The sequence below is a fragment of the Streptomyces sp. 135 genome, from assembly GCF_020026305.1.
Taxonomy (GTDB): domain Bacteria; phylum Actinomycetota; class Actinomycetes; order Streptomycetales; family Streptomycetaceae; genus Streptomyces.
In genome coordinates this window covers 8,252,886-8,483,571 of sequence record NZ_CP075691.1, presented here as the reverse complement: position 1 = coordinate 8,483,571, position 230,686 = coordinate 8,252,886, and the positions used below count along the sequence as shown (strand labels likewise).

The following is a 230,686-nucleotide window of genomic DNA, read 5'->3' as shown; positions in this document are numbered from 1 at the left end:
GCATGCGCTCGCTCTCGCGCTGCACGACGGCGGCAAAGAAGTCCCTTTTGGTCGGGAAGTAGTGATAGAGGAGCCCGCGTGAGACGCCCGCGATCTCCGCGACCCGCTCGATCCACACATCGTCGTAGGGCTTCTGCGCGAAAAGGCGCGCCCCGACGGAAAGCAGCTGCTCACGCCGCTCCTGCGTGCTCATCCTGCGGCGCGTGCGCTCCTGTGGGTTCGCGGCCATGCGGGCACTTTACTCGACTTACTTGACGCGAATTCAATAGCGGGACCAGACTGGGGACGCTTATTGAATCCACGTATAACAGGCGCCCCGAGACGTCCCAACGGGCCCGCCGGACAAGGGAGATGGGCACATGGCGCAGACGACGCGGTCCGCGGCCGGGCAGACGGCGTCCGCGGCTTCCCCGGCACCCCCGGCACCCCCGCTCAAGGGGTTCCGCAGCGCCGAGCTGGGCTGGCCGGAGCTGCACCGGATACCGCACCCGCCGCGCCGCCTGCCCGTGCTCGGCGACGTCCTGGGCGCCGACGTACGGACGCCGTTGCAGGACTCGATGCGGATGGGGCGGCGGCTCGGGCCCATCTTCCGGCGCAAGGCGTTCGGCAAGGAATTCGTCTTCGTGTGGGGCGCGGACCTCGTCGCCGACCTGGCCGACGAGTCGCGCTTCGCCAAACACGTGGGCCTCGGGGTGGCCAACCTCCGTCCGGTCGCGGGCGACGGACTGTTCACGGCGTACAACCACGAGCCCAACTGGCAGCTGGCGCACGACATCCTCGCCCCGGGGTTCAGCCGCGAGGCGATGGCGGGGTACCACCCGCTCATACTGGACGTCGCCCGGCAGTTGACGGCACGCTGGGACGAGCGGGAGTCGGCGGGCCGGCCGGTGGACGTGCCGGGCGACATGACGAAGCTGACGCTGGAGACGATCGCCCGCACCGGCTTCGGGCACGACTTCGGCTCGTTCGAGCGGTCGGCGCCGCACCCCTTCGTGACGGCCATGGTCGGCACGCTGTCCTTCGCCCAGCGCCGCAACGTCGTCCCCCCGCTGCTGGCCCCGCTGGTACTGCGCGGTGCCGACCGGCGCAATGAAGCCGACATGGCGTACCTCAACCGCACCGTGGACGCGGTGGTCGCCGCCCGCCGCGCCTCGTCCGGTTCGGGCGGCCACGGCGATCTGCTCGACCGCATGCTGGAGGTGGCCCATCCGGACACCGGGGAGCGGCTGTCTCCGGAGAACATCCGCCGCCAAGTCATCACCTTCCTTGTCGCCGGGCACGAGACGACCTCCGGAGCGCTGTCGTTCGCGCTGCACTACCTGTCGCGATCCCCGGAGGTGCTCGCCCGCGCTCGGGCGGAGGTCGACGAGGTGTGGGGCGCCGCCGGGGAGCCCGCGTACGAGCAGGTGGCCAAGTTGCGGTACGTACGGCGGGTGCTCGACGAGTCGCTGCGGCTGTGGCCGACCGCGCCCGGGTTCGCCCGTGAGGCGCGCGAGGACACCGCGCTCGGGGGCGAGCACCCGATGCGCCGGGGCGCGTGGGCGCTGGTCCTCGCCGCGATGCTGCACCGCGATCCGACCGCGTGGGGCGAGCGCCCCGAGGAGTTCGACCCCGATCGGTTCGCCCCTTCGGCGGTACGCGCGCGGCCCGCCCATGTCTTCAAGCCGTTCGGCACCGGAGCGCGGGCCTGCATCGGACGCCAGTTCGCGCTGCACGAGGCCACGTTGGTGCTCGGCCTGCTGCTGCGCCGCTACGACCTGCACGCCGATCCCGGTTACCGGCTGCGCGTCGCCGAGCGCCTGACCCTCATGCCGGACGGCCTCACTTTGCGGCTCACCCGGCGCTCAGCGGGCGCGTAGGAGCGCCATTGTCAGACCCGTGCGCGAGAGTGGAGGGTGGCATCGCCTTGATGCCGCCCACGCCATCCAGCGCAGAGGAGTCGCTCGACATGACCGGCACGACGTCCGAGGAACTGCTCGCCGCCCAGGCCTGCTTGCGTCTGCTGCACACCGCGCGCGCCGCGCTGTCCGACACGACGACGGTCTCACCGGCCGCCGCGGCGACGCTGCTGGCGGGCCCGATCGCGGAGGCGGACGACGCGCTGCGCCGCGCCGGCCTCGCGGGGAACGAGGCGGTGCTCATCGACCGGATCTACGATCTGACGCCGCCCCCGCGCCCGTCCGAACCGCCGGCCGCCGCCGGGCACGCCCCGCTGTCCCGTTCCTGTGCGCGCGAGGGCGGCCGGTCATGAGCGCCTCGGCGGGCGGCCCGGCGGAGGGCAACGCCTCGTACGGCCACAAGGAGTTCAAGCGGTCCAAGAGCCACTTCGCGGACCGCGTCACCGCCGACGGCCTCGACGGCTGGCCGGTGGAGGCGGGGAGGTACCGCCTGGTGGTGAGCCGCGCCTGCCCGTGGGCGGGGCGGGCGCTGGTGGCCCGGCGGCTGCTCGGCCTGGAGAGCGCCCTGTCCCTCGGGATCACCGACCCGATCCAGGACGACCGGAGCTGGCGGTTCACTCTGGATCCCGGCGGCCGCGACCCGGTCCTCGGCATCCGCTTCCTGAGTGAGGCGTACGACGCGCGGGAGAGCGGCTATCCGGGCGGCGTCAGCGTGCCCGCCCTCGTGGACGTGCCGAGCGGCAAGCTGGTCACGAACGACTACCAGCGGATCACTCTGGACTTCACCACCGAGTGGACGGCGCTGCACCGCGAAGGCGCGCCGGACCTCTATCCCGAACCGCTGCGGGACGAGATCGACGGCGTGATGGGCATCTACCTCGCGAGCGGCTGGCGAGCAGGCGCTATCTCGTCGGCGACACCATCACGGAGGCGGACATCCGGCTGTTCAGCACGCTGGTGCGGTTCGACGCGGTGTACCACGGCCACTTCAAGTGCAACCGCTGGAAGCTGGCCGAGGACCGTCCAGACGCCGGGGCGGGGGGTCAAGCGCCAGGTGCACGCGGGTGATCGCTTCGGCGGATGGCTGGAGGAGCGTTCGGCGACGGCACACCGCCGGGGTGGCCGAAGACGGCCCTGACCCGGTCCCCTGCACACGGGCCGGTCAGCGCGGCCGCCGCGTCCGGGTCGTCGAGGTCATGCACGGTGACGTCCGTGCCTTCGCCGTGCCGACCACCTCGCCGTCGCGATGGTGCCGGGCTGACGCCGAGGACCGTGATCCGCCGCCGTAGTCGCCTGTCCGCGCCCGGCCGCTCGGGGCCCGACCAGCCGCTGGGCCGCCGAGCGGGCCGCCGCGATCGCGCCCTTGCGGTCCGCGCCGCGCTGGCCGAGCACCACGCGCGTACTCAACCCGTCGAGCAGCGCGAGGAGTTCACCGGCGCGGCCCGCGCTGTCGTCGACCGCGAGGACACCGGCCGCCGCGCCCTGGCCGAGGAGCGCGGCCAGGTCCTCCTGCCAGCCCTGGTCCAGCTCCTCCTGGGCGGTGCGGAGCGGTTCGTTCGCCCCGGCGCGCGCCCAGAGCTCGATCCACAGCATCCAGCGGGGGTCGCGCGGCCCCTTCGGCAGGTACAGCTGGAGGAAGCGGTCGACGCACCGTCCTGGACGCCGTGGCGCACGCCCGCTCCGTGAACGGGCCGCGCGACGCCCGCCACCAGGTCGTACACGTCGAGTGCCTGGACCCGCGCGACACGCCGCGCTTCGCGGAGCTGGGCGTCGTGGCCTGCATGCAGCCCCGCCACTGCGCCCCCGAGATCGCCGGGCCCGGCAAGGACTGGGCCGAGAACGTCGGCCCTGGCCGGTGGCACAAGGCCTGGCCGATGCGGAGCCTGCACGAGGCGGGCGCGGTGCTCGCCCTGTCCAGCGACTGGAACGTGGCGGAGATGGATCCGATGGCGGGCATCTACACCGCGGTCACCCGCCGCCCGCTCACCGGCGGCGCCGCCTGGCAGCCCGCGGAGACCCTGGACGTGGCGACCGCCGTGCACGGCTACACGATGGGCTCCGCCTACGCCAACTTCCTGGAGAACGAACGCGGTTCGCTGACCGTGGGCAAGCTGGCCGACTTCGTCGTGCTGTCCCGGGACATCCTGCGCGTACGACCAGAGGAGATCCCGGGGACCCGGGCGGAGGTGGTCGTGGTGGGCGGCGAGACGGTCGTCGACCGAGGGTGCTGAGAGCTCCGGACGGCAACGCCCCTGAGCCCGTGAGCAGCCCACACAACTCCTGGTTGCGGCGTGCGTGGCCGTCGGTTGTTTGATCCGCGGCGGATCCGCTGGCTTGGATGACGGCGGTCGATACGCGGGGGTCCGGTGAGAGGTGCGCGGGATGGTGGAGAGGCGGTCGCTCGGGCGGCGGTTCGGGTGGCTGTGGGCGGCGTACACGGTCAGCACCTTCGGTACGCGGCTCGCGTTCGACGCGTTTCCCCTGATCGCGATCCTGGTGCTGCACTGCGGCCCCACCGAGGTGGCGGTGCTCGCCGCCTCGGGGCTCGCGGTGGGGGCGGTGGTGGCGGTGCCGCTCGGGCCGTGGGTGGAGTTCCGCCGCAAGCGGCCGGTGATGGTCACGATGGACCTGGTGCGGTGCGCGGCGCTGCTGAGCGTTCCGGCCGCGTGCGCGCTCGGGGCGCTCGGCTTCGCGCACCTGCTCGTCGTGGCGGTCGTCGTCGCCGCGGCCGACATCACGTTCAGCGCGGCGAGCGGCGCCTTCCTCAAGGCGCTCGTGCCTCCCCGGGACCTCCTCGTCGCGAACGGGCGGCTGGAGTCGACGACGTGGACGGCGACCATGCTCGGGCCGCCGCTCGGCGGGGCGGTGATCGGGTTCTTCGGCCCCATGGCGACCGTGGCCGCCGACGCCGTCAGCTATCTGCTCTCGGCGCTGGGCATCCGGGCGATCGGCGGCAAGGAGCAGCGTCCCGAGCGCGCCGCCGCCGGGCCCCGGCTGCGGTCGGGGGAGCTGCTCGAAGGGTGGCGGTACATCCTCGCCGACCCCGTTCTGCGTCCGCTGTTCTTCAACACGGTGCTGGTCAACGGCTTGATCATGGCAGCCTCGCCGCTGCTGGCCGTCCTGATGCTCGGCAGTCTCGGCTTCGCGCCCTGGCAGTACGGTCTCGCCTTCGCGGTCCCCTGCATCGGCGGCCTGATCGGCTCGAGGCTGTCCCGGCGCCTCGTCGCGCGGTGCGGGCGGCGCCGGGTCCTGCTCACCGTCGGGGCGCTGCGCGCGTGCTGGCCGGTGGGGCTCGCCTTCGTCCGCCCCGGCGTGACGGGGCTCGTCCTCGTCATGGTCGTCGAGCTGGGGCTGATCACCTGCTCGGGGATGTTCAACCCGGTGATCGCCGCCTACCGGCTCGACCAGACCCCGGCGGACCGCGTCGCCCGCGTCCTGACCGCGTGGTCGGTCACCGGCAAGGTCTCCATCGCGGCCATGACCGCCTTGTGGGGCCTGCTCGCCACCGTCACCGGCCCTCGCGGCGCGATCGCAGGAGCGGGACTGCTCCTGCTGACCACACCCCTGCTACTGCCCCGCCGGGACCGCAGCCCCCAGCAGCCCGCCGTGACCGGCGGTTGAAGCGGTTCGAAGGCCGGGCCCCGCGCCGGCGGCTCGCACCGCCCCACAACCGCCCGTTGAAGCCACCACCACCGTCACCAACTCCCCCACACCGCCTCCCGGCAGCTGCTCACCGCCGTCACCTGGCGCCCCGTCCCACCACCGGCGGTCAAAGCAACCGTTCGACCGCCTTGAGCACGTGGCCCGCGCCGTCCTCAGTGGCCAGCCGCCGGGCGAGCCCCTCGGCGGCGCGCGCATACGTGTCCTCGCTCGTCGCGCGGCGCAGGGCCTCGGCGAGACGCGGTGCGGTGAGGTCCTTGAACGGCAGCGGTGCGGTCGCCGCGCCCAGTGCCGCGAGGCGGGCCGCCCAGAACGGCTGGTCCGCCGCGACCGGTACGGGGACGGCCGGCACCCCCGCGCGCAGCGCCGCCGCCGTGGTGCCGGCCCCCGCGTGGTGCACCACGGCCGACATCCTGGGGAAGAGCAGGGCGTGCGGCACCTCGCCGACGGTGAGGACGTCGTCGCCGGACGCCGCGAGACCCGCGCGCCCGGCCTGCAGCACGCCCCGCAGCCCGGCCGCGCGCAGCGCCGCCACCGCCATCCCGCTCAGCCGTTCGCCGTCCCCGGCCGCCATGCTGCCGAACCCGATGAACACCGGCGGCGGCCCGGCCTCCAGGAAGTCGTCGAGTTCGCGGGGCAGGGCCTGCCCGGGGTCGTGGTGCGGCCACCAGTTGCCCACGACGTCGAGCCCGGCGCGCCAGTCCGCCGGTCTCGGCACCACGGCCGGGCTGAAGCCGTGCAGCACCGGCCAACCGGCCCGTTCCTGGCGGGCCCGGACGGTGCCCGGGGCCTCCTCGGGCAGTCCGAGGCGGGCCCGCAGGTCACGCACCGCTTCGGCGTAGACGCGGTCGACCATGCGCAGGGAGAAGCGGCCGAGCACCTTGTTGCCGAAACCGCCGAGCGACCGGGTGCCGCCGACGACGGGCGGGAACTCCCGCGTGGGGTGGACCGGTTGGAGGTACGCGCCCAGGGCGGGGATGCCCATGGCCTCGGCCAGCTGCCAGGCGAGCGGGGCGGTTGTCGTGGAGGCCACCAGCAGATCGGCGCCCCGTACGGCCGCGTCGGCCAGGCCTCCGCCGAGGCCGCGTACGAAGGCCGAGGCCGCCCGCATGAGCTCCTTGCGCCCTTCCGCCCGCCCCGAGGCCGCCGCGTCGGCGGGCAGCCCGCGGAACCTCAGGCCGGCGGCCTCGGTCAGCGGCGCGAAGGAGTCATGCGTGGCGAGCGCCACGTCGTACCCGGCTTCGCGGAGCCGGACGCCGAGGCCGGTGTAGGGGGCGACATCGCCGTACGAACCGGCGGCGGTGATGAGGACGCGGGTCATCGGGTTCCTTCGGTTCGGTCGTCTTCCGGTACGGCGATGGCATTTGTCTCACCCTCAGGTCCAGGGTGAGACTCCGGTCGAGGCTCACGTCGACCGTGAGGGTCGGCGGACTCGGCGTTGGCGCGGACGGCCGCCCGCAGATACGCGGCGAGCCCCGGCCGCTGCTGGGACGGCGGCACGACGAGGGCGAAGGCACGCGGATCCTCGGCGAAGTCGTCCGCGATCCGCAGATGCGTCTCGGGCGGGCACGGGGTGAACCAGCGGCTGATGTGCCGCCGGTGCGCCTCGGCCAGCTCCCGCGCCCGCCCGCCCCGCGGCGGCTCCCCCGCGTCGTAGGCGGCCAGCAGCTCCTCCCGCCACCGCGCCGCCTCGCCCATGAGCCGCGCCCAGTCCTCCTTGGAGTGCGCGGCGGCGCTCTCCATGGCCGCCCGGTACCCCGGACTGCCCTGCCACTTCAGCTCGGCCTCGGTGGCGTAGCTCAGGTCGAAGGTGATCTCACCGAAGACCTCGAACCGCTCCTGGGGGCTGAGCGCGACCCCGGTCCGCTGCACCTCCATGGCCCGCTCGGCGACCTCCACCAGCCGCTCCAGCTTGCCGATCTGCTCCCGCAGCGCCCGGCGTCTCGCCTTCAGCTGGTCGAGGGCGTTGGCCTGCGGGTCGGCCAGGATCTCCGCGATCTCGTCGAGGGTGAAGCCGAGTTCCCGGTAGAAGAGGATCTGCTGAAGCCGGGCCAGATCGGCGTCGTCGTAGAGGCGGTACCCGCCGGGGCTGCGCCCGCCGGGCGAGAGCAGCCCGGCCCTGTCGTAGTGGTGGAGGGTGCGGACGGTGACCCCCGCGAAGCCGGAGACCTGTCCGACGGTGTAACTCATGGACCTCGCCTTTCGTCGACGCACAGCTTGAAGCCTGACGCGACGTGAGGGTCAACTCAGCGGCGGTCCACCGAGCCGGGCGTACGTCCGATGAACCGCCGGGCGGCACGGGTCAGGTGCGCCTGATCCGCGAAGCCGGCCTCGGCGACGGCCTCCGCGATGCCCTTCCCGCGCTCCACACCTATGCCGCCTCTCGCGCCTCCGACGCCTCCCACGTCCCCAATGCCTCCCACCCGCCTGCCCTGCCGACCAGCAGGCCGAACGGCCGCGCGGCGCCGCCGACCGTCCGCAGCCCCGCGAAGGAGGCCACCTCCGCGCGCAGCGCCTCCATATCCGTCACGCCACCCGCGCCGCCGCCGCTCATGGCATCGAGGAGCCGCCGCACGGTCCGGCCGTCCAGCCACGTCGGCGCGGTGGGGTCGGCCCGCAGACACCACGGTTCGACGAAGACGGCGACGAAGGCGGACGAGGCGGCACACACGTGTGCGTACTGCGGCGGCACCAGCACGCCCGCCCCGGCCGACTCCCCCACGCGGACACCGCCCCCGAGCGGCAGGACGAGCTTCCAGGCCGGATGCCGGTGCCACGTGACCTCGTACGCGCGGGCTTCGGTGAAGACGGCGATCTCGCGCGCGACGGCGAAGGAGGCGGGCACCCGCCCCGCTTCCCGCCCGGCGGAGGCCTCCCGGCGGCAAGCGTTCCCTTCAAGACGGAGGGCGAGGGGCGGCCCGATCATCGCCGCATGTCCACCTTCACTCCCTTCGCCACCCTGGCCCTCGCGGCCTTCCTGTCCTGCACGGCTCTCGCCCACGCCGCCTTCCCCGCGTACTTCCGCACCCTCGTCCCGGCCTGGCTGCCGTCCCCCTCCATCATCGTCGCCGCGAGCGCGGTCGCCGAACTGGCCGTCGCGGGGCTGCTCTTCGCGCCCGCCACGCGCGCGGCCGGCGGCTGGTGCGCGGTCGCACTGCTCGCCGCCTTCCAGGTCTCGCATCTGGACGCGGCACGGCACACGCGCTCCGCCGTCCGGTTCCTCGACACACGGCCGGGGGTGGCGGCGCGGCTCGTCGTAAACGCCGCCTATCTCACCTGGGCCGTCGCCGTCGCGAAGGCCAGTTGTTAATGGGATCCATTTTCATATAGCGTCGGAGCGCCACCCCCCGCCCCCACATCCCAGGAGGACGTCATGGCCGTACCCAAGCGGAAGATGTCACGCAGCAACACCCGCCACCGCCGCGCCCAGTGGAAGGCCAGCACCCCGCAGCTGGTGCCCGTCACGGTCGACGGCACGCGGCACATGGTCCCGCAGCGGCTGCTCAAGGCGTACGAGCGCGGCCTGCTGCGCCCGGAGAGCTGAGCGCCGAACCGCATGACGCACACATCGACCGCCGCCCGCGACCGCCTGCCTGTGACCGTTCTGTCCGGTTTTCTCGGCGCGGGCAAGACCACACTGCTCAACCACGTCCTCGGCAACCGCGAGGGCCTGCGCGTCGCGGTGATCGTCAACGACATGAGCGAGGTCAACATCGACGCCGCCCTGGTGCGCGGCGGCGAGGCCGCCCTGTCGCGCACGGAGGAACGCCTGGTCGAGATGACCAACGGCTGCATCTGCTGCACCCTCCGCGACGACCTGCTGGAAGAGGTCGACCGGCTGGCCCGCGAGGGCCGCTTCGACCATCTGCTCATCGAGTCCAGCGGCATCTCCGAACCGATGCCGGTGGCCGCCACCTTCGCCTTCCCCCGTGACGACGGCGCGACGCTGGACGATCTCGCCCGTCTCGACACGATGGTGACGGTGGTGGACGCCGCCAACTTCCTGCCGGAACTGACCGGCGGGGACGGCCTCGTGGAGCGCGGGCTCGATCAGTACGAGGACGACGAGCGCACCGTCAGCGACCTGCTGATGGACCAGGTGGAGTTCGCCGACGTCATCGTCCTCAACAAGCTCGACCTCGTGGACGCCGACACCGCCGAGCGGCTCGCGGCCACCCTCGCGCGCCTCAACCCCCTGGCCCGTGTGGTGCCCGCGACCCGGGGCCGGGTGGACCTCACCCAGATCCTCGACACCGGCCTGTTCGACCTGGAGCGCGCGCAGCAGGCTCCGGGGTGGGTGCGGGAGCTGAACGGCGACCATGTCCCCGAGACCGAGGAGTACGGCATTTCGAGCACCGTGTTCCGTGCCGAACGCCCCTTCCACCCGGGGCGGTTGTGGTCCTTCGTCACGGAGGAGATGGACAGCGGTGCCTTCGGCCGGATCCTGCGCTCCAAGGGCTTCTTCTGGCTGGCGAGCCGCCCCCGGGTCACCGGCCTGTGGTCGCAGGCCGGCTCGGTGGCCCGCTTCGAGCCGTCCGGGGCGCGCACGGCGGACGACGCGCAGGGCCAGGAGCTGGTGTTCATCGGTACGGACCTGCGGGCCGAGCCGCTGAAGGCCGCACTGCCACGTTGCCTGCTCGCGGAGGGAGAGGAAGCGCCGGGGTACGACCCCTTCCCCGCATGGGACACACACGGCGTCGACGCGTGCGAGGCGGAGAGCCTCCCCGCAGCCGTGGCCTCGGCACAGTCGGCGTAGCAGGCCGTCTCCTCGTCCCGCCAAGGCCTGACGGCCCGGCCGACGCCACCGGAGGGAGCGGCCTCCCGGCACCGGGACGAGGGGGCGGCCCGCGAAGCCGTCGTCGGGGGGGCCGCGGACGGTGCGCCTCTTGTCCGCGCGCTCCCACGGCGGGCACTGTGGCTGGCACATCCGTCACCACCGACGCACGAGGTGCAGCCATGAACAGCGGAGCAGGGCCGGCCGAGGCTTCCGTAAGCGGCCCCGGGCGGCGACGGTTCATCGGGGCGCTGGCGGGGGCGGCCACCGCGGGGGCGCTGTCCTCCGCCGCGGCGTGCGCCTCCTCGGAGCCGCGGGACCGCGCACGCACCGAGCACACTCGCAGGGAACCCGCCTCGTCCGCGGCTCACCGGCCGCGCCGCGAGCGGCAGTTGTTCCTCGGGACGTACACCTCTCAGGAGGGCGGCGGTTCGGGCATCGGTCTTGCGACGTACGACGAGGCGACGGGCCGCGTCACCGGTACCGGCACGCTCACCGGGGTGCCCGACCCCTCCTATCTGGCGCTGCACCCCTCGGGCCGCACGCTCTACGCAGTCGCCGAGCGGGACAAGGGCGGCGTGACCGCCGTCGCCCTCTCCTCCGAAGGCCGGCACAAGGTGCTGGGGACGCGCGGGACCGGAGGGGCGGGTCCCTGCCACCTCTCCGTGCACCCGAGCGGCCGCTGGCTGCTCAGCGCGAACTACCTCTCGGGCAGCGTGGCCGTCCACCCCATCGACGGATCAGGCGCACTGGGTGAGCGCACCGACCTCGTCACGCACTCCGCCCCGCCGCCGGGTCCGGGCCAAGAGAGCCCGCACGCCCACCAGATCATCACGTCCCCAGACGGGCGGCATGTCCTCGCCGTCGACCTCGGCAACGACACGGTCTACACGTACCGGCTCGACGGCGACGCGGGCACGCTCCGTCAGGTGTCGTCCGCGACGCTGCGGCCCGGCGCGGGGCCACGCCATCTCACCTTTCATCCCTCGGGGCGCTTCGCGTACCTCGCCAACGAGCTGGACGACACCGTCGTGGTCTGCGCGTACGATCCCGCCACCGGCCGCTTCAGGCCGGGCGAGCCGCAGTCGACGGGCTCGGGCGGGGGCACGAACTACCCGGCGCAGATCGCGGTGACGCGCGAGGGGCGCTTCGCCTTCCTCGCCAACCGGGGGCACGACAGCCTCGCCCGGTACGCGATCGAGGGCGGCGGCGCCCGGCTGCGGCTCCTCGGCACGGAGCCGGTGCGCGGGGAGTTCCCCCGGCACCTCGCGCTCTCCCCCTCCGAGCGGCTGCTGTTCACCGCGAACCAGAAGTCGGATTCGGTGAGCGTCTTCCACGTCGCGCCGCGCAGCGGTGAACTGCGCCTGGCGGGCAAGCCGTTCCGGGCGCCGGTCGCGGTGTGCGCGCTACCCGCTACGGCTTCGTGAAACCGACGTCGCGGGCCCGGGCGACGATCTCCACCTCGTCGCCGAGGGCCCACTCGGCGACGCGCGAGACCACCGCGGCCGGCACCACGTCGCTGATGCCCTCCGCCGCCGGGATGTCGTACGTCGCGTGGGCGTCGTGCGGCAGCACGACACGGAAGCCGAGTTCCAGGGCGGTGCGCGCGGTGGCGCTCACGCACATCTCGGACATGACTCCGCAGACGGCGAGGTCCGTGACACCGGCATTCCGCAGCAGCTCCTCCAGCCCGGTCTCCTCGAAGCCGTCGTCGGCGGTCTTGCGAATGACGGTCTCGGCTCGGTCGGCGTCGACGGGCAGATGAATCCGCCAGCCGGGCGTCCCGGGCTCGTCCGGGGCGCCGGGTTCGCCGTCGTTCTGGAGCTGGATGACGAGCGCGCCGCTGTCGCGGGCCCGGGCCATGAGGGCCCCGACCCGGTCGAGCAGGCGGCGGGCGTCGGGTACGGCGCCGTCGCCGTCGACGAAGGCGGACTGCATGTCGACGACGATCAGGGCCTGAACGGGTGCGGGGGCCGCCTCGTGGGTGACGGGCTCCGCGGGTATCGGTCGGGCGGTGGGGTTCGGCTGCTCATTCACGCGGTCATCATGCCTGCTGCGCCGCGCGAGGGGCGCGGGATATCCGCCGGAGACACCCGCGGCGGGACCGCGACGACGGGGGCCGCCGTCGGTAACGTACATAGGTATGAGCACGGAACTGACCGTTCTCCTCGTCGGCGCAGCCGTTCTGGTCGCCGCGACGCTCGGCGTCGCGGTCATGCTGCTCATACGTCTCGTCCGCACCCGCCGTGCCCTGCGCAGAGCCGGGCTACCCGTGGAGCGGCAGTGGGTCTTCTGGGGCGCGGTCGCTTATCTCCTGCTGCCCGCGGATCTGCTCCCCGACCCCGTCTACCTGGACGACATCGGGGCGCTGCTCCTCGCGCTGCGGTCGATGCGGTCAGCCGCCGACGGGCCGCCCGCGCCGGGTCGCTGAGAGCCGGGCCTTCGTCAGCAGGGCCTGCATGCACTCCGTCACCTGGGAGACGTCCGCGACGGTCTCGTGGAACGGCAGGCGTACGTCGGCCTGGCTGCGGGCCCGTTCGAGGCGCAGGGAGATGCCGTGCCGGTCGATGGCGAGCGGCCGGACCCGCACCACGCCCTGAAGGCTGTCGGGGCTGACGAGGCGGGTGAGTTGCTCGACGGCGTCCGGGTGGGCGTCGGCGAGGTGGGTGAGCAGCCGCGACTCGGCCTCGGCGAGCGGGTCGGGCACGGTCAGGGCGAGTTCGTCCAGTTCGACGCCGAGGCGTTCGCCGTTCGACTCGTGCAGCACCGCGCATGTCGGTTCGAGGAAGAGTTCCTCCCCGTCGTACGCCAGCGATCCGGACAGCCACAGCCGGGCGCGGATCCGGTCCCTGAGCGGGACGGGCGCGACGTCGGCGAACTCGACCAGCGTCGACGGCTCGCCGCGCGGCGCGCAGATGACGGCGGCGGCGAGGGCGCTGTCCTCGGGCGGGCACAGCCGCAGCCTGCCGTCGTCCGTGAAGCTGTGCGCGCCCACGAGTTCGTCCCTGCCGATCTCCGTGGTCACCGCGCAGGACCACGCGGTCGCGAGTAGGGAACGAGCGCGTGCCGCCGGTGCGGGCACGATCGCGGTGCTGTGACGGACACCCATTCTCAACCTCCATTAGGTAAGCCTTGCCTAACCTATCGGAGATCGAGGAGCAGGGCCAGTACGCGGATCCTGTCCGGGTCGGCGGGCCTCTTCGTGGAGCCGCCGCTAGCCGCGCAGGGGCTGCCCCGCTTGGTGCAGGCTCTTGAGTGCTTGGCCGTAAGAAGCGATCAATGAGGTCTGGAGGTAGCTCACCCCGAGTTCGTCGCAGTAACGGCGGACCAGGAGCTGGGCCTTGCGCAGGTTCGGGGAGGGCATGCTGGGGAAGAGGTGGTGCTCGATCTGGTAGTTCAAGCCGCCCAGCGCCACGTCGGTCAGGAGGCCGCCCCGCACATTGCGGGAGGTGAGGACCTGACGACGCAGGAAGTCAGGGCGGTCATGGCCGGTGATCGTGGGCATGCCCTTGTGGTTGGGGGCGAAGATCGAGCCGAGGTAGAACCCGAACAGGCACTGGTGCACGAAGAGGAATGCCACCGCCTTGCCGGGGGGCAGGACGAGGAAGACACCCGCGAGGTAGAGCGCGAAGTGCCCGAACAGCAGCGTTCCTTCGAGCCGTCGCTGCTTGAGCGACCGGTCGGCCAGGCCACGTACTCCTGCGGCATGGAGGTTGAAGCCCTCGAGTGCCAGCAGGGGGAAGAACAGGAACGCCTGGACGCGGCCGATCAACCGGGGCAGGCCACTGGCCGCCCGGGCCTGCGCCTGGCTCCATACCAGGATGTCGGGGGCCACATCGGGGTCGAGTTCCTCATGGTTGGGGTTGGCGTGGTGGCGCGAGTGCTTGTCCTGCCACCAGCCGTAACCCATACCGATCCCCAGGTTGCCGGCGAGACGCCCGATCAGCGCGCTCGAACGGGTCCTGCGGAACACCTGACGGTGACCCACATCGTGGGCGACCAGCGCGACCTGCCCGAAGACCAGAGCGAGGAACGCGCCGACCGCGAGCGTCCACCAGCTGTCACCGACAGCTCCAAAGGCGAACCAGCCTCCCGCATAGGCCGCGCACACCATCGCCATGCGCACGGCGTAGTAGAAGGGCCGACGCCGCATCAGTCCGGCGTCCTTGATCTCCTTCGACAGGCGTGCGAAGTCACTGCCCGTTCGGCGTACCTGTAGGGCGACGGCCGCCTGCGCCTGAGACGGCGCCCGCGTACTCATCGGCGGGCCTGACGCCGGGCGGAGCACAACTGACGTTCGCGGCGGCCGAGGAGGCGTGGGTGGCCTGTCCGGCAGGTGGTGATGTGCAGGGTGTGCACGGCGAGGAGCAGGCGGGGCTGTCCGCACGGCCGGTGCGTGGGTGGCCTGGCCAGGCATGTCCGGACAGGCAGTGGGGTGCGGAGGGAGACGGGCATGATGCCTCTTCTTCCGCCACAGGCCCGGTCGCTCGGACGTCAGGACAGACCGTCACAGCGGTATCGGGGAGGGCGGTATTGATGGAATGTGTCACGCCGTCAATGACGACGCGTCGTGCGGATCGGGCCCGCAGTGCCTGACGCGTTGCTCGGTTCCTGCCCGCGTCACAGACTCCGTGCGGACGCCGGTACGTCTTCCCGCAGTTCCGGGAAGAGCAGCCAGGGGCTGGGGCATCCTGCCATGAACAGTACAACAGTGCCCTGTTCACATCGCGTAAAGGCCGAGCACGGCCCAGGCCATCGCTTTTGCCGCGCGTCCGTGGACGGGAGAGCGCTCGGCTGGAACATCCCAGCCGGGCGCTTGCCTGAACCGTTCATCACGTCTCAGCGAGCCGCGTTCCGCACGCGGCTTCTGGGCATGTCCTCGATCTCATGTCACAGCCGGGACTGTGCTCTGGATCCGACGCTTTCCCGACGGTCCGGTCAGCAGGGGAGAGTGGTCTTGCCTGCCGCACCTGTGGCACCGGTGACGCCATGAGCTGTGGAGGTGGCCGCGGTGCCGTTGCCGCCGGGCTTGCCGGGGCACACCGGGCTGGCCGCGCCGCCGGCGCCGCCCTTGCCACCCGTGTAGCCGCCACCGGCGATGGACGCGCCGCCGTTGCCGCCCTTGCCGCCGGCGATACCGACACCGGCGTCACCTACGCCGCCCACGCCGCCCTTGCCGCCGGTACCACCGAGCTTGGCCTCACCGCCATAGCCGCCGTTGCCGCCGTTGCCGTTGGCGCCACCGGCGCCGCCCGTGCCACCCCCGCCTCCGGTGCTCCCGATGCCGTCACCGTTGCCGCCGGCGCCTCCGGTGCCGCCGTTGCCGTTGGCTCCGGCCGCGCCCCCGATACCGCCCAGGCCGCCGACACCGCCGTTGCTGCCAACGCCGTTGGCGCCGTTGGCGCCGGGCAGCCCGAGGATGCCGAGGCCGGTGGCCGTGCGGGCGCTGCTCGTCTCGGCCCGGGCCGTCGCAGAGGCCAGGGTGGGAGTGAAGGCCAGGCCGGCCACAGCGATCGCGGCGATCAAGGCCGTGCGGGGAACGAGGGTGGTGCGCGTGGAGCGCATGAGGTACGCCTTCCCTTTCGCTCAGCCAGAGAAATTCTCCGGCTGACAACTCACCAACCTAGCCGGAAAAGCACCCGATTCATTACGCTGAATGATCAAATGGCTTATATGGCCCGAATGCTCAAATTTTGGCTGCAAGTTCTCACCACGCGATGACAGGAGCGTACAGTCGCCGTCCCAGCAGGTCGGCCCTTCAAGGACCGGCCGCAGGAAGGGAACCAGCGCCTCGCTGTTCTCCCAGGTGGCCGCGTCCCACAGATAGGAGGAGCTGTGGTCCACGCCGTAGTGGTGGACGTGGTCGCCGACGGTGAACATCGGCTCGTCGAAAGAGGTGGGGCGTGCCCAGGCGAAACCCATGCCCTCGTCGCAGGAGACGTCGATGACCAGAGTGCCGGGCGCGAGCTTCGGCAGGTCCTCCTCCAGCAGGAACATCAGCGGCGCACTTCGATCACGACGTGGCGGACGACAGCCGCGACCCGCGGCGTAGCGTCGCACTCACTGAGGACGGCCCGGAGCCGCTGGCCGAGTTCCTCGCCGGGCACACACGATCCGCGCCGAGTGGATCGGTGAGCTGACATCCGCGACACCGCGGGCAGTCAGCACGTCCACGTCGTGCACGCCCAGCGCGCTGAGCGCGGTCACCGCACCGCGTGCGGTGGCACCGAAGCCGATCACCGCCGCACGCCGCCGGCGCCCGTAGTCACCGGTCGATCCGGTCAGCTGCATGGCGTGCAGCACCGACGAGTAACCGGCCAGCTCGTTGTTCTTGTGGAAGACGTGGAGGCTGAACCCGCCCTCCCGGGTCCAGTGGTTCATCGCCTCGAAGGCGATGACCGTGAGTTTGCGCGCGATGGCGGCCTGCGCGACCTTCTCGTCCTGCACGCAGTGCGGCCATCCCCACAGCACCTGGCCCTCCCGCAGCTCCGCCAGATCCTCGTGCAGCGGTTTGGCCAGCAGGATGACGTCACACTCCGCGATCAACTCCTCGCGTGAGCGGAAACCGGCGCCCCAGGGTGCGAGCCGGCTGTCCGCGACGCCGAAGTGCTCTCCGTATTCAACACACCCCTGAGCGCGGGGGCTTGGCAGGCGGTGCTCCTCCGGGCCGGGCGCTCTGCTGAGCGCCCGGCCCAGGAACCCTTGAACGACCCACCCAGCCGTTCGCGGGGCCGTACCGGTATCGAGGTGTCAGTGCCCCCGGGCGATCCACTCCTCCAGGTGCGGCGCCTCGGCGCCGATCGTCGTGCTGTCGCCGTGGCCGGTGCGCACCACCGTCTCGGGCGGCAGCGTCAGCAGCCGCTCGCCGATGGACTCCACGATCGTCGGGAAGTCGCTGAAGGAGCGGCCCGTGGCGCCCGGCCCGCCGGCGAAGAGCGTGTCGCCGGTGAAGACCGTGCCGAGGTCCGGGGCGTACAGGCTGACCGCGCCGTGGCAGTGGCCCGGCGTGTGCAGCACCCGCAAGGCCGTGCCCGCGACGGTCAGTTCCTGCCCGTCGGAGAGCTCACCGTCCGGCGCGCGGTCGGGATGCGTCTGCTTCCACAGCTGCGTGTCGGCCGGGTGCAGCAGGATCGGCGCGCCGGTGCGGGCGGCGAGCGCCGGGGCCGCGTCGATGTGGTCGTCGTGCGCGTGGGTGCAGACGATCGCGACGAGGCGCCGCTCTCCCACCGCCTCCGCGATGGCGTCCGCGTCGTGCGCGGCGTCGATGACGAGGCACTCGCTGTCGTCGCCGACGATCCATACGTTGTTGTCGACCTCCCAGGTGCCGCCGTCCAGGGAGAACGTCCCGGAGGTGACGAGGTGGTCGACGCGGGCGCCGAAGGCGCTGCCCCGAGACTCGGCCGCCATCAGAACATCACCACCGAACGCAGGACGTCGCCGTGGTGCATCCGCTCGAAGGCCTTCTCCACGTCCTCCAAAGCGATGGTCTCCGTGACGAACGCGTCCAGGTCCAGGCGGCCCTGACGGTAGAGGTCGATGAGCATCGGGAAGTCGCGCGAGGGCAGACAGTCCCCGTACCAGCTCGACTTCAGCGCGCCGCCGCGCCCGAAGACGTCCAGGAGCGGCAGCTCGATCTTCATCTCCGGGGTGGGCACGCCGACCAGGACGACGGTGCCGGCGAGGTCCCGGGCGTAGAAGGCCTGTTCGTACGTCTCCGGGCGGCCGACCGCCTCGATGACGACGTCGGCGCCGTTGCCCCCGGTCAGCTCGCGGATGGCCGCGACGGGGTCGGTGGCGCGGGAGTTGACGGTGTGCGTGGCGCCGAGGCCCTGCGCCGTCCGGAGCTTCTTGTCGTCGATGTCCACGGCGATGATCTTCGCGGCGCCCGCGAGCCGGGCACCCGCGATGGCGGCGTCACCGACGCCGCCGCAGCCGATGACGGCCACCGAGTCGCCGCGCCCGACGCCCCCGGTGTTGATGGCGGCGCCGATCCCGGCCATCACCCCGCAGCCGAGGAGGCCCGCCGCCGCCGGCGACGCCTCCGGGTCGACCTTGGTGCACTGCCCGGCGGCGACGAGGGTCTTCTCCGCGAAGGCGCCGATGCCGAGGGCGGGCGACAGCTCGGTGCCGTCGGCCAGGGTCATCTTCTGCTTCGCGTTGTGCGTGTCGAAGCAGTACTGGGGGCGGCCGCGCAGACAGGCGCGGCACTGGCCGCACACGGCGCGCCAGTTGAGGATCACGAAGTCGCCGGGCGCGACCTCGGTGACACCCGCGCCGACCGACTCGACGACGCCCGCCGCCTCGTGCCCGAGCAGGAACGGGAAGTCGTCGTTGATGCCGCCCTCGCGGTAGTGCAGATCGGTGTGGCAGACCCCGCACGCCTGGACCTTCACCACGGCTTCTCCCGGCCCCGGGTCCGGGACGGTGATCGTCTCGATCCGTACCGGCTCGCCCTTCGCGCGGGCGATCACGCCCTGCACCTGCTGCGCCATGACTTCAGCCCTTCTTTCATCCACGTCTTTCCCGACCCATCGTTACAGGTCGATCACCTCATGTCCCGGGCGGCACCCGAACGGACAGGGGCACGGCACGGCCCCGAGCGGCCTAGGGTGATCGCGTGCGTGATCTCGCTGCCCAAGCCCTGCTGCCGGTCAACACCGCGCTCGCCGTGGTCCTGCTGGTACTGCTGCTCGCCGCCGCGGCGACGGCGGCCCTGTGCCGGCTCTCCCCGGACGGCTCGCGCGGCAGGGCGCGCGAGATCCTGGTCGCCGGGGCCCGTGCCACGGTCCAACTGGCCGTGGTCTCGCTGGCCATCGGCTGGGTGGTGCACCATACGGCGGCGCTCTTCGCCTTCCTGCTGCTCATGTTCGCCGTGGCCGCGCGCACCGCCGGGCGGCGCATCACGCCGAACGGCACGTGGTGGTGGGCGGCGCTGCCGATCGCGGGGCCCGTCGTCCCGGTGGTGACCGGCCTGACCCTGGCCGGGCTGCTCCCCGTGCGAGGCATCGCCATGATCCCCGTCACGGGCATCCTCATCGGCGGCGCGCTGACCGCCACGGTACTCGCGGGCCGCCGCTGCCTGGATGAACTGCGCACCCGCCACGGCGAGTTCGAGGCGGGCCTCGCCCTCGGCCTCGCCGACCGCGACGCCCGCCTGGAGCTGGTCCGCCCGGCCGCCTCCGACGCGCTGCTGCCCGGCCTCGACCAGACCCGCACGGTCGGCCTCGTCACCCTCCCCGGCGCGTTCGTCGGCATGCTCCTGGGCGGGGCGTCCCCGGCGCTCGCGGGCGCCGTGCAGCTCTTCGTGCTGATCGCCCTGATGGCGGTCCAGGCGGTGTCGGTGGCCCTCACGGTCGAACTGGTCTCCCGGGGGCGGCTGCACCGCGAGGAGCCGGGTGCTGCTACCGGGGGCCCGGGGCGGGCGTAGGCTCGGCCACTATGTCCGTCTACCAAGAAGAAATCGGCGCCCTGCGGGGCGGCCCCGCCGACCTGTCCCAGTTCGAGGGCAAGACCGTCCTCGTCGTCAACGTCGCCTCCAAGTGCGGCCTCACCCCGCAGTACGCGGGCCTGGAGCGGCTCCACGAGCAGTACGCGGCGCGCGGCTTCAGCGTGCTCGGCGTGCCCTGCAACCAGTTCATGGGCCAGGAGCCCGGCACGTCGGAGGAGATCGCCGAGTTCTGCTCGGCGACGTACGGCGTCACCTTCCCGATGACGGAGAAGGTCGACGTGAACGGCGAGGGCCGGCACCCGCTGTACGCGCGCCTGGTCGACACGGCGGACGCCGAGGGACACACCGGGGACATCCGCTGGAACTTCGAGAAGTTCCTGGTGAACGGCTCCGGCGAGGTCGTCGCCCGCTTCGGCCCGCGCGTCGAGCCGGACGCCCCCGAGGTCGTCGCCGCGATCGAGAAGCACCTCCCGCAGCCCCTCTCGGCCTGACCTCTTGCGGCCGGCTCCCGGCGCCGGGCGGGCGACCACGCCGTGACCGGGCCGCATCGGCTTCCCGGTGACGGCGGTGGCGTACGCGCCCGGCGCCGGCGCTGGTCGTGCGCGCCCGCCGCCTCCCGCTCGTCACGGGCGCCTGCCGCGGCAGCAGGCCTGCGGCGCAGGCGAAATGACGCGCTGATACGTCCAGGCGGACGAAGCCGATCTGCGGACCCGGGGGCGCGATCCTACGGTGGCTGAATGGTCATCAGGTACCTTTCGCGCTCCTCCTCCGTACGGACCGCGACCCTCGCGCTCGGGACTCTGGTCCTCCTGTCCACACCCGTCGCGGCGGCCGACGCGCCCGCCGAGCCCGCGCCGCCCCGGCCGGTTCCCGCGTACTCCTCCACCCTCCTGGACCGGCCGGGCGTCCAGGTCCGGCCCGGGCCCGCCGCGCCCGGGCTGCCCGGTGACGTCTCCGCCCTCGCCTGGCTGGTGGCGGACGCCAATACCGGCGAGGTGCTCGCCGCCAAGGACGCGCACCGTCCGCTGCCGCCGGCCTCCACGCTGAAGTCCCTCTTCGCCCTCGCGGCGCTCCCCCGCCTCGACCCCCAAAGGCGCCATATCGTCGCGGAGAGCGAGCTGGCCCGCGTGGGTGACGGCAGCAGCCTGGTGGGCGTGGCGCCCGGCCGCTCCTATCGCGTCGCCGACCTGTGGCGCGGGGTCTTCCTCAGCTCCGGCAACGACGCCGTGCATGTCCTCGCGGGGCTCAACGGCGGCATGCGAAGGACCGTGGAGCAGATGCGCGCGAAGGCCCGCGAGCTGGGCGCGCGGGACACGCACGTGGTGTCGCCCGACGGCTACGACGCCGCCGGGCAGGTCTCGTCGGCGTACGACCTGGCGATCTTCGGCAAGGCGGGGCTCGCCGACCCGCAGTTCACCCGCTACTGCTCGACCCCGGTCGCCCGGTTCCCGGCCGGCGGCTGGTCGTACCCCATCCACAACACCAACCGCCTGCTGACCGGCGCCGACGGCGTGGCGCCCTATCCGGGGCTGCTCGGCGTCAAGAACGGCTACACGAGCCACGCGGGCTCCACCCTGATCAGCGCGGCCCAGCGGGGCGGGCGCACCCTGGTCGTGACGGTGATGAACCCCCAGGTGGGCGGCATGCGGACCGTCTACGAGGAGGCGAGGTCCCTGCTCGACTGGGGCTTCGCGGCGGCCGGGAAGGTACGGCCCGTGGGCTCGCTGCTGCCCCGGGCCGAGGAGGACCGCACCGCCAAGGGCCCCGTCCACGCCGCCGCCGAGGGCAGCGCCCTGAGGGTGGAGCCGCAGCGCTCGGACTGGCCCGCGGTGCTGCTGGTGATCGCGGGTATGGCCGCCGTCCTGGCCGGCGTGGTCATGGCGGTCCGGCGGCGGGCGGCTACGGTGTCCCGGCGTACGCACTTCAGAGGGAAGTCCGACGAGACACAACGCGCGAGGAGACCATCGGGTGACTGAACCGCTGGGGGTTGCCGTGCTGGGCGTCGGCCATATGGGGGCGGACCATCTGCGGCGGCTGGGCGAGACGGTGGGCGGGGCACGCGTGGTGGCGGTCGCGGACCCCGACACGGCGCGCGCCGAGGCCGCGGTCGTGGGGCGGGAGCGGGTGACGGTGCACAGCGACGCGCTCGCCGCGCTGGACGCTCCCGGTGTGGACGCGGTGCTGATGGCCTCGCCGGAGGCGGCGCACGAGGAGGCGCTGCTCGCGGCGTGCGCACGTGGCCTTCCGGTCCTCTGCGAGAAGCCCCTCACGCCCGACTCCGCCGCCGCCCTCCGGGTCGTCGAGGCCGAGGCCCGGCTCGGGCGCAGGCTGATACAGGTGGGGTTCATGCGCCGGTTCGACGCCGAGTACGCGGCCCTGAAGACGCTGCTCGACTCCGGCGACCTCGGCCGTCCCCTGCTCCTGCACTGCGTCCACCGGAACGTGTCGTCGCCGCCGCACTTCACCTCATCAATGCTGATCAGCAGCTCCGTCTCGCACGAGATCGACGCGGCCCGCTGGCTGCTCGGCCAGGAGATCGCCTCGGTGACGGTGGTCCGGCCGACGCCGTCGGCACACGCGCCCGCGGGTCTGCTCGACCCGCAGCTGGTCCTCTTCGAGACGGCAGGCGGAGCCGTCGTCGACGTGGAGGTCTTCGTCAACTGCGGCTTCGGGTACGAGGTGCGGTGCGAGGCGGTCTGCGAGCGCGGCAGCGCGCGGATCGGCGACGCGCACGGGATGGTCGTCCACGCGGCGGGCCGGGCGCATGAGGACGTGGCGCGGGACTATGTGGTGCGGTTCGCCGACGCGTACGACCGTGAGGTGCGGGCATGGGTGGCCGCGGCCCGCGAGGGCCGGGCCGTGGGGCCGAGCGCGTGGGACGGGTACGCGGCGGCGGCCGTCGCCGAGGCCGGGGTGGCGTCGCTGCGGGACGGGGGCGCGTCACGGTCGACCTCGCCGTGCGGCCGGCGCTGTACGGCGGGGGCGGCGGCGCCTGAGAACGGCCTGCCGGCCTTGGCGCCGTCAGACACCACCGAGCAGACGCGAGAGCCCTTGGTCGAGGTCGAGGCTCGCCTCCTCGCCGCCCTCGGGCACCACGGCGTACGACCGCAGCAGGAAGCGGCGCAGGGCGATCTTGTCGAACTGCACCAGGGCCAGCCCCTGGTACGAGTGGAACTCCAGCACCGTCCGCGCCCGCCCGCACGGCCAGATGTGCACGTCACCGCTGCCCGCGGGGGCGCCGAGGCCGTCCTCCAGGAGCTGGCGGGCGAAGATCCAGGTGACCTCCGCGCCGTCGAGCGAGGCGGAGGAGGGGAACGTGATCTGAACCGCCAGCGGGTCCTCGGCCGAGTAGCGCAGGACCACGGGGAGGCCGCGCTCCTGGCCCTCCGGGGTGATGAGGCGGGCGCGGGTGGGCTGCTGGAGGGTGACGGCCATGATCGAGCTCCACTTCTGCGTTTCTTCCAGTTCTCGGGAGCCCGCTCGTGGGGACCCCTGTGCCCTTACGACCCCGTGACGTGGGGTGTCATTACGGCACCTCGCCAAGAGATCCATGTGACCTGCGCCACTCACTCCGCATAAGTCAGACATTTGTCGCCTAGAGTTTCGAATTCGTCCGAACCCCCCGCAGTGGGAACGGGAGAGTGTCCTGTCATGACCGACGTCCCTGCCGACGTCCCCTCCGGCATATCCGCCGAATCGGCCGCCGATCCGGCCGTCGCGCCTGTCCGTGTGCCCGTTCGTGTGCCCGTCACAGCGGAGTACACACGTATCTTCGAGGAACAGCAGTCTCGTCTCGTCGCATACGCGCGTTCGCTCACCGGCAACGCCTGGGTCGCCGACGACCTCGTGGCCGAGGCCCACTTCCGGGTGTGGCGACGGCTCTCCGCCGGGCACACGATCGACAACGTCCCCGCGTACCTGACGACCACCGTGCGCCATTTGGCGGCCGCGGCGGGCCGGGCGGCGGCGCGGGAGACGCCACGCGATCCGCAGGCCGCGGAGTCCGTCTGGATCACCGACTCCGGTGGCTCCCCGTTCAAGGCCGGCTCCGACGAGGAGGATCCCGCCGCGCGGGTCTCCTCGGTGGACCTCCTGACGCAGGTGCTCGGCCAGTTGCCCGAGCGGTGGGTGAAGGCGCTGTGGCTGGCGGAGGCGGAAGGCCAGCCCCTGGAGACGGTCGGCCGGCAGATCGGGGCGGGCCGCGGCGCCACGGCCGTGCTGCTGCACCGGGCCCGCGAGGGCATGCGGCAGGCGTTCCTGCGCGCGTACCCCGGGGCGCCCGCGGACCCCGCGTGCGCGACGCACTGGGACCGCATGCCGGGGCATGTCCGGGGCGAGGCGTCGCCCCGGCAGTCGGAGCGGCTCCTGGCCCATCTCGAAGGCTGCGCGGACTGCCGGGCGCGGCTGACGCTGCTGGTCCGCGCCAACGACCGGCTGCCCGCCCTCGTCGGTCCGGCCCTGTTGGTCTTCGTCCTCGGCGGCGCGGGCAAGTTCCTCGTTCCGCTCGCCGCGGGGTCCGCTGCGGCGGGCGCGGCCGCCGGCTCCTCCGGGGGGCACGGCGGGCTGTCGCACGGCATACGTCATGTGCTCACCGGCGGCGGCAAGGTGTCCGCCACCGCGGCCGGGGCGGTCGCGGCGACGGTGGCGGGGATCGCGGTCGCGGCCGGGCTCGTGCTGAGCGGCTCGGGAAGCCTGCGGCCACGGGCGGTAAGCCACCGCCGTGGAGGGGTCCCGCAGCCCCGGCGCCCCCGTGGCAGGCGGCGCCGGACGCTCCGGAGGCGGCTGACTCCCCGGCGGAGCGGGACGCGGCAGCCGGGCCGTCGCCGGAGCCGCGGGATGCCGAGCGGCCGGGTGCGGAGCGGGCTCGGCCCGTACCCGCGGAGAGGCCCACCGAGCGGAAGGCGGCGGAGCAGCCCGGTCCCGGTGACGCCACGGAGCCCGCCCCGGAGGCGTCTCCCACCCCTCAGCGGACGCAGCTCCCGACCGACGCGGCTTCACCGACACCTTCGCCCGCGTCCACCCCGACGCCCACGCCGACCCAGACACCTTCACCTACGCCCACACCGACCCCGAGCCCGACGCTTCCCCCGACCCCTACGCCTACGCCAACGCCCACGCCCACCCTCACTCCCCCGCATCCGCAGCCCGGGCCGCCCAGCTGCGAGCCCTGGAGGGGACCGTCCTTCAACTGCCGCCGCCCGTGACCGACGGGCCGGAGCCTCGGTCCGGCCCCCTCCGACCGTGCGCGCCGTCCCACCCCGTTGCAGGATGGGCCCATGCTGCTGGCTCGGCTCGCACACGTGTCCAAGGAAGTGGCCGCCACCTCCGCGCGGTCGCGGAAGATCGCTCTGCTCGCCGAGTTGTTCCGGGCGGCGGATCCGGAGGACGTACCGATCGTCATCCCCTATCTCGCGGGGCGGCTGCCTCAGGGGCGGCTCGGCATCGGCTGGAGCACCCTCAGGGACGCGGGGCCGCCCGCCGCCGAGCCGTCGCTGACGGTACGCGGCGTGGACGCGGCGCTCACCGCGATCGGCGCGGTGTCCGGTACCGGGTCCCAGGCCGAACGCAAGCGTCTGGTCGGCGAGTTGATGGGGGCCGCCACCGAGGACGAGCAGCGGTTCCTGGTCGGGCTGCTCACCGGCGAGGTCCGGCAAGGGGCCCTGGACGCGGTCGCCGTCGAGGGCCTCGCGGTGGCCACGGAGACCCCGGCGGACGCCGTGCGGCGCTCGGTGATGCTCGCCGGCGCCATCAGTCCGGTCGCCGAAGCGCTGCTGGAGCGCGGTCCGCAGGCGCTGGACGAGTTCCGGCTGACCGTGGGCCGGCCGCTGCTGCCGATGCTCGCGCACGGCGCCTCGTCGGTCGCCGAGGGGATCGACAAGCTGGGCGCGTGCGCGGTCGAGGAGAAGCTGGACGGCATCCGGGTGCAGGTCCATCGCAGCGGCGACGACGTACGCGTCTACACGCGGACGCTGGACGACATCACCGACCGGCTGCCCGAGCTGACGGCCGCCGCACGCGGTCTGCGCGGGGCGCACTTCATCCTGGACGGCGAGGTCATCGCCCTTGACGGCGAGGGGCGCCCCCGGCCGTTCCAGGACATCGCGGGGCGCGTCGGGTCGCGTGTCGACGTCGAGGCGGCGGCCGCCGGGCTGCCCCTGTCCCCCGTCTTCTTCGACGCGCTGTCCGTGAACGGACGGGACCTGCTCGACCTGCCGTTCACCGAGCGCCACACGGAACTCGCCGCCCTGGTGCCCGAGCCGATGCGGGTACGGCGCACGGTGGTGGCCGACCCCGCCGACGAGGCGGCGCGCGGCGCGGCCCAGGACTTCTTCGAGGCGACGCTCGCACGCGGCCACGAGGGCGTCGTGCTGAAATCGCTCGACGCGTCGTACAACGCGGGCCGCCGGGGCGCCTCCTGGCTGAAGGTCAAGCCGGTGCACACCCTGGACCTGGTGGTGCTCGCCGCGGAGTGGGGTCATGGCCGCCGCACCGGCAAGCTGTCCAACCTCCACCTGGGCGCGCGGCGGCCGGACGGGACGTACGCGATGCTCGGCAAGACGTTCAAGGGCATGACGGACGCGATGCTCGCCTGGCAGACCGAGCGCCTCCAGGAGCTGGCGGTCAGCGACAGCGGCCACGTCGTGCATGTACGTCCCGAGCTCGTCGTCGAGATCGCCTACGACGGCCTGCAACGCTCCACCCGCTACCCGGCCGGCGTCACGCTCCGCTTCGCCCGCGTGGTGCGCTACCGCGAGGACAAGCCGCCCGAGCAGGCGGACACCGTCGAGACGGTGCTGGCACGGCGTAATCCCTGATCCCGGGCACGCCCGACGACCCCGCGTACGTGATTTTGCCAATCCTTGGCCCCGATAGGGTGACATTCCGAGGAGATCACCTATCGCGAGGGGACCAGCTGTGCCCGCATCACGTCTCAGCCGTACGCCGCTGCCGGGCATCGGCATCCGGTACGACCTGACCACCCGAGAACAACGGCGCCTGTCGGTCGTCGCGCACCGGGACGGGGCGCGGACGCTGAGCGCGTACCGTTCCGACGATCCGGACGAGTGCGCCCTGTCGCTGCGGCTGAGTTCGGGGGAGGCGGAGGCGCTGATCGACGCGCTGATGCCCTCGCACCACAGCCCCAATCTGCTGCACACCACTGATCTGGGTCTGGTCGCGGAGCGGGTGCTGCTGCCGGCAACCTCGCACTGGAACGGGCGGCTGCTCGGCGAGACCCGGATGCGGACCGAGACCGGTGTCTCGATCGTGGCGGTCCTGCGGCGGGCCGACGCCATCCCGTCGCCCACCCCCGACTTCCGGCTGGCGGGTGGTGACACCCTCATCGTGATCGGCACACGCGAAGGCGTGGAGACGGCCGCGGCGATACTCGGTCGGGAGTGATCGCGTGCACTCCGCGGTCTTTCTCATCGAGTTCGGCGCGATCATCCTCGCGCTGGGGCTCCTCGGCCGGTTCGCCGGGCGTTTCCAGTTCTCGCCGATCCCGCTCTACCTGCTGGCGGGCCTCGCGTTCGGCGAGGGCGGGCTGCTGCCGCTCGGCGCGAGCGAGGAGTTCGTCGCCATCGGCGCCGAGATCGGCGTCATCCTGCTGCTGTTGATGCTGGGGCTCGAATACACGGCCAGTGACCTCGTCAGCAATCTCAAGACGCAGTACCCGGCCGGTCTGGTCGACTGCACGCTGAACGCCCTGCCGGGCGCGATCGCCGCGCTGCTCATGGGCTGGGGCCCGGTCGCCGCCGTCGTCCTCGCCGGCGTCACGTGGATCTCGTCGTCCGGCGTCATCGCCAAGGTCCTCGGCGACCTCGGGCGGCTCGGCAACCGCGAGACCCCGGTCATCCTCAGCATCCTCGTCCTCGAAGACCTGGCGATGGCCGTCTACCTGCCCATCATCACGGCCCTGCTGGCGGGCGTCGGTTGGGCCGCGGGCAGCCTCACCCTCGCCATCGCGCTCGGCGCGGCCGGGCTCGTGCTCTTCCTCGCGGTGCGCTACGGGCGGCTCATCTCCCGCTTCGTGTCCAGCGACGACCCGGAGAAGCTGCTCCTCGTGGTGCTCGGCCTGACCATCCTCGTCGCGGGGATCGCGCAGCAGCTCCAGGTGTCCGCCGCCGTCGGCGCGTTCCTCGTCGGCATCGCGCTCTCCGGGGAGGTCGCCGAGGGCGCGCATTCGCTGCTCGCGCCGCTGCGGGACCTCTTCGCGGCGGTCTTCTTCGTCTTCTTCGGGCTGCACACCGATCCGGCGAGCATCCCGCCCGTGCTGCTCCCGGCCCTCGCGCTCGCGGTCGCCACCGCCCTGACGAAGATCGCGACCGGTTACTGGGCGGCCCGCCGCGCGGGCATCTCCGTCAAGGGCCGCTGGCGGGCGGGCGGCGCGCTGGTGGCGCGGGGCGAGTTCTCCATCGTCATCGCGGGGCTCGCGGTCGCCGCCGGCATCGAGCCGTCGCTCGGCCCGCTGGCCACGGCGTACGTCCTGATCCTCGTGATCGTCGGACCGCTGACCGCCCGCTACACGCAGCCCATGGCGGGCTACGTGAGCGGTCTCCTCGCACGGCGCGCGGCGAGCGGCCCCGCCGCCGGGACCGCGCGGGTGCCCGGCCCCCGGGAGACCGTCGAGTCCCTGGACGGGCAGGACGCGGGCGACCGGTCGTAGAACCGAGTCCGGGCCCCCGCGCCGAGCCGTATCGGCTGCCGGAGCGGGGCGTCCCGGCAGGCCGGCGCGCCTGGACCGACAGCGCGCGGCGGCCGGCGCCTTGCGGCCAGTGTGTCGGGCGCCTCCGGGGTGGTCGAACGTCACGACGCGGTAGCCCGCCCGCTTCAGCCGGCAAGGCGTTGGCAGCCGGTGCGCCGAAGCGCGGTAGCGGCCAGTCCGGGACTCGCCGCCCGGTGGCGACCGCGCGCCTGGCACGATGCTCTCCATGACCTCCGGGCCCGCGTTCCGCCTCGCACGAGCCGCCGTGTTCGCGGCTCTGTGCGTGGTGACGACGGCCTTCGGACACGCCCTGATGTCCGGCGCCGCGCTGCCCTGGTGGGCGGTGGGCTACGCCTTCGCCGCCACGACGGCCGCCGCGTGGTGGCTGACCGGGCGCGAGCGCGGAGCCCCGGCGGTCACCGGCGCGACGGTCGTGGCGCAGCTGGCCCTGCACGAACTGTTCGGCCTGGCGCAGCGGTTCGGCGCGGGCCCGAGCGGACGCGGCGGGCCGGACCCGCACGCGGTGCCGTCGGGCGGGGGCGACGGCATGAACCACATGAGCCATGCGATGCCGATGCCGTCCTCCGACGCCACCCCGGCCGCCCTGTCCGACGAGGCCCTGTCCCGCTGGGTGATGTCCGTCTTCGGACACAGCGGCTTCGGCATGTTCCTCGCCCACCTGGCCGCCGCGCTGATCTGCGCCCTGTGGCTGTGGCGCGGCGAGGCCGCCGCGTTCCGCACCGGACGCGCGCTCGCGGCGGCCGTGTTCGTCCCGCTGCGGCTCGTCCTGACGCTCCTCGTCGCCGCGCTTCCCCCGGCGCCGCCGCACGTCGGCGCGCTGGTGCCGGTGCGGCGACTGCGCGGAGTCCTGATCCAGTACGCCGTCTCGCGCAGAGGTCCACCGGTCCTTCCGGTCAGTTCCTGAAAACCGCCCGCACCTCCAGGTGCCGGGCGGATATTCGGCGTTCGCGCCGCTCCTCGAACTCCCTTCACCGAAGGACCCTTTGCGATGACTCCTGCCCTTTTGCGTCCTGGGCGCGGCCGCGTGGCCGAGCCGGCCCGTGACGACCTGATCACCGAGTGGGCGCTGGCGGCCCGCGACGGCGACCCCGACGCGTTCGAACGGTTCGTGCGGGCCACGCGGCGCGACGTGTGGCGCTTCGTGGCCCACCTCAGCGGTGACCTGCACGGCGCCGACGACCTGACCCAGGAGACGTATCTGCGCGCCCTGACCGCGCTGCGCGGTTACGCCGCCCGTTCCTGCGCCCGTATCTGGCTGCTCGCCATCGCGCGCCGGACCGTCGCCGACCGCTTCCGCTCGGCCGCGGCCCGGCCTCGGATCGCCGACACCGCGGACTGGCAGGCGGCCGCGGAGCGCGCGCAGCCGCGCGGTCTCCCCGGTTTCGAGGAGGGCGTGGCCCTGCTCGACCTCCTTCGGACGCTCGACGCGCCGCGCCGTGAGGCGTTCGTGCTCACCCAGCTCGCGGGGCTCCCCTACGCGGACGCGGCGGCCGCCGTCGGGTGTCCGATCGGCACCGTGCGTTCGCGGGTGGCGCGCGCACGGGAACGGGTGACCGCGCTGCTCGTCGCGGCGGACCACGCGGCCTGACCGCACCCGGCCCCCGCCGTCGTCCGGCGTACTCCGCGCGGGCGTCGGCGGGGGCGGTCCGGGGACACCCCGGCTACCGGGATGCCTCGCGTACGAACAGGGTCACCGACACGCTCGCCTCGAAGCCGTTGCTCCGCATCAACGCGGCGGACGCGGTGTTGCGGGACTCGACGTCGGTCACGACGGCGCTCGCGCCCGCTTCGGTGAGCGTCGCGCAGCAGGCCTTCACCAGGCGGCTCGCGATGCCCTGCCCCTGGTACTCGGGGGCGCTAGCGATCCACTCCAGGTTGCCCCAGTCGGAGCGCTTGTCGAATCCCATCGAGCCGAGCACGAACCCGGCGAGCCGGTCCCCGTCGAGCGCCACCCAGCAGGCGGACGCCTCGCTGTCCAGGTGCCGCGCGATCGCCGAGAGCGACCAGGACGTGTAGGGCTTCACGGAGGTGTCGTAGACCTGGCGGCCGAGTGCCAGCGCATCGGCCAGATGGGTGGCCGTCATCGGTGCGAGATCGATCGCCGGGCGCTCCGGCGCGGCGGGGGTGGACATGGGGCCTCCCAGGTGGCGGGGGCGGCGGTCGGCCGCGGCTGCGTCCACCTCACGCTATGAGGCGGGGTGTGGTCACGCATGCGGAGCGGGGCCTCGGGCCGCGCCCGGCGACGGGCTCTCTTGACCGGCCCCCGTGCGCGCGGGCCACCCCCGGCTCCCCGCAGCCGCCCCGGACGCTCCGTGGCAGCCTCGGGGGCTCCGTGGCAGCGAAACCGGCAACTGCCCCGCTCCGACAGTCCTTTGATCAGTTGGACGCCTGTCACAGGCGTCATCGCCGAGCCCTTATCGTGGTCCGCGTGCCCGTTCCTGAGCTGATCCGCATCGTCTCCCGCTCCTCCCCCATGGCCCTGGCCCAGGTGGAGCGCGTCCGCGCCGAACTGGCGGCGCTGCACCCCGGCATCCGTACCGAGGTCGTGCCGGTCACGACCTCCGGCGACCGGTGGATGGGGGACCTGGCCCGCCTCGGCGGCAAGGGGGCCTTCACCAAGGAGGTGGACGCCGCGCTGCTCGCGGGCGAGGCGGATCTCGCGGTGCACTGCGTCAAGGACGTGCCGGCGGACCGGCCGCTGCCCGCCGGGACGACGTTCGCCGCGTTCCTCAAGCGGGACGACATCAGGGACGCGCTCATCCACCCGGGCGGGCTCACCCTCGACGAGCTGCCCGCGGGGACCCGCATCGGCACCTCCTCGGTGCGTCGGCGCGCCCAACTCGCTGCTTCACACCCGGAGTTGGAATGCGTCCCGATGCGCGGCAACGCGGGCCGCCGCCTGGAGAAGCTCGCCGCGGGCGACGCCGACGCCCTGCTGCTCGCCCAGTCGGGGCTGGAGCGCATCGGCCGCCCCGAGCTGGCGAGCGAGATCCTGTCGGTGGAGACGATGTGCCCGCCGATCGGCGCCGGGATCCTCGCCCTTCAGTGCCGCGAGGACGACACGACGACCATCGACGCGGTGACCGGCCTCGGCGACAAGGACGCCTGGCGGGAGGCGACCGCCGAGCGCATGTTCCTGCACGTGCTCCAGGGGCACTGCAATTCACCGATCGCCGGGTACGCCCGTTCGGGGCGCGGTGGTGACCTGTCGCTGCGCGCCTGCGTGTTCACACCCGACGGCAAGACGGTACTCAACGCGCACGAGTGGGCGGGCCCGCTCGACCCGGCGACCCTCGGCACGTCCGTGGCCGTCGCACTGCTGCGCCAGGGCGCCCGTGAACTGATCGACACGATCGCCCACTGACCCCGAGGTCGGTCACCCCTGGGGGACAACCCCCGGGCCAATCTGCGGAAAGCGGTCCGCGCCCCCTTCACCCGGCGGACCTGGGCGGAGGCGGCGTACTGCCTGGTCGGTTCTCCGCTGGGTGTCGGGGGCGGAGTGGTCGTCGCGGTGGTGCTCGCCCTCGGCGCCGGGCTGATGCTCTCGGTGGTCGGCGTGCTGCTGCTCATCGCGGCGCCTCGCCTCGCCCGCGCCCTGGGCGGCGTCCACCGCGGGCTCGCCGCGGGGCTGCTCGGCGATCTGACGGCCGCTCCCCCGCCCTTCCGGCGGGGCGAGGGTCTCGTGGGGCGGCTCGACGCGCGGCTGCGGGACGGCACCGGCTGGCGGGCGGCGGGCCACGTCCTCGCGAAGCTGCCGGTCGGCGCGCTCGGTGCGTACGCCGTGCTGTGGTGGATCACGGATCTGGTGAACCTCACCGCGCCGCTGCGGTGGGCGGTGTTCGGGCAGCGGGCCCAGGCCGGGGACGCGGAGGGCATGCCGGTGCTGACCCCGGTGCCCTTCGGCGGCCTGGACGCGGACACGCTGGAGCGGGTCGCTGCGGGCGGCACCGCGCTCGACCCGGAGGTCGTCACACAGCTGGCGGGCGCGAGTCACCGCGCGGCCGGACTTGCGCCGCTCACCGGCCGGGAACGGGAGGTGCTCTCCTTGACGGCGGAGGGCCGCTCCAACGCGGCGATCGCCCAGGCCCTCTCCGTCTCGGCGGGCACGGTGGAGAAACACGTGGCGGCGGTCTTCGAGAAGCTCCGGCTGCCCCCGTCGCACGATCACAACCGGCGGGTGCTCGCGGTCGTGCGATATCTGCAGCCGTCGTAGCCGGACCGGACACGCCATGACCTCAACTCCCCCACAGGAGCGCCATGTTCCGCCGCCTACGCCTACACATTCTTCACCGTGTGCGCATAGACTCGCGCCCTCCGGCCCGTATATCCGCAGGACAAAGGCATATGCCATAAGCACCACCGCATCGGGTGTCGCCAAATCCCTTACGGGCCCCCTTCTGCTGTGCGAAAGTCGTTAGCGGTCCACCACCCGTCAAGTTGGTCGCACCGCACCCTCACCGGAGCAACGCATGCCCTCCCATGTCTTCGCGGACCACGCCGCCGCCCAGCCGCCCGAGCGCGGCACGGTCGACGCGCTGATCTCGCAGACGCGCCGACTCCGCGGCGAGGTGGACGCCGTACGGCGCGAAGCCGTGGCCGACCGCGGAGACCCGGCGGGGCGCTGGCAGAGAGCCCTGTGCGACCTGGCCGTGCACCAGCTCGACGACCTCGACGACCATCTGGCCCAGCTGCGGGAGGGGCCACCGCGGGCGGCCGGCGAGCCCGCGGTGCCGCCCGCGCCCGGAGCCGCCGACCCACGCCGGGGTTCACTCCTGAGCCGGGTCGGCAGCGCCGAGTGGAACCTCCTCACCGACGAGGCCAGCTGGTCCTGCGAGCTCTACCAGATCCTCGGCCGCGACCCCGCTGCTCCACCGCTCTCCCTCGACGAACTCCCCTCCCTCGTGCACGACGACGACCAGCCCCTGCTGACCGCGATGGTCACGGACTGCCTGATCGACGGGAAGCCCATCGACGGCGAGTTCCGCGTCGTGCGCCCCGGCGGGGGCGTGCGCCACGTGCACATGATGGGCGAGCCCGTGCTGGCCGCCGACGGCTCCACCGCCTCCATGTGGGCGGTCCTGCGGGACGTCAGCGAACTGCGCCGCAGCCGGCTCGCGCTGCGCGAGACGCACGAGTCGCTGCGCCGCCGCCGCGAGACCGAGCAGACCGAGCACCGCCTCGCCGTCGAACTCCAGGAGGCGGTCCTGCCGCCCTGGCGCGGCTCGCTGCGCTTTCCGCACGGCGGCCCCGCCCGGCTCGACCTCGCCGCCCACTACCTCCCCTCCTCGGTCGGCGCGCTCATCGGCGGCGACTGGTACGACGCGATGGAACTGCCCGACGGCCACGCCCTGCTGACCGTGGGCGACCTCACCGGGGACGGCGTGACCGCCGCCTCCGGCATGGCCATGCTGCTCGGCGCGGTGCGCGGCATGGCGGTCGCGGGCGCCATGCCCGGCCGGCTCATGGGCTGGCTCAACGGCCTCCTCGACACCACGGCCCGGCCCGCCCTCGGCAGCGCCATCTGCTGCCGCTACGACCCCGCCACCCGGCTGCTCACCTGGGCGCAGGCCGGACACCCCGCCCCGCTGCTGTTCCGTGACGGGACGGGGCGCACGCTGACGCCACCGGCCGGCGCCCTCCTCGGAGCCGCGCCCGAAGCGGCGTACGAGCAGGCCGAAGTGCAACTGCGCCCCCGGGACCTGCTGTTACTGCACACCGATGGGCTGGTGCCACGCCACGACAGGGACACGGCGACGGAGCTGCTGCTCTCCCTCGCCCCCCGCCTCACCGAGGCGCGTACGGCCGAGGACTGCGTGCGGACGCTCGTCGAGGAGTTCGGCCGAGACCCGCGCGAGGACGACGCCTGCCTGTTGATCGCACGGTGTTGAGCCTTCCGAAAGGTGTTATGCCCTGGCCGTCCTGCCCGCCCCCCTGGTCCCCTTCGGCAGCGCCAGCTTGATCTCCTCGCGCAGGTCCTGGATCTTCGGATAGCCGGCGTACTGCGCCGTCAGCCGGTACATCTCGCGCAGCCGGTCCCAGGTGCGGTGGGAGGAGTTGGATCCCATCGACACCAGCGCCAGGCGTGCGTACCGGTCGGCCTGTTCGGGGTCGTCGGCGATGAAACAGGCCGACGCCAGTGAGATGTAGTCGAAGATCTGAGACCGGTCACGGCCCTTGGCGCGCAGCTCGATGGCCTCCTTGGCATGCCGCTGCGCGATGTTCGCCGCGGCCGGTTCGTGGTCGGCGAGGGTGCGGTAGGCCAGGGCCTGCATGCCGTGCAGGTCCGCCTCGTCGAACATCTGCATCCAGCTCGGCGGCGGCACATCCCCCTTGTCCGAGACGAAGAGATCCTCGGCGAGGCCCAGCGTGCGCCGCATGGCCTGGCCGCGCCCCATCGACGCCTGCGCCCAGGCCTCGATGGTGTACAGCATCGCCTGGGTGCGGGGCAGAGCCTCCTCGCCCGCTCCCGACTTGGCGAGCTTCATCAGGTCCAGGGCGTCGTCCGGCTTGCCGAGGTGGACCATCTGGCGGGCCGCCCTGGACAGGGCCTCGCCCGCGCGGGGGCGGTCGCCGCCCTCGCGGGCCGCGTGGGCGGCGATGACGAAGTACTTCTGGGCCGTGGGCTCCAGGCCGACGTCGTGCGACATCCAGCCCGCGAGGACGGCGAGATTGGCGGCGACGCCCCACAGGCGCCGCTGGAGATGGTCGGGGTGACGGTAGGCGAGCATGCCGCCCACTTCGTTGAGCTGGCCCACCACGGCCTTGCGCTGCAACCCGCCTCCGCGGGCCGCGTCCCAGGCGCGGAACACCTCGACCGAGCGCTCCAGTTCCTCGATCTCCTGGGAGCCGATGGGGGCGGCCTCATAGCGGTCGAACCCGGCGGGGTCGGCGTGCAGGGGATCGTGGATACGGGGGGCGTCGGCCGCGAGGGCCGGATCGGTGTGCAGCCAGTCGTGCATGGCGCTGCTGAGTGCGGAGCCTGCGGCAAGCGCAGCGCCCGCGCCCACCAAGCCGCGTCGGTTGAGCATGAGGTCCATTCCCGTGAATTCGGTGAGGACCGCGGCTGTCCGCTCGGGCGCCCACGGCACGCCGTCGGGGTGCTCCACACTCCCGTCGCCACGCCGCTTCCCTGTGCGCCCGTGCCGGACCAGACCTAGATCCTCAGTGGTCACGACACGGCCGAGACGCTCGGTGAACAGAACAGCCAGCACCCGGGGCACCGGATCGCGGGGGATCTCCCCCGTGTCGATCCACCTCCGCACCCGCGAGGTGTCGGTGGCCAGCTGGGGGTGGCCCATGGCCGCCGCCTGCCGGTTCACCAGTCTCGCGAGCTCACCCTTGGACCAGCCGGCGAGGCCGAACAGATCCGAAAGGCGGGTGTTGGGTTGTCCGTTCACGTCAAGCCCCCAGGTTCTCGGCTGAGTTGACAGTAACCGTCTGTCAGTTGCTGGGCGACTATTCGCCAGGGTTCGCCAGGGTGCGCCACATGGTGTGCCACGGGGCGCCGGGTGTCAGGTAGGAGTGCGCCACCCCGACCCGGTCGCCGCAAGGCACTCCCCAGGGTGATCCCGACGCGATCGGGGCGGGAGGCGCACGCAATCCACAGGCACACGAAGGGATCTGTTCGCCCATGTACGCAGCATCGTCCTCCGTGTCCGCCCCGCCCCGGCCGCTCCACCCGCGCCCCCCGGTGCCCCGGAGCCGCGAGGTGCCCCCCTCCGCGGGGAGCGGCCCCTATCTGGAGCCCGCGCGGACCTCTGCCGCGCAGCTCGGCGCCGGCCGGACGCGTCGCGTGCCGGGATCCGGCGCCCAACCGCTCAGCGGGAGACTCGACTTGTCCGGCCCCCAGGGGGCGCAACTGCGCACCGCGATCGCTTCCGTGCATCGCATCTGCCCCGAGTTCAACCCCGTGCAGGTGCTCCGTCGAAGCGGCCGTACGGTCCTGCTCGTCGGGACGGCGGGACGCGGCGCTGCCGTCGCCAAGTGTTTACTGGACCACTCCCCTCTGTGGGCCGATCGGCTCCGGCACGAGATAGCGGCATACCGCTCGTTCGTCCGGCACCGGCCGCCGGTCCGGGCGCCCCGGCTGATCGCCGCGGACCCCGAGGACTGCACGCTGGTGATCGAGCGGATGCCCGGGCGGGTGGCGGCACTGCAACGGCATCCGGTCGAGGCCCCGCCGCGCGCGGACATCCGGGCGGCGCTCGACTCCGTACTGCGGCTGAACCGGTGGCGGCCGCCCGCGGAGATGTTCGGCAGGCCGCTGGAGTACGGCAGGCGGATCTCCCGCTTCCACGAGCTGGGCCTGCTGACGGACCGTGACATCGGTGACCTCCAGAAGCTGCTGCACGGCATCGCGCATTCGGCGGTCCACCAGGGGGAGGGCCCGGAGGCCATGTGGCAGTTCTGCCACGGCGACGCCCTGCTGTCGAACATCCTGCTCTCGCCGGCCGGGCCCGTCCTGGTCGACTGGGAGCACGCGGGGTGGTACCTGCCGGGGTACGACCTGGCGACGCTGTGGGCGGTCCTCGGTGACTCCCCCGCGGCGCGGCGCGAGATCAGTCAGCAGGCGCAGGCCGCGGGCCCCGCGGCGCGCGACGCGTTCCTGGTCAATCTCATGGTCGTACTGACCCGCGAGATCCGTCACTACGAAACGGCCGTGCAGCGTTCGATGCACGAATCGGCCCCGGCGGCACCGGGCCCGGCCCCGTCCGGTGCTGCGCCGTCCGGCGAGGAACAGCGGCTGCTGCTGAGGCGGCTGCACGACGACTGCCAGCTGGCCCGCCGGGCCGTGCGAGCGGCGGTCGGCACTCGCTGAGGGGAAGAAGGTCCGCGGTGCGCCGAGAACAGTGGCGCACCGCGGACCTTCGTATGCCTCTGGTCTATGTCGTCGGGAAAGGCACACCGGCCTATGCCCGTACCTCTTCCGCTCCCCCGGGCTCCGCTACCCCGCCCCCCCGAACAGGTGTATCCCGTACTGCTGATTGGTTTACGCCACTGACGCGCCGCAGGCGGTGGGGCCTGCCCGTGCGAAAGCGTGGGCATGACCCGCCGGGACCGTCGCTGACATGCGAAATCCCTTCTCCTGGGCATGATTGACGGATCGTCGGAGAGCCGGTACCACTGACGCACGCACGCCCGGCCCCGCACGCCCCGCCACGCTTCATCGGCCCAGGAGTCCCAGGAGGCTGCATTGCGAGGATCCACAGCCCGTACCTCGTCGGCGCGCAGACGCACCATCAGGACGGCGGGCGCCCTCGCGTCGGCCGGACTGCTGGTGCCGCTGCTCGGCGCGGCCCCGTCGTCCGGCGCCGAGCCACAGGCGTCCGGCACCCGGTTGCAGGACGCCTTCGCGTCCGCCTCCGAGGAGTACCGCGTACCGCAGAGCGTGCTCCTCGGCGTCTCGTATCTCCAGTCCCGCTGGGACGCGCACGGCGGCGCGGCCAGCGTCACCGGCGGCTACGGCCCCATGCACCTGACCGACGCGCGCACCGCCCTGGCCTCGGCCCCGCACCACAGCGAGGGCGAGGAGGATCCGCGCGGCGACACCTCGCGTCCGATGCCGCCGCCCGAGGCGGAGATTCCCGCCGTGCCCTCGGAGGCCGAGCTTCCCGCACGACTCAAGACGCTGCCGCGCGCGGCCGAGCTGACCGGCCTGCCCGCCGAGGAACTGCGCACCGACTCCGCGGCGAACGTGGCGGGCGGCGCCGCCCTGCTCGCCGCGGCCCAGAAGAAGCTCGGCAGGCCGCTGAGCTCCGACCCCGCCGACTGGTACGGCGCGATCGCCCGCTTCTCCGGGGCGGACGACGAGGCGACGGCGGCGACGTACGCCAATGAGGTGTTCGCGGTCATCCGCGACGGTGAGCGGCGGGCGACGGACGCGGGCCAGCGTGTGGTGCTCGCCCCGGAGCCCGGCCTGCGGACCGACGCGGCGCAGCTGAGGAGCATGGGGCTGCGCAAGACGGCCCCCGGTGACACGGAGTGCCCGAAGACGGTGTCCTGCGAGTGGATCCCGGCGCCGTACGAGGAGTTCAAGGACCCGGGCGGGAATCCGGACTACGGCAACCACGACAAGGCGGACCGGCCCAAGAGCCAGAGCATCGACTCGATCATCGTCCATGACACCGAGGGCCGGTGGGAGGGCGTCCTGAACATGGTTCAGGACCCGACCTACGTGTCGTGGCAGTACACCCTGCGCTCCACCGACGGTCACATCGCCCAGCACGTGAAGGCCAAGGACGTCGCCTGGCACGCGGGCAACTGGTACGTCAACGCCAAGTCGATCGGCCTGGAGCATGAAGGTTTCCTCACCGCTCCCGACACCTGGTACACGGAGGCGATGTACCGCACGTCGGCGCGGCTGGTGAAGTATCTCGCCAGGAAGTACGACATCCCGCTGGACCGGCAGCACATCCTCGGGCACGACAACGTCCAGGGCACGGTCTCGTCCACGATCCGGGGGATGCACACCGATCCGGGCCCGTACTGGGACTGGCAGCACTACTTCACGCTGCTCGGCAAGCCGTTCCACCGTACGGCGGGGCCGAACGGCGGGCTGGTGACGGTGGCGCCCGAGTACTCCAAGAACCAGCCGACGTACACGGGCTGCGGCAAGCCCGCCGACACGTGTGTTCCGCACGGTTCGGCGGCGGTACGCGTCCACACCGAGCCGCGTGACGACGCGCCGCTGATCAAGGACATCGGCAAGCGTCCGGGCGGGCAGGACTCCACGATCGACGTGAACGACGTCGGGGCGCGGCTCTCCACCGGTCAGCAGTACGCGGTCGCCGACCGTCAGGGCGACTGGACCGCCGTCTGGTACCTCGGCCAGAAGGCCTGGTTCAAGAACCCGCGGAAACAGCCCACCGCCCTCGACGCGAAGGGGTTCGTGGTGACGCCGAAGGAGGGCGCGACCGAGGTGCCGGTGTACGGGCGGGCGTATCCGGAGAAGGAGGCGTACCCGGCGGGCGTGCCCGTCCAGGCGGTCTCGCCGCTGCCGTACAAGATCCTGGCGGGCCAGCAGTACGTGATCGGCGACAAGGTGCCGGGTGAGTACTACTACGCCTCGACGTTCGACACCGCCGGGCACAAGGTGGTGCGCGGCAAGGACATGTACTACGTCGTCCAGTACGGGCACCGCATCGGGTATGTGCGGGCGGCGGACGTGCGGGTGGTGCGCTCGGGGTCGTGACGACGCCGTGAGCGGGGGTCGGGGCCGGGGCCGCGTGGGTGCGGTTCCGGTCCCGGTGCCGGATCCCGCTTCCGGGATCCGGCACCGGGAGCAGGCCCCCCGTTTCTGCCGCGCTCATCATGGACCGGCCGCGCGCCTCGGTGCATTGCCGCGATCCGGCAGTCTTGACGCGTTCTTGATGCCGACGCTAGTCGAAGACGTAGCGTGCCCGCGCCCGTGCCCCGAACGTCTTCGTGCCGCCCTTGAACAGCGTGCCGCGCACGGTGAGTTCGCGGGTGCGCGCCGCCGTCAGGACGACGCGGACGGCCCGGCCCGAGGCCCAGGTGATGTCGACGGTCGCGCCGCCGCGGGCGCGCAGTCCGCGCACCGACCCGTCGGGCCAGTCCGCGGGCAGCGCGGGCAGGATCTCGATCGTGTCGTGCTGGCTCTGGAGGAGCATCTCGACGATGCCGGAGGTCGCGCCGAAGTTGCCGTCGATCTGGAAGGGCGGGTGAGTGTCCCAGAGATTGGGCAGCGTGGAGGACTTCAGCTGCTCGCCGAGCATCTTGTGCGCGTGGTCGCCGTCCCGCAGCCGCGCCCAGAAGTTGATTTTCCAGGCCTTGGACCAGCCGGTGCCGCCGTCGCCGCGCGCGGTGAGCGACACCCTCGCCGCCTCGGCCCACTTGCCGCCGGGCTCGATCTGCCGGCCGGGGTGCAGGGCGTAGAGGTGGGAGACGTGGCGGTGCTCGTCGGTCCTGTCGTCGAGGTCCGCCTTCCACTCCTGGAGCTGTCCCCAGGAGCCGATCCGCAGCCCGGGGTCGAGCTTGCCGAGGGTCTTCTCCAGTTCGGCGCGGAAACCGGCGGAGGCGCCGAGTACGCGCGCGGCTTCGAGGGTGTTGGTGAGCAGGTCGTGGACGATCTGCTGGGCCATGGCGCCGCCCGCGGTGAAGTCGCCGTGTTCGGGCGAGTAGCTGGGCGTGGCGACCAGCGTGCCGTCGCGCGGATCGGTGCGGAGGTTGTCGAGCCAGAACTCGGCGGCTTCCTTCATCGCCGGGTAGGCGGTGGAGCGCAGGTATTCCGTGGAGCCGCCGAAGCGGTAGTGCTCGTAGAGCTGCGCGGTGAGCCAGGCGGCGGCCTCGGGGAACCAGAAGGCGGTCGACCAGTCGTGGACCCCCGTGAAGCCGTAGGGGTTGGTCTCGTTGTGCACCACCCAGCCGCGGCTGTCGAACATCTCCTTGGCCGTCCGGCGGCCGGGGGCGCGCAGGGCCTGGACGAAACGGTCGTACGGGGCGGTGGTCTCGGCCAGGTTGGCGGCCTCGGCGGGCCAGTAGTTCATCTGGAGGTTGATGTTGGTGTGGTAGTCCGCCGACCAGGGCGGGGTGGTGCTGTTGTTCCACACGCCCTGGAGGTTCGCGGGCAGTGAGCCCGCGCGCGAGGAGGCGATGAGGAGGTAGCGCCCGTACTGGAAGTACAGGGCCTCCAGGCCGCGGTCGGCGGCGGCACTCCCCGCTCCCCCGTACTGCTCGAGCAGCCGGTCGGTGGGGAGGGTTGCGGGCAGCGGCCCGCCGAGGTCGAGGGCGACCCGGCCGAACAGGGCGCCGTGGTCGCGCAGATGGCGGGCGCGCAGGGCGCCGTGGCCCGCTTCGATCGCCTGGTCGACGGCGCGGGTGACGGTCCGGTGCGGGTCCTCGCCCCGGTAGCCGGGGTAGGTGTCGGCGTAGTCGGTGCCCGCGGCGAGGACGAACCAGACGTGGTCGGCGCCGGTCACCGTGACGCTGCCGTCGTCGTGCGCGACGTGTGTGCCGCCCTGGTGGCGGATCCGCAGCTGGGCCTCGAACTTCAGGGCGTTGTCGGCTAGTTCACCGCGTACGGTCATCCGGTCGCCGTACGCCTTCGCGGTGAAGTCGGCGCGCGGCGAGCTGTAGCGCAGAGTGCAGGTGACCTGGGCGGCACGGTCGGCGGAGAACCGGCCGACGATCACCTTGTGGGGGTACGAGGCGAAGAACTCCCGGTGGTGGCGCACCTGTTGGTGGCGGTACGTGACGGTCGCGAGACCCTGGCCGAGGTCGAGGGCGCGGCGGTATGTGGCGTCGGGTGCGGCCGGGGCGCCGGGCATGTCGATGTGCAGGTCGCCGAAGGTCTGGTGGGCGCCGTAGCCGCGGCGGGCCTGCCCCAGCTCCTTCGCGACCGCTTCGGGGGCGAGCCGGCCCTTGTCGTCGAGTTCCTCGCGCACGGCGTCGAGGGCGCCCGGCCTCGGGGCGCGCCAGTTGCCGGAGTCGTAGCCCTCCTTGGAGCCGGGGCCGCCGGTCCACAGGGTCTTCTCGTTGAACTGGAGGCGTTCGGAGGCGAGAGAACCGAAGACCATGGCGCCGAGGGCGCCGTTGCCTATGGGCAGGGCCTCACGCTCCCAGTCCTCGGCGGGAGCGGCGTACCAGAGCAGTAATTCATCCGATGTGTCGTGGTGCGGCTTCTCGGCCGCCGCGGCGTCGGCGAGTCCGCCGCCACCGGCTGCCAGGACGGCAGCGCCGCCGAGGGCGGACTTCATGGTGGTCCTTCGCGAGATCCCCTGAGTCATGACCGGCCACGTTAAAAGTCCGATGACTGGCCTGGCAAGACGGAAAACCGCCCCGGTCCTTGGACGGAACGGGGCGGTGCTTGGACGGAAAGTGCGGGGAAAAGTGCGGGTGCGGTGCGCTGGGGGCCTGCGGGGCTGGTCAGCCCTGCTGGAAGAGCTCCGCGGGCAGCGGCTTCAAGAGCGCGTACAGATCGTCGGTGATCGGCCGGTCCCAGGCGGCGATGGTCACCAGGACGTTGTCACTGCGGTCGAACTGCACGCACGAGATGCGGCTCTCCGACAGCTTCAGGCGACGCACGATGAGGAGGTTGTCGCCCTGCATCACCGGCATGTCCTCCGTGGAGACGACCGTGATGTCCTCGTCGTTCTCCAGGGCGAGGAGCAGCTGCGCCACCTCGAAGGGGACCTCGCCCTCGGCGGTCTCGCGCGCGGGCGAACCCTCGGGGAGGTTGCCGATGATCATCGCAGGGCCGCGCCCGCCGAACAGGTCGTAGCGCAGGAAGACGCCCTGGCAGCTGCCGTCGGGGGCGGGCAGCAGGCCCGCGCCGAGATTGCCGGGCCAGTCACCGGGATCCATGGCCAGGACGTCGAAGTCCGGGCCCGCGGGGGTGGCGGAGCTGCGGCGGCGGAGGAAGGACATGCGCCCATGGTACGTGTCTGCCGCCGCGCGCCGACGTGGGGGCGCGGCTGGTCGGCGGGGGTGGCGGTGGCGGTGGCGGTGGCGAAGCATCCGGGCCAGGCGGGGGCCCGGCCGGCCCGGTCACCGCCACCGGCCGAGTAGGGTCTCGGCCGGGATCATGAGCCGGGGGTACGGGGAAGGGGGCCGCGGAGTGGGCGAGGATACGGGGATGGGTAGTGGCGGGGGGACGGCGGGTGGAGGCGGGGGTGCGGGCGCGGGCGGCGGCAGGAACACGGGCGGCGGGACGGCGGGCGAGGGCATGAGCGCAGGCGACCCCACCTCCCCCGACCACCGCACCGTCCTGAACTACTGGCACGGCGGTCTCAGCCAGGTGCCGGACGAAGTCTGGCGTCACCCGGGGCTGGAGGTGCTGCTCCTGCCCGACAACGCGCTCACGCGCCTTCCCGCCCGCATCGGCACGCTCACGGCCCTGCACACCCTCGACCTCGGTCACAACCGGCTGCGCGCGGTCCCGGAAGATATCGGTGACCTCCCTGCCCTGAGCCGCTTCCTCTACCTTCACGACAACGACCTCACCGAGCTGCCGGCCTCGCTCGGCCGCCTCAGCCGGCTCGGCTACCTCAACGTCGGCGAGAACCGCCTGACGGCCCTCCCCGGCACCCTCGGCGCGATGTCCGGTCTCGTCGAGCTGCGCGCCCAGCACAACTGGCTGACCCGGCTGCCCGAGACGATCGGCTCCCTCGGCGCGCTGCGCGAGCTGTGGCTGCGCGGCAACCGCCTCGATGACCTGCCCGCAGGCGTGGGAGCGCTGACCGCCCTGCGCGAGATCGAGCTGCGGGAGAACGCCTTCACGGCCGTACCGGAGGCCCTGCGCGGCCTGCCGTCGCTGCGCCGCGTCGACCTGCGCGGCAATTGGGTGCGTCAACTCCCTGTCTGGATCGCCGAGTTGCCCTCGCTGGAGAAGCTGGACCTGCGCTGGAACGACACCCACGTCCCCGACGATCTGCTCCGGACCCTGGAGGACCAGGGCTGCGTCGTCCTCCGCTAGGGCCTGTCTGACCATTCCCGTCGTCGCCCGGAGGGCGGCCTCGCGGCGTCAGGTGCGTGCTCTCGGCGTGCCGGGCGTAGGGCCTCGTACTGGATGTACTTGGCTCTGCGCCCGGTGCGGCGAGTGGGGGCGCCCCCTGCTCGAAGAGCTCGGGGGAGCGTGCATGGCGTCGCGAGGCGGGCGGGAATGGTCAGACAGGCCCTAGCGCGGCCCGTGGCACTCAGCCGGCGCCCGGCGGCACCACCGCGACCGGGCACCCCGCGTGCAGCAGAACCGCGTTGGTGACCGACCCCAGCACGCGTCCCGGCGCCATCCTGCGCCGGTGGCGGCCGACGACGACCAGCTCGGCGGCGTGCGAGGCGTCGACGAGGTGGCCCGCGGCGTCGCCGGAGGCGAGGACCACGTCCACCGGCACGTCGGGATGGCGCTCCCGGTACGGGGTCAGCTCGGCGGCCGCCAGCTCCCCGTACTCCCGTTCCGTCTCCCCGTCGGCGACGGCGTTCATGACGAAGTCTCCGGCGGCCGTGCTGCTGAGGACGGGCCACGGATACGCGGCGACCACTTGGAGCCGTGCCCCGCGCCGCCCGGCCTCCGTGAACGCGAAGGCGGTGGCGTCGCTGTCCGGTGCGGGCGCCGCGAGCCCGAGGACCACGCGGGGCCGCGCGGCCGGCACCGGCACCGGCCCCTCCGCCGCACCGTCGTCACCTTGCGCGGGGCGCGGTACGACCACCACCGGACAGGCCGCCTCCCGCGCGCACGCCAGGCCGTTCGAACCGAGCAGCAAACTGGCGAAACCGCCCCTGCCGCGCGAGCCGAGCACCAGCAGCCGGGCCCGGTCACCGAGCCGCGGCAGTTCACGCCCGGGGCTGCCGTCCACGGTGACGAACTCCAGCGGCGGCAGGCCGGCGCGCCCGTCGAGGAGCGCACGTACATGGTCGAGCACCGGATCGCCCTCGGTCCGCTCCCACACCGATGCGAACGGCCCGTCGACGAGCGGAACGCCGTACGCCCGCACATGGACGATCCGCAGCGGCGCCTCCCGCAGGCGGGCGGCGGTCAGCGCCCACTCCAGGGCGCGGACGCTGCCGGCCGAACCGTCGACGGCCGCGACGACGGGGCTCACGCTGTTGACCGTTTCGCTGCTCATGGCTTCAGCCTGGTGCAGCGAGGTCCGCGCCGGGAGAGTCGAAGGTCACGTGCCCGCCAGGGCCGAAAGGCCGTGGGAGGCGGCAGGCCGGAGAGGTGGTCCGGGCGCGTCAGGTCAGGTCGAACTCGCCCTCACGTGCGCTGTGGACGAAGGCTCCCCACTCCGCTGGGGTGAAGATCAGGGACGGGCTCTCGGGCCGGCGGGCGTTGCGCATCGCGACGAAGCCTTCGACGAAGGCGATCTCCACGTCCCCTCGCCCCTCGCTGCTCGATCGCCAGTCGGCGGTGCTGAGGTCGAGCTCCGGCTTGTTCCAGCCCGCGAGCGGATGCTGCTGCATGGTGCTGTCGGCCACGTCCGTGCTCCTCCCGATGCGTCGTCCGGCGCCAGCCTAGCTTTCACCCCGGGCGCCGGACAGGCCGCGGCGGAAGGACCACGATCGTCGGGCGTGCGCACGTGCCGTCAGGTGGTGGGCGGTTCGGCCCCGACGAGCCACATGGAGAAGAACTGCGCGCCGCCTCCGTAGGCGTGCCCAAGTGCCTTGCGGGCCCCTTCGACTTGGTGCTCCCCCGCCTGGCCTCGCACCTGAAGTGCCGCCTCGGCGAAGCGGATCATGCCGGAGGCGCCGATGGGGTTGGTCGACAGGACGCCGCCGGACATGTTCACCGGGAGGTCGCCGTCGAGTTCCGTCACGCCGGCCTCGGTGAGCTTCCAGCCCTCGCCCTCCGCCGCGAAGCCGAGGTTCTCCAGCCACATCGGCTCGTACCAGGAGAAGGGCACGTACATCTCGACGGCGTCGATCTCGCGGCGCGGCTCGGTGATGCCCGCCTGCCGGTAGACGTCGGCCGCGCAGTCCTTGCCGGCCTGCGGGGAGACGAAGTCCTTGCCCGCGAAGAGCGTCGGTTCGCTGCGCATGGCGCCGCCGTGCACCCAGGCTGGCGGCCGGGGTGCACGCGCCGCGCCCGCCCGGTCGGTGAGGATCATGGCGCAGGCGCCGTCGGAGGACGGGCAGGTCTCCGAGTAGCGGATCGGGTCCCAGAGCATCGGCGAGGCCTGGACCTTCTCCAGGGTGATGTCGTGCTCGTGGAGGTGCGCCCAGGGGTTCTTCAGGGCGTTGCGGCGGTCCTTGTACGCGACGAGGGAGCCGACCGTGTCGGGGGCGCCGCTGCGCCGCATGTACGCCCGCACGTGCGGGGCGAAGAAGCCGCCCGCCCCGGCGAGCAGCGGCTGCTGGAAGGGGATGGGCAGCGACAGGCCCCACATCGCGTTGGATTCCGACTGCTTTTCGAAGGCTAGGGTCAGCACGGTGCCGTGGACGCGGCCCGCGACGAGGTTGGCGGCGACGAGCGCCGTGGAGCCGCCGACGGAGCCCGCGGTGTGGACGCGGAGCATGGGTTTGCCGACGGCGCCGAGGGCGTCGGCGAGGTACAGCTCCGGCATCATGACGCCCTCGAAGAAGTCGGGGGCCTTGCCGATGACGACGGCGTCGATGTCGCTCCAGGACAACTCCGCGTCCAACAGCGCACGTTGGGCCGCCTCGCGGACCAGGCCCGCGATCGACACGTCGCGCCGGGCGGCCACGTGCTTGGTCTGCCCGATCCCGACCACGGCCACGGGCTCCTTGCCCACCGCCTCGCTCCGCGCATCGCTCATCGGGCGTCTCCTTCCAGGACGGCGACCAGGTTCTGCTGGAGGCAGGGGCCCGAGGTGGCGTGCGCGACGGCACGGTCGCAGGCGCCCCGGTGGATACGGGCGGCGGCCTCGCCGATCCGGATGAGCCCGGCGGCCATCATGGGATTGGCGGCGAGCGCGCCCCCGGAGGGGTTGACCGTGACGTCGTCACCGAGGTCCAGGGCCTTGCGCAGGACGACTTCCTGGGAGGTGAAGGGGGCGTGCAACTCTGCGGTGTCGACGGGCCGTTCGAAGACGCCCGCGCGCTCGGCGGCCAGACGTGTGGACGGCGAGTCGGTGAGGTCGCGCACACCGATGCCGTGCGCCTCGATCCGGTGGTCGATGCCGCGGATCCACGCGGGCCGCTCGCACAGGCCCCGGGCGTGCTCCCCGGCCGCGAGGATCACGGCGGCCGCCCCGTCACCGACCGGTGGGCAGTCGCCGGTGCGCAGCGGACGTACGACGTACTCGCCCCGCGCGACCGAACCACTCAGCTGCGCATGGGAGTTGGCGGCGGCGTCGGCGCGGCTGCGGTGGGCGACCCCGGCCAGGGCGGGCTCGTCGGTCTCTCCCGCGTCGATGAGCGCCTGCGCCTGGAGCGCGGCGAGCGCCACGGAGTCGGGCCACAGGGGGGCGACGTAGTACGGGTCGAGCTGGCGGGTCAGCACGTCGCGCACGGACCCGGGTGAGGACTTCCCGTAGGAGTAGACGAGCGCGGTGTCGGCCTCGCCGGTCTGGAGCTTCGTCCACGCCTCGTAGAGCGCCCAGGCGCCGTCCATCTCGACGTGCGACTCGGAGATCGGGGGCCAGGCCCCGACCCCGTCGAGTGCCATGGTGAAGGAGAAGGCGCGGCCCGCGAGGTAGTCCGAGGAGCCGGAGCAGGTGAATCCGATGTCACTGGTCCGCAGGCCGGTGGCGGCGAGGACCTCGTGCAGGACCGGCATGAGCATCTCCACCTCGGAGAGCTCGTCGGTGGAGCGCAGATGGTCGGTCTGACCGAAGGCCACGACGGCGACGTCTCGGACGGGCCGCATCACGGACGCTCGCGCGGACTGTGAGGCGAACTGTGACGCGGGCTGTGGCGCGGACGGTTCGCGGGGCGCCATCTAGACCAGCTCCTTGTACGTGTCGTAGTCGGCGTCGGGTTCGCCCGTGGGCCGGTAGTGGTCGGGGTAGCGGCCGCCGTCGGTCCACACCGGTTCGACGCGCAGGCCCATGCGGACCTCGTCGTAGGGGATCCCGGCTATGCGGGCGTGCAGTGCGAGGTCGGCGCCGTCGAGGGCGATGTGCGCGTAGACGTAGGGGACTTCGATGGCGTCATTCATTGCGTTCTTCGCCTTGATGTTGACGATGCAGTACGTCGTGACGGTGCCGCGCGGCCCGACCTCCACCCGCTCCGCCGTGCCGACGCCGCAGGTGGGGCAGGCGCCCCGGGGCGGGACGTAGACCTTGCGGCAGGACGGGCAGCGTTCGCCGACGGTCTTCCGCTCGGAGAGTGCGTGGATGTAGGCGGACTGGGCGCGGCCGGGCGAGTAGGTGTAGTCGAGCCGCGCGGCCGCGACGATGCCGGTGACGGGCTCGTCGAACTCGCCCGCGTGAGGCTCTGGCCGCCGCTCGTCGCGAGCCCCGTCGTACGGCTCGAAGCAGGCGATGTCCGTGATGGCGCCGACGCGCTCGGCGGCCCAGCGGATCCGGACGCGCATGCCGGTGCGCACGGCGTCCGGGCCGGGTGCGTCGAGGGCGTGGAGCAGGGCGGTGTCGGCGCCGTCCAGCTCGACCAGGACCCAGGCGAAGGGGGTGCCGAGGGGCTGGCCGCGGCGCGGCTCGTGGTTCCAGGCCCAGGTGGTGACGGTCCCCGTGGCGGCGACCTCGACGAGGTCACGTATCTCCTCGGCGGTCACGGGGTCGTATTCCACGGGGGGTACGAGAGTGCGACCGTCATGGGTTTTCACCCCGAGGACGGTGCGCTCCCGCAGCCCGGTGAGAAAGGCGCTCTGCACGGGCCCGAGGGAACGGGTGAAGGGAAACTCGACGACCAGAGGCGCACGCAGCACCTCCGGCGCGGGAACGGATGCCATCGACGGAACTCCATTTCATCCAGAACCGAAAGAACACACATTCACCCAAGCCCCCCGCCCCCCACGGGCGCGGGGAACTGCGCGACCAGCCACAACCAACCCGCGGCCAAGACACGACCTAGGCCCGCCGAAACACCGGCACCCGCTTCTCCACGAACGCCCTGGCCCCCTCCTTGGCGTCGGCCGTGTCAAAGACCGGCCACCCCCGCTTCAACTCGGCCGCCAGCCCCTCCGCCTCCGTCATCTCGGCAGCCTCGTACACCGACGCCTTGACCGCCTCCACCGCCAGCGGCCCACACGCGTTGATCTGCTCGGCGATGGCAAGCGCCTTCTCCAGAGCCGTGCCGTCCGGCACGACATGCCCGACGAGACCGACCGCCGCGGCCTCGGTGGCCGTATAGGCCCGCCCGGTGAGCAGCATTTCCAGGGCATGCGTACGAGGGATCTGCCTCGGCAGCCGCACGGTCGACCCGCCGATGGGAAAGAGCCCACGCCGGACCTCGAAGAGACCGAACGTCGCGGACTCGCCCGCGACCCGGATGTCGGTGCCCTGAAGGATCTCCGTGCCGCCGGCCACGCAGTACCCCTCGACGGCGGCGATGACCGGTTTTCGGGGGCGGTGGTGGCGCAGCATCGCCTTCCAGTGCAGGTCGGGGTCGGCTGCCAGCCGGTCCCGGTACTGCTCGCCCGCCATCCCCTTGCCCGCGAGGGCCTTGAGGTCCATGCCCGCGCAGAACGCGCCCCCCGCGCCCGTGAGGACGATCGAGCGGACCTCGTCGTCCTCGTCGGCGGCGAGCCAGCCGTCGTAGAGACCCACGAGCATCCCCAGCGACAGCGCGTTCTTCGCTTCGGGCCTGTTCAGCGTGAGGATCAGTGTGGCGCCCGCGCGCCGCACGGAGAGATGTTCCGTCCCACCCATGTGCCGTGCTCCCTCCATCGACGGCCGGCGTCCGGCCGACCGGACGCTCCGGACGTAGAACAGGTTGCAGTAGGCGCGGAGCCAGTTCAATAGTTTTCTGACACTCAGTCAGTTTCCTCCCGCGGGAGCCCTTCCCAGTTGTGGGTGCCTCTGCTCTGATGACCGCCAAGCCGGACGTCGGACGAGACGTCGCGGGGGACACCGGGGTCAGGAGGAGTGCGGTGGAGTACAACCTTGCCGACCTTTTCGAGTCGGTCGTCGACGTGGTCCCCGACCGCCAGGCACTCGTCTACATCGACCACCCCGGCACGGGCGCGGAGCGCCGACTGACCTACGCCGAGCTGGACGCGGCCGCCAACCGCGTCGCCCACCACCTGATCGACGGCGGCCTGAAGCCCGGCGAGCACCTCGGCCTGCACCTGTACAACGGCGTCGAGTACCTCCAGACGGTCCTTGCCTGCCTCAAGGCCCGCCTCGTCCCGGTCAACGTCAACTACCGCTACGTCGAGGAGGAGTTGGTCTACCTCTACCGCGACGCGGATCTCGCGGCGCTCGTCTTCGACGCCGAGTTCACCGAGCGGGTCGCGGCGGCACTGCCCCGTACGGAACGGCTGCGGCACCTGATACGGGTGGGGACGCCGCCCGCCGGCGCCCCGGAGTTCGACGCGGTGGCCTTCACGGCGGCGGAGGCGGCAGGCGCGCCGGAGCGCGGATTCGGGCCGCGCTCGGCCGACGACCTGTTCATCATCTACACCGGCGGCACGACCGGCATGCCGAAGGGCGTCATGTGGCGCCAGGAGGACCTGTTCTTCGCGGGGCTCTTCGGCGGCGAACCGGCGGGCGAGCCGGTGAAGCGCCCCGAGGAGCTGGCCGAGCGCGTCGCGGCGGGCGGCCCCGGCCTCACCTTCTTCCCTGCTCCCCCGCTGATGCACGGCACATCGACGCTGACGTCGTTCATCGCCTTCAACTACGGCCAGCGGGTGGCCCTGCACCGCAAGTACGTGCCCGAGGAGGTGCTCCGCACCATCGAGCGGGAGAAGGTGTCGAGCGTGTCCCTGGTGGGCGACGCGATGCTCAGGCCGCTCATCGACGCGCTGCGCGGACCGCTCAGGGGCACCGATCTGTCGTCCCTGTTCAGCGTCTCCTCGTCCGGGGCGATCATGTCGGAGACGGTGCGCGCCCAGTTCCAGGAACTGGTGCCGAACGTACTGCTCCTGAACAACTTCGGCTCCTCCGAATCCGGCTCCAACGGCAAGGCCACGGACGACTCGGGCCCGGAGAAGGGCTTCCGCCTGGAGGTCAACGAACGCACCCGGGTCGTGGACCCCACCACCCACGAACCGGTCCCGGTGGGCGAACCGGGCCGCCTCGCCCAGCGCGGCCACGTACCGCTCGGCTACTACAACGACCCGGCGAAAACCGCCGAGACCTTCTTCCAGAAGGGCGACGAGCGCTGGGTGCTGCTCGGCGACATGGCGACCGTCGACGAGGACGGCATCGTCACCGTCCTCGGCCGCGGCTCGCAGTGCATCAACACCGGTGGCGAGAAGGTGTATCCGGAGGAGGTCGAACAGGCGCTCAAGTCCCATCCGGACGTGTACGACGCGCTGGTCGCCGGGGTGCCCGACGAGCGGTGGGGCTCCCGGGTCGCGGCGGTCGTCCAACTCCGCGCCGACGCCCCCGCGTTGGACCTGGAGGGCGTCCAGAGGCACTGCCGCGCGCTGCTCGCCGGTTACAAGATCCCGCGCGCGGTGGTCTTCACCGACCACATCCAGCGCTCGCCGAGCGGCAAGGCGGACTACCGGTGGGCGAAGGCGGTCGCGGCCGGAGGGTAGGCGCGGCGTTCAGGCCACCCAATGCGGCCGCCGGGCGGTGGCCTCCCGCGAAAGCCCCGCGGCGAGCGTGGCCGCCAGACGGCACACGGCCTCGCGGAGGGTGTCGGCGGGCAGGGTGTACGGGATCCGGAGCCGCTGCTCGAAGACGCCCGGCTCGGTGGCGAAGTGGCCTCCGCCCTCGATCCGCACCCCGTGGTCGAGCGCCCGCTCCGCCAGCGCGGCGGCGACCGGCTCCCCGAGGTCGACCCAGAACGAGAGCCCGCCGGGCGGGAGTCGCCACGTCCAGCGCGGCAGCTGCTCGGTGAGGGCGGCTGCCAGCGCGTCCCGCCGGCCGCGCAGCCGCTCCAGCCGGTCCGCCGGCATGCCGTCGGCCCGGTCGAGGAGGTCGAGGGCGAGGAGCTGGTCGAGGACGGAGCCGCCCATGTCGGTGGCGACGCGCTGTCCGGCCAGTTCGGTGACGAGCCGCGCGGGCGCGCGCAGCCAGCCGACGCGCAGCCCCGCCCAGTGCGTCTTGCTCATCGAGCCGATGGTGATGACCTGGCCGCCCGCCCCGCCGGGAGCCGCGTGGGAGGCGAGGGGCGCGGGCGCGGGGACGTCGAGGGCGAGTTCGGCGAGCGTCTCGTCAACAACGAGCCAGGCACCGGAACGCCGGGCGGCCCGCAGGACGCGGGCCCGCTCCCCCTCGGGCATGAGGAGGCCGGTCGGGTTGTGGAAGTCGGGCACGAGGTAGGCCAGTCGGGGCATCTGACGGAAGGCCGACTCGACGATCTCGATGTCCCAGCCGTCGTCGGTCACCGGGACCGCCGCGCTGCGCAGCCGGGCGCGCCGCATGGCCTCCAGGGCGTTCGGGTACGAGGGGTTCTCGGTCAGGACGCGGTCGCCGGGCCGGCACAGCAGCGCCAGGACGAGGCTGAGCGCGTGCTGGGCGCCGGAGGTCACCAGGATCTGTTCCGGCACGGTGGGCAGGCCACGGCGCGTGAAGCGTTCGGCGAGGGCGGCGCGCAGGTCGGGCAGGCCGTACGGGTGGTAGCCGGGAGTTCCCTCGTGGTCGGTCAGGCGCGGGGTGACGCGGGCGAGGGCGTCGGCGAGCGTGCCCGGCGGCAGCGTGGGCGCGGCCCTCGCGAGGTCGATCGCGGTGTCCTCGGCCGTGGTCAGCAGGCGTCGCACTCCGCTCGGGGCGCGGCCCTCGGGCAGGGCCGTCCAGGTACCGGCCCCCTGGCGGCTGCGCGCGTAACCGCCCTCGCGCAGCAGGTCGTAGACAGCCGTGACCGTCGTCCTGCTGGTGCGGAGGGCGGCGGCCAGGTCCCGTTCGGCGGGCAGTCTGACGTGCAGGGCGATGCGGCCGTCCAGGATGAGGGCGCTGATCGCCTGGGCGAGGTGGCGGTAGGCGGGACGGGCGCCTGCGGGGTCGGGCAGCAGCGCGGCGAGCTGTCGGCTGCCCAGTGCGTCGACCACACCATTCTCCTCTGATTGGCCGTGTTTTCCGGACCAATCAGAGCACAGGGTGGCGCCGGTGGCCCTGGTTCACGGCAGCGGCCTTCCGCGTTCCCCGTTCCCGCACCCACGCCCACGCCCACGCCCACGCCCACGCCCCGGAGGCAACCAGCCATGCCGCAGGACAACATCACGTACGTCCCCCTGCGCGAGCGTCCGTCGAGACGCCTCCCCCAACTCTTCCTCGGCCTCGCCCTCTACGGCTTCAGCCTCTCGGCCCTGGTCCGGGCGGCGCTGGGCGTCAACCCCTGGAGCGTCCTGTACGAAGGGCTGGAGCAGCGCACGCCGCTCAGCTTCGGCACGATCAGTGCCGTCGTGGGGGTGCTCGTCCTGCTGGCGTGGATCCCGCTGGCGCAGCGTCCGACGTTCGGCACCGCCGCCAACATCGCCGTCCTGGCCGTCTCCTCCGATCTTGGTCTCGCGATCCTGCCCGAGGGCCTCGGTCTGCCCGCCCGGGTCGGTCTGCTCGTGGGCGGGGTGTTCCTGAACGGGCTGGCCGTCGCCGTCTATGTCGGCGCGCGCCTCGGCCCCGGCCCCAGGGATGGCCTGATGACCGGCTTGTCCGCCGCCACGGGGCGCTCCCTGCGCCGGGTCCGTACGCTCATCGAGGTCGCGGTGCTGGTCGTGGGCTGGCTGCTGGGCGGCACCGTCGGCGTCGGTACCGTGCTCTACGCGCTCGCGGTGGGCCCGGTCACGCAGTTCTTCGTGCCGCGGTTCGCCTACGAGCGGGTGTCACGGTGCGCAGACGGACCGCAACGCCCGCCCCAGGGCGAGCGCATGGAGGGCGTCGAGACGATCCGTGTGCCGGACGTGCGCGGTGGCGGCGGTCAGAACTCCGCCGCAGGACGGCGCCGTCCGCGCGCCCGCTGAGGCCGCGATGCCCCGCACCAGGTCCGTGTTGATCCGGTTGATCTCCTCACGGACCTCGGCGAGGTCGGGCCGCTCCTGCGGCGCCTGCGGCACCTTCGATGGGTCGGCGTCCCAGCGCCGGAACAGCTCCCGCTGCACCACTTTGTTGGCCTCGATCTGATCCCGGAAGATCCGCACGGTGGCCTCGGGGTCGCCGCCGGCCTCCCGCGCCGCTCGGGCCACGGCGTCCAGGACCTGCTTCTCGCGGGCCGCGTCGTCGATCGGGCTGCCCGTGCCGTACTTGGCGGCGGCGACGAGGTCGGCCGTGGCCAGCCGCCGCGCGGACAGCTCGGCGAGCGGGTGCAGCCGGGCGTACGACCCCTGAGATGCGGCGGCGTGACCGGCGCCGGTCCCTACGGGTGCGGCGACCGCCACGGCGCTTCCCGCGAACAGGGCGGCGGCCATGACGCCGGTGGTGAGGACACGGCCTGTGGCCGAGGTGAGTCGCACCGAGAGTTCCCCTTACTCATCGCTTGCATTGGTCACTTTCTCATCGCTTCCCTTGGTCACTTCCGGCAGCGGGCCGACTCAGCGGTTCGCCGCTCGCCTCCGCCATCTATTCAACTTTGAGTAGACTGCTCGGCATGGTCGAGAAGACGATCCCCATGCTCCCCTGTCAGAGTCTGCAACCGGTCCTCGACTTCTACACCGCCCTCGGCTTCGAGGTGACCTTCCAGCAGAAGAGCCCGAACCCCTACGCGGTGGTCGAGTACGGCGCCATCGAACTGCACTTCTTCGGCATGAAGCGGTACGACCCCACCGAGTCGTACAGCGGCTGCTGCGTCATCACGGACGACGTGGACACCCTCCACACCGCGTTCCGCGCCGGCCTCAAGGCCACGTACGGCAGGATCCCGAGCCGGGGCCTGCCCCGCATCGGACCCGTCAAGGACATGTCGTACGGCACGCGGCAGTTCCTGATGAGCGACCCGGGCGGCAACTGCGTCCGGATCGCCCAGAAGACCAGCGAGAACCAGCACCACCGGCCCGCGCCGAAGGAGACCTTCGCGCGCGCCCTGCACTTCGCCACCGTCTTCACCCACTCGCACGAGGACCCGGCCGGCGCCGCGAAGATCATCGACCGGGCGCTGGCCTTGGAGGACGAACGGCCGACGCCTCTCCAGGAGGCACAACTCCTGCTCCTGCGCGCCGAAGTGGCGTACCGCCTTGATGACGACGCCACAGCGCGGCACATGCTGGACAAGGCCACATCGGTCCGTCTCACGGAAGAGCAAAGGAAGTCGGTGCGCGACGACCTGGAACGCCTGACGGAACTCCTGAGCCCCTGACGGAACCCCTGAGCCAGGGCCCGGCCGGCGGCCGCCGTACCGCACGACAAGGACGCGACGCCGAAGCTGGGAGTGGTGGTCCGTCACATCGACCGGCTGGCCGCGTGGTTGCTGGCGAACGCCCGGTTCCCGGCCCGGGGCGCGACCTGCCCGGCTCCCGCCGCCGTGCGACGCGTGCCCGGGCGCTGCGAGCAGACGCAGGGTCGACTCTGGTCGGAGACGGTGTCCTTGTTCGGCGACGTGGGCGCCGCCCGGCCGTGTCCGCGAGGCCGAGCCACCGCCCCTAATCCTGCGCCAGGAACCCCGCCACCCGCCGCGTGAACCACTCCGGGTCGTCCAGCCACGGGAAGTGCCCGCCGCGCGGCTGCACTTGGCGTATGCCGTGGGGGAAGAGGCCCGCGAACTCCTCGGCGTGCGCGGGGTTCGGGCCGCCGTCCCACTCCCCCGCGAGGACGAGCACCGGAGCCGCCACGGCGGCCAGGGCCGCTCGGGTCGCGGGCGGGTCGAAGGCGCCCTCGCCGTAGAAGGCGGCGGCCGCCCGCGCGTTCTTCTCCGTGGCGCTCGCCGCGCGGTGCGCCTGCGCCGTGGAGTCCCAGCGTCCGTAGGCGAGGGGCGCGAGGTCGTCGCCCACCTCCGCGGGGTCGCGCCCGGCCTCGATCTCCTTCAGCGCGGCCTCGGCGGCCGGGTACCAGGGCTCGCCCGCGCGCAGTGCCGCCGCCTCGCGGAGATCCTGTCCGGTGACGGTGAGGCCGACGGAGTGGGTGGCCGGGGTGATGAGGACGAGCGTGCGGATCCGCTTCGGGTGGCGGGCCGCGTACAGCGTGGCGATGTTGCCCGATGCCGAGTGCCCGAGCAGGTCGACCTGGTCGAGCCCCAGGTGCTCCCGCAACGCCTCGACGTCGTCGACCAGCCGGTCGCAGCGGTAGCTCGCCGGGTCGTCCGGCACCGCGGAGTCGCCGGTGCCGCACAGGTCGAGCAGGATCAGGCGACGGTGCGCGGCGAGACCCCCGAGGTCGCCGAGGTAGGCGGAGGCACGCATGGGGCCGCCCGGCACACAGAGCAGCGGTGCGCCCTCCCCCTTCTCGTGGTAGGCGAGCTCCGTCCCGTCGTACGCGCTGAATGTCGGCATGGGCGTGATCATCACACCCCGGGTCGGCCCCGGGCAATGCGCCACGGACCCGGCGCGGACCGGCCTTCGCGGCTCGAAGCGGGTGCGCGCGGTCCCTTGACGCCCACCGCCGGGCCTGGATTACTGACCTCGACGGAAGATCGACGACCGAATGATCGGTCGCCCGTTCGGGACGGGAGAACTCCTTATGACGCGGATGCCGCCGCAGCTGGACGCCGGGGAACGGCTCGGTCCCCGCGAGCTCGGGGCGCTCCAGCTGGAACGCCTCCAGGACACCCTGCTGCACGCGTACGAGAACGTCCCGTTCTACCGGGCGGCGTTCGACAAGGCGGGCCTGCGCCCCGACGACTGCCGCTCGCTCGCCGACCTGGCGCGCTTCCCGTTCACCGCCAAGGACGACCTGCGGGCCAACTACCCGTTCGGCATGTTCGCGGTCGAGCAGTCCGAAGTACGTCGGCTGCACGCCTCCAGCGGCACGACCGGGCTCCCCACGGTCGTCGGATACACCGAGCGTGATCTGTCCATGTGGGCGGACGTGGTGGCGCGGTCGATCCGCGCCGCGGGCGGCAGGCCGGGCGACAAGGTGCATGTGGCGTACGGATACGGCCTGTTCACCGGCGGCCTCGGCGCCCACTACGGCGCCGAGCGGCTCGGCTGCACGGTGATCCCCGCGTCCGGCGGAATGACGGCGCGTCAGGTGCGGCTGATCCAGGACTTCCGCCCCGAGATCATCATGGTGACCCCGTCGTACATGCTCACGCTCCTGGAGGAGTTCGAGCGGCAGGGCGTGGATCCGCGCACGACGTCCCTGCGGGTCGGCGTCTTCGGCGCGGAGCCGTGGACGGAGGAGATGCGGCGCGAGATCGAGGAGCGCTTCGCGATCGACGCGGTCGACATATACGGGCTCTCGGAGGTGATCGGCCCGGGTGTCGCCCAGGAGTGCGTGGAGACCAAGGACGGGCTGCACATCTGGGAGGACCACTTCTATCCGGAGGTCGTGGACCCGATCACGGGTGAGGTGCTGCCGGACGGCGAACGCGGGGAGCTGGTGTTCACGTCGCTCACCAAGGAGGCGATGCCCGTGATCCGTTACCGGACAAGGGACTTGACGCGCCTGCTGCCCGGCACGGCCCGCACCTTCCGGCGCATGGAGAAGGTGACCGGCCGCAGCGACGACATGGTGATCCTGCGGGGCGTCAACCTCTTCCCGACGCAGATCGAGGAGATCGTCCTGCGCACGGCGGGCGTCGCCCCGCACTTCCAGCTGCGCCTGACCCGCGAGGGCCGCATGGACGCCCTCACCGTCCGGGCGGAGGCACGCGCGGACACCCAGCCCGAGCGGCGGGAGGCGGCGGCCCGGGAGATCGCGGCGGCGGTGAAGGACGGCATCGGCGTCTCGGTGGGCGTGGACATCGTGGACCCGGAGACGATCGAGCGCTCGGTGGGCAAGTTCAAGCGGATCGTGGACCTGCGTACGGGGTGACCATGAGCCGACGTACGGGGTGAGGGCGTTCAGGGCGTGCCGAAGCGGTCCCGCAGCTCCCGCTTGAGGATCTTTCCGCTCGCGTTGCGTGGCAGCTCGTCCACGAAGAGGACCCTTTTCGGTGCCTTGAAGTGGGCGAGGTGCTCGCGTGCGTGGGCGATGAGCGCGGCCTCTGTGAGCTGTTCGTCCTTGCGGACGACGACCGCGGTGACCGCCTCGATCCAGCGGTCGTCCGGCAGTCCGATCACCGCGGCCTCCGCGACGCCCGTGTGCGCGTACAGCACGTCCTCGACCTGGCGTGAGGCGACCAGTACGCCACCGGAGTTGATGACGTCCTTGACGCGGTCGACGACGGTGAAGTAGCCGTCGGCGTCGCGGACGGCGAGGTCCCCGGAGTGGAACCAGCCGTCGCGGAACGCCTCCGCGCTCTCCTCGGGCTTGTCCCAGTAACCGTCGCACAACTGCGGTGAGCGGTAGACGACTTCACCGCGCGTGCCGTCCGGCACCTCGCGCCCCTGTTCGTCGACGACGCGCGCCTCGACGAACAGGACGGGCCTCCCGCAGGAGTCCATGCGGCCCTCGTGCTCGTCGGGCCCGAGGACGGTGGCGAGCGGCCCGATCTCGCTCTGCCCGAAGCAGTTGTAGAAGCCGAGCCCCGGCAGCCGGGACCGCAGCCGCTCCAGGACCGGCACCGGCATGATCGACGCGCCGTAGTACGCCTTGCGCAGGGCGGTCAGGTCGCGGGAGGCGAAGCCGGGGTGGTGGGAGAGGCCGATCCAGACGGTGGGCGGCGCGAAGAGACTGTCGGCGCGCCCCGCCTCGACGAGGTCGAAGATCCGCTCGGCGTCGGGCGCGTCGAGGATCGTGTTCTCGGCCCCGACCGCCAGGTACGGCAGGAGGAAGACGTGCATCTGCGCCGAGTGGTAGAGCGGCAGCGAGTGCAGGGGCTTGTCGCTCTCCTTGAGGTCAAGGGCGGTGATCGCGCTCGCGTACTCGTGGACGAGGGCGCGGTGCGACATCATCGCGCCCTTCGGCTGCGCGGTCGTGCCCGAGGTGTAGAGCAGCTGCGCCAGATCGTCGCCGCGGGGACCCTCGCCCTCGTACGCCCCCGACGTGGCGAGCCGGGTGAGCAGCGAGTCGTCCGTGTCGCGCAGGGGCAGGGCCGCCACCCCGGCGGGGAGGCGGCCGGCGAGCCCGGGGTCGGCGAGGACGAGTGAGCTGCCCGACTGGCGGACGATGTACGCGAGGTCGTCGCCGGTCAGGTTCTGGTTGACCGGCACATGGACGAGGCCCGCCCGTGCGCAGGCGAGGAAGCCGATCAGATAGGCGTCGGAGTTGTGGGCGTAGGCGCCGACCCGGTCGCCGGGGGCGAGACCGTGGTCGCGCAGGACCCGGGCCGCGCGCGAGACGGCGTCGTCGAGTTCCTCATACGTCCAGGACCGCTCGCCGTAGCGGAGCGCCGTGCGCCGCGGTGTGCGGCGGGCACTGCGGCGGAGGACCGCGTCGACCGTGTTGTCACGTGCACCCGTCATGGCGTGATCCTGGGTCCCCTGGGCGGCCCGGTCAAGGGACGACACAGATGACATACCGCTTGGTACGCTCAACCGCTCCTTCCCTCAGCGCAGTTGGGAGGCACCATGCGTACCCGTACGAGACGACTGGCCGCCGCCGCGGTCACCCTGCTGACCGCCGCGGCCCTGCTGCCGTAGCGCGGCGGCCGCGCGCGCGACGCCGGGCCCTCGGGCGGCGGTCTGCACGCCACCGTCCGCTACACGCAGTACGGCATCCCGCACATCCTGGCCAAGGACTACGCGAACCTCGGCTTCGGCACCGGCTGGGCGCAGGCCGCCGACCAGGTGTGCACGCTCGCCGACGGCTATCTGACCGTACGCGGTGAACGCTCCCGTCACTTCGGGCCCGACGCCTCGCCCGGCTCCGCCCTGTCGTCGGCGTCCACGAACCTCGGCAGTGATCTGTACTTCCGTGGCGTACGCGACGCGCGCACCGTCGAGAAGCTCCTGGACCGGCCCGCCCCGGCGGGACCCAGCCGTCAGGTGAAGGAGCTGATGCGCGGCTTCGCCGCGGGCTACAACGCCTGGCTGAAGCAGAACCGCATCACGGACCCGGCCTGCGCCAAGGCCGCCTGGGTCCGCCCGATCACCGCCCTGGACGTGGCGCGGCAGGGCTTCGCCCTGCAGGTGCTCGGCGGGCAGGGGCGCGGCATCGACGGCATCACGGCGGCCCGGCCACCGGGCGCCACGGGCCGGGACCGGAACCGTGCGGCCGATCCGCGCAAGACGGCCGAGGCAGCCCGGGAGCTGTTCTCCGCGCAGGACGCCGACATGGGGTCCAACGCCGTCGCGTTCCACGGCAAGACCACCGCGAACGGCAGGGGCCTGCTGCTCGGCAACCCGCACTACCCCTGGCAGGGCGGGCGCCGCTTCTGGCAGTCGCAGCAGACCATCCCGGGTGAACTGAACGTCTCCGGCGGCTCATTGCTCGGCACCAGCGTGGTCAACATCGGCTTCAACGGCGACGTCGCGTGGAGCCACACCGTCGCCACCGGCGTCACCCTCAACCTGCACCAGCTCACGCTGGACCCGGCCGACCCGACCAACTACCTGGTGGACGGCAAGCCGCACAAGATGACGAAGCGGACCGTCACGGTGCCGGTGAAGGACGGCGCCCCGGTCACCCGCACCCAGTGGTGGACCCGCTACGGCCCCGTCGTCACCGGCCTCGGCCCGCAGCTGCCCCTGCCCTGGTCCGCCACCACGGCGTACGCGCTGAACGACCCCAACGCCGTGAACCTGCGCGGCAGCGACACCAACCTCGGTTTCGGCAAGGCCCGTTCCACGGCCGGCGTGCTCAAGTCGCTGCGCGACACGCAGGGGCTGCCCTGGGTCAACACCGTCGCGGCGGACCGGCGCGGTCACTCGCTGCTCACCCAGTCGCAGGTGCTCCCCCGCATCACGGACGACCTCGCGGAGCGCTGCAGCACCGCCCTCGGCAAGGTCACCTATCCGGCGTCGGGTGTGGCCGTGCTCGACGGCTCGCGGGGCGCGTGCGCGCTCGGCTCCGACAAGGACGCGGTGCAGCCCGGCGTCTTCGGGCCGTCCAGGATGCCGACGCTGAAGGACGCCCCGTACGTGGTGAACTCCAACGACAGCGCCTGGCTGAGCAACGCCGACCGGCCGATCACCGGCTACGAGCGGATCTTCGGCACCATCGGCACGCAGCGTTCGCTGCGCACCCGCGGCGGGGTGGAGGACGTCGCCGGGATGGCGGAGAAGGGCGGTCTGACGGTCGAGGACCTCCGGCGTCAGCAGTTCGCGAACCGGGTGCCCGCGGCCGACCTCGCGGCCGACGACACGGCGAAGGCCTGCGCCGCCCTGCCCGGCGGCACCGCGTGGGGCACTGACGGCAAGGCCGTCGACGTGCGCGAGGCCTGCGAGGTGCTGGCGCGCTGGGACCACCGGATGGACACCGGCAGCCGTGGCGCGCTCCTCTTCGACCGCTTCTGGCGCACGCTGACGGTGACCGTGCCGAAGGAGCGGTTGTGGAAGGTGCCGTTCTCGGCGGCCGACCCGGTGCGCACCCCGCACACCCTGGACACCTCGGCGCCGGGCTTCACGGCCGCGCTGGCCGACGCGGTGGCCGAGCTGGAGCGGGCCGGGATCGCCCTGGACGCGCCGCTGGGCGAGCACCAGTACGTCCTACGCGGCGGCAAGCGCCTGCCGGTCCACGGCGGCACGGAGTCCCTGGGCGTCTGGAACAAGATCGAGGCCGTCTGGGACGCGGAGGGCGGTTACACCGAGGTCGCGCACGGTTCGAGCCACATTCAGGCGGTCGGCTGGGGTGAGAGCCGCTGCCCGAAGGCCCGGACGCTGCTGACGTACGCGCAGTCCTCCGACCCGAACTCTCCCCACTACAGCGATCAGACGCGGCTGTACGCGAAGGAGCGGTGGGTGACGTCACGCTTCTGCGAGAAGGACATCCACCGCGATCCCGCGCTGAAGGTGGTGCGGGTGCGCGAGCGCCGCTGAGGTCGCGGACCGGGCTCTCGGGGGCCCGGCCCGCCTCCGCTCACACGGGGCGCTCGCGCCCTTCCCAGTAGGGGTCGCGCAGCCGCCGTTTGTACAGCTTGCCATTGGGGTCGCGGGGCATCGTCCCGATGAAGTCGACGCTCTTGGGGCGTTTGTAGGCGGCGAGCCGGTGCTCGCAGTGGGCGAGGATCTCGGCGGCGAGCGCGGCGTCGGCGGCCCTGCCCTCGGCGACCTCGACGACGGCCTTGACCTCCTCGCCCCAGTCGTCGTGCGGGATCCCGAAGGCCGCGGCGTCGGCGACCGCCGGGTGGGTCAGCAGCGCCGATTCGATCTCCGCGGGGTAGATGTTCACCCCGCCCGAGATGATCATGTCGATCTTGCGGTCGCGCAGGAAGAGATAGCCGTCCTCGTCGAGGAGCCCGAGGTCCCCGACGGTGAAGAAGTCGCCGATGCGGTTCCTCTTCGTCTTCGTCTCGTCCTTGTGGTACGAGAATCCGCCGGTGGACATCTTCATGTAGACGGTGCCCAGCTCACCGGGGAGCAGCTTGTTCCCGTCGTCGTCGAAGATCGCCAACTCGCTGATGGGCCACGCCTTTCCGACCGTGCCGGGCTTCTTCAGCCAGTCCTGCGCGGTGGCGAAGGCGCCGCCGCCCTCACTGGCCGCGTAGTACTCCTCGACGCACTCGCCCCACCAGCCGATCATCGCCCGCTTCACATGATCGGGGCAGGGAGCGGCGCCGTGGATGGCGTGCCGCATGGAGGACACGTCGTACGCGGCCTTCGTCGCCTCGGGCAGGGCGAGCAGGCGGTGGAACTGGGTCGGCACCATGTGGGTGTGCGTGCAGCGGTGCGCGTCGATGAGGCGGAGCATCTCCTCGGGTGTCCACTTGTCCATCACGACCAGCCGGTGGCCGATGTGCAGGGCGGCGCCCGCGAATTGGAGCACGGCGGTGTGGTAGAGCGGTGAGCAGACCAGGTGGACGTTCCCGTCGAAGGGCTTGATGCCGAAGATGCCGAGGAAGCCGCCGAGGTAGGACTCCTCGGGCAGCTTGCCGGACAGGGGGCGGCGGATGCCGCGTGGGCGGCCCGTGGTGCCGGAGGTGTAGTTCATGACCCAGCCGAGGGTGCGGTCGGCGGGTGCGGACTTTGGCTGACCGTCGAGGAGTTGGGCGTAGGGACGGAAGCCGGGCACGTGTCCGACGGCGTAGCGGTGGGTCGCCGGCAGGCCCGCCTCGTCGGCCGCGGCGACGGCCGCGTCGGCGAACCTCTCGTGCGCGATGAGCACCTTGGCCCCGGAGTCGGCGACGATCCAGGCGATCTCGGGGCCGACCAGGTGGTGGTTGACGGGGACGAGGTAGAACCCGGCCTGGGCGGCGGCCAGGTACGCGGTGAAGAACTCCACGCCGTTGGGCAGCACGACGGCGAACGCGTCACCGCGCTCCAGGCCCGCCGCCCGCAGCCCGTGCACCAACTGGTTGACGCCACCGTGCAGTCGGCCGGCCGTCCACTCGGCGCCGTCGGGGGCGACCAGGACGGTACGGCCGGGGTCGGCGTGGGCTTGCGCCCAGAACCCATTGGGAGGTGTGCTCACGACTGACCGCCCCTTCCCGCGATGCGGTTGACCCGGTCGAGGGCCCGTTCGAAGCCGCGGGTCAGATCGTCGAAGACGGCCTGGACGCTGCGTTCGCTGTTCATCCGGCCGACGATCTGTCCGACCGGGGTGCCGAGCAGCTCCTGTACCTCGTACTTCTGGATGCGGGACACGGCCTCGGCGACGAGGAGCCCTTGGAGCGGCATCGGCAGCGGCCCCGGGCCCTGCGGGTCGTCCCAGGCGTCGGTCCACCGCGTACGCAGCTGCCGTGCCGGTTTGCCGGTCAGGGCGCGGGAGCGGACCGTGTCCCCGGAGCCCGCGGCCAGCAGTTTCCGGGTGAGGGCGGGCGAGTGCAGGTCGGCCTCGGTGGTGGTGAGCCACAGGGAGCCGAGCCAGACGCCCTGCGCGCCGAGCGCGAGCGCGGCCGCGATCTGCTCGCCGCTGCCGATGCCGCCGGCGGCGAGGACCGGCAGCGGCGCGACCGCCTCGACGGCTTCGGGGGTGAGCACCATGGAGGCGATCTCGCCGGTGTGGCCGCCCGCCTCGTACCCCTGGGCCACGACGACGTCGATGCCGGCGTCCGCGTGTTTGCGGGCGTGGCGGGCGCTGCCGGCGAGGGCGGCGACGAGGACGCCCCGGGCGTGGGCGCGCTCGATCACGTCGGCCGGGGGTGAGCCGAGCGCGTTGGCGAGGAGTCCGATCGGGTAGTCGAAGGCGACGTCGAGCTGGTCGCGGGCGACCTGCTCCATCCAGCCTGTGATGCGCCAGCCGGACGCCTCGCCCTCGGCGAGTTCGGGCACTCCGTGCTTGGCGAGGGTGTCCTCGACGAACTGCCGGTGCCCTTCGGGGATCATCGCCTCGACGTCGGCCTCCGTGACGCCTTCGACCTTCTTGGCGGGCATGACGACGTCGAGGCCGTAGGGCCGGCCGTCGACGTGCTCCTGCATCCAGTCGAGGTCCCTGGCCAGTTCGTCCGGCGCCGTGTAGCGGACCGCGCCGAGCACCCCGAACCCGCCCGCCCTGCTGATGGCGGCGGCCACCGCGGGGAAGGGCGTGAAACCGAAGATGGCGTGCTCGGCTCCCAGTCTCTTGCTCAACTCCGTCTGCATGGCCGCAGGATGCCGCAGCGCCCCGGACGAGGGAAGAGATTTTCTGATGCAGTGTCAGGTTCTTTCGCGACCAATGGCTGACCGTGCAGTCGGATTCCTGACCGCTTGGTCAGCTTCCTGACCGATCGGTTAGGGTGGCCGCATCAACGGAGGAAGGACAGCGACATGGAACGCACGACGTGCTGTGTGGTGGGCGGCGGCCCGGCCGGTCTGATGCTCGGTCTGCTGCTGGCCCGGGCGGGGATCCAGGTGACGGTCCTGGAGAAACACGGCGACTTCCTGCGGGACTTCCGCGGTGACACCGTGCATCCGTCGACCCTGCGCCTGCTCGACGAACTCGGCCTCGGGGAGCGCTTCGCCCGCCTTCCCTCCCGCAAGCTCCGGGAGATGCGGATGCGCATCGACGACACGACGGTCGTCGCCGGGGACCTGCGGCACATTCCCGGCCGGCACAAGTACATCGCGATGGTCCCGCAGTGGGACTTCCTCGATCTGCTGGCGGGCGAGGCCGCCACCGAGCCGTCGTTCACGCTGCGGATGCGGACGACGGCGACCGGTCTGCTCACCGACGCCTCGGGCAAGGTCACCGGTGTGCGGTACCGCAGCGACGACGGCACGTCCAGCGAGCTCACCGCCGATCTGACCGTGGCCTGCGACGGCCGCCACTCCCTGGTCCGCGCCGCCGCAGGGCTCACCCCGGTCGCGTACGACGTGCCGATCGACGTCTGGCAGGTCGGCGTGCCCGCGCCGCCCGACGCGACCAAGAGCGGCCGCGTCTTCCTCTCCGTCCGCGACGGCCAGATCGCCGCCACCATGGACCGCGGGGAGTACTACCAGACCTCCTACCTCATCGAGAAGGGCACCGACGCCGAGCTGCGGGCCCATGGAATCGACTGGTTCCGCGACCGGCTGGGTGCGCTGCTCGGCTGGGACCGCACCACGACGGCGGGGATCCGCTCCTGGGACGACGTGAAGCTCCTGGAGGTCACCATGGGCCGCCTGCCCCGCTGGTACACGGCGGGCCTGCTCTGCATCGGCGACGCCGCGCACACCATGTCGCCGGTCGGCGGCGTCGGCGTCAACCTCGCCGTGCAGGACGCCGTCGCCGCGGCTCGCATCCTCGCCGGGCCGCTGCGGCGGGGCCGGGTCGGCGTACACGATCTGGCGCGGGTGCAGAAGCGGCGCCTGTTCCCGACGGTGGTGACGCAGAAGCAGCAGCTCGCCGAGCACGAGATGCTGCTGCGACCGGCGCTGGCGGGAACGCTGCGCGGCGACCGGCTTCCGGTGCCGCTGCGGATGCTGCGCCGGGTGCCCCCGCTGCGGACGGTCGCGGGGTACCTCGGCGGCGTGGGCGTACGTCCGGAGCACGCGCCGGAGTTCGCCCGGCGCGCGCTCAGCCGGTGACCCGGTCCGCCTCCTCCCGCGTGAGGTCGGCGTAGAGGCGGAAGACGGCCGGCCGGGAGCCGCCCTCCTCCCGGGCGCGCAGGGCCGCCCAGCACCGGGCGACCAGCTCCCTGGCCTGCGTGCCGGGCCAGGGGCGGGGCAGCAGTTCGGGCGGCAGGAGCGGATCGGGTTCCATGGCGCGGCTGAGCTCGGCGGCCAACTCGATGGCGATGGTGAGGAGTTCGGCCGGGGCGAGCGCGGCGGAGCCCGTGAGCCGCTTCAGGCACGGGCGGGCGACCCGGGTGAGGCGGTGGTAGCGATCGGCGATCTCCGGCAGGGGCCAGAGGTCGCGGGCCAGTTCGACGGGGTCACGTGTGGTGCCCCTGCACAGGTTCGTCGTGGTGAGGAGGGTGAGCGCGTCGTGCACCTCCATGCGGCGGGCCGCGTCCTCGACGTACGGCTCCCAGGCGTTGGCGCAGACGTACAGCCCGCCTTGGAGCGGGGAGCCGCCGAGGTGGACGAGCGTCTCGCGCAGGGTGTCCCTCGCCGTGCGCGCGGATTCGGGGACCGCGAAGGCGGCCAGGTGCCAGACGCCGTCCCAGGGTGCGTTCCCGGCGTCCTGCCGGAAGGCGTGCCGCAGGAAGTCGGCGTTCGGGGCGAGGGCGCGCACGGTGTCCGCGGTCGCCCGCAGCTCCGCCTTGCGGCCGCGGCCCTCGTGCGTGAACCGGCCCTCCGTGACCAGGCGTTTGACGCAGAGCCTGACCTGCTGGTCGCTCATGCCGAGGGTGTTGGCGACGGCGTACAGCTCGTCGGCGGCGACGGTGCCGTCCTCGCGGATCAGCGCGTGCACGAGCATGCGTGTGGGGACCTCGACCCGGTCCTTCTCGGCGCTCACTGCTCCGTGGTTCCTCTCGTCCCTCGCGCCGCTTCGCCCGCTCCGAGGGCGCGGCGCATGGTGGTCACCGCCCCGAAGCCGAGCAGCCCGCGCAGGTAGGGCGTGCGTTCGGTCCGTACGGCCGTGAAGCCGCGGCGCTCGTACAGGGCTCTGGCGCGCGGGTTGGTGTCGATCACGTCCAGTCTGATCTCCCGGCAGCCGGCCTCCGCCGCCAGGGCGGCCACTTCGTCGAGGAGCAGGCTGCCCACCCCGCGGCCCCGCATCCGCGCGTCCACGGCGATGCCGTCCATCACGAGCTGACCGGGGGCCGGGCGTCGCTCGAAGAGGGCGAGGAGCAGGAGCCGGGGCAGGCCCCGTACGCGACCGTACGCGCGCAGCACGGCGCCGGCCGAGCCTCCGGTGAGGGAGCGCCCTTCGAGCTGGTAGCCGGCGAGGCCGACGAGCCGTCCGCCGAGCAGGGCGCACACCGCGCGATCGGGGTCGAGGTGGGCGGCGATGAAGGGCACCGCCTTCTCCGGAGGGTTCAGCGCCGGACCGAGTTTGCGGCCGAAGGCCTCCCAGTACAGCTCCGCCGCGCGCGGTTCGGCGCCCGCCGGGACGCCCCGCCGGACCGTGATGGATCCACTGCCCCCACCCGGCCCCGCGCGCCCGCTCCTGTCCACCGCGTCGGCTTCCATGACGCCACCCCTCTCCCGCTGCCACCCACGACGCGCGCCGCCGCCGGGATCCAAAACTATCACTTCTAGTACGACCGTGGGAACAGTGATAGTTTCCGTCGTCCCGTCGCCCCTCATCCCGGAGGTAAGCCCCGTGCGCCCATCGATCAAGCCCCACCGGCGAAGACTCCGCATCGCCCTGTGGTCGCTCGTCACCGTCCTGGCCCTCACCGCGGGGCTCGGTGGTGTGGTGGTGTGGCAGAACTCCTACGCCATGGACGAGCGCCGGGTGACGATCCGTCAGGGTGGCCACACCCTGCACGGCGTGCTCACCACTCCCAGAGACGGCCGCGCGCGTCACGGCCTCGTCGTGTACATCCACGGCGACGGGCCGGTCGACGCCACCCACGAGGACGGCTACAAGCCCATGTGGGAGGCGAACGCACGGGCCGGATACGCCTCCCTCTCCTGGCACAAGCCCGGCGTCGCGGGCGCTCCCGGCGACTGGCTCGGGCAGTCCATGGCCGACCGGGCCGACGAGGCGGCCGCCGCCATCGCGTGGGCCCGCGCCCGGCCGGACATCGACGGTCGGCGGATCGGACTGTGGGGTGCCAGCCAGGCGGGCTGGGTCCTGCCGAAGGTCGCGGCGAAGACACCGGTGAGCTTCGTCGTCGCCGTCTCGCCCGCGGTCAACTGGCTCAGGCAGGGCCGCTACCACCTCCTCGCACAACTGCGGGCCGACGGCGCGTCCCGCAGCCGCGTGGACGCCGAGGTGGCCGAGAGCGACGCCACCCGGCGGCTCCTGCGGCGCCGCGCGACCTTCCAGGAGTACGTGCGGGCGCGGGGCGGTGACGCCGGCGGCATGACGGCCGCGCGCTGGGGCTTCATCTCCCGCAATTACCGCGCGGACGCCACGGAGGATCTGCGGGCCCTGCGCGGCATACCGGTACTGCTGGTCCTCGCGGGGCACGACCTCAACGTGGACACCGCCGACACGGAACGCGTCTACCGCAAGGTGCTGGCGGGCCATGGCTCCCTGACGGTCGAGCATTACCCGGACGCGGCCCACTCCCTGGTCAAACGGTCCGTCGAGCGGTCCGGCACGAGGACCACGCTCACCGCGCTCTTCGCCCCTCGCGCGCTCTTCGCCGACGGGTTCCTGGACGGCCAGCGACGGTTCCTGCGCTGGCCGGGCCGATAGGTTCAGTCGCGGCTCTCGATGGCGTACAGCGTGAACCTCTCCAGTTCGTCCGCCGCCGCGTCCAGGTCCAGGCCGGGGTGGACGAGCCAGTGCGCGACCACCCCGTCGATCGCGCCGCCGATGGCGAGGGCGACCGTCGGCGGGTCGAACTCCCGCAGCACGCCCGCCCGTTGACCGGCGGCGAGGAGATCGGCGAGGGCGTTCCAGCGGCCCGCCGTGTCATGGCCGCCGGGGTTCTTGAGCCGGGTGCCGTCGGCGTCGTCGAGGAGCATCTCGGTGATCACGCGCACGTGACGGCGGTTGTCCCGCTGGTAGCCGATCATCGCCCGCACGTAGGCGACGACGGCCGCGCGCGGGTCCGGCGCGGCGGCCACCTTCTCGTCCACATACGCGGTGAACCGTTCGACGACGTACGCGAGGGTGGCCCGGGCGAGGTTGTCCTTGGACGCGAAGTGGTAGAGGACCGCGGCCTTGGACAGGCCCGCCCGCTCGGCGATCGCCGCGAGCGACGTCGCCGGGTAGCCCTTGGAGGAGATCAGGTCGATCGTGCACTCGATGAGCTGACCGCGGCGGGCCTGTTCGATGAAGGTCGGCGTGCCGTCCCCTCGGTCCCCTCGGCGGGAAGCCATCGTGCGGCACCCCTTTCGTCGCTCGCGCCGGTGATCGACGTCCGACCGTACACCAGCGGCTATTCGCCCAGAGCGGCCATGGCGGCGTTGTGCCCCGGGATGCCGCTGACGCCTCCGCCGCGCACGGCGCCCGCCCCGCACAGCAGCACGTTCGCGTGCCGGGTCGCCACGCCCCAACGCCCGCTCCCCTCATCCGCATAGGGGAAGGCGAGGTCGCCGTGGAAGATGTGGCCGCCGGGCAGCCGCAGGTCCCGTTCCAGGTCGAGCGGGGTCTTCGCCTCGACGCAGGGGCGGCCCTCTGCGTCCAGCGCGAGGCAGTCGGCGATCGGCTCGGCGAGGTGCGCGTCGAGCTGGGCGAGCGTCGTCCTCAGGAGGTCGGCGCGTACGGCGTCGTTGTCCCGTGCGAAGAGCCGGGCGGGTGTGTGCAGGCCGAAGAGGGTGAGGGTCTGGTAGCCGCGCTCGACCAGGTCGGGGGCGAGGATCGTCGGGTCGGTGAGCGAGTGGCAGTAGATCTCGGAGGGCGGCACCGCGGGCGTGGCGCCGCCCGCGGCCTGGGCGTACGCCGTCGCCAACTCCTCGTACCCCTCGGCGATGTGGAAGGTCCCCGCGAAGGCGTCCCGTGGGTCGACGGAGGTGTCGCGCAGCCTCGGCAGCCGCTTGAGCAGCATGTTGACCTTGAACTGGGCGCCTTCGGCGGGCGCGGGCGGCTCCTCGCCGAGGAGGGCGGCGAGGGCCTGCGGGGAGGCGTTGACGAGGACGTGGCGCGCGGCGACGGTCCGCTCGCCGCTGTCGCCCTCCCGGTAGGTGACCTCGCCGCGCCGCCCGTCGGTGTCGATCCGCGTCACCTCGCACCCCGTGCGCAGCCGTGCGCCCGCGATGCGAGCGGAGTCGGCGAGGGCGCCGGTGAGGGCGCCCATGCCGCCGACGGGCACGTTCCAGTCGCCGGTGCCGCCGCCGATGACGTGGTAGAGGAAGCAGCGGTTCTGCCGCAGGGCCGGGTCGTGGGCGTCGGCGAAGGTGCCGATGAGGCCGTCGGTGAGGACGATGCCGCGTACGAGGTCGTCGGCGAAGCGCTCCTCGATCGCCGTGCCGATGGGCTCCTCGAAGAGGGTGCGCCAGGCGGTGGCGTCGTCGACGCGGTCGCGCAGTTCGTCGCGGCTGGGCAGGGGCTCGGTGAGCGTGGGGAAGACGCGGCGGGCGACCTGCCCGGTCATGGCGTAGAAGTTCCGCCAGGCTTCGTACTCGCGGCTGTCGCCGGTGAGCCGCGCGAAGGCCTGCCGGGTGCGGGCCTCGCCGCCCCCGACCAGCAGGCCGGTGGGGCGGCCCGCGCGCTCGGTCGGGGTGTACGAGGAGATGGTGCGCGTCCGCACCCTGAAGTCCAGGTCGAGATCCCGGACGATCTTCTTCGGAAGGAGGCTGACGAGGTACGAGTACCGGGACAGCCGCGCGTCGACCCCGGCGAAGGGCCGACTGGACACGGCGGCGCCCCCGGTCCCGCCGAGCCGCTCCAGAAGCAGCACGGACCGCCCGGCGCGGGCGAGGTAGGCGGCGGCGACGAGACCGTTGTGACCACCGCCGACGATGACGGCGTCGTACGCATCGCGATCAGGCATGACTCTTCCTAGCACGCGGGCCCGCGCTTGGGGACCCGCCTGTCCGGGGCGCCTGCCCGGTCCCTCGATGTGCTCAGAGGCCTCCGGAAGCCCGCTGCTGACGGAGCGCCGCCACCCGGCGGTAGAGCTCGACCGCCTCCGTGCCGCGGCCCAGTTGTTCCAGGCAGTGCGCCTCGTCGTTGCGGCTGGCGAGGGTGTCGGGGTGGTCGGCGCCGAGCACCTGTTCCCGGGCGGCCGCCACCCCGCGGTACTCGGTGAGGGCGTCGGACCAGCGGCCGAGCCAGCCGAGGCAGACGGCGACCTCGCGACGGCTCACCAGGGTGTCGGGGTGGTCGGGGCCAAGGACCCGCTCCCGTAGGGCACACACGTCCCGGGCCTCCGCGAGGGCTTCCTCCCAGCGGCCCTGGCGGCCGAGGTTCACGCCGAGGCCGTGCCGGGCCCGCAGCGTCTCGGGGTCCGCGGGGCCGTTGACGCGCGTACGGTCCTCGATCAGGTCGCGGTACAGCTTCAGGGCCTCGGCGCTGCGGCCGAGCCTGCCGAGGCTGATGCCGACTTCATAGCGGGCGGCGAGCGTGTCGGGGTGGTCGGGGCCGAGCGCCCGCACCCGTGCGTCGGCGACTTCCCGATACGTGTGCAGGGCCTCCGGCCAGCGCCCCAACTGCCCGAGCGCGTAAGCGACTTCGTACCGCGTCACCAGGGTGTCGGGGTGCGTCGGGCCGAGCACACGCGCGCGGGCCGCCGCCACTTGTTCCGCCAGCCGGTAGGAGTCCTCCAGGCGGCCGAGGCGGCTGAGGTTGTAGGCGAGGTTGTGGCGGCAGCGCAGCGTGTCCGGGTGGTCGGGGCCCGCCGTGCGTTCACGGACGGCGAGCACCGAGGTGTACATCTGGTGGGCCTCGAAGTGCCGCCCGAGCTGGCCGAGTACGTACGCCATCTCCTGGCGGGCGGCGAGCGTCTCGGGGTGCTCGGCGCCGAGGGAGCGCTCCCGGCCCTGGGCGACCCGGTCGTACTCGCGCAGCGCGTCGGCGGCGCGGCCGGTGCGGCTGAGGGTGAAGCCGACCTCGTACCGGCTGGCGAGCGTGTCGGGATGGTCGGGGCCGAGGGCGTGCTCACGCTCGGCGGCGACCGCGCGGTGCACCTCGCCCGCCTCCTCCCAGCGGCCGAGCCTGCCGAGGCTGAGGCCCGCGTTGTGGCGGCTGGTGAGGGTGGCGACCAGCTCCGGCGGTGGCGCGGGCCGCTCGGGCCTCGGGGCGCGCCGCCCGGCGCGCGTCGGTGCGCGGGATCCACTCGCCGGTCAGACCGGCCGCCGCGTCGGGCGGTGTGGCGCGCAGCACGGAGGCGCCGGTCGCCTTGTGTCCGGTGGTCATGCCGCGGGTCCAGGAGGGCAGCCGCGCCTCACCGGCGGACGACGCCGCGGGGCGGCGCAGCGGGGGCGTGGCGACGGTCGGGACGTACGGGGGTGTGGCGCGTCCGTCGGCGACGCGGCGGCGCACCTCACGCGCGTCCGGCGGCCGGTCGGCGGGGTCCTTGGCGAGCAGGTCCAGGACGATGCGCTCGAAGTAGGCGGGCAGCTCACCGCGGTGTCGGCGCGGCGGCGCGGGCGTCGTGTCGCGATGTCCGACGAGGACGGCCCAGGCGTCCTCCAGGTCGAAGGGCGGGGCCCCGGTGGCGATCTCGTAGAGCACGCAGCCGAAGGAGTACAGGTCGCTGCGCTGGTCGACGGGTTCGCCGCTGATCTGCTCGGGCGACATGTAGTGCGGTGTGCCCATGGCGATGCCCGTGCCGGTCAGGCGTGAGGTGAAGCCGATGTCGGCGCCGAGCCTGGCTATGCCGAAGTCGCAGATCTTCACGGTGCCGTCGGAGAGCAGCATGATGTTCGCGGGCTTCAGGTCCCGGTGCACGATGCCCTGTTCATGGGTGTACGCGAGGGCCGCGGCGACCTGGTCGGCGATCTCCACGACGTCGGCGACGGGCAGCGGGTGCTGTTTGTTGTCCTCCAGGAGCTGGCTGAGGTTGCGGCCTTCGAGGAGCTCCATCACGAGGTACAGCACGCCGTCGTGCTCGCCGAAGTCGTGGACGACGGTGACGCCGCGGTGCTGGAGCGCCGCCGCGACGCGCGCCTCGCGCCGGAAGCGCTCGCGCAGCACGCGCGTGAAGGACTGGTCGTGCTGGGGCCCCATCGGCTTGAGGCACTTGACGGCGACGTGCCGTCCGAGCGACTCGTCGCGCGCCCGCCACACCTCGCCCATGCCGCCGCGCCCGATCAGATCCAGGAGTCGGTAGCGGCTCTGGATCAGCCTGGTGTCCGCCATGTCGCGCTGTCGCCCCCGTTGCCTCGCTGCGCCCTCCCCGGCCCGTCCAGTATGGCGTCCCCTCTGTCGAGTTTGTACGGGGCCGGGCGGCTGCCGGGACCGAGGCGGGCCATGGCGCTCAGGACGTGCTTCGGCGGAAGTTGCCAGCGCACACGCGCGGGGACGGTGCGCAGGATGGTGCCGGTGCGGACCAGGGTGCGGGTCACCGTGGCGGCCGGCGGGGCGGGTCTGCCGTACAGCCGGTGGGCGTACGGCGGCAGGGAGGCGTACGCCAGATCGGCCACGCGCCGCCACAGCAGGGCGCGCGCCGGGGTGAGCAGGCGGTGCGTCGGCGGCCTGCGGAGGAAGTCGTCGACGGCGCGGGCGTCGGGCCCGGCGGCGAGTTCGGGGCGCACCCTCTCGAAGTACGCGGCGAGTTCGGCCGTCGAGCCGGGGACCTCGCCGGGGTCGAGGCCGACGAGCCGGGCGCTGTGCCGGTGCTCGTCGACGTACCGGTCGGCGAGCGTGTCCGTCATCCGGATCCCCGAGCGGCGTACGACATGGAGGTAGGAGCCGATCTCGGCGCAGTGCACCCAGAGCAGCAGCGCCGGCTCGTCGACGCCGTACCGCTCCCCCGTGTCCGGGTCGGTGGCCCCGAGCATGGCGTGGATCTTGCGGACGCGGGCGCCCGCCTTCTCGGCCGCCTCGGTGGTGCCGTAGGTGGTGGTGCCGACGAAGCGGGCGGTGCGCATCAGGCGCCCCCAGGCGTCCTTGCGGAAGTCGCTGTTCTGCATGACGCCTCGGACGGCCCGGGGGTGCAGGGCCTGGAGGTACAGGGCGCGTATCCCGGCGACCCACATCATGGGGTCGGAGTGCACCTGCCAGGTCACGGACTCCGGCCCGAAGAGACCGGGGTCGGGCTCACGCGCGGGCTCGGGCATGGTGCCTCCCCTTCCTGGCGGCGGCCTGGCCCAGCCGCACCGTACGCCGCCGCCTGCGGTCGAGGGCAGGATACTCAGGACAGGAGTTCGACGTACCCGTCCGTCCCGTGCACCCGGATCCGCTGCCCGTCCCGGATCAGCCGGGTGGCTTGCTCCACCCCCACGACAGCCGGCAAGCCGTACTCGCGGGCGATCACCGCGCCATGGGTCATCGGACCGCCGACCTCCGTCACCAGGCCCTTGATCGCGACGAACAGGGGCGACCAGCTGGGGTCGGTGAAGGCCGTGACCAGGATGTCGCCCGCCTCCAGATCGGCGTCCGCCATGTCGAGGACGACGCGGGCCCTGCCCTCGATGGTCCCGACGGAGACCGGCAGGCCGACCAGGGCCCCGGCCGGCACGTCCGCGCGCCGGTACGCCCCGCAGACGCCCTCGCCGTCCGATGTGAGCACCCGGGGCGGTGTGAGCGCCCGGTACGAGCGGAAGGCCTCCTTGCGTTCCTGGATGAGCCTTCCGTCCGCCTGCCCCGAGCGCACGACGTCGTGCAACTCCTGGAACGTCAGGTAGAAGGCGTCCTCCTTCTCGGCGAGCACGCCGTCCCGCACGAGGCGCCCGGCCTCCGCCAGCAGGGCCTGCTTGTAGACGAAGGAGCGGCTGACGATGTCGTACTTCGGGTACTCGCGGTAGCCGATGAAGGTGCGGACCCGGTCGATCATCGCCTTCGTCTCGGCGGCCTTCCGCTCCCCGTCCGGCAGTGTCCGCAAGCGGGCCAGGACGTCCCCCTCCTTCTTCAGGGCCGCCTGACGCCCTTCCTCGAAGCGCCGCCGGGCGGCGCCGGGCTCGAAGTTCCTGACGTTGTCGAGGATCACGGGTACGAGCGCCGAGGGGTGCTCGCGCCACCGCGGCCTCGTGAGGTCGATCTCGCCGACGCAGCGCATGCCGTACCGGTCGAGGTAGGCCTCGAAGGCGTCGCGCGCCGCGCTCCCGCCCGGAAGCTTCGCCAGTTCGTCCAGGAAGTCGTCGTCCTCGACCCCTTGCAAGAAGGCCACCACTTCCGGATACGGACGGACCACATCCGCGACGTCGAGCAGGGCAAGGCCCATCTCCGACGTGACGTTGCCGGGGGCGGACAGCGTGAGCGTGTCGGCCGCGTTCTTCTCCCCGAGCCACTCCCGCAGCTTGTCGTTGAGCCACCAGGTGGCGTCCATCCCGGCCATGATCACCCGCATGTTCAGCGGATCGCCGAGGACGCGCTTGTGCTCCTCGAAGGCCTCCTCCAGCAGAAAGTCGAAGAGCGCCGGTCCCGTCTTGGTACGGATGTCGCGCTCCAGGGCGGCGACGGAGGTCCGGCTGCGCTCGACCAGCCCGGTGACGATGGCCGGATCGGTGGCGACGGGGGCGGGGGCGGGGGCGGGGGCGGGGGCGCCACCAGTGGGGCCGGGACCCTCGTCCGGGAGGGACGGGATGAAGTCCGCGCGGTCGAGGACGGTCTCCAGCGCGTCCCTGATCAGCGGATCGCCTCTCCCCACGGCATCCAGCAGGGCGTCGCGGCTCGCGGGTGAGGCCAGGCGCCGGGTGACGTCGACGAACAGTCTGCCGCCGGCGGCGTGCATCGGCACCATGGCCGTCAGCTGCCACATGGAGAGCCCCAGCGGCTTCATGGGGTCGGTCATCATCTGCTGGTGGCCGACGGAGACGTAGACGTGGTTCTCCTGGTCGTCGGCCTCCGGAATGGGGAACAGCGTCGTGATCGGCCGGCTCTGGACGATGCGGAAGCCGTCATCGGCCAGGCACCATTCGATGTCCTGCGGGCGGCCGAAGTGCGCTTCGATCCGCCGCCCGAGCCGTACGAGTTCCACGACCTGCTCGTCCGTCAGCGCCGGCTGCTCCTGTTGCCGCGCGTCGACGGCCACTTCCCGCGTACCGCCGGTCGCCACGGCGTGCAGGGCACGGTGTTTGGCGGCGATCGTCCTGGCGACGACTTCACCGTGCCGCACCTTGTAGACGTCCGGGTTGACCAGGCCGGAGACCATGGCCTCGCCCAGGCCGAAACCGGCGTCCACGGTGGCGGCCGTGCGGTCACCCGTGACGGGGTCGGCCGTGAACAGGATGCCCGCCGCCCGCGGGAAGACCATCCGCTGCACGACCACGGCCATGTGGACCGCGCGGTGGTCGATGCCGTTGCGCCGGCGGTAGGTGACGGCCCGCTCGGTGAACAGCGAGGCCCAGCACCGGCTGATGTGCCGCAGGATCTCCGTCGGCCCCACGACGTTCAGGTAGGTGTCCTGCTGGCCGGCGAAGGAGGCCGTCGGCAGGTCCTCCGCCGTCGCGCTGGACCGTACGGCGTAGGCCTCTTGCTCGCCGAGCCGGGCGAGGGCGCGGGTGACGGCCGCCGTCAGATCGTCCGGGACCGGAGTCCCTTCGATGATCCGGCGGATCTCCGCGCTGAGCGTGCGGATCGCTTCCTGGTCGTCCAGGTCGAGGCGCGACAACCGGTCGAGCCGTTCGTCGAGCGACGGCACGTGCGCCATGGCCCGCCGGAAGGCGTCCGTCGTCACGCAGAAGCCGTCCGGGACGTGGATGCCCTCGATCCGCGACAACCCGCCCAAGTGCGCGCCCTTGCCGCCGACCAGCGCGACGCTGGTCTCGTCGATCTCCCGGTCCCGGAGACCCACCACGTACGGCTCACTCGTCGCGACACCTCCGGGGCCGGCTTCCGTGTTCCCTCGCCCTTGCCCTGGCACTGCACTAGGCACGTCGTGTCCTCATTCCCGCAGGTCGTGGCTTTGGCCGCTGATTCTGCGGCACGACCGGGGCCTTGCCGCAAGCCCCCCGGTGCGCTATAAGTTGAGAGTGGCAAGGAGAGAGTCCTCCTTGCCTTTGTCATTTCCTGCCGTCCACTGGAATGGCCGGTGCGGGTAGAAGCGCTGGGCCCCCGCTCGGGTTCGCGTACGCGCCCCGCATCCCATGTGTTCATGATCCCTACACGCATACGCCCCTCCTGCGTGGCAGGGAAGGCACTCGCTCCCGTGAGGTTCGCGGACAGCACACCCCGCACCTTTCATCACCACCATGGAGCCAGGCATGGACCGCAGAACCCTTCTCGCCACGAGCGGCGGCGCCTTGGCGACCGCCGCCGTCGCCCCGCAGGCCCACGCCCTCCCCGCCGGGCGCACGGAGCGGGGCCGCGGCCGGGACGTCGTACGGTTCAACGTCATCAGCGACATCCAGGGCGACCTGCGGGACTTCGGCCGGGCCCTGGACGACATGGCGGCCGTCAACCCGCGCAGCGCGGGCCTCGCCGTGGCGGGCGACATCACGCCGCGCGGCTACGACTTCGAGTACGCGCAGGTCGCCGCCGAACTCCGGCGGCACCCGCGGCCCCGCGACACGGCCTGGGCGATCGGCAACCACGAGTTCTACGTGCCGAAGTGGCGCGACCCCGACACGCTCGCCCAGGAGACCTGGCCCAACGGGACCACCGAGGAATCGCTCTTCCGCAGCTTCTACCGGTTCGCGGGGCGCGGCACGGTCCACGCGGAGACGTCCTTCGTCTCCGTCCCGGTCATCACCCTCGGCACGGAGCGCTACGCGCACTACCACGACGCCAGGCTCTGGGACGAAGTCTGGCTGAGCGACGCGCAGTTCACGTGGCTGGAGGACCGCCTGTGGTACTGGTCGCGCCGCCGCAGGCCGGTCATGGTCATCACCCACCACCCGCTGCCCAACACGGTCTCCGGCACCCGCAACAAGCTCTACGCGAGCGACTACCTCCAGGCCGACCGCCTGTTGGGCCTGCTCGGCCGTCACCCCGACGTCTTCCTCTTCTCCGGCCACACCCACTGGGACCTCGACCTGTCCGACTGGGTGGTACGCCGCGTCGTGCCCGGTACCGCCAACCTCAGCGGGTTCACCGTGGTCAACACCGGCGCGATCCAGACCGGTTACCGCGACGACGGCAAGGGCGGCGAGGTCGCCGTCGAGGGCTCCTTCAATCAGGGCCTCCAGGTCGAGGTGCACAAGGACGCGGTCGTCATCAAGGCCCGCGACTTCGGCCGCCGCGCCTGGCTGAAGCAGATCACGGTCCCGCTGACCCGCTGAGGGGCGACCGACGCGGACGGGGGGCTGGCCGGCGTCGCGCCGGATCAGCGGCGGCTCAGCGGCGGCTCAGCGGCGGCTCAGCGGCGGACCCTCGGCATTCCCAGGCCGATCCACGAGATGATCTCGCGCTGGATCTCGTTGTTGCCGCCGCCGAAGGTGAAGATGACCGCGGAGCGGTAGCCGCGTTCCAGTTCGCCGTGGAGGACCGCGCCCGCCGAACCTTCCTTCAGGGCGCCCGCCGCGCCGACGACCTCCATGAGCCAGGCGTACGCGTCCCTGCGCGCCTCGGAGCCGTAGACCTTGACGGCGGAGGCGTCCTGGGGGGTGAGTGTGCCGTCCTGGACGGCGTTCACCATCTGCCAGTTGAGGAGCTTCATCGCGTCGAGCCGGGTGTGCGTCTTCGCCAGGCACCGGCGGACCCAGGCGAGATCGACGACACGGCGGCCGTCGGTGAGCTTGGTTTCCATGGCCCAGCGCTGGACGTCGTGCAGGGCGCGGATGGCCATGGTGCCGTGGGCGGCGAGGGTGACGCGTTCGTGGTTGAGCTGGTTGGTGATCAGGCGCCAGCCCTTGTTCTCCTCGCCGACGCGGCGGGAGACCGGGACGCGGATGTTCTCGTAGTAACTCGCGGTGGTGTCGTGCGAGGCGAGGGTGTTGATGACGGTGCAGGAGTAACCCGGGTCGCTGGTGGGGACCAGGAGCATCGTGATGCCCTTGTGGAGCGGGACGCCTTCCTCGGGGGTGGCGGTGCGGACGGCGAGCCACACCCAGTCCGCGGTGTCGCCGTTGGTCGTCCAGATCTTCTGCCCGTTCACGACGTACTCGTCGCCCTCCCTGACCGCCCTGGTCTTGAGCGCGGCGAGGTCGGTGCCCGCGTCGGGTTCGCTGTAGCCGATGGCGAAGTCGAGCTCCCCGGAGAGGATCTTCGGCAGGAAACGGCTCTTCTGCTCCTCCGTGCCGAACTGCATGATCGTGGGGCCGACGGTGTTCAGGGCCATGAGGGGCAGGGGGACGCCGGCCTGCGCGGCCTCGTCGAAGAAGATGAACTGCTCCATGGGCGAGAGCCCCCGCCCGCCGTACTCCTCGGGCCAGCCGACGCCGAGCCAGCCGTCCGCGCCCAGGCGTCGGACGGTCTCACGGTAGAACCGCTTCCGGGCGGCGGGGTCGGCGTAGCGCGCGTGCACGTGGTCCGGCACCAGTTCGGCGAAGTACGCACGCAGCTCGGTGCGCAACTGCTGCTGCTCGGGCGTGTATTCGAGGTGCACGGCCCCTCCAGGCTCTCACTGGCTCGCTCGGCCCCGGACTTGACGGCGCACACAGTAGAACGCGTTCCAGAAATAGGGAATGCCGGTGACGCGGGGCGGGCAGGGCACCTGCCGAGTCAGCCCAGGGTCGTGAGGAAGGCGTCGCAGGCCTTCGCGCAGCGTCGGCACGCCTCCGCGCAGGCGGCCGAGCCGGGGAGGGGGTCGCAGAGGGCGGCGCACTGGAGACAGATGGCGCGGCACCATTCGACCTGCGCACGGACCCGTTGCTCGTCCTGCTCGTCCTGGTCGACCTGGTCGACCTGGTCGGCGAGGAGCCGCGCGGTCGCGTCGCACACGTCGGCGCAGGCGGTGTCGAGACGGGGTGCGTCGCCCGGTCCTGGCGGGCCGTGCCGCCGCGCACACGCGCGTACGCAGTCCTCGCAGGCCTGCGCGCAGGCGAAGCGGTCCTCCAGATACCGGACGAGTTCGTGGCGACCGAGCTCCCGCCGCTCGCTCGCGGGCACGGGAGCCCGAGGTTGTTCCGTCGGCGCGGAGTCGGGTCCGGGGGCGGTGGCGGGGTGCGCGGCCTGCGGCGAGGCCGGTGAGGATGTCGTGCCTGTCACGGGACCTCTCCCTTCGACCCCGAACGAGTAGCCGGGGCCCTGCGGGTCAAACCCGAGCCAAGCCGTTCGCCAGCCCGTTCCGGACGCGGACGCCCACCTGCCCGTCGCTCCGCGGCATGAGGGAGCCCCGCCGCGACGGGGGAGACACGGCGGGGCCCAACCTTTCGAGTGCCCGCTACGGAGCCGGTCACACCCATGGAGCGGAACCTCATTGCGGCGGGACCGCGCGGAACCGGGCGACCCGGCGCCCTCAGGCGTACGTACGCCTCCCCCGCCGGTACGCGATCTCCCCCAGCACGACGTCCACGGCGAGGAACACCGCCAGCGGAATGCCCAGCAGCGGCACGAAGTAGCCGAGGACCGCGACCGCCACCATCAGCGGGACCAGGAGGTACGCCGGTACGTCCCGCCAGGCGCCGCGTGCCATGGGCCGGCCGAAGGAGGTCCCCCGGCCGCGCTGCCACCACATGCGGTAGCCCCATACGATCAGCAGGATCAGGCCGAGGGCGAGCGCGGCGAGCGCGATCTGGTTGGCGACGCCGAACAGCGAACCGGCGTGCGCGTCGATGCCCCAGCGCGTCAGCTTCGCCAGCACGGGGTAGTCGTCGAACCGCAGGACTTCGGTCACCTCCCCGTTCGCCGGGTCCACCGCGACCGAGTCCTGCTTCTCGGGCCAGCTGCGCTGGACCTGCTTGACGACGTACGCCGACGCCTCGTCGGCGGGCGGGACGATCTCCACCGGGTCCGAAAGCCCTTGGCCGCGCGCGGACTTCAGGACCGCGTCGAGACCCACGTCGGCCGCCTCCCGCCCGCTCCCGGCGCCCGCCGAGGCACCCGAACCGCTCGCGCCGCCGTGCTCGGAGTGCTCGCCCGCGCCGTCCGCCCCCGGCTCCGCTCCCGGCTCGACGCTCGCCGTCACCGCGGGCGTCGTCTGGCCGAGGGCCTCCCGCAGGTCGGCGACGCTCTGGCCGGCGTACGTCGACCAGGTCAGCCCCGTCGCGGAGAGGAAGAACAGCCCGACCGCCGTCCAGACCCCCACCGCGCCGTGCAGGGACAGCGTGCGGCCCCGGCCCGTCGTGTTCCGCCGCTTCCGCTGCGACCTGCGGCGCCCGAACCACAGGACGAGGCCGCCGCCCGCGATCACCCAGAGCCAGCTGGCCGCGAGTTCGCTGTAGAGGCGGCCGGGCTCGCCGAGGTGCAGATCGCGGTGGAGCCCGTCGATCCAGGTGCGCAGCGGCAGCGCGCCGGACGCCCCGTACTGCTCCAGGGCACCGCGCACCTCCGCCGTGTACGGGTTCACGAAGACGGCCAGCGTGCGGTCGGGGTCGACGCCCGGCACCTCGGACAGCAGGACCCGTGTGGTGGCGCCCTCCTCCGGCGCGGGCCGGATCGCGCTGATCATCCCCTCCGGGTGCGCCTCGCGGGCCGCGGCCACCTGCCGGCTCAGGGGCAGTTCGCTCTTGCCGGCCGCTATCGGCACGCGGAGTTCATCGGCGTACACGTACTTCTCGACTTGGTACGAGCCCGCGTACAGAAGGCCCGTCACGGCCGCGACCAGGAGGAACGGCGCGATGAGCAGCCCGGCGTAGAAGTGCAGCCGCAGGACCAGCGGACGCAGCGACGCCCAGCCGGACCGCTTGGCGGCGGGCCGGGCCCCCGAGGCGTGGGGCGGCTTCGAAGGCTCGGCTGGCTGCCGTCCGTCGTCTTCGGCGAGGACGGTGGGTTCGGCGGGCATGAGGCGTGCTCCCAGGATCTATGGACCGTGGCCCGGCTGCGACCGGACCGGTCCAGGAGTCGGTCCGCGCCCCGGCCGAGTTCCCGCCGCCTCCTGTGACCTGCGCCACGGCCGCCCAGGGGGACTCCGGCCGCCTGGCCGGAAGCGGGGAAGCCACGTGACGCCACACTGAGCCATAGTGGCTCGCAATGGTGTCACTCATGTGCCATGCTGGCGGCACAACGCTTCCTGCACCGGAGGAACCGCCATGCTGCACGATCCGTCGAAAACCCTGTTACGCCTGCCCACCACCCGCCGGGAGGGCTGCCCCTTCGACCCGCCCGAGGAGTTGGCGCGGCTGCGGGCGGAACAGCCGCTCGCCCGGCTCCACTTCCCCGACGGACACCTCGGATGGCTGGCCACCAGCCACTCCGTGGTCCGCTCGGTCCTGGCCGACCCCCGCTTCAGCTCGCGCTACGAACTCATGCACCTGCCCTACGAGTCCGAGTTCTCGGGGCAGCTCGGGCCCGCGCCGGTCGGCGACCTCACCGGACTCGACGCCCCCGAACACACCCGCTACCGGCGGCTGCTCACCGGCAAGTTCACCGTGCGCCGCATGCGGCTGCTCACCGAACGCGTCGAGCAGATCAGCGCCGAGCACCTCGACGCCATGGAGCGCCACGGGCCGACGCTCGACCTGGTGAAGGCGTACGCGCAGCCGATCCCGACGCTGATGATCTGTGAGCTGCTCGGAGTCCCGTACGCCGACCGGGAGTTCTTCCGGCAGCAGACCGAGATCCTCATGACGCAGGGCACCGGTGAGGCGGAGCTGCTGGCCGCCATGACGGCCGGCCAGGAGTATCTGCACCAGCTGGTCCTCGCCAAGCGGGCCGAGCCCACCGACGATCTGCTCGGCGACCTCACCGGCACCGACCTCAGCGACGAGGAGCTCGCCGGGATCGGCAACTTCCTGCTGGGCGCGGGCCTGGACACCACCGCCAACATGATCGCGTACGGCACCTTCGCGCTGCTGAGCCACCCGGACCAGTTCGCCGCCCTGCGGGACGATCCGGGGCTCGCCGAGTCGGCCGTCGAGGAGTTGATGCGGTATCTGACCATCGCGCAGACGGGGGCGCGGACCGCGCTGGAGGACGTCAAGGTGGCCGGGCGGACGGTCAAGGCGGGCGAGACGGTCGTCGTCTCCATGGAGGCCGCCAACCGCGACCCGGCCCGCTTCCCCGACCCGGACACCCTCGACGTGCGCCGCAAGGCCACCGGCCACCTGGGGTTCGGCCACGGCATCCACCAGTGCCTCGGCCAGCAACTGGCCCGCATCGAACTGCGGGTGGCGCTGCCCGCGCTGGTCACCCGTTTCCCGACGCTGCGGCTCGCCGCCGCGCCCGAGGACATTCCGCTGCGGACCGGCATGAACATCTTCGGGGTGCACGAACTGCCCGTCACCTGGAAGGAGGCGTAGGCCCGGTGGAGCTCCGAGTCGACCGCGAACGCTGCCTGAGCGCCGGCATGTGCGCGCTGACCGCCCCCGAGGTCTTCGACCAGGACGCCGAGGACGGCAGGGTGCTGCTCCTCGACGCCGCACCGGGACCGCGCGAGCGGCGCGAGGCCGCCAGAGAAGCCGCCGAGCTGTGTCCGTCCGGGGCGGTCACGGTGGCCGAAAACCGCTAGGGGGCGAGACGTCGTCCGCCGCCGCGCAGGGGACGGCGGCGGACGGCGGGCCAAGCGCGTCCGGCGCCGGTCAGGACAGCGTGCGGATCACCTCGCGCACCTGGCCGGCGACGGATTCCGGCAGCGGTGCGTAGTTCAGGCGGGACAGCGGCTTCTGGCCCGCCTCGCTCGCGGTGTAGGTCAGGAACGACTTCAGGGCGGGCAGGGTCGCCTTCTGGTTCCCCTTGTCGCACACGATCTCGTAGGTGACCTGGACGATCGGGTACGCGCCCGGCGTCGATGCGCCGTAGCGGAACTTCAGCGTCATGTCCTTGCCCCGGCCCACGACCCGCGCCGCCGCGATGCCGGCGGAGGCCGTCGCGGGCGTCGGCTCGACCGGGGCCGACGCGCCCGTGTCGATGCTGACGGTCTTAATGTGCCGGGCCCGTGCGAAGGACAGTTCGAAGTAGCCGATCGCGCCGAAGCCGGAGGTGACCTGCGAGGCGACACCGCTGGACCCGCTCGCGGACGCGCCGCCCCTGCCCTGCCAGGCCTTGCCCACCGGGTGCTGCCAGACCTCGGGAGCCGCGCCCGCGAGGTACGCCTGGAAGTTCTGCGTGGTGCCCGAGTCGTCGGAGCGGTGGACGGGGCGGACCGGCATGGAGGGCAGTTCGGCGCCGGGGTTGAGGCGCTGGATCTCCGGGTCGTCCCAGGAGGTGATCCGCCGGTCGAAGATCTTGGCGAGGGTCGGGGCGTCGAGGACCAGGTCGTCGACGCCGGGCAGGTCGTACCCGATCGCGATGGGTCCGCCGACCATGGGCAGGTCGATGGCCCGGCCACCCCGGCAGACGTTCTCGGACAGGGCGACCTCGTCGGGCTTCAACGCGCCGTCGGAGCCGCCGAACGCGGTGGCGCCCCGCAGGAACTGGGCGCCGCCGGCCCCGGAACCGATCGGGTTGTACGCGATCCGCACGCCGGGGCAGGCGCGTTCGTACTGCTTGATCCAGTACTTCATCGCGTTCTGCTGGGCGCTCGATCCCGTGCCGGGGACCTTGCCGCTCTTCGCGCAGTCGATCCCCGCGAGGACGGCGGGCGCGGCGGAGGCGGCACCGCCCCCCTCCCTCTCCCCGAGACCCGCGAACCCGCATCCCGCCAGGGCCAGCGACAGCACGGCCGCCAGGGAGGCCGCCGCGAGCGTTCTACTGCCTTGATACGTACGTCCTGGACGTGGGCGTTGCAACGTTGACCCCTCGGATACCGCGATCGGATCTCAGATGATCGTCGATCGGCAACGACGGCGGGTGACCTCGAGGCGAACAGCGGACGACGTGCTGCCGTACGGAGATCAAGAGGTAGCCGCCCGGCGGCATACGGTGACCAGCCAGAGGGTGGGCGGGAGGAGCAGCTTGCATGGTCATGCATCAACATGCATACTCTTCCTATGTCCAAGGTCCTCACCTCCCTCCCCACCGGCGAGCGCGTCGGCATTGCCTTCTCCGGCGGTCTCGACACCTCTGTCGCCGTCGCCTGGATGCGCGACAAGGGCGCCGTTCCCTGCACGTACACCGCCGACATCGGCCAGTACGACGAGCCCGACATCGCGTCCGTGCCCGGCCGTGCCTCCGCGTACGGCGCCGAGATCACCCGTCTCGTCGACTGTCGTGCCGCGCTGGTCGAGGAAGGGCTCGCGGCGCTGGCCTGCGGCGCGTTCCACATCAAGTCGGGCGGCCGTCCGTACTTCAACACCACGCCGCTGGGGCGTGCCGTGACCGGCACCCTCCTGGTGCGGGCGATGCTCGAGGACGGCGTGCAGATCTGGGGCGACGGCTCGACCTTCAAGGGCAACGACATCGAGCGGTTCTACCGCTACGGCCTCCTCGCCAACCCGCACCTGCGGATCTACAAGCCCTGGCTGGACGCGGACTTCGTCACGGAGCTCGGCGGCCGCAAGGAGATGTCCGAGTGGCTGCTCGCCCACGGGCTGCCCTACCGGGACTCGACGGAGAAGGCGTACTCGACGGACGCCAACATCTGGGGCGCCACCCACGAGGCGAAGACACTCGAGCACCTCGACACCGGCATCGAGACCGTCGACCCCATCATGGGCGTGCGGTTCTGGGACCCGGCGGTGGAGATCGACACCGAGGACGTGACGGTCGGCTTCGACCAGGGCCGTCCCGTGACGATCAACGGCAAGGAGTTCTCCTCCCCGGTCGACCTCGTCATGGAGGCCAACGCGATCGGCGGCCGGCACGGCCTCGGCATGTCCGACCAGATCGAGAACCGGGTGATCGAGGCCAAGAGCCGCGGCATCTACGAGGCGCCCGGCATGGCGCTCCTGCACATCACGTACGAACGCCTGGTCAACGCGATCCACAACGAGGACACCGTGGCCGCGTACCACAACGAGGGCCGGCGGCTCGGCCGGCTCCTCTACGAAGGCCGCTGGCTGGACCCGCAGGCGCTGATGGTGCGCGAGTCGCTCCAGCGCTGGGTCGGCGCGGCGATCACCGGCGAGGTGACGCTGCGGCTGCGGCGCGGCGAGGACTACTCGGTCCTCGACACCCGGGGCCCGGCGCTCAGTTACCACCCGGACAAGCTCTCGATGGAGCGGACCGAGGACTCGGCGTTCGGCCCGGTGGACCGGATCGGCCAGCTCACCATGCGCAACCTCGACATCGCCGACTCGCGCTCGCGGCTCGAACAGTACGTGGAGCTCGGCCTCGTCGGCACGGTCCACCCGACGCCCATCGGCGCCGCGCAGGCGGCTTCGACGGGTCTGATCGGTGCCATGGACGCGGGCGGCGCCCAGGCGATCGCCTCGCGCGGCGAGACGACGGAGGAAGAGTCGATGCTGGACCGCGCCGCGATGGAGTCCGGCACGGACTGACACCGGTTCGTCGGTGCCTCGCGCACCTGATCAGTGGGCCCGGCGGAATGCCTTCCGCCGGGCCCGCTGCCGTGCGGGTGGGGCGGGGTGCGGCCCGTGTCCGGATGTGACAGGGAATCGTCATTGCGGTCGTCCGATGCGGCCGTGAGGATTGCCTCATGCCCACTGCACACCGCGTCGTCATCGCGGTCTTCCCCGATGTCGATCTGCTCGACGTGACCGGCCCCGCCGAGGTCTTCGCGCTGGCCGGCCGGGAGACCCGGGGCCGCGCCGGATACCAGGTCCGCCTCGCCGGGCCGGTCGCCGGCGCGGTGCGTACGTCGGCCGGTGTGCGGCTGCTCACCGACGTCTCCTTCGAGGAGATGGCCGAAGAGCCGGTGGACACGCTGCTGGTGCCCGGCGCCGTCGACATGACCGACGGCGGACCCGTCGCCCGCATCGACGACGACGTCGTGGAGTGGCTGAAGGAGACCGCCCCGCGGGCCCGGCGTGTCGCGTCGGTCTGCGTGGGCGCCCATCTGCTCGCCGCGGCCGGGCTCCTGGACGGGAAGACGGCGACCACCCACTGGTCGACCGCCGCCCAGCTCGCCGCGGACCACCCCGCCGTCACGGTCGACCCGGACCCCATCTTCGTACGCACCGACCGTGGCCGGCTGTGGACCGGCGCCGGGATCAGCGCGTGCCTGGATCTCGCGCTCGCGCTGGTGGCCGAGGACCAGGGCGAGGACGTCGCCCTGGCGGTGGCGCGGCAGCTGGTGATGTTCCTCAAACGCCAGGGCGGGCAGAGCCAGTTCTCCGTGCCCCTCAGCCGGCCCGCCTCCGACCGCCGGGACATCGACGAACTGCGGCTGTGGATCGCCGAGCACCTCGGCGACGACCTGTCCGCGGCGGCGCTGGCGGCCCGGATGTGCCTCAGCGAGCGGCACTTCGCGCGGGTCTTCAAACAGGAGACGGGTACGAGCCCGGCCGAGTACGTCGAGGCCGCCCGGGTGGAGGCGGCCCGTCGGCTCCTGGAGAGCACCGACTGCTCCCTGGAGCAGGTCGCGGCCGGTGCCGGGCTCGGATCGGTGGAGACCCTGCACCGCGCGTTCCGCCGGCAGCTCGCGAGTACCCCGGCCGCCTACCGCCGCCGCTTCCGCCTCCGCGCGACCTGACCTTCCCGACCTTCCTCTGAAGTTCTGCTGTTTCCCCATGAAAAACACGAAAGGCATACAGGTATTTCCATGAGCACCCACACGAACACCGCGTCCACGACCCTGCGCGACGTGATCGGCCTCGACAACCACCCGCCCCGGCTGAGCGAGTCCGCCCTGGTCATGATCGACTTCCAGAACACCTACCGCACCGGGGTCATGGCCCTGGACGGCGCCGAGGCGGCGCTCGCGGCGGGCGCGCGTCTGCTGGAGCGGGCCCGCGCCGCGGGCATCCCGGTCGTCCACGTCATCAACGACGGCGGCCCCGGCACTCCTTACGACATCCGCGCGCACATCGGGGCCCTGTGCGACGAGGTCGCCCCGGTGGCCGGAGAGCCGGTCGTGGTCAAGCAGTTCCCCGACTCCTTCCACGCCACCGAGCTGGAGAAGACCCTCGGTGACCTGGGCGTGGCCCCGGCCGGCGGCAGGGACCTGGTGCTGGCCGGGTTCATGACGCACATGTGCGTCAACTACACCGCGCAGGGCGCCTTCAAGCTCGGTTACCGGCCCACGATCATCGCCGAGGCCACCGCCACCCGCGCCCTCACCGCACCGGACGGCACGGTCCTGCCCGCCGCCGCCCTCCAAGCCGCGGCCCTGACGACCGTCACCGACCTGTTCGGCACCGTCGTACCGACCGTCGACGCGCTCCCCGCCTGACGGCGCGGGACGGCCGCGCCGCCGCCGGCTCTCACAGCGGGCCGGAGCCGAGGAGCTGCCCTCCGTCGACGACGAGGGTCTCCCCGGTGATCCACCGCGCGCCGTCCCCGGCGAGGAACGCCACGGCCTCCCCCAGGTCCTCGGGCTCCCCGATGCGGCCCAGCGGGGTGGCCGCGGCGACCCTTGCCTCGTTCTCCTGCCAGAGGGCCTCGGCGAGGCGGGTCCGTACGACGCCGGGGGCGATGGCGTTGACGCGGACCTTCGGGCCCAGTTCCAGGGCGAGTTGCTTGGTGAGGTGGATGAGCGCGGCCTTGGAGACGTGGTAGACGCCGACGTCCTGGGCGACCGTGTATCCGCCGATCGAGGCGGTGTTGACGACCGACCCGCCGTGCTCGCCCATCCACGCCTTCACCGCGAGTGAGGTCCACAGGATCGGCGCCCACAGATTGACGTCCATGGTCTTGGCGAACCGGGCGTGGTCCTGGTCGATGACGGGGCCGTACGCGGGGTTCGTACCGGCGTTGTTGACGAGGACGTCGAGCCGTCCGTACGTGTCCAGGGTGAAGTCCACGCAGGCACGGGCGGCTTCCTCGTCGGTGGCGTGGGCGCCGAGTCCGACGACGCCGCCGCCCAGTCGGGCCGCCGCCTCCGCGGCGCGCTCCTGGCTGCGCGAGGTGATCACCACGCGCGCGCCGTGGTCGCGCAGGGCGGCCGCGACCGCGAGGCCGATGCCGCGCGAGGCGCCCGTGACGACGGCGACCCTGCCGTCGAGGGGGCCGCTCACCGTGCGTTCCGCTCGGTCTCGCGGCGGCGCAGCTCCCGCAGCGCGATGGTGCGCTTGTGCACCTCGTCGGGGCCGTCCGCGAGGCGCAGGGTGCGCAGGTGGGCGTACATGCTCGCGAGCGGGAAGTCGTCGCAGACGCCCGCGCCGCCGTGGACCTGGATCGCCCGGTCGATGACCTTGAGCGCCACCTCGGGCGCGGCGACCTTGATCGCGGCGATCTCCGTGCGGGCCTCCTTGTTGCCGACGGTGTCCATCAGGTGTGCGGCCTTGAGGGTCAGGAGCCGCGCCATGTCGATCTCGATGCGGGCCTCGGCGATCCAGTCCTGGATGTTGGCCCGGTCGGACAGGGGCGCGCCGAACGTCGTGCGGGACTGCGCGCGGTCGATCAGCAGGTCGAGGGCGCGTTCGGCCATGCCGATGGAGCGCATGCAGTGGTGGATGCGGCCGGGGCCGAGGCGGGCCTGGCTGATCATGAAGCCGTCGCCCTCGCCCGCGAGCAGGGCGGTGCGCGGGACGCGTACGTCCTCGAAGAGCACCTCCGCGTGGCCCTCGCGGTCCTGGTAGCCGAAGACGGGCAGGCCGCGCAGGACGGTGACGCCGGGGGTGTCGAGCGGGACGACCATCATGCTCTGCTGCCGGTGGCTCGGACCGTCCGGATCGGTCTTGCCCATCACGATGAGCACCCGGCAGTTCTTGTGCAGGGCGTTGGAGGTCCACCACTTGCGGCCGTTGAGGACGTAAGTGTCGCCGTCGCGCACCATCCGCATCTCGATGTTGCGGGCGTCGGAGCTGGCGACGGCGGGTTCGGTCATCGCGAACGCGGAGGCGATCTCCCCGGCGAGCAGCGGCTTCAGCCACTTCTCCTTGTGCTCCTCGGTGCCGAAGAGCGTGAGGACCTCCATGTTGCCGGTGTCCGGCGCGTTGCAGTTGGTGGCCTCGGGGGCGAGGTGTGCGCTGCGGCCCATGATCTCGGCGAGCGTCGCGTACTCCAGGTTGGTCAGGCCGGGGCCCCACTCCGGGTGCGGGTGGAAGAGGTTCCACAGGCCCTGCTTCCTCGCCTCGGCCTTGAGCTCTTCGAGGACCGGCGGATGGAAGTGCGGGTCGCCCGACTCCGCCATCTGCCTCTCGTACACCGCCTCGGCGGGGTAGACGTGCTCGTCCATGAAGGCGAGCAGTCTCTCCTGGTATTCCTTGGCCCTGTCGGTCACGTCGAACACGGGTGTCCTCCCACGGTCTCGGTCTCGGTCATGCCCTGGGGACGCGCTGATCCGCTGCGGGCGCGAGGAGTCGCGCCAGCTCGGCGGCGGTCCCGGCCGCGTCCCGGTGCAGCACCCCGGCGATGCCCAGGCGCGCCGCGGCGTCGATGTTCTGGCGCAGGTCGTCCACCATCACGGTGTCCTCGGGGCGGACGCCGAGCCGCTCGCACGCGAGGGCGTAGGCCCGGCGTGAGGGCTTGCGGGCGCCGATCCGCCCGGACACGGTCACGGCGTCGAACATCGCGGGCAGGTCGAAGCCCGCGTAGCAGTCGTCGCCGAGGGAGTTGGAGAGCAGTCCGACGCGGTACCCGTCGGCGCGGACCTTCGCCACCAGCGCGGTCATGGCGTGGTCGGGGCGCAGCCGCGCCTGGACGCGGGCGACCAGGCCGGGCCCCGCGACCGCCACGCCGTGCGCCCGCAGCCGCGCCGCGAAGCCGTCCTCGAACTCCCGCTCGCCGATGCGCCCTTCCTCGTGGGCGACGAGCAGCGCGCTGCTCTGCTCGTCGCGGGCCAGGAGCCGCAGCGGCAGCCGCGGGTCGTCGCCCAGCTCCGCGCCGAGTCCGTCGAACGCCGCGACCACGCTGCTGGTCAGCACTCCGCCGAAGTCGAACAGGACCGCGCTGCGGGTATGTTCCCGGCTCATCGCACCGCCCTTCCCCGCTGCTCGGTCTCTCTCCTCGGTGCCGTCACCATATTTGAATCCGGATTCAGGTTCAAGACTCGTCGGAGGCCGCCCACACGCCCGGCACCGCGTGCGGATCCTGCCGCACCGACGCCGGGTTCGTCTCGCGCAGCGCCCACGCGCAGCCGAAGGTGAGCAGGCCCATGGCGGCGACGAACACCGACACCCAGGTCGTCGCGCCGGTGCCGCCGATGATCGCGGTCATGATCAGCGGGGTGCCGCCGCTGATGGTCAGGACGGACAGCTGGTAGGCGAGCGAGGCGCCGGAGTAGCGCACGTGCGGCTCGAACAGCTCGCCGATGTACGCGGCGATCGGCCCGTACGTCAGCGACTGCCCGATGCCGCCGACGATCACCGCCACGCCGAGCAGGGCCAGCGACCCGGTGTTCACCAGCCAGAAGTAGGGGAACGCCCATACGACGATCAGCGCGGCGCCGATCAGGATCATCGGGCGGCGGCCCACCCGGTCGGAGAGCCAGCCGGACGCCAGCACGAAGACGGCGCCGAGCGCGGTGACCGGCAGCGTGACCAGGAGGATGGAGTCGCGGTCGAGGCCGAGGTCGTCGGCGGCGTAGCTGACGACGCCCGCGATGCTGATGTAGAAGAGGCAGTTGGTGCCGGCCAGCAGTCCGGAGGCGAGCAGGACGGTGCGCCAGCCCGAGCGGATCACCTCGATCACGGGCGCCTTGGCGACCTTGGCCCGGTCGCCCTCGGCGTTCTCCGTGGCCAGGCGGCGGAAGTCCGGCGAGTCCTCGACGCGCCGCTGGACGTACATGACGACCGGCAGCAGCACACCACTGGCGAGGAACGGTATGCGCCAGCCCCAGCTCAGGAACGCGTCGTCGGAGACGAGCCGGCTCGCCAGCAGGAAGGCGCCGTTGCCGAGGAAGACGCCGAGCGAGACCCCCATCTGACCGTACGTGCCGACGTACCCCTTGCGTTTCGGCGACGCCGACTCCGTGAGCAGCAGGACGATGCCGCCCCACTGCGCCCCGCACGCGAGGCCCTGGACGAAGCGCAGCAGCACGAGGAGCACCGGCGCGAGGGCCCCCATGACACCCGCCCCCGGCAGGCAGCCGATCAGGAAGGTGCCCGCGCCCATCAGCGACATGGAGGCGACGACCATGGCCTTGCGTCCGTACCGGTCACCGAGGTGGCCCGCGACCACGCCGCCGAGCGGGCGGGCGAGGAACCCCGCCCAGAAGGTGCTGAACGACAGGAGCGTGCCGGTCAGCGCGGAGGAGCCGGGGAAGAAGACGTGCGGGAAGACGAGGGCCGCGGCGGTCCCGTAGAGAAAGAAGTCGTACCACTCGATGGAGCTGCCGATGAGCCCCGCCGCCAGCAGTTTGCCCGGGGCGCGGGTGTCACCACGGCCCGGGGCGGCCCGCCCTTCTCGTGCGCCGAGCCCTTCGTGCGGTTCTGCCGTGGACGATGTCACGTGTTCGCTCCTCGCCGTCGGGGCCCCCTGTATATTTGAACCCAACGTCAAGTTCAAGGTTTTGAACACGCTCTCCACCTGCGTGAATTTCTCGCGGAGGTGCCCGCGGATCCGAGGAGTTCGGCCCATGACGACACATATGCCGGTCAGCGAGTGGGAGCGCGTCGAGGCGCGCCGGATCTCGACGGGCGGTGTCACGCTGCGGGTCTTCGACCACGGTGACGAACGGCCGGGCAGGCCACCGGTCGTGCTGTGCCACGGCTTCCCGGAGCTGGCGTTCTCCTGGCGGCATCAGGTCGTCGCGCTGGCGAAGGCCGGCCACCGGGTCCTGGTGCCCGACATGCGTGGCTACGGCGGCAGTTCACGCCCCGCCGACATCGAGGCGTACGACATCCTGACGCTCTGCGCGGACCTGGCCGGGGTCCTCGACCACGTCGGCGCGGACGACGCCGTCTTCGTGGGGCACGACTGGGGCGCGAACGTGGTGTGGCACATGGCCCTGGAGCACCCCGAGCGGGTGCGGGCGGTGGCGGGGATGAGCGTGCCGGTGACGCCGCGGGCCCCCGCGCCGCCCCTGCCGATCCTGCGCTCACGCCTGGGGGACGACTTCTACATGGTGTGGTTCCAGGAGCCGGGCGTCGCGGACCGGGCGCTGAGCCGCAATGTGCGCAGGACGCTGGTCACCAGGGACATCTACTCCGCCGAGTGGGCCACACGCCCCGACGAGCAGTTGCCGCCCCCGCCGTGGCTGAGCGATGAGGAACTCGCCTACTACGTCGACACGTTCGAGGAGACCGGGTTCACCGGCGGCCTCAACTACTACCGCAATCTGGACCGCAACTGGGCGCTCACCGAGCACCTGGCGGGCCGTGTCATCGCCCAGCCCTCGCTGTTCGTCACCGGCTCCAAGGACCCGGTCGCCCGGTTCATGCCGGCGGACGGCCTCGGCCGGATGCTCACCGACCAGCGCGGGCACGTCGTCCTGGACGGCGCCGCTCACTGGGTCCAGCAGGAGCGTGCCGAGGAGGTGAACGCCGCTCTCCTCGGCTTCCTCTCCGCGGTCGGCTGATACCATCCGCTGCCACCGGTTATGACACGTTCGAACGACAGTGAATGGATCCGCAGTGGCTGCCCAGGCCCCGGCCGCGGACAGCGGCCAGAAGCAACCGATCACGCCACGCAGCGCGCGCGGTGTCCGCACCCGCAACGCGCTGATCGCCGCCGCCCGGGAGGTCTTCGAACGCGACGGGTATCTGGACGCCCGGATCACGGACATCTCCAAGGCCGCGCATGTCGCCTCCGGGTCGTTCTACACGTACTTCAACGGCAAGGAAGAGATCTTCCAGGCGCTCGTCGAGCAGGTGCAGGAGGAGATGCTCCACCCGCATCTGCGCGAGCGCACGGGCATCACCGACACCCGTGAGCTCATCGACGCCTCCAACCGCGAGTACTTGCGGGCGTACAAGAAGAACGCGCGCCTGATGGCGCTGTTCGAGCAGGTCGCGCAGGTCGACGAGCAGTTCATGGCGCTGCGCATCGAGCGCGGCAACGCCTTCGCGCGGCGCAACGCCAAGCTGATCCGCACCCTCCAGGAGAACGGCGAGGCCGACACGAGCCTCGATCCGCTGGTGACCGCGCACGCCCTGTCCGTGATGGTGAGCCGCATGGCCTACCTGGTGTTCGTGCTGGGCCAGCGCATTCCGTACGAGCGGCTGGTCACGACGCTCAACAAGATCTGGGAGAACGGCCTGCGGCTCACGGACCCCGAGCCGGGTGCCGAGCGTACGGCGCGTGACGCCGAAGGGTCCTGACAGTCGGTCCTAACAGTCCCGCGAGGACGCCAGCAGGTGGTCCCGGACCAGGGCGACGTGCGGGTTGTCCGATGAGCCGGGCCGCTGCACGAGGTAGCCGGTGTTGATGGGCGGGTCCTCGGGGTCGTTCAGCAGGACCAGGGCCCCCGAGGCCAGCTCGTCGAGGCACAGGTAACGGGGCAGCACGCTGAAGCCGGCGCCGCCCGCCACGGCCGCCTTGACGGCGCGCAGGTCGGGCATGGTGACGGCGGGCTCACACACCAGTTGCTTGCCGAAGACGTGACGCCAGTAGCGGCGGACGATCGGCACGTCCTCGGCGTACGCCACCAGGGGCACGCCCCGCAGCGCGGCGGGCCCGAGGGCCGCGAGCCGCTCCGCCCCGCCCATGCGCTGCGCCCAGGAAGCCGCCGTGACCAGCACGAACTCCTCGTCAGCGAGGGGCACAGAGGCCAGCGCCCGGCCGCGCGGACGGACCGTGGCGACCACCAGGTCGTGCCGGCCCGCGCGCAGCTCGTCCAGCAGGTCGTCCGTCAGGCCCGTCGTGATCCGCAGCCGTACGCCCTGCTCCACCAGGGGCGCGAGGCCGGGCAGCACGCAGTGGGAGAGGAACTCCGCCGGGCCCGCCAGGTGGACCGGCTCCGCCGTACCGTCGCCGCCGTGGCCCGCGACCTCGGCCAGGGCGTCCAGCGGCTCGCCGATCCGCGACGCCAGTTCGTCCGCGAAGGGCGCGGGGGCGGCGCCGCGCGGCAGGCGCTCGAACAGCTCCCGGTCCAGCTGCCGCTCCAGGGAGCGGATCTGCGCGGTGACCGTGGGCTGCGACAGGCCGAGGACGCGGGCGGCGGCCGTGAAGGACCCCGAGCGGTAGACGGCGAGGAAGGTGCGCAGCTGATTGAGGTCCAGCGACCCGCCCGCCGACTGCGGAACGGTCGCCTCCGCCCCGCCCACGTGTGACTTTCCCATACGGATGAGCCTACGGTGAGCGTGGCGATCGGTCAGGTCCGGCAGGTCCTCGCTCCCCCGTGCAACGCGGCCGCCGTGTTGGGGCCGAGCGTGGCGGTGAACCGTCCGGAGGAGTCGACCGTGACACGCTTGTCCGACTGGACGTCGCAGTAGTCGCCCGCGGGCAGCGAGGTCTGGAAGGTGCGGGTCAGTGTGGAGGCCTCGTGGTTGATCGCCACGTACGCCTTGTCGCCGCGGCCGAAGGCGATCTGGTCGCCGCCGTTGTCCCACCAGTCCGTGACGGCCTGGCCGCTCGCGGTGTTGCGGAAGCCGACCATGCCCGAGATCTCGCGCCAGGCGTGCTGGCACTTCCAGCCGTCGGAGTAGCAGGCGTTCACCGTGCCGCCGCCCGGCGGTCCCGCGTCGCGGTCGGAGAACTCGTATCCGGAGTGGACGTCGGGCGCGCCGTAGGGCCAGGCGAGCATGAAGACGTTGGCCAGGGTGTAGTTGGCGCCGTCCTTGTAGCTGAGAGTGTCGCCGCCGCGCTCGGTGTCGTGGTTGTCGACGAAGACGGCGGACTTCCCGGAGGGCATGTAGGCCCAGCCCTCGCCGTAGTTCTTCAGGTAGGCGAGCTTCTCGTCGTGGAAGACGCGCTTGAGATCGCGGGCGTAGCGGAACTCCTGGACGTCTCCGGTGCCGAGGTACTCGCTCGGGGAGACGGCCTCGCCCGCGCCGTAGATGGCCTCGTGCTTCCAGTAGACGCCGGGGTCGCTCAGGCGGGCCTTGATGGCGGCGAGGTCGGCCGCCGGCATGTGCTTGGCTGCGTCGATGCGGAAGCCGTCCACGCCGAGCGAGCGCAGGTCGTCGAGGTAGGCGGCGATCCGGCCGCGCACATAGTCCTCGCCGGTGTCCAGGTCGGCGAGGCCGACGAGTTCGCAGTTCTGTACGTTCCCTCTGTTGCCGTAGTCGTTGACAGGCGAGCGGCAGTCGTCCAGGTCGGCGCCGGAGTACGTGCCCGGGTAGTCGTACTTCGTGTAGGCCGAGCTGCCCGTGCCGGTGCCGGAGCCCGCCGACATGTGGTTGATCACGGCGTCCGCGACCACCTTGACGCCCGCGGCGTGGCAGGTGTCGACCATGCCCTTGAAGGCCGCCCGGTCACCGAGGCGCCCGGCGATCCTGTAGCTGACCGGCTGGTACGAGGTCCACCACTGGCCGCCCTGGATGTGCTCCTGCGGCGGTGAGACCTGGACGAAGCCGTAACCGGCGGGGCCGAGTCGGTCCTTGCACTCCTTGGCGACCGAGTCGAAGCGCCACTCGAAGAGGACGGCGGTGACGTCCTTGCCGCCGGGCGGGGACGCGTCGGCCTCGGGCGGCGTCGCGAAGAGGCTCCCGAGGACACCGGCCGTCAGGGCGAGCGTGGCGGCTAGGGGTCTGCGGGCTGCGTGCGCTCTGTGCGCTGAGCCGTTCACGGGGCCTCCGGTGGGGGGAATGGGGTGGGGGTGCCGGAATCTTGCAGGTTGAATCTGCAAGAACTTGCGATCGGGACCGTAAGCGGGTTCGCACGTCGGGTCAACCGTTCGCGCACGCCTTCCGGGGAGCCGTCACGTCGCCCCTCGCGCGCGGTGGCGGCGTACCGCGTCGCGGTTGGCGCACCGGTGGGAGCAGTAGCGCCTGCGCCCGGTGCGGGAGGTGTCCGCGAAGATGGTGGCGCACTCGGTGACCTCGCACCGCCGCAGCCGGTGCATGCCGCGTCCCACCAGGTGCAGTGCGGTGCCGACCGATATCAACGAGAACAGCAGTGCGCCGAGCGGCAGTTGATCGTCGCGGTAGTGCAGGTGCCAGCCGTCGCCCGCGTGGTCGGTGAGCCTCGGGTGGGCGGCGGACGCGGCCAGCATCCGATTGGCCAGTTCGGCGCGCTCCCGCTCGTCGGTGGCGTCGACGACCTTCTCCCACGCGTCCAGTGCGGCGAGGGCGTACGCCAAGTCCTGTGGCCCGGCGGGGCGTTCCAGGGTCAGGCCTGCCTCGCGGCAGCGGTGCGCCAACTCCTCGGCGCTGGTCGGACGCCGGTTGCACAGGTCCGCGGCGAGGTTCACGGCGTCGCCGCCGTAAGGGTTGAGATGCATAAGGTCATTACACCAAGGTGATCGGCATGAGACATCCCGACGGACAGCCCGCCACCGACCCGACCGGACACACCGCCGACCACCGCCCCGGTGTGCGGCAGGCGGTGGAGGACGACCTCCCCGAACTCGTGCGCCTGCGCGCGTCGTTGTTCGAGGACCTGGGCGGTGACTACTTCAACCCGTCCTCGGCGGGCGACGACTGGCGTCATCATCTCGCCGCGGTTCTGAAGGAGCAGCTGACGGCGGACACCGCGCGGATCCTCGTCGTGGACGGCGGTCGCGGCCGTCTGGCCGCCTGCGGCATCGGCACCGTAGACCAGTGGTTCCCCGGGCCGCACAACGTCAACGGCCGGGTCGGTCATGTGATCGGCGTGGTCACCGATGTGCCGTACCGGCGGCGCGGTCACAGCCGCGCGATCATGCGGGCGCTGCTCGACTGGTTCCGTGAGCGGGAGGCGTCCCGCGTGGACCTGTACGCCTCTCCGGAAGGCGAACCGCTGTACCGCGCCCTGGGGTTCGTCGACCATCCGGACCCCGCGCTCCACTGGCGGCCCTGAGCGACGGCCTCGTGCCGGCCCGGGGGTCGGCTGGCATGATCGGCGTGTGACCAGTGAACCTGGGCGGCCGGGCCGCACCGACCGCAAGAGATACGTCCTGTTCGACGTCGACGGCACGTTGATCGACGCGGTGAGCAACCAGCGCCGGGTCTGGGCGTGCTGGGCGGAGCGGTACGGGCTTGACGCGGACGAGGTGTACCGGGTGGCCCTGCGGACGCGGCCGATGGAGACGTTCGCCCAGGTCGCCGCCGACCACGATCCGCGCGAGTGCCTGGCCGTGCTGCATGAACTGGAGGACGACGACGTCCGATCCGGCGTCTATAGGGCCTTCGACGGCGCGTCGGAGCTGCTGCACGGCCTGCCCTCGGGGGCCTGGGCGTTGGTGACCTCCAATTACGAGCACCGGGTGCGCGGCCGGTTCCTGCGGACGGGCCTGCCCGTGCCGGACCTGATCGTGGACGCGGCCGCGGTGGACGAGGGCAAGCCCTCTCCGGTGCCCTACGTACGGGCCGCCGCGGAGCTGGGCGCCGAGCCCGGGGACTGCCTGGTCATCGAGGACGCCCCGTCCGGAGTGCGGTCAGGGCTGAGCGCCGGGATGACGGTATGGGGCGTGAACGCCGCGACCGCGGTGGAGGGCACGCATCGCCACTTCACCGAACTGCGCGAGGCGGTCCCGCACATCTTGGCCTTCGTGTCGGGGCCGTCGGTCGGTGGGGTGGGGTAGCGGGGGTTCGGCGGGCCGGTTGCGGGGGGGGGGCAGGTCGGCGGGCGGGGTGTGCGGCCCTGCGGTCAGGATCGTCACGCTTACTATCGCGGGAATGCTTTCGAAGAGGAGTCGACGGTGACCGAAGATCTGCGCAGTGGCACGCCCGACGCTGGAGTGGAGCCGGAGGGGTCGGCGGAGCGGCTCGCCGCGATGGTCGCGGATCTCAGGGAGCTGGTGGAGTGCGAGTCGTTCTCCTCGGACCTGGACGCCGTGGCACGCAGCGCGGACGTCGTGGCCGCGCAGGGCACCCGCCACCTCGGCGCCCCGCCCGAACGCCTCGTGATCGACGGGGTGACGCACCTGCGGTGGACGTTCGGCACGCCCCGGGTCCTGCTCCTCGGCCACCACGACACCGTGTGGCCGATGGGTTCGCTCGCCACTCACCCGTGGTCGCTGCGGGACGGCGTCGCGCGTGGGCCCGGCATCTTCGACATGAAGGCGGGGCTCGTGCAGATCTTCCACGCCCTGGCCTCACTGCCCTCGCTGGAGGGCGTGTGTGTGCTGGTGACCGGGGACGAGGAGGTCGGCTCGGACACCTCGCGGGCGCTCATCGAGGAGACGGCGCGGCAGTGCGCGGCGACCTTCGTACTGGAGGCCTCGGCGGACGGTGGCGCGGTGAAGACGGCGCGCAAGGGCACCTCCGCCTACGAGTTGGTGGTGCACGGAAAGGCGGCCCACTCCGGCCTTGAGCCGGAGAAGGGGGTCAACGCCGCGATCGAGGCCGCTCATCTCGTCCTCGCCCTCGAAGGGCTGGCCGCGGCGGCCGACATCGACGCCCCCGAGGGGTGGCGGACCACGGTGACGCCGACGATGACGTGGGCCGGTTCGGCGACCAACACGGTGCCCGCCGAGGCCACGGTCTGTGTCGACGTGCGTGTCCCGACGCTCGCCGCGCAGGAGCGGGTGGATGCCGCCATTCGAGCACTGAAGGTGACCGTCCCGGGGGCTCGCCTGGAGGTGCGCGGCGGGCCCAGCAGGCCGCCTCTCGAAGAGGCTTCGGCCGCCGCGCTGTTCGAGCGGGCGCGGGAGATCGCCCGGCGCCACGGCTGGGGGCCGCTCGCGTCGGCCGCGGTCGGCGGAGCGTCCGACGGGAACTTCACCGCCGGCCTCGGCTGCCCGACGCTGGACGGCCTCGGCGCCGTCGGCGGCGGGGCCCACGCCGACCACGAGCATGTGATCGTCGCGGAGATGGTCCCCCGGGCCCGGCTGCTCGCCGCCCTCGTCGAGGAGGTCACCCGGTGAGCGCCCTTGAGGTTCGCGAGGTGTACGAGCTGGACGAACTTGCCTCGGTCAACGCGCTGTTCGAGGAGATCTGGGGCACCGCGCCCGGCGCCTCGCCGATGGGGACCGAGCAGATGCGGGCGCTCTCGCACGCCGGGAACTACGTCGCCGGTGCCTTCGCCGACGGCTGTCTCGTCGGCGCGTCCGTCGCCTTCTTCGCGGCCCCCGTCGGACGGACACTGCACTCCCACGTCACAGGCGCCCTGCCCGGGCACGCGGCGGGCCTCGCCCTCAAACGGCACCAGCGCGACTGGTCGCTGGCCCGCGGGCTCTCCCGGATCACCTGGACCTACGATCCGCTCGTGCGGCGCAACGCCCACTTCAACCTGGCCAAGCTCGGCGCGCGGCCGGTGGAGTACCTCACCGGCTTCTACGGGCGGATCGACGACGCCATCAACGGCGGCGACGACACCGACCGCGCGCTCGTCGCCTGGGAGCTGGACGGCCCCGGGCCCATGGCGTCCCCGCCGCCGGTCCGCGTCCCCGCCGGTGCCGTGACCGCCCTGTCGGTACAGGACGGCCTGCCGGTGGCGGGCCGGCTCGACGCACCTGCCCTGCTGGTCGAAGTGCCGCCCGACATCGAGGCGTTGCGCCGCACCGACCCCGGCGCGGCCAAGGCGTGGCGTCTCGCGATGCGCGAGGTGCTGGGCGGCCTGCTGGCCGAGGGGGCCCGCGTCACGGGCTTCCACGGCCGGACTTCCTACGTCGTCACGCGCGAGCCCGCCGCGTGACGCGTGACGCATGACGCGTGACGCGTGACACCACCGTCCGACCACCGCCCGACGCGTGCGCCCACCCGAGGAGCCGAGCACCATGAAGATCACCGGAATCGAACTGCGCCGCGTCGCGATGCCCCTGCGGTCGCCGTTCCGTACCTCCTTCGGCGTCGAGACCGCCCGTGACGTCCTGCTCGTGCGGGTCGTCACGCCCGACGGCGAGGGCTGGGGCGAGTGCGTCGCGATGTCCGAACCCCGCTACTGCTCCGAGTACGTCGACGGAGCGGCCGACGTGTTGCGCCGCTTCCTCGTACCGGCGCTGCCCGCCGTGGCGGACGCCCACTCGGTGAAGCGCGCCATGAAGCCCTTCAAGGGCCACAAGATGGCCAAGGCGGCGCTGGAAACGGCCGTGCTCGACGCTCGGCTGCGGGCGTCGGGCCAGTCCTTCGGCGCGTATCTCGGGGCCGAACGTGGCCGGGTGCCGTGCGGGGTGTCGGTCGGGATCATGGACTCCGTCCCCGAACTCCTCGACGCCGTGGGCGGGTTCATCGACGAGGGGTACGTGCGGATCAAGCTCAAGATCGAACCCGGCTGGGACCTCGCGCCCGTCCGCGCGGTGCGGGAGCGGTTCGGCGACGAGCTGCTGCTCCAGGTGGACGCCAACGCCGCCTACACCCTCGCCGACGCCCGGCAGCTGGCCAAGCTGGACGCGTTCGACCTGCTGCTCATCGAACAGCCGCTGGCCGACGACGATCTCGTGCAGCACGCGGCGCTCGCGAAGCTGCTGCGTACGCCGGTGTGCCTGGACGAGTCGATCGAGTCGGCGGAGGACGCCGCCGCGGCCATCACCCTGGGCGCCGCCTCCGTCATCAACATCAAGCCGGGCCGGGTCGGCGGCTACCTCGAAGCCAAGGCCATCCACGATCTGTGCGTCGCCCACGGGGTGCCCGTGTGGTGCGGCGGCATGCTGGAGACGGGGCTGGGCCGCGCCGCCAACGTCGCGCTGGCCGCGCTGCCCGGCTTCTCCCTGCCCGGCGACACCTCCGCGTCCGGCCGCTACTTCGCCACGGACATCACCGAGCCCTTCGAACTCGCCGACGGCCACCTCGACGTCCCCACCGGAGCGGGGCTCGGCGTCGACCCGGTCCCCGAGGTACTGGAGAGGGTGACCACGGCCCGGGAGTGGATCCAGCTGTAGGGAGCCGCGAGTCCGGTCGCGCGACGGCCGGAAGACCGCCGGAGTACCGGAAGGGCCGGACCGCCGCCGGAGCATCGTAAAGGCCGGAACGCCGGAAATTCATGTGCGGATCGGCATTCCGCTTGACACGCTGACCTCATGAACTCTCCGCACGACCCCGCCGTCCCCGACCCCGCCCCCTCCGTCACTCCCTGGGGAACGGACTGGATCACCACGCCCATCACGCCTGCCCTCGCCGAGGACCTGCTGCGCGGCGCGCTCGACGTGGAGGCCACCGCGTACGGCGTACTGCCGCACCGGCTGCCCGCCCGGGCCCGCGCCCAGTTCACCGACGAGCAGGTGGCCAGGGCCGAGGCGCAGCCCTCCGGCGTACGGCTGGTCTTCCGCACGCGGGCCACCACCGTCGAGCTGGACGCGCTCCGCACGAAGATGGGCTATCACGGCGCACCGCCGCGCCCCGACGGTGTGTACGACCTGCTCGTCGACGGCGCTCTCACCCGGCAGGCCACCGTGAACGGCGGCAACGTCCTGATGATGGACATGGCCACCGGTACGACGGAGACCGTGCCCGGGCCGGTCGGCACGGTCCGCTTCGCCGGTCTGCCCGACCGGGTGAAGGACGTCGAGATCTGGTTGCCGCACAACGAGATCACCGAGCTGGTCACCCTGCGCACCGACGCTCCCGTCGAGCCGGTCCCCGACCGGGGCCGCAAGGTGTGGCTGCACCACGGCAGCTCCATCAGCCACGGCTCCGACGCGGCGAGCCCCACCACCACCTGGCCCGCGCTCGCCGCGTCCCTCGGCGGCGTGGAACTGGTCAACCTCGGGCTGAGCGGCAGCGCCCTGCTCGACCCGTTCACCGCGCGCGCCATGCGCGACACCCCCGCCGATGTGATCAGCGTCAAGATCGGCATCAACATCGTCAACGCCGACCTGATGCGCCTGCGCGCCTTCGGCCCCGCGGTGCACGGCTTCCTCGACACGATCCGCGAGGGGCACCCGAACGCTCCGCTGCTGGTCGTCTCGCCCATCCTGTGCCCCATCCACGAGGACACCCCCGGCCCCTGCGCCCCGGACTTCAGCAACGTCAGCGAGGGGCGGCTCCGGTTCGCGGCCATGGGCGACCCCGCCGAGCGCGCTGCCGGGAAGCTGACGCTCAGCGTGATCCGGGACGAGCTGGCCCGCATCGTGAAGCAGCGCGCCGCCGACGACGCGAATCTCCACTACCTCGACGGCCGCGACCTCTACGGCCAGGCGGACTACGCCGAACTGCCGCTGCCCGACGAACTCCACCCCGACGCCGCGACCCACCGCCTCATGGGCGAGCGTTTCGCCGCCCTGGCCTTCGGGACGGACGGGCCCCTCACCTCGGGAAGCCGCTGAGACCGAGCCGGGCGGGGCGGCCCGTCGACCTCCGCCCCGTCCGGCCCCGGCCGTGACGGCGATGCCGGCCGCGCGCGGAGCAACGGTCTCCGCCAACGCGGCCGGCATCGCGCGTGGCAGGGGTCGGTTCCGCCGGATCCCTGACCACTCGCCGCCCCCTTTCACTCCCCGTCCGTGTGCGCGATCCGGGACAGCAGCGCGTGCAGGGTCTCCCGGTCCTCCGGGGCGAGCGGGGCGAGGAGTTCCGCGGTCACGCCTCGGGCCACCTCGTCGGAGTCGCGCAGGAAGTCGTGGCCCTGCGGGGCGAGGGCGACGATGCGGCGGCGGCGGTCGTCGGGGGCGGGGCGGCGCTCGACGAAGCCGAGGCGTTCCAGGTCGTCGACCAGGCCGACGATCGCGCTCGGGTCGTAACCGAGCCGTCGGCTCAACTCCCGCTGGGCGGCGCCTTCCACCGTGGCCAGATAGCGCAGCAGCGCGTAGTGGCGCAGGCGCAGGCCCGACCGCTGGAGCGCCGCGTTGAAGAGCTGTCCCGAGCGCAGGCCGAGCCGGTAGAGGAGATACCCCGCGTCGGCGTGGAGTCCTCGCATCCAGGGAGCGCCCTCGTCGACGGAGCCTTCCTCCGCGGGCCCGGCGGTCGTCTTGCGGCTGGTCATGAGGGGCGCTCTCCCTGGTCGGTGCTTCGCGGGTACGTGCGGCGATGGTGGCCCGCCGCCCCAGCATGCCGCAACACCGGTGTCGACAACAACCATTGACGGCAACAATGGTTTGTCTTAGCTTCCTTTCCGGGCCCCCCGGCCTCTCCAGCCCGTCGAAGGGATACCGCCATGCCGGAAACACCCACAGTCGACCTCGGCGGCAAGGTCGCCGTCGTCACCGGTTCGGGGCGCGGCCTCGGCCTCGCCTACGCCTCCGCCCTCGCTCGGGCCGGGGCCTCCGTGGTCGTCAACGACATCGACGAGGCGGCCGCCGAGCGAGCCGTCAAGAGCATCGCCGAAGCCGGTGGGCGCGCGGTCGCGGAGTGCGTCGCCGTCGGGACGGGCGAGGCCGCCGACCGCCTGGTCGGGCGCGCCGTCGAGGAGTTCGGGCGCCTGGACGTGATGGTGACCAACGCCGGGATCCTCCGTGACCGCGTGCTGTGGAAGATGTCCGACGAGGACTTCGACGCGGTGGTCACGACGCATCTGCGCGGCACGTTCACCTGCGCCCGCGCGGCCGCCGTGCGGATGCGGGCGCAGGGCGGGGGCGGCCGGCTGATCCTGGTCGGCTCGCCCGCCGGGCAGCGGGGCAACTTCGGGCAGACCAACTACGCGGCCGCCAAGGCCGGCATCGCCGCCATGGCCCGCACCTGGTCCATGGAGCTGGCCCGGGCCGGCATCACCGTCAACGCCGTCGTGCCGGTCGCCGCGACCGCGATGACCGAGACGATCCCCGCCTTCGCGCCGTACGTAGAGGCGATGCGGGAGGGCAGGCCGCTGCCGGACTTCCTCCGCAAGGGCGAGGGCTTCGGCACGGCGGAGGACTGCGCCGCGCTCGTCCCCTTCCTGGCCTCCGACGCGGCGGGCGACGTGACCGGACAGTGCGTGGGCATCGGCGGCGACCGCCTCACCCTGTGGTCACACCCCCGGGAGGCCTCCGTCGCGTACGCCGACGGCGGCTGGACCCCGGAGGCCATCGCCGCCGTCTGGCACACCTCCGTGGGCAGCGCCCCGGAGACGGTCGGCGTCCCCGCGCCCAAGTCCCCCGGGGAGTGAGCGGGTTGGACCTCTCCGAGCTGACCGCGATCGACGTCCACACCCACGCGGAGGTCTCCTCGCGGGGCCACGCCTCGCTCGCCGAGGATCTCGACGCCGCCTCCACCGCGTACTTCAAGGTCGAGGGGCGCACGCGCAAGCCGACGCTGGAGGAGATGGCCGCCTACTACCGCGAGCGCAAGATGGCCGCCGTCGTCTTCACCGTGGACGCCGAGTCGGCCACCGGCACCCCGCCCGTACCGAACGAGGAGGTGGCCGAGGCCGCCGCCGCGCACCCGGATGTGCTCATACCGTTCGCGTCCCTCGATCCGTTCCGCGGCAGGGCGGGCGTGCGCCAGGCCCGCAGGCTCGTGGCGGAGTACGGCGTCAAGGGGTTCAAGTTCCACCCGAGCATCCAGGGGTTCTTCCCCAACGACCGTGCGCTCGCCTACGAGTTGTACGAGGTGATCGAGGAGACCGGCTGCGTCGCCCTCTTCCACACCGGGCAGACCGGCATCGGCGCGGGCGTGCCCGGCGGCGGCGGGATCCGGCTGAAGTACTCGAACCCCATGCACGTCGACGACGTCGCCGCCGACTTCCCGCACCTGAAGATCATCCTCGCCCATCCGTCGTTCCCGTGGCAGGACGAGGCGCTCGCCGTGGCCACCCACAAACCGGGCGTGCACATCGACCTCTCCGGCTGGTCGCCGAAGTACTTCCCGCCCCAACTCGTGCACTACGCCAACACGTTGCTGAAGGACAAGGTGCTCTTCGGCTCCGACTTCCCCGTCCTCACACCCGACCGCTGGCTCGCCGACTTCGAGCGGCTCGCCATCAAGGACGAGGTCCGCCCCAAGATCCTCAAGGAGAACGCCGCCCGCCTGCTCGGGCTCGGATAGAGGGGGCGCCATGCGCAACGAAGGACTCGGCTCCTGGCCCGCGCGCCGGGCCCGCAAGACCCCGCACCGCACCGCCCTGACCCACGAGGGCCAGGCCCTCACCTACGCGGGCCTGCACTCCCGCACGCTGCGCCTCGCACACGCGCTGCGCGCCCGGGGTGTCCGGCGCGGCGACCGGGTCGCCCACCTGGGGCCGAACCACCCGGCGTTCCTGGAGACCTTCTTCGCCACGGGTGCGCTCGGCGCGGTGTTCGTCCCGCTCAACACCCGGCTGAGCGGTCCCGAGATCGCCTACCAGCTGGCCGACGCGGGCGCCTGCGCCCTCATCCACTCCCCCGCGCACACCGCGCTCGTCGCCGGGCTGCGGCAGGCGGGACAGACCCCTTCACTCGCATGCGTCGTCGAAGTGGGCGCCGATTACCAGAAGTTGATCGACTGCTCCACCGAGGAGCCGCTGGACGAGGCGGTCGCCGCGGACGACGTCTGCCTCCTGATGTACACCTCCGGCACGACGGGCCGCCCCAAGGGCGCCATGCTCACCCACGCCAACCTCACCTGGAACGCCGTCAACGTCCTGGTCGACGCCGATCTCACCGCCGACGCGGTCGCGCTGGTCTGCGCCCCGCTCTTCCACGCCGCCGCGCTCGGCATGCTCGCCCTGCCCGTGTTCCTCAAGGGCGGCACCTGCGTCCTCGTCGAGTCGTTCGACCCGGCCCGGACCCTCGACCTCGTGGAAGAGCACGGCGTGAGCGTCACGTTCGGGGTGCCGACGATGTACGAACGCCTCGCCAGGGAGCCGCGCTGGGACGCGGCCGACCTGTCCTCGCTGCGGATCCTGATGTGCGGCGGCGCGCCCGTGCCGACGCCGCTCATCGAGGCGTACGCGCGGCGCGGCCTCGCCTTCCAGCAGGGCTACGGCATGACGGAGGCCTCCCCTGGCGCCCTCTATCTCGACGCCGAGCACGCGGCACGCAAGGCGGGCACGGCCGGGGTGCCGCACTTCTTCACCGACGTCCGTGTCGTACGCCCCGACCTCAGCCCGGCGGCGGTCGGGGAGACCGGCGAGGTGCTGGTGCGCGGGCCCCACGTGATGGCCGGCTACTGGCAGTTGCCGGACGAGACGGCCGCCGCGTTCGCCGACGGCTGGTTCCGCACGGGCGACGCGGCGCGGGTGGACGCCGACGGCTTCGTCACCATCGCCGACCGCCTCAAGGACATGATCATCTCCGGTGGCGAGAACGTGTATCCCGCCGAGGTCGAGAGCGCCCTGCTCGCCCACCCCGACGTCCTGGAGTGCGCCGTCATCGGCGTGCCCGACGCGCGGTGGGGCGAGGTGCCGCGCGCCGTCGCCGTGCTCCGCGAGGGCGCGACGGCCACCCCCGAGGAGGTCCTCGGCTCGTTGGCCGGCCGCCTCGCCAAGTACAAGATCCCCGCGTCACTGATGTGCGTACGCGAACTGCCGCGCACCGCCTCGGGGAAGCTCCACAAGCCCAGCCTGCGCCGCGAGTACGGCGGCGCACCCACCGACCGTACTGACCGAGGAGTAACCCAATGACCGTCACCGTCAACGGCCTTGACGAACTGGCTGCCCTCACCGGGAGCGAACTCGGCGTCACCGAGTGGCTGGAGGTCGGGCAGGAACGCATCGACACCTTCGCCGACGCGACCGACGACCACCAGTGGATCCACACCGACCCCGAGAGGGCCGCGCGAGGACCGTTCGGGGCGCCCATCGCGCACGGCTATCTGACCCTCTCCCTCTTCATCCCGCTCTTCACCGACCTCCTCGACGTCCGCGGAGTCACCACGAAGGTCAACTACGGCCTGGACAAGGTGCGTTTCCCGGCGCCCGTGAAGGCCGGCGCGCGGATACGGCTGCGCGCCACGCTGACCTCCGTCGACGAGGTGCGGGGCGGGGTGCAGATCGCCGTGGACGGCACGGTCGAGATCGAGGGCGGCGACAGACCGGCGTGCGTCCTGCGGAGCCTGTCCCGCTTCTACGCGTAAGGAGCCCCGCCATGGTGCACCCACCCGGCAAGGCGGCGAGCCCCGGGACCGGAGCCGGGGCGGCGCCCGGACAGCTGCGCCGCGTCGCGCTGTCCGGACTGATCGGCACGGCCGTGGAGTTCTACGACTTCCTCGTCTACGGAACCGTCGCCGCGCTCGTCTTCGGCGACCTCTTCTTCCCCGAGGCCGACCCGGCGGTGGGCACCGTGGCCGCCTTCGGGACGTTCGCCGCGGGCTATCTCGCCCGGCCACTCGGCGGGATCGTCTTCGGCCACTTCGGCGACCGGCTCGGCCGCAAGTCGATGATGCTCCTGACGATGGTCCTGATGGGCACCGGCAGCTTCCTCATCGGGCTGCTGCCCACGTACGACACGATCGGCGTCTGGGCCCCGGTCCTGCTCGTCCTGCTTCGCGTCGTGCAGGGCATCGCGATCGGCGGCGAATGGGGCGGCGCGACCCTCATGGTCGCCGAACACGCGGGTGAGCGGCCGCGCGGCCTGTGGACCAGCTTCACCCAACTCGGCGCCCCGCTGGGCACGGTGCTCTCCACCGGGGTCGTCGCGCTCGTGAGCACGCTGCCCGACGACGACTTCCGCGCCTGGGGCTGGCGGGTGCCGTTCCTGCTCTCGCTCGTACTGCTCGGCGCCGGTCTGTACGTACGCCTGAAGGTCACCGAGAGTCCGCTCTTCGCCTCGCTGTCCGAGCGGCAGGAGCGGGCGCCGATGCCGATGCCGCTGCTCGACGTGCTGCGCGCGCCGCGGCCGGTGCTGCTCGCCTCGGCGGTCGGCATCGGTCCTTTCACCGCGCAGGCGCTGCTGACCAGCTTCATGATCTCGTACGCCGTCGACGAGGGGTACAGCCGCCAGCAGGTGCTCATCGGCGTCACCGTCGCTTCCTGCGTGGCGCTCGTGGTGCTTCCTTGCGCGAACCACCTCTCGGACCGCCTCGGGCGCCGGCCCGTCGTCCTGGCCGGGGCCCTGCTCTCGGCGGCCACCGCCTTCCCGGTCTTCGCGCTCGTGGACAGCCATCGGCCCGGACAGCTGATCCTCGCCTGCGTGATCGGGCACGGAATCGCCCAGTCCGTGATGTACGGGCCGCTCGGCGCCCTGTTCAGCGAGATGTTCCCGACCCGGGTGCGCTACACCGGCGCCTCGCTCGGCTACCAGACCGCGACGCTGCTCGGCGCCGGCCTCTCACCGCTGATCGCCGGCGCGCTGCTGGCCGCCGGCCACTCCAGCGGCTCCGTCGCCGTGCTGCTCACGGCCGGGAGCGCGATCACGGCGCTCGCCGTCTGGCGGGTCACGGAGACCAGCGCCCAGAACCTCGCCGTCCAAGGAGAAGCCCCATGACCCGCACCACCACCCGGCCGCGCCCCGCCCGCAACCGTCCCGCCGCCGGACTCGCCGCGCTGCTGCTCCTCCTCCTGACCCCTGTTCCCGCCCAGGCCACCGCCGCCGAGCCCGCTCCCCGGCAGCTGGAAGGCACCCTGCCTTCCGGCGCCACGTACATGATCGACACCCCGGCCCGCTGGAACGGCACCGTCCTGCTCTTCAGCCACGGCTACCGCCCCGAAGGCACCCCGAACCCGGCCGTCGACGCCCCCGACGAGCCGACGAAGAAGCTGCTCCTGAAGGAGGGCTACGCGCTCGTCGGCTCCTCCTACGCGACGAACGGCTGGGCGGTGGAGCAGGCGGTGCCGGACCAGCTGGCCGCGCTCGACACCTTCGCGGGGAAGGTCGGCGAGGCCAGGCGGACCCTCGCCTGGGGCCAGTCACTGGGCGGGCTCGTCACCACGGCGATCGCCGAGCGCCACCCGCGGCGCGTCGACGGCTCGCTCTCCCTGTGCGGCCTCGTGCACGGCGGCGTCGCCAACTGGAACTCCACGCTGGACGCCACGTTCGCGCTCCGCACGCTGCTCGCGCCCGGCTCCGGCATCCGGCTGACCGGCTTCAAGGACGCCGCCGACGCCAAAGCGTCCGGCGAACGGCTCGGCGCGTCCCTCGTCACGGCGCAGCGCACGGCTCCCGGGCGGGCCCGCATCGCGCTCGCCGCCGCGCTGCACGCCGTCCCCGGCTGGAACGACCCGGCCACGCCCCGGCCCGCCCCGGACGACCACGCCTCCCGGCAGGCGAACCAGTACGCGGCGCTCCGCGCCCTGGTGGCACAACCGGGCTTCGTGTGGCGGGCGGAGGCCGAGCGCCGCGCGGGCGGCAACATGTCCTGGAACACGGGTGTCGACTACACGGCGATGCTCGCCCGTTCCGCCACCTACAGGGAGGTCAAGTCGCTCTACAAGGCGGCGGGGCTCTCCCTCGGCGACGACCTGCGCGCACTCGCCGACGCGCCCCGTACGGACGCGAATCCGGGCGCGGTGCGCTATCTGGCCGAGCACGCCGCGCCCTCCGGACGGCTCCGCAAGCCCCAGCTCGACATCCACACGACCGGTGACGCGCTCGTGCCCGTCGAGGTCGAGAGCGCCTATCGCCGTGCGGTGGGCCGGGCGGGCCGCGCACCACTCCTGCGCCAGGCGTACACCGACAACGCCGGCCACTGTACGTTCAGCCCCGCGGAACAACTCGGCGCGCTGCACACGCTCGAGCGCCGGGTCGGCACGGGAAGCTGGGGCGACACGTCACCCGCCGCCCTCAACACCCGTGCCCGGCAAGCGGATCCGACCACACCTGCCCGCTACGTGACGTACCGGCCCGGCCCGTACCCGCGCCCGTTCAGCTGATCCTCAGCAGTGGCTAGGCGTCGGCCTGGCGGCGCGGCTCGCGCCACATCGTCCACAGCTGCGGTCCGCCGCCCGGCAGCCGCAGCTCGTCGCGCACGGTGAAGCCGAAGTGCTCGTAGACGGGGAGGTTCTCCGGCTTGGAGGACTCCAGGTGGACGGGCATGCCCGCCGCGTCGGCCTGGGCCAGCCCGGAGCGCAGCAGGGCGGCGCCCTGCCCCTGGCCCTGCGCGGCCGGGTCGGCCCCGATGAGCGCCAGGGACCAGTGCGGCTCCTGGGGCGTGTGCTGGGCCGCCATCTCGACGGCGCCCCCGAACAGCTCCGCCCGGTCGCCGAGGAGGTTCGTGAGCTCCTGGATGGTCTCCTGGTCGGGAACGGCCTTCTCCTGCGCCTCCGCGGGCACCCAGAACGCGACGGCGGCGTCGGTGCGTTGGCACACGCCGTGCAGCACGTACTGGCGGGTGAAGATCGTGCCGAAGTAGCGGCCCAGGGACGCTTCCCGCGTGGCCTCGTCGGGGAAGAACCAGCGCATCATCGGGTCGTCGTCAAAGGCGCGGGCCAAGGTGGCGCCGACCAGGGGGGCATCGTCGAGCGTCGCCGTCTTCGGCGTGTGCGATATAGGCATACGGGTCATTCTGCACCCGGTGATCTTCGACGCCGAAGCGGGGTCCCGCACTCCGCCGGACGCGGCAACGAGGCTGTCTGCCTGGACAGTTCAAGGCCTTGTCACGCCAGGGGCGAGGCCCGCTCCGGCAGGGCAGCCTCTGAGGCGGCGCGCGGCGCGGGTACGGGGCGTGTCCACAGCAGGGCGCCCGCGGTCAGTGCGACTCCGCCGACCAGCCAGGGCAGTGGGCCGGCCGGGAGGGCTCCGACGGCCGGGGCGGCGAGGGCGCACGCCAGTTGCAGCGCGAGCGACTGGACCGACAGGGCGGTGGCGCGCCCGGCCGAGGTCACGCGGCGGTGCAGCAGGTCGTTCTCGTTGGGCCCCGCCGCCCCGAGGCCGAGGTAGACCAGGGCGAAACCGGCGGCGCCGAGGGCCACGGGCACCGGGCCCGCCGCGCTCGCCGTGGCCGCGAGGAGCAGCAGTCCGCCCGCCCCGCGCCCAGGTAAGCCAGGACCGCGCGTCCGCTGCCACCCGTGAGGCGGGCGGTGAGCGGCGCGAGGTGGCTGCCGAGCGCCGAGCAGACGTAGCCCGCGCAGGCCAGGTAAGCGAAGAGCACCGCGCCCGCCTCAGGGTCACCGGCCAGGTCCGCGGCCCGGCCCGGCGTGAGCAGTTCGACGGCGGCGAAGGCGGCGCCGGTGGCCGCCACGCCGAGCAGCACGCGCCGCACCAGCGCGTCGCCGCCGGTCAGGCGCACTCCGGAGACGATGGTGGCCGGGACGCCCCGGAGGACCACGCGCGAGCCGACCCGTGTCCGCGGCGGTTCGGGCAGGGCGGTCAGGACGTACAGCACGAAGACGATGTCGACGGCGGCGGCCAGCAGCACCGGGACGGAGAGCGGCAGGACCACACCCGAGGTGGCCCGGCTCAGCCGCGCACCGAGGTCGGGGCCGAGCCCGAGCAGCCAGGGCAGGGCGCCGCCGACGAGGGTGCCGACGGCGAGCGCCGCCGAGGTGGCCGAACCCCCGTGGGCCAGCCCGCTCCGCAGTTCGGCGTCGGGCCCAGCGGCGGCGTGGACGGTGTCGACGTACCAGGCCTCGGCGGGCCCGCTGGACAGGGCCCGCCCCGCGCCCTTCAGCGCCATGCCGAGTACGAACATCCAGGCGTCGGTGCCGAGCCCCAGGAGGGCGAAGGCGGCCAGGTCCGTGAGCCCGGCGGCCACGAGGACCGCGCGGCGGCCGAGGACGTCGGAGAGCCCTCCGGTGGGCAGTTCGAGGAGGGCCGCCGTCAGGGAGTGCGCGGCGAAGAGCCCCGCGATGGCGGCGAGGGTCATGCCGCGCTCGGTGAAGAGCAGCAACTGCGGGGCGATGGCCAGCCCCAGCGGCAGCCAGAAGAGGGCGCAGATCATGACGTAGCGGCGGCGCGCGGCGGCTATGTCCATGGGCTTCGTCACGCGGGCCCCGCGGTGTGCGGTCCATCCCCGGCTGCCGGGGGGTCCTCCGCCGTCGGGCGTGACGCCAGGGGCAGGCCGGCCGTGAAGAGCACCGTCCGGGCGGCTCGTGGGTCCGACGCGTCGCGCGTGGTCAGCTCCGCGAGCTTGTCCTCGAACGTCCGCCACAGCTCCGCGAGTGAGTCCGGAGTCAGGCGGGGCAGCATGTCGCTGATGCCGGAGGGCTCCACCCACTGCGGGGACAGCCGTCCCGCTTCCATGTCCTGCTCGTGCCGCGTCAACGCCTCCCCGAGGTGCTGGATCTGACGTCTGCGCATCATGCCGACGAAGTCACGGCTGCCGGGCGAGGCCTCCATCGCCTCGTTGCTCCAGGAGGTGACCTCGTGCACGGCCCGCCAGCGACGCTCCCTGCCGTCGCGCTGCGTCTTGGGCACTGGTCTCGGCCCGTGGGGAGGTCCAGGGCCTCGGCCAGCTCGGCCCTGCTGCCCCAGTACGGGGAGCGGACCGCCACGTTACGTCCGCCTCCACCGCGGCGCAGGCGGTCGCCGTGGCCACCGCGGGCGGTGTGCCGACGAAGTCGAACACCGCCTGGGCGCCGAGACCACGGGTACCGCAGCTTCCCGTCGGTGACGTCCGGGGTGACGCTTCGGGCCGGGGTGGTGACAGACCGGAGCCCGGCCGCGGGGACTCCCCCGGGACCGGGCCGCAGCCGTCCGTTCAGTGGTTCGTGTCAGTGGTTCTTGCACTTGTTGTCGCTCGCGGGGTTGAGGAGCCCGATGATGTCGATGGTGTTGCCGCAGACGTTGGCATCGACTTCGACCGGCACCTGAACGGCGTTGCCGGACAGGACGCCGGGGCTGTCGTGGACATGACCCACGGCGGAGGGGTCGTCGCCGTCGGCGAGAGCCTGGCCCGCGCCGCCGACCACGGCACTGGCGGCGAGCAGGACAGCGGCGCTGAGAGTACGGACACGCATGGGGTGATCTCCTCGGTGTAGGAAAAGCGATCGCTCTCCAGCAGATAGCCCGCCGCCCCTTCTCGCGACTGCTCAGGGCCGTTCGGGTGACACGAGGAGGCCCGGCCCCGGCGGCCTGCGGGCCGACTCGGCCGGGGCGAGGAGCCGCCGCTCACCTCCGCTCAGCAGCCGCCGGAAGACGCGGGCGCGGCCGCGCCGATCCGGAGCGTCGACGGGGTCCCGCAGCAGCCGCCGGACGCGTCGCCGATGCCGGTGCCGGTGCCATCGCCGGTGTCGGCCGGTTCGTCGAAGAGGCCCGATCCGCCGCAGACTCCCGTCTCGGGGAGGGTCAACTCCACGCGCCCGGCGGCCTCGTGGTCTCCCGCGAGGGCCGCGGCGATGGAGCGGACCTGCTCGTAGCCGGTCATGGCGAGGAACGTCGGGGCGCGGCCGTAACTCTTCATGCCGACCAGGTAGACGCCCTTCTCCGGGTGGGTCAACTCCTTGACCCCGTGCGGGTAGACGGTGCCGCACGAGTGCTGGTTGGGGTCGATCAGCGGGGCGAGTCCGACGGGCGCCTGGAGGCGTTCGTCGAGGCCGAGCCGGAGTTCGCCGAGGAAGGAGAGGTCGGGACGGAAGCCGGTCAGGACGATGACCTCGTCGACCGGGTCGAGGCGGCGGCCGTCCTCGGCGATCAGCACCAGCCGTTCGCCGCTCCTGTCCACGGCGCCGGTGCGGAAGCCGGTGACGGCATCGGCATGGCCGTCGTCCACGGCTGCCTTCGCCGCGAGGCCCAGGGCACCGCGGGCCGGGAGCTGGTCGGCCGCACCGCCGCCGAAGGTGGAGCCGCTGATGCCTCGCCGCAGCACCCACACCGCGTGGGTGCCCGGCACCTCCTCGGCGAGGCCGGCCAGGAGGGCGAGCGTGGTGAACGCGGAGGCTCCGGAGCCGATGACCGCCGTGCGCCTGCCCGCGTACCGGGCGCGGACGGCCGCGTCCCCGAGGTCGGGCACGCGGTACGAGATGCGGTCCGAGGCGGCTCGTTCGCCGAGCGCGGGCAGGCCGTCGCCGCCGAGCGGGCCGGGGGTCGTCCAGGTGCCGGAGGCGTCGATGACGGCGCGGGCGACGACGCGCCGCTCGCCGCCGTCGCTGTCACGGACGTACACGGTGAAGGGCTGCTGTTCGCGGTCGGCGTCGACGACACGGTCGCGGCCCCGGCGGGAGACCCCGGTCACCGTCACGCCGAAGCGGACGCTGTCGCCCAGCACGTCGGCCAGCGGCGTCAGGTACTTCCGTGCCCAGTCGCCGCCGGTGGGGTAGGTGGCGCCGTCGGGCCGCACCCAGCCGGTGGGGGTGAGGAGCTTCTCGGCGGCCGGGTCGACGACCTCGGCCCACGGGGAGAAGAGGCGTACGTGCGACCACTCGCGCACGGCGCTGCCCGCGCTGTCGCCGGCTTCGAGTACCAGGGGTTCGATGCCCCGCTCGACGAGGTGGGCGGCCGCGGCGAGGCCGATGGGGCCGGCTCCGATGACCACGACGGGCAGGACGGCGCTGGACGCGTTCACGGTGCTCCCCTTTGATTCGACGTCTGTCGATGTCTTGTGCGGCCAGCATGGCACCTGCTTCGACAAGCGTCAACATAGACAGGTATCGATTCAAGCGGTTCCATCGACCCCATCGGCCCCACCGACCGTGTTGGCCTGTTGATTCGACATGCGTCAACATAGACACATGCCGAATGACGAGTCTGTCGAGCATGTCGAACCCTGCTGCCCGCCCCTGACGGAGCGCCCCCTCACCGCCGAGGAGGCGGTGCGGACGGCCGCGATGTTCAAGGCGCTCGGCGACCCGGTCCGGCTGAGGCTGTTCTCGCTGGTCGCCTCGCACGACGGCGGCGAGGCGTGCGTGTGCGACATCTCCGACGTCGGGGTCTCCCAGCCGACCGTCTCCCACCACCTGAAGAAGCTGAAGGAGGCCGGACTGCTCACCTCCGAGCGGCGCGGGACGTGGGTGTACTACCGCGTCGAGCCGTCCGTGCTCGCGGCGATGGGGCACATCCTGGGGCGCGTCGGCGCGTGACGGCCGCCGGTCCAGGCCACCCCCGTCCCGTACGGCGTCACATCGGGCGCCCGGCCGGGGCGAACTTCTCGCGCCAGGCCAGCGACACGTACACGAGCCCGATGAGGACCGGGACCTCGATGAGCGGTCCGACGACACCGGACAGGGCCTGGCCGGAGGTCACACCGAAGGTGGCGATGGCGACGGCGATGGCGAGTTCGAAGTTGTTGCCCGCCGCGGTGAACGCGAGCGTCGCCGTGCGGTCGTAGGCGAGGCCGAGCGCCTTGCCCAGCAGGAAGGTGCCGAAGAACATGACGGCGAAGTACACCAGGAGCGGCAGCGCGATGCGGGCCACGTCCAGGGGCTGCGAGGTGATGGTCCCGCCTTGCAGGGCGAAGAGGATCACGATCGTGAAGAGCAGTCCGTAGAGCGCCCAGGGGCCGATCCTGGGGAGGAAGCCGGACTCGTACGTCTCGCGGCCGAGCCTCTTCTCGCCGAGACGGCGGGTGAGGAATCCGGCGAGGAGCGGGACGCCGAGGAAGATGACGACGTTCAGGGCGATCTTCCACATGGAGATGTCCAGGTGCTCCCCGTCGCCGAGGCCGAGCCACTTCGGCAGCAGGTCGAGGTAGAACCAGCCGAGGAGGCCGAACGCGACCACCTGGAAGACGGAGTTGAGGGCCACGAGCACGGCGGCCGCCTCGCGGTCGCCGCACGCCAGGTCGTTCCAGATGATGACCATGGCGATGCAGCGGGCCAGGCCGACGATGATGAGGCCGGTGCGGTACTCGGGCAGGTCGGGCAGGAACGTCCAGGCCAGCGCGAACATCACGGCCGGGCCGACGATCCAGTTGACGACCAGCGACGACACCATGAGCCTGCGGTCGCCGGTCACGGCGTCGAGCTTGTCGTAGCGGACCTTGGCGAGGACCGGATACATCATGACCAGCAGGCCGATGGCGATGGGCAGCGAGATGCCGCCGACCTCGGCCTTGGCGAGGGTGCCGCCGAGCCCCGGGACGAGGCGTCCGAGGCCGATGCCCACGGCCATCGCGAGGAGGATCCACACGGCGAGGTAGCGGTCGAGGGTGGAGAGCTTGGCGACGACCGAGACGTCCGCGCCGCCCTCGGGCGGTGATGTGGTGCCGGGGTCGGTGGCGGTCATCAGCAGGCCCGCTTCCGGTCGGTCTCGACGGTGGTGCGCGCGGCCTCGGCGAGTTCACCGAACGAGGCCGCGAGCGCCTCGATGACCTCGGGCTTCAGCTTGTAGTAGGTGAAGCGGCCGCAGGGCTCCGTCTCCACCACCCCGGCCTCACGCAGGACGCGCAGATGGTTGGAGAGGTTCGTCTGCCGGGCGCCCGTCTCCTCCACGAGGTGGGTGGTGCACAGGGTCTCGTGGGCGAGCAGGGTCACGATCTCGAGCCTGAGCGGGTCGGCGAGGACTCTGATCAGTTCAGTGTCGGCTGACGTCATCATGGGCTGATATTGTCACATCAGCAGCCAATGATGCGACCAGGTACAAGCAACAAGGCGCCGGGTACAAGCACAAGACAAGAGAGACCTCAGATGCCCCAGAAGCCCTCCGTCCTGTTCGTCTGCGTCCACAACGCCGGCCGCTCCCAGATGGCCGCCGCCTGGCTGGCCCACCTCGCGGGCGACCGCGTGGAGGTCCGCTCGGCGGGATCGGATCCCGGGCAGCGTGTGAACCCGGCGGCGGTCGAGGCCATGCGTGAGGTGGGCATCGACATCTCCGCCGAGACACCGAAGGTCCTCACCGTCGACGCGGTCGAAGAGTCGGACGTCTGCGTCACGATGGGCTGCGGCGACACCTGCCCCGTCTTCCCGGGCAAGCGCTACCTCGACTGGCAGCTCGACGACCCCGCGGGCCAGGGCGTCGCCGCCGTGCGTCCCATCCGCGACGAGATCAAGGTCCTGGTCGAGGGACTGATCGCGGAGATCGCGCCCGAGCGGACGGCCTGAACGGGACGCGCGTGTACCGCCCGGCCGCCCGGTCTCCCATGAGGCCTGCCCGCCCGAAGGGCAGGGCTCGGGCGTGGAGTTGTGGTCTCAGACCAGCGCGCGAGCAACCACCATGGTCAAGGCGATTCCGGCGGCCGCACCCAGGACCATGGCGGCGACAGCCGCCCTCCGGCCGACACCTGTTCGAGCGGGACGCTCGGCACGGCCTTGGACAGTACGGGTGCCACCGCGATGAGACCGAAGCCGACGCGAACAACGCGGGCACGCCGAAATCGGTACGCCGTGGCCGTCTTGAGCTGCTGCCCTCACCTGCCACGTCGCCCCCCGGATTCACTGATCTCGGCCGCCGGACGTGGCGGCCGCCGCTGTCGCCGCTCGCTCGAGCCTCGCACAGTGGGCTTCCCAGAAGGCCGCGTCGTGCGGCGCAGTGGCGTATTCGGCAGCCGTCCCTGTCGAGCCATCGAGCTGTTCGCGCAAGATGTCCGCGTGTCCGACGTGCCTGCCTGTCTCGGTGAGCATGTGCACCAGGACGGTGAACAGCTGCACGTCGGGACGCGGCCACCAGGGCACGAAGCCGGGAGAGTCGAGGGTCAGCGCGGCGATCGTCGCGTCCGAGTGCTCCCATACGCGGCGGTAGCGGCCTATGACCTCCTCCCGCGTCTCATGTTCGGTAGCCCACAGGTCGGCGCCGCGTTCCCCGACGTCGTCCCAGCGGGGCAGCGGTTCGGGGAACGGGCGGTCGAAGACCTCGCCGAGGTACCTGGACTCCCAGACGGACAGATGCTTGACGAGGCCGAGAAGGTTGGTCCCCGTCACGGTCAGGGGGCGGCGGATGTCGTACTCACCGAGCCCGTCGACCTTCCAGAGCATCGCCTCGCGCATCTGTCGCAGATCGCTGTGCAAGTACTCTTTCGCGAAGTCATCGATCATGGGGCCCGACCCTGTCACGCGCCGCCTGCGGGCTCAAGGCGTCATTCGGCGTCCCGCTCCGTCACTCCGGGTCGATGAAGAACTCCTGGGACAGCGCCGACGTACACGACTGGCGCATGAGCTCGACACCCTCCGCCGTGCCGCCGTCCACCATGCCCAGACACTGGCCCGTCGCCGCCTCCCGGATGCGGAAGCCGCCCGGCGCCGGGGTCTCGACCGGCTCGACCAGGAACACGCCGGCGGAGGCACAGGCGTCCCACGGTTCGAGCATGCCGGGGACCGGGCCGCCGTTCATGACGGTCAGACAGCCGATGCCGAATTCGGGGTGATGCCACTGGATGCGGTAGCGGCCGGCGCCGACCTCTTCGAGGTAGGTGCGCGGCGGGACCGCCTGGGCACACGCCCTCTGCACGGCGACGGCGCTGGGGTAGAGGCCCTTGCGGTCGCGGCCTTCGGTGACGCACAGCGAGGGCGCGCTCGCCGGGCGGATCTTCGCCCAGCCGAGCGGCGGGCCCTGGTACCGCTCCTGGGTGAAGACGGCACCGGGCTGGCGGTCACAGCCCCACTGCCGCAGCCGCGCCCCGTCGGCGGTGGAGGATTCGGTGATCTCCAGGCACTGCGGGGACGGAGTGACGGTCCTGGGCTGGAGCCAGACACCACCGTCGGTCTCGGTGAAGACGAAGCTCGCGCCGGGCTGGCTGCCGCAGGTCTGCTGCCGTACGAGGGCGCCGGCGGCGGGGCTGGAGTTCTCCACCGCCATGCACTTGCCGCTGTAGACATTGACGATCTGGTACGAACCACCGCCCAGGGGAGATGACTTCAGCGTCCACAGCGCGTTCTTGCGGCCCGCGCAACGGCGCTGTGTGATCACCTCCCCCTCGGTGGCGGTACCGACTTCGAGGCACATGCCGCTGTGAGTGGAGACGATGTTGATGTCCTGCACCGCCGTCGATGCCGCGCTCGCCATGCCCTGCGCGCCCACCAGGGCGAGGAGAAGGGCGACGGCGGCGAGCAGCGCGGCGGAGCGGGAGCACGGACGTCTGTGGCCTGGTCTTCGCATGAGCCGTCCCCTCGGGTGGGCCTGTGAGCCGGGCGTACCGGTAAGCCGGACGTACCGGATGTCGGCGGAGCGAGCGGAGCCTCGCACGGCGGGCTGACGTGAGCCTGACACTCAACTACCCGCGCAGGGACGGTCGCAGAGGGGCTCGGACTCGGAACTCATTTGTCAGCGGTACGTCAGTCCGCGCGGTCACCATCGGCCCCGTAGCGCCAGAGACGTACGGATCGGTCGACCGAGACGAGGGGTGTACGCGCCATGAGTGGAAGACCCAGGGGCCGGCTGCGTCGGCTTCGCGAGGCAGTGGGCCCACTGGCCGCCGCCGTGCTGGTGTGCGGGGCGCTCACCGCGCCCGCCGCCGCGGCGACCGCCGCGGATCCGGCGTGCTGGCTGCGTCCCAGCGAGCCGCACGTGGACTGGACCGGGATGAACTTCACCGGGGACATGTGGTGCGATCTCACCCCCGGCTCGGTGCGCATCCAGTCACGCTCGACCAGCCCGGTGGTGGGCAAGATGCTCTTCAGTCCGCGCTGGTTCGTGTGCTGGAAGGAGGGCTCCGACTACATGGGCAACAACATCTGGTACTACACCCAGGGCGATCAGGTCATGTCCTCCCCCACCGTCAAGGCGTGGGGCTACATGCCCGCGGTCGCGGTCAAGGCCCCTCAGCACCCCTTCCCCGGCCTCACGCAATGCCCCTGGTCGTGATGCCCGGCCCTCCCCCCGGAAACTTCCTTGTTCTTCCGGCACATGACGAGCCATCAGGAGTACGTCGTGAACAGGAGACCGTTCCTCCCGCGCATCCCGCGCCTCTCGCCCCGCGCGGCCGCCGTCGCCGCGGCCGTCGGCGCGCTGCTGTGTCTGCCGTTGTCGGCCGCTCCCGCGAGCGCCGGCGAGCGGGCCACCTGTTCCCTTCAGGAGGGCCTCGATCTGCGCGACACCATCGGCAACGCGTTCACCAAGGCGCTGTACTGCGACAACCTTCCGTCCGACGTGTACGGAAGGCCCTCCTTCGACGCCCCGATCACCGGGTGGCTGCGCCTGACGCCGTCCTGGTTCACCTGCTACACCATCGGGCCGAGGGACACCCAGGGCAACAACGTCTGGTACTACACCCAGGGCGACCAGGTGGGTGAGCTGCCCCGCATCAAGGGCTGGGGCAACGTCCCCGCGGAGGTCGTCAAGATCCCCTCCACCATGTCTCACCCCGTCGCCGGGCTGCCGCGCTGCCCCTGGTACTGACAGCCGCCCCCGATCTGTCACGCACCGCCGCACCACCCGACCCGGCCGGCCCGGGCCGGGCCCAGCAGGCGCCCACCGGGCGCGAGGAGGAGACCCGATGAAGAACGGACGCACGATCCGTACGGCCGCCGCGGTGGCCGTGGCCGCCGCCGCGCTGGCGATGTCCGCCACAGGCCCCGCCACCGCCCGCGCACCGCAGCGCGCGGCGGCCGCCGAATGGCGCCTGTGCATGTACCTGGGCGGACACACCACCCTCCAGATGGGCAGCACGGGAGAGGCCGTACGCCACCTCCAGTGCATCCTCAACGAGGTCTACCGCTACGTGAACGTCCCCATGAACGGCGTCTTCGAAGAGGTCACCAAGGCGTCGGTCGAGCACCTGCAACGGCAGTTCGCCCTGCCCGTCACGGGCGTCGTCGACGCCGCCACCTGGGGTGCCCTGCACCCCTGAGCGATCCGCGTGGCCGTACAGGTACGGGGCCGGGACCAGGGCAGGGAGCGACCCCGCCCGGTCACGGCCCCCGTGTCACGCCAGTGGCGCCGGACGACGTGGCGCGTAGGGGACACCCGGCGACACCCGGCCGACGGGCCGTACGGAGTCGCTGCTCCACACCTCGATGCCGCGGCTGCGGCACCGGCCGCACGACGCGTCTCGCCGCCCAACAGGCGCACGCCGGACGCGTCGTCGGCGTCGACCTGTCGGCGCCGATGCTGGCACGCGCTCGCCATGACGCCCTCGCGGAAGGCCTGGACAACGTCACCTTCGAGCAGGGTGACGCCCAGGTGCACCCCTTTCCCGCGGGCGGGTTCGACGTCGTCATCAGCCGCGGTGGCGTGATGTTCTTCACCGACCTCGTCGCGGCCTTCGCCCACCTCAGGACCGCTCTGGCACCGGGCGGCCGGCTCGCCTTCCTCACGCCCCGGCCAGGGGGCCCGGACAGCGCGTACGCCCGGGCGACCGCCGCGCTCTCACCGCATCTGCGCGAACCATCCCCGGCGGCGCGCGGCATGGGGTCGCTCCCCGACCCCGCCCGCATCCGCGACGTGCTCGCCGCCGCCGGTTTCGCCGACATCGGCGTGACCCCCGCCGAGGCCCCCATGACCTTCGGCTCCGACGCGGACGACGCCACCGACTTCCTCTTCGCCATGGGCCCGACGCGCCACAACCTGCGCGACACCGAACACACGACCGTGACCCGCGTCCGCGCCGAAGTACGCGATGCGCTCACGGAGTTCGAGACGGCGGACGGCGTACGGATCCCCGGATCCGTCTGGATCGTCACCGCGTCGCGGAGCGCGGCCGGGGCGGACGGGCCGGCTCCGGCGTGATGCGCGGGGGCTAGTCGCCGCACATCTCCCAGGGGTCCGGGGTCCCGTGGGAGAGGACCAGGCCATACGACTCCGGGACCTCGCAGTCGTTCTGTTCCGTCCACTGATAGGCCAGCACGGTCCAGATCACGACCGCGACCACCGCCACCACACCCGGCACGCTCCAGCGGGACCGACCCTCAGGGCCACCCCTGTCGTCTTGGCCCGGGCCGCCGGGGGGAACCTTGGGCGGTTCCCATCCCGGCCCGTTGTAGCCCGGGGGCCGCCACCCTTCCTCTTTGTTCGGCATGCCCATCAGTATCCAAGCGCGCCCCGCACCGCACCATGCTTGCGCGAATATTCCAACCGCATTGTGTGGCAGGGGTGTTGGGGAGACGAGCGGCTTCACTTTTTTCGCGCCGTCAGCTGGAAGAGGCGGGCGGTGTGCATGTAGGGCGGGCGTGCGGTCGTGGCGAGTTCGAGCTGCTCCAGCCGGGCGTAGAACGCCGGTTCGTGCTTCCGTGCGTCGTCGGTGATGTAGTCGCAGAAACCGCGGATCCCGTAGTGCCGCACGTCCTCGCAGCCGAGGGTCCGCAGTACGGGGGTGATCTCCTCGGCCGTGTGGAGCCGCAGCGCCATGTCGAACGTCTGCGTACGGGCCCGGTCGGTGTCCAGTGCGGCCAGCGCGGCCGCGGGGTCCATCTCGCGGACGGCGGCGGTCAGGGCGGCCGAGTGCCGGTTGATCGCCATGACGGAGAACAGACCGCCGCACCGCAACGGAGCGAGAGCCGCGGCGAGAGTGCCCGGCACGTCGTCCACGTACTGGAGGAGGTTGTGGCACAGCACCACGTCGAACTCCCCCTCGGCGAGGTCCGGCGGCAGAGCGGTGACGTCGGCGTGCACGCAGGTGATCAGCTCCGTCAGGCCCGCCGCGGCGGCCCGTTCGGTCGCGGCGGCGAGCATGGCGGGGGCGTGGTCGACGACGGTGACGCGGTGCCCGCGCGCGGCGAGACGCACGGCGTCACCGCCGTCGCCGCCGGCCAGGTCGAGTATGCGCAACGGGGGGCCGTCGCCGCCCAGGTGACGGAGTAGGTTCGCCTCGGCGATCGCGTAGCGCAGACGGCCCCAAGGGGCGTCCTGCCACTCCTGCCACTTGGCCATGGCGGTGTCGGACTTCTCGGTGGCTCCAGACATCCGGTGACGATAGCCGGGTTGCCTGTTGGGCCGGGTCGGGCTGTTGCGGCCGGGTCGGGCTGTTGGGGTCGGGCCGCACGGCGCGGCGCGGTCAGCGCAGGTCGAGGCGCATCACGACGCGGGGGTGACCGGCGAGGACCGAGGTCGTGTCGGCGGCGTGGGTGAATCCGGCACGTTCGAAGTTCTTCCTGATCCCGGCGTACGCCATCGTCAGGTCCACCTTGGCTCCGCCACTGCCGCCACTGCCGCCACGGGCACTGTTGTCAATGGGGTACGCCTCGATCGCGGGCGCTCCCTGGGCCCTCGCCAACTCGACCGCCCCGGCGATGAGGACGTGCGAGATGCCCTGCTTGCGGTGGCCCGGCCGTACGCGGATGCACCACAGTGACCAGACCGGCAGGTCGTCGACGTGCGGGATCGTACGGCTGCGCGCGAACGAGGTGTCGGAGCGCGGTGCCACGGCCGCCCAGCCCACCGGTTCGTCGCCGTCGTAGGCGAGCACGCCCGGCCCGGGCCCCGTGCGGCACAGCTCGGCGACGTAGGCTCCGCGGGCCGGACCGCGGAGCTCGTTGTTGAGCCGGGAGGGAATCCGGTAGCTGAGGCACCAGCACACGTTGGCGCCGGGCGACTTCGGGCCGAGCAGGGCACGGACGTCCTCGAAGCGCGAAGCCGGGCGGACTTCGATGGTCACGACACCACGATGGCATGGTCGGCCTTACCGTGAGCTGTCCCTGATCGGCGCCAGGGCCACCGCCCCGCGCCGGGATGTCACTTTGTGTTACCCTCAGACGTTTGTGCGCGCGTGACGGCCGATGCTCCTGCCCCGCAGGGGTCGCGGCGTTCGTCGACCGCTCGCCCTGCTGCCAGCAACCACCATCCTGCCGGGCCTTCCTCGGTATGTTCCCCTGCGGAAGGCTCTTCATGAAGCGTACGGACCGCCCCGGCACCACCGGCACCGCCACCGGAGTCCCTGGCGACGGCCTCGACGGCTCCGCCCCGGCCGCGCCCGCGATCACCTCCTTCGCCGATCTGGAACTGCCGGCCGCGGTCCTGCGCACCCTCACCGAACAGGGCGTGCGCGAGCCCTTCCCGATCCAGGCGGCCACACTGCCCAGCGGCCTCGCGGGACGTGACGTCCTGGGGCGCGGCCGCACCGGTTCCGGCAAGACGCTCGCCTTTGGTCTGCCGCTGCTCGCGCGCACCGCCGGGCGCCGCGCGGAGCCGAAGCAGCCGCTCGCCCTGATCCTGGTGCCGACCCGCGAGCTGGCCCAGCAGGTCACCGAGGCGCTCACGCCGTACGCCGACGCGCTCCGGCTGCGCATGGCCGCGGTCGTCGGCGGCATGTCGATCGGCCGCCAGATCGCCGCGCTGCGCGAGGGCGCCGAGGTCGTCGTCGCGACTCCCGGCCGCCTCCACGACCTGATCGAGCGCAAGGCCTGCCGCCTCGCGCGGGTCCGGATCACGGTTCTCGACGAGGCCGACCAGATGTGCGACATGGGCTTCTTGCCGCAGGTCACCGACGTGCTCGACCAGGTGCACCCCGACGGTCAGCGGATGCTGTTCTCGGCCACCCTGGACCGCGACGTCGACCAGTTGGTCGAGAGCTACCTCCACGAGCCCGTCGTGCACTCCGTCGACCCGTCCGCGGGCGCGGTCACGACGATGGACCACCATGTCCTGGTCGTCCACGGCCCCGACCGGTACGCCGTCACCACCGAGATCGCCGCCCGCGAGGGCCGCGTCCTGCTGTTCCTGGACACCAAGCACTCCGTCGACCTGCTCACCCGGCATCTGCGGGCCAGCGGGGTGCACGCCGCGGCGCTGCACAGCGGCAAGTCGCAGCCGCAGCGCACCCGGACCCTCGCGCAGTTCAAGAACGGGCAGATCAGCGTCCTGGTGGCGACCAACGTCGCGGCCCGCGGCCTGCACATCGACGACCTCGACCTCGTGGTGAACGTCGATCCGCCCACCGACCCCAAGGACTATCTGCACCGCGCGGGCCGCACCGCCCGGGCCGGCGAGTCCGGCAGCGTCGTCACGCTGGTGCTGTCCGGCCAGCGCCGCGAGATGAGCCGGCTGATGTCCGAGGCCGGGGTAGAGCCGACGGTCACCAAGGTGCGTTCGGGCGAGGCGGAGCTGAGCCGGATCACCGGGGCCAGGGCCCCTTCCGGCACGCCGCTCGACGGTGGTTCCGCCGCGCCCCGGCCCAAGAACGTCAACGCCCCCTTCCGCGGCCTCGGCACCAGCAAGGACGCCTCGCGCGGCACGGCCGGCAAGTCCCGCAAGTCGGGCGAGGCCCGCAAACTCGCGGAGGCCCGCAGGGCGGCCATGGTCCGCCGGGGGCGCTGAGGCGTCCCGCCGGGGCGCCTACTATCCCGCCGGGGCCGCTGGCGTCCCGCCCGGCCGCCGGGGTGCCAGCGTCCCGCCGGAGGCACTGACGATCCTGCCGGAAGCGCTGAGCGTCCCGCCCGAGGCACTGAAAGCCCTGCGGGAAGCGCTGACCACCCCGCCGGGGGCACGAGCGTCCTACCAAAGGCACTGAACGTCCCGCCTCAGGCGCTGAACGTCCCGCCAGGGGAGCTGAGGCATCCCGCCGGAGGCGTTTACCATCTGGGCGCAAGCACTGAACGCCCCGCCGAAGGCGCTGAGGCATCCCGCCGGAGGCGCCGACCATCCGGCCGAGGCACTGAACGCCCCGCCCAAGGCGCTGGCGATCCTGCCGGAAGGCCTGAACGTCCCGCCCGAGGCACTGAAGGTCCCCCCGAGGCACTGACCACCCCGTCGAGGACGCGAGCGTCCCACCGCGGCCCTGACCACCCCGCCGGGGGCGCCGAACGTCCCACCAAAGGCGCTGAACGCTCCGCCAGGGGCGCCGAGGCGTCCCACCGAAGGCGTTTACCATCCCGCCGCAGGGACTGAACGCCCTGCCGGAGGCACTGACGATCCTGCCGGAAGCCCTGAGCGTCCCGCCCGAGGCGCAAGTGTCCCGCCCGCATAGCATCCCGCCAAAGGCGCAAGCGTCCCGCCCGAGGCACTGACCGGCTCGCCCGAGGCGCTGAAGGTTCCGCCGGAGGCGCTGCCCACCCCGCCGGAGGCGCGTCCCACCAAGGCGCTGACCATCTCGCCGCAGGCACTGAACGCCCCGCCAGGGGCGCTGAGGCGTCCCGCCAGGGGCGCTGAGGCGTCCCGCCAGGGGCGCTGAGGCGTCCCGCCAGGGGCGCTGAAAGCCCCACCCAAGGCACTGAACGCCCTGCCGCAGACGCCGAACCCCCCGCCGCCGGAGGCCAACTTGCCCTTTCGGCAAGAAAGCTTCCGGCACCGCGAGGGCGTCCGCACAGTGGGCGCATGACCACCTCAGGAAGCTCTGACTCCACGCCCAGGGCCGGCAGCGGCGTCGCCGTCCGGCCGCCGGCCGCTAACCCGCGCGACGCCGAGCCGTCCGAAGACGCCCAGCGGTTCTGGGACAAGCGGTACCGCGGCGGTACGCAGCCCGGCCGCGGCCGGCCCAACGCCGTGTTCGCCGAACTCGTCGCCGGCCTGCCGACCGGCAGCGCCCTCGATCTGGGGTGCGGCCCCGGCGGTGACACCCTGTGGCTGGCGGGGCGGGGCTGGACCGTGACCGCCGTCGACATCTCACCCACCGCGCTGGCGGGCGTGCGGGCCGAGGCGGCCGCCGCCGGGCTGGAGAAGCGGATCCGCACCGAGCACCACGATCTGAGCGTGTCGTTCCCGACGGGCCGCTTCGACCTGGTCTCGGCCCAGTTCCTCCAGTCGCCCCTCGCCTTCCCCCGGCAACGAGTGCTGCGGCAGGCCGCCGAGGCGGTCGCCCCCGGCGGCCTGCTGCTTGTCGTCGAGCACGCCTCGGTTCCACCGTGGGGCCGCGCGGCCCATCCGGACGTGGAGCTGCCGACCGCCGCCGAGACGCTGGCCGGGCTCGCCCTGGCGGAAGGCGAGTGGACGGTCGAGATCGCGGAGCCCCGCTGCCGGGAGGCGACCGGACCCGGCGGGGAGACCGCCACCCTGGACGACAACGTCATCGCGGCGCGTCGTCGGCGTTGACCCGGCCCCCCTCACCCCGCCGCCCGGCTCCGACCGGGTGACGGCGACCGGCCCGGCCGTGGCAGACCACGGCCGGGCCTCCCGCCGCCAGACTGGGCAGGGCCCACCGCAGCCGCACTTCCGGAGCCCTCATGCCCCAGCCCGCCACCGGACCGACCGAAGCGAACACCTTCCCGGCGCTGTGCGCTCACACGCACCTGTTCCCGGGCGCCCGCTGCCGCCTCCAGGGGCTGCCCGACCCGCACGCGTTCACCGCCGCCCCCTGGTCCATCGGCGTGGACCTGCGCTTCTCCGACGACGCGGCCGCCGCCGCCGAACTGCGCACCGGCGGGCCGGATGGCCCCGTGCTCGCCGTGCCGCCCTACACCACCGGCGCGGGCACCCGTATCGGCGAACGCGCCTGGTTCGTAAGGGAGTTCACGTGGGTGGACGGCGAGGTCGAATTGAGGATCGGCGGCCACGCCTGACACGCTCGCCTCACCCAGCCGTGGCGCCGCCGGCCGCGGAGGGCCCGTACGCTCCTCCTCCCCATGGAGGAGGCGACGCCCGCAGGCGCGTCGGCCGCGAGTCTTGCTCCGTTCCCGAGATCGGGTGCGGAGATCCCAGACACGTGGCTACCTTCGCGCGGCCGCCGGCGCCGGTGCGGCCAAGGCGCCCGCCGACGGTGACGACGGCGCCTCCTTCATGCCCGGCATCGAGGCGCAGAAGGCCTTCGACCTGATCGGGGACCGCTTCCCCGGGCCGGACACCGACGGCGCCACCGCACGGATCGTGTTCATCGCCCCGACGGCCAGAAGGTGACGGCCGCCGACCATCGCGCCGCCATCGACGGCTTCGTCGCGAAGGCCGCCGAAGCCCGCAAGTGGCCAGTGTCGTAAGCGACACGGGCGCTCATCACCCGTTTCCTGGCCACGCCCGAACGACGACGCCCCGCCCGAACGCCTCGCCACCCTCACCGAACGGGAACGCGAAGTCATGGCGCTGGCCGCCCACGGCAGGTCCAACGCCGACATCGCCGACCACCTCGTCCTCAGCCCGTTGACCGTACGCAGCCACATCCAGCGGACCATGACGAAACTGCATGCCCACGACCGCACGCCCCGGGGCTCAGCCGCGTTCGCGGAGGTACGCCTCCAGCTCCGCGGCCCCCGTCAGCATCGCCCGCGCGCGGGCGGAGAGCCTGCCGTGCCAGTCGCGCAGGGCGGTCTCCAGCGGCTCCAGGCCGCCGGCCGCCCGCACTTGGGCGATCAGCGGGGCGATCTGCTCCAGGAGGTAGCCGCCCCGCCTGAGCTGGTGGGCGAGGCGGGCGTCTCGTACGTCGGCCTCGTCGTAGACGCGGTAGCCGGTCCGGGCGTCACGGCTCGGGCGCACCAGCCCGGCGCGCTCCCATGCGCGCAGCGTCGCGGGCCGGATGCCGAGTCTCCCGGCCAGCGGCCCGATGAACGTGCCGCCGGGCGCGGACAGCGCCGGTTCGGAGACGGTGGCGGGGTCCAGATCGCGCAGGGCGCTCTCCACGGCTCGTAGGGTCCTGCGGTCTTCGAGGAGTTGGGCGTGGCTCTCGTCGATGAGGCGGAACGCCTCGTCGGCCGCTCCCTCGTTCACGGCCCGCATGATCGACGCGGCCGTCCGGTGGCCGTGGCCGGGCACCAGGGCGAGGAACGCGCGCAGGGCCCCCGCGTGCAGCGGCGTGTAGGTGCGGTAGCCGTGGGCCGTGCGGTCGGCGGCCGGAAGGATGCCGGCCTCCTCGTAGTTCCTGACCGCCTGCGTGGACAGGCCGTGCCCGCGCGCCAGGTCGACCGGCCTGAGCCGCACGCCGTTTTGAAGGTTTCTCCCCATGACCTCGCCCGATGCCGCGAAAAGTTTCAACCGAAGGTTCAACGATACCGTTGAGGTCATGGCTGACACCGCTGAGACCGCTCACATCGCTGACATCGCTGATATCGCTGACATCGCTGACACCGTTCATGCCGTCGACGCCGCCGCCGTCATGAGGCTGCTCCCGGCCCGGCCGCGGCTGCTCGCCCTGGGTGAGCCCACTCACGGCGAGGACACCCTGCTCGACCTGCGCAACGAACTCTTCCGGCAACTCGTCGAGGAGGAGGGCTACCGGACGATCGCGATCGAGAGCGACTGCGTGCGGGGCCTGATCGTGGACGAGTACGTCACCTCGGGCGCCGGGACCCTGGACGAGGTCATGGAGCGCGGGATGAGCCACGGCTGGGGCGAGTTCGCGGGCAACCGCGAACTCGTGCGCTGGATGCGGGAGTTCAACGACGGCCGGCCCGCGTCGGACCGGCTCCGCTTCGCCGGCTTCGACGGCCCGCTGGAGATCACCGGTGCCGCGAGCCCCCGGGAGGCCCTCATGGCGCTGCACGGCTACCTCTCCGACCGGGTGGACCCGGACCTGCTGCCCTGCACCGTGGAGACGCTCGACCGTCTGCTCGGCGCCGACGACCGGTGGACCGACCCGGCGGCGATGCGGGATCCGGCCCGTTCCGTCGGACGGTCGGCCGAGGCACGCCAACTGCGGCTGCTCGCCGACGATCTGGAGGCGCTTGCCGACGCGCAGACACCGCACCTCCTCGCGGCGTCCACCCGGGACGACTGGGAACGGGCGTGCCTGTACGGACGCACCGCGACCGGCCTGCTGCGCTACCACCACTGGATGGCGGACACCTCACCGGCCCGCATGACCCGGCTGGTGAGCGCGCGGGACCAGATGATGGCGCACAACCTCCTCGCCGTCGCGGCCCGCGGCCCGGCGCTCGTCCATGCCCAGAACTCCCATCTCCAGCGGGAGAAGAGCACGATGCGCATGTGGCAGGGGCCGGTGGAGTGGTGGAGCGCCGGTGCGCTGGCGAGCGCCCGGCTCGGCGACGAGTACGCCTTCGTGGCCACCGCGCTCGGGACGATCCGGCACCGGGGTGTGGACGTGCCGCCGCCGGACACCGTCGAAGGGCTCCTGTACGCGCTCCCGGAGGAGCGCTGCGTCATCGACGCCCGGCGGCTGGCCGCCGCCCTCGGCGACGTGCCGCCAACGCCGCGCGTGTCCCCGTGGTTCGGCTACGCCGCGCTCGACCCGGCGCACCTGGCGGGCAGTGACGGCCTCGTGTTCGTCAAGGACGTCGGCCCCGGAAGGTGAGTCCGGCCGCCGCACTTCTGGAGCCGCGCCTTTCCACCCGTCATCCGCTTAGGTTAGGCTCAGCTAAGTGACCGATGCCCTTCGAACACCTCGCCCTGTCACGGTTCCGCCCGGCCATGGCCCGGGCAGCGAACAGGAGCGAAGGACGACGCCCTCCCTGCCTGCCCCCGACACTTTCGCCGCCCCCTTCACCCCCTCCACCGACAGCGGGGAGGCTCTGCGGGCGCCCCGGCTCCAGGAGTTCCGGGGCAGCACGGTGGTGATCAAGTTCGGCGGCAACGCCATGGTGGACGACGAGCTCAAGCGGACGTTCGCCCGGGACGTGGTGGAGCTGTTGCGCGCGGGCCTGCGCCCGGTCGTCGTGCACGGCGGCGGTCCGCAGATCAGCGCCCTGCTGGACCGGCTCGACCTGGAGGTCCGCTTCGAGGCGGGGCTGCGGGTGACCACTCCCGAGGTCATGGACGTGGCCCGGATGGTGCTGACCGGCCGCGTCCAGCGGGAGCTGGTGGGGCTCATCAACCGTCACGGGCCGTACGCCGTGGGGATGTCCGGCGAGGACGCGCACACCATGACCGCCGTGCGACGTGCCGCCTGGGTGGACGGCGAGCCCGTGGACATCGGGCTCGTCGGCGACATCGTCGACGTGAACGCCGACACCCTGACCGCCCTCCTCGACCAGGGCCGCATCCCGGTGATCTCCCCCATCGCCCGGGGGGCGGACGGACAGGTCTACAACATCAACGCCGACCTCGCGGCGTCCGCGCTCGCGGTGGCACTCGACGCCGAGAAGCTGGTGATGCTCACCGACGTCGAGGGCCTGTACGCGAATTGGCCGCACAGCACCGAGGTGATCGAGCACCTGACGGCGCACGAGCTGGAGAAGCTCCTGCCCGAGCTGGCGAGCGGAATGCTGCCCAAGATGGAGGCGTGCCTGCGGGCCGCCCGGGCGGGCGTACGCATGGCGCACGTACTCGACGGCCGGGTTCCGCACGCCGTGTCGCGGAGGGTCTTCTCCGGTGTCCGCCACGGCACGGTCGTGGTTCCGGAGCGGGAACAGGGCGGCGCCTGACCGGCGACAGACGCACTGAAGGGCGCCTGTATGTGAACAACTCCGGCTTCCGGGCCGGGGTTCACAAACAGGCGCCCTTCGCCTCTGCCTTCACCTCCGCCTTCGCCTTCGCCTTCACCGCGAGGCGGTCAGAGGGTTCGGGCGAGGACCCGTGAATTGCGGGCGGGGTCCAGCGAGTCGGCCCAGGCGCGCGGCGCCAGTTCCGCCGCGGTCGGCGCGAAGCCGTGCCGGAGGAAGAGCTCTCCCCCGCCGGTCGTCGCGGTGAACAGGGCGCACAACGACCGGGCGTCGGCCTCGGTCAGCGCCGCGCGCAGCAGGGCGACACCCACGCCTCGCCCCTGACTGCGCGGCGCTACGCAGAAGTTGTAGAGGACGCCGGCCGGCCCGCGGCCCTCGTCCGGGTCGGCGGGATGGACGCTCACCCCCAGACAGCCGTCGAGGGTGCCGTCGTAGGCCTCGACGACCAGGAAGTCGGTCGCGTCGGAGGCGTAGAGCGACAAGGGGCGTCGACGCAGCGCTCCCGAGCGGACGAACGGCCGGGACAGCGCCTCAAGGGCGACGGCGTCTCCAGAGCGCGCGGAACGCACGGCGAGCGGGGCGAGCGGGGCGGGCGGGGCGGCGCACGGCGACGGTGCGCCGAGGCGTGGGGCAGCCGTGGACAACAGGTTCCCTTCCTCCAGATCAACTAAGGTTAGCCTGCCCTAAGTGAACCCTCAAAAGCCAGTCGGGGGCACCTGAGCCACCGTCAAACCAGAGGAATTCAGGAGATTTCAGCGCGGCCGTCGACGTATGTCGCCACGACCTCGATGTCGCCGATGCGTGACGTACTGACGCTCTGCGGGTCGTCACCCAGCACGACCAGGTCCGCTCGCTTGCCGGGAGCGAGGGTGCCCGCGCCGTCGTCCCAGTGACAGGCGAAGGCGCCGCCGACGGTGTACGCGCGCAGGGCCTCGTCGACGGTGATGCCCTCGTCGGGGCCGATCACCTGTCCCGACTCCGAGGCGCGCTCGACCATGAACTGGACGGCCCGCAGCGGCGATCCGTCCGTGACGGGCCGGTCGGAGCTGCCCACCAGGGTGACGCCGTGGTCCAGGAACCCCTGGCCACGGTAGAGCCAAGGGGCCCGGTCCTCGCCCATGATCGCGGCGTAGTCGTCGCCGAAGTACCGCAGGAAGTTCGGCTGCACCACGGCGCTCACGCCGAGCCGGGCGAAGCGGGCGAGCTGGTCGGGGCGGATCAGCCCGGCGTGTTCGATCCGGTGGCGCGCGGCGGGGCGCGGGTGGGTCCGCTGGGCCCGTTCCAGCGCGTCGAGGGCGACGTCGGCGGCGCGGTCGCCGATCGCGTGGACGGCCAGCTGCCACCCGGCGAGGTGGCCGGCCACGATGGTGTCAGCGAGCGCCTGCGGGTCGTCCTGCAACTGCCCTGTGTGGCCCGTGCCGTGGTCCGTGTCGTCGTAGCCGTGGTAGGGGGCGGTGAGCGCGGCGGTGCGCGCCATCATGCCGCCGTCGGTGTAGACCTTGAGTGCGCCGATGGAGAGCCAGCCGTCGCCGAAGCCGGTGCGCAGACCGAGGTCGAGGGCGCGGGGGGTGTGGTCGGCGTCGGGCAGTGCGACGGGGTGCAGGGCGTCCGCGGCCACCATGAGCTGGACGCGCAGCGGAAGTCGGCCCTGCTCCCTCGCCAGTTGGTAGGCCGCGAGCTCGGCCGGGCTGTGGCCGAACAGGGAGCCGCCGATGCCCGCTTCGGCGCAGGCCGTCACGCCCTCCGCGCGGCAGGCCCGGGCGGCGTGCGCGATGGCGTCCGCGAGTTCCTGCTGCGTGTGCGGCGGGCGGAGCGCGCGTGCGGCACCCATGGCGCCCTCGGCGAGGAAGCCGTTCTCGTGGGGCACGTCGGCGGGGAGCAGGTCCAGGACCGCGCTGTTGACCACGCATCCGTGTCCGGAGTCGTGCAGCAGGAAGATTCTGCGTCCCTGGCCGACCCGGTCCAGCTCGGCGGCGGTCAGATGCCGTCCCAGCGCCCGCTGGTCGTACCCGACGAGGGATACCCAGGCGTCCGGCGACGACTGCCGCGAGACGGCGCGGGCCACGACCGCGAGCACGTCCTCGACCCGTTCGCAGGGCGCCACACTCGGCGTACCCGCCTTCAGTCCCGTCCACACGAGATGGACGTGGCTGTCGATGAACCCGGGCAGCACCGTGGCGCCTTGGAGGTCGACGACCTCGCGGGCGGGCAGCGAGGTGACCGCGTCGTCGAGGCCCACGATCCTCCCCCGCCAGATCCCCACGTCATGGGCGACGGGGTGGGCCGGATCCATGGTACGGAAGCGGGCGTTCGTCAGGCGCGTGGAGAGCATCGGGGGCGGTCCGTCCTAGCTGGTCTCGGCCATCGCGGCGACGGCGGGCACGTCGTCCCGGGGGTCATCGGGCAGGTGGCGGCGGGGCGCTGCGGGCACCACCAGCGGGGTGCCGGTCTCGGGGTCGTCGATGATGCGGCAGGGCAGCCCGAACACGTCCTCGATGAGGTCGGCGGTCACGACGGTGGCCGGGTCGCCCTCGGCGGCGACCGTGCCGCCGGCCCGCATCACGATGAGGTGAGTGGCGTAGCGGCAGGCCTGGTTGAGGTCGTGCAGGACCGCGACGACCGTGTTCTTCTTGCGGGCGTGCAGGTCGGCGCAGAGGTCGAGGACCTCGACCTGGTGGGCGATGTCGAGGTAGGTGGTGGGTTCGTCGAGGAGCAGGATGGACGTCTGCTGGGCGAGGACCATGGAGAGCCACACGCGCTGGCGCTGCCCGCCGGAGAGGTCGTCGACGGGGCGGTCGGCGAGTTCGAGTACGCCGGTCTGGCGCAGCGCCTCGGTGACGGCCGCCTCGTCCTCGGCGGACCACTGCTTGAGGAGGCGCTGGTGCGGGTAGCGGCCGCGGGCGACGAGGTCGCCGACCGTGATGCCGCCGGGCGCGGTCGAGGACTGCGGGAGCAGCCCGAGGCGGCGTGCGACCTCGCGCGAGCGGTACGAGGCGATGGCCGCGCCGTCGAGATAGACCTGGCCGGAGCGGGGCTTGAGCATCCGCGCGAGGGCCTTGAGGAGCGTGGACTTGCCACAGGCGTTCGGCCCGATGATCACGGTGAAGGAGTGGTCGGGTATGTCGACGCCCAGCGAGGTGGCCACGGTCCGCTGGTCGTAGGAGAGCGTGAGGTCCTCGGCCCGCAGGCGAGGCGTGGGCCGGGGCGTGGGCTTGGTCGTTGCAGTCATGCGCGGCTCTTTCGCGACTCGGTGATCAGCAGCCAGATGAGGTAGAGCCCGCCGATGGTGCCGGTCGCCGTACCCACCGGCAGCAGCGTGGGGGCGAAGACCCGCTGGGCGAAGAGGTCGCTGCCGGCCAGCAGCAGCGCGCCCATCAGGGCGGCGGGCAGCAGCGAGGGCCCGGAGGACCTGGTCAGCCGGCGGGCCAGCTGCGGCGCCGCCAGGGCGATGAACCAGATGGGGCCGGTGACCGCCGTGGCGAAGGCGGCGAGCGCGACGCTGATGACGAGCAGTGCCGTGCGCGTGCGCGGCACGTTGACCCCGAGGGCCATGGCGGTGACGTCGCCCATCTCCACCATGGACAGGCGGCGGGAGAGCAGGAAGGCGAGCGGGAGCAGGACGAGCACCGCCAGACCGATGGCGTTCGCGTGCTGCCAGCCACGGCTGTTGAGGCTCCCGATCAGCCAGGCCTGAGCCTCCAGGGCCTCCTGCCAGGTCGCCCGGGTGATGAGGTACGAGTTGACGGAGAGCAGCAGGGAGCTGACGCCGATGCCGACGACGACCAGCCGGAAGCCCTGGAGTCCTCGGCCGAGCAGGAGCAGGTAGATGGCGCCGGCGGTGAGGAACCCGCCGATCAGCGCGCCGAACGCGATCTGCGCCATGCTGCCGTGCAGCACGGTGATGACGACGAGCGCGCCGACGGCCGAGCCGTTGGTGAAGCCGATGATGTCCGGGCTGCCCAGGGAGTTGCCCGTCAGGCTCTGCAGGATGGCGCCGCTGACCGCGAGGGCCGCGCCGACGCAGAGCGCGGTCAGGAGGCGGGGCATGCGCAGGGTGTTGACGATGAAGTCGGCGCCGGGCGAGCCGTTGCCCGTCACGGCCTTGAGGACTTCCCCGACGGACAGTTCGAAGTCGCCGGTGGTCAGCGTGACGAGCATGACGGTGATCAGCGCGGCGAGCATCACGCACGTCACGGCGAGGACCCGCCCCTGGACCCGTACGGAGGGGCCTCTGCGCCCGGCGCGGAGCACCGTTCCGCTGATGACCGGACGCGGCCGCCCGGCGCTCTTGCCGCCCGCTTCCGGGGACTTCTCGTCTGCGGGAGCGCCCGCCTCGCGTACAGCACTCACAGCATGGCCAGCTTTCGACGACGGCACAGCGCGATGAACAGCGGTGCGCCGATGAACGCGGTGATGATGCCCACCTGGACCTCGCCCGGCGAGCCGAGCACCCGGCCGAGCACGTCCGACCCGATCAGCAGGACCGGCGCGAGCAGCATCGAGTACGCGAGGACCCAGCGCTGGTCGGGGCCGACGATGAACCGGGCGACGTGGGGAACGGCGAGGCCGACGAAACCGATCGGTCCCGCCGCCGCGGTGGCGGCGCCGCACAGCAGCATGACCGCGAGGGCGCCGAGCAGCCGGGTCCTGCCGACGTTCAGCCCGAGGGCCCGGCCCAGTTGGTCGCCCATCGCCAGGGCGTTGAGGGACGGGGCGAGGCAGAGCGCGATCAGCAGGCCGACGGCGACGAAGGGGAGGATGGCGTAGACGACTTCGAAGTACCGGCCCGAGAGCGAGCCCACGTTCCAGAAGCGGAACTGGTCGAAGGCCTCGGGGTCGAGCAGCAGCACCGCGGAGTTGAAGGCGTACAGGACCGCGGTGACGGCCGCGCCCGCGACGACCAATCGGTCGGGGGTGGCCACCTTGCGTCCCGAAGTGCCCAGCAGATAGACGATGACCGAGGCGACGGCGGCGCCGATGAAGGCGAACCACACATAGCCGAGCACCGAGCCCACGCCGAGGAAGGCGATGGCCACCACGACTCCGGCGGCGCTTCCCAGGCTGATCCCGAGCAGGCCGGGGTCGGCGAGCGGGTTGCGGGTCAGCGCCTGCATCAGCGCTCCGGAGAGGCCGAGTGCCATGCCGACGAGGAGCCCCAGGAGCGTTCTGGGGATGCGGTAGTCGTGGATGATGATCGACGTCTCCGACCCGTCGGGGTTCCAGAGCGCGCTCCAGGTCGCGGTGAAGGGAATTCCCCTCGTACCCACCCAAATGCTGAGCAACGCGACAAGGACCAGGGCGCCGAGCGCCACGAGCAGGCCCACGCCCCGCAGGGCGTTCACGGTCCGGCCCGCTCCGGGTGGGGCCGCGACGGCGGCTCGGCCTTCGGACACCGCCCGGGTTTCGACCGACAACGACAACTCCCCCTGGCGGCAGTTCGGGCGTCGTACCGCGTGAAGGCGCGGCGCGCACGGCAAGTTGAGACTTAGGTGAGCCTAACCGAACGCATCCGGCCCGGTCAACGCGCGGGTCTTCACCGCGAGATGGACCCGCGGTCACGATAGGGACGCGAGATCGGGGACACGAGGCCGGGGACGCGAGACTGGGACGCGAGGTCGAGGACGCGAGGTGGCGACAGAAGGGCACCACCTGTTTAGAGTAGCCTTACCTAACCCATATGAACATCGTCGCGGAGGGCCGCATGCCAGCTGGAGCACCAACCGGGGGGCACGTCCTCCGCAGGGCGATCAGGGGGCAACGACGCCGTATCGTCGCCGCCTCCCTGCTCGGCATGACCCATCAGGGATGCGAGGCCCTGGTCCCCGTGGTCATCGGCGTCGCCATCGACACGGCCGTGGCGACCGGCGACTCCGGGGCCCTGCTGCGCTGGCTCCTCGTGCTCGCGGTCCTCTTCTTCGTGCTGTCCACGTGCTACCGCAACAGCGCGCGGATCACCGAGGGCGCGGGCGAACAGGCCGCGCACGAGCTGCGGCTCGAACTCGGCGCCCGGGTCCTCGACCCGCGCGGCGGCTCCGACGCCAACCGGCTGCCGGGCGCGCTCACCAGCATCGCCACCAACGACGCCCGCCGGGTGGGATCCGTGGCGACGGTCCTCACCTACGGCGTGGCGGCGGTCGCCGCCCTGGTCATCAGCGCGGTGGCGCTGCTCAGGATCTCCGTCCCGCTCGGTCTGCTCGTCCTGCTCGGCATCCCGCCCCTGCTGTGGCTCGGGCACCGCATCAGCCGGCCGCTGGAGCGCCGCAGCGAGACCGAGCAGGAGCAGGCCGCGCACGCCTCCGGCGTCGCCGCCGACCTGGTCTCGGGGCTGCGGGTCCTCAAGGGCATGGGCGCCGAGTCGGCCGCCGTGGCCCGGTACCGCACGACGAGCCAGGACTCCCTGGCCGCCGCGCTCAGGGCCGCCCGCAGCCGGTCCGGCCACGAGGGCGCCGTCCTCGCCCTGACCGGTGTCTTCATCGCGGTCATCGGTGTCGTGGGCGCCTACCTCGCCATGCGCGGCAGCATCAGCGTCGGCGAACTGGTGGCGGCGGTCGGCCTCGCGCAGTTCCTGCTCGGCCCTTTCCAGCTCCTCACCTACGTCAACGCCGAGTTCGCCCAGGGCCGCGCCTCCGCGCGGCGGATCGCCGAGGTACTGGCCGAGCCCGCCGCCGTGGAGGGCGGCGAGGACACGCCGTCCGACCGGGCCGCGGGGCACATCCGGCTGCGCGGGGTGACGCTCGGCACGCTGCGCGCGGTGGACCTCGACATCCCGGCGGGCAGCCTGACCGGCATCGTCACCAAGGACCCGGCCGTGGCCAACGACCTGCTGCACTGCCTGGCCAGGGAGTCCGACCCGGCCGACGGCATCGTCGAGCTCGACGACGTACCCCTGACCGCACTCGACCCGGACGGGCTGCGCCGCGCCGTCCTGGTCGCCCACCACGACGCCGATCTGTTCGAGAGCAGCCTTTTGGACAACGTGCGGGCGGGCACGGACGACAAGACCGGAGCCTCGGCGGTCGACACCGCCCTCACCGCCTCCGCGGCGGACGAGGTGGCCCGGCTGCTGCCCGACGGCGCGGACACGGTGCTCGCCGAGCGCGGCCGGTCGCTGTCCGGCGGACAGCGCCAGCGCGTGGCGCTCGCCCGCGCGCTCGCCGCCGACCGGCCCGTCCTGGTCCTGCACGACCCGACCACCGCCGTGGACACCGTCACGGAGTCGCGGATCGCCGCCCGGCTGCGTGACGCCCGCCGGGGCCGCACCACCCTTCTCATCACCACGAGCCCGGCGCTCCTCGCGGTCACCGACCGCGTGATCGTCCTCGACGAGGGCGCCGTGTCGGCCGAGGGCCGGCACGCCGAACTCGTCGCCGCCGACGAGGCGTACCGAGCGGCGGTGCTCGCATGACATCCGCGTACGCGAGCGAGACACAGAATCCGGCGGAGCCGGGGAAGCCGGCAGGGACAGAGCCGGCGGAACCAGGGAAGCCGACAGGGACACAGAATCCGGCAGGGACAGAAGAGACAGCCGACACCATGACCGCCAACAGCACCGACCGCGTGCTTCTGCCGACCGCCTCCGCCGCCGAGAGCCTGGCCGCGCTGCGCACCATGCTGCGCGGCCACCGGCTCCTGGCCGCGGGCGCCTTCGTCGTCCTGGCCGCGGGCACCGGGATCGGCCTGCTGACCGCTCCCCTGCTCGGGCACATCGTCGACCTGGTGGTGGACAAGCGCGGCTCCGACGCGCTGACGGTGCCGCTCGTCCTGCTGGTCGTGGTGGCACTCGTCCGCGGCGCCGCGACGGCCGTCGGCAGCGCCCTGGTGGCCCGGCTCGGCGAGACCGTTCTGGCCGCCGTGCGCGAGCAGTTCATCGAGCGGGCGCTGCGGCTGCCGCTCGAACGCGTCGAGGCCGCCGGCTCGGGCGACCTGGTCTCGCGGGTCACCAGCGACGTCTCCATGATCGCCAAGTCGGTGCGCCAGGCGCTGCCGGAGTTCACCCGCTCCGCGCTCACCATCGTGCTGACCCTCGGCGGACTCGCCGTCCTCGACTGGCGGTTCCTGCTTGCGGCGCTGGTGGCCATGCCCGTCCAGGTGCTCTCCGTACGCTGGTACCTGGGCCGTTCCTCCCCCGTGTACGCCGAACACCGCGTCGCCACCGGGGCCTTGCAGCACCAGCTGCTCGACAGCATCGGCGGGGTGCGGACCGTGCGCGCCTTCCGGCTGAACGGCACGCACGCCGGTCTCCTGGAGCAGCGGTCGGCGTCGGCGCGTGACCTGGCGCTGCGCGGCATCCACATCGTCACCGGGTTCTTCTCCCGGCTGAACCTCGCCGAGTACCTCGGTCTCGCCGCCGTGCTCGGCACCGGCTTCGCGCTGGTCGACAACGGCTCGGTGAGCATCGGTACGGCCACCGCGGCCGCGCTGTACTTCCACAGCCTCTTCAACCCGGTCAACGCCGCGCTTTTCCTGCTCGACGACGCGCAGTCCGCGGGCGCGAGCTTCGCCCGCCTGATCGGGGTCTCGAACCTCCCCGCCGAGCGCACCCCGCAGGGCAGCAGCGCTCCGGTGGACGGCTCGGTCAAGGTGACCGCGCTCGGTCACGCGTACGCCTCGGGTCATCCCGTGCTCGCCGATGTCGACCTGGAGATCCGCAGCGGGGAGCGCGTGGCGCTGGTGGGCGCGAGCGGCGCCGGGAAGACCACGCTCGCCAAGCTCATCGCCGGGGTCCACGAACCGTCCGAGGGTGCCATCGCCCTGGGCGGCGTCGACACCCGGGAGCTGGGTCCTGCCGGGGTGCGCCGGGCGGTGGCGCTCATCAGCCAGGAGGTGCACGTGTTCGCCGGGCCGCTCGCGGAGGACCTGCGCCTGGCCCGGCCCGAGGCCACCGACGACGAACTGCGCGCGGCCCTGACCCATGTGGGCGCGCTGGAGTGGGCCGAGGCCCTGCCCGAGGGCCTCGCCACGGTCGTCGGCGAGGGAGGACACCGGCTCACGGTGACCCAGGCACAGCACCTGGCCCTGGCCCGCCTGGTGCTGGCCGACCCGCCCATCGCCATCCTCGACGAGGCCACGGCCGACGCGGGCAGCGCGGGCGCACGCGTCCTGGAGACGGCGGCCGTACGGGCGCTGGAGGGACGCACGGGCCTGATGGTGGCGCACCGCCTCCCCCAGGCCGCGACCGCGGACCGCGTCGTCGTCCTCGACCAGGGCCGCGTGGTGGAGACCGGCACCCACGACGAACTCGTAGCAGCCGGCGGCCGTTACGCCGCGCTGTGGGCAGCCTGGTCCGACAGCCGCCGAGAGGCCCCCGAAGGGGTCTGAGCACACGGCTTCCGCCGACGCGACAGGGGCTCGACCCGCTCACCGGGCCGAGCCCCATTCCGCTGTCCCGCAGGCACAAGTGCCTGACCGCTCGGCGGGATGCGGTAGACGCGGCTGACGCCGCGAAGGCGCTTACTTGGTGGGCTCGCGATTGTAGACCTTCCTGGCCCAGAGGTAACTGCCCAGCGCGATCAGAGTGCACCAACCGATGGCCAGGATCGCGCTGTTGCCGATCGGGGTGCCCATCAACAGACCGCGCAGGGTTTCGATGAACGGGGTGAACGGCTGGTAATCGGCGAACCACTTCAGCCCAGCCGGCATCGAGTCGGTGGGGACGAACCCGCTGCCCATCATGGGCAGGATCATCAGCGGCGTCAGCATGTTGCTCGCCGTGGCGACGCTCTTGGCGACCATGGCCAGTGCGACCGACAGCCAGGTGAGCGCGAGAACGACCACCACGAGGACTCCGATCGCGCCGATCCATTCGCCGAAGTCCGCGGTCGGCTCGAATCCCACCAGCAGCGCGACGCCGGTTACGGCAGCGATGCTCAGCAGGGTCTGGATCAGGCTGCCCAGCACATGGCCGGTGAGCACCGAGACCCGGGCGATGGCCATGGTGCGGAAGCGGGCGACGATGCCCTCGGTCATGTCGATGGCTACCGAGATCGCCGTGCCCTGGGCCGCGGTCGCCACCGTCATCAGGATGACGCCGGGGACGACGTAGTTCACGTAGGCGTCCCGGCCGCCCGAAGCCCCGCCAAGGCCGCTGCCGAGGGTGCCGCCGAGAACGTAGACGAACAGCAGCAGGAAGATCACCGGAACCCCGGCGGCCGTCAGGATGAGCGTCGGATAACGCAGCATGTGCCGCAACTGGCGGCGCAACATGGTCGCCGAGTCGGCAAAGGCGTTGGAAACAGAACTGGACGAGCTGCTGGAAACGCTGCTGGAAGCGGTGCTCATCGGGCGGGCTCCTGTTCCGTGACCGGGTTGCCCGTCAGTGCGAAGAAGACGTCATCGAGGTCGGGGGTGTGCACCTGGAGTTCGTGCACGGTGAGCGACGCGCGGTCGAGCCGGTCGAGGAGCGCGCGCAACGACCGGACATCACCTTGGCCGGGGATCCGCAGGGTGCACGTCTCGTCGTTGCGGGACACCACGTCCAGCATCCGGGCCGCGTGGTCGTAACCGCGTGGGTCGGCGAAGCGCAGGGTGATGTGTCCCCCGCCCGCCTGTCGTTTGAGCTCCTCCGGCGAGCCTTCCGCGACCAGTTGTCCCCGGTGCAGGACCGCGATTCGGTCGGCGAGCTGGTCGGCCTCCTCGAGGTACTGGGTGGTGAGGAAGACCGTGACGCCCTCCTCGGTCACCAGCCTGCGGACGATCTCCCACATGGTCCGCCTGCTGCGCGGGTCAAGACCCGTGGTCGGCTCATCGAGGAAGATCACACGGGGCCGGCCGACCAGCGTCATCGCGAGGTCCAGGCGTCGGCGCATCCCGCCGGAGTACATCGCCGCAGGCTTGCGGGCCGCGTCCACCAGATCGAACCGCGCCAGCAAGTCCGCGGCACGCTGCCGCCGTTCCCCGCGAGGCAGGCGGTTCAGGTCGGCCATCAACATCAGGTTCTCCTCGCCCGTGAGGAAGCCGTCCACCGCCGAGAACTGGCCGGTGACGCCGATCGCGGCACGGACCGCGTCCGGATCCCGGACCACGTCGTGACCGGCGACCCGCACTTCGCCGGCGTCGGCGCTGATGAGCGTCGACAGGATCTTCACCACGGTGGTCTTGCCGGCGCCGTTCGGGCCGAGCAACGCGAAGACGGATCCCGCGGGGATGTCGAGGTCGATGCCGTCGAGCACCACGTGGTCGCCGTACGCCTTGCGTACGGCAGTCGCCGCGACCGCGAGTCGGGCTGGATCTGTAGCCATGCGCATTCACTCCCGTTGGTGAGATCCGGCGCCGCACGAACGCCTTTACAACTCGGCGAAAGTTACGTTGCATATACAAGACGGTCAATCACGTTCATGCGATACAACTCGCTTGACCGCAGGTGAGGACGGAGAAATCGTTGCTTCGCCCTTGGCGACTAATGCAACGGCGTTGCGTTGCATTAAGCTGGCGCCGACGCCGATAGCGGAGGACACGCGATGCCTGGTGACAGACTCACCCTCCACGACCGACAGCAGATCGCCGCGGGGCTGCGCGGGGAGTTGACCTACGCGGCCATCGGCCGCCGCATCGGGCGGCCGACATCCACCATCACCCGCGAAGTGATGCGCAACGGCGGGCCGCTCGCCTACCACGCCGAGGCGGCCCACCGGGCCGGCGCACGACACACGCGTCAGCGCAAGACCACTCCGCCGACACCGTCACCGTCACCGTCACCAGGACGGAACGACCTCGGCGGGCGCGATCCACGACTCGTGGACGATGTGGACGCGCAGAGCATGGAGTTGATGGTTCAGGCGGGGCTCCCACAGATGATGGCCAGGGTGCTCGCCGCGCTCTTCACCACCGACAGCGGCAGCTTGACCTCCGCGGAACTCGTGCAACGTCTGCGCGTCAGCCCTGCCTCCGTCTCCAAGGCCATCGGTTACCTGGAAACCCAGGCACTCATCAGACGCGAACGCGACCCCCACAGCCGCGCGGAACGCTACGTCGTCGACGACGACGTGGCGTTCCAGTCCATCATGGCCGGCGCACGCGCCCAGACCCGGATCGCCGAGGCCTGCAAGATCGCAGCCCGGAAGCTCGGCCCCACCACCCCCGCCGGTGCCAGACTGGAGAACACGAGCGAGTTCCTCCTTCACGTCATCGACGACCTCGTCCGGTCGGCCCAGCACTGGCACAAGGTCTACCGCGCGCACCCTCCGAAGTCGTCGGATACCGACTGAGCAACGACCGGCATGGCCGGTGGCGGGATCACCGGCAGGTGGAGCAGGGGGTCAGGCGTGGGTCGCGGCGTCCAGGAACCGGTGGAGGGAAGCCGTCATGCTGGTGACCAAGGTGTCCTGGGCCTGGTCGCTGACGTGCTCGAGGGACAGGTAGGGGTTGAGATCCTCCAGCTCGACCAGGAGCAGGTCACCCTCCTGGGTACGGCAGGCGTCCACGCGCTGGATGCCGTGGTCGAGCGTGTTCCAGTCGATGAAGCGCCCGGCGAAGACCAGATCGGCTTGCGTGGGCGAGTACGGCTCAAGGACCCAGCGCCGACTGGGGTCGGGAGCGTGGAGGGCGTATTGGAAGGTGTCGTCGATGTAGTAGAAGGACACCTCGTAGCGGAAATCGATGCGCGGCTGGACCAGGATGTTGCCGTATCCCAAGCCGTCAAGTTGCTCCCGGGACACGAAGTCCAGGCCGATGGAGTCCGCCCCGGCCTTCGGCTTGACCACGTACTGGTCCGCCGCGGGCAGGCGGTACAGGTCCTGGGCCCGATCGATGGTGGGGATGACCGGGTATCCGGCTTCGGTCAGCTCGAGCAGGTACTGCTTGCCCGCCATGTCGGCCCGGCCGGTCAGCGGGTTGTAGACCCTGATATCGCGCGCCACGGCCTGGTCACGGAAGGCGTCGTACTCCTTCTGATAGTGCAGCACCGGTCCACTGTTGCGGACCACGACGGCGTCGAAACGATCCATCAAAGCCGCGGCGTCGAGCGGGTGGCACAACGCGATGTCGAAGTCCGCGCGAAGGCGAGAGGACAGGACGATGTCCTCGTCGCAGTAGCGCCGCCCCCGGGCCTGGTAGGCCAGATCGGTCACGTACAGAAGGCTGGGGCGGGCGGTCATGGTGCGTCTCCTCAATCAGGGTCACCCATTTTGCCAGCCCTGGAAAGACGCGCCCGCACGCACTACCCCCGCCTCGCGGGTCCGAAGGCGGGCGGCCGCTGGTCGTCCCCGGCAGGGCCGACCTGGCCGGTTTCCCACTCCGGGTCGTAGGCGCAGGGCACGGTGGCACCGCCGGTGAAGTACTCGCGGTCCGGGTACCAGGTGAAGGACATCCGCTCGTCGCCGTCGTCCCGCTGGACGAACAGGTCCCAGGACCCGCCCCGCTCGCCTTCGCGGTAGGACGTGACGTTCCACCCCTCGTCCTGGAGGTACCGGTGGAGGCGCCGGAGGCCAGGGACCGCCCGGCTCGCCGGTACGTGGTCGAGTGCCCACCTGTGGCTCATCGCGTAGGCGCCGTCGACGGTCTCGTCCGCAAGTCCCAGCAGGCCCCCGTCGTGGCAGAAGTCGGAGCCGAGCGTGTTCTCCGTGCTGACGCCGATGTCCTCGACTCCGGGGTCTATGGTGCGCTGGAAGCCCATGACGGTGTAGGCCTCCTGGGAACGCCGGAGGGCGCGGTCCGCCATCTCCTCGGGTGCGACGCGCGGGAAGTCCGTCGACGCCCATGAACTCCATGCGAGCGTGCCGACGAGAAGGAGTACGCCGACGAGCGTGGCGCCGACGCATCCCGGAGCGCCGAGGGCGCGCGAGGAGGCCCTGGGCTCGGGCGCGTCGGGGATGGTGTCGGGGCTGAGCACGGTCTCGTCGGGCATACGAGGACCCTAGGCGGGCGTGGCTGCGCGGCGGATGGGCGCGGTGACCTGGCTCGGCGTGAGTACGCGTACTCAGGTGGCCTGCGCGGACGAAGAACGAGGGCGCCCCGGAACGTTCCCCGAGGCACTTGCACGCAGCACACCAGCGACACCTACGAAACCGCCGCCCCGGAGAAGAAGTCTCCCGGGCGGCGGTCAGTTCTGCCGGGCGGTGGTCAGCCCTGGGCCGCGGTCAGGCTCGCGGGGCGCAGGTCGGTCCAGTGGGTCTCCACGTAGGACAGGCACGCCTCGCGGGTGTCCTCGCCGAAGGCGACACGCCAGCCGGCGGGGACCTCGGCGAAGGACGGCCACAGCGAGTGCTGGTTCTCGTCGTTGACCAGGACCAGGAAGGTGCCCTGCGGGTCCTCGAACGGGTTGGTGCTCATGCGTTGTCACTCCTCGTGGACGGTACGGTGAACAGCTCGGAGAGCGGCTGTTCGGGCTGGGCTGCCACGGTACGCAGCAGCGTCTGAAGTTCGTCGGCCAGCTGCCGCGCCTTGGCGGTGCCGAGCCGGTCGGTCGCGTGGATCAGCCCGCAGTGCACGGGGCCGTCGCCGCGGGGTTCGTAGAAGCTCAAGGTCAGGTCCGCCCGGGCCGTGCCGGTCGGCACCGCCTCCAGCGAGCCGATGCCGCCCTCCAGTTGCTCCAGGTCGGCCTGCTCGTGGTGGATCACCATGACCTGCGGTCCTTGCGGAGGCAGACCGGTCGCGCGGACGACCTCGTCGAACGGTACTTCCTGGCGGTCCAGGGCGCTCAGCGTGGTCTCCCGCACCCGGGTCAGCAGCTCCGCGAAGGTCGGGTCGCCCGCCGTGTCGGTGCGCAGGACCACCGTGTTGAGGAAGCAGCCGACCAGGTCGGCGAGTTGGTCGTCGGTGCGGCCCGCGACCATCGTGCCGATGGGCAGGTCGGTGCCCGCGCCATGGGCGGTGAGCAGGGCCGCGAGCGCCGAGTGCAGCACCATGAACATGCTGGTGCCGGTGGCGCGGGCAAGCCGGTCCACGGCCGCGTGCAGCTCCTCGTCGAGGACGAAGCCGACATGACCGCCGGGCCGGCCGACGCCGTCCGCGACGGAGGCGCGCGGGCCGTCCGCCGGCAGGGCCAGATCAGTCGGTACGTCGCTGAGTGCCTGGCGCCAGTACGCGAGCTGCTGCCCGCCCCTGCTGCCGGGGTCCGCAAGGTCGCCGAGGACATCGCGGGCCCAGTCGGCGTAGTCGCCGTACGTGACCGGCAGCGGCTCCCACTCGGGTGCCCCGCCTTGCGTACGAGCGGCGTACGCCGAGGTGAGGTCGCGGAAGAGCGGGACCACCGACCATTCGTCCACCGCGAGGTAGTGCATGGTCAGCAGCAGGGCCTGGCGGTCGTCCGGGCCGGTGAGCAGGTGGGCCCGCAGCGGCGCCTCCGCCTCCAGGTCCGGTGCCTGCGCGGCCAGTTCGGCCAGGCGGCCGTCCAGGTCCGCGCACCGCTCCACGGTCAGGGCGGGGGCCCCGGCCGGCTGCTGGAGCAGGGTGCCGTCGCGTTCGACGAACGCCGTGCGAAGCGGCTCGTGCCGGCTCACCACATCGGCGAGCGCCGCACGCAGCGCGTCCGTGTCGAGCCCGCCCGGGGAGCGGAGCACGAGCGCGTGGTCGAAGCCGGGGCCCCGGCGGTACGTCTGCCACTGGCGGCGCTGGACGGGTGCGGCTTCCCGCGGCCCGTCGTGGCCGTCGGCGCGGCTGTCGGCGCGGCGCAGTGCCGGGCGGGCGGCCGCGGCCCCGTCGAGCTTGCCGGCGATCCCGGCGACGGTCAGCGCGTCGAAGACGTCCCTGATGCTCAGCTCGGCCCCGAACTCGGCGCGGATGCGGCTCAAAAGCCGCATCGACGCCATGGAGTGGCCGCCCAGCGCGAAGAAGTTGTCGTGCGCGCCGACGCTGTCGAGCTTCAGGATCTCGCAGAACAGCTCCGCGAGCCGGGCCTGTGTCTCGGTGGCGGGGCGGGCCTCGCCGGTCATCGCGGACCAGTCCGGCGCGGGCAGCGCCTTGCGGTCCAGCTTGCCGTTGGGCGTCAGGGGCAGCGGTCCGTCCAGCGGTACGACGATCGCGGGGACCATGTACTCGGGCAGCAGGCCCGCCACGTGGGCGCGGACCTCCTGCGGGTCGAGTTCGCGCTCCGGTGCGACGTGGCCCTCGCGCTCCGGCACGACGTAGCCGATGATGCGGACGATGTCGCCGTCCCGGTCGGGGACCACGGCGGCCTGGGCGACCGCGGGGTGCCCGGCGAGGGCGGCCTCGATCTCGCCCAGCTCGATGCGGAAGCCCCGCACCTTGACCTGGGTGTCGACCCGGCCGAGGAAGTCGAGGTTGCCGTCGGCCCACCAGCGGGCGCGGTCACCGGTGCGGTACATGCGGCTGCCGGGCGCGCCGAACGGGTCGGCGACGAACCGCTCCGACGTCAGGGCGGCCTTGCCGAGGTAGCCGCGCGCGAGGCCGCGCCCGGAGACGTACAGCTCCCCCACCACGCCCGGCGGGACCGGGCGCAGGTGCTCGTCGAGGACGTAGCAGCGCGTGTTGGGGTCGGGGCGGCCGATCGGCACCCGGCCGCCGGTCGGTCCGTTGTGCTCGCGGGCGGGCCACAGGGTGGAGTTGACCGTCGCCTCGGTGAGTCCGTACGCGCAGATCAGGTGGGCCGTCGTACCGAACCGCTCGAAGAGGTCCGGCGGCACGGTCTCGGTGCCGACCAGGACGGTCGACCCTTCGGGCAGTTGGCAGCCGGGCGGCAGCGCGGACACCAGGGACGGCGGCAGGATCATGTGGGTGATCCGCTGGTCGGCGAGGAAGTCGGTGAGCGCGGGGCCCGCGACGCGCGCCTCGTCGGTGATGAGGACGAGCCGCCCGCCGTGGCACAGGGCCATGGCCAGTTCGAAGACGAAGACGTCGAAGCCGATCGACGCGAACTGGAGCACCCGGCTGTCGTGCCGCAGGCCCATGCGGTCGACGGCGGTGGCGACGAGGCTGGAGATGCCCTCGTGCGGCACCAGGACGCCCTTGGGGCGGCCGGTCGAGCCGGACGTGTAGATCACGTACGCGGCCTGGTCCAGGCCGATGGGCCCGCCGGCGACGGGAGTGTCGGGCAGGGCCGCCAACTCGGCGGCGGTGTCCGGCTCGTCGAGCAGGACCACGGGGACGCCGGCCACGTCGGGGATCTTCCCCGCGACCGGTTCGGTGCCGACCACGAGGGCCGCTCCGGAGTCCTCGATCATGTACGAGAGGCGGTCACCGGGGTGCACCAGGTCGAGAGGCAGGAACGCGGCGCCGAGCCTCAGCGCGGCGAGCACGGTGGCGACCATGTCCACGGAGCGGGGCACGGCCACGCCGACCACGCTCTCGGCACCCACCCCGCGCGCGGCGAGGAGCCGGGCGACGCGGTTGGCGCGGGCGTCGAGCTGCGCGTAGCTGACCGACCGGGAGCGGTCCACGACGGCGACCGCGTCGGGCCGCTCGGCGAGCCGCCGCGCGAACAGCGCGGGGAAGGTCTTCTCGTCGACTTCGCGGGGCGCGCCGTTGAAGCCTTCGAGGACCAGCTGCCGTTCGTCGGCGGCGAGGATCTCCGCCTGCGACAGGGGCCGCTCGGGAGCCGAGACGAGCGCGGCGACGAGCCTGCGCAGCCGGTCGCCGAGCCGCTCGGCGGTGCCCTGGTCGAACAGCTCGGTGGCGAACTCCAGGCGGCAGTTCAGGACGTCGGCGCCGCCGTCGGCGGAGGTGTGCTCGGTGAAGCTGAAGACCAGGTCGAACTTGGCCGAGCGGGTGCGGAACGGCACGTACTCGGGCCGTACGCCGGGCAGTTCCAGCTCGTCACCGGTGCGGGCGTGGTAGCCGACCATCACCTGGAAGAGCGGGTTGCGGGAGAGCGAGCGCGTCGGGTTGAGCTTCTCGACGACCGCCTCGAAGGGCACGTCGGCGTGGGAGAACGCGGCCAGGTCGGTCTCCCGGACCCGGGCCAGGAGTTCGGTGAAGCTGGGGTCGCCGCTCACGTCGGTGCGCAGCACCAACGTGTTGACGAAGAAGCCGACCAGTTCGTCGAGCGCCTCGTCGCTCCGGCCCGCAATGGGCGAGCCGAGGGGGATGTCGGTGCCCGCGCCCATGCGGTGGAGCAGGGCGGCCACGGCGGCGTGCACCACCATGAACATGCTGGCGCCACTCTCGCGGGCGAGCCGCCGCAGCCCCTCGTGCAGCTCGGCGTCGAACGCGATGTCGAGCTCGGCGCCGGAGAACGCGGGGCGCGCGGGCCTGGGCCGGTCGGTGGGCAGCTCCAGCTCTTCCGGAGCTCCGGCGAGCGCCGTGCGCCAGTACTCCAACTGCCGCGCGGCCAGGCTGCCTTGGTCCTCTGGGTCGCCGAGCAGCCGCTGCTGCCACAGGGCGTAGTCGGCGTACTGGACGGGCAGCGGCTCCCAGTCGGGGGCCGTGCCCGCGAGGCGAGCGGCGTACGCGGTGGCCAGGTCGCGCAGGAACGGCCGGTCCGACCACTCGTCGGTGGTGATGTGGTGCAGCAGCAGCACGACGACGTGGTCCTCGGGCGCCAGCTCCACGATGGTCGCGCGCAGGGGCAGCTCGGCGGCGAGGTCGAACGGCCGGTTGACGGCCGCGTCGATGATGCCGGGCACCTCGTCCTCACCGGCGCGCAGGCACTCCACCACGGGGTGCGCCTGCTCGGCGGGCAGCACGCGCTGGAACGTACGGCCGTCGGCGGCGGTGACGAAGACCGTGCGCAGCGCCTCGTGCCGCGCCGTCACGTCGGCGAGCGCGGTGCGCCACGCCTCGGTGTCCAGGGCCCCGCGCAACCGCATGACCAGCGGGAAGTTGTACGCGGCCGAGGTGCACTCGATCTGCTGGATGACCCACAGGCGCTGCTGGGCGTGCGAGAGCGGCAGTTCGTCGGGCCGCTCCCCCGCCGTGAGCGCCGGGCGCGCCGTGCGTGCGGGGCCGTCGGCGCGCAGGACGCGCTCCACCAGTTCGGCGACGGTGGGCGCCTCGAACAGGTCGCGGATCGCCAGCTCCGTGTCGAGCGCGGTGCGGGCCCGGCTGACGAGCCGGGTGGCGAGCAGCGAGTGGCCGCCGAGCTCGAAGAAGTCGCTGTCGATGCCGACGCCGCCCTCGGGCAGCCCGAGCACCTCGGCGTAGAGCGCGCAGAGCGTCTCCTCCTGCGGGGTGCGGGGCGCGCGGCTCGGGCCGGTGGCGCCGAGGTCGGGGGCGGGCAGGGCCTTGACGTCCAGCTTGCCGTTGACGGTCAGCGGCAGCGTGTCCACGGTGACGAGCGCGGAGGGCACCATGTAGTCCGGCAGTCCGGCCTTCAGGTGCTCGCGCAGCCGCTGGGTCAGCTCCTCGCCCTGATCCGCGCCCTCCTCGGGTACGACGTAGCCGACGAGGCGCTTGGTGCCCGCGCTCTCGCTCACGACGACCGCGGCGTGCGCGATCTGCGGGTGCGCGGACAGGGCCGTGGAGATCTCGCCCAACTCGATGCGGTAGCCGCGGATCTTGACCTGGTCGTCGGTGCGGCCGAGGAAGTCGAGGAGCCCGTCGGGACGCTGCCGTACGAGGTCACCGGTGCGGTACATGCGCTCTCCGGGCGCACCGAACGGGTCGGCGACGAACCGCTCGGCGGTCAGGGCGGGCCGGTCGTGGTAGCCGCGGGCCAGGCCGGTGCCGGCGATGTACAGCTCGCCGGGGCAGCCCGGCGGGACGGGGCGCAGCATCGTGTCGAGCACGTAGGCGCGGGTGTTGCGGATCGGTACGCCGACCGTGGAGGTCGCGCTGTCGGCGGTGGAGCCGCCGAGCGTGTTGATCGTGTACTCGGTCGGGCCGTACAGGTTGTAGCCGTAACAGCCCTCGGTGCGGCGCAGCTTCGTCCACACCGTGTCGGGGACGGCCTCGCCGCCGAGCAGGACCAGCGCGGGACGGTGCTTGCCCGCCGTCTCGTCCTGGTCGAGCAGGCCCTCCTCGATGAGGAGCTGGGCGTACGTGGGCGTCACGTTGACGACGTCGACGCGGTGCTCGTCGCAGTACGCGACCAGCGCCTCGGCGTCGCGGCGCAGCTCCTCGTCGCAGACGTGCACCTCGTGGCCCTCGACGAGCCAGAGCAGCTCTTCCCAGGACATGTCGAAGGCGAAGGAGACGGTGTGCGCGATGCGCAGCCGCCGTCCGCCCGCCGAGGCGATGGCCGGGTCGAAGATCTCCTTCTGGTGGTTGAGCTGCATGTTCGTCAGCCCGCGGTAGGGGGTGACGACGCCCTTCGGGCGACCCGTCGAGCCGGACGTGTAGATGACGTACGCCGGGTGCTCCAGACGGCCCGGCACGCCGTGCGCGAAGGCGGGCCGCTCGGCGTCGGAGATCTCCCCGCCGGGCAGGGCCGCGAGCTCGGCGGCCACGGCCTCGTCGTCCAGGAGGAGTTCGGGGGCGACGGGGCCCTCGGCGCCGCGCAGGGTCGGGGCGACGGCGGCCGTGGACACCAGGCACAGGGGGCCGGTGTCCTCGACCATCAGGCGCAGCCGGTCGGCGGGGTGGTCGAGGTCGAGCGGCAGGTACGCGGCACCGGTGCGCAGGACGGCGAAGAGCGCGGCGACCATCTCGATGGAACGCGGCAGGGCGAGGGCGACGACCTTCTCCGGTCCGGCGCCGCGGGCGAGCAGCAGCCGGGCGAGCCGGTTGATGTGCGCGTCGAGTTCGGCGTACGTGAGGGAGCGCTCGCCGAAGACGAGGGCGACCGCGTCGGGGGTGCGGGCGACCTGGGCGGCGAGCATGTCGGCGACGGTCTCGTCGGGCACCGGCTCCCGGCTGGCCGCCCACTCGCGGACCAGCGAGGAGCGCTCGGCGGGCAGCAGCAGGTCGACGCCGAAGGTCCGGGCGGAACCGTTGGCGCCGGTGGTGCCGCCTTCGAGAGCCGTGGCCAGCCGGTCGAGCACGGCCGTGAAGCGGGTGAGGATCGTCTGCGCCTCGGCCGCGTCGAACAGATCGGGCCGGGCCGCGAGGGTGACCCGCATCCGGGCGCCGGGCGTGACGATCAGCGTGAGCGGGAAGTGCGTGCCGTCCACGTTGGTGACACCGGTGATGCCGTGCTGCTGCCGCAGGGCCGCCGCGCGGTCCTCGCCGTCGGCCGAGCGCAGCACGAACAGGGTGTCGAACAGCCGCCGGTGGCCGGTCTCCTGCTGGAGGGTGCCGAGGCCCACGTACTCGTACGGCATGACGGCGGCGCGCTCGGACTGCATGCGCCGCAGCAGGTCGAGCAGGGGCTCGTCCGGCGAGAAGGCGACGCGGGCGGGGACGGTGTTGAGGAACATGCCGATGATTCCGGCGACGTTCGCCACGTCGGCGGGTCGTCCGGAGACCGCGGTGCCGAAGGTGACGTCGGCGCGGCCGGTCATCGCGGAGAGCACCAGGCCCCAGGCGGCGTTCAGAACGGTGTTGAGGGTGAGCCCGTGGCGGCGGGCGAGGGCGCGCAGCTTCTCGCTCGTCTGCGGGGTCAGCACGCCGTCGAAGTCGGCCGGGATGACGGGGCCCGCGTCGCGCCCCGAGGGGGCGAGCAGCGTCGGCTCGTCGAAGCCGGACAGGGCGGTGCGCCAGGCGTCGAGGGCGGCCGTGGTGTCCTGCTCGTCCAGCCACGCCAGGTAGTCGCGGTAGGAGCCGGGGGCGGGCAGGCCGGTGGCGTCGCCGCCCCGCTCGTACAGCGTGAAGAGCTCCTCCAGGAACAGCCACGCCGACCAGCCGTCCCAGACGATGAGGTGGTGCGTGACGACGAGCCGGTCGCGGCCGTCGCCGAGGCGGATCAGGAGCAGGCGGCACAGCGGGGCGGCGGACAGGTCGAAGCGCTGCCGCCGGTCGGCCGCGAGCAACTCCTCGGTACGGGTGCGCTGTTCGTGGGCGGGGAGTTCGGAGAGGTCCACCTCGGTGAGCGGGATCTCGGCGCCGTCCACGATGAACTGGACGGGGCTCGGCAGGCCGTCGCTGGTGAAACCGGCGCGCAGGCTGACGTTGCGCTCCAGCAGCGTGCGGCAGGCGGCGCGCAGCCGGTCGGCGTCGAGGCGCCGGTCGAGGTCCAGGGTCTCCTGGGAGAGGTAGACGTCGAGCGCGTCGCCCGCGTCGTAGGTGGCATGGAAGTACATGCCCTCCTGGAGCGGAGAGAGCGGCCACACGTCCGCGACCGGGTGCCCGGCGACGGCTTCGACGCGGGCCGTCTCCTCGGGGGACAGTTCAAGTCCGCCCAGCGGGCGCGGCGTTGGGTCTTCATGGGGCGCGCCGGCGGCGGAGGTCAGCTGGTCGAGGAGGGCCCGCAGGGCGGGGTCGACGGCCGCGCCGGACCGGTCCTGCTGGGCCAGCATGGCCTGGAGGGCGGCGGCGGCCTGTCCGGCGTCGGTGGCGGAGACGGTCACGTTTTCGCTGGGCACGGGTGCCTCGGGGGTGGGGGCCGGGGCCGCTTCGGCGGCGGCGGTGGCGAGCGCGGCGGGAGTGCGGTGCTCGAAGACGTCGCGGGGGCTGAGCGTCAGCCCCCGCTCGCGGGCGCGGGTGGCGACGGCGATCGAGGTGAGGCTGTCGCCGCCGAGGACGAAGAAGTCGTCGTCGGCGCCGATCCCGTCGAGCCCGAGTACGGCGGTGAAGATGTCGCACAGGGCGCGCTCACGCTCGTCGCGGGGCGCGCGCCCACCGGTCCGCGCCGTCACGTCGGGTGCGGGCAGGGCGTTCTGGTCGAGCTTGCCGCTGGGCGTCAGCGGCAGCTCGGCGAGGGCGACGACGGCGCTCGGCACCATGGTCGCGGGCAGCGCGTCGGCGAGCGCGGCGTGCAGGGCGTCGGTGTCGGGGGCGGTGGTGGTGCCTGGGTCGGAGGTGCCGGGGGCCGGGACCACGTAGCCGACGAGGGCGCCGTCGCGGACGACGACGGCGGCGCGGGCGACGCCCGGCAGGCCCGCCAGAGCCGCCTCGATCTCGCCCAGTTCGATGCGGTTGCCGCGGATCTTGACCTGGCGGTCGGTGCGGCCGAGGTACTCGACGGTGCCGTCGGCGCGGCGCCGCACCAGGTCACCGGTGCGGTACATGCGCCCACCGGGCGCACCGAACGGATCGGCGACGAACCGCTCGGCGGTCAGCCCTGGCCGGTCGTGGTAGCCGCGCGCCAGCTGCACACCGGCGAGGTACAACTCGCCGGGCACGCCGTCCGGAACCGGGCGCAGGAAGGCGTCGAGGACGTGCAGCCTGGTGTTCCAGACGGGACGGCCGATGGGGACGGCGAGTCCGGTGCCGCCCTCGTAGGGGAAGTACGTCACGTCGACGGCGGCCTCGGTGGGCCCGTAGAGGTTGTGCAACGGCACGGGCGCCCGGCCGGAGCGGGACGTCAGCTCACTCCAGCGGCCAGCGTCCGCGCCGGTGAGCGCCTCGCCGCTGCAGAAGACGCGCCGCAGGCTCGCCACCCAGTCACGCCGGTCGGCGGTGGCCTCCATGACCTGCGTGAACGCGGCCAGCATCGACGGCACGAAGTGCAGGGTCGTGACGCGCTGCGCCTGGATCAGGTCGGCCAGGTAGGCCGGGTCGCGGTGGCCCTCGGGGCGGGCGAGGACGACGGTCGCGCCCTCGATCAGCGCCCAGAAGAACTCCCACACCGACACGTCGAAGCTGGCCGGGGTCTTCTGGAGCACGCGGTCGTCGGCGGTGAGGCCGTACTCCCCCTGCATCCACGCGAGCCGGTTGACGATGGCGCGGTGGGTGACCGGGACGCCCTTGGGGCGGCCGGTGGAGCCTGAGGTGTAGATGAGGTAGGCGGGGTGGTCGGGCGCGGCCTGCTGGACCGGCGGCGCTTCCGCGCCACCACCGCTCTGCTCGGCCTCGTCGATGACCAGGTGCTCCAGGTCCGGCACGGCGGGCAGCCGTCCGGCCGACTCCGCCGTGGTGACGACGGTGCGCGTACCCGAGTCGCCGAGCATGAACGCCACCCGGTCCGCCGGGTAGTCGAGGTCGACCGGCAGGTAGGCGGCGCCCGACTTGAGGACGCCGAGGAGGGCGACCATCAGCTCCGCCGACCGGGGCACGGCGACCGCGACGTACCGCTCGGGACCGGCGCCGCGCGCCCGCAGCCGCCGGGCGAGGGCTTCGGCGCGCTCGTCCAGCTGCTCGTACGTGAGGGTGGTGTCCTCGAAGACGACGGCCGGGGCCTGCGGGGTGCGGGCCGCCTGCGCGGCGAAGAGCGAGGCGAGCGTGGCGTCGGGGACCGGCCGCGCGGTGGCGTTCAGCTCGGCGAGCCGCTCGTGCTCCCGGTCGGAGAGCAGGCCGGTGCGGGCGACCGTGCGGCCGGGCTCGGCGACCAGGGTGCGCAGCAGCGCGGTGAACCGCTCGGCGAGCACGGCCACGGTCGCCTCGTCGAGGCGGCCCGCGTCGTGCTTGAACCGCAGCAGCAGGCTCTCCCCCGGCTCGACGACGAGCGCGAGGGGGTAGTGCACGGCGTCGTACACCTCGGCGGCCGTGACGCGCGGTGCGTCCGGCTCGTCGGCGGCGGACACGTCACCGGTCGGGTAGTTCTCGAACACCACGAGCGTGTCGAAGAGTTCGCCGCCGCCCGCGGTCTTCTGGATGTCGGCGAGGCCGAGGTGCTGGTGGTCCAGGAGCGCCGAGTGCTCGTCCTGGACGCGCCGCAGCAGATCGGTGAGGGACTCGTCGGGGCGCAGGCCCACACGGGCGGGCACGGTGTTGATGAACAGGCCGACGGCGGAGTCCAGGCCCGCCACCTCGGTCGTCCGGCCGGACACGGTGGTACCGAAGACGACGTCCCGCCGGCCGGTGAGGGCGCCGAGGAGCAGGCCCCAGGTGCCGTGGACGACGGTGCTCAGGGTGAGGCCGTGCGTGCGGGCGTAGGAGGACAGTTCGGCGGTGAGGCCCTCGGGGAGGCGGGTGTCGACGTGGGCGGTCCTGGCCTGCCCGGTCGCGTCGTCGGCCGCAAGGCCGTCGGAGGTCACGAGGTCCGGCAGCCGGGTCGGCTCGTCAAGGCCGGCCAGCGCCTGGCGCCACGCGTCGCGCGCCGCGTCCTGGTCCCGCGCCGCCAGCCACGCCAGGTATGCGTGCGGGGCGACCGGCTCGGGCAGTTCCTCGCCCCGGTAGGCGGCGGTCAGTTCGCGCAGCAGGACGGAGACGGACCAGCCGTCGGCGACGATGTGGTGCAGGGTGAGCAGCAGCCGGTGGCGTGCGCCGTCGCGGATCAGGGTGGCGCGCAGCAGCGGCGGCCTGGCGAGGTCGAAGCCCTCGGCGCGGTCGGCTTCGAGCAGGGCGTCTAGGCCGGTGTCGGCGAGGTCGGCCTGCCGCCACGGCAGCGTGACGTGGTCGGCGAGGCGCTGGACGACCTGGCCGCCGGGCAGCTGACGGAAGGCGGCGCGCAGCAACGGATGCCGGTCCAGGAGCAGTTGCAGCGCCTGGCGCAGCCGGTCCGGGTCGACCGGTCCGGCCAGGTCGAGGAGTTCCTGGACGACGTAGAGGTCCTGGGCGTCGGCGTCGAACTCCGCGTGGAAGAAGAAGCCTTCCTGGAGCGGGGAGACGGGCAGGGCGTCGGTGTCCAGCTCGATCCGGGGCACGGGGGCGGCGGGCACCGCCTCCCCCACCCGGGCGAGCGCCGCCACCGTACGCAGGCGGAACACGTCCCGCGGACTGATCCGCAGACCGGCCTCGCGCGCGCGGTTCACCAGCTGCACGGCGACGATGCTGTCGCCGCCCAGCTCGAAGAAGCTGTCGTGGACGCCGACCGACGGCAGGCCGAGCACGTCCGCGAAGAGCGCGGCGAGCGTCGTCTCGGCCTCGGTGGCGGGCGCGTCGGCGCCGCTCACGGCCGTCCAGTGGGGCTCGGGCAGGGCGCGGCGGTCGAGCTTGCCGTTGGGTGTCAGCGGCAGCGGGCCGTCGAGGACGACGACGGCGGACGGCACCATGTAATCCGGCAGGGTGTCGGCGACCCGGGCGCGGGCGGCGGTCACGGCGGCGTCGTTCTCGGCGGCCGTGCGGCCGTCGCCGACGAGGTAGGCGACGAGCCGCTTGACGCCCCGGTGGTCGTCGCGGACAAGGACGGCCGCCTGCGCGATGCCGGGGCAGGCCATGAACGCGCTCTCGGTCTCGCCCGGTTCGATGCGGTGGCCGCGGACCTTGACCTGGCCGTCCGAGCGGCCGAGGAACTCCAGGTTGCCGTCGGCGGCCCAGCGGACGCGGTCGCCGGTGCGGTACATGCGGGTGCCGGGTTCGCCGTACGGGTCGGCGACGAAACGTTCCGACGTCAGCGCGGGCCGTCCCAGGTAGCCGCGGGCGAGGCCGCGTCCGGCGACGTACAGCTCGCCCTCGACGCCCACGGGGACGGGGCGCAGCGCCGCGTCGAGGACGTAGGCGCGGGTGTTCGGGTCGGGCTCGCCGATGGGCGTCGCGCCGGGCCGGTCGGGCTCGGCGCGCCACAGGGTGGAGTTGACGCTCGCCTCGGTGAGGCCGTACGCGACGACGACCTGGACGCGTCCGGACCAGCGGGCGATGAGCTCGCCCGGTACCGCTTCGGTGCCGACCACCAGGACGGCGCCCTCGGGCAGTTCGCACTCCTGCGGCAGCGCGGAGACGAGGGAGGGTGGCAGGATCATGTGGGTGGCGTGGTGCCGGGCGATGTAGTCGGTCAGGGCGGGGCCCGCGACGCGGCGCTCGGCCGGGACGACGATGACGCGGCCGCCCACGCACAGCGACATGATCAGGTCCCACACCGTCACGTCGAAGCCGACGGAGGCGAACTGCACGACGCGGCTCGTCGCGTCGATGCCGATGCGGTCGGTGGCCGTGGCGATGAGGCTGCCGACGCCGTCGTGGGGGACGACGACGCCCTTGGGGCGGCCGGTGGAGCCGGAGGTGTAGATGACGTACGCGGCCTGGTCGAGCGCGACCGGCACCCCGAGGCCGGTGCCGGGCAGGGCGGCGCGGGCCTCGGCGGTGGCCGGGTCGTCGAGCAGGATGTGGGTGACGTCCGGCGACTGCGGGAGTTCGCCCGCGAGTTCCCGCACGGTGAGCACGGTGCGCGCCCCGGCGTCGGACAGCATGTAGGCGATGCGGTCCTGGGGGTGGTCGGCGTCAAGCGGCAGATAGGCCGCGCCGGCCTTCATCACCGCGAGCAGGGCCACCACGAGCTGCGGGGAACGGGGCAGGGCCACCGCGACGACGTCCTCGGCGCCGACGCCTCGGGAGACGAGGAGGCGGGCGAGCCGGTTGGCCTCGGCGTCGAGTTCCGCGTACGTCAGCTCCTCGTCCTCGCAGACGAGCGCCACGGCGTCGGGGGCGCGGCGCACCTGTGCCTCGAAGGCGGCGGGCCAGGACAGGTCGGTGACCTCGCGCGGCGAGACGCCGAACTCTTCGAGCAGGCGGGTGCGTTCGTCGTCGGTGGTGAGTTCGAGGTGGCCGACGGGGCGGTCGAGGTGCGCGGCGAAGGCGCGGAGCAGGGCGAGGAACCGGCGCTCGTGGGAGCGGAGCGTCTCCTCGTCGCAGACGTCGGCGTCCGCGTCCAGGTGGACGTGTATGCCGCTGCCGCCGCCTGCCTCGCCGAAGCTGATGCCGAGGTCGCTGACCGGGCCGAGCCACACCGGGAGGAGTTCGGCGTCGTGGTCGGCGAAGCGCAGCTCGCCGCGGGGCAGGATGTTGACGGTGGGGCCGACGAGTTCGGTCACGCCGTCGACGAGGCCGAGGTCCCTGGCCAGGTCCTCGGCGCGGTAGCGCCCGTGCGCGAGGGTCTCGGAGACCGCGTTGCGCACCTCGGCGACGAGGGCCGTGCCGGTCGTGCCGGGGCGGACGGCGACGCGCAGCGGGACGATGTTGGAGACCATGCCGGGGACGTCCGCCGAGACGGCGTCGCCGCGGGCGGCGATCGGCAGGCCGATGACGAGGTCCTGCTCGCCGGTGACGCGGTGCAGGTAGGCGGCGACGGCCGCGATCAGGAGGCGGGACGTGCGGACGCCCGCGCCGCGGGCCGCCGTGTGCAGGGACTCGGCGTCGGCCGCGGGCAGTTCGACGGAGCGCCGCAGGCGGCGCGCCATGAGCGAGGGGGCGCGTTCGACGAGACGTACGGGCTCGGGCCGGTCGGCAAGGCGCTCGCGCCACCAGGCGCGGTCCTCGGCGTACTGCTCGGAGGCGCGGTAGTCCGCGTCGGCGGCGACGAGGCGGGCGGGCGTCCAGTCCTTGGGCGCGGTGGCCCGCTCGCCGAGGGTGTAGAGGTCACCGGCGCGGCGGGTGACGAGGGCGACGCCCATGCCGTCGATGAGGATGTGGTGGTAGCGCTGGTACCACCAGACGCGGTCGTCCGCGAGGCGCAGCAGCGCCTGGGCGAAGAGCGGGCCTCGGGCGAGGTCGGCGGGCCGGTCGCGGTCGGCGGCCATCCACGCGGCGGCGGCTTCCTCGGGGGCGGCCGCGTCGCGCAGGTCGACGACGGGGACGTCCACGGAGACGGCCTGGGGCCGCTGGAGGGCCCGGCCGTTCTCGCCGACGACTCTCACGTGGAGGCATCCGGCCTCCTCGACGGCCTGCCGGACGGCGGTGCCGAGACGGTCGAGGTCGATGTCGCCGTGCAGGTCCAGGGCGAAGACGATGTTGTAGGCGGAGCTGTCCGGCTCGATCTGCTGGGCAAGCCAGATGCCGGATTGCCCGCCGGTCACGGGTATCCCGGAAGCGGATGTCCGGTCCGACTCGACATCAAACATCGTACGAAATGGCCTTTCCCTGGTGGTACGTCGGTGGAGGTGGTCCCGCGCCCTGAGCGGGCCCGCGCGCGGAGCGAGAAGGGACCAGGAGCCGCGCCGTCGACGGCGCGCCGTCCGGCGCGCCGTCGCGTGGTGGTCTCTCCTGGTCCCTCGTCAGCCGGCCCCGCCTCGGCGGTGGGGTGTTACTTGATGTCCGCCAGCATCGGCTCGATCTCGTCGATCGCGTACGGGATGGAGAGGACCGTGTTGAAGGAGAACGCGGCACCGACGTCCGGGTCCTGGTACGGCACGAACAGGTCGCGCTTGTCCTGGTGGACCTTCAGCTTCTTGTACAGCGGCTCGGCCTTGATCCGGTCGTTCGCCTCGGTGCTGGAGGTCACCCACACCAGCCGGTCGACATCGAGGACGTTCAGCTTCTCGGCGCTGAGGTCGGCGACGTTCGCGCCCGGCTTGGCGAGCTTGTCGATCTCGGGCTTGAGCTTGAAGCCGAGCTCGGAGAAGAAGATCGACTTGGGGTCCGTCTTGGTGAACGCCGAGTACTTGCCCGCCTCGAAGCTGTCGGCCACGGAGAGGGTCTTCTTCGCGAACTCGGGGTGCTTGTCGCGGACGGCCTTGAAGCGGGCGTCGATGCCGGAGATCAGCTTCTTGGTCTCGGCCTCCTTGCCGAGCGCCTTGCCGATCTGGCGGGTCATGACCTGCCAGGACGCGCCGTAGTCGGGCGAGCCCTTGGGCTGCGCGACGACCTTGGTGAACTTGGAGAGCGTGTCGTACTGCTCCTTCTTCATCCCCGAGTACTGGGCGATGACGAGGTCCGGCTTCAGCGCGGCGATCTTCTCCATGTTGTACTCGTCGCGCTCACCGACGATCGTGGGCTTCGTGGAGCCCCACTTGTCCTTGGCCCAGGGCCACTTGCCGTACGGCTTCTCCTTGAACCAGTCGACCGCGCCGACCGGCTTCACGCCGAGCGCGAGCACCGCGTCCTGGTCCGACAGGCCGAGGGTGACGACCTTCTTCGGCTCCGACTCGATCGTCGTGGTGCCGTACTTGTGCTCCACCTTCACGGGGAAGGCGCCGGACTTGGTGCCGCTCTCGCCCGAGGACTTCGTCTCGGAGTTCCCGTCGCCGCCCCCGCAGGCGGCCAGGGTGAGCGCGGCGACCGCTGCGACGGCCACGCGGGGGACGTTTCTGACGAGCCGCGTCAGCGCGGGGCGTGTACCAGTGGACACGGTTGTTCCTTTCACGGGGTTTTCACAGTGCGTGCCGAGGCCCGCGGCGTACGACGGCGCTGCGGCGGGGCAAGGCGTGTGGGGGGTTGACTCGGGCGGAGAGCCCCTGGGGAGTAGGGCTCTAGCGCCCGGAACCGACGCCGTCGGCGACCGGCCGGGCCTCGTCCAGAGCGGACTTCAGGCCCCGGTCGATGATCGAGTCGAGGATCTCGCCGACCCGGATCGCGGTGTTGGAGAGCAGCGACGAGGTGATGCCGTGGGTGTGCTCGGTGCCGCCCTGGAGGTAGATGCCGCAGCGCAGTTCGGGGTCGGTCGTGAGGCGGTAGTCGCGCTCGACCCGCACCCGGCCCCGCTCGTCGCGGTGGCAGCGGTCCCCGACCTCGCCGAGGATGCCGAGCGGCTCGGCGGGGCTGTATCCCGTGGCGAGCACGACGACGTCGGCGTCCAGGTCGCTCTCCTCGCCGGTGACCAGCGACTTGATGGTGGCGCGGACCTTGCCGTCGCCCTCCTTGACGCCGGTGAGCCGCGAGACGTTGATGAACCGCAGCCGCTCGGTGCCGAGCACCTTCTCCTGGTAGGCCTGGCGGTACAGGTCGTCGATGAGGTCGATGTCCACCACGGAGTAGTTGGTGTTGCCGTGGTAGTCCATCAGCTGCCGCTTGATGTCGTCCGGGGCGGTGAAGTACTCGTCGACCGCCTGCGGGTCGAATATGCGGTTGGCGAAGCTGCTGTCGTCGGCGGGGCTGTAGCCGTAGCGGGAGAAGACGGCGCAGATCTCGGCCTTGGGGAAGCGGCGGTGGAGGTAGGCCACGTTCTCGGCGGCGCTCTGGCCGGCGCCGACCACGATGAAGCGGGTGGGGTCGGTGCCCTCCAGGCCGTCCACCTTCGCGAGTAGGTCGGAGTTGTGCCAGACGCGGTCGGTGCGCTCGACGCCCTCGGGGACGACGGGGCGAAGTCCCGTGCCGATGACGAGGTTGCGGGCGCGGTGGACCACCGTCTCCGCCCCGGAGCGGGCCGTCACGTCGACGTACTCCACCACTCCGTCGCGTACGACGGGCTCGACGGAGATGACCTCGTGGCCGTAGGAGACCATGTCGTCGACCTTCGCCGCGGCCCACTCCAGGTAGTCGTGGAACTCCACGCGCAGCGGGAAGAGGTTCTTGTGGTTGACGAAGTCGACCAGGCGGCCCTTGCTCTGCAGGTAGCGCAGGAAGGAGTACTCGCTCGACGGGTTGCGGAGCGTCACCAGGTCCTTGAGGAAGGAGACCTGCATCGTCGCGTCGTCGATGAGCATGCCTCGGTGCCAGCCGAAGCTGGGTTGGCGCTCGAAGAAGTGAGCGGTGACGGTCTCCTGCCTGCCGACCTTCGCGTTGTGCTCGCTGAGCGCAAGCGCCATGGCCACATTGGACGGCCCGAAGCCGATTCCAATGAGGTCGTGAATCAGAGGTGCGTCGCCAGGAAGAACCTGAGACATGTCACTCCCATCGTGCGGGACAGCCGCCTGTCAGGCGTGGATGAAATCAAGGGGACCGGGCACACCGAAGGCGGCGACCAGCGGAACTTAGGTAAAGCTAACCTGATCCGGCCAACCTGTCGACCCGACAAATCGGACAGAGCGCGAGTTAGGGGCACCGAACTCACCACAGAAGAGCACTTGTTGCACCGTTAGGTAAGGCTTGCTTTACTAAGTGCGATTCATTTCGCTCTCCGAGGAGGAAACACATGCGGGTCGTCATGTTCGGTTACCAGACCTGGGGTCATCGGACCCTGCAAGCTCTCCTGGACTCCGAGCACGACGTCGTGATGGTGGTGACCCACCCGAAGAGCGAGCACGCGTACGAGAAGATCTGGAGCGACTCGGTCGCCGACCTCGCCGAGGAGCACGGAGTCCCGGTGGTCATCCGCAACCGCCCCGACGACGAGGAGCTGTTCGACCGCCTCAAGGAGGCCGACCCGGACATCATCGTCGCCAACAACTGGCGTACGTGGATCCCGCCGCGCATCTACACGCTGCCCCGCCACGGCACTCTGAACATCCACGACTCGCTGCTGCCGAAGTACGCCGGCTTCTCCCCGCTGATCTGGGCCCTCATCAACGGCGAGAGCGAGGTCGGCGTCACGGGCCACATGATGGACGAGGAGCTCGACGCCGGCGACATCGTGATGCAGCGCGCGGTGAAGGTCGAGCCGACGGACACGGCGACCGACCTGTTCCACAAGACGGTCGACCTCATCGCCCCGGTGACGATCGGCGCCCTGGACCTGATCGCCTCCGGGCAGACCGAGTTCACCAAGCAGGACCGGTCGCAGGCGAGCTTCTTCCACAAGCGGGCCGAGGAAGACATCCGCATCAACTGGGACTGGCCCGCCGAGGATCTGGAGCGTCTCGTCCGCGCCCAGTCCGCCCCCTACCCGAGCGCCTTCACCTTCCACAAGGGCAAGCGGCTCGAAGTCGTCTCCGCGGTCGTCTCCGAGAACCGCTACGGCGGCACCCCGGGCCGCGTCTTCTACCGCGAGGGGGACGGCGTGGTGATCGTCGCGGGCGCCGACGCCCGCACCGGCCGCAACCACGGCCTCGCCATCACCCGCGTCCGGACCGAGGACGGCCGCGAGCTGCCCGCGACGGAGTACTTCACGTCCATGGGCGGCTACCTCACCAGCCGCCCCTGACGGCCGGGGTCCGCAACCCACCGCTCAATTCCGCCTCTGTTCACAGACGTTGAACGTGCGCGTCGCCTGCTGATGGTGGGGGCATGACAAATCTGTCGTGCCCCCACCGTGACGCAGGAGACCGCAGTGAAGCCGAGCAGAGTGATCCGCAGAACGTCCGTGTCCGTCACCGGCGCCCTCGCCCTGGTGGTCGCCTCCGCGGGCACGGCCCTCGCCGCCCCGCCGCCGGCCCTGCCCGCGCACGCCGACGGCATCGAGCAGACGTTCCAGCCCGCGTACGACTATGACGGCGACGGCTGCTACCCGACGCCCGCCATCGCCCCCGACGGCACCGTGAACGGCGGTCTCAAGCCGGGCGGCGCGGTCAACGGCCAGTGCCACGACGCCGGCGACCTCGCGAACACCAACGGCTACGCCCGCGCCAAGTGCGACAACGGCTGGTGCGCCATCCTCTACGGCCTCTACTTCGAGAAGGACCAGGCAGTCGCCGGCAGCGGACTCGGTGGTCACCGGCACGACTGGGAGCACGTGGTGGTGTGGGTCAAGGACGGCCGCGCCGAGTACGTCGCCACCTCCGCCCACGGCCGCTTCGACATCTACCCGCGCGACCGGATCCGCTGGGACGGCACCCACCCGAAGGTGGTCTATCACAAGGACGGCATCGGCACGCACTGCTTCCGCCCCGCGAACGCGGCCGACGAGCCGCCCGAGAACCACCGCGGCGCATGGCAGTTCCCGTCCCTCGTCGGCTGGAACGGCTATCCGGCGGGCGTACGGGAGAAGTTGAGCGCCCACGACTTCGGCAGCGCCACCTTCGGTCTGAAGGACGCGAGTTTCCCCGGTCATCTGGCCGCGGCGCTGCCCTCCGGCGTGCCCTTCGACGTCAACGCCTGACCGGAGGAGGCCCTCACCCGGCGGCCTGGCCCCTCCCCCTCCTGCGTCCTCTCCACTCCCCGAGCGCGTGGGCCCGGTGGTCGTGCTCGAAGCCCGGGCCGAGGGGGCCCACGCGCTCGTACGCCTCTTCGGTGCGCGGGTCGTCGCGCCGGGCCAGCCCCCAGGCGGCCTCAAGCCGCACGAGCTGTTCGTCCTCGTTCAGCAGCGTGACGAGGGCGTCCGCGACGGCGGGCGTGTGGTCACGGGAAGCGGCCAGTGTCACCGCGGCCCCGTGGCGCACGGGGACGACCGGGCTCTCGGCCAGCAGGAGCAGCGTCCGGATCGCCGCCGGGAGAAGCTCGTCGTGCTCCACCGCCGCGGAGCACGCACTGAGCCGCACCTCCGCGTCCGTGTCGCTCATGAGGGCGAGCACCGCGTCCCTGGCCGCCGGTGAGCGCGGGCCCGCGTCATCGGCCAGGAGGAGGCAGGGCACTTCGCGGCGTACGCGCGGGTCGGGGTGGTCGGCGTGGCGGAGCCCGACGGCCTCCTGCCCGGGGTGTTCGTACTCGGCGAGCGCGGTGAGAACCTCGGCGAGCATCTCGGCGTCCGTCTCCTCGGCGGCCCAGGCGGCCAGCAGTTCGCCCTCCTTCTTCCGGTAGGAGCGGTGCCCGGAGTCCACCAGCGACCGCATCCGCACGTAGTCCGTCACGAAGCGGCGGTACACCGGGTCCGGGTGGTGGCGGTGGGCGACCACGGCCGACCAGGTCTCGTCGCTCCGCCGCTGGACGAGGATCCAGCGGGCCGCCGTCCAGTCGACATGGTCCTCGTCCCGCCGCCGGACGGCGCGGGCGACCAGTTCGTCGACGGAGGTCAGGACGCGGAAGGCCCATTCGAGCCAGGTGAGGATGGCGCCGTGCCCGCCCCTGACGACGCGTCCGCCGAGCGTGACCTCGTCCACCCAGTCGTACGCGCCCTCCGGTACCCGGGCCGTGGTGGCGGGGCCCGTCGCGCCGGTCCGGCGCCGCAGCTCTTCGGCCGCCCCTGTCTCGTACCAGCCCCGCGCCAGGGCGAGCAGCCGCTCACGGGCAGCTTCCGGCAGCCGCTCCAGCGCGTCCGTTCCCAACAGGGTGACGAAGACCGCCGGTGAGCCGCCGTCAGCGGCCTGCCACAGTGGCGTGGTGCCGTCCGGCAGCACGCGGTCGGGGTCGGCTCCGCCGTACACCAGCGCTTCGGTGACCGCCTCGTCGTACGCGGCCACCGCCACGCACAGCGCGGACAGCCCGTCCGCCCCGGTGCTGTCCGGATCCGCACCGTCGGCCAGCAGCGTCCGCACCGCGTCGGCGTCCCCCGCCCGGACCGCCGTCAAGAGCCGGCCACCGAGTCCGTCCTCGTTCATCCATCCCCCTCAACTACAAGCGCGCCGCCACCCGCCGCCCATCCCCCGCCTGACGCCAACCGCCGTGGAGGTACTGCGGATCGTGCGCCCAACAACTGGCACGATAGGCACCCATGGATGATCAGGAAACCGTCGAGGCCCACGCTCTCCGAGTGGTCACGGAGCTCTTTCCGCACGCTCTGGGCGCCGTCCTCGGAGGCTCCGCCGCTCAGGGGCGGGCGACCCGGGCCAGTGACCTGGACGTGGCCGTCCTCCTTCCCGACTCGGACACCAGCCGTCGGGAGGTGGTCCGTCACGACGGCCGCATAGTCGAACTGTTCCTCAACACCCTTCAGGACGTGCCGGAGTTCTTCGCCTGGGACAGGGCCCGGCGTCGCGCGACGGTCCTCTTCATCTACGCCCAGGGCCTGCCTCTGGCCGATCCGCACGGGCACATGGTCCGCACGTGCCGACTGGCCCGGAACACCCTCGCCGCCGGGCCGCCTCCGCTCACCGCGGCGGAGTGGGAACACGGCCGCTACGTTCTCACCTGCTCCCTGGACGACCTGGTCGGCGCCCCGCCGGACAACCGGTACGAACAGCTCTCCCTCGCCGATCACGCCCTGCGCACGGCAGCGGACCTGGTCACCGCCCATCACGGCGCCTGGACCGGCATCGGCAAGTGGCTCCCGCGCAGGTTGCTCGGCGCGGACCCGCCCATCGGCAAAGCCTTGTTGGACGGTCACCAGGCCGTGGCGGAGCACGCCGACGCCGGGCCGTTGGCCACCGCGGTGGAGCAGGTGCTCGACCTGCTCGGCGGGCCCTTGCGGGAGGGCTACTCCCACCGCTGGCGCGCCTGACCGGTCGACGACGATGTCAGTGCGCTAGCGGGCCTCCCGTATCCCGAGGACGTACGTCGCCGTCACCGCCACGGCGCGGTCGTCGTCATGTGACAGATCCGCCAGCGCACGCGACGCCGTGGCCCCCGGGATCTCCGCGAGCGCCTCGGTCAGCCGTCGGCGGAGGGACGGGGAGCCAGGGGTGTTGTGGGCGAGGCGGTCGATGAGCCCGGTGGCGATCTCGTCCGCCGACGCCGGATGACCGCTCGCCAGGGCGCTCAGCGCGTCGGCGGCATCGACGTCGTTCGCCTGCTCGACGACCATGTCGATGAGCGTAGGCACCGCCTCGGTCACTCCACGGGCCCCGAGCGCCAGCGCCGCGTGCCGGCGGACCACGACGTCGGTGTGGGCGAGCGCCTCCCGCAGCAGTGCGGTCGCCTCGTCGTTCGGAATCTCGGCTATGGCCTGGACGGCGCGCTCGCGGACCTCGGCCGCCGGTGAGCCGAGGCCCTTCGCCAGCAGAGGCCGTCCCTCGTCGCCCGACCGCGCCAGCGCCCATCGCAGGGCTCCGGCGACGTTCGGATCCGTCTCGCTCAGCGCCGCCTCGACCAGCGCTTCCACCGGCACCGGAACCTCTTCGACCGAGGACAGGGCGGCTCGCTGGCGCTGTTCGGGGCTCTTCGACCCCAGTGCCTGGAGGAGCGCGACGCTCTGGAGGACGTCCTCCCAGCCGTCGGGTTCCGCGGCGCCGATCCGGCGGAGCCGCGTGAGCAACTCCGTCTCCGCCCCGATGCGTTCGCGCGTCCGGCGGATGAGGTCGTCGACGAGCCCCGAGGGCGTGAAGCCGGGGTCGTCGAGCGCGCGCCCGACGTCACGCAGGGACAGCCCCAGTGACCGCAGGCTCTCGATATGGAAGATCCGCCGGATGTCGTCGCCGGAGTACTCCCGATAGTTGGTGTCGGTACGGCCCGTCGGCCGCACCAGGCCGAGCGATTCGTAATGCCTGAGCATGCGGGCGCTCACCCCGGAGCGTCGTGCCACCTCACCGATCAGCACTGCCTATCCCCCTCCCCCATCGGCCCCGCCGAGGGCGACGACGCGCTTCGCCTCCTCGATCGCGAACTCGAAGCCGGCGTCCGGGTCGCGCGACAGCCGTTCCGTGGCGAGCGCGTGCGCCCGTACGCGGGGGTCGGGGTCCGTCGTCGCGGCGCGCAGAACCGGCACGATCACGTCACCGAGCGCGACCAGCGCCCGGCTGAGGCTCAGGTGCGTCTCGCGGTCGCCGCGCCCGAGCTGTGTCGACAATACTGCGGCCAGCTCGGGCTCCTCGCCTTCGGGTACGAGCACGACCGCCGCCCGCCAGGCGCTCCGCGCCACCTCGTCGTCGGCGTCTACCAGCAGCGCCCTGGTGATCGCCGGCCACGCCCGCCGGTCCCGGATCTTGGACAGCGTGTGCAAGGCCTGGCTCCGGGCCTGCGCGCACTCCGAACGGACCTCGCCGACGAGCACCGGAACCGTCGCTGACGCCGGGTGGCGGGTGAGCGCCCATGTGAGCATTTCGCGCACCTGGAACTCGGGCTCGACCGCGCACCGTTCGACGAGCTTGTCGATGAACCGCGGGTCAGGGCTCGTGCCGACCGCCATCGCCGCCCGCAGCCGCACGGACGGACGGCTGTCCTCCAGGCCTTGGAGCATGCCTTGAAGCCGCCCTTGGCGAGCGCGAACCTCGTCTGTATCCGGTCTTGGCAGGGTCATCGGGACCACCTCCTTCGACGCAGTGAAGACGTTGTCACCGTGTCAAGGTCAAGCGGGGCCGCCGTCGCGCGGCCATCTGGTGCCCTCGGCCCGGATGTGCTGAGCTGCACAGCGACACCGCCCCGCAGTACTCGCCCCGTGCCCCTCGGAGAGTGACCTTGCGCAGTCTGACCTTCGTCATCGGTACGGGCCGCAGCGGCTCCACCGCGCTGTCCCGCATCCTCAACACTCACCCCGACGTCCTCAGCCTGAATGAGTACATGGCGTCGGTCGGTGACACGGCCTTCCCCGAGGGCCGGGTGTCGGGCGCGGAGTTCTGGGACGCCCTCTTCCGGCCCACCCCGTACTTCGCGGCCATGATCCGCAGCGGCGTGCTGATGCCGGAGTTCCTCTACACACGCCGCCCGGGCCGGTACGCGGCGGAGACCACCGGCATCCCCGCGCTGTCCCTCATGGTGTTGCCCCACCTCACCGACGACCCCGACGGCCTGCTCGACGAGATCCGCGCGGCGGTCCTCGACTGGCCGGACCGGGTCGCCGCCGAGCACCACGAAGCGCTCTTCGAGCTGCTCCGCGCACGGTTCGGGCGGGCCGCCGTCGTGGAGCGCTCCGGTTACTCGACGGGGTGGGCGCCGGGGCTGCGGGCCGCCTTCCCGTACGCCAAGTTCGTGCACCTCTTCCGCGACGGACCGGACTGCGCCCTGTCCATGAGCCGCCACCCCGGCTACCGCGTGATCACCCTGATGCGCGAGATCAGGGAACGGACGGGCGTCGACAGCTTCGGCGACCTGACGGACGAGCACGTACGCTCCCTGCCGCCGGACCTGGCGCCCCTGCTCGAAGAGCGCTTCGACCCCGCCCTCGTACGTGACCGGGCCTTTCCCCTGCGGCGGTTCGGCGCCCTGTGGTCCGAACTCGTCGCCGAGGGCGTCCGCTTCCTCGACGGCCTGCCCGCCGCCCAGCGGATGACACTGGCCTACGAGGATCTCCTCGACGCCCCTCGGGAGGAACTCTCCCGCCTCGCCGCGTTCGTCGGCGTCGCGCCTTCCCCGCAGTGGCTGGACAGCGCGTGCGCCCTGCTCGACACCGGCCGCCGCGGTTCCGCCCGGAAGCAGCTGACGGCCGCCGAACTCGACGACCTGCGCAGGAGCTGCGCTCCGGGGACCCGCTCGCTCGCCCATGTCTCACGTCACTAGGCCTCACACGTATGCGGATGCGGATGGGGACGCGGATCCGTTGCCGTCGTGCCTTGCTCGGCGACGGGGATCCGGCCGCGGACGTCCTCGAACATGTTCCGCATCGCCATGCGGAAGATCTCGGCCTGGTGGTCGCCGAGGAACGAGGTGTGACCGAACACCTCCAGGACCACGAGGCCGTGCATGTGCCCCCACGCGCTCATGAGCAGAGCGGTCGCCGGCGGCGGCAGGTCGCCCAGGCCGCTGGGCGGCAGCTGCGCCAGGTGTGCCCGGAGCGCCGGTGAGAGCGCGGGGGTGTCGGCCGCGGCCAGCTGCGTCGCGGTGAATCCGTCGAACATCTCGCGCTCGAAGACCGCGCTCATCCGGCGCATCGCCTGTGTGGTCGGGCCCTCGACGGGTGCCGTGTAGTACCGCAACGGCGTTCCGTACAGGAGCCGGAACCGCTCCGGATGCGTGATGGCCCAGCGGCGGTAGCCCTCGGCCGCGGCCACCAGACGCGGCAGGGCCGGGTCGTCGCCCGTCCCGGCGTCCACCGCAGCCCGCGCCGCGTCCGCCAAGTCGTCGTACGCCTTGGTGACGAGTGCCGTGACGAGGTCGTCCCGGCTCGGAAAGTAGTGGTAGAGCGCCTGCACGGTCATGCCGAGGCTCCGGGCGACCGCGCGCAGGGAGAGGGCCGCGGCACCGTGCTCGGTGATGTGGGACTCAGCGGCGTCCAGGATCTCCTGGGTGGCGGCGGCCCGGCGCCGCTGGCGCAGGGTGGGCGGGGCGGCTGCTGGTTCTTCTGCGGGCATGCGGTGACCGTACGTCGGCAATTCCCTCACGTCACCAAGGAGTTGTGAGCTGTGAGGAAAATCTGACACTGCCAAATCTTCTGACGCCTCGCTAGCGTCACCCGTGGCGCCAAGGACCGTTTTCACCGTTTGCCCGTACAGAACGCAGAGGAGAACGTGCGTGGTCGTGGTGGTGGCCCTGATGGGCGCCTTGGGCGCCGGCGCCTTCGGGAAGCTGCTGGGCGGCGGCTTCGACGACCCGGCCTCGCAGTCCTCCAGGGCCAGGAACCTCGTCGACGAGAAGTTCGGCGGGGAGACGAATCTGGTGCTGCTGGTCCGCGCCGCCGATGGCCGCATCGACACCGCGGCCGCCGAGCGGCACGGCCGGGCCCTGGTGTCCGGCCTCAAGGAAGAGCCGGACCTCGAGAACGTCGTCTCGTACTGGGACGCGGACAGCCCCGGCCTGCGCTCCAAGGACGGCCGTGAGGCCCTGGTGCTCGTCCGTGTGAAGGGTGACGAGACGGAGCGGCAGGAGAACGCCAAGAGCGTCATCGACGACTACGCCGGAACGTACGAGGGCGCGCTCACGGTCAAGGCAGGCGGCAGCACCGGCGTGAGCCACGAGATGGGGCCGCAGACCGGGGAGGATCTCGTCCTGGCGGAGACCATCGCCGTGCCGCTGATCCTCCTGCTGCTCCTGGTCGTCTTCGGCACCGTGGTCTCCGCGCTGCTGCCGCTGGCCATCGCGCTGATCGCCATCGTGGGCGTGTTCGCGCAGCTCTTCCTCCTCGGCGGTGTCACCGACGTCTCCGTCTTCGCGGTCAACCTGACCACGGCCCTCGGTCTCGGACTCGGCGTCGACTACGGCCTGTTGATGATCAGCCGGTTCCGGGAGCAGCTCGCGTCGGGGGCGAGCGTGGAGGACGCCGTCCGCACGACGATGAGCACCGCGGGCCGTACGGTCGCGTTCTCCGCCGCCACCGTGGCGGCGGCCCTCGCGGCGCTCATGGTGTTCCCGCAGTACTTCCTCCGCTCGTTCGGCTACTCCGGGGTCGGCGTCGTCGTCATCGCGGCCCTCGCCGGCCTGTTCGTGATGCCGGCCCTGCTCACCGTCCTTGGGCACCGGGTCAACAGCGGGCGGATGCCGTGGGCGAGGCGGGAGCGCTCCGGTTCCGGGGCGTCCGGGTGGGGGCGGCTGGCCCGTACCGTCATGCGGCGGCCCGCGCTCACCGCGCTGCCGGTGCTCGCGGTGCTGCTGGCCGCGGCGAGCCCGCTCCTCGGCGTCACCTTCGGCACGGCCGACGAACGCGTACTGCCCGAGGGCTCCCAGAGCCGCCAGGTCTCGACGGCGCTGCGGGAGAACTTCGACGGCAACGACGCCGCGGCCCTCCATGTCGTCATCGACGAGCCCCTGGCCAAGGCGCCGCTGAAGGCGTACGCGGCCGAACTGTCCCGGCTCAAGGGCGTCGCCCGCGTCGAGACCAGCGCGGGGGTCTACTCCGGTGGGCGGACCGAAGCGGCCGGCCCCAGCAACGTGGCGCTCGGCCGCCCCACCGCGCAGCAGCTCAGCGTGGTGAGTTCCCGGACACCGAAGTCGGACGAGGCCAAGAAACTGGTGGCGGAGGTCAGAGCGGCCGCCCCGCCCTCCGGGACACATCCGTTGGTCGGCGGTGCCGACGCCGAGCTGGTCGACTCCAACGACTCCATCGGCGGCAGACTCCCGCTCGCCCTCGGCCTGATCGCCGTCACCACGTTCCTCCTCCTCTTCCTCTTCACGGGCAGCGTCGTGCAGCCGCTGCGCGCGCTGGCGCTCAACATGGTCAGCCTGGGCGCGACGCTCGGCGTCATGACCTGGATCTTCCAGGACGGTCATCTCTCCTCGTTGCTCGGCTTCACGCCGCAGCCGATGGAGACGTCGATGACCGTGCTGATGTTCCGCGTCGCCTTCGGCCTCTCGATGGCCTACGAGGTGTTCGTCACCAGCCGGATCAAGGAACTCCACGAGCTGGGCGCGGACGACGAGTCCGCCGTGGCCGACGGCCTCGGGCACACCGGACGCATCGTCAGCGCGGCGGCGTTCCTGCTCGCGGTGAGCTTCTTCGCCTTCGGCACGGCCGAGATCAGCTTCCTCCAGCTGTTCGGCCTGGGCAGCGGGCTCGCCATCCTCATCGACGCCCTCGCCGTACGCGGCATCCTCCTGCCGGCAGCGATGCGCCTGCTGGGCGGCTCGGCCTGGTACGCCCCCGGCTTCCTGCGGAGGTTCCACGCGCGGTTCGGCCTCAGCGAAGGAGGGCCTGGGCCCACGGCGGCCGCGCCTGCGTACGCGAAGAGCTCGACGGAGGTCTGACCTCCGGAAGCCGCCAGGAGCCCGCCATCCGCCAACCGGGCCGGGCTCCCGGACCACCCGGCCTGGCTGCGGGGCAGGCGGCGCCATGGGCCTGAATGCTGTTGACCGGACCAGGCAGGAAAGGTCGTGGACCAACCCCGACTGCCGACGCGTACGAACCGACTGCCGGTCAGCCCCGCGACCGGTCCGCTGCCGAGGGCCGCCCCGCGCACATGAGTGCGCGGGCGGTCGTCAGTCCTTGTCGACGTGTTCCCGGAGGATCTTGCGGTTGGTCGCGTCGATGTCGAACGTCGTCTTGTTCCAGTCGTCGGTCGTCACGACGTCGACGGACCACTTCGGCGCGCCTCCGTCGGAGTCCTCCAGTTCGATGGAGCTGACGGTCCCCTTGGTCTTGCCCGTGGCGGTCTCCGCGGCCTGCTGCGCGGTCACCGTGGCTTTGCGCAGGCGGTCCGCCAGTTCGCGCTTGTCGTCGGCGTCCTCGTCCTTCTTCGCCTGCGCCTTGTCGGCCTTGCCGGTGACCGCGTCGATGCGCACCGTATGGGCGGCGCCGTCGGTCGTCGCCACCTCGGTCTCCCACGTGGGCTTGTCGACAGGGCCCTTCAGTTCGATGGAGACCGGCTTCGACTTCGGCACCGCCGCCACCGCGGTGCGCAGCGCGTCCTCGTAGCCGACCTTGGCCTTCGGGATGAGGGCCTTCCGCTCGGACTGGTCCTCGGTGAGATCGCCCGTCGCGGTGGCGGCCGGCGCGGAGGGCACCGGGGCGGCCTCGGCCGAGCCCGTCTTCGCGGCGCCGTCATCGCCGTCGTCGCCACAGCCCGTGAGCAGGGCTGCCGCCGCAGCCGCGGCGCACAGCAGGCCGGTGCCTCGCGAGGCCGGCAGACGCCTCTGCCCGGAGGCAGAGCCATTCCTTTTTGTGATCATAAAGTTACTTTAAGGGATATGCCCGACTGTCGCCTGGAGCGATACGCCGCAGGAGGGGCAGAGCGACCACGAGCGTCACGACCGGTCTCCCTCGTGACCGCTGGCATCCACGATGTCGCGCTTGCCGGTGTTCTCCTTCTGGTCGAGCTGGACGACGTCCGGGTGGTGCAGGTCGAAGGCCGGGGATTCGGAGCGGATGCGGGGCAGCGTGACGAAGTTGTGCCGGGGCGGCGGACAGGACGTGGCCCACTCCAGGGAACGGCCGAACCCCCAGGGGTCATCGACCTGTACGCGCTCGCCGTACTTGGCCGTCTTCCACACGTTGTAGAGGAACGGCAGCGTGGAGAGGCCGAGCAGAAAGGCCCCGATGGAGGAGACGGTGTTGAGGGCGGTGAAGCCGTCGGCGTCCAGGTAGTCGGCGTAGCGGCGGGGCATGCCCTCGGCGCCGAGCCAGTGCTGGACGAGGAAGGTGGTGTGGAAGCCGATGAACAGCGTCCAGAAGTGGATCTTCTCGAGGCGCATGTCGAGCATGGTCCCCGTCATCTTCGGCCACCAGAAGCTGAAGCCGCCGAACATCGCGAACACGATCGTGCCGAAGAGTACGTAGTGGAAGTGGGCGACGACGAAGTACGTGTCCGTGACGTGCCAGTCCAGGGGCGGGGAGCCGAGGATGACGCCGGTCAGGCCGCCGAAGAGGAAGGTCACCAGGAAGCCGACCGCCCACAGCATCGGCGGCTCGAAGGACAGCGAGCCCTTCCACAGGGTGCCGATCCAGTTGAAGAACTTCACCCCGGTGGGGACCGCGATCAGATAGGTCAGGAAGGAGAAGAACGGCAGCAGTACCCCGCCGGTGGCGAACATGTGGTGTGCCCACACGGTGACCGACAGACCGGTGATCGCGATGGTGGCGCCGACCAGCCCGATGTATCCGAAGATCGGCTTGCGGGAGAAGACGGGGAGGATCTCGGTGATCACGCCGAAGAACGGCAGCGCCAGGATGTAGACCTCGGGGTGGCCGAAGAACCAGAACAGGTGCTGCCACAGGAGGGCCCCGCCGTTCTCGGGGTTGAAGACCTGGGCGCCGAAGCGCCGGTCGGCCTCCAGGACGAGCAGCGCCGCCGCGAGGACGGGGAAGGCGAACAGCACCAGGACCGAGGTGAGCAGCACGTTCCAGGTGAAGATCGGCATCCGGAACATGGTCATGCCCGGCGCGCGCATGCAGATGATGGTGGTGGTGAAGTTGACCGCGCCGAGGATGGTGCCGAAGCCGGAGAGCGCCAGGCCCATGATCCACAGATCGCCGCCGATGTACGGGGTGCGCTCGCCGCCGCTGAGCGGCGTGTACGCGGTCCAGCCGAAGTCGGCGGCGCCCTGGGGGGTGAGGAAGCTGCCGAGCACGATCAGCCCGCCGAAGAGGAACAGCCAGTAGGAGAGCATGTTCAGGCGGGGGAAGGCGACGTCCGGGGAGCCGATCTGCAGCGGCATGACCGCGTTGGCGAAGCCGGCGAACGTCGGGGTGGCGAAGAGCAGCAGCATGATCGTGCCGTGCATGGTGAACGACTGGTTGTACTGCTCGGCCGAGAGGAACTGCATCCCGGGGCGGGCCAGTTCCGCCCGGATGGCCATGGCCAGTGCCCCGGCGATCAGGAAGAACGCGAACGAGGTGACCAGGTACAGATGGCCGATCTTCTTGTGATCGGTCGTGGTCATCCAGGAGACGATCACACGACCCCTGCTGCGACGTCCTTCGGTCGGTACCAGCGTGACCGGATCCGCTTGAGCAGTCATCAGTTTCCTTACATCGAGAGCAAACGCCGCGATTCGGTACCAAACTCCCGTATGTGTGCGGCGTTGGCACGCTGACGCGCTGTGCAGCGCCGCGGCAGATCTCACGCACCCCGGCCGGACGGCTCTCCCACCCCCGCTTTCCGCACCCGCCTCGCGCACCGCGGCGCGCGAGGCGTCGCCGCGAGACGGGCGCTGACCAGGTCGGACAAGAGTGGGACAAGAGCCGGGTTGTCTGGGACAGCCGATTGCTGTTGCCCCGCCCGACCCACATCCGCAATCTGTGAGCACCCAACAGCTCAGCACCCCGAGGGGACCTTCATGCGACATGCCCTGACGTCCACAACTCGCGCCGCGGTGACCGCGCTTGGCATCCCGGCCTTCGACCGACAGGAGTGCGGCGCATGAGACTCCGCTCGTCCTTCGCGGCGCTCCTCCTGAGCGCCACACTCGCCCTCACCGCCACCACCACGGCCGGCGCGGCCACGGCGCCTCCGCGGGAGGACAGCACGCAGCGTCCCGTCTTCCTCGTCAAGGGGTACACGCCCGGCCACGCGTGCGGCAGCAAGTGGGACTCCGCCGGCAAACTGTTCGACAGGTCGAACTGGAAGGGGACGTTGCACCGCGTCGGCTTCTACGAAGAGGACGATGCCGGGTGCGACGTTCGTATCGACCGGGACGGAAAGGGCACCGTTGACACGTCCCTGAAGGATCTGGGCCGCGAGCTGGCGTGGAAGATCCACGACATGTACTCCTCCAAGGGTCAGACCGTCGACCTCGTCGGGCATTCCATGGGCGGGCTGATCATCCGTGCGGCGCTGGCCGGATACGCGAAGGGCGACCGGACCTGGCCGGACACGCTGTACGTGGAAGACGTCGTCACTCTGGGCGCTCCGCACAAGGCCGCCTGGCTGGGCGCCCTCTGCCTGTCCAACCTGCAATGCCGGGAGATGTACTACCCGAACGGAACCTTCCGGCGCTGGCTCGGGCCGAGGCTCCACCAGGCGGAAGGAGGAACGGACTGGACCCTCGTCAGCTCGAACGCCGACTTCTCCGTCAGCGCCGGGAACGGCGCCCCCACCGACATCGGGGCGCAGCACCTGGTGCGCTACTCGGCGCGGGCGGGCCTTGACCACACCCAGCTGCGCACCATCCGCAGGGTGGCCCCGTTCCCGCTCCGGTACACCAACAACGGTGGGGCCTGGGGAGGGCAGCGGGATGGGGCCGCACCCCTGCGCGTCACGATGAACGCCTTGTACTGGCACAGCCGGTGGTGAACCGGCCCAGTGGCCGCGGGAGCAGGAGAGTGTGATGGGGGCGCCGTCCCGGTAGTGACCGGGGCGGCGCCCTTTGCCCGGTCAGAGCAGCAGGACGAGCGCGTAGACGAGGAAGAACGCGGCGATCAGCACCGCGAGGCCGAGGATCAGGGCCAGTGGGCCCTTCGCCCACCCCTTCGGCGGGTCGTGGGCGGGTCCGGCCCCCGACATGCCGCCCTCCGCTGGTGGGGTCTCGCCCGGTGGCGAGCTCCCGTCGGACTCACGTCCTGGGGTGTCGCGCGGCTGCGGATCCGGATCCGGGTCCGGTTGTGGGGAAGAAGTCATGTGATCCACGTTCCCACGTGCTCCCCCTTGAGCTGGAGCAACGCCCGGACGGCGCACACGGAGCGGTTGGTTGCACCCCGGACGGGCCAGTCGGCCCGGTCTCCCGGACGCGCGACGGCAGCACCGGGGACGACATGCGAAGCCCGGCGCCGCGGCGCGGTCCGGGAGCCGCCCCGGGACGACCTAGCCCAACCAGGTCACATCTGCGCCCAACCCGCACCTGGCCGGTGCGTCCGCATGGCCGGTGCGGGCCGGGCGGACGATGTTGGTGCCTGTGTGCCGTGCGGTAGTCGCGTCGGCGCCGGACGGGTACGAGAGCGAGGGAGACCGCGATGCCGGAACTGTTCATCGACGGGGAGTGGACCGGTGCCACCGGGGGCGCGCGGCGGGACGTGGTCAACCCGTTCGACGCGTCCGTCATCCAGGACGTCGACGACGCGGACGAGACCGACGTCGACCTCGCCGTACGGGCCGCCCGGCGGGCCTTCGACCGCGGCGAGTGGTCGTCGTCGCCCACCCGGGAGCGGGCCGACGTACTGCTCAGGGTGTCGCGGTTCCTCCTGCGCGACCAGGAGGAGATCGCCCGCGTCGAGACCCTCGACACCGGCAAGACGCTCGCCGAGGCGCGGATCGACGTGGAGGACGTCTCGAACGCGTTCCGCTACTTCGCGGAGATCGCCGACAAGGACGGCGGCCGGGTCGTGGACGTCGGGCCCGATGTGCTCAGCCGCGTCACCTACCACCCCATCGGGGTGTGCGCCCTCATCGCGCCGTGGAACTACCCGCTGTTGCAGGCCTCGTGGAAGGTCGCCCCGGCGCTGGCCGCGGGCAACACCTTCGTGCTCAAACCCAGCGAGACGACGCCGCTCTCCACGATCCACATGCTCCGGCTGATCGCCGAGGCGGGAGCCCCGGCGGGCGTGGCGAACCTCGTGCTCGGCCCGGGCGCCACCGTCGGCGCGGCCATGTCGGCCCACCCCGACGTGGACCTGGTCTCCTTCACCGGCGGCCTGGCCACCGGTCGCCACATCATGGAGGCGTGCGCGCCGGGCGTGAAGAACCTCGCCCTTGAGCTGGGCGGCAAGAACCCCAACGTGGTCTTCGCCGACTGCGACTTCGAGGCCGCGGTCGACCACGCGTTGGAGGCGTCGTTCCTGCACTCGGGGCAGGTGTGCTCGGCCGGGTCCCGGCTCATCGTCGAGGACGGCCTGCACGACCGGTTCGTGGAGCGCCTTGCCGAGCGCGCGCGGGCCATCCGGCTCGGCAGCGGTCTCGACCCGGCGACCGAGAGCGGGCCGCTCAGCTCGGCACAGCACCGCGAGAAGGTCGAGGGCTACCTGGACATCGCCCGCTCCGAGGGCGCCCGGCTGGTCTGCGGCGGCCGCCGCCCGGACGACGCCGAGCTGTCCCGCGGGTTCTTCCTGCTGCCGACCATCTACGCGGACTGCGACCGTGCCATGCGGATCGTGCAGGAGGAGGTCTTCGGCCCGGTCGTCACCGTGGAGCGTTTCCGGACCGAGGAGGAGGCCGTGGAGCTGGCCAACGACACCCGTTACGGTCTCGCCGGCGGCGTCTGGACGAACGACGCGAGCCGCGCCCAGCGGGTGGCGGGGCTGCTGCGGCACGGCACGGTCTGGATCAACGACTTCCACCCCTACGTGCCCCAGGCCGAGTGGGGCGGCTTCGGCCGCTCCGGTTTCGGCAGGGAGCTCGGACCCACCGGTCTGCGCGAGTACCAGGAGGCCAAGCACATCTACCAGAACCTGCGGCCGGGCGTCTCCGGCTGGTTCAAGGGCTGAGCGGGCAGGGCGAGGGAAGGCGACGGCATGGACGACGAGACGACGACCTACGACTACCTCATCATCGGCGGCGGCACGGCGGGCTCCGTGCTGGCCGCCCGTCTCAGCGAGGACCCGGCCTGCCGTGTGTGCGTGGTGGAGGGCGGGCCGAGCGACGTCGGCGACGAGCGCATCCTGAAGCTGCGCAACTGGATCAATCTGCTCGGCTCCGAGTTCGACTACGGCTACACCACCGAGGAGCAGCCGCGCGGCAATTCGCACATCCTGCACTCCCGGGCCCGCGTCCTGGGCGGCTGCTCCTCGCACAACACGCTGATCAGCTTCCTGCCGTTCCCGCAGGACCTCGACGAGTGGGTGGAGCGCGGCTGCGAGGGCTGGGGGCCGGAGACGATCCTGCCGTACCGGTCGCGGTTGCAGAACACGATCGTGCCCGTCGGCGCCGCCGACCGCAACGCGATCGCCCAGGACTTCGTCGCGGCGGCGTCCACCCGCCTCGGCGTCCCGGTCATCGACGACTTCAACGCCCGGCCCTTCACCGACGGCACCGGCTTCTTCTCCCTCGCCTACGACCCGCGGACCAACACGCGTTCCTCCGCGTCGGTCGCGTACCTGCACCCCGTGATGGACCGCCCGAACCTGACGCTGCGTCTGGAGACGTGGGCGTACCGCCTGTTGCGCGACGGCGAAGGCCGTTTCACCCGCGTCCAGGTACGCAACCCCGACGGCTCCGTGTCGACGCTGGAGGCCGAGGCGGAGGTGCTGCTGTGTGCCGGGGCGATCGACACGCCGCGGCTGCTCATGCTCTCCGGCATCGGACCGGCCGACCAGCTGCGCGACCTGGGCATCGAGGTGGGCGCGGACCTGCCCGGCGTCGGCGAGAACCTCCTCGACCACCCCGAGTCGGTGATGGTGTGGGAGACCCGTGGTCCGCTGCCGCCCAACTCGGCCATGGACTCCGACGCCGGGCTCTTCCTGCGGCGCGACCCCGCGGGCGGCCCGCGCCCCGACCTGATGTTCCACTTCTACCAGGTGCCGTTCACGGTCAATACGGAACGGCTCGGCTACCCCGTTCCCGAGCACGGCGTCTGCATGACCCCGAACGTGCCGCGTGCCCATTCGGTCGGCCGCATGTGGCTGCGCAGTGCGGACCCGGCCGACAGACCGGCCCTGGACTTCCGCTACTTCACCGACCCGGACGGGCACGACGAACGGACGATCGTCGACGGCCTGCGGATCGCCCGCGAGGTCGCCGCCGCTGAGCCGCTCAGCGACTGGCTGCTGCGGGAGGTGGCGCCGGGCCCTGACGTGCAGTCGGACGCGGACCTGTCCGAGTACGGGCGCCGCGCCGCGCACACCGTCTACCACCCGGCGGGGACCTGCCGGATGGGCGCGGAGGACGACCCGATGGCGGTGGTCGATCCGCAGCTGCGGCTGCGCGGGCACGACGGGCTGCGCATCGTGGACGCGTCCATCTTCCCCACCATGCCGACCATCAACCCCATGGTCACCGTGCTGCTCGCCGCCGAGCGCGCGGCGGATCTCATCAGCGCCCGGCCGGCCCCGCAGCCGTTGAGTACGGAAGGGTACGGCCGATGACCGCTCCCGCAGCGCCGGGCGGTGCCGCGGACGGCGCCGCGGGCACCGGCCACGGGGAAGAGAAGTCGGAGTTCCGCAAGGACATGGGGCCGTGGGCGAACTTCGCCCTCGGATTCACCTACCTCTCCCCCGTGGTCAGCACGTACACGCTCTTCGGCACCGCGCTCGCCGACGGCGGCCCGCCGATGATCTGGGCCTTCGTCATGGCGGGCTGCGGGCAGTTCCTCGTCGCGCTGGTCTTCGGCGAGGTCGTCGCGCAGTACCCGGTCGCCGGCGGGGTCTACCCGTGGGCGCGGCGGCTGTGGGGCAAGCGCTGGGCCTGGATGACCGGGTGGGTCTACATGTGGGCGCTGCTCATCACGATCACCAGTGTCGCGTACGGCGCCGGGCCCTACATCGCCATCCTGCTCGGCTTCGACGCCACCGTGCACACCACCGTGCTGTGCACGATCGGGCTGATCCTCGTCGCCGTACTCATCAACTACGCCGGTACGAAGTCGCTTTCGTGGGCAGCGCTGATCGGCTTCGGCGCGGAGCTGATCGGCGCCATCGTCGTCGGCGTCATCCTCTTGGTCACGCACCGCTTCCACGGCCTCGGCGTGCTCTTCGACGACTACGGCGCCGGCGGTGACGGCTCCTACCTGCCGGTCTTCCTCGGCGCGGCGATCATCGGCTTCTACCAGTACTACGGTTTCGAGGCCTGCGGTGACGTCGCCGAGGAGGTGAAGAACCCCGGCAAGGTGATCCCCAAGGCGATGCGCCGCACGATCTACGTGGGCGGGGCGGCGGCGACGTTCACCTGCCTGACACTGCTCCTCGCCGTCGTCGACTACCAGGCGGTGATCTCGGGGAAGGACCCCGACCCGGCCGTCAGAATCCTCTTCGACGCCCTCGGCGAGGCCGGCGCACGGATCGTGATGGCCGTCGTACTCATCTCCTTCCTGTCCTGCACGATCAGCCTCCAGGCGGCGGCCGGGAGGCTGATCTACTCGTACGCACGCGACGAGATGATCATCGGCCACCGCTTCCTGCGGAAGTTCTCGCCGACCCGTGCGGTGCCGGAGTACGCGCTGCTGGTCGCCGCGGTGATCCCGGCGCTGATCGCCGTCGGCTCGCTGATCTCGACGGACGCCCTGACCAAGATCGTGTCCTTCGCGATCCTCGGCATCTACGCCGCCTTCCAGATGGTGGTCCTTGCCGCGTTGCGGGCCCGCGTCAAGGGCTGGAAGCCGAGCGGCGAGTACCGGCTCGGCCGGTGGGGTCTGATCGTCAACATCGGGGCGCTGGTCTACGGGATCTTCGCCATCGTCACCATCGCGTGGCCCCGCACCCCGCAGGCCCCCTGGTACGACAACTGGATCGTGCTGCTCGGCGGCGGTGTCGTGGTGGCCGTAGGGCTCCTGTACATGTTCACCACGCACCACTACGGACGCAGCGACGCCCCCTCGGCGAACGCGATCCCCGACTAGGCGTCCTCGCAGGTCAGACCGGCGAGCAGTCGGCCTTGTCGGTCCAGCCCGCTTCGCACCGGTAGAGGGGGAAGGGGGTGGTGTAGCCGTGGGCGGCGCCCAGCTTGTTGTACTCCTCCACGGAGACGCGCTGGGCCACGTAGTGGTCGGTCGCGGTGCCGATGACGGTCTCGGAATAGGGCGGGGGCGTGCTGGTGGGCGTCGGTGTCGGTGTAGGGGTGTTCGTGCCGGATGGGGCCGGGGTCGGCTGAGGTGAGGCGCTGTCGTCGATGCCCCAGAAGCGGACGAGGTGGTACGCGGAGCAGATGTTCACGTCCAGGATGTAGGCGGCCGCGGTACCGCACTGGGCGGGACCCGTGCCGGGGTCGACGGGCTGGCCGTGCCCCATGCCGGTGATCTGGTAGGTCTCCACGGTGCCGCCGTAGACGCGGTGGGGGTAGCCGCCGACCGTGTCCGTGGTGTCCGGTGTCTGATCGGTGCCGTTGGCGTCGGTGAACTGCTCCATGAGCTCGGTGGCGTTCATCGGTTTCACGGTCGAGTCCGTGGTGCCGTGCCAGATCGAGACCTTCGGGCGCGGCCCGGAGTACGCCGGAAAGGCCGCCCTGACCTTGGCCCCCCACTCCTTGGGGCTCTTGCCGACGCCGGGACTCATGCAGGTGAAGGCGGAGGACACCGAGTCGGCGCAGCCGTAGGGCAGCCCGGCGATCACACCCCCGCCCGAGAAGACGTCGGGGTAGGCCGCCAGCATGGCGGAGGTCATCCCGCCCCCGGCGGAGAGGCCGCTGACGTAGGCGCTCGTCGAGCCGTTGTCCCGTTTCGTGCGGTCGACCATCTGCTTGACCGACAGCGCTTCTCCGGACTCCCGCCGGGTGTCACCCGCTTCGAACCAGTTGAAGCACGCGTTCATGTTGTTCGCCGTCTGCTGCTGCGGGAAGACGACGGAGAACTCGTACGTGTCGGCCAGCCGCATCCAGCCGGTGCCCGCCGCGTAGCCCGCGGCGTTCTGGGTGCAGCCGTGCATGGCCACGACGACGGGGCGTCCGCCGGGCAGTCCCGGAGGCGTGTACCGGAACATGCGCAGGTTGCCCGGGTTGGAGCCGAATCCCGTCACCTCTTGAGGTGTCGCGGCCGCGCGCGCCGGGCGGGACATGGCGACGACGGACAGCGCGGCGAGCAGGAGAACGGCCATGCCCGCGGCGACTCCCGTGGTGAGTACGGCGGCCGGTCGGCGCCCGGCCTCGGACCGCGACGGGTCGGCGGCGCGGCGAGCGGCTCGGCGGGCGGGCCCGCTTCCGGGTTCTGCTGCGGGTCCGGTGGGACCGGTGAGATGTGACGGCATGGCGGCTCCTCGGGTGGCCTGCGGGGGGCCCGGGCCGCTTCCGGCGCGTGGGGGCCGGAAGCGGCCCGGTGTCCGGAACCGTAGGCGGCGGTCAGGTGCGCGCGACATGGCAGCGATCACCACAGTCGGGGCAACTCCCGGTGGATTCCCCAGGGGTTGTGTCACCGGCCCGGCAGGTGCTATCGGCTCAGCCGGACGGCCACGAAGTGAGGCGGTCGGGCACGGTCAGTGGGGCTCCCGTGGCCGCACGGACGTCCGGGACCGTCACGCCGGGCGCGAGCTCAGCGAGCCGGAATCCCGCGGGTGTGACGTCGAGGACGGCGAGGTCGGTGATGACGCGCTGGACCACCCCCCGTCCGGTGAGCGGCAGGGTGCACTCCGGCACCAGCTTGGGTCTGCCGTCCCTGGCCGTGTGCTCCATGAGGACGATGACCCGGCGGGCTCCGTGGACGAGGTCCATGGCGCCGCCCATGCCCTTGACCATCTTGCCCGGGATCATCCAGTTGGCGAGGTCGCCGGTGGCCGATACCTGCATGGCGCCGAGGACGGCGGTATCGATGTGGCCGCCGCGGATCATGCCGAAGGACAGCGCCGAGTCGAAGAACGAGGCACCCGGCAGCACGGTGACGGTTTCCTTGCCCGCGTTGATCAGGTCGGCGTCGATCTCGTCCTCATCCGGGTAGGGCCCCACGCCGAGGATGCCGTTCTCCGACTGGAGCACCACCTCGACGCCGGGTGGCAGGTGGTTGGGGATCAGGGTGGGCAGGCCGATGCCGAGATTGACGTACGTACCGTCGACCAGTTCCCTGGCCGCCCGGGCGGCCATCCGCTCGCGGGTGAGGGCCATGTCAGACACCGCCTTCCCGCGCGGTCCGGACCGTGCGGCGTTCGATGCGCCGCTCGGCCGCGGGGTCACCGGGGCGGACACGGACCACGCGCTGGACGAACACGCCGGGCAGGTGGACCTCGTCGGGGTCGAGTTCTCCGGGTTCGGCCAGGTGCTCGACCTCCGCGATGGTGATCCGGCCGGCCATCGCCGCCAACGGATTGAAGTTGCGGGCCGAGGAACGGAAGACCAGGTTGCCGTGCCGGTCACCGATGGTGGCGCGCACCAGCGCGAAGTCGGTGGTGATGCCGTGCTCCAGCAGGTACTCGCGCCCGCCGAAGACGCGGGCCTCCTTGGGCGGTGAGGCGAGCACGACGCTCCCGTCCGCCCCGTACCGCCAGGGCAGGCCGCCCTCACCGACCTGGGTGCCGGCCCCCGCCGGGGTGTAGAAGGCGGGGATTCCGGCCCCTCCCGCGCGCAGCCGCTCGGCGAGAGTGCCCTGCGGCACCAGCTCCACCTCCAGCTCGCCGCTGAGGTACTGCCGGGCGAACTCCTTGTTCTCTCCCACGTACGAGCTGGTCATCCTGGCGATCCGGCCCGCGCGCAGCAGCAGTCCCAGCCCCCAGTCGTCCACACCGCAGTTGTTGGAGACGACCGCGAGCCGTGAGGTCGTCCGGTGCAGCAGGGCCTCGACCAGCGCGCTCGGTATGCCGCACAGTCCGAAGCCGCCGACGGCGAGTGACGCCCCGTCGGGGATGTCCGCCACCGCCTCGGCCGCGTCCGCGACCGTCTTGTCCAGACCCATTCGGTCCCTCTCCATCGGGGACACCGGCCGTCTTCCTCGCCGACGGCTCGGCTCGACCGCCTTGGACCGCCGCCGCGGCCGGTGTCCGCTCGGCCAACTGGCGTCGACCCTAGGAAGGCGCCCAGACCTTGACCATGGACGTGACCCACACAACGAGGGGCACCTAGGTGGGCGTTGTCGCCGCTCCGCCTCGGAGGGCCCGGGGAGGCGGCGGGCCGTTCGGCGCCGGTCCGGCTGTCCTCAGGCCATATGGCGGGGCGCTCGAAGTGCGTCGATACAGGGCCTGTCCGGGCCGGCAGGTCAGCGTTCATCCCGCCGCTCCGCATGGGGACGGAACCCGTCCCGACCGCCGCGAGCGTGGTGGACGCAACCATGTCGGAAGCCTCGCGCGGCCGCCTACTCTCCGCCCGTCACTGCCTTCGGAACCAGAGGTCCTGCATGCTCTCGCACCTCGTCGCCATGTCACGTCCCTGTCGGCGGGCCGCTTCGGCCGCGCTGCTGTCCCTGGCCGTTCTGTGCCTCGCCGTGCCGCCGTCGGCGGCCACGACCACCACCGCGTGCCCCGGGCGGCAGCGCATCATCGTCCCCGGAGCCGCACACCAGCGGGCCGACTGCCTGGCAGAACTCACCACGGCGGGGACGGTGGAGTCCGGCCACACCGACCCCGCCGACTGGGCGGGACTGACCCCGAAGTCCCTCGCCACCCCCGTCGGCGCGCCCGGTGTCCAGATCGACGGCTACTTCCCCGACACCTCCGCCACCAACACCAACCACGGCTGGAACCACGACTCCCAGTTCGTCATCCGCCTGCCCGACCGCTGGAACGGCGGCCTGGTCGTGGCGGGCACCCCCGGCAACCGTGAGCAGTACGCCAACGACCGGGCCATCTCCGACTGGGTCCTCTCCCGTGGCTACGCCTACGCCGCCACCGACAAGGGAAACACCGGGCCCGCCTTCCACCGCGACGGGGAGCGGCCGGGTGACGCCATCGCCGAGTGGAACTCACGCCTCACCCAACTCACCCGCGCCGCCCGCGCCGTGGTCGCCCAGCGCTACCACCGCCCGCCCGAGCGGACCCTGGCGACCGGCATGTCCAACGGCGGCTACCTGGTGCGCTGGCAGCTGGAGAACCATCCCGAGCTGTACGACGGCGGCGTCGACTGGGAAGGCACCTTGTGGCGCGCCGACGGGCCGAACCTGTTCACGTTCCTGCCCCCGGCGCTGCGCCACTACCCGGTGTACGCGGCCGGCGGACCCGGCGCCGAGCGGGCGGGCCGGGCGATGCGCGCCGCCGGTTACCCGGCCGGGTCGGAGTTCCTGTGGCCCTACCACCACAAGGCTTACTGGGATCTCACGCAGCGCGTCTACCGCGAGGAGCTGGATCCCGGCTTCGACGGCCCGACGGAGGCGGGCACCCCGTACTGCACCCCCGGCAGCCCGGCCTGCGACGCGGACTACGACTACGCCTCACGGCCCGCGGAAGTCCGCCGTGCCGTCGGGCGGATCGCCTTGACCGGCCGCATCGGCAAGCCCCTGATCACCCTTCACGGCACCCTGGACGTACTGCTCCCCATCGGCCGGGGCTCCGACGTGTACGCCAAGATGGTGCGCCGGGCGGGCCGTGGCGCGCTGCACCGCTACTACCGCGTCGAGGACGGCACCCACACCGACTCCCTGGTGGACGCCTTCCCCGACCGGCTGAGGCCGCTCGTCCCCTGCCACCGCTCGGCCTTCACCGCCCTGGAGGGATGGCTGGCCCGCTCCCACGTGCCGCCGGCCGGCCGCACCGTGCCGCGTCCGCCCGCGGCCGACGCGGCCACGCTCCTGACCACCTGTCCGCTCGGCCGCTGACGCGCCAAGGGCCGCCGCGTATAGGAGGGTCCGCCACCTTCGGGCAGCTCATTGTGGTGGTCGCCCCCATAGGCCAGCCGACGCGGTGTCCCTACTGTTTCCGGCCATGACCAGCGAATTCACCTCCCCGCACCCGCTGAGGCCGACCGCCTCACCCCACTCGGCCGCGCACGGCGTGGACCTGTCGGGCCGCGCCGCACTGGTGACCGGCGGCGGCAGCGGCATCGGGCTGGCGTGCGCCACCGCCCTCGCGGCGGCCGGCGCCGAGGTCCATGTGGTCGACGTGGACGCCGAGAAGGCCACTGCGGTCGCCGACACCATCGGAGGAAAGGCGCACATCGCCGACCTGGCCGACCCCGCCGTGATCGACACGCTGCCCGAGGGCATCGACCTCCTCGTCAACAACGCCGGACTCCAGCACGTCGCTCCGCTCCCCGAATTCCCGCCGGAGCGCTTCGCCCTCATGCAGCAGGTGATGGTCACCGCCCCCTTCCTGCTGATCCGCCGCGTGCTGCCGCACATGTACGCCGGCGGATGGGGCCGGGTCATCAACATCTCCAGCGTCCACGGACTGCGCGCCAGCGCCTACAAATCCGCCTACGTCACGGCCAAGCACGCCCTGGAGGGTCTGAGCAAGGTCACCGCCATCGAGGGGGCTCCGCACGGTGTGACCAGCAACTGCGTGAACCCCGGCTACGTCCGCACCCCTCTGGTGGAGAGCCAGATCCATGATCAGGCCGCGGCCCACGGCATCAGCGCCGGCGACGTCCTCTCCGACGTCCTGCTCTCACGCGCCCCGGTCAAGCGGCTCCTGGAGGCCGAAGAGGTCGCCGCCGCCGCGCTGTGGCTGTGCGGACCGCACACCGGCTACATCACCGGCGCCTCCCTGCCCCTGGACGGCGGCTGGGGAGCGAACTGAGCCCCCGGGCCCTCCTCTTCCCTCGCCCCGCACACGAAACTCCCGTCCCCGCACACGAAACTGGTGACACATGTCCGACACACCGGCCACCGCTCCAGCCGCTTCCGGCCGCTCCACCGGGATCGCCCGCATCGTCAGCGCGAGCCTCATCGGCACCACCATCGAGTGGTACGACTTCTTCCTCTACGGGTCCGCCGCCGCACTGGTGTTCAACACCCTCTTCTTCCCGACCGCCGACCCGCTCGTGGGCACCCTGATCGCCTTCATCACGTACGCGATCGGCTTCGCCGCCAGGCCGCTGGGCGGTGTGGTCTTCGGGCACTTCGGCGACAAGGTCGGCCGCAAGAAGCTGCTCGTCATCAGCCTGCTCATGATGGGCGGCGCCACCTTCGCCATGGGTCTGCTGCCCACGTACGAAACGCTCGGCGTGGGCGCGCCGATCCTGCTCACCGTGCTGCGTCTCGTCCAGGGCTTCGCGCTGGGCGGCGAATGGGGCGGCGCGGTGCTCATCGTCTCCGAGCACGGCGGCGACAAGCAGCGTGGCTTCTGGGCGTCGTGGCCGCAGGCCGGAGCCCCGGGCGGCAACCTCCTGGCCACCGGAGTCCTCGCCCTGCTCGCCGCCGTGCAGTCGGAGGAGGCGTTCATGTCATGGGGCTGGCGCGTGCCGTTCCTGCTCTCCGGCGTCCTGGTGCTGCTCGGCCTGTGGATCCGCGTCTCCGTCTCCGAGTCCCCCGTCTTCCTCGCCGCCCAGGCCAAGGCCAAAGCCGACGCCGCCCGCGGCGTCAAGGAGGAGGCGCCGGTGATCGAGGTGTTCCGCCGCAGCTGGCGGGAGGTCCTCACCGCCATCGGCACCCGGTTCGGCGAGAACATCTCCTACTACGTCCTCACCGCCTTCCTCCTCGTCTACGTCACCAACCACCTCGAACTGCCCAAAAGCACCGCGCTGAACGCCGTACTGATCGCCTCTGCGGTCCACTTCGTCACCATCCCCCTGTGGGGCGCGCTCTCCGATCGCGTCGGCCGCAGGCCGGTCACCCTGATCGGCTCGGTCGGCATGGCGCTGTGGGCCTTCGCCTTCTTCGCCCTGCTCGACTCCAAGTCGTTCGCCGTGATCACCCTCGCGGTGACGGTCGGCCTGCTGCTGCACGGCGCCATGTACGGCCCGCAGGCCGCCTTCATCTCGGAGATGTTCGACACCAGGGTCCGGTACTCCGGCGCGTCGATGGGCTCCCAGCTCGCCTCGATCATCGCCGGCGCGCTGGCCCCGATCATCGCCGTCGAACTCCTCAAGGAGTACGACTCCGCCACCCCCGTCGCCCTGTACTTGTGCCTTGCCGCGCTCGTCACCACCGTGACGGTCGCCCTCGCCAGGGAGACCCGCGGCCGGGACCTCACCGCCACCCTGGCGGCCGACTCCTCCGACCAGGCGCGCAGGCCCGAGCCGACGGCCGTCGGCAGGGACACCGTGTGAGCCGACACGCCGCCGTGAACGACCCGACGCACCGCGCAGCGGCACACGGCACGATCGCGGCCCTCGGGCGGCTGCTGACCATGCTGGCCTCCGGAGCACCCGCCGAGCAGTTCACCCGCCCGTCGGCCGACGCGTCCACCGAGTACCTCTCGCCCGCGGAGCGGTCCCTCCTGGAGGAAGCCACCCGGGCCGCGCTGGAGATCCGGCGGACCCTCGACCAGCACCGCAGACGGGAGGCCGAGCTGGCCGCGCTCTTCGACACCGCGAGCGACCTCGCCGCACTGCGTGATCTGGACGCGGTCCTGCGCGCCATCGTCCACCGGGCCAGGACACTGCTCGGCACCGACATCGCCTATCTGTCCCTCAACGACCCCGTCGCCAAGGACACCTTCATGCGGGTCACCGACGGCTCCGTCTCCGCCCGCTTCCAGCAACTGCGGCTCGGCATGGGCGAGGGCCTCGGCGGCCTTGTCGCCCAGACCGCCCGCCCGTACGCCAGCGCCGACTACCGCACGGACTCCCGCTTCACCCACACGCGCCCCATCGACGAAGCGGTCTGGGAGGAGGGACTGCGCGGCATCCTCGGGGTCCCTCTCCGTGTCGGGAAACGCGTCATCGGCGTGCTCTTCGCCGCGGACCGCACCACGCGGGACTTCCCCCCGGACGCCATCGCGCTGCTCACCTCGCTCGCCGACCACGCGGCGGTCGCCATCGACAGCGCCCGTCTGCTGGAGGAGACCCGTTCCGCCCTCGTGGAGCTCAACACGGCCAACGAGACCGCCCGTGCCCACAGCACGGCCCTCCGGCGTGCCGCCGACGCCCACGACCGGCTCACCGACCTGGTGCTGCGCGGCGGGAGCGTCGACGACCTGGTGCGCGAGATCGCCGCCCTGCTCGGCGGCGGCCTCGCCCTCCACGACTCGGACGGCACCGAAATGGCCCGGGCAGGCACCGGACCCCTCGCCCCGTCCTCCCAGGGTGTCGCCGCCTCCCGCGCCGGTGGCCACGCCGTCCCGGTGGACGGCACCTGGGTGTGCGCCGTACTGGCCGGCTCCGAACTCCTCGGCAGCCTCGTCCTGACCGGACGCGCGGACCTGGCCGACGCCGACCGGCGCCTGTTCGAACGCGCCGCCCTGGTCGCCGCTCTGCTGTTGCTGCTGCGCCGTACCGTCGCCGAGGCGGAGGACCGCGTCCGCGGGGAGCTCCTCGACGATCTGCTCACCTTCGACCGGCACGACGGCCGCCACGACACCGGGAGCCTCACCATCCGCGCCCGCAAGCTCGGCCTCAATCTCTCCCGGCCCTACGCCGTGCTCGCCCTGGACGCCGACACCGAGCCGCGTGCCCAGCTGTTCGCGGAAGCCGTACGCCGGGCCCGCTCGCTGGGCGGGCTCGCGGGAGTCCGTGACGGTCACGTCGTCCTCCTCGTACCGTCGTCGGAGCCCGGCGCGCTCGCCGCGGAGCTGGCCAGGGACCTCGGGCAGGCGGCCGGGGCACCGGTCACCGTGGGATCCGCCGGGCCGTCCACCGGGCCGGGGCAGCTCCCGGGCACGTACGCCGAAGCCCGACGCTGTCTCGACGCCCTGCACGCCCTCGGCCGCACCGGGGACGGCGCCGACATCGCCGGACTGGGCTTCCTCGGCGTCCTGCTCGGCGACCGGTCGGACCTCAACGGCTTCGTGGAGCGTTTCCTCGGCCCCGTGCTCGCCTACGACCGGCAGCGTGGCACCGAGCTGGCCCATACCCTCGACGCCTACTACACCTACGGCGCGAGCCTGTCCAAGGCCAAGGACGCCCTCCACGTGCACGTCAACACCGTGGTGCAGCGGCTGGACCGGGTGGCACAGCTTCTGGGCCCCGACTGGAACAGCCCCACCAGGGCCCTCGAACTGCAACTCGCCCTGCGGCTGCACCGCCTGTGCAGCCGCAGCCACTGACGGTGCCCGGCGGTCTCAGCGCCGCTCGAAGACGGCGACCGTACGCGGGGGGACGCTGAAGGTGCCGGACTTCCGCTCGTACGAAGCCTGCCTGACGGTGGTGTCCGCGCCCTTGGCCTGTACGGGATGCAGCCGGTACGCGGTGTCCGCGAGGGCCGACACCCGCTGGGTCCGGGTGTCCGGGGTCGCGTTGAAGACGACCACGAGGTCGCCGAGGCGCATCGTGACGACGCCGGGTGTCTCCGCCGCGGTGCCCGAGAGCGGGAAGGAGAGCCGGGACTGGACCTCGGCGGCCGTCTTGAGGGAGAAGGCGGGCTCGGTCGCGCGCAGCCGGACCAGGTCTCGGTACGCGGCGGACGCTCCGTCGATCTCCCGGCAGCCGGGGGTCAGGGCGGAGGAGGCCAGCAGGGGCTTGGCGAAGGTCCACTTGTCCTTGTTGTCGGCGGCCGGCGGCAGCCCGCGGCCGAAGCCGTTGCCGTCCCGGCAGCTCCAGTGGATGGCGTTGAACCAGTCACCGCTGTCGTAGGAGTTCCGGTCCAGGGACTTCGAGCGCAGCAGGTCGCTGCCGGTTTGGGAGAGCGACGGGCCCTGGGCCAGGGTCGCGGTCGCCATCGCGAGCACCTGCATGCGAGCCCGGTCGGCCGGTTTCGTGTCCGCGGGGAGCTTGAAGGCGAGGGCGTCGTACAGCGATTCGTTGTCGTGGGCGTCGGCGTAGGAGAGGGCGTCGCCGGGCGCCGCAGCGTATCCGGCGGGGGCGCCGTTGTAGTCGACCTGCGAGCCCTTGACCCGGCGGCCGGCGGAGTCGGTGAAGGTGTACGAGGCGAGGTTGCCGGTCAGGCCCACCTTCAGCAGGTCCTGGTAGTGCAGGAGCCGGGCCTTCTGCTCGGCGGAGGTGCCGTTGGCCTTGGAGGAGTTGGGGTCGGTGTAGAGGCCGCTGGCGAAGCCCTGGACGCCGGGGTCGCCGTCGAAGGGGCCGCCGCCGCGGACCGCGTCGCGGGCCCGGTCGGAGAAGGTGGCGACGCCGGTGCCGGCCATGTTCTTCTGGGTGGCCTGGACGAAGCGGGCGTCGTCGGCGACCTCGCCGAAGTTCCAGCCCTCTCCGTAGAGGATGATCTTCTTTCCGTCGACGCCGTCCTTGCCGGGCGTCAGCGCGTCGAGGGCCTTCCTGACGGCGAGGATGTTGGCCTTGGGGTGGTGGCCCATCAGGTCGAAGCGGAAGCCGTCGATCTTGTACTCCTTGGCCCAGGTGACCAGGGAGTCGACCACGAGCTTGCCCATCATGGCGTTCTCGGGCGCGGTGTTGGCGCAGCACGTCGAGGTGGCGACCGTGCCGTCGGCGAGCAGCCGCTGGTAGTAGCCGGGCACGATCTTGTCGAGGACGGACTTGTCGGCCTGTCCGCTCGCGACGGTGTGGTTGTAGACGACGTCCATCACGGTGCGCAGGCCCGCTCCGTTCAGGCCCTGGACCATCTGCCGGAACTCGACCGTGCGCCGGGTCCCGTCCGGGTCGCTCGCGTAGCTGCCCTCCGGCACGGTGTAGTGCACCGGGTCGTAGCCCCAGTTGTAACCGTCCTTGGCGGCGGTCTCGGCGACGCACGCCTGCTGCTCGTCGGAGTCCGGGGCGAACGCCTTCAGGTCGCAGTCGGGCCTGCTCCGGGCTTCGGCGCGCTCGGGGACGGTGCCGAAGTCGAAGGCGGGCAGCAGGTGTACGTACGACGTACCGGCCCTGGCGAGCTTCCGCAGGTGCTTCATGCCGTCGGACGCGGTGTCCGTGAACGCGCGGTACTCGCCGGGGTGGCGGGAGGTGCGGTCCGCCACGGAGAAGTCGCGGATGTGCAGCTCCTGGATCTGCGCGTCCCGCAGCGGCGTCGCCTTCGGCTTCCTCAGCCGCTCCCAGCCCGTAGGGGCGAGCTTCGGGTCGCCGAGGTCGACGGCGAGGCTGCGGGCGGAGTCGGCGGTGAGGGCGGTGGAGTAGGGGTCGGTCACCTTGTTGGTGACGACTTTCTGGACGCTGGGCGCCCATACCTTCACCGCGTACCGGTACGACGTGCCCGCCCAGGCCTTGGGGCCGCTGACGGACCACACGCCGCTGGCGTCGTCGCGCCGCATGGGCACGGTTTCGCCGCCCAGTTCGAGTGTGACGGACTGGGCGGTGGGCGCCCAGACGGCCAGCGAGGTGCGGCCGTGGTGGAACCGCGGGCCGAGGTCGGCCTTGGTCGCGGCCGCGCTGTAGAGGTCGTCGAGGACACCCTGCGTCTGGACGCCGGTGGCGGTGAGCGGCTTGCCGTCGGCGTCCTTGCGGACCGCGATGACCTGGCCGGTGAGGGCGCGGCGTACCTGATCGCGGTCGCGCGGGTCGACGGTGAAGGCCGCGTACTCCTTCAAGTGCGGGTACTTCTCGCGTTGGGCGTCGGTGAGGCCGCCCTCGGCCCGGCTCAGGCGTATGTGGCGTCCCTCGCCGGAGAGCTTCCCGTCCCGCGCGGTGAGCCGTCCGTCGGGCGCGTACACCACTTCGTGGGTCGTGGCGGCGGCGTCCGGGAGGTCCCAGGCGACGGTGTCCCGGTCGATCCACTGGGCTCTGGCCTTGGTCAGGTCGAGCTCGTCGGCCGCTTCAGCGGCGGCCGGCGTACTGGGCGCGGCGGCGGAGGAGGTCAGTGGCGCGACGGCGGCGAGCAGGGCGAGGGCGGTGGTGACCAGGGTGCGGCGGCGGGAGCCGGTCAAGAGGGCTTCTCCTTGTCGAGGGCGGGAGGGGGTGCGGGGCGGGGTGGGCCGCCCGGCAGCGGGGAAGCGGAAGCCGGGCGGCCCGTGCCGTGGGGCGGTCAGCACTTCCTGGCTCCAACGTGCAGAGCCAGCGCGGTGTTCGACGCCACGGCGGCCGTGAACTGCCCCGAGCCGTTGACCTTGACGGTCCTGCCGCTCTGGACGTCGCAGTAGCTGCCAGCGGCGAGGGAGGTCCGGAAGGTGCGGTTGACGGTGTGGTCCTCGTGGTTGATCGCCACGTACGCCTTGTGGCCCCGGCCGAACGCGATGGCGTCGTTGCCGTTGTCCCACCAGTCGGTCATCCCCGTCCCCCGCGCGGTGTTGCGGAACTTGACCATGCTCCTGATCTCGGGCCAGGCGTGCTGGCACTTCCAGCCGTCGCTGTAGCAGGCCTTCACGTGGCCGCCGTCGGGTGAGCCGGCGTCGGCGTCGCTGAACTCGTAGCCGGAGTGCACGTCGGGCGAGCCGTAGGGCAGGGCGAGCATGAAGACGTGCGCGAGGGTGTAGTTGGCGCCGTTCTTGTAGCTGAGAGTCTGGCCGTGCCGCTCGGTGTCGTGGTTGGTGACGAAGACGGACGCCTTCGAGCCGGGCAGGTAGCCCCAGCCCTCGCCGTAGTTCTTGAGGTAGGCGAGCTTCTCGTCGTTGAAGACGCGCTTGAGGTCCCAGGCGTACCGGAATTCCTGCGCGTCGCCGACGCCGGTGTACTCACTCGGCGAGACCGCCTCGCCGGCGCCGTACAGCGTCTCCTGCTTCCAGTGGACGTCCGGCTCGGTCAGCCGCGACTTGATGTTCTTGAGGTCCTCGACGGGCATGTGCTTGGCCGCGTCGACGCGGAAACCGTCGACGCCGAGGGAGAGGAGGTCGTTGAGGTAGGCCGCGATCCTGCCGCGGACGTACTCCTCGCCGGTGTCGAGGTCGGCGAGACCGCCCAGTTCGCAGTTCTGGACGTTCCAGCGGTCCTGGTAGTTGCTGATCGGGGCCTGGCAGTTGTTCATGTCGGCCGCCGAGTACGTGCCCGGGTAGTCGTACTTGGTGAAGCGGGATCCCGCGGAGCCGGTGCCGGAGGCGTTCGTCATGTGGTTGATCACCGCGTCGGCGATGACCTTGACGCCAGCGGAATGGCAGGCCTCCACCATCCTGCGGAAGGCGGCCCGGTCACCGAGCCGGGTGCCGATCCGGTAGCTGACGGGCTGGTACGCGGCCCACCACGCCTCGCCCTGAATGCGCTCCTGGGGCGGCGACACCTGGACGGCACCGTACCCTGCGGGGCCGAGCTGCTCCGTGCACGCCTTGGCCACCGAGGCGAACTGCCACTCGAAGAGTACGGCGGTCACGTCCTTGCCGCCGGGCGGTGCGGCCTGCGCCTGCGGGGCTCCCGCGACGAGACTGCCGGCGGCTCCGGCGGCGAGGGCGAGGGCGGCGGCCAGCGGTCTGCGGACTCCGGTCTTACGACGTGCCATGAGGGCCTCCTGCGGGGGTGAGGGATGGCCTTGTCCGGCAACGCGCCGTGCCCGTAAGGCCGTTGAAGGATGTTGCAGCAACATTTCAACGCCGATATCGGTCGAGACCGTACGACCCCCTGGAACCGCGGTCAACCCTTCGGGCACAACTGGACGTCACACTGCGGTTCCCTCGATTTCATGCCCCGCAAGGTCTTTCGCAAGAGATTGCGACGATGTTACGTTCAACCACATCTCCGGTCCGGGCCGCCGGGGGCCCAGAGCAACGGGCCCCACGCGCCCGGCGGTTCGGACCGGGGCCCTGGAGCCGGCAGGCCCCGGAGCGCGGGCCCTCAGCGCGGCGCCTGCGCCGTGGAGCCCCGGACGACCAGCTCCGGCTGGAAGACGAACTCCGTGTGCTGTACGGGATTGCCCTGGATCTCCTCCAGAAGGGCACCCACCGCGGCGGTCGCCATCGCCTGCACCGGCTGACGCACCGTGGTCAGCGGCGGGTCCGTGAACGCGATCAGCGGCGAGTCGTCGAAGCCGACGACGGAGACGTCCCCCGGTACCGAGAGCCCCCGCTCACGCACCGCGCGGACGGCGCCCAGCGCCATCATGTCGCTGCCGCAGACCATCGCCGTGCACCCCTCGTCCAGCAGTGCGCTGGCCGCCGCGTGGCCGCCCTCGACCGTGAACAGGGTGCGCTGCACGAGCCGCTCGGCCTCCCCCTGTGCCGGGTCGAGGAACTCGTGCAGCGCCGCGGTGAACCCCTCCGCCTTGCGCCGGGAGGGGACGTACCGGGTCGGTCCGATGGCCAGACCGATCCGGTCGTGCCCCAGGTCGACCAGGTGGCGCACCGCCATCCGGGCCGCCGCGCGGTCGTCGGGAGAGACGAAGGACACCGGGATGTTCTCGTTGTAGCCGTTGATCAGCACGAACGGCGTGCCCCGGCCGACCAGTTCGAGGTAGCGGGTGGGATCCGCCGTGGTGTCAGCGTGCAGCCCGGAGAGGAAGACGATGCCGCTGACCCGGCGCTCCTCCAGCTGCTCGACCAGCTCGTCCTCGGTCGCGCCGCCCGGCATCTGGGTGCACAGCATGGGGGTGTAGCCGTGCCCGGCGAGCACCTGCTCGACGACCTGCGCGAAGGCGGGGAATATCGGGTTGCTGAGCTCGGGGACGATGAGCCCGACCAGGCCCGCGCTGTGCCGCTTCAGCCGCAGCGGGCGCTCGTAGCCCACGATGTCCAGGGCCGCGAGCACCCGCTGCCGCGTGCCCGTCGCCACCCCCGGCTTGCCGTTGAGCACCCGGCTCGCGGTGGCCTCGCTCACCCCGGCCTGGACGGCGATGTCCGCGAGGCGCGGAGCACCGCGGTCGGCCCAGTCCGGGGCGCGCGGCGGGGAGTTGGTCACACCGCCCACCAGACGGTGGTGTCGGCGGGCAGCTCGGCCTTGCCGTCCACGGCCTCCACGGCGGCGTTGGCGAGCAGGACCCGCCCGGGAGCCGGGATCCGCACCGCGGAACCCGTGGTGTTCGCGGTGCACACGAAACCGTCACGGCGGAAGGCGAGGACCCCCTCGGGAGCGTCGAGCCACTCCAGCGAGTCGCCCGCGCCGAGGCCCGGCTGTGTCCGCCGTACGCGCAGCGCGCGCCGGTACAGCTCCAGGGTCGAGTCGGGGTCGCCGGTCTGGGCCTGCACGCTCAGCTCGCCCCAGCCCGCGGGCTGCGGCAGCCAGCTGCCACCGGCGCCGAAGCCGTGGCTCGGCCCGTCGACGGTCCAGGGGATGGGCACCCGGCAGCCGTCGCGGAAGCCGTCCTGGCCGCTGGCCCGGATGAAGGAGGGGTCCTGGCGCACCTCGTCGGGCAGGTCGGTGACGTCGGGCAGGCCGAGCTCCTCGCCCTGGTAGATGTAGGCGGACCCGGGCAGCGCGAGCATCAGGAGTGTCGCGGCGCGGGCGCGGCGCAGGCCGAGTTCGCGGTCGCCGGCGGTACGCAGCTGGGTGCCGAGCCCCGGCGGGTTGGCGAAGCGCGTGGTGTGGCGGGTGACGTCGTGGTTGGAGAGCACCCAGGTGGCGGGGGCGCCGACGGGCCGCATGGCGGCCAGTGAGGCGTCGATGACCGCCCGCAGCTCGGCGGCGTCCCAGTACGTGCCCAGGTAGTGGAAGTTGAACGCCTGGTGCATCTCGTCGGGGCGCACGTAGGCGGCGGCGCGCTCGACGGTGGGCGTCCAGGCCTCCGCGACGAGGATGCGCCCGCCCGTCCCCTGGCCCCGGTCCTTCGGGGAGGAGGAGCCCGCAGGCCCGAGGTCGTTCGCCGCGTACTCGGCGAGTACGCCGCGCCAGCTCCGGTAGATGTCGTGCACGCCGTCCTGGTCGAAGAACGGCATGGTGTCGTTGCCGAGCAGCTTGAGCTGGTCGTGCGTGCCGATGTCGGGCAGGCCCTCGGCCTTGACCAGACCGTGGGCGACGTCGACGCGGAAGCCGTCCACGCCCATGTCGAGCCAGAACCGCAGGATCGAGCGGAACTCGTCGCGGACGGCCGGGTGCTCCCAGTTGAAGTCCGGCTGTTCGGGGGCGAAGAGGTGGAGGTACCACTCGCCGTCCTCGACCCGGGTCCAGGCGGGGCCGCCGAATATGGACTCCCAGTCGTTGGGCGGGAGTTCACCGTCCGCGCCCTTGCCGGGGCGGAAGTGGTAGCGCTCGCGCAGCGGTGAGCCCGGGCCCTCGCGCAGGGCGCGCCGGAACCAGTCGTGCCGGTCGGAGGAGTGGTTGGGCACCAGGTCCACGATGACGCGCAGGCCGAGCGCGTGGGCGTCGCGCAGCAGGGCGTCGGCGTCGTGCAGGTCACCGAACATCGGGTCGATCGCGCGGTAGTCGGCGACGTCGTATCCGGCGTCGGCCTGCGGCGAGGAGTAGAAGGGGCTGAGCCAGACGGCGTCGACGCCGAGGTCCCTGAGGTAGGGCAGCCGGGCGCGGATGCCCGCCAGGTCGCCCATGCCGTCGCCGTTGCCGTCGGCGAAGCTGCGCGGATAGACCTGGTAGATCACCGCGTCGCGCCACCAGTCCGGGTGGGTGCCGCGGGCGGGGGCTGTGGGGGCAGCGAGATGCTGGGTCATGTCTTCCCTGGGATCGAGGGATCGAGAGATCGATGGGCGGGGAGAACCGGTGGCCCGGACGGTCCGGTGGCCCGGAGGGTCCGGTGAGCCGCGAGGCGGGCGGTCAGGACTTCGTCGCGCCGGCGGTGAGTCCACCGACCAGGTGGCGCTGGACGAAGCCGAAGATCACCGCGGCGGGGACCGCGACGATGACCGCGGCGGCCGTCAGCGAGCCCCAGTCGCTGGTGTACTGGTTGACGAACGTCTGGAGGCCGCCGGCGAGGGTGAGGTTCTCCTCGCCGGTCATGAACGCGGACGCGTACGCGACCTCGGCCCAGCCGGTGATGAAGCTGTAGAAGCCGGTGACGGCGAGCCCCGGCTTGGCCAGCGGCACGATGAGCCGCCAGAACGTGCCGAACGGATTGAGGCCGTCCACCCGTCCCGCCTCGTCGATCTCCACCGGGATGGTGTCGAAGTACCCCTTCATCATCCAGGCGCAGAAGGGCACGGCGATCGTCAGGTAGGTGACGACGAGGCCGATGGGCTGGTTGAGCAGGCCGAGGTTGGCGAGGAGGTTGTAGAGCGGCACGATGAGCACCGCGACGGGGAACATCTGGGTGATCAGCAGCAGCCACATCAGCGGGCGCATGCCGGGGAACCGGAAGCGGCTGACGGCGTAGCCGGTGGTCGCGGAGATGAAGACGCCGATCACGGTGGTCAGCCCGACGACGAGCAGGGAGTTGGCGACCCAGCTCAAGAACTCGGTGTCGTTGATGACGTGGTCGTAGTTGCCGAGCGTGAAGTCCTTCACCAGGGCGGTGGAGAACGCCTCGCTCTCCGGCTTGAACGACGTGACGAGCAGCCACAGCGGGGGCAGCACCGCGATGGCCGAGGCGACGAGCAGCGTCAGGTGGAGCCCGACGGAGGCCAGCGGCCCGCGTTCGCCGCGCGGCCTGGTCCTCGGCTTCGGCGCGGTCCGGGTCTTGGTCTTGGTCGGTCGGTTCGTCATGGTCGTCACCAGACTTCTCCCTGCTTGCGGAGCGCGCGGCGGTAGACCACCGCGAAGAGCGAGAGGAGCAGCAGAATGATCACGCCCCAGGCCGCGGATCCCGCGAAGTCGCGGGGGCTCACGACGAACGAGAGCCGGTAGGCGTACGTCACCAGGATCTCGGTGGCGTCCCCCGGTCCGCCCCGGGTGAGCAGGAAGATCACCGGGAACATGTTGAAGGTCCAGATGCCGCTGATGAGGATCACCGTGCTGCTGACGGAGCGCAGGCCGGGCAGGGTGATGTGCCGGAAGCGCTGCCAGGCGTTCGCGCCGTCCATCTCGGCGGCCTCGTACAGCTCGCCGGGGATGGACTGGAGTCCGCCGAGCATGGCCACCAGCATGAACGGCACGCCGAGCCAGACGTTGACGGTGATGACCGAGATCTTGGCCCACGTGGGGTCGTTCAGCCACGGAATGGCGTCGATGCCGCCACCGGCCAGCAGCTTGTTCAGGATGCCGCTCTTCTCGTTGAAGATCAGCCGCCAGGTGAAGACGGAGACGAAGGCGGGCACCGCCCAGGGCAGGATCAGCGCCATCCGGTAGAAGGAGCGCCCCGCCAGCTTGCGGTTGAGCATGTTCGCCAGGGCCAGGCCGAGCGCGAAGGACAGCGCGACACAGGAGACGGTCCAGATGACGGTCCAGCTCAGCCGGTCCCAGAAGACGCCGTCGGAGAGGACGGTGGAGTAGTTGTCCAGGCCGACCGACTCGTACGTCGCCGGGATGTGGTTGACACCGATGGTGCGCTCGACGTTCGCCTCGTTGGCGTCGGTCGTGGACAGGTAGAGGCCGCGCACCAGCGGGTAGCCGATGATCACGCCGATCACGGCCACCACGGGGGCGACCATGGCCCAGGCGTACCAGTGAGTGGACAGCGCCCGGCGCAGACGCCCGGGGTTCTTGCCGGTCCGGTGGTTCTTGCCGGTCCGGTGGCCGCGGCCGCGGATGCTCGTGGCATCCGCGGCCCTCACCACCGACTGGCCGCTCTCGACAGCCATGGGGCGGTCAGCCCTCCTCATCTTCGGGATCTTTCCGCTGCTTACTTGTAGTCCTTGAGGAGCTTGCGGTAGGCGTCGCCGACGCCGTCCGCCGCGCCCTGCGGCGAGGCCTTGCCGCTGAGCACCTTCCCCATCTGCAGGCGGATCGGCTCGAAGAGGGAGTTGGCCTCGGGGATCCACGGCCGCTCGACGGACTTGTGAACTGTCCACGGACTTGTCGTCGGACGGAGGCTGAGCTGCTCGGTGGTCTGCTGCTGCACCTTGGCCGAGCTCATGTACTTGATGAACTCGTAGCTCGCGTCGAGGTTGCCGGAGCCCGCGTAGGCCGCGAGGTTCCAGCCGCCCTGCGGGGCGGCCTGCCGGTCGCTGCCGCCGGGGACGGGGGCGACGCCGAGGTTGGCCTTGTCCCCCTTGAACTCCTTGCCCTTCAAGGCGCCCTCGATGGACCACGGCCCGTCGATCGCCATGGCCACTTCGCCGTCCTTGAAGGCGTTCAGCTGGTTGTTGTAGCCGTCGCTCGCGTCGGTGGTCGCGGCGCCGGAGTCGACGAGGTCCTTCATGACCTTGAACGCGGCGGCGCCCTCGGGCTCGTCGACCGTGACCTTCTTGTTCTTGGTGTCGAGGAGGTCGCCGCCCTCTCCGTAGAGGTACGGGAGGTAGAAGTACGGGTCGTCGCCGCGGAGGTAGAGACCGGTCTTGCCGGTCTTCGACTTGATCTTCTTCGCGGCGGACTTCACCTCGTCGAAGGTGGTGGGCACCTCGACGCCGGCCTTCTTGAGCATCTTCTTGTTGTAGAAGAGCGCCAGGGTGTCGATGGTCTGCGGCACCGCGTAGGTCTTGCCCTTGAACTTGGTGCTGGCCGCCGCCTGCGGCAGGTAGTCGTCGGCCTTGTCCAGCGCGGCGGTGCCCTCCAGCGGGGCGAGGTAGCCGAGGTTGGCGAAGTCGGCGACCCAGGCGACCTCGGTACGCATCACGTCGGGAGCCCCGGAGTTGCCGCCGGCGGCGTTCTTGAACTTGGCGTTGGCCTCGCCGAACGCGACGCTCACGTAGTCGACCTTGACGTCGGGGTGGAGCTTCTCGAAGCCCTTGGCGAGCTTCTCGTAGGTCCCCTTCTCGGCGTCGTTCGAGGTGTCCCAGAAAGTGACGGTGCCGGAGAGCTTGCCCGAGCTCTTCTTGCCGCTGTCACCGTCGTCACCACCGCACGCTGCCGCCGTCAAGGTCAGGGCCGCGACCAGCGCGGTGGCCCCTATGCCACGCCGCATGAGAACTCCTTCGACTGAACCCGAGAACGAGGGGAGGCGGGACCTCGGGGAGAGGTGCCTCCGGTGAGCCGCACTGGACGCGGCGCCGGGTTGCCAGGGAACGTAACAGGATTGAAAAGCCGCCGAAAGACCTTGCGAGAAATTTCTGCAAGCGCTGTTCATCGTTACCGCTGCGTGTCCTTACGGTTGCCATAGCTGCGCTTGACACCGCTCTGAAGTGGCCTCTTACCCCCGATGCCCCTCTCGGGCCGCTGCAAGTCCCTTGCAGGGCTGGAAGCCTTCCGCAAGTCCGTGCAGCTGGTGGGCAATCAGGTGGATGGCAGGTACAGTCCAGTCCATGACCGCACGGCTCGTCGACATCGCAGCGCAGGCGGGGGTCAGCGAAGCCACCGTGAGCCGTGTCCTCAACGGCAAGCCCGGTGTCGCCGCGGCCACCCGGGAATCCGTCCTCGCGGCGCTCGACGTGCTCGGTTTCGACCGTCCCGCACGGCTGCGGCAGCGCAGCAGCGCCGGTCTGATCGGCCTGATCACGCCCGAGCTGGACAATCCGATCTTCCCCGCGCTCGCCCAGGTCATCGCCCAGGCCCTGACCCGCCAGGGCTTCACCCCCGTGCTCGCCACCCAGACCCCCGGTGGCTCCACCGAGGATGAGCTGACCGAGATGCTGGTGGACCGGGGCGTCTCCGGCATCATCTTCGTCTCCGGACTGCACGCCGACACCACCGCCGACATGGAGCGCTACGAGGTGCTTCGCGGCAAGGGCGTGCCCTACGTCCTGGTCAACGGCTTCTCGCCCAAGGTGCGGGCCCCCTTCGTCTCCACCGACGACCGGGCCGCGGCGCGGCTGGCCGTCACGCACCTGACCTCGCTCGGCCACACCCGGATCGGCCTCGCGGTGGGCCCCCGGCGGTTCGTGCCCGTACTGCGCAAGATCGAGGGCTTCCAGCTCGGGATGCGCGAGCGCCTAGGCATGTCGGCCGACGACTCCGCCGCGCTCATCGAGCACTCCCTGTACACCCTGGAGGGCGGCCAGGCCGCGGCGGCCACGCTGATCGGCCGGGGCTGCACCGCGATCGTGTGCGCCAGCGACATGATGGCGCTCGGCGCCGTCCGCGCCGCCCGCGAGCGGGGCCTTGAGGTCCCTCGCGACCTCTCCGTCGTCGGCTACGACGACTCGCCGCTGATCGCGTTCACCGATCCCCCGCTGACCACCGTCCGCCAGCCCGTCCAGGCGATGGGCCAGGCCGCGGTCCGCACGCTCCTGGAGGAGATCGGCGGCACGCCCGCCCCGCACAGCGAGTTCGTCTTCCTGCCGGAACTGGTCGTACGCGACTCGACCGCCTCCGGGCGGCTGGAGGACCGCAGGACCGCCTAGTCCTGAAACTAGTCCTGAAACCCCTTGCAAACGTGTCGGTGGTTTGTTCGACTCGGTCCCGCGCCGCCGGATCCGCACTCGACTCCGGTGCTCCGCACGCACTTGACCCGCTGTCCGGTACAACGGCCGGGGCGGCAGTGAAGCCTAGGTCACGCGGCCGGGTCCGGCTGCGCCGAGCAGCAGGCGGATCGCCGAGCAGCAAGGGAGAACGCATGGCAGCGCAGAACGACGTGCTCACGGGCCGGCCGTTGTACGGGTGCATGGGGCTCGGCGGCACGTGGGACGACGAGCCGTACGCCGCCGCGGACATCGCTCACGCGGAGGCCGCCGTCGAGGCGGCGCTCGACATCGGCGTCACGGAGTTCGACCACGCCGACATCTACCGGCGCGGCAAGGCCGAGGCGGTCTTCGGCGAGGTGCTCGCCAGGGCGCCCGGGCTGCGGGAGCGCATCGTCCTGCAGACCAAGTGCGGCATCCGGCAGGCCGACGGCGCTCTTCCCGGCATGTACGACCTGCGGGGCAAGAGCATCGTGCGGCGCGTCGAGGAGAGCCTCACCCGGCTCCGCACCGACGTGCTCGACGTACTGCTCCTGCACCGCCCGGATCCGCTGACCGGCCCGGAGGAGATCGCCGAGGCGCTCACCTCCCTGCACGCCCAGGGCCTGGTGCGGCGCTTCGGCGTGTCCAACATGAGCGCGGCACAGATCGAGCTGCTGCGCTCCCATCTCGATGTGCCCCTGGTCGCCGACCAGTTGGAGATGAGTCTGGCCCGCCGGGACTGGGTGGAGTCCGGTGTCCTCGTGAACACCGAGGCCGCGACCGGCAACGGCTTCCCGCACGGGACGGTCGAGTACTGCCACGCCCACGGGATCCGGCTCCAGGCGTGGGGCGCCCTGGCCCAGGGCCGCTACACCGGCGGCCAGGACACGCCCACCGCCCGCCTCGTCACCGCCCTCGCCGAGTGCAAGGGCACGACACCGGAGACGATCCTGCTGTGGTGGCTCCAGCGCCATCCGGCCCGTATCGCCCCAGTCATCGGGACCGGCAGGCCCGAGCGCATCCGTGCCTGCCGCGACGCCGTGCGCCGTGCGCCCGGCCTCACCCACGAGGAGTGGTACGACCTGTGGGTCACCGCCCGTGGCGGCCCGCTGCCCTGACCGGCCGCCGACCCCGCCCGCAGCGGGCCGGCGCACGGTTCAAGCAGGCCCCGGCTGCTGGTCGGGCAGGCCGCGGATGCCTTTGCCGCGAGTGGCCGTCACCGCGGCGACGGCCACCAGGGCGGGGAAGACCAGCATGGCCGGTGCCGGGTCGAAACGGGCCAGGAGGGCACCGGCCAGGGCGGGGGCGAGCGCGGCGGCGGAGCCCGCGGCGAGCAGTACGCCACTGACGACGCGGCCTTGCAGGTGGTCCGGTGTGACGGCGGCCTGGTGGGCGAAGAGCGCCGCGTTCGCCGTGGGCCCGAGGAACACGGCGGCGGCCAGCGGTATGGCGGCGAGCACACTGCCCGCAAGGAGCGTGCTCACCGCCATCAGCGCGGCGGTCGTCCAGCACAGCAGCCTCATCAGGACGGGCAGCCGCAACCGCCGTTGCAGGGCAGGGGCCACGAGGGCGCCGAGGAAGCCGCCCAGCGCGAAGATCGTTCCGGCGAGACCCACCAGCGCCGGGGGGACGCCCGCGTCGAGCAGGGCGAGCGTCATCGCGAAGATCATGCCGGTAAAGGCCATGTTCAGCGGCGCGGCGATCACCAGCAGGGCGCGCAGGAAGGGATGGCCGAGGAGGAAGCGCAGGCCCTGCGCCGCCGAGACGGCGACGGGCGGGGCGGCCTCCCGCCGGACCTCCTGGAGAGGCCGCCGGATGCAGGCGACGGCCACGAGGGAGAGCAGGTGGCTCAGCGCGTTGCCGAGGAAGGGCAGGGCGCGAGCGAACCCGAACAGCAGGCCGCCCAACGGCGGGCCGGTCAGCGAGACGGCGTACGCGCGCGCCTCGTTGCGGGCGACGGCCGCGGTGAGCTGGTCGGGGCGGACCAGCTTGCGCACCGATGCGTGCTCGGCGGTGCTGAAGACGGCCGTGGCGGCGGCACCGGCGATCACCACCGCGACGATCACCGGCAGGCTCGCGGCGCCCGTCGCCACTGCCCAGCCGAGCAGTGCGTACCCGGTGAGGCGGAGCACATCGCAGGTGATCATCAGGCGGCGCCGGTCGAGGCGGTCGGCGAGGACACCGGCCGGCAGCCGGCACACCAGGGTGGTGACGAGCCCGGCGGTTCCGACGAGCCCGGCCTGTGCCGGGGACCCGGTCTGCTGGAGCACCAGCAGCGGCAGCGCCAGCTCCACCATGGCGCCGCCGAGGTCGGACAGGCACTGCCCGGTCCACAGCAGGTTGAAGTCGCGGTTGCGCCACAGCCCCGGCGAACGGTCGGCGTCCGTCGTCTCGGCGGTGCCTTCGCCGGCGAACGGCCGGCTCACACCGGGCCCCCGGCGCTCCGCGCGTCTCGGGCCTCCGGGTTGCCGGGGGTGGCTGCCGTCCCGCTCGGGTCCTCGACCGGGATGACGAGCATTTTCGTGACGGATCCGTCGTCGGCGACGACGTCCCGGACGTGGCGGAAGCCCAGGCGGCGGCAGAGGGCGAGGCTGGCGGTGTTCTCGGCGCCGACCATGCCGTACGCCTCGCTGAGCCCGAGGTTGTCGGCGGCGTGCCGGAGCAGGCCGCGTACGGCCTCGCCGCCCAGTCCGTGCCCCCAGTACGCGGGGCCGAGCGCGGTGACGAGTTCGTGGCCGTCGACGTTGCCGGTGGGCTTCACCTCGGCGTGCCCGACGTAGTCGCCCGCCAGCCACAGGCCCCACACGTCGAACCGGTGCTGCGGGTAGACCTCGGTGAGGATGGCGCGGAACACCTCACGGAGCTGCGGTTCGGGCACGAGGTCCTGGCCCATCCAGCGGCACACCTCCGCGTTCCGCAGCAGCGCGACGAAGTGGTCCTCGTGTTCGGATCGGTACGGGATGAAGTCCAGGCGTTCGGTGCGCAGGACAGGGGTCATGGCGGGCTCCTCGGGAGTGTTGCCGTGTCGTGGTGGGCCGAGGACGGTGGGGCGTCGTAACGGCGACGCGTGGGGGGCGCCGGGCCGGCGCGGATGCGGCCGGCCCGGCGTGTGGGTGCGGCGGGCCGGTCAGGCCCGGGTGTTCTCCATGCGCTCGCGCAGGCTCCTGGGCCGCATGTCGGTCCAGACCTCGTCGACGTAGGCGGAGCACTCGGCCTCGGTGCCCTCCTTGCCGACGGGCTGCCAGCCCGCGGGCACCTCGATGTCGGCGGGCCAGAGCGAGTACTGCTCCTCGTCGTTGCGCAGCACCTGGTAGCGGGTGTTCTCGTCCATGTCGCCTTCTTTCGTCATCCGGTTCGGGTGGGCAGTGGGCAGTGGGTGGTTAGGGGGCGGTGGGCGGTCGGGGCGCGGGGTGCGCGAGGGCCGTGCCGGGCGGTCCGCCGGGACGGCGGTGCCTCGCGGAGGCGGGGTGTCGTCACCGGCCTCCCCGGGCGTGCCGGGCGAGGTGGCGCAGGGCCTCGGCGAAGTCCTCGGCCGCCCTGCGCACGGCCGCCGTGTCGTGCAGGCCCGGCCGGTGGTGCCAGGTGAAGGCGAGCCGGCCGTGCTGCACCGCGCCCACCACCTCCACGGGGTGCGAGCCGTGGTCCCTCGGGTCGTGGTCCTGTCCGAAGGAGCCGTGTTCGGCGCGGATCAGGCCGCCGTCCGCCGTTTCGGGGCGGGCGTCCCACTGGCCGAGGTAGTTGAACACCACCTGGCTGTGGGCCTGGGCGCCGAGGCGTTCGCGGACCTCGGGCGGGCCGAAGGTGCGCAGGGCGCCGTAGCCGATGCCGTTGCCGGGCACGGCGCGCAGCTGGCGGCGGACCGACTTCACCAGGGACCGCCAGTCGCGGTCCGGGCCGAGGTTGCCTGGATCGGGCACCTGTACGGCGACCGGGTAGACGGTGGTGAACCAGCCGACGGTGCGCGAGAGGTCGACGCCGTCGAGCAGGTCCTCCCTGCCGTGGCCCTCCAGGTCCAGGCGTACCCGGTCGTGGCCGGTCCAGCGGGCCAGCGCGAGGGCGAGAGCGGCGAGCAGTACGTCGTTGACCCGGGTGCGGTAGGCGGTGGGCGCGGAGCGCAGCAGGGCCGTGGTGTCGTCCTCGTCCAGCTCCACGCTCACCGTGGCGGCCGGTGCGTCCCCGGTCGCGGCGGCCGGGTCCGCGGCGGCCGGGTCCGCGGCGGCCGGGTCCGCGGCGGCGGGCTCGGCGCCCACCGTCCGCTCCCAGTGCGACAGTTCGTGGTCGAGACCGCCCTCGGCGACGTGTGCGGCCAGGCGGCGGGACCATTCACGGAAGCTGGTGCCGCGCTCGCCGAGCGCGACCGGATCGCCTTGGACGGCCTGTCGGTAGGCGGTCTCCAGGTCGTCGCGCAGGACGCGCCAGGAGACGGCGTCCACCACCAGGTGGTGGGCGACGAGCAGGAGGTACGCGGGCCGGTCCGGGTCCCCGGTGAACAGGGCCGCCCGCAGTTGCGGGCCGCCGGCCAGGTCGAAGCTCGCGTGAAGCTCGTCGGCGGCCTTCGCCATCGCCGCGTCGGCGCCCCCGGCAGACAGACCGGTCAGGTCGTGCCGTACGAGGATGTCGGCGCCGCCGCCCTCGACGGGCGGCGGGTTGAACTGCCGCCAGCCGTGCTCGCCTTGGGTGAAGCGCATGCGCAGGGCGTCGTGGTGCTCGAGCAGGGCGTCGAGCGCGGTGCTCAGCGCCTGCGGGTCGGGGTGGTCGTCGAGTTCGAGGAGCGCCGACTGGTTGAAGTGGTGGTGGGCGGTACGGGGTGTGGTCAGGAACCACTCCTGGATCGGGGTGAGCGGCACCTCGCCGGTCACCGGGCCGTCGGCGGAGCGGCGGGGCGCGGTGCGGACCACGGTGGCGAGTTCGGCGACGGTCTGGTGCATGAACAGGTCCCGGGTCGCCACGTGCAGTCCGTCGCGGCGCAGCCGGGAGACGACCTGCATGCTCAGGATGGAGTCGCCGCCGAGCGCGAAGAAGTTGTCGTCGGCGCCGACCTCGTCGATGCCGAGCACGTCGGCCCAGATGCGGGCGATACGGCGTTCGGTGTCGGTGCGCGGCGCGGTCCTCGGTCCGTCCACGGCCTGGGTCGGCCCGGGTGCGGGCAGGGCCCGCCGGTCAATCTTGCCGTTCGGGGTGAGCGGCAGCCGGTCGAGCGGCACGAAGACGGACGGCACCATGTGCGGGGGCAGCGACTTGGCGAGATGCAGGCGGAGTTCTCCGAGGGGCAGCGCGGTCGGCCCGGGCGGTTCGGTGCCTGAGGGGTCGGTTGCGGGGGGTTCGGTGCCGGGGGCGCCGGCTGCGGGGGGTTCGGTGCCGGGGGCGCCGGCCGCGCGGGGCTCCGTGCCGGGGGCGTCGGCTGCGGGTGGTTCGATGCCCGTGGAGCTGACCCCGGTCGGTTCCGCGCCCGGGGAGCCGGTCCCGGACGGCTCTGTGCCCGCGGAGCAAGCCTCGGTCGACTCCGTGCCCGAGGAGCCGGTCCCAGACGGTTCCGCGCCGAGGGCGCCGGTTTCGGACGGCTCGGGGCCCGTGGAACCGGCCTCGGACGGCTCGGTGCCCGAGAGGCCGACCCCGGTCGGTTCCGTACCCGGGGAGCCGACCCCGGTCGGTTCCGTGCCCGAGGAGCCAGCCCCAGCCGGATCCGTGCCCGAGGAACCTGCCCCGGACGCTTCGGGGCGGGCGGCGTCGGAGGTGGACGGCTGTGTTGGTACGACGTAGGCGACGAGCCGGGACGGTGCGTCGGGTCCCTCCCCCTCGCGGACGACCACCACCGCGTCCCGCACCAGCGGGCTGCGCCGCAGCGCGCTCTCGATCTCTCCGGGCTCGATCCGGAAGCCGCGCAGCTTGACCTGGTCGTCGGCGCGGCCCGCGAACCGCAGTCGGCCGTCGGCGGTCCAGCGGACCAGGTCCCCGGTGCGGTACATCCGCTCCCCCGGCGCGCCGAACGGGTCGGGCAGGAACCGCTGGGCGGTGAGTTCCGGCCGGCCCAGGTAGCCGCGGGCGAGGCCGGGCCCCGCGACGTACAGCTCGCCGGTCACGCCGGGCGGTACGGGACGCAGGGCGGCGTCGAGTACGTACACGCGGGTGCTGCCGGACGGGCGGCCGATGGTCGGGGTGCCCGTGCCCGGGGTCAGCGGACCGGTCCAGGTGGCGACGACGGTGGCCTCGGTGGGGCCGTAGGAGTTGACCATGCGGCGGCCGGGGGCCCAGGTGTCGACGAGGTCCGCCGGGCAGGCCTCGGCACCGACGATGAGGGTACGCAGGTGGGGCAGCGCGGCGGCGGTCTCCGGCGGCAGCGTGGCCAGCGCCGCCGGCGGAATCAGCGTATGGCTGACGCGCCGCTCGGCGAGCACCTCCGCCAGCCGCTCCCCCACCAACGGCCCTTCCTCGCCCGTCACAAGCGCGGCCCCGCTGAGCAGCGAGACGCACAGTTCGAGCACGGACGCGTCGAAGCTCGGGGAGGCGAACTGGAGCACCCGGTCGCCGGGGCCCGCCGCGTACTGTTCGGCGGCCGCCTCGGCGAAGGAGGCGAGGCCCCGGTGGGTGACCACGACGCCCTTGGGTGTGCCGGTGGAACCGGAGGTGTAGATGACGTAGGCGGGGTGGGCGGGAGTGAGCGCGGTGGTGCGGTCGGCGTCCGTGAGCGCCGTCTCCGGCCCGGTGGCGGACCACACCTCGGCCGAGTCGTCGAGGACCAGGTGGGCGCCCGCGTCCCGGACCATGAACTCCCGCCGCTGCGGCGGATAATCGGGGTCCACGGGCAGGAAGGCCCCGCCGGCCTTGGCGACGGCGAGTTGCGCCACCACGGCCGTCGCCGAGCGCGGCAGCGCGAGGGCCACGACGCGCTCGGGTCCGACGCCGTCCCGGACGAGCCGGTGGGCCAGCCGGTTGGCGGCCCGGTCCACGTCGGCGTACGTCAGCTCCCGGTCGCCGTCGATCAGCGCCACGGCGTCCGGGGTACGGGCCGCCTGCCGTTCGAACAGGGCGGGCAGGGTGGCTTCGGGCACCGGGCGGAAGGTGCCCCGGCCCTGGAGCAGGAGGTTCTCCCGCTCGTCGTCGGAGGCCAGCGGCAGCGCGCCGAGGGGGCGGCAGGGGTCATCGGCGACGGCGTGCAGCAGGGTGCCGAGCTGTCCCGCCATCCGTTCGGCCGTGGCCGCGTCGAACAGGTCGGTGTTGTAGGTGAGCAGGGCGTGCAGCTCACCGGAGTCGGTCTCGGCGAACTCCAGGGTGAGGTCGAACGCGGCCTGCTCCGACTCCGGTTCTACGTCGGTGACGTCCAGGCCGGGCAGGTCTAGGGCGACGGCCGGGGTGTTCTGGAGGACGACCATGACCTGGAAGAGCGGGCTGCGGCTGGTGTCGCGGACGGGCTGCACCTCGTCCACGACCCGTTCGAACGGCACGTTCTGGTGGGCGAAGGCGTCCAGGACGGTCTGCCGTACGTCGCCGAGGAACGCGGTGAACGGTCGGTCGGCTTCCGCCTGGGAGCGCAGCACCAGGGTGTTGACGAAGAAGCCGACGAGGGCCTGCGTCTCGGGCCGGTCGCGGCCGGCGTTGACGGTGCCGACGGTGATGTCCTCGCTGCCGGAGATCCGGGCGAGGTAGCTCTGGGCGGCGGCCACGAGCGTGGTGAACAGGGTGGTGCCGTGGTCCCGGGCGATCCGGGTGAGCCGCCGGGCGGTCGTGGCGGGCACCACAAGGCGGGTGGTGGCACCGGCGCTGGTGCGCACCGGTGGCCGGGGCCGGTCGGTGGGCAGCTCGAGCGGTGCGGTGTCGGCCAGTTGCTCCTTCCAGTAGGCGAGGTGCTCGGCGGCGTCGGTGTCGCCGGTGGTGCGCTGCCAGTGGGCGTAGTCGGCGTACTGCACCGGCAGCGGCGCCAACTCGGCCGTAGCTGCCCCGAGTTCTGCGCGATAGAAGTGCGCGAGGTCGCCGAGCAGGACGGAGGTGGACCAGCCGTCGGTGACGATGTGGTGCAGGACGAGGGTGAGTACGTGGTCGCCCTCGGCGAGCCGGAGCAGGCCGGCGCGCAGCAGTGGGCCCTCGCGCAGGTCGAAGGGGCGGATACGTTCCTCGGCGAGCAGGCGGCGCACGACGGGTTCCCGCTCGGCCACGCCGAGTCGGGACAGGTCGTGCGCGGGCAGCGGCACGTCGTGGGGCGGGTGGACTCGCTGGATGCCGTGTCCGTCGACGCTGTCGAAGGTGGTGCGCAGCGACTCGTGCCGGGCGACCACGGCGCCGAGGGCGGCGCGCAGCGCGTCGGTGTCGAGGGTGCCGCGCAGCCGCAGGGCGAGCGCGGTGACGTACTCGGCGCCGCCGGGCTCGAACTCGTGCAGGAACCACAGGCGTTGCTGCGCGTGCGACATCGGCGCGACCGCGTCGCGGGCGACCGGAACGAGCGCCGGGCGGCCGGCACCATGCTGCTCGCCGAGGAGGCGGGCCAGGGCGGCCGGTGTCGGATGGGTGAAGACCGCGCGCGGTGTGACGTCCGTGTCGAAGGCCTCGGCGAGGCGGGAGGCGAGCCGGATGCTGAGGATCGAGTCGCCGCCGAGCCGGAAGAAGTCGTCCTCCACACCGGGCGGTTCGCTGCCCAGTACCTCGCCGAAGACGTCCGCCGTGCGGCGCTCCGCTTCGGTGCGGGGTTCGACCCGCTCGCGGCCCGGGACGACGTCCGGCGCGGGCAGGGCGGCCCGGTCGACCTTGCCGTTGCGGCTCAGCGGCAGCGCGGCGAGCGGGACGACGGTGGTGGGGACGAGGTAGTCGGGCAGGGTGCGGGCGGCGAACTCCCGTAGTTCCTCGCCGTCCTGTCCGGCCGGTCCGACGACGTAGGCGACGAGCCGCTTGGCGCCGGGGCGGTCCTCGCGGGCCAGGACGGCCACGTCGGCGACGTCCGGGTGGGCGGCGAGCGCGGCTTCGACCTCGCCGGGCTCCACCCGGAAGCCGCGGATCTTCACCTGGTCGTCGGCGCGGCCGAGGAACTCGACGTTGCCGTCCGGGCGCCGCCGGGCCAGGTCGCCCGTGCGGTACATACGGGTGCCGGGAGGGCCCAGCGGGTCGGCGAGGAAGCGGGCGGCCGTGTCGCCGGGGCGGCCCAGGTAGCCCCGGGCGACGCCTTCGCCGGCCAGGTACAACTCGCCCGGGCAGCCCGGCGGTACGGGCCGCAGCCGGGCGTCGAGGATCAGCGCCCGCATGTCGTCCAGCGGCTGTCCGATGGGGATCGTGTCCGGGACTGCCGCCGGGTCGCTGAGGGCGAAGGAGGTCGCGAAGGTGGTGGCCTCGGTGGGTCCGTAGCCGTCCACGACGGTCAGGCCGGGGCAGGCGTCGAGCACCCGACGCACGGCCTGTGCCGGTACGACGTCGCCGCCGGTCCACACCTGGGCGAGGCCGCGGAAGCAGTCGGGCGCGTCCTGGGCGAGCAGCCGGAACAGCCCGGCGGTCAGCCACAGCGCGGTCAGTCCGCCGTCGGCGACGAGCCGGCGCAGCGAGGCCGCGTCGACACCGCCGCCCGGGGCCACGACCACGCAGCCGCCGTTGAGGAGCGGCGCCCACACCTCGAAGGTGGCGGCGTCGAACGCGACGGGCGAGTGCAGCAGGACCCGGTCGCACACCCCGCCGGCGAACCGACTGTCGGTGCCCAGCGCCGCGACGTCCCGGTGCCGCACCGCGACCGCTTTGGGCAGCCCGGTGGATCCGGAGGTGAACATCACGTAGGCGAGCCGGTCGGGGTCGACGGACGGCGCGGGCTCCGCCCCGGTGGGCTGTGCGAACGGCTCCGTGGCCCCGGTGTCGCGCGCCGCCCGACCGGAACCCGCAGAGGTAAGCGGTTGAGCCCCTGCGGGGCGTGAAGGCGGCGCCTGACGCGCGGAGGTCTCGGGGTCGAACGCCGACGGATCGGGACCCGCAGAAGCCGGAGGCTCCACCCCTGCGGGACCTGCGAGCGGCGCCTGACGCCCAGGCCTCTCGGGGTCGAACGCCGACGAATCGGGACCCGCAGAGGCCGGAGACTCCGCTTCGGCGGGCTGTGACGGTGGTGCCTGACGGACCGTGGGCCCGGGGGCGGGCGTCGCCCCGTCCGCGTCCGGTGCCGCGCTCGCCGCCTGGCCTGACCGCGCGGGCGGTATCGGTTCCTGTACAGCTCCCGTGCCGGGCGTCGGCCGGTCGAAGTCTACGGAGGTCAGCGGCTCCGTCGTCCCGGTGCGGGCCGCCGCCACCTCCGTGGCGGTGAGCCGGTGGGTCGCGCCCGCCTGGGTGAGCAGGGTGCGGCGGCGCTCCTCGGGGGCGCGGGTGTCGATGGGTACGTAGGCGCCGCCGGCCATGAGCACCGCGAGCTGGGCGACGACCAGTTCGGCGGAGCGGTCGAGGAGCAGCGCCACACGGTCCTCGGGAGCCAGTCCGACTGCGCGCAGTTGGTCGGCCAGCGAGCTTGCCCAGTCGTGGAGTTGAGCATACGTCAGGACGTGGCCGCCCTCGTGGACGGCGGGCGCGTCCGGGGTGCGCCGGGCCTGCTCGGTGAACAGGTCGACGGGGCTGCGCGGCGCGGTCCGGCGGGCGGTGGTGTTCCAGGCGGTCAGCAGCTCGCGGTCGGCGGGAGCGAGCACGTCCAGGTCGGCCAGGTCGCTGTCGAACCCCTCGGCGAGGGCGGTGAGCAGTTGGGCCAGCCGGTCCGCGGCGCGTTCCGCGGTGGCGGTGTCGAACAGGTCGGGATCGTAGGCCAGGTCGAAGCCGAGCCGTTCAGCCAGGTGGGCGCGGAGGCACCAGGGGAAGGTGGTGGCGTCGTCGGCGCGCACCTCCTCGACCCGGACGCCGGTGCGTGCCGTCGCCGACTCGTCCACGGGATAGTTCTCGAACACCACCATGCTGTCGAACAGCGCCTCGCCGGAAGGGACTTCGCTCACGGCCTGGATGCGGGGCAGGGCGAGGAAGTCGAAGCGGCGGGCGTCGCTCTGCCGTTCCTGGAGGTCGCGCAGCCACGCCAGCACCGGCCCGGCGGTGACGCGGACCCGCGTCGGCACCGTGTTGATGAACATGCCGATCATGCTCTCGACACCGGGCAGTTCGGCCGGGCGGCCGGAGACGGTGGTGCCGAAGACCACGTTGTCGCGTCCGCCGGAGCGCGCGAGGAGCAGCGCCCAGGCGCCCTCCACCACCGTGTTGACGGTCACTCCGGCGCGGGCGGCGCTCTCCCGCAGCCGCCGCGAGACCCCGGCGTCCAGCTCCTGATGGACGGCCGCGGCGGAGCGGGCGCGGTGGGCTTCGGCGGGCGTGCGGTCGTACGGCAGCGGGGTCCGCGCGGTGAACCCGCCGAGGGCGTCGGCCCAGTGCCGCTCAGCCGCCGTCTCGTCCTGCTCGCGCAGCCAGTGCAGGAAGTCCGCGAAGGGCCGCCGCAGCGGAGGCGCCTGGTCGGGACCGCCGGTGAGCGCGGCGTAGCGTTCGCACACCTCGGTGAGCAGCTGCCCGGTGCTCCAGCCGTCGAGGACGATGTGGTGGGTGGACCAGACAAGGAGCACCTCGTCGCCGGGCAGCGCGACCAGGGTGAGCCGGGTGAGCGGCGCCGTGCCGAGGTCCATCCCGGCGGCGCGGTCCTCGGCGAGCAGCCGTTCGGTGGCCTCGGTGCGCTGGGCTGGGGTGAGCGCACGCCAGTCGAGGTGGCGGACGGGCAGTTCCGCGTGGCGGTGGACGACCTGGACCGGGTGCGGCAGGCCGTGCCAGTGGACGCTGGTGCGCAGGGCCGGGGTGCGGTCGGCGACCTGCTGCCAGGCGACGGCGAAGGCCTGCGGGTCGGCGACGCCGGACAGTCGTACGGCCGTGCGGTCGAAGTAGGCGTGCTCGGTGTCCACGAGGCCGTGGAAGAGCATGCCGGACTGGAGCGGGGTGAGCGGCAGGACGTCCTCGGCGTGCCGGCCGGCGCCGAGGAGCCGGTCGAGCTGCTCCTGGCTCAGTTCGGCGAGGGGGAAGTCGGAGGGTGTGCGGCCGCCCGCCTCGGGGCGGGCGCAGTGCGCCACGATGTCCCGCAGGGCCGTGAGCATGTCCTCGGCGAGCCGCTGGACGGTGGTCTGGTCGTAGACGGCGGCGGGGTACGTCCAGCCGAGTTCGAGCCGGCCTTCCTGGACGACGCCGGTGATGTCCAGCAGGTAGGGCCGGGGCTCGTCGGGGTCGGTGTCCCGGCCGGCCGGAGGCAGGGCGCCGCGCAACAGACCACCGGCGGCATCCGTGTCCCATTGGCCGTGGTAGTTGAAGCCGACCTGCGGGGCCGGGGCCGTGGCGAGCGGGCTGCCGGGTACGAGATGGCGCAGCGCGCCGTGGCTCAGGCCGTGCAGCGGTACCGCGCGCAGCTGTTCCTTCACCGAGCGGAGCGTGTCGTGCCAGCCGTCGTCCGGGGCGACGCGCAGGGCGAGCGGGAACTCGGCGGTGAACCAGCCGACGGTCCGCGACAGGTCCACGTCCGCGAACAGTTCCTCCCGGCCGTGGCCCTCGACGCCGAGCAGGACGGTGTCGCGTCCGCACCAGCGGGCCAGGGTGCGGCCGAGGGCGCTGAGCAGGACGTCGTTGACCTGGGTGCGGTAGGTCGGGGGGACCTCGCGCAGCAGGGCGTCGGTGGTCCGCTCGTCCAGGGTGACCGTGAGGGTGGCGGCGGTGCCGTGGGTGTTCGGGCCGGTTCGGCCCGCGGGCAGGGCGGCCGGTGCCGTGCCGGTGCGTGTCCAGTACGGCAGGTCGGCCTCGAGTGCGCCGGAGCGGGTGTGCCGGTCGAGCCGGGTGGCCCAGTGGCCGTAGGACGTGCCGATAACAGGCAGTTCCACGGGTCGTCCGGCCGCCGCCGCCCGGTGGGCGGTCTCCAGGTCGGCCAGCAGGACGCGCCAGGAGACGCCGTCGATGACCAAGTGGTGCGCCGTGACGACCAGTTGCCCGGGCCGCCCCGGGCCACGGTCGAAGAACAGGATGCGGACGACCCGCCCGGCGGTGGGGTCGAGGGCGGCCTGCGCCTCGTCCGTCAGCCGCTGGACCTCTCCCTCCAGCGCCGCGTCGTCGAGGCCGGCCACGTCGTGCCGGGTGAAGACGCCGTCCGGCGCCTCGGGCAGCACGTCCTGGCGCCAGCCGTCGGCGGTGTGGCGGAACCTGGTGCGCAGGGCGGCGTGGTGGCGTACGAGGGCGTCGGTGGCGGCCCGGAGTGTCATGTCGGTGGCGTCCGGGGCGAGTTCGAGGCGCTGGGTCATGGTGAACCGGAGCCGCTGCCCGGGTGCGCGGCCGTCCAGGTACCAGTGCTGGATCGGGGTGAGCGGCGCCTCGGCCGGCTCCTCGGCCACCTCCCGCCTCGGGGTGGACTCCCGTACGCACAGGGCGAGTTCGGCGACCGTCTGGTGGCGGAAGACGTCCTTGGTGGCGAGGACAAGGCCGGCCTGCCGGGCGCGGGAGACGATCTGGATGCTCAGGATGGAGTCGCCGCCGAGCGCGAAGAAGTTGTCGCGGGCGCCGACGCGTTCGACGCCGAGCACCTCCGCCCAGATCGCGGCAAGACGTTCCTCCGTACCGGCCCGTGGAGCGACGTAGGGCGTTCCGCTGTCGGGCTGCGCGGGCGGGGCGGGCAGGGCGCGCCGGTCCGTCTTGCCGCTGGTGGTGCGCGGGATGCGGGTCAGCGGGACGAAGGCGGCGGGCACCATGTGGTCGGGCAGGGTGCGGCGCAGTGCGAGGCGCAGGGCGTCGGCGGACGGGACGCGGTCGGCGGCGGGCACGACGTATCCGACGAGCATGAGGCGCCCCGCGTTCTCGCGGGCGGCGACCGCGGCGTCGGCGACGTCCGGATGGTCCAGGAGGGCGGCCTCCACCTCGCCGGGTTCGATGCGGAACCCGCGGATCTTGACCTGCTCGTCCACCCGGCCCAGGAACTCAAGGAGCCCGTCCCGGCCCCAGCGGGCCCGGTCGCCGGTGCGGTACATCCGCTCGCCGGGCGCCCCGAACGGGTCGGCGAGGAAGCGGGCGGCGGTGAGTCCTGGCCGGTTCAGATAGCCGCGGGCCACCTGCGCCCCGGCCAGGTACAGCTCGCCGGGCGTGCCGGGCGGCACCGGACTCAGGGCGGCGTCGAGGAGGTAGGCGCGCAGGTTGCCGCCGGGACTGCCGATGACCGGGCGGTCCGGCTGGTCGGCGCAGCGGCCGTAGACGGCGTCGACGGTGGTCTCGGTGGGCCCGTACATGTTGTACACCGCCACGCCGAGGTCCTGTTCGGCGCGTACGAGGTCGCGCCACCCGGCGGGGGGGACGGCCTCGCCGCCGACGAGCAGCAGGCGCGGGCGGTGGCGGTCGGCGGCGAGCAGCCCGGAGGAGGTGAGTTCGCGCAGGTAGGACGGGGTGACGTTGACCAGGTCGAGCCGGTGTTCGGCGACGTGGGCGCAGAATGCGTGCGGGTCCAGGCGTACGTCCTCGTCGATGAGGTGGACCTCGTGGCCGAGGGCGAGGAGCAGCGGTCCTTCCCAGGAGGTGTCGAAGGAGAAGGAGGCGCTGAGCGCGGCCCGCAGCCGCTGCCCGTCGGCGGTGTGCGGGGCGAGCAGGCCCGCGCGGTGGTCATGGCAGAGGTTGACCAGGTGGCGGTGTTCGACGGCGACGCCCTTGGGGCGGCCGGTGGAGCCGGAGGTGTAGATGATGTAGGCGGTGTTCGCCGGCAGCAGGGGCCGGACGCGGTCGGCGTCGGCCGGGTCGTGGGCGGGCAGCCGGTCCCAGGACACCACGTCGAGGTCGGCCAGCAGGGTGTGCGGGCGGGCGTCGGCGAGGAGGAAGTCCTGCCGTTCGGCGGGGAGTTCGGGGTCCAGGCAGAGCAGGGTGGCGCCCGCCTTGAGGACGGCGAGCACGGCCACCATCAGGTCACTGGTGCGGGGCAGCCGGACGGCGACCACGTCTTCGGGCCCCGCGCCCTGGGCGATGAGGTGGTGGGCGAGCCGGTTGGCGCGCCGGTTCAGGGCGGCGAAGTCCAGGGTGGTGTCGCGGGCGGCCAGGGCGGTGTGGTCCGGGGTGCGGGTGGCCTGGGCCTCGAACAGGGCGGGGAAGGTGGTGTCCGGCTCGGGCAGGCGGATGCCCTCGCCCTGGCGCAGTACGTGCTGCCGCTCGTCGTCGGTCATCAGCGGCAGCCGGTCCGCGCTCTGCCCCGGGTCCTCGGCGGCGGCCTCAAGCAGGATGCGCAGTCGGGCGGCGAGGCGTTCGGCGGTGTCGGTGTCGAACAGGCCGGTGTTGTACTCCAGGTGGCCGGTGAGTCCGTCCTCACCCTCCACGAAGTCGAAGGCGAGGTCGTACGTCGCGGTGCGCACCGGCGGGGTGACCGGCTCCGCCGTCAGGCCGGGCAGCCGGGGCGGTTCGGCGCCGAGGTTGTGCAGGGCGACCATGACCTGGAACAGCGGGGTGCGGCTGGTGTCCCGTTCGGGTTGGACGGCGTCCACCACGCGCTCGAAGGGCACCTCTTGGTGGGCGAACGCGTCCAGGACGGTGTCGCGCACCTCGGCGAGCAGCTCCCGGAAGGGCACGCCGGGACGGATCCGGGCCCGCAGCACCAGGGTGTTGACGAACATGCCGACCAGGTCATGCAGTTCGGACCGCTCGCGCCCTGCGGTGACGGTGCCGACGGTGACGTCCTCCTGCCCCGCCCACCGGGCGAGCAGGGTCTGGCAGGCCGTCACCAGCGTCATGTAGAGGGTGGCGTCGGCCTCCCGTGCCCGTTCGCGCAGCCGCTCGGTGAGCGCGGCGGGCAGGGTGAAGGTCAGAAGGGCGCCGTCGCGGGTGCGGACGGCCGGGCGCGGCCGGTCGGTGGGCAGTTCCAGCGGGGTCACGCCGTCCAAAGCCTGCCGCCAGTAGGCGAGTTCGGCCTCGGCGCGGTCGGCGCGGGAGCGCTGCCAGGCCGCGTAGTCGCTGTAGCGGACGGGGAGCGCGGGCAGCTCCGGGCGGCGGTCCTCCAGGGCGGCGGCATACAACTCGCCGAGGTCACGGGCCAGTACGCCGATGGACCAGCCGTCGGTGACGATGTGGTGCACGGCCAGGACGAGGACGTGCTCGTCGGGGGTGAAGCGTGCCAGGTGGGCCCGGAGCAGGGGCCCGGTGGCCAGGTCGAAGGGGGCGGCGGCGACCTGACCCACGAGGACGTCCAGAGCGGCGTCGTCCGGCAGGTCCCTCACCGGCAGGTCGACGGGCTGGGGCGGGTGGACGAGCTGCCTGGCCTGGCCGTCGTACTCGGCGAACGTGGTGCGCAGCGCCTCGTGCCGCGCGACCAGGCCGTCCAGGGCGGTACGCAGGGCTGCATGGTCCAGCGGGCCGCGCAGCCGCAGCACGGACAGGGTCGTGAACTCCGTGCTGCCCGGCTCGAACCGGTCGAGGAACCACAGGCGTTGCTGGGCGTACGACAGGGGCGCCGGGGTGTCCGGGGCGGTGGCCGGAATGACGTCGGCGGTGTCCGCGCCGCCCGGTTCACCGAGGGCGGCGGCGAGGTCGCGGAGCGTGGAGTGGGTGAACAGCAGCCGGGGCGAGACGTCCGTGCCGAAGGCGGCGCGCAGCCGGGAGGTGACGCGGACGGCGAGGATGGAGTCGCCGCCGAGGGCGAAGAAGTCGTCGTCGGCGCCGACCTCGTCGGTGTCCAGTACGTCCGCCCACGCGGCGGCGACGAGCCGCTCGGCGGGGGTGCGCGGTACGGTCCGCGTGCCCTCGGCTGCGAAGCCGTCGGGGCCGGGCGCGGGCAGGGCGCGCCGGTCGAGCTTGCCGTTGGCGGTGAGCGGCAGCGCGTCCATCGGCACGTAGGCGGCCGGGATCATGTGCGCGGGCAGCAGCCCTTCGAGGTGCGCGCGGAGTTCGGCGGCGGACGGAGGGGCGGCGGGCTTCCCGGTGCGGGTTGCGGTATCTGTGCCTGCTCCGGTGTGTGTGCCGGTGCCGGTGTCTGCTTCGGTGCCTGCGCCTGTGTCGGTGTCTGCTCCGGTGCGAGCGTCTGTGCCTGCTCCGGTGCTGGTGCCAGCGCCGGTGCTAATACTGGTGCCAGCCGCAGTGCCAGTGCTGGCCCCAGTACCTGGTCCGGCGCCAGTACCGGTGCCAGCGCCTGGTCCGGTGCCGGTGCCGGTGGCTGCTCCCATGCCGGTGCCGGTGCCGGTGGCTGCCCCGGTGCGAGCGCCTGTGCCTGCTCCGGTGCTGGTGCCAGCACCGGTGCTAATACCGGTGCCAGTACCAGTACCAGTACTAGTGCCAGCGCCGATGTCAGCGCCTGCTCCGATGCCAGTGCCAATTTCGGTCCCAGCGCCAGCGCCGGTCCCAGTACCTGGTCCGGCACCAGTGCCAGTGCCTGCTCCGGTGCCTGACCCTGTGCCGGTGCCAGCGCCTGTCCTGGTGCCGGCGCCAGCCCCATGGCCGGTTCCCGTTCCAGCGTCGGCGTCAGTCCCAGGTCCGATGCCCACGACGTGGGCGACGAGCCGGCGGGTGCCGGCCGCGTCCTCGTATACACCGACGGCGGCCGCGCCGACGCCGGGGTGGCGGTGCAGGGCGGCCTCGATCTCGCCGGGTTCGATGCGGTAGCCGCGGATCTTGACCTGCTGGTCGGCGCGGCCCAGGTACTCCAGGGTGCCGTCGGACCGCCAGCGGGCCTGGTCCCCCGTGCGGTACATGCGCGTGCCCGGCCGACCGAAGGGATCGGCGAGGAAGCGCGTCGCGGTCAGTCCGGGCCGGTTCAGGTAGCCGCGCGCCAACCCCTCACCGGCCACGAACAGTTCGCCCACGGCGCCCGGCGGCACCGGCTGGAGGGTGTCGTCCAGGACGTAGAGCCGCAGGTCGGGTATCCCGGTGCCGATGGGGCTGGCGGCGGCACCGGAGCGGGTGGTCAGGCCGCTGTCCAGGCCCGCGTAGGTGACGTGCACGGTGGTCTCGGTGATGCCGTACATGTTCACCAGGCGGGGCGCGGTGTCCGGGTGGCGGGCGTACCAGTCGGCGAGTCTGCCCACATCCAGTGCCTCGCCGCCGAAGATGACCGTGCGCAGCGCCAACCGGTCGCCGACGTCGCGGAGTTCGGCGTCGGCACGGATCAGCGGGTAGAACGCTGACGGTGTCTGGTTGAGGACGGTGACCCGCTCGTCGGCGAGCAGGCGCAGGAAGTCCTCCGGCGAGCGGGCGGTGTCCTCGGGGACGATCACGAGCCGGCCGCCGTGCAGCAGCGGCCCCCACAGCTCCCACACCGAGAAGTCGAACGCGTACGAGTGGAACAGCGTCCACACGTCATCGGCTCCGAAGCCGAACCAGTGCCGGGTGCGGGTGAACAGCCGGATCACGTTGGCGTGCGGGACGACCACGCCCTTGGGGTGGCCGGTGGAACCGGAGGTGTAGATGGCGTAGGCGGGACTGTCGGGCAGCGCGCGACCGGCCGGGCCGGTGGCCGGGCGGCGGGCCAGGTCTGCGCGCACCTCCGGGTCGTCCAGGAGCAGACGGGAGACGTCCGGGTCGGCCACCGTGGTCTGCCGGGTGGTGACCAGCGCGACCGGCCCGGCGTCGGCGAGCATGTGCCGGACGCGCTCCGCGGGCAGCCGGGGATCGATGGGCAGGTACGCGGCGCCGGTCTTGAGGACGGCGAGGACGGCCACGACGAGGTCGGCGGAGCGGGGCAGCGCGAGGGCGACGAACGTCTCGGGCCCGGCGCCCAGTTCGGCGAGGCGGTGGGCGAGACGGCCCGCCCGTGCGTCCAGGGTGGCGTAGTCGAGCCGTTCGTCGCCGCAGGTGAGCGCCTCGGCATCGGGAGTGCGGGCGGCCTGGGCGGCGAACAGCGCGTCCAGCGTGTCGGCGGGCCTGCCCTCCTCGGTGCCGTTCCACTCGGTGAGCAGCCGCCGCCGCTCCTCGGCGGTGGTGAGGGCGAGGGAGCGCACGGGCCGGCCGGGGTCGTCGGCAAGCTCGGTGAGCAGCAGGCAGAGCCGGTCGGCGAGGGCGCGAACGGTCGTGGCGTCGAACAGCACCGGGTCGTAGGCGAGGTCGAACCCGAACCGCTCGCCCTGGTAGGCCCGCAGCACCAACGGGAAGTTGGTGGCGTCGCGTGAGGAGACGTCGGCCAGGCGTATCCCGGTCGTGGCCGAACGCGCCTCGTCGAAGGGGTAGTTCTCGAAGGCCACCATGCTGTCGAAGAGAGCGGAGCCCGCCGGTACGTCGCTCAGCGCGGTCAGCTCGGCGAGGGACACCGCCGCGAACCGCCGTGCCTGCGCCTGTTCCTCCTGGAGGTCCCTCAGCCAGGCGGCAGCGGTACGGCCGCCGTCCACGCGGACGCGGGTGGGCAGGGTGTTGATGAACATGCCCACCATCGACTCGGCGCCGGGCAGGTCGTCGGGCCGCCCGGAGACGGTGGTCCCGAAGAGCACGTCCGGTTCGGCGGCGTAGCGGGACAGCAGCAGCGCCCAGGCGCCCTGCACCACGGTGCCGAGGGTGAGCCCGGCCGACCGGGCGGTGTGGGCGAGGCGGTCGGAGACGTCGTCGGACAGCGCACACGTGTGTACGTCGGCGGACCGGGTCTCGTGACCGGGGCGCCGGACGCGGTCGACGGGCAGCGGGGTGGGGGTCGCGAACCCGTCGAGCACGGTCCGCCAGTGCGCGTGGGCGGCCTCGGTGTCCTGGCCGGCCAGCCAGCGCACGTAGTCGCCGAACGGCCGGCGCGCCGGCGGCCGGGGCTCGGTGCCGGTGGTGAGCGCCGCGTACTCCTCGGAAACCTCGGTGAGCACCTGGGCGAGGCTCCAGCCGTCCAGGATGAGGTGGTGGGAGGTCCACAGCAGGTGCAGCCGGGCATCCGGGAGCCGGACGAGGGTGAGCCGCATCAGGGGTGCCGTGCCGAGGTCGAGGCCACGGGCGAGGTCGTCGCCGCGCAGCCGGTCAAGGCGTTCGGCGCGCTCCACCGCGTCCAGTTCGCGCCAGTCCAGTTGAGTGACGGGCACCTCGACGCGGCGGTGCACGACCTGGAGCGGCACCGGGACGCCCTCCCACACCACCGAGGTGCGCAGGGCAGGAGTGCGGTCGGTGACCCGCTGCCAGGCCAGGGCGAGGGCGTCCGGGTCGCTCACGCCCTCGAGGAGCAGCGCGGCCTGGTCCACGTACACGTCGTCGTCGCCGCCGACCAGCCGGTGGAAGAGCATGCCTTCCTGGAGCGGGGTGAGCGGCAGCAGATCATCGACGTGACAGCCGTCGCGGCCGTCACCGGCGAGCCGGTCCACACCGGCCTGGTCGAGGCGGGCCAGCGGGAAGTCGGAGGGCGTACGTCCGCCCGCGCCGGGTCGGGCGCAGTGCTCGGTGATGGCGGTGAGCGCCCGTGCCATGCCCGTGGCCAGGTCCCGGACGGTGTCCTCGCGGTGCACCTGGTCGCTGTAGTGCCAGGTGATCTCCAGTTCACCGTCGGTCACCAGGGCGGACACGTCGAGGAGGTGGTCCAGCGGCGCGTCGGGGTCCATGTCCCGGCCGGGTACGTCGGCGACGGGCGCGAAGTCGCCGCCGGCGGGCGCCTCCCACTGGCCGTGGTAGGTGAAGCACACGTCGGGCAGGGGCAGTTGACCGAGTGCGCGGGCCTCGGGTCGGGGCGAGCCGAGGTGGCCGAGCGCCTGGTAGCCGAGGCCGCGGCGGGGCACGGCGCGCAGCCGTTCCTTGACGGATTTGAGGGTGGTGCCCCAGTCGTCCGGTCCGGCCGGGGTGAGGGTGACGGGGTACTGGGTGGTGAACCAGCCGACCGTACGGGACAGGTCGGCACCCTCGTCCAGTTCCTCTTCCCGGCCGTGACCCTCCAGGGCGACGGTCACCCGGTCGGCGCCCGTCCAGTCGGCGAGCACCCGGCCGAGCGCGCTGAGCAGCACGTCGTTGACCTGGGTGCGGTACGCGCCCGGCACCCGTCGCAGCAGGGCCTCGGTGGTGTCCCGGTCCACGCGCGTACGGACGGTGCGCACGGATCCGGCGAGCGGGGTGCCGGGCAGGTCGACGGGGAGCGGGGTGCGCGGCGCCTGCACCTCCTGCGTCCAGTGGGGCAGGTCGTCGTCGAGGCCGCCGGCCTGGACCCGTTCGGTCAGGGTCCGCGCCCAGTCGGCGAAGGGGGTGTGCTCGGGCTCCGGGAGGGGGTCCTCACCGGCCGCCGCCTGCCGGTATGCGTGTTCGAGGTCGGTGAGCAGTACGCGCCAGGAGACGCTGTCGACCGCCAAGTGGTGGGCGGTGAGGAACAGTTGCGGCCGTTCCCCGCCGCCCAGCAGGGCAGCGCGCAGCAGGGCCCCGGTCGCCGGGTCCAGGGCGGCGCGGGCCGCTTCGGCGGCCTCGGCGGGCGGGGTTCCGGGGTCATGGCGGGTGAGCAGGCCGGTCGCCGGGCCGGTGCCGGGGTGCTGCCGCCAGGCGCCGTCGGCGGAGGTGAAGCGGGTGCGCAGGGCCGGGTGTTGGGCCACCACGGCGTGCAGCGCCCGGTCCAGGGCCTGTTCGTCGAGGTCGTACGGCAGGTCGAGCAGCATCGACATGGCGAAGTGCCGCAGCGGCCCATGGGTAGCGAAGAACCACTCCTGGACGGGGGTGAGCGGGGCGGGCCCGTCCTCGTGCGGGCGGCGCGGCGCGGGCACGGCGGTGGTGCGGCGGGACGCGGCGGCGGCCAGGTCGGCGACCGTCTGGTGGCGGAAGACGTCCTGCGAGCCGATGTGCAGGCCCGCGGCGCGGGCGCGGGAGACGGCCTGGATGCTCAGGATCGAGTCGCCGCCCAGCTCGAAGAAGTTGTCCGTGACACCCACCCGGGCGAGCCCGAGTACCTCGGCCCAGATACCGGCCAGGGTCTCCTCGTCGGGTGTGCGCGGGGCGATGCACTCCCGCTCCTCTGCGGTGTTTTCCGGCGTCGGCAGGGCGCGGCGGTCCAGCTTGCCGCTGGTGGTCAGCGGCAGCGCGTCAAGGGAGGTGAAGGAGGACGGCACCAGGGCGTCGGGCAGCACCTCGCGCAGGGCCGCCCGCAGGTCGGCGGGGGCGGGCCGGGGCGCGCCGGGTGCCGGGACGACGTAGGCGGCGAGACGTGCGTGGCCGTGCGGGTCGGGCAGGGCGACGACCGCGGCTGCGGTGACGGCGGGCAGCGCGAGCAGGGCGGCCTCGATCTCGCCGGGCTCGATGCGGTGGCCGCGCACCTTGACCTGGTCGTCGGCGCGCCCGAGGTAGTCCAGGCGGCCGTCGGCGGTCCAGCGGGCCAGGTCGCCGGTGCGGTACATCCGCTCCCCTGGCCCGCCGAACGGGTCGGGCAGGAAGCGGGCGGCGGTCAGCCCCGGCCTTCCGGCGTAACCGCGGGCGAGCTGTGCGCCCGCGAGGTACAGCTCGCCGCCGACGCCGGGTGGCACCGGCCGGAGCCGGTCGTCGAGTACGTACGCCCGGACTCCGGGCAGCGGGCGGCCCACCAGCGGGCGGTCTCCGCCGTCGATACGGCAGGACAGCGCGTCGACCGTGCACTCGGTGGGGCCGTAGAAGTTGTGGGCGGTCACGTCCGGGTGGGCGGCCAGCTCGCGCCAGAGCGCGGGGCCGATCGCCTCCCCGCCGAGCATGAGGACGCGGGGGTGGTGCCGGGGGTCGGTGAGCAGTCCGGCGGGCAGCAGTTGCCGCAGGTAGGACGGGGTGACGTCGAGGAAGTCGATGCGGTGTTCGACGACGTACTCGACCAGCGCGGCCGGGTCCATCCGGGTGGTCTCGTCGACCAGGTGCAGCGGGTGGCCGTCGGCCATGAGGAGAACGCCTTCGAGGGAGGTGTCGAAGGAGAACGACGCGGTGAGCGCGACCCGCAGCGGCCCGCCACCCGCCTCGGCGACGAACCCGGCACGGTGGGCGGCCAGCAGGTGCACGGCCGCACGGTGGGCGACGGCGACGCCCTTGGGGCGGCCGGTGGAGCCGGAGGTGTAGATGACGTACGCGGTGTGGTCCGCCAGTAGGGGGGCGTGTCGGTCGGTGTTGGTGGGGTCGACGTCCGGGGCGGCCATAGGCACGGCACGCAGAGCCGACTCGTCCAGGACCAGGGCCGGGCGGGCGTCGTCCAGCAGGTAGCGGATCCGTTCCTCGGGCAGGGCCGGGTCCAGTGGGAGGTAGCCCGCGCCGGACTTCCAGACGGCGAGGATCGCGACGATCATGTCGGCGGTGCGCGGCAGCCGCAGGGCGACCAGCCGTTCGGGTCCTGCGCCGCGGGCGATCAGGTGGTGGGCGAGCCGGTTGGCGCGGGCGTTGAGCGTGGCGTAGTCGAGGCGTTCGCCGCCCGCGACGAGCGCGAGGGCGTCGGGGGCCTCCGCCACCCGGCGTTCGAACAGCTCGGGGTAAGTGGTGTCCGTGGCGGGGAGCGCGGCGGGGTTCCAGTCGTGGACGAGGCGGCGGGTCTCCTCCTCGGAGAGCAGGGGCAGGCTGCCCAGCGCCCGGTCCGGCTCGGCGCAGGCGCCCTCAAGGAGGCGTAGCAGCTGTCCGGCCATCCGCTCGGCCGTGGCCGCGTCGAACAGGTCGGTGCGGTACTCCAGGAGCCCGGCCAGGCCGTCCCCGTCCGGTACGAACTCGACGCTCAGGTCGAAGGTGGCCGCGTGCCGGGGCACGGTGACCGGGGTGGTGGCGAGTCCGCGCGGGGCGGTCGCGGCCGGCGGGTCGGGGTGCAGCAGGACCAGCACGTCGAACAGCGGGTTGCGGCCGGCCTCGCGGGGCGCGCCCACCGCCTCCACGATCCGTTCGAACGGGGTGTCGCCGTGGGCGAAGGCGTCGCCCACCGTCTCGGCCGCTCGGGCGAGGAGTTCGCGGAAGGAACCGGACGCGTCCACGGGGGTGCGCAGCACGACGGTGTTCACGAAGAATCCGACGGTGCGTTCGAGGTCGGTGCGGGAGCGGCCGGGTGTGAGGGAGCCGACGGTGATGTCGTCCTGGCCGGACCAGCGGGCCAGCAGGGCCTGGGCGGCGGCGACCAGGGCGGTGTGCAGGGTGGTGTGCTGCTCCCTCGCGAGGTCGCGCAGGCGCGCGGTCAGGCGGGCCGGGACGGCGAAGGTGCTCACGGCGCCCTCACCCGCCTCCTCGCCGCGCCGCGGCCGGTCCAGGGGCAGCTCGGGCGCGACCGCCCCGGTCAACCGCCCTCTCCAGTGGTCGAGTTCGCCTTCGAGGTGGGCGCCCGAGAGGCGGGCGCGCTGCCACACCGCGAAGTCGGGGTACTGCGTGGCCACCGGCGGCAGGGCGGGTTCGGTGCCATGCGCGAGGGCGTCGTAGGCCGTGCACAGCTCGTCCAGGACGATGCCCATCGACCAGCCGTCCGTGACGATGTGATGAGCCGTCAGCAGCAGGACGTGGGAGGTCGCGGACTCGCGCAGCAGCAGGGCACGGAGCAGCGGGCCGCCCCGCAGGTCGAAGGGCCGGGAGTACTCCGCGAGGAGGTCCTTGTCGAGGTCACCGGCGTCGCGGACCGGCAGCGGCACCGGCCCCGCGGGATGCACGCGCTGCACCGGGCGGCCATCGGTCTCCTCGAAGGTGGTGCGCAGCGCCTCGTGCCGGGCCACGACGGCGGTCAGGGCCGCGCCCAGTGCCTCCTGATCGGGCGCGCCCGTGAGGCGGAGGGCTACCGCGCTGTTGTAGCGGGCGTCGCCGGGCCGCAGCTGGTCCAGGAACCACAGCCGCTGCTGCGCGAAGGAGAGCGGCAGCGGGCGGTCCCGGTCGGCCCGCGGGATGCCCTGCCGGGCGGCCGGAGCGGCACCACCGGCCGCCCGACCGGCGAGCCGCCGCCGCAGCGCTTCCCGCATCTCCTCGGGCAGGGCCTCGGCACGGTCCCGCCGGGAGGGCCGGGAGGGCCGTCGTGCGGACTCGGCGGAGCCCGGAGCGGAGGGTGATGCGGGGCCCGAGGCCGAGTTCGAGGTCGGGTCCGAAGCGGGGTTCGAAGGGGTCGAAGACGTCATGGTCGTCGGATCCTCACCGTTCGTGGTCGTGGTCGTGGCCGCCGGACGCGGCGTCTTCGGAGTCGTAACCGCCATACGCGGCGCCTTCGTCGTACGCGGTCTGTTCGAGTTCGCTCAGGACCTGCTCCTCCACCAGCTCCGCCAGGGCGGCGACGGTGCGGGAGACCAGGACGTCGCGGGGGGTGAGCGTGACGGCGAACGCGTCGTTGGCTCGGGAGGCGATGAGCAGGGCGCGCAGCGAGTCGCCGCCGAGCAGGAAGTAGTCGTCCTCGGCGCCGACGGTCGTCTGGAGGGTCTCCTCCCAAATGGCCGCGACCGCTTCCTCCGTGGGGGTGCGGGGTGCCACGTGCTCGGGCCGTTCCCGTTGCCGCTCCTGCTCCTCGGCCGGTGCGGGGGCGGGCAGGGCGGCCCGGTCGGTCTTGCCGTTCTCGGTGAGCGGGAAGCGGTCGAGGACCACGAACGCGGACGGCACCATGTACCCGGGCAGTGAGCGCGCGGCCAGTTCCCGCAGTTCCGCCGGTGCCGGCGGCTCGGCGTCGGGGGCCGTGAGCAGGTGCGCGACCAGGCGCGGCAGGCCCGGTTCGTCCTCGCGTACGCTCACCACGGCGTCCAGCACGCCGGGGTGACGGACGAGGGTCGCCTCGACCTCGCCCGCCTCGATGCGGTGGCCGCGCAGCTTGAGCTGGTGGTCCGTGCGCCCCAGGTAGTGCAGTTCGCCCGCGCTGTCGCGGCGCACCAGGTCGCCGGTGCGGTACATGCGGGTGCCGGGCGGCCCGAACGGGTCGGCGGTGAAGCGGGACGCGGTCAGACCGGGCCGGCCGAGGTAACCCCGCGCCAACGCCGGTCCGCTCAGCCACAGTTCACCGGTGACCCCGTCGGGAACCGGCCGCAGGCGGGCATCGAGTACGTAGGCGCCGGTGGCGGGCAGCGGGCGGCCGATGGGCGGTGCGCTGCCGTCCGCCGCGAGCGGCGCCGACCAGGTGGCGACGACGGTGGCCTCGGTGGGGCCGTAGGAGTTGACCATGCGGTGGTGCGGCGCCCAGCGGGCGACGAGTTCGGGCCCGCACGCGTCGGCGCCGACGATCAGGGTCTTCAGTTCCGGCAGTGTGCCGGGGGTGTCGGGCGGCAGCGTGGCGAGCGCGGCCGGCGGGAGCAGGGTGTGCGTGATGCGCCCGGCCCGCAGTACGTCGGCGAGTTCGGCGCCGAGCAGCGGCCCCGGCCGGGGTACGACGAGCCGGGCGCCGTGCGGCAGGGACGCGCACAGTTCCAGTACGCAGGCGTCGAAGCTGGGCGTGGCGAAGGCAAGGACCCGGTCCCCCGGGGCGACTTGGTAGTGGGCGGCCTCGGCGGCGCTGAACGCGGCGAGCCCGCGGTGGGTGACGACGACGCCCTTGGGTGTGCCGGTGGAGCCGGAGGTGTAGATGACGTACGCCGGGTCGTCCAGGTCGAGCGGGCGGGTCCGGTCGGCGTCGGTGGGCCGGTGTCCGGGAACCCCGTCCGGTGCGGCGGCGAGCAGGTCGGCGACCTCCTGGGCGTCGAGGGTGAGGGCGGGGGCGGCGTCGCGCAGCATCAGCGCGATGCGCTCCTTCGGATAGGCCGGGTCGACGGGCAGGAACGCGGCGCCCGCCTTCGTCACCGCGAGCTGTGCGAGCACCATGTCCGTGGAGCGGGGCAGCAGCAGCGCGACGAGGTCGCCGGGGCCGGTGCCCCGGGCGATGAGCCGGTGTGCCAGGCGGTTGGCCCGGTCATCGGCCTCCGTGAAGCTCAGCGGCGCGCCACCCGTACCGCCTGCGTCGAGCGCACCGCCCGCTTCGAGCGTTTCGAGCGCGGTCGCGGTAGGCCACCGGTCGACGGCGGCCTCGACGAGGGCGGGCAAGGTGGTGGCGGGCACCGGGCCGGACGCGGGCCGGGCCGGGCCGCGCAGCAACCGGTCGCGCTGCTCGGGCGGCAGGGCGTCGATGTCGTCCAGGCGGGCGGTGCCGTCCGAGGCGGCCAGGACGTCCAGGGTGTGCAGCAGCTGCCCGGCCAGCGACGCGGCGCTGGTCTCCTCGAAGTACCGCGGGTCGTAGCCGAGTTCGACGGTCAGCCGCTCGCCTGGCGAAATGACGACGGTGAGAGGGTAGT

Annotated in this window: 171 protein-coding genes and 11 pseudogenes (2 of these 182 only partly in view); 83 read left to right on the top strand and 99 right to left on the bottom strand. The window is 72.4% G+C overall.

Annotated features, from left to right (window positions below; all coding sequences use genetic code 11):
• On the bottom strand, positions 1-229 hold the beginning of the coding sequence (locus tag KKZ08_RS37190; RefSeq protein WP_223778631.1) for a TetR/AcrR family transcriptional regulator. Its footprint begins 380 nt before the window's first position; only the first 229 of its 609 coding nucleotides appear in the window; its start codon is at positions 227-229; its stop codon lies beyond the left edge, outside the window.
• A 130-nt stretch (positions 230-359) separates the two neighbouring features.
• On the opposite strand from KKZ08_RS37190, the gene KKZ08_RS37185 reads away from it, so the two are divergent.
• From KKZ08_RS37185 to KKZ08_RS37175, 3 genes and pseudogenes are all read left to right on the top strand, one after another.
• Positions 360-1,859 (top strand): cytochrome P450, encoded by a 1,500-nt coding sequence (locus tag KKZ08_RS37185; RefSeq protein ID WP_223778630.1) that lies wholly within the window; start codon positions 360-362, stop codon positions 1,857-1,859.
• A gap of 89 nt (positions 1,860-1,948) precedes the next feature.
• Positions 1,949-2,251, top strand: a complete 303-nt coding sequence (locus tag KKZ08_RS37180; protein ID WP_223778629.1) for a hypothetical protein — start codon at positions 1,949-1,951, stop codon at positions 2,249-2,251.
• Positions 2,248-2,918: pseudogene (locus KKZ08_RS37175) on the top strand (glutathione S-transferase C-terminal domain-containing protein); the annotation flags it as partial. The gene KKZ08_RS37180 and the pseudogene KKZ08_RS37175, both read left to right, overlap by 4 nt.
• Before the next feature lie 174 nt (positions 2,919-3,092).
• On the opposite strand, the gene KKZ08_RS37170 reads toward KKZ08_RS37175, so the two are convergent.
• Positions 3,093-3,491: a TetR family transcriptional regulator C-terminal domain-containing protein gene (locus KKZ08_RS37170; RefSeq protein ID WP_263303388.1), complete on the bottom strand. Its 399-nt coding sequence runs from the start codon at positions 3,489-3,491 to the stop codon at positions 3,093-3,095.
• 71 nt (positions 3,492-3,562) lie between these two features.
• Here KKZ08_RS37170 and KKZ08_RS37165 point away from each other — a divergent pair, with 71 nt between their 5' ends.
• Positions 3,563-4,129 (top strand): amidohydrolase family protein, encoded by a 567-nt coding sequence (locus tag KKZ08_RS37165; protein WP_263303387.1) that lies wholly within the window; start codon positions 3,563-3,565, stop codon positions 4,127-4,129.
• Positions 4,130-4,280: 151 nt separating this feature from the next.
• Positions 4,281-5,519 carry an MFS transporter gene (locus KKZ08_RS37160; protein ID WP_223778628.1) on the top strand — a complete coding sequence of 413 codons (1,239 nt, stop codon included), beginning with the start codon at positions 4,281-4,283 and terminating at the stop codon, positions 5,517-5,519.
• Between the two features lie 148 nt (positions 5,520-5,667).
• Here KKZ08_RS37160 and KKZ08_RS37155 read toward each other — a convergent pair whose 3' ends face one another.
• Genes KKZ08_RS37155 through KKZ08_RS37140 form a run of 4 tightly spaced genes read right to left on the bottom strand, consistent with a single transcriptional unit; the run spans position 5,668 to position 8,484 of the window.
• Positions 5,668-6,879 carry a glycosyltransferase gene (locus KKZ08_RS37155; RefSeq protein ID WP_223778627.1) on the bottom strand — a complete coding sequence of 404 codons (1,212 nt, stop codon included), beginning with the start codon at positions 6,877-6,879 and terminating at the stop codon, positions 5,668-5,670.
• Positions 6,876-7,748, bottom strand: a complete 873-nt coding sequence (locus KKZ08_RS37150; RefSeq protein ID WP_223778626.1) for a MerR family transcriptional regulator — start codon at positions 7,746-7,748, stop codon at positions 6,876-6,878. The genes KKZ08_RS37155 and KKZ08_RS37150 overlap by 4 nt, the downstream gene beginning before the upstream one ends.
• 56 nt (positions 7,749-7,804) lie before the next feature.
• Positions 7,805-7,927 carry a helix-turn-helix domain-containing protein gene (locus tag KKZ08_RS37145; RefSeq protein WP_223778625.1) on the bottom strand — a complete coding sequence of 41 codons (123 nt, stop codon included), beginning with the start codon at positions 7,925-7,927 and terminating at the stop codon, positions 7,805-7,807.
• Between the two features lie 2 nt (positions 7,928-7,929).
• Positions 7,930-8,484, bottom strand: a complete 555-nt coding sequence (locus KKZ08_RS37140) for a hypothetical protein (RefSeq protein ID WP_223778624.1) — start codon at positions 8,482-8,484, stop codon at positions 7,930-7,932.
• Between the two features lie 6 nt (positions 8,485-8,490).
• Between KKZ08_RS37140 and KKZ08_RS37135 the strand changes: the two genes are divergently transcribed.
• From KKZ08_RS37135 to KKZ08_RS37120, 4 genes are all read left to right on the top strand, one after another.
• On the top strand, positions 8,491-8,868 hold the full coding sequence (locus tag KKZ08_RS37135; RefSeq protein ID WP_223778623.1) for a hypothetical protein: 378 nt from the start codon (positions 8,491-8,493) through the stop codon (positions 8,866-8,868).
• A 63-nt stretch (positions 8,869-8,931) separates the two neighbouring features.
• Positions 8,932-9,102 carry a 50S ribosomal protein L32 gene (rpmF, locus tag KKZ08_RS37130; RefSeq protein ID WP_127909172.1) on the top strand — a complete coding sequence of 57 codons (171 nt, stop codon included), beginning with the start codon at positions 8,932-8,934 and terminating at the stop codon, positions 9,100-9,102.
• Positions 9,103-9,114: 12 nt separating this feature from the next.
• Complete coding sequence (locus KKZ08_RS37125) at positions 9,115-10,314, top strand: GTP-binding protein (RefSeq protein ID WP_223778622.1); 1,200 nt, start codon at positions 9,115-9,117, stop codon at positions 10,312-10,314.
• Positions 10,315-10,514: 200 nt separating this feature from the next.
• Complete coding sequence (locus KKZ08_RS37120) at positions 10,515-11,759, top strand: lactonase family protein (RefSeq protein ID WP_223778621.1); 1,245 nt, start codon at positions 10,515-10,517, stop codon at positions 11,757-11,759.
• On the opposite strand, the gene KKZ08_RS37115 is transcribed toward KKZ08_RS37120, so the two are convergent.
• Complete coding sequence (locus KKZ08_RS37115) at positions 11,746-12,336, bottom strand: cysteine hydrolase family protein (RefSeq protein WP_263303417.1); 591 nt, start codon at positions 12,334-12,336, stop codon at positions 11,746-11,748. The two genes, KKZ08_RS37120 and KKZ08_RS37115, sit on opposite strands and share 14 nt — an antisense overlap.
• 139 nt (positions 12,337-12,475) lie before the next feature.
• Between KKZ08_RS37115 and KKZ08_RS37110 the strand changes: the two genes are divergently transcribed.
• Positions 12,476-12,763: a DUF1232 domain-containing protein gene (locus tag KKZ08_RS37110; protein ID WP_223778619.1), complete on the top strand. Its 288-nt coding sequence runs from the start codon at positions 12,476-12,478 to the stop codon at positions 12,761-12,763.
• Here the strand turns inward: KKZ08_RS37110 and KKZ08_RS37105 are convergent.
• The 7 genes from KKZ08_RS37105 to KKZ08_RS37080 all read right to left on the bottom strand — a co-directional run bounded on the left by KKZ08_RS37105 (position 12,728) and on the right by KKZ08_RS37080 (position 18,824).
• Positions 12,728-13,441: a DUF2470 domain-containing protein gene (locus KKZ08_RS37105; protein ID WP_223778618.1), complete on the bottom strand. Its 714-nt coding sequence runs from the start codon at positions 13,439-13,441 to the stop codon at positions 12,728-12,730. The two genes, KKZ08_RS37110 and KKZ08_RS37105, sit on opposite strands and share 36 nt — an antisense overlap.
• A gap of 105 nt (positions 13,442-13,546) precedes the next feature.
• Complete coding sequence (locus KKZ08_RS37100) at positions 13,547-14,593, bottom strand: acyl-CoA desaturase (protein WP_223778617.1); 1,047 nt, start codon at positions 14,591-14,593, stop codon at positions 13,547-13,549.
• A gap of 677 nt (positions 14,594-15,270) precedes the next feature.
• A complete protein-coding gene (locus tag KKZ08_RS37095; RefSeq protein WP_223778616.1) occupies positions 15,271-15,897 on the bottom strand; it encodes a hypothetical protein in 627 nt (208 codons plus the stop codon).
• 21 nt (positions 15,898-15,918) lie between these two features.
• Complete coding sequence (locus KKZ08_RS39070) at positions 15,919-16,329, bottom strand: hypothetical protein (RefSeq protein ID WP_320588895.1); 411 nt, start codon at positions 16,327-16,329, stop codon at positions 15,919-15,921.
• 63 nt (positions 16,330-16,392) lie between these two features.
• Positions 16,393-16,983, bottom strand: a complete 591-nt coding sequence (locus KKZ08_RS39065; RefSeq protein ID WP_346657927.1) for a hypothetical protein — start codon at positions 16,981-16,983, stop codon at positions 16,393-16,395.
• Positions 16,984-17,082: 99 nt separating this feature from the next.
• Positions 17,083-17,739: an MBL fold metallo-hydrolase gene (locus KKZ08_RS37085; RefSeq protein ID WP_223778615.1), complete on the bottom strand. Its 657-nt coding sequence runs from the start codon at positions 17,737-17,739 to the stop codon at positions 17,083-17,085.
• Complete coding sequence (locus KKZ08_RS37080) at positions 17,739-18,824, bottom strand: S-(hydroxymethyl)mycothiol dehydrogenase (RefSeq protein ID WP_223778614.1); 1,086 nt, start codon at positions 18,822-18,824, stop codon at positions 17,739-17,741. The genes KKZ08_RS37085 and KKZ08_RS37080 overlap by 1 nt, the downstream gene beginning before the upstream one ends.
• A gap of 125 nt (positions 18,825-18,949) precedes the next feature.
• On the opposite strand from KKZ08_RS37080, the gene KKZ08_RS37075 reads away from it, so the two are divergent.
• The 4 genes and pseudogenes from KKZ08_RS37075 to KKZ08_RS37060 all read left to right on the top strand — a co-directional run bounded on the left by KKZ08_RS37075 (position 18,950) and on the right by KKZ08_RS37060 (position 22,776).
• Complete coding sequence (locus tag KKZ08_RS37075) at positions 18,950-19,759, top strand: ABC transporter permease (RefSeq protein ID WP_223778613.1); 810 nt, start codon at positions 18,950-18,952, stop codon at positions 19,757-19,759.
• Positions 19,760-19,770: 11 nt separating this feature from the next.
• Positions 19,771-20,271, top strand: a complete 501-nt coding sequence (locus tag KKZ08_RS37070) for a glutathione peroxidase (protein WP_223778612.1) — start codon at positions 19,771-19,773, stop codon at positions 20,269-20,271.
• A gap of 246 nt (positions 20,272-20,517) precedes the next feature.
• Complete coding sequence (locus tag KKZ08_RS37065; protein ID WP_223778611.1) at positions 20,518-21,756, top strand: D-alanyl-D-alanine carboxypeptidase family protein; 1,239 nt, start codon at positions 20,518-20,520, stop codon at positions 21,754-21,756.
• Positions 21,749-22,776 (top strand): annotated as a pseudogene (locus KKZ08_RS37060) (Gfo/Idh/MocA family oxidoreductase). Before KKZ08_RS37065 ends, KKZ08_RS37060 begins: the two are co-directional and overlap by 8 nt.
• Before the next feature lie 25 nt (positions 22,777-22,801).
• On the opposite strand, the gene KKZ08_RS37055 reads toward KKZ08_RS37060, so the two are convergent.
• The gene (locus tag KKZ08_RS37055) at positions 22,802-23,215 is read right to left on the bottom strand and encodes an SsgA family sporulation/cell division regulator (protein ID WP_223778610.1); all 414 of its coding nucleotides are present in this window, start codon (positions 23,213-23,215) and stop codon (positions 22,802-22,804) included.
• A 216-nt stretch (positions 23,216-23,431) separates the two neighbouring features.
• Here KKZ08_RS37055 and KKZ08_RS38800 point away from each other — a divergent pair.
• The 6 genes and pseudogenes from KKZ08_RS38800 to KKZ08_RS37025 form a co-directional block, all read left to right on the top strand.
• Positions 23,432-23,686: pseudogene (locus KKZ08_RS38800) on the top strand (sigma factor); the annotation flags it as partial.
• Between the two features lie 1,370 nt (positions 23,687-25,056).
• On the top strand, positions 25,057-26,595 hold the full coding sequence (locus KKZ08_RS37045; protein ID WP_223778609.1) for an ATP-dependent DNA ligase: 1,539 nt from the start codon (positions 25,057-25,059) through the stop codon (positions 26,593-26,595).
• A gap of 100 nt (positions 26,596-26,695) precedes the next feature.
• A complete protein-coding gene (locus tag KKZ08_RS37040) occupies positions 26,696-27,181 on the top strand; it encodes a TrkA C-terminal domain-containing protein (RefSeq protein ID WP_223778608.1) in 486 nt (161 codons plus the stop codon).
• Between the two features lie 4 nt (positions 27,182-27,185).
• Positions 27,186-28,445 (top strand): cation:proton antiporter, encoded by a 1,260-nt coding sequence (locus KKZ08_RS37035; protein WP_223778607.1) that lies wholly within the window; start codon positions 27,186-27,188, stop codon positions 28,443-28,445.
• A 265-nt stretch (positions 28,446-28,710) separates the two neighbouring features.
• Positions 28,711-29,409, top strand: a complete 699-nt coding sequence (locus tag KKZ08_RS37030; RefSeq protein WP_223778606.1) for a hypothetical protein — start codon at positions 28,711-28,713, stop codon at positions 29,407-29,409.
• An 84-nt stretch (positions 29,410-29,493) separates the two neighbouring features.
• Entirely contained in the window at positions 29,494-30,093 is a 600-nt protein-coding gene (locus KKZ08_RS37025) for a sigma-70 family RNA polymerase sigma factor (RefSeq protein ID WP_223778605.1), read from the top strand.
• 73 nt (positions 30,094-30,166) lie between these two features.
• On the opposite strand, the gene KKZ08_RS37020 is transcribed toward KKZ08_RS37025, so the two are convergent.
• A complete protein-coding gene (locus KKZ08_RS37020; RefSeq protein WP_223778604.1) occupies positions 30,167-30,637 on the bottom strand; it encodes a GNAT family N-acetyltransferase in 471 nt (156 codons plus the stop codon).
• Between the two features lie 296 nt (positions 30,638-30,933).
• On the opposite strand from KKZ08_RS37020, the gene hemC reads away from it, so the two are divergent.
• The 3 genes from hemC to KKZ08_RS37005 all read left to right on the top strand — a co-directional run bounded on the left by hemC (position 30,934) and on the right by KKZ08_RS37005 (position 34,393).
• Positions 30,934-31,869 carry a hydroxymethylbilane synthase gene (gene hemC, locus KKZ08_RS37015; RefSeq protein ID WP_223778603.1) on the top strand — a complete coding sequence of 312 codons (936 nt, stop codon included), beginning with the start codon at positions 30,934-30,936 and terminating at the stop codon, positions 31,867-31,869.
• A gap of 18 nt (positions 31,870-31,887) precedes the next feature.
• On the top strand, positions 31,888-32,718 hold the full coding sequence (locus tag KKZ08_RS37010; RefSeq protein ID WP_346657926.1) for a sensor domain-containing protein: 831 nt from the start codon (positions 31,888-31,890) through the stop codon (positions 32,716-32,718).
• 256 nt (positions 32,719-32,974) lie between these two features.
• Positions 32,975-34,393 (top strand): PP2C family protein-serine/threonine phosphatase, encoded by a 1,419-nt coding sequence (locus KKZ08_RS37005; protein WP_223778602.1) that lies wholly within the window; start codon positions 32,975-32,977, stop codon positions 34,391-34,393.
• A gap of 15 nt (positions 34,394-34,408) precedes the next feature.
• Here KKZ08_RS37005 and KKZ08_RS37000 read toward each other — a convergent pair whose 3' ends face one another.
• On the bottom strand, positions 34,409-35,902 hold the full coding sequence (locus tag KKZ08_RS37000) for a hypothetical protein (RefSeq protein ID WP_223778601.1): 1,494 nt from the start codon (positions 35,900-35,902) through the stop codon (positions 34,409-34,411).
• A gap of 233 nt (positions 35,903-36,135) precedes the next feature.
• Here KKZ08_RS37000 and KKZ08_RS36995 point away from each other — a divergent pair, with 233 nt between their 5' ends.
• Both KKZ08_RS36995 and KKZ08_RS36990 read left to right on the top strand, forming a co-directional pair.
• Positions 36,136-37,323 carry an aminoglycoside phosphotransferase family protein gene (locus tag KKZ08_RS36995; protein ID WP_223778600.1) on the top strand — a complete coding sequence of 396 codons (1,188 nt, stop codon included), beginning with the start codon at positions 36,136-36,138 and terminating at the stop codon, positions 37,321-37,323.
• A gap of 375 nt (positions 37,324-37,698) precedes the next feature.
• Entirely contained in the window at positions 37,699-39,696 is a 1,998-nt protein-coding gene (locus KKZ08_RS36990) for an N-acetylmuramoyl-L-alanine amidase (protein ID WP_223778599.1), read from the top strand.
• A gap of 187 nt (positions 39,697-39,883) precedes the next feature.
• Here KKZ08_RS36990 and KKZ08_RS36985 read toward each other — a convergent pair whose 3' ends face one another.
• Positions 39,884-42,220 carry a glycoside hydrolase family 95 protein gene (locus KKZ08_RS36985; protein ID WP_223778598.1) on the bottom strand — a complete coding sequence of 779 codons (2,337 nt, stop codon included), beginning with the start codon at positions 42,218-42,220 and terminating at the stop codon, positions 39,884-39,886.
• Positions 42,221-42,389: 169 nt separating this feature from the next.
• A complete protein-coding gene (locus KKZ08_RS36980) occupies positions 42,390-42,890 on the bottom strand; it encodes a hypothetical protein (protein WP_205038314.1) in 501 nt (166 codons plus the stop codon).
• 298 nt (positions 42,891-43,188) lie between these two features.
• On the opposite strand from KKZ08_RS36980, the gene KKZ08_RS36975 reads away from it, so the two are divergent.
• Positions 43,189-43,938: a leucine-rich repeat domain-containing protein gene (locus KKZ08_RS36975; RefSeq protein ID WP_223779342.1), complete on the top strand. Its 750-nt coding sequence runs from the start codon at positions 43,189-43,191 to the stop codon at positions 43,936-43,938.
• A 220-nt stretch (positions 43,939-44,158) separates the two neighbouring features.
• Here the strand turns inward: KKZ08_RS36975 and KKZ08_RS36970 are convergent, their stop codons facing one another.
• From KKZ08_RS36970 to KKZ08_RS36945, 6 genes are all read right to left on the bottom strand, one after another.
• The gene (locus KKZ08_RS36970) at positions 44,159-45,085 is read right to left on the bottom strand and encodes a universal stress protein (protein ID WP_223778597.1); all 927 of its coding nucleotides are present in this window, start codon (positions 45,083-45,085) and stop codon (positions 44,159-44,161) included.
• A 109-nt stretch (positions 45,086-45,194) separates the two neighbouring features.
• Positions 45,195-45,437: a DUF397 domain-containing protein gene (locus KKZ08_RS36965; RefSeq protein WP_223778596.1), complete on the bottom strand. Its 243-nt coding sequence runs from the start codon at positions 45,435-45,437 to the stop codon at positions 45,195-45,197.
• A 107-nt stretch (positions 45,438-45,544) separates the two neighbouring features.
• Positions 45,545-46,735 carry a thiolase domain-containing protein gene (locus KKZ08_RS36960; protein WP_223778595.1) on the bottom strand — a complete coding sequence of 397 codons (1,191 nt, stop codon included), beginning with the start codon at positions 46,733-46,735 and terminating at the stop codon, positions 45,545-45,547.
• Positions 46,732-47,787, bottom strand: coding sequence for a thiolase domain-containing protein (locus tag KKZ08_RS36955; protein WP_223778594.1), 1,056 nt, complete (start codon positions 47,785-47,787; stop codon positions 46,732-46,734). Before KKZ08_RS36955 ends, KKZ08_RS36960 begins: the two co-directional genes overlap by 4 nt.
• Before the next feature lie 72 nt (positions 47,788-47,859).
• Positions 47,860-48,831 (bottom strand): OB-fold nucleic acid binding domain-containing protein, encoded by a 972-nt coding sequence (locus KKZ08_RS36950; protein ID WP_223778593.1) that lies wholly within the window; start codon positions 48,829-48,831, stop codon positions 47,860-47,862.
• Positions 48,832-48,949: 118 nt separating this feature from the next.
• Positions 48,950-49,750, bottom strand: coding sequence for a crotonase/enoyl-CoA hydratase family protein (locus KKZ08_RS36945; RefSeq protein WP_223778592.1), 801 nt, complete (start codon positions 49,748-49,750; stop codon positions 48,950-48,952).
• Between the two features lie 221 nt (positions 49,751-49,971).
• Between KKZ08_RS36945 and KKZ08_RS36940 the strand changes: the two genes are divergently transcribed.
• Positions 49,972-51,585, top strand: coding sequence for an acyl-CoA synthetase (locus KKZ08_RS36940; protein WP_223778591.1), 1,614 nt, complete (start codon positions 49,972-49,974; stop codon positions 51,583-51,585).
• 9 nt (positions 51,586-51,594) lie between these two features.
• On the opposite strand, the gene KKZ08_RS36935 is transcribed toward KKZ08_RS36940, so the two are convergent.
• Positions 51,595-53,040, bottom strand: a complete 1,446-nt coding sequence (locus KKZ08_RS36935; RefSeq protein ID WP_223778590.1) for a PLP-dependent aminotransferase family protein — start codon at positions 53,038-53,040, stop codon at positions 51,595-51,597.
• A gap of 771 nt (positions 53,041-53,811) precedes the next feature.
• Positions 53,812-54,438 carry a chorismate mutase gene (locus KKZ08_RS36930; RefSeq protein ID WP_223778589.1) on the bottom strand — a complete coding sequence of 209 codons (627 nt, stop codon included), beginning with the start codon at positions 54,436-54,438 and terminating at the stop codon, positions 53,812-53,814.
• A 134-nt stretch (positions 54,439-54,572) separates the two neighbouring features.
• Here KKZ08_RS36930 and KKZ08_RS36925 point away from each other — a divergent pair, with 134 nt between their 5' ends.
• Positions 54,573-55,277 (top strand): VOC family protein, encoded by a 705-nt coding sequence (locus KKZ08_RS36925; RefSeq protein ID WP_223778588.1) that lies wholly within the window; start codon positions 54,573-54,575, stop codon positions 55,275-55,277.
• A 283-nt stretch (positions 55,278-55,560) separates the two neighbouring features.
• On the opposite strand, the gene KKZ08_RS36920 is transcribed toward KKZ08_RS36925, so the two are convergent.
• Positions 55,561-56,406: an alpha/beta hydrolase gene (locus KKZ08_RS36920; RefSeq protein WP_223778587.1), complete on the bottom strand. Its 846-nt coding sequence runs from the start codon at positions 56,404-56,406 to the stop codon at positions 55,561-55,563.
• A gap of 196 nt (positions 56,407-56,602) precedes the next feature.
• On the opposite strand from KKZ08_RS36920, the gene paaK reads away from it, so the two are divergent.
• Complete coding sequence (gene paaK, locus KKZ08_RS36915) at positions 56,603-57,889, top strand: phenylacetate--CoA ligase PaaK (protein WP_223779341.1); 1,287 nt, start codon at positions 56,603-56,605, stop codon at positions 57,887-57,889.
• Positions 57,890-57,918: 29 nt separating this feature from the next.
• On the opposite strand, the gene KKZ08_RS36910 is transcribed toward paaK, so the two are convergent.
• Complete coding sequence (locus KKZ08_RS36910; protein WP_223778586.1) at positions 57,919-59,421, bottom strand: acyl-CoA synthetase; 1,503 nt, start codon at positions 59,419-59,421, stop codon at positions 57,919-57,921.
• A gap of 105 nt (positions 59,422-59,526) precedes the next feature.
• Here KKZ08_RS36910 and KKZ08_RS36905 point away from each other — a divergent pair.
• Positions 59,527-61,935: pseudogene (locus tag KKZ08_RS36905) on the top strand (penicillin acylase family protein).
• A 40-nt stretch (positions 61,936-61,975) separates the two neighbouring features.
• Here KKZ08_RS36905 and KKZ08_RS36900 read toward each other — a convergent pair.
• Together KKZ08_RS36900 and KKZ08_RS36895 are read right to left on the bottom strand one after the other, a co-directional pair.
• Positions 61,976-63,526: an acyl-CoA synthetase gene (locus tag KKZ08_RS36900; RefSeq protein WP_223778585.1), complete on the bottom strand. Its 1,551-nt coding sequence runs from the start codon at positions 63,524-63,526 to the stop codon at positions 61,976-61,978.
• Positions 63,523-64,635: a nitronate monooxygenase family protein gene (locus KKZ08_RS36895; RefSeq protein WP_223778584.1), complete on the bottom strand. Its 1,113-nt coding sequence runs from the start codon at positions 64,633-64,635 to the stop codon at positions 63,523-63,525. The genes KKZ08_RS36900 and KKZ08_RS36895 overlap by 4 nt, the downstream gene beginning before the upstream one ends.
• Positions 64,636-64,800: 165 nt before the next feature.
• Here KKZ08_RS36895 and KKZ08_RS36890 point away from each other — a divergent pair, with 165 nt between their 5' ends.
• Positions 64,801-66,039, top strand: a complete 1,239-nt coding sequence (locus KKZ08_RS36890) for an FAD-dependent oxidoreductase (protein ID WP_223778583.1) — start codon at positions 64,801-64,803, stop codon at positions 66,037-66,039.
• On the opposite strand, the gene KKZ08_RS36885 is transcribed toward KKZ08_RS36890, so the two are convergent.
• Both KKZ08_RS36885 and KKZ08_RS36880 read right to left on the bottom strand, forming a co-directional pair.
• Complete coding sequence (locus tag KKZ08_RS36885; RefSeq protein WP_223779340.1) at positions 66,029-66,874, bottom strand: PaaX family transcriptional regulator C-terminal domain-containing protein; 846 nt, start codon at positions 66,872-66,874, stop codon at positions 66,029-66,031. The two genes, KKZ08_RS36890 and KKZ08_RS36885, sit on opposite strands and share 11 nt — an antisense overlap.
• Before the next feature lie 35 nt (positions 66,875-66,909).
• Positions 66,910-67,590: a GNAT family N-acetyltransferase gene (locus tag KKZ08_RS36880; protein WP_223778582.1), complete on the bottom strand. Its 681-nt coding sequence runs from the start codon at positions 67,588-67,590 to the stop codon at positions 66,910-66,912.
• Between the two features lie 133 nt (positions 67,591-67,723).
• Here KKZ08_RS36880 and KKZ08_RS36875 point away from each other — a divergent pair, with 133 nt between their 5' ends.
• The gene (locus tag KKZ08_RS36875) at positions 67,724-68,770 is read left to right on the top strand and encodes an alpha/beta hydrolase (protein ID WP_223778581.1); all 1,047 of its coding nucleotides are present in this window, start codon (positions 67,724-67,726) and stop codon (positions 68,768-68,770) included.
• A 2-nt stretch (positions 68,771-68,772) separates the two neighbouring features.
• On the opposite strand, the gene KKZ08_RS36870 is transcribed toward KKZ08_RS36875, so the two are convergent.
• The 5 genes and pseudogenes from KKZ08_RS36870 to rph form a co-directional block, all read right to left on the bottom strand.
• A complete protein-coding gene (locus tag KKZ08_RS36870; RefSeq protein ID WP_223778580.1) occupies positions 68,773-69,399 on the bottom strand; it encodes a TetR/AcrR family transcriptional regulator in 627 nt (208 codons plus the stop codon).
• Between the two features lie 59 nt (positions 69,400-69,458).
• Positions 69,459-71,012 carry an NAD(P)/FAD-dependent oxidoreductase gene (locus KKZ08_RS36865; RefSeq protein WP_223778579.1) on the bottom strand — a complete coding sequence of 518 codons (1,554 nt, stop codon included), beginning with the start codon at positions 71,010-71,012 and terminating at the stop codon, positions 69,459-69,461.
• Between the two features lie 73 nt (positions 71,013-71,085).
• A pseudogene (locus tag KKZ08_RS36860) lies at positions 71,086-73,321 on the bottom strand (serine/threonine-protein kinase).
• Complete coding sequence (locus KKZ08_RS36855; RefSeq protein WP_223778578.1) at positions 73,303-74,241, bottom strand: oxygenase MpaB family protein; 939 nt, start codon at positions 74,239-74,241, stop codon at positions 73,303-73,305. Before KKZ08_RS36855 ends, KKZ08_RS36860 begins: the two are co-directional and overlap by 19 nt.
• A 74-nt stretch (positions 74,242-74,315) precedes the next feature.
• Positions 74,316-76,919, bottom strand: coding sequence for a rifamycin-inactivating phosphotransferase (gene rph / locus KKZ08_RS36850; RefSeq protein ID WP_223778577.1), 2,604 nt, complete (start codon positions 76,917-76,919; stop codon positions 74,316-74,318).
• Between the two features lie 406 nt (positions 76,920-77,325).
• On the opposite strand from rph, the gene KKZ08_RS36845 reads away from it, so the two are divergent.
• On the top strand, positions 77,326-78,342 hold the full coding sequence (locus KKZ08_RS36845) for a DUF4073 domain-containing protein (protein ID WP_223778576.1): 1,017 nt from the start codon (positions 77,326-77,328) through the stop codon (positions 78,340-78,342).
• A 77-nt stretch (positions 78,343-78,419) separates the two neighbouring features.
• On the opposite strand, the gene KKZ08_RS36840 is transcribed toward KKZ08_RS36845, so the two are convergent.
• From KKZ08_RS36840 to KKZ08_RS36830, 3 genes are all read right to left on the bottom strand, one after another.
• The gene (locus KKZ08_RS36840) at positions 78,420-79,607 is read right to left on the bottom strand and encodes an acyl-CoA dehydrogenase family protein (RefSeq protein ID WP_223778575.1); all 1,188 of its coding nucleotides are present in this window, start codon (positions 79,605-79,607) and stop codon (positions 78,420-78,422) included.
• Positions 79,608-79,723: 116 nt separating this feature from the next.
• The gene (locus KKZ08_RS36835; protein WP_346657908.1) at positions 79,724-80,209 is read right to left on the bottom strand and encodes a ferredoxin; all 486 of its coding nucleotides are present in this window, start codon (positions 80,207-80,209) and stop codon (positions 79,724-79,726) included.
• 250 nt (positions 80,210-80,459) lie between these two features.
• Complete coding sequence (locus tag KKZ08_RS36830) at positions 80,460-81,944, bottom strand: PepSY domain-containing protein (protein ID WP_223778574.1); 1,485 nt, start codon at positions 81,942-81,944, stop codon at positions 80,460-80,462.
• 247 nt (positions 81,945-82,191) lie between these two features.
• Between KKZ08_RS36830 and KKZ08_RS36825 the strand changes: the two genes are divergently transcribed.
• Both KKZ08_RS36825 and KKZ08_RS36820 read left to right on the top strand, forming a co-directional pair.
• A complete protein-coding gene (locus KKZ08_RS36825; RefSeq protein ID WP_223778573.1) occupies positions 82,192-83,400 on the top strand; it encodes a cytochrome P450 in 1,209 nt (402 codons plus the stop codon).
• 5 nt (positions 83,401-83,405) lie between these two features.
• On the top strand, positions 83,406-83,609 hold the full coding sequence (locus tag KKZ08_RS36820) for a ferredoxin (RefSeq protein WP_223778572.1): 204 nt from the start codon (positions 83,406-83,408) through the stop codon (positions 83,607-83,609).
• Positions 83,610-83,679: 70 nt separating this feature from the next.
• Here KKZ08_RS36820 and pstS read toward each other — a convergent pair whose 3' ends face one another.
• Positions 83,680-84,759 (bottom strand): phosphate ABC transporter substrate-binding protein PstS, encoded by a 1,080-nt coding sequence (gene pstS / locus KKZ08_RS36815; protein ID WP_223778571.1) that lies wholly within the window; start codon positions 84,757-84,759, stop codon positions 83,680-83,682.
• A 270-nt stretch (positions 84,760-85,029) separates the two neighbouring features.
• On the opposite strand from pstS, the gene argG reads away from it, so the two are divergent.
• The 3 genes from argG (at position 85,030) to KKZ08_RS36800 (ending at position 88,331) form a co-directional block, all read left to right on the top strand.
• Positions 85,030-86,478, top strand: a complete 1,449-nt coding sequence (gene argG / locus KKZ08_RS36810) for an argininosuccinate synthase (protein WP_223778570.1) — start codon at positions 85,030-85,032, stop codon at positions 86,476-86,478.
• Between the two features lie 158 nt (positions 86,479-86,636).
• On the top strand, positions 86,637-87,632 hold the full coding sequence (locus KKZ08_RS36805; RefSeq protein WP_223778569.1) for a DJ-1/PfpI family protein: 996 nt from the start codon (positions 86,637-86,639) through the stop codon (positions 87,630-87,632).
• A gap of 69 nt (positions 87,633-87,701) precedes the next feature.
• The gene (locus KKZ08_RS36800; RefSeq protein ID WP_223778568.1) at positions 87,702-88,331 is read left to right on the top strand and encodes an isochorismatase family protein; all 630 of its coding nucleotides are present in this window, start codon (positions 87,702-87,704) and stop codon (positions 88,329-88,331) included.
• Between the two features lie 31 nt (positions 88,332-88,362).
• Here KKZ08_RS36800 and KKZ08_RS36795 read toward each other — a convergent pair whose 3' ends face one another.
• The 4 genes from KKZ08_RS36795 to KKZ08_RS36780 form a co-directional block, all read right to left on the bottom strand.
• Positions 88,363-89,115, bottom strand: a complete 753-nt coding sequence (locus tag KKZ08_RS36795; protein WP_223778567.1) for an SDR family oxidoreductase — start codon at positions 89,113-89,115, stop codon at positions 88,363-88,365.
• Positions 89,112-90,332 carry an acyl-CoA dehydrogenase family protein gene (locus KKZ08_RS36790; protein WP_223778566.1) on the bottom strand — a complete coding sequence of 407 codons (1,221 nt, stop codon included), beginning with the start codon at positions 90,330-90,332 and terminating at the stop codon, positions 89,112-89,114. The genes KKZ08_RS36795 and KKZ08_RS36790 overlap by 4 nt, the downstream gene beginning before the upstream one ends.
• A 28-nt stretch (positions 90,333-90,360) precedes the next feature.
• The gene (locus tag KKZ08_RS36785) at positions 90,361-91,014 is read right to left on the bottom strand and encodes an HAD family phosphatase (RefSeq protein ID WP_223778565.1); all 654 of its coding nucleotides are present in this window, start codon (positions 91,012-91,014) and stop codon (positions 90,361-90,363) included.
• Positions 91,015-91,084: 70 nt separating this feature from the next.
• A complete protein-coding gene (locus KKZ08_RS36780; RefSeq protein ID WP_223778564.1) occupies positions 91,085-92,491 on the bottom strand; it encodes an MFS transporter in 1,407 nt (468 codons plus the stop codon).
• 127 nt (positions 92,492-92,618) lie between these two features.
• Between KKZ08_RS36780 and KKZ08_RS36775 the strand changes: the two genes are divergently transcribed.
• Both KKZ08_RS36775 and KKZ08_RS36770 read left to right on the top strand, forming a co-directional pair.
• The gene (locus KKZ08_RS36775) at positions 92,619-93,560 is read left to right on the top strand and encodes an alpha/beta hydrolase (RefSeq protein ID WP_223778563.1); all 942 of its coding nucleotides are present in this window, start codon (positions 92,619-92,621) and stop codon (positions 93,558-93,560) included.
• Between the two features lie 55 nt (positions 93,561-93,615).
• Positions 93,616-94,302, top strand: a complete 687-nt coding sequence (locus KKZ08_RS36770; RefSeq protein ID WP_223778562.1) for a TetR/AcrR family transcriptional regulator — start codon at positions 93,616-93,618, stop codon at positions 94,300-94,302.
• Between the two features lie 9 nt (positions 94,303-94,311).
• Here the strand turns inward: KKZ08_RS36770 and KKZ08_RS36765 are convergent, their stop codons facing one another.
• The 3 genes and pseudogenes from KKZ08_RS36765 to KKZ08_RS36755 form a co-directional block, all read right to left on the bottom strand.
• Positions 94,312-95,262: a LysR family transcriptional regulator gene (locus KKZ08_RS36765; RefSeq protein ID WP_223778561.1), complete on the bottom strand. Its 951-nt coding sequence runs from the start codon at positions 95,260-95,262 to the stop codon at positions 94,312-94,314.
• A 41-nt stretch (positions 95,263-95,303) separates the two neighbouring features.
• Positions 95,304-96,710, bottom strand: a pseudogene (locus tag KKZ08_RS36760) (alpha-amylase family protein); the annotation flags it as partial.
• Between the two features lie 132 nt (positions 96,711-96,842).
• Positions 96,843-97,364: a CGNR zinc finger domain-containing protein gene (locus KKZ08_RS36755; RefSeq protein ID WP_223778560.1), complete on the bottom strand. Its 522-nt coding sequence runs from the start codon at positions 97,362-97,364 to the stop codon at positions 96,843-96,845.
• A 26-nt stretch (positions 97,365-97,390) separates the two neighbouring features.
• On the opposite strand from KKZ08_RS36755, the gene KKZ08_RS36750 reads away from it, so the two are divergent.
• The 6 genes from KKZ08_RS36750 to KKZ08_RS36725 all read left to right on the top strand — a co-directional run bounded on the left by KKZ08_RS36750 (position 97,391) and on the right by KKZ08_RS36725 (position 103,265).
• Positions 97,391-97,921 (top strand): GNAT family N-acetyltransferase, encoded by a 531-nt coding sequence (locus KKZ08_RS36750; protein ID WP_223778559.1) that lies wholly within the window; start codon positions 97,391-97,393, stop codon positions 97,919-97,921.
• Between the two features lie 46 nt (positions 97,922-97,967).
• Positions 97,968-98,645, top strand: coding sequence for an HAD-IA family hydrolase (locus KKZ08_RS36745; RefSeq protein WP_223778558.1), 678 nt, complete (start codon positions 97,968-97,970; stop codon positions 98,643-98,645).
• A 192-nt stretch (positions 98,646-98,837) separates the two neighbouring features.
• Positions 98,838-99,929 (top strand): M20 family metallopeptidase, encoded by a 1,092-nt coding sequence (locus KKZ08_RS36740; RefSeq protein WP_223779338.1) that lies wholly within the window; start codon positions 98,838-98,840, stop codon positions 99,927-99,929.
• Positions 99,926-100,699, top strand: coding sequence for a GNAT family N-acetyltransferase (locus tag KKZ08_RS36735; protein WP_223778557.1), 774 nt, complete (start codon positions 99,926-99,928; stop codon positions 100,697-100,699). The genes KKZ08_RS36740 and KKZ08_RS36735 overlap by 4 nt, the downstream gene beginning before the upstream one ends.
• Before the next feature lie 82 nt (positions 100,700-100,781).
• The gene (gene menC, locus KKZ08_RS36730; RefSeq protein WP_223778556.1) at positions 100,782-101,882 is read left to right on the top strand and encodes an o-succinylbenzoate synthase; all 1,101 of its coding nucleotides are present in this window, start codon (positions 100,782-100,784) and stop codon (positions 101,880-101,882) included.
• 138 nt (positions 101,883-102,020) lie between these two features.
• The gene (locus KKZ08_RS36725) at positions 102,021-103,265 is read left to right on the top strand and encodes a GDSL-type esterase/lipase family protein (RefSeq protein ID WP_223778555.1); all 1,245 of its coding nucleotides are present in this window, start codon (positions 102,021-102,023) and stop codon (positions 103,263-103,265) included.
• A gap of 161 nt (positions 103,266-103,426) precedes the next feature.
• Here KKZ08_RS36725 and KKZ08_RS36720 read toward each other — a convergent pair whose 3' ends face one another.
• Positions 103,427-103,918 carry a MarR family winged helix-turn-helix transcriptional regulator gene (locus tag KKZ08_RS36720; protein ID WP_223778554.1) on the bottom strand — a complete coding sequence of 164 codons (492 nt, stop codon included), beginning with the start codon at positions 103,916-103,918 and terminating at the stop codon, positions 103,427-103,429.
• 171 nt (positions 103,919-104,089) lie between these two features.
• On the opposite strand from KKZ08_RS36720, the gene KKZ08_RS36715 reads away from it, so the two are divergent.
• The 6 genes from KKZ08_RS36715 to KKZ08_RS36690 are packed head-to-tail and all read left to right on the top strand — an operon-like array spanning position 104,090 to position 110,635.
• Positions 104,090-105,016: an SDR family oxidoreductase gene (locus tag KKZ08_RS36715; protein ID WP_223778553.1), complete on the top strand. Its 927-nt coding sequence runs from the start codon at positions 104,090-104,092 to the stop codon at positions 105,014-105,016.
• A 5-nt stretch (positions 105,017-105,021) separates the two neighbouring features.
• A complete protein-coding gene (locus KKZ08_RS36710; protein WP_223778552.1) occupies positions 105,022-105,894 on the top strand; it encodes an amidohydrolase family protein in 873 nt (290 codons plus the stop codon).
• Positions 105,895-105,904: 10 nt separating this feature from the next.
• Positions 105,905-107,449: a long-chain fatty acid--CoA ligase gene (locus KKZ08_RS36705; RefSeq protein ID WP_223778551.1), complete on the top strand. Its 1,545-nt coding sequence runs from the start codon at positions 105,905-105,907 to the stop codon at positions 107,447-107,449.
• Entirely contained in the window at positions 107,446-107,901 is a 456-nt protein-coding gene (locus KKZ08_RS36700; protein WP_223778550.1) for a MaoC family dehydratase, read from the top strand. Before KKZ08_RS36705 ends, KKZ08_RS36700 begins: the two co-directional genes overlap by 4 nt.
• A gap of 11 nt (positions 107,902-107,912) precedes the next feature.
• Positions 107,913-109,250: an MFS transporter gene (locus KKZ08_RS36695; protein ID WP_223778549.1), complete on the top strand. Its 1,338-nt coding sequence runs from the start codon at positions 107,913-107,915 to the stop codon at positions 109,248-109,250.
• Positions 109,247-110,635 carry a hypothetical protein gene (locus KKZ08_RS36690; RefSeq protein WP_223778548.1) on the top strand — a complete coding sequence of 463 codons (1,389 nt, stop codon included), beginning with the start codon at positions 109,247-109,249 and terminating at the stop codon, positions 110,633-110,635. The genes KKZ08_RS36695 and KKZ08_RS36690 overlap by 4 nt, the downstream gene beginning before the upstream one ends.
• Positions 110,636-110,648: 13 nt before the next feature.
• On the opposite strand, the gene KKZ08_RS36685 is transcribed toward KKZ08_RS36690, so the two are convergent.
• The 6 genes and pseudogenes from KKZ08_RS36685 to KKZ08_RS36660 form a co-directional block, all read right to left on the bottom strand.
• On the bottom strand, positions 110,649-111,257 hold the full coding sequence (locus tag KKZ08_RS36685) for a GNAT family N-acetyltransferase (protein ID WP_223778547.1): 609 nt from the start codon (positions 111,255-111,257) through the stop codon (positions 110,649-110,651).
• A gap of 101 nt (positions 111,258-111,358) precedes the next feature.
• Positions 111,359-112,674, bottom strand: a pseudogene (locus KKZ08_RS36680) (MFS transporter).
• Positions 112,675-112,682: 8 nt separating this feature from the next.
• Positions 112,683-113,117: a hypothetical protein gene (locus tag KKZ08_RS36675; protein ID WP_346657907.1), complete on the bottom strand. Its 435-nt coding sequence runs from the start codon at positions 113,115-113,117 to the stop codon at positions 112,683-112,685.
• 17 nt (positions 113,118-113,134) lie between these two features.
• A pseudogene (locus tag KKZ08_RS36670) lies at positions 113,135-113,341 on the bottom strand (NAD(P)-dependent alcohol dehydrogenase); the annotation flags it as partial.
• Positions 113,342-113,413: 72 nt separating this feature from the next.
• Complete coding sequence (locus KKZ08_RS36665) at positions 113,414-113,659, bottom strand: chaplin (RefSeq protein WP_223778546.1); 246 nt, start codon at positions 113,657-113,659, stop codon at positions 113,414-113,416.
• A 161-nt stretch (positions 113,660-113,820) separates the two neighbouring features.
• The gene (locus KKZ08_RS36660) at positions 113,821-115,203 is read right to left on the bottom strand and encodes an NAD(P)-binding domain-containing protein (RefSeq protein ID WP_223778545.1); all 1,383 of its coding nucleotides are present in this window, start codon (positions 115,201-115,203) and stop codon (positions 113,821-113,823) included.
• A gap of 166 nt (positions 115,204-115,369) precedes the next feature.
• Between KKZ08_RS36660 and KKZ08_RS36655 the strand changes: the two genes are divergently transcribed.
• Positions 115,370-115,717: a metalloregulator ArsR/SmtB family transcription factor gene (locus KKZ08_RS36655; protein WP_223778544.1), complete on the top strand. Its 348-nt coding sequence runs from the start codon at positions 115,370-115,372 to the stop codon at positions 115,715-115,717.
• Positions 115,718-115,754: 37 nt separating this feature from the next.
• On the opposite strand, the gene arsB is transcribed toward KKZ08_RS36655, so the two are convergent.
• Both arsB and KKZ08_RS36645 read right to left on the bottom strand, forming a co-directional pair.
• Positions 115,755-116,861: an ACR3 family arsenite efflux transporter gene (gene arsB / locus KKZ08_RS36650; protein WP_223778543.1), complete on the bottom strand. Its 1,107-nt coding sequence runs from the start codon at positions 116,859-116,861 to the stop codon at positions 115,755-115,757.
• Entirely contained in the window at positions 116,861-117,172 is a 312-nt protein-coding gene (locus KKZ08_RS36645; RefSeq protein ID WP_223778542.1) for a metalloregulator ArsR/SmtB family transcription factor, read from the bottom strand. Before KKZ08_RS36645 ends, arsB begins: the two co-directional genes overlap by 1 nt.
• 90 nt (positions 117,173-117,262) lie before the next feature.
• On the opposite strand from KKZ08_RS36645, the gene KKZ08_RS36640 reads away from it, so the two are divergent.
• Entirely contained in the window at positions 117,263-117,676 is a 414-nt protein-coding gene (locus tag KKZ08_RS36640; RefSeq protein WP_223778541.1) for an arsenate reductase ArsC, read from the top strand.
• Positions 117,677-118,006: 330 nt separating this feature from the next.
• Here KKZ08_RS36640 and KKZ08_RS36635 read toward each other — a convergent pair whose 3' ends face one another.
• Positions 118,007-118,606 (bottom strand): DinB family protein, encoded by a 600-nt coding sequence (locus KKZ08_RS36635; RefSeq protein ID WP_223778540.1) that lies wholly within the window; start codon positions 118,604-118,606, stop codon positions 118,007-118,009.
• Positions 118,607-118,667: 61 nt separating this feature from the next.
• Positions 118,668-119,666, bottom strand: coding sequence for an RICIN domain-containing protein (locus KKZ08_RS36630; protein ID WP_223778539.1), 999 nt, complete (start codon positions 119,664-119,666; stop codon positions 118,668-118,670).
• Positions 119,667-119,921: 255 nt separating this feature from the next.
• Between KKZ08_RS36630 and KKZ08_RS36625 the strand changes: the two genes are divergently transcribed.
• The 4 genes from KKZ08_RS36625 (at position 119,922) to KKZ08_RS36610 (ending at position 122,234) form a co-directional block, all read left to right on the top strand.
• Positions 119,922-120,371 (top strand): hypothetical protein, encoded by a 450-nt coding sequence (locus KKZ08_RS36625; protein ID WP_223778538.1) that lies wholly within the window; start codon positions 119,922-119,924, stop codon positions 120,369-120,371.
• Between the two features lie 66 nt (positions 120,372-120,437).
• Positions 120,438-120,905 carry a hypothetical protein gene (locus tag KKZ08_RS36620; protein ID WP_223778537.1) on the top strand — a complete coding sequence of 156 codons (468 nt, stop codon included), beginning with the start codon at positions 120,438-120,440 and terminating at the stop codon, positions 120,903-120,905.
• Positions 120,906-121,002: 97 nt separating this feature from the next.
• Positions 121,003-121,356 (top strand): peptidoglycan-binding domain-containing protein, encoded by a 354-nt coding sequence (locus KKZ08_RS36615; RefSeq protein WP_223778536.1) that lies wholly within the window; start codon positions 121,003-121,005, stop codon positions 121,354-121,356.
• 83 nt (positions 121,357-121,439) lie between these two features.
• A complete protein-coding gene (locus KKZ08_RS36610; RefSeq protein ID WP_223778535.1) occupies positions 121,440-122,234 on the top strand; it encodes a class I SAM-dependent methyltransferase in 795 nt (264 codons plus the stop codon).
• 10 nt (positions 122,235-122,244) lie between these two features.
• Here KKZ08_RS36610 and KKZ08_RS36605 read toward each other — a convergent pair whose 3' ends face one another.
• From KKZ08_RS36605 to KKZ08_RS36595, 3 genes are all read right to left on the bottom strand, one after another.
• Complete coding sequence (locus tag KKZ08_RS36605; RefSeq protein WP_223778534.1) at positions 122,245-122,394, bottom strand: hypothetical protein; 150 nt, start codon at positions 122,392-122,394, stop codon at positions 122,245-122,247.
• Positions 122,395-122,618: 224 nt separating this feature from the next.
• On the bottom strand, positions 122,619-123,407 hold the full coding sequence (locus KKZ08_RS36600; protein WP_223778533.1) for a methyltransferase domain-containing protein: 789 nt from the start codon (positions 123,405-123,407) through the stop codon (positions 122,619-122,621).
• A 91-nt stretch (positions 123,408-123,498) separates the two neighbouring features.
• Positions 123,499-124,098 carry a GNAT family N-acetyltransferase gene (locus tag KKZ08_RS36595; RefSeq protein WP_223778532.1) on the bottom strand — a complete coding sequence of 200 codons (600 nt, stop codon included), beginning with the start codon at positions 124,096-124,098 and terminating at the stop codon, positions 123,499-123,501.
• Positions 124,099-124,328: 230 nt separating this feature from the next.
• On the opposite strand from KKZ08_RS36595, the gene KKZ08_RS36590 reads away from it, so the two are divergent.
• From KKZ08_RS36590 to KKZ08_RS36570, 5 genes and pseudogenes are all read left to right on the top strand, one after another.
• Positions 124,329-125,756: a DEAD/DEAH box helicase gene (locus KKZ08_RS36590; RefSeq protein WP_223778531.1), complete on the top strand. Its 1,428-nt coding sequence runs from the start codon at positions 124,329-124,331 to the stop codon at positions 125,754-125,756.
• A 996-nt stretch (positions 125,757-126,752) separates the two neighbouring features.
• The gene (locus KKZ08_RS36585; protein WP_223778530.1) at positions 126,753-127,466 is read left to right on the top strand and encodes a class I SAM-dependent methyltransferase; all 714 of its coding nucleotides are present in this window, start codon (positions 126,753-126,755) and stop codon (positions 127,464-127,466) included.
• A 131-nt stretch (positions 127,467-127,597) separates the two neighbouring features.
• The gene (locus tag KKZ08_RS36580; RefSeq protein WP_223778529.1) at positions 127,598-127,933 is read left to right on the top strand and encodes a hypothetical protein; all 336 of its coding nucleotides are present in this window, start codon (positions 127,598-127,600) and stop codon (positions 127,931-127,933) included.
• A 124-nt stretch (positions 127,934-128,057) separates the two neighbouring features.
• Complete coding sequence (locus KKZ08_RS36575) at positions 128,058-128,267, top strand: hypothetical protein (protein WP_223778528.1); 210 nt, start codon at positions 128,058-128,060, stop codon at positions 128,265-128,267.
• A gap of 77 nt (positions 128,268-128,344) precedes the next feature.
• Positions 128,345-128,561, top strand: a pseudogene (locus KKZ08_RS36570) (helix-turn-helix transcriptional regulator); the annotation flags it as partial.
• A 12-nt stretch (positions 128,562-128,573) separates the two neighbouring features.
• Here KKZ08_RS36570 and KKZ08_RS36565 read toward each other — a convergent pair.
• Positions 128,574-129,302: a TioE family transcriptional regulator gene (locus KKZ08_RS36565; RefSeq protein WP_223778527.1), complete on the bottom strand. Its 729-nt coding sequence runs from the start codon at positions 129,300-129,302 to the stop codon at positions 128,574-128,576.
• Between the two features lie 58 nt (positions 129,303-129,360).
• Between KKZ08_RS36565 and KKZ08_RS36560 the strand changes: the two genes are divergently transcribed.
• Entirely contained in the window at positions 129,361-130,608 is a 1,248-nt protein-coding gene (locus KKZ08_RS36560) for an erythromycin esterase family protein (protein ID WP_223778526.1), read from the top strand.
• Between the two features lie 217 nt (positions 130,609-130,825).
• Positions 130,826-131,677: an acetylglutamate kinase gene (gene argB, locus KKZ08_RS36555; RefSeq protein WP_223779337.1), complete on the top strand. Its 852-nt coding sequence runs from the start codon at positions 130,826-130,828 to the stop codon at positions 131,675-131,677.
• Between the two features lie 128 nt (positions 131,678-131,805).
• Here the strand turns inward: argB and KKZ08_RS36550 are convergent, their stop codons facing one another.
• The 5 genes from KKZ08_RS36550 to KKZ08_RS36530 form a co-directional block, all read right to left on the bottom strand.
• Positions 131,806-132,339 carry a GNAT family N-acetyltransferase gene (locus KKZ08_RS36550; RefSeq protein ID WP_223778525.1) on the bottom strand — a complete coding sequence of 178 codons (534 nt, stop codon included), beginning with the start codon at positions 132,337-132,339 and terminating at the stop codon, positions 131,806-131,808.
• A 98-nt stretch (positions 132,340-132,437) separates the two neighbouring features.
• The gene (locus KKZ08_RS36545) at positions 132,438-134,027 is read right to left on the bottom strand and encodes an amidohydrolase (RefSeq protein WP_223778524.1); all 1,590 of its coding nucleotides are present in this window, start codon (positions 134,025-134,027) and stop codon (positions 132,438-132,440) included.
• 15 nt (positions 134,028-134,042) lie between these two features.
• Positions 134,043-134,924: an ABC transporter ATP-binding protein gene (locus KKZ08_RS36540; RefSeq protein WP_223778523.1), complete on the bottom strand. Its 882-nt coding sequence runs from the start codon at positions 134,922-134,924 to the stop codon at positions 134,043-134,045.
• Complete coding sequence (locus tag KKZ08_RS36535) at positions 134,921-136,045, bottom strand: iron chelate uptake ABC transporter family permease subunit (protein ID WP_223778522.1); 1,125 nt, start codon at positions 136,043-136,045, stop codon at positions 134,921-134,923. Before KKZ08_RS36535 ends, KKZ08_RS36540 begins: the two co-directional genes overlap by 4 nt.
• Complete coding sequence (locus KKZ08_RS36530) at positions 136,042-137,109, bottom strand: iron chelate uptake ABC transporter family permease subunit (RefSeq protein ID WP_223778521.1); 1,068 nt, start codon at positions 137,107-137,109, stop codon at positions 136,042-136,044. The genes KKZ08_RS36535 and KKZ08_RS36530 overlap by 4 nt, the downstream gene beginning before the upstream one ends.
• A gap of 287 nt (positions 137,110-137,396) precedes the next feature.
• Between KKZ08_RS36530 and KKZ08_RS36525 the strand changes: the two genes are divergently transcribed.
• Positions 137,397-139,100, top strand: coding sequence for an ABC transporter ATP-binding protein (locus KKZ08_RS36525; RefSeq protein WP_223778520.1), 1,704 nt, complete (start codon positions 137,397-137,399; stop codon positions 139,098-139,100).
• Between the two features lie 128 nt (positions 139,101-139,228).
• Positions 139,229-141,013 carry an ABC transporter ATP-binding protein gene (locus tag KKZ08_RS36520; RefSeq protein WP_223778519.1) on the top strand — a complete coding sequence of 595 codons (1,785 nt, stop codon included), beginning with the start codon at positions 139,229-139,231 and terminating at the stop codon, positions 141,011-141,013.
• Between the two features lie 132 nt (positions 141,014-141,145).
• On the opposite strand, the gene KKZ08_RS36515 is transcribed toward KKZ08_RS36520, so the two are convergent.
• Positions 141,146-141,973: an ABC transporter permease gene (locus KKZ08_RS36515; protein ID WP_223778518.1), complete on the bottom strand. Its 828-nt coding sequence runs from the start codon at positions 141,971-141,973 to the stop codon at positions 141,146-141,148.
• The gene (locus tag KKZ08_RS36510; protein ID WP_223778517.1) at positions 141,970-142,932 is read right to left on the bottom strand and encodes an ATP-binding cassette domain-containing protein; all 963 of its coding nucleotides are present in this window, start codon (positions 142,930-142,932) and stop codon (positions 141,970-141,972) included. Before KKZ08_RS36510 ends, KKZ08_RS36515 begins: the two co-directional genes overlap by 4 nt.
• 219 nt (positions 142,933-143,151) lie before the next feature.
• Here KKZ08_RS36510 and KKZ08_RS36505 point away from each other — a divergent pair, with 219 nt between their 5' ends.
• Positions 143,152-143,898 carry a helix-turn-helix domain-containing protein gene (locus tag KKZ08_RS36505; RefSeq protein ID WP_223778516.1) on the top strand — a complete coding sequence of 249 codons (747 nt, stop codon included), beginning with the start codon at positions 143,152-143,154 and terminating at the stop codon, positions 143,896-143,898.
• Between the two features lie 51 nt (positions 143,899-143,949).
• Here the strand turns inward: KKZ08_RS36505 and KKZ08_RS36500 are convergent, their stop codons facing one another.
• The 6 genes from KKZ08_RS36500 to KKZ08_RS36475 all read right to left on the bottom strand — a co-directional run bounded on the left by KKZ08_RS36500 (position 143,950) and on the right by KKZ08_RS36475 (position 162,975).
• Entirely contained in the window at positions 143,950-144,786 is an 837-nt protein-coding gene (locus KKZ08_RS36500; RefSeq protein WP_223778515.1) for a hypothetical protein, read from the bottom strand.
• Between the two features lie 62 nt (positions 144,787-144,848).
• The gene (locus KKZ08_RS36495) at positions 144,849-145,535 is read right to left on the bottom strand and encodes a hypothetical protein (protein ID WP_223778514.1); all 687 of its coding nucleotides are present in this window, start codon (positions 145,533-145,535) and stop codon (positions 144,849-144,851) included.
• 215 nt (positions 145,536-145,750) lie between these two features.
• On the bottom strand, positions 145,751-145,960 hold the full coding sequence (locus tag KKZ08_RS36490) for an MbtH family protein (protein WP_223778513.1): 210 nt from the start codon (positions 145,958-145,960) through the stop codon (positions 145,751-145,753).
• The gene (locus KKZ08_RS36485) at positions 145,957-160,275 is read right to left on the bottom strand and encodes a non-ribosomal peptide synthetase (protein WP_223778512.1); all 14,319 of its coding nucleotides are present in this window, start codon (positions 160,273-160,275) and stop codon (positions 145,957-145,959) included. Before KKZ08_RS36485 ends, KKZ08_RS36490 begins: the two co-directional genes overlap by 4 nt.
• A gap of 182 nt (positions 160,276-160,457) precedes the next feature.
• The gene (locus tag KKZ08_RS36480) at positions 160,458-161,501 is read right to left on the bottom strand and encodes an iron-siderophore ABC transporter substrate-binding protein (protein ID WP_223778511.1); all 1,044 of its coding nucleotides are present in this window, start codon (positions 161,499-161,501) and stop codon (positions 160,458-160,460) included.
• Positions 161,502-161,622: 121 nt separating this feature from the next.
• Positions 161,623-162,975 carry a lysine N(6)-hydroxylase/L-ornithine N(5)-oxygenase family protein gene (locus tag KKZ08_RS36475; protein WP_223778510.1) on the bottom strand — a complete coding sequence of 451 codons (1,353 nt, stop codon included), beginning with the start codon at positions 162,973-162,975 and terminating at the stop codon, positions 161,623-161,625.
• Positions 162,976-163,223: 248 nt separating this feature from the next.
• Here KKZ08_RS36475 and KKZ08_RS36470 point away from each other — a divergent pair, with 248 nt between their 5' ends.
• Together KKZ08_RS36470 and KKZ08_RS36465 are read left to right on the top strand one after the other, a co-directional pair.
• Positions 163,224-164,171, top strand: a complete 948-nt coding sequence (locus KKZ08_RS36470) for a methionyl-tRNA formyltransferase (protein ID WP_223778509.1) — start codon at positions 163,224-163,226, stop codon at positions 164,169-164,171.
• A gap of 126 nt (positions 164,172-164,297) precedes the next feature.
• On the top strand, positions 164,298-165,065 hold the full coding sequence (locus KKZ08_RS36465) for an NPP1 family protein (RefSeq protein WP_223778508.1): 768 nt from the start codon (positions 164,298-164,300) through the stop codon (positions 165,063-165,065).
• A gap of 13 nt (positions 165,066-165,078) precedes the next feature.
• On the opposite strand, the gene KKZ08_RS36460 is transcribed toward KKZ08_RS36465, so the two are convergent.
• Positions 165,079-166,440, bottom strand: coding sequence for an ankyrin repeat domain-containing protein (locus KKZ08_RS36460; RefSeq protein WP_223778507.1), 1,362 nt, complete (start codon positions 166,438-166,440; stop codon positions 165,079-165,081).
• Between the two features lie 113 nt (positions 166,441-166,553).
• On the opposite strand from KKZ08_RS36460, the gene KKZ08_RS36455 reads away from it, so the two are divergent.
• Positions 166,554-167,279 (top strand): nucleotidyltransferase domain-containing protein, encoded by a 726-nt coding sequence (locus KKZ08_RS36455; protein WP_223778506.1) that lies wholly within the window; start codon positions 166,554-166,556, stop codon positions 167,277-167,279.
• Between the two features lie 24 nt (positions 167,280-167,303).
• Here KKZ08_RS36455 and KKZ08_RS36450 read toward each other — a convergent pair whose 3' ends face one another.
• Entirely contained in the window at positions 167,304-168,314 is a 1,011-nt protein-coding gene (locus KKZ08_RS36450) for a HEAT repeat domain-containing protein (protein ID WP_223778505.1), read from the bottom strand.
• 3 nt (positions 168,315-168,317) lie between these two features.
• Complete coding sequence (locus KKZ08_RS36445; protein WP_346657906.1) at positions 168,318-168,953, bottom strand: HEAT repeat domain-containing protein; 636 nt, start codon at positions 168,951-168,953, stop codon at positions 168,318-168,320.
• Positions 168,954-169,165: 212 nt separating this feature from the next.
• Here KKZ08_RS36445 and KKZ08_RS36440 point away from each other — a divergent pair, with 212 nt between their 5' ends.
• Positions 169,166-170,209, top strand: a complete 1,044-nt coding sequence (locus KKZ08_RS36440) for a sulfotransferase (protein ID WP_223778503.1) — start codon at positions 169,166-169,168, stop codon at positions 170,207-170,209.
• Here the strand turns inward: KKZ08_RS36440 and KKZ08_RS36435 are convergent.
• A complete protein-coding gene (locus KKZ08_RS36435) occupies positions 170,206-171,000 on the bottom strand; it encodes a TetR/AcrR family transcriptional regulator (protein ID WP_223778502.1) in 795 nt (264 codons plus the stop codon). The two genes, KKZ08_RS36440 and KKZ08_RS36435, sit on opposite strands and share 4 nt — an antisense overlap.
• A 181-nt stretch (positions 171,001-171,181) precedes the next feature.
• Between KKZ08_RS36435 and KKZ08_RS36430 the strand changes: the two genes are divergently transcribed.
• Positions 171,182-173,326 (top strand): MMPL family transporter, encoded by a 2,145-nt coding sequence (locus tag KKZ08_RS36430; RefSeq protein ID WP_223779336.1) that lies wholly within the window; start codon positions 171,182-171,184, stop codon positions 173,324-173,326.
• 231 nt (positions 173,327-173,557) lie between these two features.
• On the opposite strand, the gene KKZ08_RS36425 is transcribed toward KKZ08_RS36430, so the two are convergent.
• Both KKZ08_RS36425 and ctaD read right to left on the bottom strand, forming a co-directional pair.
• Positions 173,558-174,247, bottom strand: coding sequence for a PepSY domain-containing protein (locus KKZ08_RS36425; RefSeq protein ID WP_223778501.1), 690 nt, complete (start codon positions 174,245-174,247; stop codon positions 173,558-173,560).
• Between the two features lie 75 nt (positions 174,248-174,322).
• The gene (gene ctaD, locus KKZ08_RS36420) at positions 174,323-176,035 is read right to left on the bottom strand and encodes a cytochrome c oxidase subunit I (RefSeq protein WP_223778500.1); all 1,713 of its coding nucleotides are present in this window, start codon (positions 176,033-176,035) and stop codon (positions 174,323-174,325) included.
• Positions 176,036-176,436: 401 nt separating this feature from the next.
• Here ctaD and KKZ08_RS36415 point away from each other — a divergent pair, with 401 nt between their 5' ends.
• Positions 176,437-177,309, top strand: coding sequence for a GPI inositol-deacylase (locus tag KKZ08_RS36415; protein ID WP_223778499.1), 873 nt, complete (start codon positions 176,437-176,439; stop codon positions 177,307-177,309).
• Positions 177,310-177,390: 81 nt separating this feature from the next.
• Here the strand turns inward: KKZ08_RS36415 and KKZ08_RS36410 are convergent, their stop codons facing one another.
• Entirely contained in the window at positions 177,391-177,633 is a 243-nt protein-coding gene (locus KKZ08_RS36410) for a DUF6480 family protein (protein ID WP_223778498.1), read from the bottom strand.
• Between the two features lie 332 nt (positions 177,634-177,965).
• Here KKZ08_RS36410 and KKZ08_RS36405 point away from each other — a divergent pair, with 332 nt between their 5' ends.
• The 3 genes from KKZ08_RS36405 to KKZ08_RS36395 are packed head-to-tail and all read left to right on the top strand — an operon-like array spanning position 177,966 to position 182,497.
• Positions 177,966-179,432 carry an aldehyde dehydrogenase family protein gene (locus tag KKZ08_RS36405; RefSeq protein ID WP_223778497.1) on the top strand — a complete coding sequence of 489 codons (1,467 nt, stop codon included), beginning with the start codon at positions 177,966-177,968 and terminating at the stop codon, positions 179,430-179,432.
• Positions 179,433-179,459: 27 nt separating this feature from the next.
• On the top strand, positions 179,460-181,028 hold the full coding sequence (locus KKZ08_RS36400) for a GMC oxidoreductase (protein ID WP_223778496.1): 1,569 nt from the start codon (positions 179,460-179,462) through the stop codon (positions 181,026-181,028).
• The gene (locus KKZ08_RS36395) at positions 181,025-182,497 is read left to right on the top strand and encodes an APC family permease (RefSeq protein WP_223778495.1); all 1,473 of its coding nucleotides are present in this window, start codon (positions 181,025-181,027) and stop codon (positions 182,495-182,497) included. The genes KKZ08_RS36400 and KKZ08_RS36395 overlap by 4 nt, the downstream gene beginning before the upstream one ends.
• Before the next feature lie 13 nt (positions 182,498-182,510).
• Here KKZ08_RS36395 and KKZ08_RS36390 read toward each other — a convergent pair whose 3' ends face one another.
• The 3 genes from KKZ08_RS36390 to KKZ08_RS36380 all read right to left on the bottom strand — a co-directional run bounded on the left by KKZ08_RS36390 (position 182,511) and on the right by KKZ08_RS36380 (position 185,467).
• A complete protein-coding gene (locus KKZ08_RS36390) occupies positions 182,511-183,836 on the bottom strand; it encodes a PHB depolymerase family esterase (protein WP_223778494.1) in 1,326 nt (441 codons plus the stop codon).
• Between the two features lie 187 nt (positions 183,837-184,023).
• Positions 184,024-184,683: a 3-oxoacid CoA-transferase subunit B gene (locus KKZ08_RS36385; RefSeq protein ID WP_223778493.1), complete on the bottom strand. Its 660-nt coding sequence runs from the start codon at positions 184,681-184,683 to the stop codon at positions 184,024-184,026.
• Position 184,684: 1 nt separating this feature from the next.
• Complete coding sequence (locus KKZ08_RS36380; protein WP_223778492.1) at positions 184,685-185,467, bottom strand: CoA transferase subunit A; 783 nt, start codon at positions 185,465-185,467, stop codon at positions 184,685-184,687.
• A 459-nt stretch (positions 185,468-185,926) separates the two neighbouring features.
• On the opposite strand from KKZ08_RS36380, the gene KKZ08_RS36375 reads away from it, so the two are divergent.
• The 4 genes from KKZ08_RS36375 to KKZ08_RS36360 all read left to right on the top strand — a co-directional run bounded on the left by KKZ08_RS36375 (position 185,927) and on the right by KKZ08_RS36360 (position 191,645).
• Entirely contained in the window at positions 185,927-187,318 is a 1,392-nt protein-coding gene (locus KKZ08_RS36375; RefSeq protein ID WP_223778491.1) for a tannase/feruloyl esterase family alpha/beta hydrolase, read from the top strand.
• Between the two features lie 106 nt (positions 187,319-187,424).
• The gene (locus KKZ08_RS36370; RefSeq protein WP_223778490.1) at positions 187,425-188,237 is read left to right on the top strand and encodes a 3-hydroxybutyrate dehydrogenase; all 813 of its coding nucleotides are present in this window, start codon (positions 187,425-187,427) and stop codon (positions 188,235-188,237) included.
• Positions 188,238-188,307: 70 nt separating this feature from the next.
• On the top strand, positions 188,308-189,708 hold the full coding sequence (locus tag KKZ08_RS36365) for an MFS transporter (RefSeq protein WP_223778489.1): 1,401 nt from the start codon (positions 188,308-188,310) through the stop codon (positions 189,706-189,708).
• An 80-nt stretch (positions 189,709-189,788) separates the two neighbouring features.
• On the top strand, positions 189,789-191,645 hold the full coding sequence (locus tag KKZ08_RS36360) for a GAF domain-containing protein (protein WP_223779335.1): 1,857 nt from the start codon (positions 189,789-189,791) through the stop codon (positions 191,643-191,645).
• A 15-nt stretch (positions 191,646-191,660) separates the two neighbouring features.
• Here KKZ08_RS36360 and pulA read toward each other — a convergent pair.
• The 7 genes and pseudogenes from pulA to KKZ08_RS36325 all read right to left on the bottom strand — a co-directional run.
• A pseudogene (gene pulA / locus KKZ08_RS36355) lies at positions 191,661-194,240 on the bottom strand (pullulanase-type alpha-1,6-glucosidase); the annotation flags it as partial.
• 227 nt (positions 194,241-194,467) lie between these two features.
• Positions 194,468-195,865 (bottom strand): annotated as a pseudogene (locus tag KKZ08_RS36350) (alpha-amylase family protein); the annotation flags it as partial.
• 332 nt (positions 195,866-196,197) lie between these two features.
• Positions 196,198-197,265, bottom strand: a complete 1,068-nt coding sequence (locus tag KKZ08_RS36345) for a LacI family DNA-binding transcriptional regulator (RefSeq protein WP_223778488.1) — start codon at positions 197,263-197,265, stop codon at positions 196,198-196,200.
• Positions 197,253-198,959: a glycoside hydrolase family 13 protein gene (locus tag KKZ08_RS36340; protein WP_223778487.1), complete on the bottom strand. Its 1,707-nt coding sequence runs from the start codon at positions 198,957-198,959 to the stop codon at positions 197,253-197,255. Before KKZ08_RS36340 ends, KKZ08_RS36345 begins: the two co-directional genes overlap by 13 nt.
• A gap of 103 nt (positions 198,960-199,062) precedes the next feature.
• Positions 199,063-199,947, bottom strand: coding sequence for a carbohydrate ABC transporter permease (locus KKZ08_RS36335; protein WP_223778486.1), 885 nt, complete (start codon positions 199,945-199,947; stop codon positions 199,063-199,065).
• 5 nt (positions 199,948-199,952) lie between these two features.
• Positions 199,953-200,981: a sugar ABC transporter permease gene (locus tag KKZ08_RS36330; protein ID WP_223778485.1), complete on the bottom strand. Its 1,029-nt coding sequence runs from the start codon at positions 200,979-200,981 to the stop codon at positions 199,953-199,955.
• 41 nt (positions 200,982-201,022) lie between these two features.
• Complete coding sequence (locus KKZ08_RS36325; protein WP_223778484.1) at positions 201,023-202,243, bottom strand: extracellular solute-binding protein; 1,221 nt, start codon at positions 202,241-202,243, stop codon at positions 201,023-201,025.
• A gap of 337 nt (positions 202,244-202,580) precedes the next feature.
• Between KKZ08_RS36325 and KKZ08_RS36320 the strand changes: the two genes are divergently transcribed.
• Complete coding sequence (locus tag KKZ08_RS36320) at positions 202,581-203,618, top strand: LacI family DNA-binding transcriptional regulator (RefSeq protein WP_223778483.1); 1,038 nt, start codon at positions 202,581-202,583, stop codon at positions 203,616-203,618.
• A 212-nt stretch (positions 203,619-203,830) separates the two neighbouring features.
• Entirely contained in the window at positions 203,831-204,775 is a 945-nt protein-coding gene (locus KKZ08_RS36315) for an aldo/keto reductase (protein WP_223778482.1), read from the top strand.
• 39 nt (positions 204,776-204,814) lie between these two features.
• Here the strand turns inward: KKZ08_RS36315 and KKZ08_RS36310 are convergent, their stop codons facing one another.
• The 5 genes from KKZ08_RS36310 to KKZ08_RS36290 all read right to left on the bottom strand — a co-directional run.
• Positions 204,815-206,083, bottom strand: a complete 1,269-nt coding sequence (locus KKZ08_RS36310) for an MFS transporter (RefSeq protein ID WP_223778481.1) — start codon at positions 206,081-206,083, stop codon at positions 204,815-204,817.
• Complete coding sequence (locus KKZ08_RS36305; RefSeq protein ID WP_223778480.1) at positions 206,080-206,655, bottom strand: GNAT family N-acetyltransferase; 576 nt, start codon at positions 206,653-206,655, stop codon at positions 206,080-206,082. The genes KKZ08_RS36310 and KKZ08_RS36305 overlap by 4 nt, the downstream gene beginning before the upstream one ends.
• Before the next feature lie 129 nt (positions 206,656-206,784).
• Complete coding sequence (locus KKZ08_RS36300) at positions 206,785-206,988, bottom strand: MbtH family NRPS accessory protein (RefSeq protein ID WP_223778479.1); 204 nt, start codon at positions 206,986-206,988, stop codon at positions 206,785-206,787.
• A gap of 142 nt (positions 206,989-207,130) precedes the next feature.
• Positions 207,131-228,409, bottom strand: a complete 21,279-nt coding sequence (locus KKZ08_RS36295) for a non-ribosomal peptide synthase/polyketide synthase (protein ID WP_223779334.1) — start codon at positions 228,407-228,409, stop codon at positions 207,131-207,133.
• 166 nt (positions 228,410-228,575) lie between these two features.
• A protein-coding gene (locus tag KKZ08_RS36290; protein ID WP_223778478.1) for a non-ribosomal peptide synthase/polyketide synthase crosses the window boundary here: on the bottom strand, positions 228,576-230,686 show its final stretch. It continues 17,149 nt past the right edge of the window; the window shows 2,111 of its 19,260 coding nt (coding positions 17,150-19,260); its start codon lies beyond the right edge, outside the window — the gene reads right to left on this strand; its stop codon occupies positions 228,576-228,578.

Bases quoted from the DNA above. Each gene is read 5' to 3' on its own strand.
- KKZ08_RS36785 (WP_223778565.1), bottom strand. From the start codon at position 91,014: ATGAGCCGGGAACATACCCGCAGCGCGGTCCTGTTCGACTTCGGCGGA.
- KKZ08_RS36705 (WP_223778551.1), top strand. From the start codon at position 105,905: ATGCGCAACGAAGGACTCGGCTCCTGGCCCGCGCGCCGGGCCCGCAAG.
- KKZ08_RS36545 (WP_223778524.1), bottom strand. From the start codon at position 134,027: ATGCTCTCCACGCGCCTGACGAACGCCCGCTTCCGTACCATGGATCCG.
- KKZ08_RS36865 (WP_223778579.1), bottom strand. From the start codon at position 71,012: ATGCCTGATCGCGATGCGTACGACGCCGTCATCGTCGGCGGTGGTCAC.
- KKZ08_RS36805 (WP_223778569.1), top strand. From the start codon at position 86,637: ATGCCCACTGCACACCGCGTCGTCATCGCGGTCTTCCCCGATGTCGAT.
- KKZ08_RS36920 (WP_223778587.1), bottom strand. From the start codon at position 56,406: ATGCCGACATTCAGCGCGTACGACGGGACGGAGCTCGCCTACCACGAG.
- KKZ08_RS36755 (WP_223778560.1), bottom strand. From the start codon at position 97,364: ATGCATCTCAACCCTTACGGCGGCGACGCCGTGAACCTCGCCGCGGAC.
- KKZ08_RS36475 (WP_223778510.1), bottom strand. From the start codon at position 162,975: ATGTCTCAGGTTCTTCCTGGCGACGCACCTCTGATTCACGACCTCATT.
- KKZ08_RS36305 (WP_223778480.1), bottom strand. From the start codon at position 206,655: ATGACCCCTGTCCTGCGCACCGAACGCCTGGACTTCATCCCGTACCGA.
- KKZ08_RS36775 (WP_223778563.1), top strand. From the start codon at position 92,619: ATGACGACACATATGCCGGTCAGCGAGTGGGAGCGCGTCGAGGCGCGC.
- KKZ08_RS36880 (WP_223778582.1), bottom strand. From the start codon at position 67,590: ATGGAAGCCGACGCGGTGGACAGGAGCGGGCGCGCGGGGCCGGGTGGG.
- KKZ08_RS37140 (WP_223778624.1), bottom strand. From the start codon at position 8,484: ATGATCGGGCCGCCCCTCGCCCTCCGTCTTGAAGGGAACGCTTGCCGC.
- KKZ08_RS36490 (WP_223778513.1), bottom strand. From the start codon at position 145,960: ATGAGCACCAACCCGTTCGAGGACCCGCAGGGCACCTTCCTGGTCCTG.
- KKZ08_RS36585 (WP_223778530.1), top strand. From the start codon at position 126,753: ATGACCACCTCAGGAAGCTCTGACTCCACGCCCAGGGCCGGCAGCGGC.
- KKZ08_RS36565 (WP_223778527.1), bottom strand. From the start codon at position 129,302: ATGGGGAGAAACCTTCAAAACGGCGTGCGGCTCAGGCCGGTCGACCTG.
- KKZ08_RS36885 (WP_223779340.1), bottom strand. From the start codon at position 66,874: ATGCTCGTGCACGCGCTGATCCGCGAGGACGGCACCGTCGCCGCCGAC.
- KKZ08_RS36470 (WP_223778509.1), top strand. From the start codon at position 163,224: ATGCGGGTCGTCATGTTCGGTTACCAGACCTGGGGTCATCGGACCCTG.
- KKZ08_RS37150 (WP_223778626.1), bottom strand. From the start codon at position 7,748: ATGAGTTACACCGTCGGACAGGTCTCCGGCTTCGCGGGGGTCACCGTC.
- KKZ08_RS36615 (WP_223778536.1), top strand. From the start codon at position 121,003: ATGAAGAACGGACGCACGATCCGTACGGCCGCCGCGGTGGCCGTGGCC.
- KKZ08_RS36825 (WP_223778573.1), top strand. From the start codon at position 82,192: ATGCTGCACGATCCGTCGAAAACCCTGTTACGCCTGCCCACCACCCGC.
- KKZ08_RS36765 (WP_223778561.1), bottom strand. From the start codon at position 95,262: ATGGGAAAGTCACACGTGGGCGGGGCGGAGGCGACCGTTCCGCAGTCG.
- KKZ08_RS36300 (WP_223778479.1), bottom strand. From the start codon at position 206,988: ATGGACGAGAACACCCGCTACCAGGTGCTGCGCAACGACGAGGAGCAG.
- KKZ08_RS36330 (WP_223778485.1), bottom strand. From the start codon at position 200,981: ATGGCTGTCGAGAGCGGCCAGTCGGTGGTGAGGGCCGCGGATGCCACG.
- KKZ08_RS37160 (WP_223778628.1), top strand. From the start codon at position 4,281: ATGGTGGAGAGGCGGTCGCTCGGGCGGCGGTTCGGGTGGCTGTGGGCG.
- KKZ08_RS37180 (WP_223778629.1), top strand. From the start codon at position 1,949: ATGACCGGCACGACGTCCGAGGAACTGCTCGCCGCCCAGGCCTGCTTG.
- KKZ08_RS36370 (WP_223778490.1), top strand. From the start codon at position 187,425: ATGACCAGCGAATTCACCTCCCCGCACCCGCTGAGGCCGACCGCCTCA.
- KKZ08_RS36510 (WP_223778517.1), bottom strand. From the start codon at position 142,932: ATGGCTACAGATCCAGCCCGACTCGCGGTCGCGGCGACTGCCGTACGC.
- KKZ08_RS36695 (WP_223778549.1), top strand. From the start codon at position 107,913: ATGGTGCACCCACCCGGCAAGGCGGCGAGCCCCGGGACCGGAGCCGGG.
- KKZ08_RS37030 (WP_223778606.1), top strand. From the start codon at position 28,711: ATGACCTCCGGGCCCGCGTTCCGCCTCGCACGAGCCGCCGTGTTCGCG.
- KKZ08_RS37100 (WP_223778617.1), bottom strand. From the start codon at position 14,593: ATGAGTACGCGGGCGCCGTCTCAGGCGCAGGCGGCCGTCGCCCTACAG.
- KKZ08_RS36320 (WP_223778483.1), top strand. From the start codon at position 202,581: ATGACCGCACGGCTCGTCGACATCGCAGCGCAGGCGGGGGTCAGCGAA.
- KKZ08_RS36645 (WP_223778542.1), bottom strand. From the start codon at position 117,172: ATGATGACGTCAGCCGACACTGAACTGATCAGAGTCCTCGCCGACCCG.
- KKZ08_RS36640 (WP_223778541.1), top strand. From the start codon at position 117,263: ATGCCCCAGAAGCCCTCCGTCCTGTTCGTCTGCGTCCACAACGCCGGC.
- KKZ08_RS36625 (WP_223778538.1), top strand. From the start codon at position 119,922: ATGAGTGGAAGACCCAGGGGCCGGCTGCGTCGGCTTCGCGAGGCAGTG.
- KKZ08_RS37065 (WP_223778611.1), top strand. From the start codon at position 20,518: ATGGTCATCAGGTACCTTTCGCGCTCCTCCTCCGTACGGACCGCGACC.
- KKZ08_RS36970 (WP_223778597.1), bottom strand. From the start codon at position 45,085: ATGAGCAGCGAAACGGTCAACAGCGTGAGCCCCGTCGTCGCGGCCGTC.
- KKZ08_RS36800 (WP_223778568.1), top strand. From the start codon at position 87,702: ATGAGCACCCACACGAACACCGCGTCCACGACCCTGCGCGACGTGATC.
- KKZ08_RS37020 (WP_223778604.1), bottom strand. From the start codon at position 30,637: ATGTCCACCCCCGCCGCGCCGGAGCGCCCGGCGATCGATCTCGCACCG.
- KKZ08_RS37135 (WP_223778623.1), top strand. From the start codon at position 8,491: ATGTCCACCTTCACTCCCTTCGCCACCCTGGCCCTCGCGGCCTTCCTG.
- KKZ08_RS36740 (WP_223779338.1), top strand. From the start codon at position 98,838: ATGGTCGCGGATCTCAGGGAGCTGGTGGAGTGCGAGTCGTTCTCCTCG.
- KKZ08_RS36995 (WP_223778600.1), top strand. From the start codon at position 36,136: ATGTACGCAGCATCGTCCTCCGTGTCCGCCCCGCCCCGGCCGCTCCAC.
- KKZ08_RS36430 (WP_223779336.1), top strand. From the start codon at position 171,182: ATGGGCGCCTTGGGCGCCGGCGCCTTCGGGAAGCTGCTGGGCGGCGGC.
- KKZ08_RS36845 (WP_223778576.1), top strand. From the start codon at position 77,326: ATGGACCGCAGAACCCTTCTCGCCACGAGCGGCGGCGCCTTGGCGACC.
- KKZ08_RS39070 (WP_320588895.1), bottom strand. From the start codon at position 16,329: ATGTTCCTGCTGGAGGAGGACCTGCCGAAGCTCGCGCCCGGCACTCTG.
- KKZ08_RS36340 (WP_223778487.1), bottom strand. From the start codon at position 198,959: ATGACCCAGCATCTCGCTGCCCCCACAGCCCCCGCCCGCGGCACCCAC.
- KKZ08_RS37110 (WP_223778619.1), top strand. From the start codon at position 12,476: ATGAGCACGGAACTGACCGTTCTCCTCGTCGGCGCAGCCGTTCTGGTC.
- KKZ08_RS36955 (WP_223778594.1), bottom strand. From the start codon at position 47,787: ATGCGGCCCGTCCGAGACGTCGCCGTCGTGGCCTTCGGTCAGACCGAC.
- KKZ08_RS37095 (WP_223778616.1), bottom strand. From the start codon at position 15,897: ATGCGCTCCACGCGCACCACCCTCGTTCCCCGCACGGCCTTGATCGCC.
- arsB (WP_223778543.1), bottom strand. From the start codon at position 116,861: ATGACCGCCACCGACCCCGGCACCACATCACCGCCCGAGGGCGGCGCG.
- KKZ08_RS36960 (WP_223778595.1), bottom strand. From the start codon at position 46,735: ATGAGCGATGCGCGGAGCGAGGCGGTGGGCAAGGAGCCCGTGGCCGTG.
- KKZ08_RS36720 (WP_223778554.1), bottom strand. From the start codon at position 103,918: ATGACCAGCCGCAAGACGACCGCCGGGCCCGCGGAGGAAGGCTCCGTC.
- KKZ08_RS36435 (WP_223778502.1), bottom strand. From the start codon at position 171,000: ATGCCCGCAGAAGAACCAGCAGCCGCCCCGCCCACCCTGCGCCAGCGG.
- KKZ08_RS36910 (WP_223778586.1), bottom strand. From the start codon at position 59,421: ATGACGGGTGCACGTGACAACACGGTCGACGCGGTCCTCCGCCGCAGT.
- KKZ08_RS36540 (WP_223778523.1), bottom strand. From the start codon at position 134,924: ATGACTGCAACGACCAAGCCCACGCCCCGGCCCACGCCTCGCCTGCGG.
- KKZ08_RS37045 (WP_223778609.1), top strand. From the start codon at position 25,057: ATGCTGCTGGCTCGGCTCGCACACGTGTCCAAGGAAGTGGCCGCCACC.
- KKZ08_RS36560 (WP_223778526.1), top strand. From the start codon at position 129,361: ATGGCTGACACCGCTGAGACCGCTCACATCGCTGACATCGCTGATATC.
- KKZ08_RS36715 (WP_223778553.1), top strand. From the start codon at position 104,090: ATGCCGGAAACACCCACAGTCGACCTCGGCGGCAAGGTCGCCGTCGTC.
- KKZ08_RS36410 (WP_223778498.1), bottom strand. From the start codon at position 177,633: ATGACTTCTTCCCCACAACCGGACCCGGATCCGGATCCGCAGCCGCGC.
- KKZ08_RS36365 (WP_223778489.1), top strand. From the start codon at position 188,308: ATGTCCGACACACCGGCCACCGCTCCAGCCGCTTCCGGCCGCTCCACC.
- KKZ08_RS37070 (WP_223778612.1), top strand. From the start codon at position 19,771: ATGTCCGTCTACCAAGAAGAAATCGGCGCCCTGCGGGGCGGCCCCGCC.
- KKZ08_RS36455 (WP_223778506.1), top strand. From the start codon at position 166,554: ATGGATGATCAGGAAACCGTCGAGGCCCACGCTCTCCGAGTGGTCACG.
- KKZ08_RS36315 (WP_223778482.1), top strand. From the start codon at position 203,831: ATGGCAGCGCAGAACGACGTGCTCACGGGCCGGCCGTTGTACGGGTGC.
- KKZ08_RS37055 (WP_223778610.1), bottom strand. From the start codon at position 23,215: ATGGCCGTCACCCTCCAGCAGCCCACCCGCGCCCGCCTCATCACCCCG.
- paaK (WP_223779341.1), top strand. From the start codon at position 56,603: ATGCCGCCGCAGCTGGACGCCGGGGAACGGCTCGGTCCCCGCGAGCTC.
- KKZ08_RS36855 (WP_223778578.1), bottom strand. From the start codon at position 74,241: ATGCCCGAGCCCGCGCGTGAGCCCGACCCCGGTCTCTTCGGGCCGGAG.
- KKZ08_RS36335 (WP_223778486.1), bottom strand. From the start codon at position 199,947: ATGACGAACCGACCGACCAAGACCAAGACCCGGACCGCGCCGAAGCCG.
- KKZ08_RS36895 (WP_223778584.1), bottom strand. From the start codon at position 64,635: ATGCAGACGGAGTTGAGCAAGAGACTGGGAGCCGAGCACGCCATCTTC.
- KKZ08_RS37025 (WP_223778605.1), top strand. From the start codon at position 29,494: ATGACTCCTGCCCTTTTGCGTCCTGGGCGCGGCCGCGTGGCCGAGCCG.
- menC (WP_223778556.1), top strand. From the start codon at position 100,782: ATGAAGATCACCGGAATCGAACTGCGCCGCGTCGCGATGCCCCTGCGG.
- KKZ08_RS36750 (WP_223778559.1), top strand. From the start codon at position 97,391: ATGAGACATCCCGACGGACAGCCCGCCACCGACCCGACCGGACACACC.
- KKZ08_RS36890 (WP_223778583.1), top strand. From the start codon at position 64,801: ATGGAACGCACGACGTGCTGTGTGGTGGGCGGCGGCCCGGCCGGTCTG.
- KKZ08_RS37170 (WP_263303388.1), bottom strand. From the start codon at position 3,491: ATGCTGTGGATCGAGCTCTGGGCGCGCGCCGGGGCGAACGAACCGCTC.
- KKZ08_RS37080 (WP_223778614.1), bottom strand. From the start codon at position 18,824: ATGGCGCAGCAGGTGCAGGGCGTGATCGCCCGCGCGAAGGGCGAGCCG.
- KKZ08_RS36600 (WP_223778533.1), bottom strand. From the start codon at position 123,407: ATGTCTGGAGCCACCGAGAAGTCCGACACCGCCATGGCCAAGTGGCAG.
- KKZ08_RS37185 (WP_223778630.1), top strand. From the start codon at position 360: ATGGCGCAGACGACGCGGTCCGCGGCCGGGCAGACGGCGTCCGCGGCT.
- KKZ08_RS36395 (WP_223778495.1), top strand. From the start codon at position 181,025: ATGACCGCTCCCGCAGCGCCGGGCGGTGCCGCGGACGGCGCCGCGGGC.
- KKZ08_RS36445 (WP_346657906.1), bottom strand. From the start codon at position 168,953: ATGCTCCAAGGCCTGGAGGACAGCCGTCCGTCCGTGCGGCTGCGGGCG.
- KKZ08_RS36375 (WP_223778491.1), top strand. From the start codon at position 185,927: ATGTCACGTCCCTGTCGGCGGGCCGCTTCGGCCGCGCTGCTGTCCCTG.
- KKZ08_RS36590 (WP_223778531.1), top strand. From the start codon at position 124,329: ATGAAGCGTACGGACCGCCCCGGCACCACCGGCACCGCCACCGGAGTC.
- KKZ08_RS36945 (WP_223778592.1), bottom strand. From the start codon at position 49,750: ATGGGTGGGACGGAACATCTCTCCGTGCGGCGCGCGGGCGCCACACTG.
- KKZ08_RS36925 (WP_223778588.1), top strand. From the start codon at position 54,573: ATGGTCGAGAAGACGATCCCCATGCTCCCCTGTCAGAGTCTGCAACCG.
- ctaD (WP_223778500.1), bottom strand. From the start codon at position 176,035: ATGACTGCTCAAGCGGATCCGGTCACGCTGGTACCGACCGAAGGACGT.
- KKZ08_RS36665 (WP_223778546.1), bottom strand. From the start codon at position 113,659: ATGCGTGTCCGTACTCTCAGCGCCGCTGTCCTGCTCGCCGCCAGTGCC.
- KKZ08_RS36495 (WP_223778514.1), bottom strand. From the start codon at position 145,535: ATGCCCGACGAGACCGTGCTCAGCCCCGACACCATCCCCGACGCGCCC.
- KKZ08_RS37155 (WP_223778627.1), bottom strand. From the start codon at position 6,879: ATGACCCGCGTCCTCATCACCGCCGCCGGTTCGTACGGCGATGTCGCC.
- rpmF (WP_127909172.1), top strand. From the start codon at position 8,932: ATGGCCGTACCCAAGCGGAAGATGTCACGCAGCAACACCCGCCACCGC.
- KKZ08_RS36325 (WP_223778484.1), bottom strand. From the start codon at position 202,243: ATGCGGCGTGGCATAGGGGCCACCGCGCTGGTCGCGGCCCTGACCTTG.
- KKZ08_RS36425 (WP_223778501.1), bottom strand. From the start codon at position 174,247: ATGATCACAAAAAGGAATGGCTCTGCCTCCGGGCAGAGGCGTCTGCCG.
- KKZ08_RS36520 (WP_223778519.1), top strand. From the start codon at position 139,229: ATGACCGCCAACAGCACCGACCGCGTGCTTCTGCCGACCGCCTCCGCC.
- KKZ08_RS36985 (WP_223778598.1), bottom strand. From the start codon at position 42,220: ATGAAGTCCGCCCTCGGCGGCGCTGCCGTCCTGGCAGCCGGTGGCGGC.
- KKZ08_RS36690 (WP_223778548.1), top strand. From the start codon at position 109,247: ATGACCCGCACCACCACCCGGCCGCGCCCCGCCCGCAACCGTCCCGCC.
- KKZ08_RS36635 (WP_223778540.1), bottom strand. From the start codon at position 118,606: ATGATCGATGACTTCGCGAAAGAGTACTTGCACAGCGATCTGCGACAG.
- KKZ08_RS36685 (WP_223778547.1), bottom strand. From the start codon at position 111,257: ATGCCTATATCGCACACGCCGAAGACGGCGACGCTCGACGATGCCCCC.
- KKZ08_RS36655 (WP_223778544.1), top strand. From the start codon at position 115,370: ATGCCGAATGACGAGTCTGTCGAGCATGTCGAACCCTGCTGCCCGCCC.
- KKZ08_RS36385 (WP_223778493.1), bottom strand. From the start codon at position 184,683: ATGGCCCTCACCCGCGAGCGGATGGCCGCCCGGGCGGCCAGGGAACTG.
- KKZ08_RS36400 (WP_223778496.1), top strand. From the start codon at position 179,460: ATGGACGACGAGACGACGACCTACGACTACCTCATCATCGGCGGCGGC.
- KKZ08_RS36700 (WP_223778550.1), top strand. From the start codon at position 107,446: ATGACCGTCACCGTCAACGGCCTTGACGAACTGGCTGCCCTCACCGGG.
- KKZ08_RS36830 (WP_223778574.1), bottom strand. From the start codon at position 81,944: ATGCCCGCCGAACCCACCGTCCTCGCCGAAGACGACGGACGGCAGCCA.
- KKZ08_RS36485 (WP_223778512.1), bottom strand. From the start codon at position 160,275: ATGTTTGATGTCGAGTCGGACCGGACATCCGCTTCCGGGATACCCGTG.
- KKZ08_RS37105 (WP_223778618.1), bottom strand. From the start codon at position 13,441: ATGGGTGTCCGTCACAGCACCGCGATCGTGCCCGCACCGGCGGCACGC.
- KKZ08_RS36980 (WP_205038314.1), bottom strand. From the start codon at position 42,890: ATGTCCTTCCTCCGCCGCCGCAGCTCCGCCACCCCCGCGGGCCCGGAC.
- KKZ08_RS36415 (WP_223778499.1), top strand. From the start codon at position 176,437: ATGAGACTCCGCTCGTCCTTCGCGGCGCTCCTCCTGAGCGCCACACTC.
- KKZ08_RS36950 (WP_223778593.1), bottom strand. From the start codon at position 48,831: ATGGCATCCGTTCCCGCGCCGGAGGTGCTGCGTGCGCCTCTGGTCGTC.
- KKZ08_RS36460 (WP_223778507.1), bottom strand. From the start codon at position 166,440: ATGAACGAGGACGGACTCGGTGGCCGGCTCTTGACGGCGGTCCGGGCG.
- KKZ08_RS36295 (WP_223779334.1), bottom strand. From the start codon at position 228,409: ATGCGGGAAGCGCTGCGGCGGCGGCTCGCCGGTCGGGCGGCCGGTGGT.
- KKZ08_RS36405 (WP_223778497.1), top strand. From the start codon at position 177,966: ATGCCGGAACTGTTCATCGACGGGGAGTGGACCGGTGCCACCGGGGGC.
- KKZ08_RS37120 (WP_223778621.1), top strand. From the start codon at position 10,515: ATGAACAGCGGAGCAGGGCCGGCCGAGGCTTCCGTAAGCGGCCCCGGG.
- KKZ08_RS36500 (WP_223778515.1), bottom strand. From the start codon at position 144,786: ATGACCGCCCGCCCCAGCCTTCTGTACGTGACCGATCTGGCCTACCAG.
- KKZ08_RS36725 (WP_223778555.1), top strand. From the start codon at position 102,021: ATGAACTCTCCGCACGACCCCGCCGTCCCCGACCCCGCCCCCTCCGTC.
- KKZ08_RS37005 (WP_223778602.1), top strand. From the start codon at position 32,975: ATGCCCTCCCATGTCTTCGCGGACCACGCCGCCGCCCAGCCGCCCGAG.
- KKZ08_RS36380 (WP_223778492.1), bottom strand. From the start codon at position 185,467: ATGGGTCTGGACAAGACGGTCGCGGACGCGGCCGAGGCGGTGGCGGAC.
- KKZ08_RS36505 (WP_223778516.1), top strand. From the start codon at position 143,152: ATGCCTGGTGACAGACTCACCCTCCACGACCGACAGCAGATCGCCGCG.
- KKZ08_RS37085 (WP_223778615.1), bottom strand. From the start codon at position 17,739: ATGGCGGCCGAGTCTCGGGGCAGCGCCTTCGGCGCCCGCGTCGACCAC.
- KKZ08_RS36870 (WP_223778580.1), bottom strand. From the start codon at position 69,399: ATGGCTTCCCGCCGAGGGGACCGAGGGGACGGCACGCCGACCTTCATC.
- KKZ08_RS36580 (WP_223778529.1), top strand. From the start codon at position 127,598: ATGCCCCAGCCCGCCACCGGACCGACCGAAGCGAACACCTTCCCGGCG.
- KKZ08_RS36630 (WP_223778539.1), bottom strand. From the start codon at position 119,666: ATGCGAAGACCAGGCCACAGACGTCCGTGCTCCCGCTCCGCCGCGCTG.
- KKZ08_RS36975 (WP_223779342.1), top strand. From the start codon at position 43,189: ATGAGCGCAGGCGACCCCACCTCCCCCGACCACCGCACCGTCCTGAAC.
- KKZ08_RS37125 (WP_223778622.1), top strand. From the start codon at position 9,115: ATGACGCACACATCGACCGCCGCCCGCGACCGCCTGCCTGTGACCGTT.
- argG (WP_223778570.1), top strand. From the start codon at position 85,030: ATGTCCAAGGTCCTCACCTCCCTCCCCACCGGCGAGCGCGTCGGCATT.
- KKZ08_RS36360 (WP_223779335.1), top strand. From the start codon at position 189,789: ATGCTGGCCTCCGGAGCACCCGCCGAGCAGTTCACCCGCCCGTCGGCC.
- KKZ08_RS36515 (WP_223778518.1), bottom strand. From the start codon at position 141,973: ATGAGCACCGCTTCCAGCAGCGTTTCCAGCAGCTCGTCCAGTTCTGTT.
- KKZ08_RS36390 (WP_223778494.1), bottom strand. From the start codon at position 183,836: ATGCCGTCACATCTCACCGGTCCCACCGGACCCGCAGCAGAACCCGGA.
- KKZ08_RS36525 (WP_223778520.1), top strand. From the start codon at position 137,397: ATGCCAGCTGGAGCACCAACCGGGGGGCACGTCCTCCGCAGGGCGATC.